Genomic DNA, 230686 nt, shown 5'->3' with positions numbered 1-230686 from the left:
AAATTGCGGGCGACTTCCTTGATGACCTTGTTACGCGGATCCGATACGGTGTAGACCGGATGACCGAAGCCGATCACGACTTCCTTGTTCTCTACGCGCTTACGGATGTCGGCTTCTGCTTCGTCCGGATTGTCATAACGCTTCTGGATTTCGAAAGCGGCTTCGTTCGCGCCACCGTGTTTAGGGCCGCGCAAGGCGCCGATGCCGCCGGTGATTGCTGAGTAGATATCCGAACCTGTGCCAGCGATCACGCGTGAGGTGAACGTCGAGGCATTGAATTCATGTTCTGCATAAAGATTAAGCGAAATGTGCATCGCTTTTTCCCATTCGGCAGATGGCTTCACGCCATGCAACAGGTGCAGGAAATGACCGCCGATAGATTCGTCATCGGTCTCAACTTCGATGCGCTTGCCGTTGGTGCTGAAGTGATACCAGTACAACAACATGGAGCCGAACGATGCCATCAGGCGATCAGCGATATCGCGTGCACCCGGTGCGTTGTGATCGTCTTTCTCAGGCAACGTGCAGCCAAGTACCGAAACGCCGGTACGCATCACGTCCATCGGGTGCGATGCGGCAGGCAACGCTTCAAGCGCGGCCTTGACGCTGGCTGGCAAGCCGCGCATGGATTTTAGTTTGGCTTTGTAACCCTTTAGTTCGGCCGCTGTTGGCAACTTGCCGTGGACGAGTAAATAGGCAATTTCTTCGAATTCGCAGGTTCCTGCGATATCCAGGATGTCGTAACCACGGTAATGCAAATCATTGCCAGTTTTGCCGACCGAACATAGCGCAGTATTACCAGCGGTCACGCCGGACAGCGCTACGGATTTTTTTGGCTTGAAAGGGGTTATTTGGGCTTCACTCATTTTTTGTATCCTGATAGAAAATATTGAAAGTGATCAGTCGTTCTTATTGTGCTGGATTATTTTTTCTGGGCCGCAAACAAGGCATCCAGATGCTGCTCAAAATCGTGGTAATTGATCCGGTCATACAATTCCATGCGCGTTTGCATGGTATCGACCACGTTCTTTTGCGTGCCGTCGCGGCGGATTGCGTTGTAGACGTTTTCAGCGGCCTTGTTCATTGCGCGGAAGGCAGACAATGGATACAGGACCAAGCCGACATCGGCTGACTTCAATTCTTCTAATGTAAACAAAGGTGTAGAGCCGAATTCGGTGATATTAGCTAATACCGGCACCTTGACTGCAGCAGCAAATTTTTGATACATCGACAACTCAGTAATCGCTTCCGGGAAGGTCATGTCGGCACCAGCTTCGACGCAAGCCATCGCACGGTCCAGTGCTGAATCAAACCCCTCGACTGCCAGCGCATCAGTACGCGCCATGATGACAAAATTATCGTCAGTACGGGCATCGACTGCTGCTTTGATACGGTCAACCATTTCCTGCTTGCTGACGATTTCTTTGTTAGGACGATGACCGCAGCGTTTGGCACCGACCTGATCTTCGATGTGGATCGCTGCCGCACCGAACTTGATCATTGATTTGACGGTACGTGCCACATTGAAGGCACTGGAACCGAAACCGGTATCCACATCCACTAAAAGCGGCAGGTCGCAGACATCGGTGATACGACGCACATCGGTCAGCACGTCGTCCAAATTGGAAATGCCCAGATCGGGCAAGCCCAATGAGCCGGCGGCGACACCGCCACCAGATAGGTAAATCGCTTTGAAACCAGCACGTTTAGCCAATAAAGCATGGTTGGCATTGATCGCGCCAACCACTTGCAAAGGGGATTCTTCGGACATCGCTTTGCGAAAGGCAGCACCTGCGGAATATTGACTCATGTCTTCTCCTGATGGATGGCAAATTTAGAATTTAAAATCATTGCGTGCAGAGATTTGCACCGGGGCTTTCCGGTTACAGAGCAATCAATGTGCCAAGCGAGATTACTTCAGCGCTGTAGTGTTTCGAGTCTAGAAAATAAATATCGAAATCAATGACTTAGGAAACGGATCGTATTGATGGAAATAATGAAAACCAAAAGGAATGATTAAATTGTTTCATTAAATGTTTCATTAAATGTTCCACTGACAAAAATTGAAACTTTTATATGCAACATTATGAAACAACCAAAATCCTCCCACGCAACGCCAGGGTTTACCAACGATAAGTTCCAATTGATACCTACGTGCATAAAAACGACAGCCATAGCGTCATCGTTTTATTCAGAAAATTACACTAATCGTAGCGCCACCGTGTTACTAAAGCCGTGGCTCATATCGATCATTATTTACTGCTCTTGAGAAGTAAAAGCCTTCAAGTCCTTAGTACGTTGCGCCGCATGGTCGGTCATACAGGTGAGGTAAATGACATTTCGCAGCGTACCTCCCTCGTTATAGGTATAAAGCCCTTTGCAGTCATTTTCCCGGAAAGTGATCCAGGCACGCTGCGCTGTAATAACGTACGGCCGAATGACCGAATTGCGGTAGTCGGGCGTGTCTTTTGTTGACAGTTTTTTTAGCAATGCCTGGTAAGCTTGATTCAGCGCTTTATCGCCTTGTTCGAACTGTTTCTGACCACACGCATTAATTTCCATAGTGTTGTTCTGCGTTTTACATGGATCAGCAGCCTCGGCAAAAGCCGTCAGTGGCAACACAAAAATTAAAGCCGTCAATAATCTACGCATACTATTCCTTAAGCCCCCACTCGTGAAGGATCAACCGGCGAAAAAAAAGCCAGCAATCGCTGGCTTCGACACTTAATTTAGCTCTTCAAGTCTTATCTTGGTCACTGCGCCAACCACCGTCGCCAATGCTTCGATTTTTGCTATCGCAGCTTCGACATTTTTTTCCTGCGTCTGATGTGTGAGCATGATGATATCGGTACGGGTTTCGCCCTCCGCCGGTTCTTTTTGCAGCATCGCGCTGATAGAAATCAACGAATCGGCAAGGATGCGGGTCACATCGGCCAGCACGCCAGTCTCGTCTGTGACGCGCATGCGCAAATAGTAACTGGTGGTGATTTCCGACATCGGCAAAATCTGTATGTCAGTCATGGCGTCCGGCTGAAACGCCAGATGCGGAACGCGATGTTCCGGGTCAGCGGTCGCCAATCGTGTGATGTCGACCAAATCTGCAATCACTGCTGAAGCAGTTGGCTCAGAACCTGCGCCTTTGCCGTAATATAGCGTTTCACCAACAGCGTCGCCGCGTACCAGCACCGCATTCATCGCGCCTTCCACGTTGGCAATCAATCGACTTGCAGGTACTAAAGTCGGATGCACGCGCAACTCAACCCCTGCTGCGGTACGTTTAGCAATACCCAAAAGCTTAATACGATAACCGAGTTGTTCCGCGTAGCGAATATCAGTGGCTTGTAAACTGGTGATGCCTTCCACATGCGCTTTTGCGAATTGTACGGGAATGCCAAAGGCGATGGCGGCCATGATGGTTAATTTGTGCGCAGCATCGACGCCTTCAATATCGAAAGTCGGATCCGCTTCCGCATAACCCAGTCGCTGCGCTTCTTTTAGCACCACGTCAAAATCCAGCCCTTTATCGCGCATTTCCGACAGGATAAAATTGGTAGTGCCGTTGATGATGCCTGCAATCCACTCAATGCGATTAGCGGTTAACCCTTCACGCAGCGCCTTGATGATCGGAATGCCGCCCGCGACCGCAGCTTCAAACGCTACAATCACGCCTTTCTCTTGCGCAGCCTTGAATATCTCGTTACCGTGCGTTGCGATCAGAGCTTTGTTAGCCGTAACGACATGCTTGCCGTTGGCGATTGCCTTTAGTACCAGATCCTTGGCAATACCGTAACCGCCAATCAATTCAATGACGATGTCGATATCAGGATTGTTGATCACCAGATTGGCGTCACTGACGACCTCAACTTCGCCGTTCGTCAGTTCTCTGGCGCGCTCGACGTTCAGGTCAGCCACCATCGTAATTTCAATGCCTCGCCCGGCGCGCGCTGCGATCTCTTGTTGATTACGTTTTAAAACATTGAACGTGCCCGAACCGACGGTGCCTATACCGAGCAAACCTACCTTGATGGATTTCATAATCTCAACTATCTGTAAAAAATTCTATTATCGAAACGGCACACGGTCCGTCTCAATGGGGTGAAAAATCGCGCAGCGTCATCCTGAATGATCTTGCGCGCTTAATTTGCCGCGCTTAATATATGCCATGTGATCTGATCGGCTACTGGATCGACCATCTATCTGATCGGATAGTAAATGTTTTCAGGCGCTGCCATGCAAGATCAACTTTTCAAGGATGACTTCGCAGCTAACTGTTTTTACATATTACCGTGCCGCTTGCGGTAGCCTTCCAGAAAATGCGCAATGCGCCCAACCGACACCTCTAAATCATCGATATTGGGCAAAAATACTACCCGAAAATGATCCTGCGTCGGGCAATTGAAGCCGGTTCCCTGCACCACCAGCACGCGCTCTTCTGCCAGCAACTGATAGGCAAAATCCTGATCATCGGCAATCGGGTACATTTGCGGATCAAGCCGGGGGAACATGTACAGCGCCGCCTTTGGCTTGACGCAGGTAACACCCGGAATATCGGTCAGTAATTTATGAGCCATGTCGCGCTGACGCGTCAAGCGCCCGCCCGGCCCCACCAAATCATTGATACTCTGATAGCCGCCCAGTGCCGTCTGAATCGCATATTGCCCGGGCGCGTTGGCACATAAACGCATCGAAGCCAGCATGTTCAGGCCTTCAATATAACTCTTTGCGTGGCGTTTTTCACCTGATACAACCATCCATCCGGCACGATAGCCACAGGACCGGTAGTTTTTGGATAAGCCGTTGAAGGTTATAAACAGCACATCGTCGGCCAGTGATGCCATCGACGTATGTGTGTGCCCGTCGTAAAGTACTTTGTCGTAAATTTCATCCGCGAAAATAATCAATTGATGCTCACGTGCCAAATCCACAATTTCTTGCAATAGCGCATCCGGATATAAAGCGCCGGTCGGATTATTGGGATTAATGACAACAATCGCGCGCGTGTTGGCGTTGATTTTATTTTTTATATCAGCGATATCAGGAAACCAATCGGCCTTCTCATCGCAGATATAGTGGCGCGGAATACCCCCCGAGAGGCTTACGGCAGCAGTCCATAGAGGATAGTCAGGCGAAGGCACCAGTACTTCGTCGCCGGTATTGAGTAGCGCGTTCATACTCATGACGATCAGTTCCGAAGCACCATTTCCAAGATAAATATCGTCTATGGTCACGCCCTGAATGTTCTTTTGCTGGGTGTAATGCATGACGGACTTGCGTGGGGCGAACATGCCTTTTGAATCCGTGTAACCCGCGGCGTTACCCATATTGCGGATCATATCCTGAACGATTTCGTCGGGCGGCTCAAAACCGAACACCGCGAGATTGCCGATGTTCAATTTGATAATTTTTTGACCTTCCTCTTCCATTTGCCGCGCTTTTTCCAGCACCGGTCCACGGATATCGTAGCAAACGTCATCCAACTTTTTTGATTTTTTAATCGTTCGCACAGCGCAATCCTTGTTATTTGATAGCAAATTTACATTTACTTACGGCTAGTCGTCTATGTCTCAGCGCGTGGCGGAAGTTGACAGCACTCCTGATCGTGCTGAATAATTTCGTACTGAATACGTTATTACCACGTTTATCCATGATGTCATACCCAAAATAACTGAGCTGAATGGCTTTGGCGCGACTATCACTCTATTAGTCTAACTTTTAAATAGCGGCAAACAAAAGGCTAAAGGTATAGCCTGACCAACGGTGCCTCAATCTCTTAAACTAATCACGACGCTCATCGCGGACCCAAGCGGCACGGAAAACCGACCAGAACTCCCCATTTTGCCGAAAGCGTGAAGCTTTATCAATCGAATTATCACGTAATAGCACGTTCTTGCTCACGGAAAACGCTACAATGCAGCACTTTATTTTCCTTTTTACGGAATTGGCGGACTGCCGACGGTCTAATTTCAGTCAATCACGCGGAGAATCAGACTATGAAGCTTCATCACACAGCCACGCAGCAATACCAGACAGTAACCGCTTATGACGACGACGGTGTCGACATCAATTTGGTGCGTTTTAATTACAGTCTTCTGGTCTTGCCCGAAATGCCGCCAGTAGCCTGGCCGGTTCGCAGCTTTGATCGACTTGATCCGGAGCATTTCGCGCATATCGGCAGCACTGATCCAGACGTCGTGATTTTAGGAACTGGCAAGCGCCAGCGCTTTGTCCATCCCAAATTGACAACGGCTCTGACCGCCAGACGCATCGGCGTCGAGTGCATGGATAATCAGGCAGCTTGCCGTACGTACAATATTTTAATGGCTGAAGGCCGCAAGGTCGCGCTCGCATTAATTTTCGACATAGTCGATCCAACCACAACCACCAAGGAACCCGCTCAAGATGCGTGAACTGCATAAATCCAAAACCTTTGTCTGGGGTCTGTTTTTCTTGTTTTGTATCATCTGGTGCTACATGTTGGGTGCACGGACGCTGGTGCCGACCGACGAAGGACGCTACGCCGAAATGGCGCGTGAAATGGTTGCCACCGGTGATTGGATTACATTGCGGTTAAATGGCATCAAATATTTTGAGAAACCGCCGCTACAAACCTGGATGAACGCGCTTACCTTTGAGATATTCGGTCTGGGCGAGTGGCAAGCACGGTTGTGGACCGGTTTATGCGGTTTGCTAGGCGTTGTGCTGGTCGCGTTCACTGGCCGAAAAGTCTTTTCAGAGCGTGTCGGCTTTTTTGCAGCACTGGTGCTGGGATCAAGCTTTCTTTGGGCGGGATTGGGTCATATCAACACGCTGGACATGGGTCTGGCTGGCATGATGACGCTATCGCTGTGCGGGTTACTATTGGCGCAGCGTAGCGAGACTACTACCTTGCAGCAACGTAACTGGATGCTGGTGTGCTGGGCCGGTATGGCACTAGCAGTATTGTCCAAAGGTCTGATAGGACTGCTGTTGCCGGGCGCAGTGCTGATCCTTTACACGCTGTTTTCACGCGACTGGTCAATCTGGAAACGTCTGCATCTGCTCAAAGGACTGGTGTTGTTCTTTGTTATTACTACGCCATGGTTCGTTCTGATCACGCTAAAAAATCCAGAGTTTCCTCAGTTCTTCTTTATTCATGAGCAGTTTCAGCGCTTCACCAGCAAGATTCACCACCGTTATGGTCCACCGTACTACTTCGTGCCAATTCTATTGCTGGGCATTATTCCTTGGCTAGGCGTGCTGTTTCAGAGCCTATGGAATGGCGCGCATGAGCGCAGCGCTTCGTCCGGCTTTCAGCCTAAAAAACTATTGCTGGTCTGGACGCTATTCATCTTTGTGTTCTTCAGCATTTCCGATTCAAAGTTGCCATCGTACATTCTGCCGATTTTCCCGTCGCTGGCGTTGCTGATTGCCTGTCATCTGGATAACGCCTCAAACAAGGCGATCAATGCCTCTGCGCTGCTATTGTTGATACCGGGCGCAATCGGCGTCGCGCTTGCTTGGAAGATTCCAGCGCTGGCAAAGGATGCGTTCTCGCAACCGTTAATGGCGGCGCATGTACCGTGGGTATTTGCAGCATCGGTCATTGCCTGTATCGGTGCAATCGCCGCGCTATTGCTCTCACGTCGCCAGAAAGAATGGGCGATTGTGGCGCTAGCTGCCAGTGGTTTTGTGGGCGGACAACTGCTGATGTACGGGCACGATCCGCAAGGTCGCTATTCGGCTGGAGTCAATCTGGTGCCAGCAATTCAAGCCGAATTAACCCCTGAAACGCCTCTTTACGTCGTCGGCAAGTATGAACAAGCGCTGCCGTTCTATCTACGCCGAACCATGATCATGGTCCAGCATATGGATGAGCTGGAGTTCGGCCTGACGCAGGAGCCGCAATTGTGGATTCCAACATTGAATGCCTTTGCGATCAAATGGACCGCAGACCACGCAGCAGGCAAAAAAGATGTTGCCATCATTCGGCCAGAAAATTACCTCGAATTGAAGGAACGCGGTTTACCTATGCGGGTGATTGCCCAAGATCCACGCCGTGTAGTCGTGACCAACGCGATGCTGAAGCCCGGCGAGAAGCCCGATCCATCCAGGACATCTGATGCAGAGATGAGCCAAAATACTTCGGCACCTGAGACGGCCAGGTCTGCGTTAGCACCAGCAGCGGCACCTGATGCGAGCGTTAATCCATCTGCTGCGGCCTCTGCACCAAAGGAATAAGCGATGACCATCACGACGTTCGGTTTTATTTTGACCGGTGTATTTCTCAATGCTTTGGCGCAGTTGCTACTGAAAGCCGGCACCAATGCCGTGGGCGCTATTCATTTGACGAGTGAGAACTGGTTCCCTACCGGCATCAAGTTAATCACGCAACTGCCGATACTCGGCGGCTTGACCTGCTATGTTATCTCGGTCGGAGTGTGGATCATCGGGCTGTCGCGGGTTGACGTAACTATTGCCTACCCGTTGCTTTCGCTAGGCTATATCGTCAGCGCGATTGGCGCATGGTATTTTTTGGGTGAAGCGATTTCTGCGCAGCGTATCATGGGAATTGGTGTGATCATTGTGGGCGTAGTGTTATTGACGCGTAGTTAATATACCGATAACTTGTTGCGCCAGAGTATAGGCGCGACTGAAATCAACTCCCTTGATCGTTGCATGCTTCGCCCGTCTTCAGTCCCTGGTGTTTAGGCGCCAGGCACCCGACCATTGGTTCGCTTTGCATTAGATATCGCTGACATTTGCATCGCTGACACTTGCATTTTTACCTTTAAATATTGTGGTCCACATCGCTATGAGCCAACAGCCTTTTCTCCCATTTTCCAAACCCACAATTGACGAGGACACTATCGCTGCCGTCGGTGAGGTCTTACGCTCCGGCTGGATTACCAGTGGCCCCAAAGTTCAGGCTTTTGAAAGCCAGTTATCAGCGTATTTCGGTGGTCGCCCGGTGTGCACGTTTAACTCCGGGACATGCACGATGGAAATTGCATTGCGCATTGCGGGTATCGGCGCTGGCGATGAAGTCATCACTACGCCAATCTCATGGGTTGCCACGGCCAATGTGATCATTGAAACCGGCGCAACACCTGTGTTCGCTGATATCGACCCGCTTACGCATAATATCGACCTTGATAAGCTGGAATCCGCCATTACACCGCGGACCAAAGCCATTATCCCGGTCTATCTGGCTGGCTTGCCAATAGATATGGATCGTTTGTACGCCATTGCTAACAAACACCAATTACGCGTCGTCGAAGATGCTGCCCAGGCACTTGGCTCCTCTTGGAATGGTAAGCGCATTGGTGCATTCGGTGACTTTGTATCCTTTAGCTTTCAGGCCAACAAAAATATTACGTCCTCCGAGGGCGGTTGCCTGGTATTAAATAACGCTGAAGAAGTACGCCTGGCCGAAAAATACCGTTTGCAAGGCGTTACCCGCAATGGCTTTGATGGGATTGATGTCGACGTTTTGGGCGGAAAATTCAATATGACCGATGTCGCCGCGGCGATTGGCCTGGGTCAATTCGCCCATATCGACGCGATCACAGCCCATAGGCGCCATTTGGCACAACATTATTTTGCCTGTTTTGGTAGTGATTTCACCGAAAAATATGGTGCCGAATTGCCGATCCCCGATTTCCAAAACAGTAATTGGCATCTCTTTCAGTTGATCTTGCCAGAACGCACCGACGGTAAGCCAGCCCGGGCGACTTTTATGGAGCAAATGCAGGCGATGGGGGTCGGTGTCGGCTATCACTATCCGCCAATCCACCTGTTCACAATGTATCGTGCGCTCGGCTTTAAAGAAGGCATGTTTCCGGTCGCAGAAAGAATCGGCCGTTTGATCGTGACCTTGCCGATGTTTAATGCAATGAAAATCAGTGATGTCGAACGCGCAGTGGACGCGGTAAAATGTGCGCTTAAATAAATTACAAAAGATTCATGAAACCTGAAATCAGCGTTGTCATCCCGGTTTATAACGAAGAATCCGGCCTTGCCCAGCTATTTGATCGCCTCTATCCGGCGCTTGATGCACTTGGTACATCTTATGAAATTGTTTTCGTCAATGATGGCAGTCGCGACAGCTCGGCGGCGGTATTAGCTGAGCAATTCCGTCTGCGTCCGGACGTGACGCGTGTCGTGCTGTTCAACGGTAATTTTGGTCAGCACATGGCAATTCTGGCCGGTTTTGAAAGTAGTCGCGGCGAAATCATCGTCACACTCGACGCAGATCTTCAAAACCCGCCGGAAGAAATTGGCAATCTGGTGGCTAAGATGCGTGAAGGTTACGATTACGTCGGGTCAATCCGACGCCAGCGCCAGGACTCTGTCTGGCGCACGGTTGCCTCTAAGGCGATGAATCAATTACGTGAAAAAATTACCCATATTAAAATGACGGATCAAGGCAATATGTTGCGCGCTTATGGCCGCAACGTGGTTGACTTGATAAATCAATGCAAAGAAGTTAATACCTTCGTACCGGCCTTGGCGTACACCTTTGCGCGCAAACAAACCGAAATCACTGTTGAGCATGAAGAACGCTCGGCCGGGGAATCAAAATACTCGCTGTACAGTCTGATCCGCCTGAATTTCGACCTGGTGACTGGCTTTTCATTGATACCGCTGCAATTATTTTCGCTCGTCGGCATCGTCCTGGCGTTTGGTTCTGCTGCGTTATTTATTTTGCTGCTCCTTCGACGCTTCTTGTTTGGCGCAGAGGTACAGGGAGTGTTTACACTGTTTGCGATCAACTTTTTTTTGATGGGCATGATTCTATTTGGGATTGGCCTGGTCGGTGAATATGTGGGTCGCATTTACCAGCAGGTACGCGCACGTCCGCGCTACGTCGTTCAGGCGGTGCTGGAACGTGATACCAACGCCAACAGGGATGCCGCATGAGAGCAGTGGTCTTCGCCTATCATAACGTTGGCGTTCGATGTTTGAAGGTCTTGATGGCCCGCGGAGTCGATATTGGGTTGGTGGTTAGTCACGAGGATAACCCGCAAGAGACTATCTGGTTTGAATCGGTCGCTGCATTATGTCGTGAGAACAATATACCAGTTGTCACTCCGGTAGATCCGACAAATCCAGAGTTGCTTGCTCACATTACGGCGTTACAGCCTGATTTTATTTTTAGCTTTTATTACCGTCACATGCTGCCGGTAGGCTTGTTGGCACTTGCAAAACATGGTGCATACAACATGCATGGTTCGTTGCTGCCAAAATATCGCGGTCGGGTGCCAATTAACTGGGCGGTCCTGCATGGCGAAACCGAAACAGGTGCCACCTTGCACGAAATGACGGTTAAACCGGACGCCGGTACTATCGTCGCCCAAACGTCCGTGCCGATTTTGCCGGACGATACTGCGCACGAGGTGTTTGGGAAAGTCGTGGTGGCGGCTGAGCAAACGTTATGGCAAGCATTGCCAGCGATGTTGGCCGGCGCCACGCCTGCGATACCGAATAACCTTGCCCAAGGTAGCTATTTCGGCGGGCGAAAGCCAGAAGACGGCCAGATAGACTGGCACCAACCGGCACAAATAGTGTACAACCTGTATCGTGCGGTAGCACCGCCCTACCCCGGTGCCTGGACGGTTATCGGAGGTGACACTTTCGTCATCGAAAGTGCCCGTTTATCCGCACTTCCCGCACCAAATTTGCCTATCGGGCTTGCAGTAGTGGATAATTGTATTTTTGGCATATGCGGCGACAATCGTGCGTTGCTTATTAAGCACTTGTCGTTGCATGGAGAACCTGTGACGCCGCAAGCCCTGCAAGCAATGCTATAAGTGAGTCGACCACCACCAAGTTGACGGTGTCGCCCCGCTCTTTGACAATTTGCCGCGAAACCATGTAAATGAAACAATAAGCGATTGGACTCACGAAAACCGTCTCAGCAACGCGTTTACCAACCTGCCGATGCAGGCAGTTTGTTAGATTTGAACTACGGCGGTCTGGCCACGCTGGCGCCAAAAAGCGCAACGTAGCTGCGGGCGATTTCCCTAAATCCTGATACGAACAAGAATGACAACCCATTACACGATACAACCATGAAAAAAGTTCTTATTCTCGGCGTTAACGGCTTCATAGGCCATCACCTTTCAAAACGCATTCTGGACACTACCGACTGGCACGTGTACGGTATGGACATGATGACAGACCGCATCCGCGATCTGCTGGACAATGAAGATTACAAATCGCGCATGCACTTCTTTGAAGGCGACATCACGATTAATAAAGAATGGGTCGAATACCACGTCAAAAAGTGCGACGTCATTTTGCCTCTGGTCGCCATTGCCACGCCGTCAACCTACGTCAAAAAGCCGCTAAGTGTCTTTGAACTGGATTTTGAGGCCAATTTACCGATCGTTCGCTCAGCGGCAAAATATGGCAAACATTTGGTTTTTCCATCGACTTCAGAAGTCTACGGCATGTGCCATGACGAAGAGTTTGATCCAGAAGAATCCGAGCTGGTTTGCGGTCCTATCAACAAGCCACGCTGGATTTATTCCTGCGCCAAGCAATTGATGGATCGGGTTATCTGGGGCTATGGCATGGAAGAAGGCCTGAATTTTACCTTGTTCCGTCCGTTCAACTGGATTGGTGCTGGACTCGATTCGATCCACACCCCAAAAGAAGGTAGCTCACGTGTGGTCACCCAGTTTTTCGGACATATCGTGCGTGGCGAAAACATTTCACTGGTCGATGGCGGTCATCAAAAACGTGCGTTCACGTATATCGATGACGGTATCGATGCTCTAATGAAAATTATCGACAACAAGGATGGCGTTGCCAGCGGCAAGATCTATAACATAGGCAATCCTGTCAATAATTTCTCAATCCGCGATCTGGCAGACATGATGCTAAAACTGGCTGCAGAATATCCAGAATATGCGGACTCGGCAAAGGACGTGCAGCTGATTGAAACGACTTCTGCTGCCTATTATGGCAAAGGATATCAAGACGTTCAAAATCGCGTACCGAAAATCACCAATACATGCGATGAGTTGCACTGGCAGCCGACGACCGATATGGCCGACACGCTGCGTAACATTTTTGATGCTTACCGCGGCCAAGTCGCAGAGGCCCGTGCCTTGATGGACTAATTGATGCATTAAAAAGACGGGCGTTCGGGGCGGTTGGGATGCTGGGGGCGCTTGTTTATGGGCGTCTTTCATTCTGCAGAAAGGTACTCTCTGATTTACTTGTAACGCCGCTTTGCAGCATCCGTTTGCATTGAGGGCATCGCCCGTTCCCGACCGCATGATGCGGACCATATTCACTCTCAGGTACCCCATCCACCGTGGCTTTTCTTACGCTTAAAATCGACGCTGACACCGATCGTGGCACCCGCGAGGGAGTGCCGAATCTGGTGCGCATGCTGACCAAATATCAGGCCCGGGCCACCTTCCTCTTTTCTCTTGGGCCGGACCATACGGGATGGGCACTGAAACAGGTATTCCGACCTGGCTTCTTTAAAAAAGTGTCGCGCACTTCCGTGGTTGAGCATTACGGACTCAAGACGTTAATGTACGGTGTCCTGCTTCCTGCACCGGATATCGGAAAAACTTGCGCCACGTACATGCAAGCGGTTCAGGCTGCCGGCTTTGAGTGCGGCATTCACACCTGGGACCATCGGGTATGGCAAGACCATGTCCGGCAAAAGGATAGTGCCTGGACCCAAGCCACCATGCAGCGGTCGTATGACCGCTTCAACAGTATTTTTGGCGTAGCGCCCAAAACACACGGAGCCGCGGGCTGGCAGATGAACCCCTACGCTTTCAAACAATTGGAAGCTTTTAATATTGCCTATTCCTCCGACGGACGCGCGATGTTGACGGAATCCGGGGCACTAGCTGACCCGTTAGCGGGCCCACATCGTTTGAGCGTGCAAGGCTCGACGCTGACATGCATCCAGTTGCCGACAACGCTGCCAACGCTGGACGAATTACTCGGTCGCACTATTGATGGTATCGAATTAAATCCCACTAATATCGCCGCGCACTTGTTAAAACTGACGGCGACACCTCGCGATCACGTATTTACCTTGCACGCAGAACTTGAAGGACAAAAACTCGCCCCAATATTCGAGCAGTTACTTCAGGGATGGCGCACACAGGGATACGATCTGGTAGCGATGGAAGATTATTACCAGTACGTTAAAAATCAGGTATTGCCAACCCTACCGCTTAGCTGGGCTGAACTGCCGGGTCGCTCGGGCGATATGATTATGCAGGGCGAGGTGTAATGCGCAACCAGGCACTGTCTTCTTTATTCGACCTATCTGCACTCTCTCTGCGCTAAGAATCATTTTAGAAATTTTATTCAGGGAAAAGGATTAAAAGTGGCAGACCACGCATCAATTACTAACATGACTGTGCCCGAATTTTCTGCCGCGATGACTGGCGAGCAGACTTTCAGGCTATCCGACTTTCGTGGTAAAAACCTGGTCATCTACTTTTATCCAAAAGACAACACGCCCGGCTGCACTACAGAAGGCATCCAATTCCGTGATCTTTATCCAGAGTTTCAACAAAACAACACGTTAATATTTGGCATCAGTCGTGATAGCCTACGGTCGCATGAGGGCTTTAAAGCGAAGCTCGCCATGCCCTTTGATTTAATTTCAGATCCGGACGAGACTTTATGCGCTATGTTTAACGTCATGAAAATCAAAAATATGTATGGCAAGCAAGTACGCGGGGTTGACCGCTGCACGTTTGTGATTGACGGCGCCGGTACATTGGTGAAAGAATGGCGTGGAGTGAAAGTACCTGGGCACGTCGCGGATATACTTGATTTTGTGAAAACTATAACCTGAGTTTCTAAATCATTGAAATCTAAAAAAACTAATTATTGGAAAGCCGTTTGAGAATAAGGTCTTTGGCCTTCTCAAACGGCTTTTTTACTTTGCAATTTGAGAAACGTTCTAAATGTGGTCGCACCATCCTTTTTCTACACTGTAATTTGTTGTTTTGAGGTTGTTTCATTGGTTGGTCCGGTACGTGTTTTAATCTAACGAACTATTTTTTCATCACTAAAGCGAGGTTTTTTATGCCCCTACCAAAATTACCGACCAAACCCGCTGCCCTCCTTTCGGTCCAGGATTATCCAAAAGCGGAAATTGGCAAGACCGTTAAGCCTCGCATTGCAATCGTGGAACCAGTCACCCGCCCGGTTCGCACTGCGCCAATAGCAAAGTTAACATCAGCCCCACAAGCGCGTAGCAAAACAATTGAGAAACCTGCGCAAAAGCCCGTAGAGAATCTTCCGGTTGAGAGCCGCAAAAACGACCAATCACCTGGCCATAATCCGCGCTCGGTCGTTGATAAAACCGTTAAGGTAGAAGGTCGTCCTAAATCCAATACCAGTCGCGCAGCCGATAAATCTGGCGTCACCAAATTATTTGTTCTCGACACTAACGTATTGATGCACGATCCAAGCTCGTTGTTCCGCTTTGAAGAGCACGATATTTACTTGCCGATGGTGACACTGGAAGAACTCGACAACCACAAAAAAGGCATGTCGGAAGTCGCGCGTAATGCGCGTCAGGTATCACGCTCGCTAGATGCACTGGTAGGTGACGTGGTCGACGACCAGATTGACCATGGCATCCCATTATCTAAACTTGGTAACAAGGATGCCAAAGGCCGCCTGTTTTTCCAGACCAAGCTCCAAAACGGCACGTTGCCAGAAGGCCTGCCGGTCGGCAAAGCAGACAACCAGATTTTAGGTGTAGTACGTGCACTGGAATCTGAAATCCCCGGTCGCCCTGTGGTATTGGTGTCAAAAGACATCAATATGCGTATCAAGGCGCGTGCTATGGGTCTGCCAGCCGAGGATTACTTCAATGATCATGTGCTGGAAGATACCGATTTGTTGTATTCGGGTATCCAGCAGCTTCCCGATGACTTTTGGATCAAGCACGGCAAAGGTATTGAGTCCTGGCAAGAAAACAAGCTTGGGACCGGCTACACTTTTTATCGTCTGACTGGTCCTCTGGTACCATCGCTGCTGGTAAATCAGTTTGTCTTCATTGAACCGAAGAACGGAGAAGCAGCCTTTTACGGACAAGTTCAGCAAATCAACGGCAAAACCGCTGTGTTGCAATCCCTACGCGATTATGCGCACGCAAAAAATAGCGTGTGGGGCGTCACCGCACGTAATCGGGAACAGAACTTTGCCTTGAATCTGTTAATGAATCCGGAATGTGATTTCGTTACATTGTTAGGCCAGGCCGGGACCGGTAAGACTTTGCTAGCATTAGCCGCTGGATTGGCGCAGGTGCTAGAAACCAAAACGTATAACGAGATCATCGTGACGCGGGTAACAGTGCCAGTCGGGGAAGACATCGGCTTTCTGCCGGGTACCGAAGAGGAGAAGATGGGCCCCTGGATGGGCGCGTTCGACGACAATCTTGAAGTACTTAACAAATCGGACTCTGATGCCGGTGAGTGGGGGCGTGCAGCAACGCAGGATCTGATTCGATCACGCATCAAGATCAAATCTCTCAATTTCATGCGTGGCCGTACTTTTGTGAACAAATTTTTGATCATTGACGAGGCGCAGAACTTGACGCCAAAGCAAATCAAAACCTTGGTTACCCGCGCCGGTCCAGGTACTAAAATCATCTGTCTTGGCAACATCGCACAGATCGATACGCCGTACCTGACCGAAGGATCGAGCGGGCTGACTTATGTCGTCGATCGTTTCAAGGGTTGGTCGCATAGCGGTCACGTGACGCTGGCACGCGGTGAAAGGTCCCGTTTGGCCGACCATGCAAGTGAAGTATTGTGATACCGCAGCAACGATAGCGCTCTGACTTAAGGGCAGCTGAATAAGGTTCCGGTGCGCTATGCTATTAGGGAGCAATTCTGTCGAATTGCTCCTTTTTTTATGCTTGGAAAAATGCTCTGCCTTCACATTTTTCAGCTGATCCAACGCCCTTTAAATAAACATTCTAAAAAACAACGCTTCAACGCTTAAACCATGCATTTTGAATATTTCTTCTATTTTTACTATTTCTACAGGATAACAGGACTGTTGCCCTTTATGTCGCGCCATCATCACTCTGAATAAATCTAAAATTCCATGGTTTTTGCCAAAAACGCGTATATAGCATTTCTTGCATTTACAACCTCGATGCGACAAGTTTAAAAATCCTGTATATTCTTGCCTAGGCAATGAATAATGAAGAAATAAATTGAACAATTCTGGCAGTAAGGTACATCCCCTCTTCAGCACGGATGACTATCAAATAGAAGATAGCATCGGCTATTTGCTGGCGCGTGCGCGTACAAGGTTAATGAAAAGTGCAGACGAACTGCTAAGCACGTTCGGGATAACGCACGCGCAAGGTGCCATATTACTGATGCTGTCAACCGGCAAGTATTCAACCGCCGCTGAATTGTCTCGAGAGACTTACACCGATGCAGCGTCAATGAAGCGCATGATAGATCGCCTTGGAGCGCGTGGTCTGATTGTCCGCACACCCTGCCCTCAGGACCGCCGGTTGGTAAAACTGGATCTCACCGACGACGGCGCAGAGCTTGCAAAAAAAATACCTCCTGCTTTCTGCGCAGTATTGAATAAACATTTCGTCGGTTTCACAGCAGAAGAAATTGGTTTTCTCAAGTCGTTGTTACGGCGGGTGCTTGCAAATCCGGTATAAAACAACTCATCCAAAACTCATTGCCCAGGCAAGATTTTTTACCCACAAAGTTGCCCACCATACAGTCCGATCCATCATCCGATCCCTTGTTGCTAACCATGACATTATCAAAAGCAGTTAAACCCATCTTCCCCATGAATACTCCTATCCAGACACCGCCGGCTTTGCATTTGAAAAGTATACGGCGTGTGGCGATTTGTGCAGCGGCCGCACTCTTGTCTGCATGTGCCAACATGAGCGGCATTCACACTACCGCACATACCAACGCGCCAGCAGATTACGCCGCCGCGGCCTCGCTACCGGACCAGGGAGGCCAATGGCCGGATGCTTCGTGGGTCACCGCTATCGGCGGCACAGCGCTCCAACAACTGACTGATGAAGCGCTGGCGGGTAATCCGGACCTGCAGGCAGCCGCCGCGCGGGTGGGTGCCGCCCGAGCAATGGTCGAGGCAGCGGGCGCTGCTTCAAAGCCGCAGGTTGGGGCGAGCTTTTCGACCACCCGTCAGCGCTTTACCGAAAACAGTATTTATCCGCCCCCTTTCGGTGGTTCATATGTGACCGATAATGAACTGGCCCTAAATTTCTCTTACGACCTCGACTTCTGGGATAAACACGGCGCAGAACTACGCTCTGCGCTATCTCAAAGCAAAGCAGCTGAGGCGGAGCATTCAGCTTCCCGACTTATGCTGACGACCGCCGTCGCTCGCGCATGGATCCAGCTAGCCAGACAACATGCGCAACTCGATCTAAGCGATCAGCAACTGGCATTGCGCGATCATTTGGATCAACTTACGCAACAACGCGTTGCTGCCGGGCTCGACACCCAGAGCGATAACCAGCAAAGTCGGGTTCAGGTCGCGAACCTGCGCAATGAACGTGCGCAGTGGAATGAAGCTATCGCGCTGACTCGCAATCAATTGGCAGCATTGCTGGGCCAAGGCCCGGATCGCGGTTTGCTTATTCCCAAGCCGATGCTGCCAGCAGAAGCAGTTATCGCCCTGCCCGACCAGTTGCCGATGGGTTTGCTTGGACGTCGCGCCGATATTGTGGCGGCACGCTGGCAAGTAGAAGCTGCGCAAAGCGATATCAAGGTCGCCAAAACCGAGTTTTATCCTAACGTCAATCTATCGGCAATGGTTGGCTTATCGAGTCTGGGCTGGACTAACTTCTTAAGCAAAGGCAGTTTAGTCAATGGTATTGGCCCTGCCATACATTTGCCGATATTTGAAGGCGGCGCATTGCGCGCACAATTAAAAGGTCGGGTTGCGCTCTACGATGGCGCCGTCGCGACCTACAACAAGGCACTGACGGATGCGTTACATGAAGTTGCGGATCAGGTGCAATCTTTACGCGCCGCTGAGATCGAAAAAAATAATCAAGAAGCAGCGACCCTTGCCGCTGAGCGCGGCATGAAGCTTGCACAGCAACGCCAGCAGGTCGGCACCGCTAACATGTTACAAGTCGTGGCGACCCAGATTGCCTATCTGTCGCAACGCAAATTAGAACTTGATACGCGTGCGCGCCGCGCTGATCTTCGGATCGGCCTGATCAAGTCATTGGGCGGCGGCTTTGATGCCGGCACCGAAGGACTGATACCGGCGGCAAACTACTCTCAGGATTCAACCAAAAGCAGTAGCATTAATACATTGTCAAACCGTCCAACTCTTGCGAATGCAGCGTCATGAATACACCTAATCAAACCCCACAAGACACTACCAATGCTGCAACGCCTTCCAGTGCAGCGGTACCCGATATTGCACAGCCAATTGAGACCAAAGGCAAACGCCGCGGTTTGCTGATCGCATTTACCACCCTACTGGTTATTGCGTTGATCGCGTACGGCATCTGGTGGGCGATATTTGCCCGCCATTTTGAAAGCACTGATGACGCCTACGTGTCTGGCAATGTAGTGCAAGTGACGCCTCAGGTGAGCGGCACGGTGATCGCTATCAATGCTGATGATACTGAGCTTGTCCATGCGGGCAATCCTCTCATTAAACTCGATCAGGCAGACGCGAAAGTTGCACTTGATCAGTCGGAAGCGCAACTTGCGCAAACTGTGCGCGAAGTGCGCACATTGTTTGTGAATAACAGTGCCTTGAACGCGAACGTCACTGCGCGTCGCGCTGAAGTAGAAAAAGCCCGCGCCGACCTGGGACGCCGCCAGCAATTAATTGCGACAGGCGCAGTCTCCAAAGAAGAACTGGAGCACGCAAAGGTAGCCTTGCAAGGCGCTGAAGCGGCGTTAGTTGCCACCAGCGAGCAACTCGCATCAAACCGGGTCTTAACGGATAAGACAACGGTCAGTGAGCATCCGAATGTATTGCGTGCCGCGGCACAAGTGCGCACTATGTACCTGAACTTTGCGCGCACCACATTACCTGCGCCTATTACTGGCTATATCGCGAAGCGCTCGGTGCAAGTTGGTCAACGCGTCGCCGCCGGTACAACTTTGTTGTCTATCGTGCCGCTCAATGCCTTATGGGTGGATGCCAATTTTAAGGAAGTTCAGATTTCCAATATGCGTATCGGTCAGCCGGTCACATTGGTATCCGATTTATATGGCTCAAAAATCGAGTATCACGGGACAGTTTTAGGATTGGCAGCAGGCACCGGTTCAGCATTTGCACTGCTTCCAGCGCAAAATGCCAGCGGCAACTGGATCAAGATCGTTCAGCGTATTCCTGTGCGTATCACCCTGGATCCTAAAGATCTTGAAACGCACCCGTTGCGCATAGGCGTGTCTATGGATGTCAAAGTCGATATCGCAAAAACCGAAGGCACGTCCCTGACATCGGGCGCGGAAACCAGAACGGCCCCCATGTACCAGACCGAAGTGTTTGATAAATCGGGCGAAGAAGCTGATGCGATTATTAGCCGCATCATCGCCACCAACAATAACAGTGCATCGGGTAATTCTGCTGCAGTTGTGGCACATTAAAATCTTTGGCATCTGGTCCCACGAAAATGTCTGCACGCGCGATGGTGCCGCACTTGAGAAACCTCAAAAGTTTCTAAAGCTTCAGCATTGTGATGTAGAACTTTTCATGGGGTTGTTGATCAATAACCGAACCGGAATGCATGCATGAGTTCCCCTAATACACCACACCCACCGTTACAACCGTTGACGGGTGGCAAACTGGTCCTTGGCACGATAGCCTTATCGCTAGCCGTGTTCATGAACGTACTCGACTCGTCAATTGCGAATGTTTCTATTCCCGCGATCTCTGGCGATCTGGGCGTATCACCGCAGCAAGGGACGTGGGTCATTACGTCCTTCGCCGTGGCGAATGCTATTTCCGTACCACTGACGGGTTGGCTAACCCAGCGCTTCGGTCAGGTCCGGCTATTCATTACGTCGATTATTCTTTTTATCCTGTCATCGACGCTGTGTGGACTTGCACCAAGCATGGAAGTCCTGATCGCAGCGCGGGTATTACAAGGGGCCGTTGCAGGGCCGATGATTCCCCTCTCGCAATCGTTGCTATTAGGAAGTTATAAGCCCTCAAAAAGTGGAATGGCCCTGGCATTCTGGGGCATGACTACGCTCGTGGCACCCATCATGGGGCCGTTGCTTGGAGGGTGGATATCCGACAACTACACCTGGCCGTGGATTTTTTATATCAATATTCCTATCGGTGTATTTGCAGCGTGGGCCACTTGGTCCATCTATAAAACGCGTGAAACGGCTACCCGTAAGTTGCCAATTGATTCGATTGGGCTTGGGCTCCTTGTAGTATGGGTCGGATCGTTGCAGATCATGCTGGATAAAGGTAAAGAGCTGGATTGGTTTAACTCAGGCCAAATCGTGATTTTGACGGCGGTTGCAGTCGTCGCCTTCATCTATTTTGTGATTTGGGAGCTGGGTAGCAAACATCCCGTTGTGGACTTATCGCTGTTCAAAAGTCGCAACTTTAGCGGTGGCGTCATTGCCATTTCGGTTGGTTACGGTTTGTTTTTTGGGAGCCTCGTGATCTTGCCACTATGGTTGCAAACGCAACTCGGTTATACGGCAACGTTAGCGGGCGAAGTCATGGCACCGGTCGGCATCTTTGCGATCATTATGTCGCCGCTTATCGGTAAATTATTACCGAAGGTGGATGCTCGCTGGGTCGCGTCCGCCGCGTTCCTGATCTTCGCGATAGTATTTTTCATGCGCTCGGCATTCACGCAGAACGTCGATACCATGCAGCTAATGATCCCCACCGTGATTCAGGGTGCGGCTATGGCAATGTTCTTCATACCCTTGACCTCCATCATTTTATCGGGCCAACCGCCCGATAAAATTCCGGCCGCAGCGGGTTTGTCTAACTTTGTCCGGATTATGTTTGGCGGGATCGGTACCTCAGTTACCAGCACGTTTTGGGATCGTCGGACGGCATTACATTACTCACAGCTATCCGAACATAGCGGGCCGACTAATCCCGCGTTCACCGATGCTGTGCATGGCCTGACGGCGCAAGGCATGTCACCCCAGGGTGCATACGCTGTCATTGATCGATTGATGACAGTAGAAGCCAGCACCAAGGGCGCTACGGATATTTTCTGGATATCGGCGGTGCTGTTCCTGTTCTTGATTGCACTGGTTTGGCTTACTAAGCCAATGAAATCAAGCGTTCCGATTGATGCAGGCGGGGCGCATTAAAGACGCAACATGGGAAACCTGTAGCAAGCTTTAATCAACGACTGCAGCGGATGATAGAAACGGAAGACAGGACGGAAGATTAAAATGGATGGTATGCAGCTTTGCATACCATCTATTTTTTTATTGCCTCACAGATGGTGGCTTGGTTAAGGCCGCTGCGGATTGAAAATGCGAGCATCCGGCACTGTCGGCACGCGACTGCTCAGGGCAACGAAGCGCTCCATTTAAGTAAGTTCTCATACCTTATGTTGCCAATTACCTGACAATTCAGCGGGAGGTTGCTTGCATGGAGCCTAATGAGCGAGCCTCCGCTGCGCGGCGACTGCGACGACGCTTGATTCGATCAGATCGTAATTTAAACAAAAGCCTTCGTTGAAATCATTGTGACAGTAGGCTGGCCCAAGGATGTTCACATAATAATAGCGTCAATATAAAAAAGCGGACCTCCAATTTCTTGGGGTCCGCTGTTAACATTTAGACTCGCTAACAATAGCGCATTACAGGAATAATTTTCCGACCCACCAAGCGATTGCTGCAATAAACGCCGATGCAGGAATCGTAAATATCCACGCCCATACGATGTTGCTTGCTACGCCCCAACGCACTGCAGACATCTTCCGTGACGCACCAACACCAACAATTGCGCCGGTGATAGTGTGGGTGGTAGACACTGGGACTCCCAAAATCGTCGCCATGAACAATGTGATAGCACCGCCAGTTTCGGCACAGAAACCGCCAACCGGCTTTAGCTTGGTAATCTTTTGTCCCATGGTTTTAACAATTCTCCAGCCACCGAAAAGCGTACCTAAGCTGATTGCACTATAGCAGGACAGGATCACCCACCACGGCGGTAAGGAGTCTGTGCCATTTGATACGCCAGCGGCAATTAACAGCATCCAGATAACACCGATGGTTTTTTGCGCATCGTTTCCACCATGGCCGAGACTGTACATTGAAGCCGATACCAATTGCAGTCGGCGGAACCATTTATCGACCTTGCGCGGCGTAGATCGCACAAAAATCCACGACACCAGCACCATCATGATGGATCCAAACACAAATCCAAGTAAAGGTGATAGCACGATGAATGCGATGGTTTTAATCAGGCCAGAAGAAATTAACGCGCCGGTACCGGCTTTGGCTACAGCGGCGCCCACCAGACCACCAATCAGCGCATGCGATGATGAGGACGGGATGCCGTAATACCAGGTAAGGATGTTCCAGCAGATTGCACCCACCAGAGCGCCGAAGACCACGTAATGATCAACCACCTCCGCATGAATGGTGCCCTTGCCTACCGTCGCAGCAACGTGCAGCTGAAAAACCGCTATCGCAATAAAATTGAACACTGCCGCCATAGCGACAGCTTGTTGTGGTTTCAGGACGCCGGTAGAGACAACTGTCGCGATGGCGTTGGCAGCGTCATGAAAACCGTTCATGAAGTCGAACACTAAAGCCAGTGCAACAAGAAAAGCAAGAACGTAAATACTGATATGAAGAGTTTGCATGGAAAGTTGAGTCGTTTAAATTACATCGAGGTGGCACGATAAGTATTCAAACTTATTACCGCAGATGGCAGCATGATCGGCTACCCCACCATGGCTCAGCACGTTATTTCAGGCGTGCTGTGGCGGATAACCTTAAGCGTTTTCTACGATGATGCCTTCGATGATATTTGCTACGTCTTCGCAGCGGTCCGTGACTGTTTCCAAAATTTCATAAATTGCTTTTAGCTTAATCAATGTGCGCACATCCGGCTCATCCCGGAACAGCTTCGACATCGCCGCACGCATGACATGATCGGCGTCCGATTCCAGTCGGTCAATTTCAGCGCAAATTTCCAGTATCTTGGTCGAATTATCCATGTTGTGCAACAGTGCGACCGCTGCCTTGACCTTTTCCGCACAAGCCAGACAGAGTTCTGCCAAACGTTTCGCTTCAGGCGTGATCGCCTTGATGTCATACAACGATATCGTTTGCGCAGCATCTTCCAGCAAATCAAGAATGTCGTCCATGCGCGTAATCAGCTTATGGATATCATCCCGATCGATCGGTGTAATAAACGTCTTGTGCAACATATCAATTGCCGCGTAGGTAATCTTGTCCGCTTGTTTTTCGATGCTTTCAATGGCGTGGACCCGAATTTCCAGATCGTCGAAATTGGTCATCAATGCCACCATTTCTTTTGCGCCCTTTACGCACAACTCGGCATGTTGATTAAAGAGTTCAAAGAATTTGCCCTCGGTGGGCATTAATCGTGCAAACATATTTTTTCTCTCTTCTTCATTAAAGCTGGATTAAATCTTTACTGTGATACCTGACGCATCGCTCAATTTGCTGCTTGTCAATCAGGTAGTAAAGCAAACAACGATTACACGTTCAAACGCATCGTTGCGCATACTAATGCTTTACCAGACGCTAGTCTCCGCCTTGCGGAGCACCGAGTCCACCGGTGTAATTCTCAAATTTAGTATATTGCCCAAGAAACGTCAGCCGTATGCTACCAATCGGGCCGTTACGCTGCTTACCGATAATGATCTCGGCGGTCCCTTTTTCCTGAGAGTCAGGGTTATAAACTTCATCACGATAAATGAATAAGATCACGTCAGCATCCTGCTCAATCGCACCTGATTCGCGCAGGTCAGACATGATCGGTCGTTTATTGGGGCGTTGCTCTAGTGAGCGATTCAACTGTGACAGCGCAATTACCGGACACTGCAACTCCTTGGCTAAACCTTTCAAATTTCGCGATATCTCAGAAATTTCAGTAGCGCGATTTTCTCCTGCGGTATTGCCCGACATCAGCTGTAAATAATCGATGATAATCAGTCCTAACTTGCCGCACTGGCGCGACAATCGACGCGCGCGCGCGCGCAATTCCATCGAGCTTAACGCTGGCGTTTCATCAATATACAACTGCGCATCGTTCATCTTCTGAATCGCATGCGTCAGGCGCGGCCAGTCCTCATCCACCAGACGCCCGGTACGCAAACGATGCTGGTCCAGTCGACCGACAGAGCCTAGCATACGCATTGCCAGTTGAGTACCGCCCATTTCCATGGAGAATACTGCAACAGGCAGACCGCTTTCGATAGCAACCGTCTCACCTATATTGATAGAAAACGCGGTTTTACCCATAGATGGTCGCCCAGCGACAATAATCAAATCTCCTGGCTGCAGTCCCGATGTCATCTTGTCAAGATCCGCAAAACCCGTTGGCACGCCAGTAATTTCGCTTTGATTATCGCGACTATAAAGTTCGTCAATCCGTTCAACAACTTGCGTGAGCAATGGCTGAATTTCTTGAAAACCTTGTGCGCCGCGCGATCCCTCTTCGGCAATCGCAAAAATCTTCGATTCCGCCTCGTCCAGCATCTGCTTGACTTCTTTACCCTGCGGACTGAAAGCCTGGCCGGATATCTCATCGGCTACCGTAATCAACTTACGCAAGATACCGCGGTCGCGCACGATCTCGGCATAGCGACGGATGTTTGCGGCGGATGGGGTGTTTTGGGCTAACGCATTGAGATAAGTCAGTCCACCGACCTCCTCTGCCTTGCCGGTACTGCCTAACGACTCAAATACGGTAATAACATCGGCCGGTCGCGAGTTATTAATCAGCTTAACAATATGCTGGAAAATAATGCGATGGTCGTAACGATAAAAATCGTCCGCACGGACAAAATCGGCGATTCTGTCCCATGCGGCATTATCGAGGAGCAACCCACCCAAAACGGATTGTTCCGCTTCGATCGAATGAGGTGGTACTCGGAGTGAATCTAACTGTGGATCTGAAGGTGCATGCATGGCGCGAATTATACCTGCTTACAAGTTTGACTCTGTTGCGGTATACAAAAAAAAGGGCAATAAAAAAGCCGGGAGAACCCGGCTTTTAGCATTACAACAAGTATTAAGTAGTCGCCAATAAATTTTCGGTCGCTACTTAAGCAAACACTTAATAAAATTAAGCGTGTTCGCCGATAACAGTAACAGTTACATCAACTAGGACGTCAGTGTGCAATGACACAGCAACGGCGTGATCGCCAACGATCTTCAAAGGACCGACCGGTAAACGTACTTGTGATTTTTCAACAGCAAAACCTTGTTTGGTCAACGCTTCAGCGATATCAGCATTGGTGACAGAACCGAACAAACGGCCATCCACACCTGATTTTTGCGAAATCTTGACGGTCAGACCGTTTAATTTTTCGCCTTGCGCTTGCGCAGCAACTAATTTTGCAGCAGCAGTTTTTTCTAGTTCTGCACGCTTGACTTCAAATTCAGCGATAGCTGAAGTTGTAGCCCGGCGAGCAAGACGTTGTGGGATCAAAAAGTTACGTGCATAACCATCTTTTACACGAACAACTTCACCCAGATTGCCGACATTAACGACTTTTTCTAACAGAATAATTTGCATGTTTCTCTCCTCAAGTCGTCAATTAAACGTTGTGCAGATCGGTGTAAGGCAGCAGAGCAAGGAAGCGCGCGCGTTTGATCGCGGTGTCAACTTGACGCTGATAAATTGCCTTAGTACCTGTCAGGCGTGCTGGCATGATCTTGCCATTTTCCTGAACGAAATCTTTCAATGTATCGACGTCTTTGTAATCAACGCTAGCAACGTGTGCTGCTGTGAAACGACAAAACTTTTTACGCTTGAACAGCGGGTTTTGTTGTTGACGCTTATTTTTCAGTTTGCTTTTATCGAACTTTTTACCGAATGCCATTTGAGGCTCCTGTATAAATAATTAGGCCGCAGTTTCAGCTGCAGCAAATTCAGTGATGTGAAATACCAGACTTCTACCGTTGCGACTCTTGCGGGCCAAAAATCCTGTAAACCAGTACTGACCACCCAACACCGTCTGATTGAATCGACCCGATATCTCGCCTATGGCAAGCGCGGCAATTTCAAATTCAACCTGACGCTGTATTCCCGCTTCATGTGGTGACGAACGACTCAGCAATATTGCTGAAACGATCGGAATACCAGCTGGCGTATAACGCAATACTTCACGTTCTGCGATTTCGGCAATCAGTTGAAGCGTGTTATTGAGTTGGCTCACGCCGGTCTATCGGAAAAAATGGTGACACAAAAAATGCAATTAATTGGCAAAATTAGGCGGCTGCAGGAGCTGATACTGGTGCGGCTGGTGCTTCAGTACGATGGCTTTTAGCAGCATCTTCTTTTTGCACAGCTTTCATCATTGGCGATGGACCAGTTTCAGCTTTTTTCAGCTTAACCGTCAGGTGACGCAAAACAGCATCATTGAACTTAAAGCCTGTTTCGATTTCTGTCAGTGTTTCGCTGTCACATTCGATGTTCAGGCAAACATAATGTGCTTTTGCAAGTTTCTGGATCAGGTATGCCAGTTGGCGGCGGCCCCAATCTTCAACGCGATGAACGATACCGCCACGTGTAGTGACAATACCTTTATAGCGTTCGATCATTGCAGGCACTTGCTCGCTTTGATCCGGATGGACGATAAATACGATTTCATAATGACGCATGTAAGCTCCTTTTTGGACTGTTGAAAATAGCCCACCCCGGCGTCAAGACGGGTGTGGGAAGAGGAAAGTCAGACACTATACAGTTAAACCGCTCAAACTTCAATGCTGACACCAAATCGTTTGATATTTCGGCAATGGATGTGCAAATTTACTTGCAATTGCACGAATACTGTACAAAAATACAGTCTGTTTATATACACAGTCCCATCATGCGCCGTCTGCGTGTAGGACGCGTCCCTCCCAATTTTTAGCTTTTGCGCTTTCCGAGAGTCGCCCAATCTATGATCAAATTGACCGCTCGCCAACAACAAATACTCGATCTCATCAAAAACGCGATCGAAAATACAGGCTTTCCCCCCACACGTGCCGAGATCGCGACAGAGCTAGGGTTTAGGTCCGCGAATGCCGCTGAGGAGCACTTGCAAGCGCTCGCCCGTAAAGGCGCGATTGAGATTTCGCCGGGCACCTCGCGTGGCATACGCCTGCTTAATAAGGGGCCCGCGGGCAGTGGTCGCGCCCCAAGCATTGGCGGGCAGCAATTTACGTTACCGCATCCCGCTATGATGCAGCTCAATTTACCGCTGGTAGGTCGCGTAGCTGCCGGTTCCCCGATTCTGGCGCAAGAGCACGTGCAGGCCAGGTATAACGTTGACCCTACATTTTTCAGCGATAAGCCGGATTATCTGTTGAAGGTACGCGGTATGTCGATGCGCGACGCTGGCATTCTGGATGGTGATCTGCTGGCGGTTAAAAAAAGCGAAACCGCCAGAAACGGGCAAATTGTGGTGGCGCGATTAGGTGATGATGTCACAGTAAAACGCTATCAAAAAATCGGCTCGGCAATAGAGCTACTGCCTGAAAATCCAGACTTTGAACCTATTGTCGTCAGTGAAGATCAGGATGATTTTGCGCTCGAAGGCCTCGTTGTAGGCTTGATGCGCAACTGGGGATAAGGGCGCACGTGCAGGATGCGTCCTGCACGTTTTACGCTGCCGCACGCGCTCGTATCCACGTGCGTGCGCATTCGCATTCGCTCTTATCTGCGCGCAGCTTTCCTGCCCGCCTTGGCATCTCGCCCCTACTTTCCGAGCCCATACTGCCTCTCACCATGCTTGCGCTTAGTCTTGGATGAACACAATGCTAATCTGTTAATGCTGAAGTGAAAGTCAATGCGGACCACCTCTGCTTGCCCATGCACGCTCGGTGGCTCCCGTTCGGGGGCGGAAGCCTTTCAAATACTGTGCAAGCGCTTCAAAGACTTTATTACCCCTCGCTCGCTCTAACGATCCAGGCGGCGCCGCTTGGTCAAAATTTGGCTAGCGATTCCGCGCAAAATATTCACCTCTTCTGTCTCTAACCGTGCCCGTGAGAACAAGCGCTTCAACCGAGGCATAAGTTTTTTTGGGTGGGCAGGATCAAGAAAATCAATTTCGATCAACGCCTTTTCCAGGTGAGCGAACATGCCCTCGATCTCTACCAGATTAGCGGTATCGCCATGAAACCCTATTTCGTTGTTAATTTCAGCGGACGCGTCCCCCGATTGTTCTAAGCTAGCAGCTACGCGGCACTCATAAGCTAGCACTTGAACGGCTTGCGATAAATTTAACGATGAATAATCGGGATTGGCTGGAATGTTAATTAATACATTACATTTTTCGACAATTTCGTTAGGTAGGCCGTACCGCTCACTGCCAAATAAAATTGCCCCCGTCAGACTAGCATCCTTCGCGAGCTGAATGGCGACCGCCCGCGGCGCGCTCACCGGCGGCGAAAATTCGCGTAAGCGTGCGCTCAGTGCGGCGGCAAAATTACAACCGTCCAAGGCTTGCTCTACCGTTTCAACTATCCTTGCGGATGCGAGAATATCCTGCGCCCCACTCGCTAATGCGATGGCTTCCTCACGCTGAAGCACGTCGGGATAACGTGGATTTACCAGTACCAGCTCGGAAAACCCCATCGTTTTAATGGCACGTGCGGCAGCGCCAACGTTGCCTGGACTACTAGTGTCTACTAGTACAAAGCGCAGGCGATTGAAAAGAGACGTGTTGATTTTAGTCAGGTTCATTTAAAATAGCGTTATTCGCAGGTTAATTTTCAGGAAACGCTGGTGTTCGGTGTTTTTAGATTCTTTCAGAACCATACTGGCGCCGCGAGAGCAACGCGCATCAGGTTCCAATACAGTCTATTGAGTATTAGCAAAAACCGTTAAGACAGCCTGCATCGCTCATTATTATCAATATAGGTGGTTCTGTTCCTTTTGGCACAGTGCCGCCATTTTAACGGAACCGAATCCAGTTATGCATCCAATGCTCAATACGGCCATCAAGGCCGCCCGTCGCGGTGCTGCAGTTATCACGCGCGCCTCGTTCGATCTCGACCTGCTCCAGGTAGAGAAAAAAGCCCATAACGATTTTGTGACTGAAGTTGATAAGAATGCCGAAATGGCAATTATCGATATCTTAAAGAACGCCTATCCCGACCACGCCATTCTGGCCGAGGAATCTGGCGCTTCTGAGAATCTTCATGACGAGAACGAAAACGTCTGGATCATTGATCCCATCGATGGCACCACCAACTTCATCCACGGGTTCCCCCAATATTGCATCTCCATCGCGCTACAACATCGCGGACAGATCACCCAGGCGGTGATTTACGACCCTACCCGGAATGATCTATTTACCGCCAGCAAAGGCGCGGGCGCCTACCTGAATGAAAAACGTATGCGTGTCAGCAAGCGTAACCGGATGGCCGACGGTCTGATCGGTACCGGGTTTAACTTCCGTGAAACCGAAGGGCCGGTCATGGACGACTACATGAAAATGTTCATCGTCATGTCACAAAACTGCGCCGGCCTGCGTCGCGTGGGTTCCGCTGCTCTCGACTTAGCCTACGTTGCTGCAGGTCGGTTGGACGGATTCTTCGAAAAAGGTCTGAAACCCTGGGATATCGCCGCCGGCACATTGCTGATTACAGAATCTGGCGGAATTGTAGGAAATTTTGTCGGCGACTCTGATTATCTGTACAAAGGCGACGTTTTGGCAGGCAACCCTAAAATGTTTGCCCAATTGGTGAGCTTGCTTTCGCCTTACGCAAAAAAATAAAAAATCAACATACTTTATTTTGAGAATGCCGCAATGATGCGGCATTTTTTATTAAGCTAAAATTTTCGCATCTGATTGACCGGCTAATTTGACGCCACGCCTAATTTAAAAAAATCCACATTAGCCGTTGGTTTAACGTTAATCCCGGTCCCGCTTTAATAGGCTCCTTCACATTCATTTATATGACAGGGTGATGACGATTTGCACATACCGTTCGGACCGCAAATTAACGGAAAGCAATAGATGACCCCTGCAAATACGCGTATTTATGTTTATCGCTGTTATACTCTGCCCGAGCGCGGCTATTCTCCAGTCAAATGCCGCCGCAAGAGAGTCAGCTGTAGGTAACTTGGGTAGCTTTTAGCTAACTTAATTATCCAGCCGGTTCCCTAATTCACTAATCCCGTTTGCCTGCGACTGGCGCCCTATGCGGCGACAGGCCGATATTCTTTTATTGAGCTTCCATGTTATTTTCTGAACTCGGCTTGTCCGATGCTATCGTTCGTGCCGTCACCGAGCACGGTTACACTACGCCAACCCCAATTCAAGCGCAGGCAATCCCAGCGGTTTTGGCGGGCGGCGACTTGTTAGCTGGCGCGCAAACTGGCACCGGAAAAACCGCTGGCTTTACTTTGCCAGTGCTGCACCGCCTAGCCACCTCACCTACCAATCCCACCGGTTCGCAGCGCCCGATACGCGCCTTGATTCTGACGCCAACCCGTGAGCTGGCAGCTCAGGTTGAAGAAAGCGTGCGGTTATATGGCAAATACCTGCCACTGACTTCCGCAGTTATTTTTGGTGGCGTTGGCATTAATCCCCAAATTAAAATCTTGAAGCATGGCGTTGATATTCTGGTGTGTACGCCCGGCCGTCTGCTTGATCACATGCAGCAAGGTACCGTCAATTTAACGCACGTCGAAATTTTGATTTTGGACGAAGCTGACCGCATGCTTGACATGGGCTTCATTCGCGACATTAAAAAGATCCTTGCAGTGTTGCCGAAGAAACGTCAGAACCTTTTGTTCTCTGCGACCTTTTCTGATGACATCAAAATCCTCGCCGATAGTCTGCTGAACTCGCCAGCGATGATTGAAGTCGCTCGTCGTAATTCGACCGTTGAAGTGATTCAGCAAAAAATCCATCCGGTTGATCGCGATCGCAAACATCCGCTGCTGGCGCATCTGATCAAGACGTATTCATGGCCGCAGGTATTGGTGTTTACGCGCACTAAACACGGCGCAAATAAACTGGTCGAGCAACTCGGCAAAGATGGTATCACCGGAATGGCGATTCACGGCAACAAGAGCCAGTCTGCACGTACCAAAGCATTGGCTGAATTTAAAGACGGTAGCTTGCAAGTGCTGGTCGCAACTGATATCGCTGCACGCGGTATCGACATCGATCAGTTGCCGCACGTCGTCAATTATGACCTGCCGAACGTGCCCGAAGATTATGTGCATCGTATCGGTCGTACCGGTCGCGCTGGTGCCACTGGTGAGGCAGTATCGCTGGTCTGCGTAGACGAGCATCAAATGTTGAAAGACATTGAAAAACTGATTAAACGCGAACTACCAAAAGAAATTATTGCTGGCTTTGAACCAGACCCAAATGCCCGCCCACAAGCGATTCAATTGCGCAGCGGTGGCGGCGGTGCGGGTGGCGGTAATCGTGGCGGTGGCGGACGCTCACAAGGTCAACGCACGGCTGGTAAAGCTCCTGCATCTGGTGCAAAGCCAAATACTGGCCCGGCAAGAAGTGGCAATGCCAGCTCGCCACCGCGCCCTGCTTCACCGCATCGCTCAGGTGGCCGTGGTCGATAATTAAGGTAAGCAGTAGCGCGCTAATATTAACTTTCACAGTTGGTAAGCAGTAGCGCGCTAATATTAACTTTCACAGTTGGTACGCAGTTGGTAGTTAGCGCGATTCAAAATCGAACCGAGAGATGTAAACGTAAAATAGCCGCAGCACTTTCTTGATGAAAATGTTGCGGCTATTTGCATTCTGGCAGTGCGTGCGGTGGGCTTTTCTTTGGTTTCTTCTTCAAAGTGCATAGCACATAACCACGCTGTTTAGCGGACTACAGGAATTCTTCGCTCGCGCTCTGCACGGGCGCCTCAGACCTTTTAAGGACTTGCCTGAGATGTGCGCGAGTATTTTAGCGACCTGCTCAGGGCGGGTGAAAACCGCCTGAAGTGTCTGGACCGAATGAACCCATTTACGATGAAGACCCAGTTTTATGAATTTGTTTTACATTGTCGAATGTGATGATGTATCCGCATGTGGGTGCGCATGTTCGTGCGCATATTCAGGCATTAGTTTGGGCGCTTATTTAAAGGTTGGATGGTGCTTTTTTTTGCAATTCAAAACCGCCACGAAAAATAAAAAAGGCCTGTCAAAGACAGGCCTTTTTTATTCAATATGGTCGGAGTACAAGGATTCGAACCTTGGACCCCCTGGTCCCAAACCAGGTGCGCTACCGGGCTGCGCTACACTCCGAAGACACGCATAGTACACCGAACTATGGTCCCGAGCAAAACAATTTTACGATTTATTAAATTTAATTTTAACAGCGCTGCCAAAGCTTAAAACTCTGATGCGCTCTCAGCAGAATCGACCAGATTGGAATACGTTTTTTTAACGAAATTAATCTTTCGTTCATAACTTAATATCGGCCACGGCAGCTTCCATTAAATAAAAGTTACCGCACCCCTCATGTCGTCTTACACCAATTAAGGCACTAAACAATGGCGATAGTATCGATGCGAGCGACGGGGCGAGCGACGGGGCAAGCGACGGCCGGCTGCAGCGTTTTAGCTTAACTTACTCAAGCGCTGGAAGCAGCTGGCGTGCTATATATTTTCACACGCAATCAAGCCTGTTCAAATAACCGCTGACCAATACACTCACCTTTTTTACCATCGGGTGAGCACGCAAATAACGCGCGCCCGACAGTCTTAGTGAATTGGTTCAACATATCAATTAACCCTTTTTTTTGAATATTTTCTTAAATCCGATGCCCGGATCGCGCTCATAACACTGAAATAATAAACTAGCAGGCGTCATAGCCTGACGCAACGGTGACCACCGCCCGCCACTACGTGCTACGCCCTCGTCCTGCGGATTTAAGTCCGGCGTAAGATTTGGACGCGATCATGGTTTCTGGCGCGGCCAGTAGCGCGTGAGATGTTTCGGCGATAAGCGGATTCCCATCTTTATCGTTTGCTTCAAGATCGCGCAGATCGAACTCGTGCTGCTTGCTTATTAGCGCGCCGGAATATTTATGGCACCCACCGGTTTTTTTCTGGAACACCAGCTTTGTCCTATCCCAGTGCTACAGCGCGATTCTAATCTTCCGAAGTGATCCGCGTCGGATGAGTGATTACTTAGTTACCATCACACATCCAGACGAGGCGAGGTTTTAATAGGTTGCTACAAATCATTATAGTTTTAATTAATAATATTAATTAATAATTACAAATATATAGTTTTTCTCTATGTTAATAGAATGGATGTGCGTATGTTTCCGCATGATCATAAAAGGATTACCGCCATGTATTTTAAAGCCACATCAGTACCGCGCTTTCGCGCACTTTGGATTTCCTCACTACTCCTCGCGTGCAACGTCAACGCCCAAACATTAACCCACGATAACGGATCGCCAGTTGGTGATAACCAGAACTCGCAAACCGCAGGAGAGCACGGCTCAACTCTTTTGCAAGATACGCAATTGATTGAGAAACTTCAACGCTTTGATCGCGAGCGCATTCCTGAGCGGGTGGTGCATGCGCGGGGTACTGGAGCAGCAGGTGAATTTGTGGCTGTAGATAATCTCTCAGCATTGACCTCCGCCAGTTTGTTTGCCACCGCCGGTAAAAAGACGCCCGTGTTTGTGCGCTTTTCAACCGTAATTCATCCTAAAGGCTCGCCAGAGACCTTGCGTGATCCTCGCGGCTTTGCCACCAAATTTTATACCGATCAAGGCAATTGGGATTTGGTTGGTAACAATTTGCCGGTCTTCTTTATCCGCGACGCTATCAAGTTTCCCGATATGGTGCACTCCCTAAAACCGTCGCCAGTAACTAACGTGCAGGACCCAAATCGATTTTTCGATTTCTTTAGTCATATTCCTGAAAGCACCAACTTACTAACGCGGGTTTATTCCGACCTCGGAATTCCAGCTTCGTATCGAACGATGGATGGGCACGGCGTGCATGCCTTCAAAATGGTGACTAGCCAAGGCGACGTTACGTATGTGAAATTTCATTGGAAAAGTCTTCAGGGTGTAAAAAGTTTGACACGTGCAGAAGCCGCAAAGGTTCAGGGCGAAGACTTCAACAATCTGACCGATGATTTGTATGCCGCGATCAAGCGCGGTGATTTTCCAAAGTGGGACTTATATGTGCAATTAATGAAGCCGAAGGACATGGATAAATTCCATTTTGATCCGCTCGATGCGACAAAAATATGGCCAGATATACCTGAGACAAAAATCGGCACCATGACACTGAACAAGGTGCCGGACAACTTTTTCGAATCTACCGAAATGGCTGCATTCGCACCATCCCGACTAGTTCCAGGCATTGAACCATCGGAAGACAAGATGCTACAAGGCCGTTTATTTGCCTATGCAGATACGCAATTACACCGCTTAGGCCCGAACAATCAGCGTTTGCCAATCAATCAGTCATTGGTGAAGATAGAAAATTACAATCAGGACGGTAGCGGCGATGCGGGCAAGCGCAGTGGTGATGTAAATTATCAGCCTTCACATCAGGCCGGAAGCCCAACTGATGATCCACGGTATAAGTCGGTGCGTACCCCTTTAACGGGTTCTACGCAGCAGACATCCATTACGAAAACTGATAACTTTAGCCAAGCTGGTAATTTTTATCGGGCGTTGCGCGAGCAGGACAAAACTAATCTCATCGGTAACCTTGCTTCAGACTTGGAGCAGGTTAAAAGTCCTCAAATTAAGCAAGCCATGCTTAGTTACTTCTACAAAGCCGATACCGATTATGGTACGCGTCTGACTGCTGCGGTTAAAGGCAATTTGCCAGATGTTCAGCAGCGTGCAATCAAGCTAATCGATTAGAGGAGTTTTGTCATAGTGCGTGCAAAATAGGGGAAACCTGATGATGCACGGACTCCTGAACTTTCTGCCTTTGCATAACTTTATCCTAAGTATCAGCAAATGTAATTTGGTACTTAGGACTCAATCGCGAGGTCGACGTGTGAGAGTTCAAAATTGAAAATAACAATATGTTTGTAATAGTTTAGACGACCTGACAGTTATACTGCGTAGTAACTGTCAGGCGATACTTATTGGCTTAGTTTAGCAAATTTATCGCGGCATCGCCCCTTCCACCAATTACAGTCTGCATCGCGCGTATTCCGATGAACGTGACCGTTGCCCATCGAATGGCATTACACGTTCAAATTGTATAAGACCGTTCACGATAGATCTGTTTTCCCCTTTTATAAGTTTCGGTTTGGCTGCACATTGACTTACTGGCCAAGGATTGTGTCAACAATCGCAGAGATAGTTTGTTTAGGCGTGGAAGTGATCAATGAGGAATTGGTTGGTAATAATTGTCGTTTTGCTGGCGCCACGGTCGTCAATAATCTTAAGCAAATCATTGAGTATCGAGACATCCGTCTTAGCAACTTGTAGCAGGTATTGGCTGAAGGCACCGATGGAACAGCGTATACCTCGTTCGTCCTGCAAACGGGATACCCATTGATATAGTGCCGAGTAGCCGCGTCGCCGGCGATACTGAGCCATTTACAACCCACTTAAGTTTGCCGGCATCGAGGGCCGGTAATCAGAACCCCAGCATTCACTTAGTACCGGGCTCATGACGGCCCTATTATTAATGCCACGAGCTGGACAAGTATAGATATCTTCGAAGCTGGCCTGAAGGTGCCAAGCCGCCAGTTAACTTTAACTGGCGGCTTGGCTGCTTTAGGAAGGACTTAAGATGTGATTGAGTCGAAACGATCGAGATTCATCACCTTTGTCCAAGTGGCCGCAAAATCATCGACAAACTTCCTTGAAGCGTTGGCACTCGCATAAACTTCGGCAACAGCGCGCAATTGAGCGTTCGAGCCGAACACCAAGTCAACACGTGAAGCGGTCCACTTGTGTTCGCCCGTCTTGCGGTCACGTCCTTCGAACCGATCTTTATCACCCGACACAGGGTTCCACTCCGTGCTCATATCAAGCAGGTTAAGGAAAAAGTCGTTGGTCAACGTGCCCGGATTTTTAGTGAACACCCCATCCTGCGTCTGACCGACATTGGTACCCAGCACGCGTAGTCCACCAATGAGTACGGTCATCTCTGGGCCGGTTAACGTCATTAGTTGCGCCCGGTCGATCAGCAATGCCTCTGCAGGTACGCTGTAGCGCGTCTTCTGATAACTCCGAAAGCCATCGGCGATCGGCTCCAGCGAAGCGAACGACTCCACGTCAGTCTGCGCTTGCGACGCATCCGTGCGGCCCGGTGTGAAGGCAACGCTGACCTCGTGACCGGCATTTTTGGCTGCTTGCTCCACGCCTGCGCTACCGGCAAGCACTATCAAATCGGCCAACGAGATCTTTTTACCGCCTGACTGTGTGGAATTGAAATCTTTGCAGATTCCCTCCAGCACCACAAGTACGGCAGAAAGTTGTTGTGGCTGGTTGACGGCCCAGTCCTTCTGCGGTGCCAGGCGAATGCGCGCACCATTGGCACCACCGCGCTTGTCGGAACCGCGGAATGAGGAGGCCGAGGCCCATGCCGTTGTAACGAGTTGAGAAACCGTCAAGCCGGATGCCAGCACTTGCTTCTTGAGCGAGGCGGCATCTTGCAAATCAACCAGCGCATGGTCGACTGCAGGAATCACGTCTTGCCAGATCAGCTCTTCAGCCGGTACCTCGGACCCGAGATAGCGAGCGCGGGGCCCTAGGTCGCGATGGGTGAGTTTGAACCAAGCCCGCGCAAAGGCATCGGCAAACTGATCGGGATTTTCCAGAAAGCGTCGAGAAATCTTTTCGTAGGCAGGGTCTATTCGCAACGACAGGTCAGTCGTCAGCATCGTTGGGCGGTGACGCTTGGAGGGGTCGTGAGCGTCCGGAATTAGTCCGTCGCCACCTTTTGCAACCCACTGATGCGCGCCAGCAGGGCTCTTCGTCAATTCCCACTCGAAGCCAAACAGGTTCTCGAAAAAGTTGTTGCTCCACTGCGTTGGCGTTGTTGTCCAGGTAACCTCCAGACCGCTCGTGATAGTGTCGCCGCCCTTACCTGTGCCGAAGCTGTTTTTCCAGCCGAAGCCCTGGGCTTCGATGCCAGCTGCCTCAGGCTCTTCGGCGACGTGCTCCGCCGACGCCGCGCCGTGGGTTTTTCCAAAACTATGCCCTCCAGCGATGAGTGCGACGGTCTCTTCGTCATTCATAGCCATGCGGCCAAACGTATCGCGAATGTCGATGGCTGCAGCAAGCGGGTCTGGATTGCCGTCCGGGCCTTCGGGATTGACGTAGATCAAGCCCATTTGGACTGCGGCCAGTGGGTTTTCAAGGTCGCGCGTGTGCTTCACTTCGCTATTGTCGTCTTTCACGAGCACGCCATGATTCTCTTCCACTCCCGGCGATCCCTTGGAATAACGGACATCGCCGCCGAGCCACTTCGTCTCGCGGCCCCAATACACATCATGGTCCGGCTCCCACACATCCTGGCGCCCGCCTGCGAAGCCAAAAGTCTTAAAGCCCATGCTTTCTAAAGCCACGTTCCCGGTGAGGACTATCAGGTCGGCCCATGAAATTTTCTCGCTGTATTTCTGCTTGATCGGCCACAGCAGACGGCGGGCCTTGTCCAAACTCACGTTGTCCGGCCAGCTGTTAAGTGGCGCGAAGCGCTGTTGCCCGCGGCCAGCACCCCCGCGGCCATCGCCAATGCGATAGGTGCCGGCGCTATGCCACGCCATACGCACAAATAACCCACCGTAGTGCCCGAAGTCTGCGGGCCACCAATCTTGAGAATCTGTCATCAACGCTGTCAGGTCTTTTTTTACCGCAGCCAGATCGAGGCTCTTGAACGCCTCGGCGTAATTAAAGTCCTGGCCCATGGGGTCGGACTTTGAGGAGTGCTGATGAAGCAAATCCAAGCGCAATTGCTGCGGCCACCAGTCATGGTTAGTAGTTCCAACGCCAGCGGCGGCACTAAACGGACACTTTGCTGCGGTATTTTCTGTAGTCATGTCAGATCCTGTTTTTCAATGAATCAATAAATGAAGAAAGCCAATTGATTATAGTGCTTCGCTTAGTGCTGTGGATTGGTAATCCTTATCGCCGCGATAGCGTAATCTGGAATTCCGTCTGGAGGGTGGTGGGCGGCAAGGTCGAAAGTTATTCTGTGCTATTTCATGCCGAAAAACAAGTATTTCCCGATAGATAGCAGTCGACACCGGAAGCTTAATCGCAAATACTTGTAAAACGTACAGAAAAAATATGTTGTCTTGGTGAAATATACGATAACCATTCTTTAGCGGTTTTCGGTATGTGTTTGTTGGAAGCATGCGAGTTTCGTCCGACGCGGACCAAACGTAAATCCGTACAGCTACTCAAAATCATCACGCTGATTTGAACGCTATTGGATAAAGGGGAAGAAAGAAACTGGTGCGTCGGGAGGGGCTCGAACCCCCGACCCATGCCTTAGAAGGGCATTGCTCTATCCAGCTGAGCTACCGACGCAGAGACAAAAATAACCGAACCAGCAAAACATAAAACGACGTTAAAAAAATAAACATCTTCAGAATTTAGCATTCCTTTACATAGCCACAAACGCGGGTAATGAACAGCGTCCTTTAAAGCAGCGATTGAAATGCAATTCAGAAAAAAGCTTAAGAATTTTAGTCCACGTTAGCATCAATACAAGGCAACAGTAAATTCTAAGTCTGATGAAGACCTATGCTGATAAAAATGTGGTGCATATTTTGGTCAGGCATTTTTATCGGTATGCAGCATTCTGAAAATGAAAAAGCGGACTGTCCTAAGACAGCCCGCTTTAATATTGGTCGGAGTACAAGGATTCGAACCTTGGACCCCCTGGTCCCAAACCAGGTGCGCTACCGGGCTGCGCTACACTCCGAAGAACAGAATCATACCCGCGAACATCATTTCGGTCAATATGTTTAACCAAACTTTCTTTAATAATTTACATTTTTACGTCGGATAAGATCAATTGGGGCCTGTCAAAAACTGCACTAAAACAACTGCCCTTTCCTGGCGCCGATTCAATTAACAAATGCCCACGGTGACGCAGCAAAACATGCTTCACGATTGCCAGTCCAAGACCAGTTCCTTGCGTAATGCGGGAGCGTGTTTTGTCCACCCGATAAAATCGCTCGGTCAATCGGCTCAAATGCTCTGCAGCAATTCCGATACCGTCATCGCACACTCCCAGCGCCGCGCCTTCGCCAACCATCTTCCAGCTGATCTGAATTGATCCGCCGTCTGGGGTATAGCGCACAGCGTTGGTCAATAAATTGGTGAATGCACTTTCCAGTTCATCGTGATTTCCCTTCAGGTCAATGGCCTGAGCGTCGAGGGTAATCAGATGTCTCCCTTCCGATAGCGCACGCGCCTGATCCACGATGCGATGGAGCATAGGCAGAATTCGCACGGTTTCTGCAGATGGTTGCTGAACCAAAGACTCAAGCCTGGTTAACGCCAGCATATCTGCCACCAGTCGCTGCATGCGCTGGCCTTGCTCGGCCATCAAATTGAGTTGACGCTGACGCGTTTTGTGATCCATTTCGGTCGATAAAGCATGCTCCAGAAAGCCGTTGATAACGGTTAATGGGGTACGCAATTCATGCGAAGCATTCGCTATAAAATCGCGCCGTAAAGTATCGTTTTTTTCGGCTTGCGTCAGGTCATGCGTCACTATAATTTGACGGCGATTATCGAAAGAGATTAACTGCAGCTGTATTTTTCGATGATGGTGGACAAACGCTAGCGGCTGTTCAAAACGACTTGATAACATGTAATCGACAAACTCCGGTGCGCGAATGAGATTGGTCAGCAAGCGCCCTTCATCGCGCAATTGATCAAGTCCCAAATGTTTTTCTGCGGTCGGATTACACCACTCCAAATGCATCACGCCATCGACTATTACCACGCCGTCTGGCAACAAACTCATCGCTTGCCGAAAACGCGCCAGCCACTCCGCCATATCGACCCTTGAGCGCTCATCTTCACGTCGGACATTTTCTAAGCGCTTTGCCGCATGCGCCCACAATCCCCAAGTCTTCGGCCGTGGGGTGCCATAAGGCAAATCAAGCCATTGCTCAATTCGATAGAGCGACCATATCTGCAAAAACAGGAGAGCAACCAGCGACAAGCCAAACCAGACTAACCCTGCGACCACGCCGAACGATGCAGCGACTGCCAAGATAATCAGGCATAGCAACGCGAATCTCAGTAACGTCGGCACCCAAAATGTTCTTGCTTTGCGACTCGCGCGCGCGTGGGTATTCATCAGCGTTTCATGAGGTTGAATGGGAGGTTATTTTATAACCGACGCCGCGGATCGTTTTAACATAGTCGGCTGCGAGCCCTAAAGACTTACGCAGTCGCATGATATGAACGTCGACAGTGCGCTCCTCAATAAAAGTATGATCACCCCACACTTTGTCGAGCAGCTGTGCGCGCGAAAATATGCGCTCGGGATGCGCTATAAGAAAGCGTAATAATTTAAACTCCGCCTGATCGAGTGCAATGGCCTGATTCTCAACAGAGACCTGATAGCGATCAGTGTCGATACTGATGGTTCCATACTTTAAAACGCTATGACCTAATTCAGGCACTTTTCGACGCAATAACGCCTGAATCCGCGCTACCAGCTCCATTGGAGAAAATGGCTTGGTAATATAATCATCGGCACCATCATTCAAACCGCGGACTTTATCCTCATCCATCCCCTTCGCCGTCAACATGATGACGGGCAAAGTGGCGGTCCGGCTATGAGCACGCCACTCTTGCAATAAAGCCAGGCCGGAAGTATCCGGCAACATCCAGTCAAGCAAAACCAACTGTGGCAATATCGCACCAATCGCCGCCCTCGCCTCGTTGGCATTTACCACGATATCACAGGAAAAACCTGCAGCGTCGAGCGTAAATCGCAATAGCTCGGCGATGCCAGGCTCGTCTTCCACAATCAGAATGTTTGTGTGATGTTTTGACATCTATGATCTGAATATTTAAAGTTAATGAATTTATACCAAGCTAAACACGGGATTTTATCCGATTTTCAAGGAAATTTTATCGGCAATCCTGCGTGCCATTGACTCAGCCAGTTCAGTAGTTTTGGCCTCTACCATTACCCGAATTAACGGTTCCGTGCCGGAAGCCCGAAGCAAGACGCGACCACTTTCACCAAGTTCCGCCTCGACAGCCCTTTTTTCGGCGACAACTTCCGCTTGTTCCTGCCAGTTAAAACCGGCAGCTACTTTCAAGTTGATCAAGGTTTGTGGATACAAGCTAATATCAGCCGTTATTTCGGACAGCGATTGGCCGCTACGGCTTAACGCGGACAATACTTGCAATGCCGACACTATGCCGTCGCCAGTCGTGTGCTTGTCCAGACACAACAAATGTCCCGAACCCTCGCCGCCTAAGTTCCAGCCGCGCTCTTTCAATAGTTCCAGCACGTACCGATCACCAACTTTGGCGCGGGCAAATTCAAGGCCCATTTGATGGAAGGCCACCTCTAGCGCCATGTTCGTCATCAACGTGCCCACGACGCCGTTGACGACCCCTGTTTTAAGTCTGTCTTTGACCATGATGTAAAGTAATTCGTCGCCGTTATATATACGACCGGCAGCGTCAACCATAATCAGACGATCCGCGTCGCCATCCAAAGCAACGCCCACATCCGCACCGTTTGACAGCACCGCTAACGCGAGCGCTTGCGGTGCGGTGGCGCCAAAGCCTGCATTGATATTGAAGCCATTCGGCTGGTTACCGATTGAGATAACCTCTGCGCCTAATTCATGAAAAACATGCGACGCAATATGATAGGCAGCACCATGCGCTGTATCGACCACGATCGTCATTCCGCGCAGATCAAGATCATTGGGGAACGTACTTTTACAAAACTCAATATAACGGCCCGGCGCATCGTCAAGCCGTTTGGCCTTGCCTAGCTTGTCCGATGTGACACAGAACATAGGCTGCTCTAGCGCCGCCTCAATTGCAGCTTCGACACGGTCATCCAACTTAGTGCCGTGCTCTGAAAAAAATTTAATCCCATTATCGTCGAATGGATTATGAGAGGCAGAAATCACCACTCCGCCGGACAACCGCAGCGCCCGCGTCAAATAAGCAATCGCCGGGGTTGGCATCGGTCCGGCAAGCATAACGTCCACACCAGCAGCAGCAAATCCTGCTTCCAGCGCTGCTTCGAGCATATAGCCGGATACGCGCGTATCTTTCCCAATCAGTACGGTTGGCTTTACCGTGGCGGATTCCGCCTGCGCAAGCACTTTACCTGCGGCGTAACCTAATCTCATCACAAAATCCGGCGTAATTGGCGCAATGCCCACACGCCCACGAATACCGTCAGTTCCGAAATATTTGCGAGTCATCTATTGCCTGTTTTTTTATGTTCTTATTTTTCTATATGTAGAACTGCTGATACTCAAGCCGTTCCGCCTCTCCGCCGATTGATCGGCGAGATCACGCTATCACGCTATCGCGCGCAATCTGCAAAAGCTCCCAACCTACATACGGTAGGCTTCTGTATTTTAAATTTTAACTTTTCCTGCGTGCCAGACCGCAAGTGCATCAACCGTTTCTGTCACGTCATGAACACGAATTATTTTCGCACCCTGTGCCGCTGCAACCAGCGCCGCAGCAAGACTTCCAGCCAGTCGTCGTTCAATCGGCTTGCCAGTCAAATCCCCCACCATAGTTTTACGAGAAATCCCCGCTAACAGTGGCAAATCCAATGAATTTTGCATTAACCCAATATTTTCAAAGAGAACAAGATTATGAGCAAGTGTTTTTCCGAAGCCAAAGCCAGGGTCAATACAAATACGGGAGCGATCTACCCCCGCCATCTCCATGATCTCTACCCGTCCCTGTAAAAAAGTGCTGACTTGTGCCAACACATCGTTGTACGCGGGACGATCCTGCATGGTTTGAGGCTGACCCTGCATGTGCATGACGCACAAACCACAATCACCATCCTTAACCGCGTCTAGCGCGCCGTCTGCCTGAAACGCATTAATGTCATTAATCAGATCAACCCCGGCAGCAAGCGCTTCACGCATTACCGCGGGTTTATAAGTATCGATTGACAATGGCTTCCCACAATCTCGCAACGCATAAATTACCGGCATCAGCCGATCTAATTCTTCAGATAAGGATAACGCCGGACTGCCCGGTCGACTGGACTCCGCACCAATATCGATAATATCTACCCCATCGGCAATCATCTGCTCGGCATGCGACAGGGCAAATTCCAGCGAAAAAAAACGGCCGCCATCAGAAAACGAATCCGGTGTGACGTTAAGTATTCCCATCACCAGTGGTCTTGCGTTCGGCGTGCCTAGCGGCAAACGGTAACGTCCACATTGAAAATATTGTTGCATCTTTTACTCAGGGAAAGAAAAAAGGGCGAGGATTGCTCCTCACCCTTTATTGTTAATATTGATTGCTCTTGAACTTGTCTGAACACACTTTTAGCTAACAGGTTGTAGCCTATTGCGTCGGGCGAGCGCTGCGAATTGATTTATGCAAGTTTCACAATCATCATGGATTTGAGGCCATGGAGTTTGCTTCAGTTTGTGCGCCTACGATGCCAGGCGCTCACAACGCTCGCTGCGGTGACAAAGAAGTCTAATCAATATCATGCTGGTGCAGTTGCGGTAGGAGAAACACCTCCAGAGGAGCTATCGGTTGGCGTCTTCTTGACCGGAATGCCGTATTTCGGCAAACGTGGTGAAAGGCCTTCCATAATATCGTTAATTTGATCGGCATCGATCGTTTCCCAATCCAGCAAAGCCTTGGTCATCGCCTCGACCTTATCGCGATTTTCTTCCAGCAAGCTACGTGATAATGCGTATTGTTGGTCCAAAATACTACGAATCTCTGCATCAACCTTTTGCTGGGTAGCTTCTGAAACCGTCTTCGCAGCCATCCGGCCAAAGTAAGCATCTTGTTCCGTGTCTTCGTACACCATCGTACCAAGGGTCTCTGACATACCGTAGCGCGTTACCATCGCACGGGCTAGTTTAGTTGCACGTTCAAAGTCATTAGAGGCACCAGTAGACATTTGATGCATGAAAATCTCTTCTGAAATGCGACCACCGAACAGAATCGCAATCTCTTCCAGCATCTTGTCTTTGTACATATTGACACGATCATGCTCTGGCAACTGCCAGGTCAGACCCAACGCAAATCCACGCGGCATAATCGTTACTTTGTGGACCGGATCAGCTTTTGGTAACAACTTTGCGACAACAGCATGGCCGGACTCGTGATAAGCAGTATTGCGACGTTCTTCTTCGCGCATAACAGCCGACTTGCGCTCGGGCCCCATTACAATCTTATCTTTAGCGTCTTCAAAATCTTGCATTTCTACCAGGCGCTTGGTGCGACGCGCAGCAAACAATGCAGCTTCGTTGACAAGGTTAGCCAGATCAGCACCTGAGAAACCAGGGGTACCACGCGCTAATATATCAGCCTTAACGTCGGTCGAAATAGGCACTTTACGCATGTGCACGTTAAGAATTTGTTCACGGCCACGGATGTCAGGCAACCCAACGACTACCTGACGATCAAAACGACCTGGGCGTAACAGTGCCTTATCGAGCACATCCGCACGGTTGGTCGCGGCAATAACGATTACACCGGAGTTGACCTCAAAGCCATCCATCTCAACCAGCATCTGGTTCAGCGTTTGCTCGCGTTCATCGTTACCGCCGCCCATGCCAGCACCGCGATGACGACCGACCGCGTCGATTTCATCGATAAAGATAATACATGGAGAATGCTTTTTAGCATTTTCGAACATATCGCGAACGCGTGAAGCACCAACACCAACAAACATCTCGACAAAATCAGATCCGGAGATCGTGAAGAAAGGTACTTTCGCTTCGCCAGCAATTGCACGTGCGAGCAAGGTTTTACCAGTACCTGGAGGCCCAACCATCAAAACACCGTGCGGAATACGTCCGCCCAATTTTTGAAACTTAGTCGGGTCACGCAAGAAATCGACTATTTCAGAGACTTCATCTTTAGCCTCATCGCAACCAGCGACGTCCGCAAAAGTAACTGTATTTGTGGTTTCATCCAGCATCCGCGCTTTTGACTTGCCGAAAGAGAAGGCCCCGCCTTTGCCACCGCCCTGCATCTGACGCATAAAGAAGATCCAGACCCCTAACAACAAAATCATCGGGAACCAGGAAATAAATATTTGCGACAAGAAAGATGGCTCTTCCGGCTGCTTAACATCGAACTTAACGTTGTTATTGAGCAAGTCGCCAACCAGACCACGATCCAGGAACGTCGTGCTGGTTTTGACCTTTTTGCCATCGGACGTGTTGGCAATGATGTTTCGGTCTTCAATCACCGCATCAGAGATATGCCCCGCCTTGACCTCATTTATGAACTCAGAATAGGCCATAGGCGCTGCACCGCTAGACAATCCCTTTGCATCGAATTGTTTAAATACGGTAAAAAGCACCAAGGCGATTACCACCCAGATGGCGGCTTTTGAAAACATATTATTCACTAGAACTCCTTGAGCGCGCGACGCGCCGATTTACGTATTAATTCGGGGTAGGCTCGCACTATATTTGTTGCTTTTAGTAGAAACCTGATTTTACTCGGAATCACCCGTCGATACTAGGTAGGATATGTGGACGTACCCGCCATAAAACAAGGATAAATCCTCAAATTAACTCGTTCCGATCGGATTTTATGCAAAATTCTTTAAACTTCGACCCAACAGAAATATTTCGGAGGACTTATCACGACTAGCTTTTGGCTTTCTGGAGCCAACGGTTTCGAACGTGGAGCGAAATTTGCCTAAAATCTCGTTGTATCCTCTTCCATTAAAACATTTAGCTAATAATACGCCAGATGGCTTCATGTGGTTTAGCGAGAACTCAATTGCCAAATCGATAATTTCCTCCATGCGGGCTGCATCGGCTATCGCAATCCCGGACAGATTGGGTGCCATGTCGGACAATACAAGATCCACTTTGCGCCCTGCCAAGAGGCGCTCAAGCTGCGTCAGGCTCTCTTGCTCCCGAAAGTCGCCCAAGATAAAATGCACGTCGGCAATGGGATCCATTGGTAATATATCCAATCCGATGATGGTGCCATGGATGCCCCCACCCTCCAGCCCCGCCAGTTTATTTCGGACGTACTGAGACCAACTGCCGGGAGTTGACCCAAGATCGACAATAATCTGCCCCGGCTTGATCAATTTATCAACTTCGTCGATTTCTTTAAGCTTATATGCTGCCCGGGCGCGATAGCCATCTTTCTGTGCCATCTTCACATATGGATCATTAATGTGATCGTGTAGCCAGTTTTTGTTTAATTTCTTCTTTGCCATTCGCGTAGAATACCGTTTTTAAGGAATTTTTTATTTATGTTGAAACTCACACCCGCTGAGCGCAGCGAACTCCGCGCCGAAGCCCACGCATTAAGTCCCGTAGTTTTGATCAGTGAAGAAGGCTTGAAGCCCTCACTGCTAAAGGAAATCGATAACAGCCTGAATTCTCACGGGCTGATTAAAGTGCGTGTGTTTGGCGACGATCGCGAAGCGCGGATTGCAATCTACGAAACTATTTGCGACAAACTCGGTGCCGCGCCGGTACAACACATCGGTAAACTCCTGATAATGTACCGCCCGCAAAAAGATGTGGTCAAGGCTCGTGCCGAAACACGGGGCAGAGGTATGCGGGAAGTGACTATTGTGAAACCAAGCCCAAGTGGTACTAAGCGACCTTCAGTTACCAAAGTTATGGTGAAAGGTAACGAACGCGTTACCGCTGGCGGCAATATCAAACGTACCAAACCACGTCAAAAGAGCCCTAAGAAATCTGCACTTGGTCAATAGACTATTTAAGCACCTACTGCACCTCACAAGTACTGCCGCGGACATAAAGTACGCGGCGCTTACGATCTTCAAGTCATAAATTAACTTACTTGGTCATTTCCAAGTCCATAACCATTGCACATTCATAAATGCACTCTTAACAAATCACTTTAACTAAATCACTTCAAGGTCTATAGTTAATCGGACCGCAATTTCGTTGGAAGGCGTCCGAAAGGCCGGTGTCCATGATGATCGCTACCGTTATGAAACAACGCTTTTAGGCCTTTTTTAACAGGTGCTATAACCCTAAGTAATTTCAATTATGGGAGCGCTTATATTAACCGAAGTTGCAGGGGTAAAAGATGTCACGAGCATCTCCCTACATTGATATTTCCGTAACGGGCGTCAACGCAATGTACGTAACCGTAAAATCAAGCCGATGCCTAGCAAGCTTTGGATTAAATAAATTCCACTTGCTACGCCATGCAATATACCAAACTGCGTTTTTGCAGTAGCGCTCATTACTCCGCCCGCGCCTGTGGCTTCCCGTATTGATGCCATAAAGGGCTGCAACCCAAAATAGCCAATCAGCGTGCATACCAGCAACGCCAATGTCAGGCGCAATAAAGTCTTCCGCAACGGCGCATTATCATCTGCCGTACGAAAACAAAATAATAACGTCAGCATCAAACCACACGCGACGCTTAACCATGCTTCCACCCTGAATAAGCTGCCGGCAATCGTACCAGCCAGCACACGATCCGCCAAGGTAGCAAATAAAGTCGGCGCCACGACATATCCGACGGTCCACAAGCTACCTACCCATAAAGTCGTTATCAATAATCTTGCCCGTACTACAATCATCGCGACTCCCAAAACGGTCTTTATCAATCTAATTTCGATGGGCAAATGTGCCCTGATGCCTTTGTGTCCTGCATAAAAGTCGCTCAGCCCGGCGCATAGGCTATTCGGGCAACTGGAATATTTATGGTCGCTGCACGCTTATCAGGCCCTGCAAAATATAATGCACACATGAAATGACACCCATATGTGCAGGCGTGAATAAGTCATGTATTTAACTCATGTCTTTCCGCATACATAGCAAAAAAGATCAAATATAACGCACTTCCAAAATCTCATATTCACGAATTCCCGATGGTGCTTGAACACCGACGACATCGCCAGCACTTTTACCAATCAATGCACGCGCAATCGGAGACGTGACCGAAACTTTTGAAACCTTGATATCGGCTTCGTCCAAACCGACGATCTGATAGGTGACTTTTTCACCTGTTTCGAGATCTTCAAGATCTACAGTGGCGGCGAACACTACACGACCGTCGGCATCAAGCGTTGTAGGATCGATAATTTGGGCAGCGCCCAGCTTACCTTCCAAATCAGCGATACGACCTTCGATAAAGCCCTGACGCTCTTTAGCTGCGTCGTAGTCAGCGTTTTCCGACAGGTCGCCATGCGCGCGCGCCTCGGCAATCGCATTGATGACGGATGGGCGTTCTTTTGTTTTCAGGCGAACTAGTTCAGCTTTCAATGATTCGGCGCCAAACTTGGTTAAAGGTACTGAGCTCATAGGAGTCTTATTAAAAATCTACTTAAAGTTTGTCAATTGGGGGAATTACGAGACGGCACGCTGGTTGCTATGCCGCCCCTTATAATCCACCAGCATTATGTTCAAGTCTGACGTTACACTCGCCCCTTTACGGTGCTTTGCATGAAAACCCCGTCGACTAAAAATCTAAATAATAATTTCTTGTCCATGCCCCACATCAATGACTAAAATTGATCCACTATCGCTTTGGGATACTAATCAGCTTTTACTCACCACGAGTATTACCCTCGTAGCGTTCACCAGCCCACAAGCACTATTTCAAGATAATGTGAATTATCAGGTCACTAAAATACGGCGGAGGTCGCTGACTGTGCCAGTTACGGCACTGTCGGCGACCTCCGCCAGGGACGTCTAAAGAAGACTATTTGTACGTATCTACTTAGTGTAAGGTTTTATGCAAACCTTGTAAATCATAGACATTCAACTCGTCCAGATGACGCATACCTTGCACCGCGGCTTCCGCCCCGGCAATCGTCGTGTACGTTACCGCACGTGCTTGCAAAGCCGAAGTACGGATTGCTCGTGAATCAACAATCGCGCTACGTTTTTCTTCTACAGTATTAATGACCAATGTGATTTCATTGTTTTTAATCATATCGACGACGTGCGGACGTCCCTCAACGACTTTATTAACCGTTTTTACGGGAATTCCAGCAGCCTGAATTGCCGCAGCGGTGCCTTTAGTTGCGACCACCGAAAAGCCCATGGCTACTAAATCTTTGGCAACTTTTACCGCACGTGGCTTATCGCCAGCTTTGACGCTGAGAAATACCTGACCCGAAGTTGGCAGCTTGATGCCTGCGCCAAGTTGGGATTTAACGAATGCTTCACCAAAGGTTTTGCCGACACCCATCACTTCACCGGTTGATTTCATTTCCGGTCCGAGAATAGTGTCAACGCCTGGAAATTTAACGAACGGGAACACTGCTTCCTTGACGCTAAAGTACTTCGGCACGACTTCGTCTTTAATTCCCTGACTATCCAAAGATTGACCAACCATGCAGCGCGCCGCAATTTTAGCCAATTGCAAACCAGTAGCCTTTGAAACGAATGGTACTGTACGCGATGCGCGTGGGTTCACTTCAAGCACGAACACGACATCTTTGCCATCAATCTGCTGAATCGCAAATTGCACGTTCATCAACCCAACTACGTTCAGACCTTTAGCCATTAATGCTGTCTGACGCTTCAACTCCTCAATAGTTTCCGGCGCCAGCGAATAAGGCGGCAACGAACATGCCGAGTCACCCGAGTGAACGCCTGCTTGTTCAATATGTTCCATAACGCCACCGATGAAGGTACGCTCGCCATCTGACAAGCAGTCCACATCTACTTCAATCGCATCGTTGAGGAAGCGATCCAGCAATACCGGCGAATCGTGCGAGACCTTGACCGCCTCGCGCATGTAGCGTTCCAGATCGCGTTGCTCATGAACGATTTCCATCGCACGACCACCCAGCACATAGGACGGACGCACAACTAACGGATAACCGATCTCTTGCGCCAGACGGAGCGCATCTTCTTCGGTACGCGCAGTGCGATTTGGCGGTTGACGAAGATTGAGGTCATGTAACAGCTTCTGGAAGCGCTCGCGATCTTCTGCCGCATCAATCATATCCGGCGAGGTACCTACAATCGGCACGCCATTCGCCTCAAGATCCAGCGCCAATTTTAAGGGCGTCTGACCACCGTACTGTACGATGACGCCATATGGCTTTTCTTTATCGACGATCTCAAGCACGTCTTCTAGCGTCAATGACTCAAAGTACAGGCGGTCGGAAGTATCGTAATCAGTCGAGACAGTTTCTGGATTACAGTTGACCATAATGGTCTCGTAACCGTCTGCCCGTAAAGCCAGGGCCGCGTGAACGCAACAATAGTCGAACTCAATCCCTTGGCCGATACGGTTAGGACCGCCGCCGAGTACCATAATTTTCTTTTTGTCGGTTGGATTCGACTCGCACTCTTCCTCGTAGGTCGAGTACATGTAGGCTGTATTGGTTGAGAATTCGCCGCCGCAGGTATCCACCCGCTTGTACACCGGACGCAGGTTGAGTGCGTGACGTTTAGCGCGAACTTCAGTGTCGGTAACCTTCAGCAACTTAGCCAGACGACGATCGGCAAAACCTTGTTGTTTTAATTTATACAAGGTGTCGCGATCCAGACCTTCCAGCGTTTGCGTGCTTTCTAGCCATAACTCTGTATCGACGATTTCTTTGATCTGGGACAGAAACCACGGGTCGATATGCGTCAGCTGATGCACTTCTTCCAAGCTAAAACCTTGGGCAAAAGCGTCTCCAACATACCAGATGCGGTCCGGGCCGGGTTCGCCGAGTTCTTCTTCGATGACTTCACGGTCCTGGGTTTTTTCGTTCATGCCATCTACGCCGACTTCAAGTCCGCGCAATGCTTTCTGGAATGACTCCTGGAACGTGCGGCCAATCGCCATCACTTCACCAACTGACTTCATTTGTGTAGTCAGATGGTCATCCGCGGTAGGAAATTTTTCAAACGCGAAACGCGGAATTTTGGTGACTACATAATCAATTGAAGGCTCAAATGATGCAGGTGTTGCGCCGCCAGTGATTTCATTACGCAATTCATCCAGCGTAAAGCCGACCGCCAGCTTTGCAGCAATTTTAGCGATCGGGAAACCAGTCGCCTTTGAGGCCAATGCTGATGAGCGTGATACACGCGGGTTCATCTCAATCACAATCATCCGGCCATCCGCAGGATTGATTGAAAACTGCACGTTGGAACCACCCGTATCAACGCCGATCTCTCGCAACACTGCGAGAGAAGCGTTACGCATGATCTGATACTCTTTGTCCGTCAATGTCTGCGCTGGCGCAACCGTGATTGAATCACCGGTATGCACACCCATCGGATCAAGATTTTCGATAGAGCAGACGATGATGCAGTTGTCCGCCTTATCGCGTACAACTTCCATCTCGAATTCTTTCCAACCGATCAAAGACTCTTCAATCAACAACTCTTTAGTGGGCGAAGCTTCCAGACCGCGCTTGCAAATCGTTTCGAATTCTTCGGCATTGTAAGCGATACCGCCACCCGTTCCACCCATCGTGAACGACGGGCGAATGATGGTTGGGAAGCCGAGTTCTTTTTGTACAACCCAGGCTTCATCCATGGTGTGCGCAACACCCGACCGGGCCGAACCCAAGCCAATTTTGGTCATCGCGGCTTTGAATTTGGAGCGATCTTCTGCCTTGTCGATTGCCTCTGGCGAAGCACCGATCAATTCAACGTTGTACTTGGTAAGGATGCCCTGATGATGCAAATCCAATGCGCAATTCAGTGCGGTCTGGCCGCCCATCGTGGGCAAAATGGCATCTGGCTTTTCTTTAGCAATAATGCGCTCAACGACTTGCCATGTAATTGGTTCGATGTAAGTGACATCGGCCATTTCGGGATCGGTCATGATGGTTGCAGGGTTACTGTTGACCAGAATGACTTTATAACCTTCTTCGCGCAGTGCTTTACAGGCTTGTGCGCCAGAGTAATCGAACTCGCAGGCCTGGCCGATAATGATCGGCCCAGCACCTATAATCAGGATGCTTTTTATATCGGTACGCTTAGGCATTTTTATTTTTCTCCATCATCGCCACAAAGCGATCAAACAAAGGGGCGACGTCATTCGGCCCGGGTGATGCTTCCGGGTGACCCTGAAAACAAAAAGCTGGCTTGTCAGTGCGGGCAAAACCTTGCAGTGAACCGTCGAACAATGAAACGTGAGTTACGCGGCAATTCGCTGGCAAGGTGGTAGCATCAACAGCAAAACCGTGATTCTGCGAAGTGATCATTACCTGCTTGGTATCAAGGTCCTGGACCGGATGATTGGCACCGTGATGGCCGAATTTCATCTTCATGGTCTTGGCACCAGAGGCCAACGCCATGATCTGGTGCCCGAGACAGATACCAAAAGTAGGAATACCACGTTCGATCAATTCTTTGGCCGCAGCAATCGCGTAGTCGCAAGGCTCTGGATCGCCAGGACCGTTGGAAAGGAATATGCCGTCAGGATTGAGCGCCAGTGCTTCAGCCGCCGTTGCCTGCGCGGGCAATACGGTCACTTTGCAACCACGTGCGGCGAGCATGCGCAGAATATTGAATTTGACGCCATAGTCAAACGCTACGACATGATATTTAGGGGTGATTTGTTGGTCGTAACCGCGACCGAGACGCCATTCAGTCTCGCTCCAGCTATACGATTTGGTGGCAGAAACCACTTTAGCCAAATCCATGCCGGACAAACCGGGGAAGCTTCGGGCCAACTCGAGCGCCTTCGCCGTAGCAGACGCAATATCTGCATCAACCGTTACAATAGCACCGCTTTGGGCACCTTTTTCACGCAAAATGCGCGTCAATTTACGCGTGTCGATTCCTGCAATGGCGACTATATTTGCTTCTTGCAAATAAGACTCAAGCGTTTGCGTAGAGCGAAAATTGGAAATTAATCGCGGCAAATCACGAATGATCAAGCCGGCTGCGTGTACGCGTGAGGACTCGATATCCTCAGGGTTGACGCCGGTATTGCCGATATGAGGGTAAGTCAATGTGACGATTTGTTGACTATAGCTTGGATCGGTAAGAATTTCCTGGTAACCGGTCATTGCGGTATTAAATACCACTTCGCCGGTCGTTTGGCCGACAGCGCCAATTGAAAAACCTTGAAAAATCGATCCATCAGCTAGCGCTAGGACGGCCGGAACAGCATGGCCAGTAAAAAATGGCGGCAAAGGTAACTCCTGATGTTGTTACCGCCGCTGCGCTGTTCCAAACGACCGCTAATGAACCTCCAAGGAACCTGGAGAATTAAATAGTCTTTTTGAGACGAATTGAGAATGTATGCGCTACGGCGGAGTAAATTGGGCTTAACCCTGCGATTATAGAGTAAAACCGCCCTTCCGACAATCCAGACAGCCTGGCGTCATGTACAAAATGACCTGGATTATTGCAACGTTGGCAGCGCCGCGCTGAACCAGTGGAGTAATGCTGCGTCCGCGCCCGCAATAATCCGTTTAATTCACGCTTACAACTCTGGCGTCGATGAACATGCTACAAAATAAATTTGTCAAATGATTATCACAATAAAAACAAAATTATTTTTGAATGAAGAGTCATTGATTACTACTAATTGATTACCGGAGTAGCCCCCAAAAATTCTTGTAATATCTGACGGCCCTGTCCGGCGCGCGGCGGCGTTGGCCGCTGCTCACGCTGTGCCGCAACGAGTGCCTTGCAGTGCATCCCGCTAGGTTCGCCATCTATTTACAATAAATTCTTGCGGACTAAATGGTGAAGTAAAAGCGATACACGCACAGAAATGTGCGTCCCCCTTCTCTCCACACTTGATACTTATTTATCCAGACCTTATCAGGCAGTCAGAGCAGCGATACCGGCCTTGGCAATTTGAACATCTTCCGTTGACTTGACGCCAGACACGCCCACTGCGCCAAGATATTGACCGTCTATAACGATAGGCACACCGCCCTCAAGCAGACCTTCCAGATTAGGTGCCGTGATGAATGAAAAACGACCATTGTTAATCATGTCTTCGTATACTTTTGATTCGCGCTGGCCCAAGGCAGCAGTTTTGGCTTTGGCAGGTGCGATATGCGCAGAAATCGGCGCCGCGCCATCCAGACGCTGCAACCACAATAAATGACCACCATCATCAACAATAGAAATTGTTACCGCCCAATTGTTTGCTTTGGCTTCGGCTTCTGCGGCGCCAGCAATTTTCTTTAGATCATCTAGTGTTAATACTTGTTTCGATTTCATTATTTCTCCTTAGGTAATAGGAAATATTGTACTTGAGTGAGGCGTGATGGTGGTAGCCCAATAGAAATTCGGCAAAATAATTTATACGAAAATTGAATTTATCGATTAAAATCAGCGATTAAGCACTTGATTGGGGAACTTGCAACCGAATTTGCCGTGTCGTTATGCATCTTGAGTTAAGCCCTTTGAAACTAAACTTCCGTTGTAACCTTGGCTGACGTCTTAAGGCGCCCTATAGGTTATGAAATTAGTCGACTGGACTTTTATTCACTTACATTCACGTGGTCACTTGACCAGAGCCTCAATTACGATGACGATCAAAATAGCGTTCCCCTTATTTCGTGTTTTAGCAATGACGGGGATTCTACTCGCCAGTTGCTCGATAGCCAGCCCGGCATGGTCAAGTGACATCACAGATCTCGACAACCATCCTTCTTCACAGCCGCTCCGCAGTAAGTTCCAAATATTCACCGAGCAACTCACAGAGCGCGCCTCCGATCTGGCGCAAAGCGCGATCGGTTTGATCGGAATCAATTACAAATACGGTGGCAACACCCCACAAACCGGTCTCGATTGCAGCGGCTTGGTACGCTATGTTTTCAAGCAAGCGCTCGGCATTGAGCTTCCGCGTACCTCCGCCGAACTCAGTCATGAAGGCGAAAAAATCGACAGAGATGATTTGAAACCCGGCGATCTGGTATTTTATAACACGCTAAAGCGAAGTTTTTCTCACGTTGGCATTTACCTTGGTGACAATAAATTCATCCATGCGCCGCGCACCGGATCGTCGGTTCGAGTCGAAAGTATGGACCTGGCGTATTGGAAAAACCGTTTTAATGGCGCAAGACGCATCAGCGACCTTGACCCTGCCACGGTAGCCAACATCAGTGCTAGCCAAAAATAATAATACTCGCTGCATTGCTCCAATAAATACGGCGGCGATGGCAAAGATTTCGGTAACAAAAAGCCACGTCCTTGGACGTGGCTTTTTGTTATTTGAACGACTTGCGGCATGGTAGTATTTTTTTAGCCTTGCAGTTAACCGGTTCCCATCGGCGCTACCGCGCCGAACTCACACGGCAGGATTAGCCACCACGTTTTTCAAGCAACTTCTTTTTAATCTCGGGCATGAGCGTCATCGTAGCCTGCTCGCCCGCAAGGATCGCCATGTTGCGGGAATTAAAATCATTGGCTTTCATGGCATGTAGACTCGGACGAATCACGATGTCCGCCTCCTTCAGGTCCACACTATTTATCGTCTGGCCCATAATCGCAAAGGTTTGAAGTAACACATCGACTGAACTAGATGCCGCCTGCGCCTCCGGCACCGCCGATAGATTGACCGCAATCACAAAGTCGGCACCCATTTCCTTTGCAAAACGTACCGGCACGGGTGCCACCAATCCGCCGTCTACGTATTGATGCGAGCCGATTTTAACCGACTGAAATACACCGGGCACCGCAGAAGATGCGCGTACCGCCAATCCCGTATTACCGCGTCGAAAGAGGATCGGCTGTCCCGAATTCAAGTCCGTAGCGACTGCACCAAAGGGGATTTTCAATTTTTCAATGGGTACATTGCCGATAGTATTATTTACATAATTTTCTATGCCTATTCCTTTGAGTACGCCACTTACTTTTGCAAAAAGCGGTATGGACCAGTCAGAGAAGGCAGCTTCGTCCATCTTTAATGCAAGTTTTTGTAATGCGAAACCGTTATTGCCCGCTGCATACAGGGCACCGACAACGCTGCCTGCGCTGGTGCCCACTATAATGTCTGGGACGATGCCTTGGGCTTCCAATGCTTTAATGACCCCGATGTGGGCGAATCCGCGCGCCGCTCCGCCGCCAAGGGCCAATCCTATCTTGACGTGACGTGGAGCCTCTTTCTGTACAACTGGCACCGACTCAGCCGGCATAATTGGCGCACGGGGGGCTATCGTCGTGCAAGCAGCGACCAGAAACAGCCCAGCCAAAATAGCAAGGCGCGAACGATGGGCGTGGGGGTGATGGCTAATTAAGCAAGATTTCATGAGGTAACGATTCGTAAAGGCGACTGTCAGAGCCACGAATTTTAACCTACACGCATCGTCCCCGCGTGAACGACTAAAAATTGACGTGCGCCCTAATAACGATATCGTCCCACGCCGCGGGAAAGTATTTCCCTGCACGGTTCTTGATGCCCATCATACCGCTTGGTATCACGGGCATCACAATCGGCGATGTGCGTTTTTTGCCCAACGAGGACTACCGTCAATCCAACGTGACTTTGTTCGCACGTACCGAGGATGCGGGCAAACGGGCGGTAAAGACGCTTCCTTTTTCAGGACTGGATTCTACCCCCAGCACACCACCATGTCGCAGCAGAACATGCTTGACAATCGCAAGGCCAAGGCCGGTGCCGCGGGTTTCACGGGAACCGCTTTTATCGACCCGATAGAAGCGTTCAGTCAGACGTGAAATATGCTCGCGGCTAAAGCCGATACCCGTGTCGCGTACGACAAATTGCGGACCAATCTGCGTATTTTGCCAAAGTAAATCAATTTTTCCGCCAGCAGGCGTATACCGCACCGCGTTAGATACCAGATTATTAAAAGCACTGCGGAGTTCTTCGGTATTGCCATTAATATCCGGGCCTTCAATGCGCAAAGAAAAAACGTGTTGCCCAGCCGATAATATTTCGACTTCTTGCAAAATATTTTTCAGCATGGCTTCAATGAATACCGGCTCCGGGCGCATCGGATAGTCAATCGATTCAAGCCGTGTCAGGGTCAGCATGTCGCCTATCAAGTTCTGCATGCGTTGCCCTTGCTCGGACATCATCTTCAAATGTCCGGCCCGCACCTGTGGATCAAGGTTCGGATGCGCCTGTGCGATCTCCAGAAAGCCGTTGATCACGGTGAGCGGCGTTCGCAATTCATGTGACGCATTGGCAATAAAATCGCGTCGCATCATGTCAATGCGTTCTGATTCGGTGGCGTCATGCGTGACCAGAATCTGACGGCGATTCTCAAATGGGATAATTTGCACCACTAGCTTGCGCTCTCGCAAATTCAGCAGCAAAGGCTGATCGTAGCGCCCCAGAATGATGTAATCGATAAAATCCGGATTGCGGATTAAATTGGTGACGCGCATCCCCTTATCGCGGCCGTGTCGAAGCCCTAGATGGCGCTCGGCGGCAGGATTGCACCACTCCAGAAATAAAACATCGTCCATGATGACGACGCCATCCGGCAACAAATGCATGGCTTGACGAAAGCGGGCCAGCCATTCGGACAGTTCGGCCTGATTTTTTTCGTCATCACGTCGCAGTCGATACAAACGCGAAAAAATGTCAGTCCAGGCACCCCAACCATCAGGCAATTTCTGGCCTTGAGGATTATCAAGCCAACCGCCCAAACGATATAAATAATGGAGCTGCAACACCACCATGACGAACATTGTGAACAGGCAGAACAGCAGCCCGGCGGTCAGGCCAAAACAAAAACATACAATGGCCGAAGCGCCAAAAATCATCAGCAGTCGAAGAGCTGCCGGTATCCAGAACAACATCTTTGGATTCATAGGGTCAAATAAGATGAAGCAAATAAGTAAAGAGAATAGACGTGAGGCGCAACGACGCAGAATCGTAAATCTCCGCAGGTATATTAAGACATACGCAACCTTATCTTAATATTGGGCTACAAGTCCTGGCGATGCAAATTGCAAGTTGCGGCAAGTAGCCTTTGTGGGCGGTTTTGCAAGCATCCTGTTACTTTGTCGACAGCATATAGCCGACGCTGCGCACGGTACGGATCAGGTTATCGACCTCGTGCAAAGCCTTCCGCAGACGCAGGATATGTACATCAACTGTGCGCTCTTCAATCACCACGTGATCGCCCCACACTTTATCCAGTAGCTGGCTGCGCGAAAAAACCCGATCGGGATTCGCCATAAAAAACTTTAGCAAGCGATATTCCGCATGTCCGATATCGATTTTCTGCTCGTTCATCAAAACCGAGCAACTCGCTGGATCGAGCGTCACAACGCCAGCCGACATGACACCCGTCATCTGATCGGGATTTTTGCGTCGCAGCAGTGCCTTTACGCGGGACGTAAGTTCGCGCGGAGAAAACGGCTTGGTCATATAATCGTCAGCGCCATTATCCAGTCCGGATATCTTATCCTCCTCCATGCTCTTGGCCGTCAGCATCATCACCAGCGTTGACTGGAACTGTCGCTCAGCGCGCAACCGCGATAAGAATCGGAGTCCGCTTTGGTCCGGCAGCATCCAGTCCAATAAGATTAGTTGCGGCGTCCGACGCTGAATTGCAGACCAGCCCTCGGCTGCTGTGAAGGCTACGACGGAGCTCAAACCGGCCTCGGTCATGGTGTACTCGATTAATTCGGCAATCGATGGTTCGTCCTCAATAATGAGGATAGATGCTTGGTCAGCAATCATCGGTATAGGTTCATATTGAGGTGTGCAAGCCGTAAAATGAAAACATACATGTTATCCCCTGTCTTTTTGACGCTCCAACCTGCCACTGACGTTTTTTGTAAAACGCCCGCACAGATCAGGTGCCCGCATCAAGGTGAGTCGCCGCATAATCGGTATGCCGAATGTCTTTGCCTTCGACAATGTAAATGACAAATTCGGCAATGTTTTTGGCGTGATCCCCGATACGCTCAATGGCCTTGGCGACCCACAGAGTATCCATCGATGCAGAAATCGTGCGCGGGTCTTCCATCATATAGGTGATGACATTGCGCATGATTGACCGAAAATCTCGATCAATAATGGCGTCATCTGAAATCAGTTTGATGGCCTGCTTTTCATCCAGTCGTGCCAGTGCATCTAGCGCGTCATGCAATAAATCCGCCGCCGCCGTGGCAATTACCCGCACCGTTTCGCTATGATCGATGCTACCGATGCCACGTTTATGCAAATGAATAGCTGTACGAGCGATTTTAGCGGCCTCGTCACCGACGCGCTCCAAATCGGTAATCACTTTAACTGTCGCCATCACTACGCGCAAATCGTTTGCGGTCGGCTGACGTCGTACGATAAGGTGACTACAGGCATTATCGAGCTCTACTTCGAGTAAATTGACCTGGTCGTCATCTTTGATGACACGTTCGCCAGCGGCAATATTGCCATTGTGAAAGACGTTCATCGCCTCCTGAAATTGCCGCTCGACCAAGCCGCCCATGAGCAAAACTTTAGAGCGGATCGTTTCCAGGTCGGAATCATATTGCTTTGAAGAGTGTTCGCCTATCATCTGGGGTTTCCTTACAGTTCTATACGGATTGAATAAGATTCAAAAAAAGAATTGGCATTTTTTTGCATGCCGAATTAATCAATACGGTTATCCAAAGCGACCGGTAATATAATCCTGCGTTTCTTTCCGCGCCGGATTCATGAATATCTGATCGGTCTGACCAAACTCCACCAACTCGCCCAGATACATATATGCCGTAAAATCCGAGCAACGTGCGGCCTGTTGCATATTGTGCGTGACGATGGCAATGGTGTAATCCTGCTTCAGTTCGGTAATCAGCTCTTCTACCTTGGCAGTGGAGATCGGATCGAGTGCCGAGGTCGGCTCGTCCAACAAAAGGACTTCTGGGCGGACCGCAACGCTGCGCGCAATACATAGACGTTGTTGCTGACCGCCAGAAAGGCTCAGGCCGCTTTTGTTCAATTTATCTTTGGCCTCGCCCCACAGCGCCGCCTTGGTCAGTGCCCATTCCACGCGCTCATCCATTTCACCCTTTGGCAGTTTTTCGTACAAACGAATGCCAAAAGCGATATTGTCGTAAATCGACATAGGAAAAGGTGTCGGCTTCTGAAATACCATCCCGACCTTGGCCCGCAACATATTCAGATCCTGACCGGCATCCAGAATATTTTTACCTCCGTACATAATCTGTCCTTCAGCACGCTGACCGGGATAAAGATCGTACATTCGGTTAAGCGTACGCAACAATGTGGACTTGCCGCAGCCGGAAGGTCCGATAAAGGCTGTCACCTTTTTCTCGTTGATATGCAGATTAATATCTTTCAATCCCTGAAAATTGCCATAGAAAAAATTCAGCTTTGAAATTTCTATCGTCGGCTTTTTAGACCCGTCGTGGCTTTGAAGTGTTTGGTTAGTCATGGCAATCGCAGTCATTAGGAGCAATGTTAAATAGACTTCTCCGGGAACCTACCGCGTGTCGCCGATGTTCTTCGCGAACATCAAATAGGCGGTGTGCGCTAAGGATCCCAAAAAAGTGTAGTGCGGTTTTCAATATCTGGTTCAAGTGTATGCTGACGCTACGCGATGAAAGTAATTCCCGCGCCTTCTGCAAGCAGATTCTCAACCCGGAATTTTTTGGCTGAATAAGGTCCGTGCGATGATGTTCAGAATTAATACACCAAGGGTAATCAGCAACGCACCTGCCCACGCCAGCGCCACCCAATTATCGTAGGGACTATTAGCAAACTGGTTAATTACGCCGGGCAAATTAGCAATCGGCTTATTCATGTTGGTGCTATAAAACTGATTGTTTAATGCGGTAAACAGCAATGGTGCAGTTTCACCTGCGATCCGCGCCACGGCCAGCAACACGCCGGTCACTACGCCCGCCTTAACCGCACGCAAACGCACCGTCAAAGCAACTTTCCAGCGGGGCGCACCAAGTGCAAAGGCCGCTTCGCGCAAATTTCCGGGCACCAGCTTAAGCATATTGTCAGTGGTGCGCACCACAACCGGTACCGCAATCAGCGATAGTGCGAAGGTTCCGGCCCACCCCGAAAAATGGCCAATTTTGGCGACATAGATCGCATACACAAACAGACCAATCACAATCGAAGGGGCCGACAACATAATGTCAGTGACAAAACGTGTCACTTGGGCAAGTTTGCTTTGTTCTCCATATTCAGCCAGATAAATCCCGGCAAGTATGCCGATAGGCGTACTGATCAGCGTTGCTAAACCCACCAGCATCAGGCTGCCAACAATGGGATTCATCAACCCGCCACCCTCGCCACCGGGCGAAGGCGTATTTTGCGTCAGCAACCCAAGGTTCATGGCTCCCAAACCTTTGTAGACAAGGGTCGCCAAAATCCAGGTCAACACTATCAGTCCGAACGCCATCGCCAGAAACGACATCACCATGCCAATTTTATGGACCAATATACGCTTGCGGTAGACCTTGTCAGCAGATGGATTGACCGGAAAAGTCTGTGAAACCAAGTCTGAATTCTGCGCGCTCATTTGGCACCTTCTTTACGGGACATTCCCATCAACATCAACTTAGCTGCCGAAAGCACCAAAAATGTAATAACGAATAAGATAAGACCCAACGCAAACAGCGCGGAAACGTGCAATGTTGAAGACGCTTCAGCAATCTCGTTTGCGAGGGTCGATGCAATACTGTTACCAGCACCAAATAACGACCACGATAAACGGTGCGAATTGCCGATCACGAAGGTCACCGCCATGGTCTCACCCAGAGCGCGACCTAGTCCCAGCATGACGCCGCCTACTACGCCAGTTTTAGCATATGGCAATACAACCTTCCGAACAACTTCCCAACGTGTACAGCCGAGACCGTATGCGGATTCTTTTAATACCGCGGGGACCACTTCAAAAACATCGCGCATCACGGAAGCTATAAAAGGAATTATCATAACCGCCAGAATCAATCCGGCAGTGAGGATCCCGATGCCCATTTGCGGTCCAGAGAATAAAATGCCGATACCGGGGATATGGCCCAAAGTATTAGCCAGCAATGGTTGCACATATTCGGCAAAAAGCGGGGCAAAAACGAACAAGCCCCAAATGCCATAAATGATACTTGGGACGCCGGCCAAAAGTTCAACCGCCGTACCCAGAGGCTGACGTAATCTGGAAGGACATATTTCGGTTAAAAATAAAGCGATGCCAAAGCTGATAGGGAACGCAATCACCAGCGCGATAAACGATGTCACCAGCGTGCCGCCAATGGCCGTCAGCGCACCGTACTGGTCGTTCACCGGATCCCACTCAAGACTGGTGATAAAGGATGGTCCGAAAGCGTGAAAAACCGGCCATGCGCCGATAGCTAACGAGACGATAATGCCCATTAGGACAAATAATACGATGAGCGAGAATCCCATCGTAATTTTATGAAAAAAGAAATCCTGAATGCGTTGTTTGCGCATCGTGACAAGCAGTGCTTGTTGCGACAAACCCGCTTGGTCAACGCTCTTAGGCTGAAGGGAGACTGGCTGTGCCATAACAGGAATATTTGCGCTCATGCGTAGCGAAATCCGATGAAGTGTGTGTCATGTCCGTCTATAAATCCGGGACTTATAAAAAATCTTGTACCCATCCGGTCACGCTATAAGTGGTATGCAGTGCGTGAAATGAACGACTAAGTTGACAACGTAAGGGGCTTTTAAAGGTAAATTGCGGTAAAGCCGTGTTACAGACGGGCGGTCTGTTAAAACCGCCCGTTGCTGCATTTTAAACGACACCGCCTTGATGAGACCAATAACGAGCGATGCCTTTTACTGCTAGCTTATATTGACAATTTATTTATTGCTGCAGCAACCGGGATTTGCTCAATGAGCAAAGCCAGTTACCAGATTGCCTTACCTGCGCTGTCTTTAATGTCGTTTTTCCACGCTTCAGTCACTAACTTAACAACCGATGCCGGGATCGCTACATAATCCAGCTCAGTGGCTGATGCGCCACCATTTTTGTAGGCCCAATCAAAAAACTTCAACACTTCCTTGCCTTTTACGCCGTCTGCTTGCGATTTATGCAGCAAGATGAAAGAAGCGCTAGTGATAGGCCAGCTGTTTTTTCCTGCGGCATCTGTAAAATCCAGTGCAAAACCAGGGGTCTTGGCCCAGTCCGCACCCGCAGCAGCAGCTTTGAAAGTCTCATCGTCAGGTTGTACAAATGTGCCGTCATGATTTTTCAGTTGCGTATGCTGAAGCTTGTTCTTTTTTGCGTAGGCGTATTCAACATAGCCAATTGAACCTTTGATCTTCTGGACATTTGCAGCAACACCTTCATTACCTTTACCGCCCACGCCGACCGGCCATTTCACTGCAGTACCAGCGCCTACGCCAGTTTTAAATCCTGGGTTGGCCTTCGACAGGTAACTCGTGAATACGAACGACGTACCTGATCCATCAGCACGATAGACGACAGTAATATCGCTGGCTGGTAGTTTGACGCCCGGATTGAGTGCAGCGATTTCTGGCGCGTTCCATTTGGTAACCTTGCCCAGATAGATATCGCCCAATACAGCACCCGTCAGTTTGAGCTGACCCGGTGTGACGCCCTCAAGATTAACGACCGGCACTACGCCACCCATGATCGCTGGAAATTGCATCAAACCGTCAGCGGCTAACTCTTCTGCCTTCAATGGCATATCCGAGGCACCAAAGTCAACGGTTTTGGCTTTGATCTGCTTGATACCACCGCCCGAACCGATTGATTGATAGTTCAGGCTGTTCCCAGTTGCTGCCTTGTATGATTCGGCCCACTTTGCATATATCGGGTAAGGAAATGACGCGCCTGCGCCGGTGATTTCCGCAGCCATTACGGATGAAACCGCGAACGATGCACCCAGCGCCAGGACGATAGATGAAATGAGTTTATTAAGTCGCATTCGGTGCTCCCTTATTTACAAAATTAAACACTATTCGTGAAATGAAATTTGAAGCCTGCAAACAAAGTCATGTAAAACTAAGCCAATAGCCCATATTAATACTCACTAAATACTCACTATCTAGTGATCAAGCGCTTTTTAATTGCTTAATAAGTATCTATTAAGCTCTTATTTTCACAACCTTCATTGGCAGCCGGAACTTTAACCAAGTTTTATGACATTTTTGTGACACTATCTTCCGACCAAAAAAACCATGAAAATTTGTCACACAGGAATAATAAAAGGATCAAAACGCTTTCATAATTGTCATCAAGATGTCATATTGTCTGCATAAACTCCGCCGAAACTCTTCTGGCACGTCCTTGATAAAATGAAAAAATCACCAGGTACAGACGAAGGCAACGAAAAAAACAAAGCAAATATTGGCCATAATCCCTTCTATCTGAATCGCGAACTATCATTGCTCGCCTTCAATCGCCGCGTATTGGCGCAGGCCGAACACCACCACATTCCGCTGCTCGAGCGATTACGCTTTTTATGTATCGTCAGTAACAATCTTGATGAGTTTTTTGAGGTGCGCATCGCCAGTCTGCTGGCCACCAGCCGGTCCGAAGGTGGTAGCGATGCGATCGACTCCCCTGCCCTTACCGAGGCATTTAGACTTACCAGCATAGAATGTCATGACATCGTTGCACAGCAATATGCCATTCTGAATAAAGAGATATTGCCGCAGCTGTCTGCGAAGGGCGTTCACCTGCTGCGCCATAAGGACCGTACTGAAGCCCAGCGCGCCTGGGTAAAATTCTATTTTGAAAATGAGATTCGGCCATTACTGACACCCATCGGCCTCGATCCCGCCCATCCTTTTCCTCAAGTACTAAACAAAAGCTTGAACTTCATCGTTGAAATGACCGGTAAAGATGCTTTTGGACGCGCGGCAACGATCGCCATTATCAAAGCGCCACGCGTGCTGCCGCGCGTCATCCGGCTACCAGATGCTCTGTCCCCTAACGGGATATCCTTCTGCTTGTTGTCGTCGATTATTCATGCGCATATTAAAGATCTTTTTAGTGGGCGTCAGATACTGTCTTATTACCAGTTTCGCGTTACCCGAAACAGTGAGTTGTGGGTGGATGAAGAGGAAGTCAAAAACCTGCGTCAGGCGTTGCAAAGCGAGTTGCAAAGTCGCCAGTTTGGCGTCGCGGTCCGTCTGGAGATAGCGCAAGATTGTCCCGCCCATCTCTCTAATTTTTTGTTAAATCAGTTTTCAATCGATTCAAACCGAATGTACGCGGTGGACGGACCGGTTAATTTGGTGCGTCTGTCCGAAATGATTGATCAAACCGCCCTGCCTAAACTGCGATTTCCTCCATTTACGCCCGGCCTGCCGGCGCTATTGCTCACCGACGATATTTTTACGCTATTAAAGAAAAAGGATGTCCTGCTCCATCATCCTTTTCAATCATTCCAGCCGGTTATTGATTTCATCCGCACCGCCGCCTACGATCCGTTAGTCGTCGCCATCAGGCAGACAATCTATCGCGCCGGGATGAACTCAGATTTGATCGAATCCTTGATTACCGCGGCGCAATCGGGTAAAGAGGTAACCGTCGTCGTCGAGTTGATGGCACGCTTTGATGAAGAGGCCAATATCAACTGGGCTGACCGACTGGAACGTGCCGGGGCCCATGTCGTGTATGGGGTAGTCGGACTTAAAACGCACGCCAAACTTGCGCTTGTGGTACGACGCGAATCAGCTGCTTCTTCGTCAGCCAATAATGGCGGGGCCAGCGGATTGCACTTTTATGCGCATTTAGGTACTGGTAACTACCACCCGAACACGACCAAACTCTATACCGACTTTGGTTTACTGACCGCCAATCAAAAGCTGGCGATGGAAGTCAACGAAGTATTCATTCATCTCACCAGCCTGACCAAGCCTAAAAAGCTGGATTACCTTTGGCTGGCGCCATTTGCCCTGCAAAAAGAAATAATCCGCGCCATTCGCAACGAGGCAGAAATTGCGCGCCAGGGTCGTCCTGCCCGTATCGTCGCCAAAATGAATGCATTATTGGACGATTCGGTCATTAAAGCCCTGTATGCCGCGTCTGCGGATGGTGTAAAAATTCAGCTGATTATTCGGGGCGCATGTGCGCTTCGCCCTGGCGTGCCGGGCTTATCCGAAAACATCACCGTGCGGTCGATCATTGGCCAATTTCTCGAACACACCCGGATTTATTACTTCCGAAATAACCTGCTGCATGATGTCTATCTCGCCAGCGCCGACTGGATGAACCGAAATCTGTTCAGACGTGTTGAAGTAGCGTTTCCTGTATTAGATAAGTCGTTGAAACGACGCGTCATTAGCGAGGGATTAACGCCTTACCTTAAAGATAATGTTGACGCTTGGGAATTATCCTCTGCTGGAAACTGGAGCAAGCCAAAGCGCAGGCCACGTCGGGTGGCATTTAGTGCGCAGCAACACCTGATGGCGTTATTAGGCGGTTCATCAGAATCTAACGGAGGCTGATTTTGGACAGTTTTAACGATTTATTGCCACTTACAGCGACCTGCAGACGGACAAAATTTGTACGCTCATCGCCATCCAGCAAATCACGATAAGATTGGTTATCTGATTAAGGCTCCACCGGTGATCTGGGCTTTTATCGGGACCGCGACGCGACCGGTTACAAGACATTAATTTTGGCAAGGAACTTAATATGGAACTGATCTTATGGCGTCACGCAGAGGCAGAAGTGGGGGAACCAGACGAAGGCCGCGCGCTTACCAGTAAAGGCCACAAACAAGCCTGGAAAATGGCCGATTGGCTGGACCGTAACTTACCCAATACCTGCAAGATACTCTGCAGCCCTTCGACCCGTACGATTCAGACTGCCGAGGCGCTCGGCCGCAAATTTAAAATTCATCCCGATTTAGCTCCCAATTGCACGCCGACGCAATTGTTGGCGGCGGCGCATTGGCCTGACTCCCGCGAAGCGGTGTTGATTATCGGACACCAACCAACCTTAGGTCAGGTTGCCGCCCTGCTGATTGGCGAGGAGCGTAAAGATTGGGCGATTCGTAAGGGCAGCGCCTGGTGGATCGCGCAACGGGAACGCGGCGACATTACAACGACTTATTTAAAGGCAGTGATGGCGGCTGATCTGATTGGAAAGTAGCTAAGGAAACTCGCCCATCGTTGTCGAACGGTCGCACGTCTCCATCTTATTGCTTTCCAGCGCCCTTGCCTCACCGCGTGGCAATTTGTATCGATGCAGCCCCATCACCGGGCGGCCCGACATGGCGGCCTGCGTTGCCATGAACTTGGCGTAAATCCTCAATAGCTTTCTGTCACGATGCTCGGATGCGCGCTTTTTGAAAGCGGATCACGGCGCGTCTATATACACTTGCAATGAGCGAGCATTGACGTTTTAGAAGCGTAGCGCCGACTACCGTTGGACACAGCAAGACATTTTTTCTCTAAATGAGGAAATTTTATTCAGGCAATATCACTAACAAGCTCATTGCCACTCACTTTACCCGATCAGGAAAGTCCAGTGTCAAAAAAACCGTTATGAGCAAACCTCCGGCAACGTGCGCCAGCGCCTTGCCTTCAGTAGAAGCATCGCAGAAGTCCACCAAAGAATAACACTGACCACCCTGAACGTTTCTTCAAAAGATTACAAGTGTCGCAAATCATTCACCGCGCAAGACTTTAAAAGTGCAAGGGGAATACGGCCAACGAAGTATGCGCAAAACCCTCCTTCGCTTCGACATGTAGAAAATATAAAATCAACGCATGCAAAGTCACTCGAAAAATGCGCGGGGTGGAACAATCTCCCTACAATATCCGTAAAGGTGGTTCTTTTCTTGATTTACACATTTCACTTAAAAGTAATCAAGAGCTCCGCGAGCCGAGCCGGACATAATCGTTCAGTCAGGCACTACGTCAGTATAAGCTCCATGCCTCACAAGCAGGTAGCCAACCGCAGCTTTCGATACCGAAGGATAGCGGGGGAGCCGCACAGACGACCAGAAAGGTAATAAATACACCCGGCTATACACCCGGCTTTTTGCCCGCCGCCCTGAGTCACAATCATGACGATCCCGCTATTATTTCAGACAGTGCCGAAGATCCGCTAAGCCAATATGATAACGTTTCTGAAAAATCGCCCCTTTCGGCTTCATCAGCCGATCAAGAAAAGATAGCGCATCATCCATAATTTACGTGGAGATCAACCATCCTTTTACCCTGGCATTAAAAGAAACCTCGGCAGAGAGGAGTGGGCGCGTATCCGATGAAGCGATTAAGCCAAAAGTAACAACGGTGAGAGCAAGTCGCTCTACAAACTCCTTCAGAGACCCGCTGCGGCACTTCCGCCGACTCATCACATCACCGTTCTGCTCCTCAAATCGGGATTAATTCCTAAAGTGGGTTCGCGCGGTAAACAGGCGCTGGTTTACCGCAAAGCCTCATTCTCCGGACTCGAAACTCGGCTAGGAAAAAGCAGACGTTGGGGCTTTACTATTCTAAAGTTCCATAAAGACATGCGTTATAAATGCTGCCCTAAACATTTCCACTAATAATAATATTGATACCGATGCGCGCTTTTTAAAAGCCAACTAAGCAAAGGCGGCATACACTCGCAAGAATCAGGCTGAACAGACTCAGCAAGCCTGGCCCCCGTATTCGGCACCAGCCCATTGCCAAACGCAACTATCCATTACGTTAACAATTTTTGGCTAAATACTATGAAAATCATACTAGGAATTTTCGCATGTTGTCGGACTTCACAAGCGCAGAATACGGCGTCAAATCAGGAATCAAATCTCGGTGGTGGAAACCCTTCACGATCTCTGCTAAGTGCTCACGTCTCGGGTGCCAGACAAGCGCCGAGCAGCACTTTTTATTTTCCTTCCGCTAATGGTGCAAAGCCGAACAGCGCAGCTACTACAAGTCCTATGCCAGTGAAGGAGGTCCGACACCCCGTAAATAGTAGCAACACAGCATTCACGTCAGGTACCTTGATTCATAGGAGTGGTCCAATCGCACCATCGTCTTTCGAAGCAGAGGCGACAACAACAAATCGAGTGAACCCGTCACGACCAAAGTTAGAACATACAAGAACTAACGCCAAAATAGGCCTGAGATGCGCCGCGGCGGATAGGAAATTCCAGATACTTTTGAAGGAAACAGCGGGGCATGAAGCATACTATTCAAGACCAGAAACCACGCAAGGTCCCGAGTATCGGAACACGGCGTCGCCCGCGCAAGAAGCACGAGATCAGCGCACTTTGAATCCGCAGACTGATTATCACCCCGAAGTATTATCAAGCCGGAAGGTCGGTGCTATCACCAAAACCGACCTCCCGCATCAAGAAAGAGCTAACCGCATAACCGCTTGCGCTGAAATTCGGCTTACAGCAGTATCTGTCAAAAAACCATCAGAAATCGGTAGCAAGCAAACCGATAAGCTAAACAATAAGCTAAGTAATATGCGCATTGATGCATGCACGGATAACCCGCTTGATGGAAATGCAGCCTCTGGATCCCGCAACGCAATAGAAGGGACCATCACGCACATAGCTTGACGGCTTTTCGCCTATTTACCCCGACGCAAGACGTAAGCGGTTCGGCCTTTTTTGACGATTTGCCCACCTTCCAAACAACCCGCAAGGACTTTTCAGGTTAAGTGCAAACCGGATAAAGATTAAACAACATAATTGAAGTTATATGGAGAAATTGTATGACGGTCACATCAGCAAGCCCTAGGTTGAAGGTTACTCCAGGTAATTTTCTGCAGTTTAACAAATGCCAAAATTATAATAATAATGCGAAGGTAGCGCCAGCAACAATAGCATTAAGCACAGCACTTACACGAGCCGGACCGGTAGTGTATTCAATTATAAAAAATTTCGAAAATCAGCAAACGAATAATGCGTCGACGCTAGGTAAAAACGTTCGAGTGGCGAGAGGTCTCACCAGAGAAAATATGGAATATGTCGGTGGCGGGTCATTAGGCAAAAATGGTAGCCGACATGTCCAAACAATACTCCCTATCCTGGAAAATCCATTTCGGAAGGCGGTATTCCTAACAGGTCCCCCCGTGCCAATAAAACTAGGAAATTTATGTCGCTTATTTTTAACTGAAAATGATGCACTAAATACCAAACCTCTTATTGCGGTGACGCCCAACAACAGAGGTACGATTCGAACCATTGAAAATAATGCACGAAATAATAAGTCGAATCTACCACCGACACAAGACCGGATTGATCTCATTCAAACTAGTTATCCGCCATCGCCGTCATCCATGGTGGCCACCTCGCGCGGAATGGCTGGCAATCCAATGCAGGATAGAAGCATTCCACCTGAGTCTTTATGGTTAGGTCCGAAACCTTCGCCGACTACATCGCGAGTAAAACAATTTATTCCACTCTTCACACAATCGGACTCTGCAATTAAACGATCGGAAGGGGAAGCTAATAAACCAGCGTTACCATCAAATAAACTGATATGTAAAGTCGCGCCTCGCCTCGACATGTTTATATCATACGCAAACCGAGGACTTGATTATCCAGAAACGGTGCAGGCCCTATATGACACAATCCCACCTCCGCGTCATTTGCCCGCAGCCCCTGTTTATGCCACTGTACTCCGGGGTCGGCGTAATCGGTCGCCCGATAAAGTGACGCAAGCCCCACTTGCCCCTGCTTCGACTCTGGACGACAGGCAGCGTCCACACATAGATAAGTATAATTACGACCCAAGTTGGGAGCGCTATCCACCCAGCAATTTATCTACATTTGGCAATCATCAAGAACAACCAAATATGGCCGAAATGTCTGCAGAGCCGAAACCAGTCGCTGGCCTTAACGGCTCTATCGAAAGAAATAGTACATATTCACATCAACAGCTTTTTGATGAAAATCCGTACGACGAATTCAGCGATTTTATTTCTGATGTTTCCGATAATAATAAAACCTGGCTTGCCCAAATGTCTGAGCACGCAAGCAAGCTGAGCAGTGTGACTGCGGTAAAGCAAAATACGCGCCTCAACGATACAGGATTGCGACCAAAGAAGGCTTCCGATGCAAGGGAGAATACACGCAGGTGGTGGGCAATTGGCACTACGCCGCTACACTTTATTTCGACGCAAATGGGCAGAGTTTGGGAGGGAATAAAATCGCTTTTTCGGTCACCGGCTTAATGCAAATTCATCACCACCCAGAAGCCGCAGCATTATTAGCATAATGAATAATGCGGCCCAATCATCATCAGAAAACGGTGACCGTCTCACTATAATCACTCATAAGCGAATCACATAAGCGCAGTGATCAAATTCGGCTTCTCAAGCTCGCAATGTATAAGAAAGGACATCAAAAAATACTATCACCACAAGTTCACAATTACTAAACGTGATCGGCACAGCCGTTCCTGGCTGTTTTCGTATTTCACACCCAACCCGCGAGGACTTTGCACTACCTGTGCGAGGCAATCTGAGGTTGAGCATCATAGTTGAAATTTTACGGAGAAAATTTTATGACGAGCTTCACATTAAGTTTCGGACCCAGTGCTACCCAAAATTCGTGTCGTCAGTCGGTTAGCGCGCCTCAAAATACCGACATGTATAAAAACCCAGTAAGACCGTCGAAATTCAAATCAACGGTTACCAGCGTCGAAGCGGGGATGACCGTGTTTATGGACAGTCTCTTGAATGAGGGAAGAAATAACACATCGACGGTAGGTCAACGTATTCGGAGCGTGACGGGAGAGGACGGTACAAGAATAGGAACTTCTTGCCGAATGATGTCAGAGGAACACCATATAAAAAAGAGTAAACCACCAATTAAGCCGAAACCAAGCGTGAAAAATCGACTCCAAAAAAGTCGCGCGCCATCGCCGCCAACCGGGGGAATCGGCAGACCTGCAATCAATAGCAAGCCAATAGAAAAAAAAGCCCACCACCGCCAATCCGCTCCAGAAGACCAACTTTCCCAGTCATATCATCGCTAGAAGAGTTTCGAGCGATGAAGTCAAAATTGATGGCTGAAATTAAGCGCCCAGCGCTGGGAAATAACCTAACGGTGTTATCGAAAAACTTACCGACCGGCACGGTACCATCCTGTAGCGAGCCGATGGTCTCAAATGTGCTCTTCGCCCCTTATTCTGCACCAGCAGTCGAGTCACCTTATGACACACTCCCTGCTACGCGCTATTCGGCTCCAAAAGAGGAGTCGCCATATGACACTCTGAGTCAGTACAATCGCACCTTGACCGACGGACCTGATGTCACCCGGCGTGCGTCACATTTAGATCCAATCAATAGGCCTAGGCCGCGTATACCAGATGATGTTTCCAGAGATAAATTTGAAATTTATAAGGAAGAAGAAGTATCTTCACGAGGGAAAAGTTACGAACCGTTGCATACAAACCAAATGTCTCCTCAGGCAAAAAACTCGTACTCCCTAGAGGACTATTTCGAAAAAAATAGAGTATATTCAGATGAGCCATACTGCACCGAGTCGTTATATACAGAGCCTCGTTCCGGTACTTTTAATTCTAGGGCATTCGATCGCGGCAGCGACAGTTTTAGCGAAATGGCCTGCCATAGAGACGCCCCAAATAGCATATCTGCGACAACGGAAAATTCACACCAGACGGGTACCGCATCAAAGCTAAAATCCGTTGCCATTGATAACGACAAACCGTCCAAGGGCTCGGCGGTGAGCTCTATAGGACACTTTTTTTCGAGGCAAATACGGGGTATATGGGACGTAATGACATCCTTTCGTCGATACCTTCCATTTATAAGCTAAGGGCCGGTAGGATGACATAGAGAGATACCGCAATCTTATTTGCTGAATGCTTGCCTTAAGATTGCCATCATTTCGTATAAGTTTGTGAAAGAAAGCAGAGCCAGCACCCTCTTAAAAGGTAGGGATGTTCGAGCGTGACATTCGCGCTCAAATGCGTCATTTCCGACATCTACGCTTCAAGCTTTTAATCAAGCATCAAGATTACGAACCAATGCGATAGAATAACTTTACACTGTATCCTTACCGCTTCGAATGTTTGCGGATAGGGATTAAAAAAATCCAGCAACGGTTCTTGTGAACGGCAGTTTTAGCGCGGACCGAACACAAGCGCGCCAGCGCTCTCAAATCGGCAAGCTAAGATGATAACGACGGTTGTCAGCCTATTCACTTTAAAGAAGTTAGTCTTACTGGGCGCGCCCGTGAACGCTATCTGCCAATAATTTTGAAGGCGGCCCCAAACATTTTAGCCATACAACGGTCGTGACCATATGAGGCGATATCGTACGGCTTTTCAGCTATTTTTGGCTACGACTCTGCTTGATGGAACCAGCCCGACCTCAACTGCGTACTGGAACAAGTCAATATCGCGATCAACGCCAATCTTTCGCATGGCGCTGTTTTTCTGAGAGCTGACGGTCTGTTTACTGCGATGTAACTTGCCTGCGATTTCACTGATCCCCATACCAGACACATACAATCGCAACACCTCGGACTCCCGCTGCGACAGAGTCCGACGGTTTGTGGTGCCACTACACTCATGCAGAATAGCTTTAATTGTGGGAGAAAAAAATTCACCTTTGTCGCTGCAATAAGCGATATGCACAGCAGAGATGAGATAACTAACATCGTCCGTTTTACTAAGAATGCAACGCACCCCCAAAGATCGCAACTGCCCTAAAATTGCAGGATTATCTATCATTGTCATCGCCACAATTCGCACTTCAGGATAACGACGAAGTACAAATTCAAACATCGGAATGCCATCGCCAAATTCGCCGCCCGGCATCGCGTAGTCCGCGACCAGAACATCGCACGCTCCTTTATCCAAAAGATGAATTATTTCTGTCGAATTGCATGCCGTAGCCACGACTTTTAAGTTACTTGCAGAAATAACTGATTTGATTCCCGCGAGCACTGATGGATGATCATCAGCTAGAATAACTTTGATATTTTTTACGTCCACTGATTGCCTTAAAAATTTCGTTATTAAATAAGCGCTGAACGCACGTAAAGCGTCGCAAGCGAAAGGTGGGAAGAGAATCCAATACGAAAACCCTCCGCGGGATTGTGCGCTAGCCAAAAATATTGATTCGAATGTTTTCGAAAATAATCATTTCCGAAAATATATCTCTCCGGTAGGTGTGCGGTAAAGAAGCCTCAAACTAAAGGCTTCAAACGTGTCCCCGCGCAACGCCATACCACGCGAACAGGTTAACTTTCTGAGCGACGCCCCCGGCAATCCATGAGCGCGGGGAGCAGGTGTTAGGGGCTACATTTTTTGTGTTAGCGCGGATTAATTCGTTAAGGGAAGGCCGGAAAATTGACGGCAGGTATTTTCCGTTTTTGCCGTCAATGCACCATTTGACAAAATATGGCTTAGCGTGAACATGGCATATCCGTAACCCATGCGGGCTACCTAACTACCAGGATTACTTACGTCATATTTTGATTCAACCGCTTAGCGTCAAAAGATGATTTCCAGTTCATCTGAAGGTTACCGATCAAAAAGAAAACTACACGTAGTCGCACCAAACAGCGTTCACAATCTCGCTTTATGTAACAAACCTCTTGATTTCAACAATTACGAAAAAGATTTATACAGACCGAACAATAAATTTAAAATAGTCGCATATAGTACACATTTGAAATGACTTAAACGACTAAGAACATTCTGATGTTGTCGGTCAATGATCTTTCGAGCAGACGATATTTTTTAAAAAATGTGACCTTGAATATCGTTCCGTGCTAAATTCTGGCTCACGGTCGTCACTGAATTAAAGAATCGCGGCGTGCAAGACATTTTTATTGCGTGCGTCGATGGACTAAAGGGTTTCCCTGAGGCCATCGAAATGGTGTATCCGAGGGCCACCATTCAATTGTGCATCGTCCACATGGTGCGCAACAGCCTGAACTTTGTCGGGGGGAAAATGCGCAAGGAAGTCGCCGCCGATCTCAATCGTATCTACACGGCAACAACCGTCGATGAGGCCGACATCATGCGCACCGAATTGGAATCAAAGTGAGACAAGGACTACCAGGCCATCAGTCTGTCCTGGCGGCGGAACTGGGCGCGCATCACGCCGTTCTTCGGTTATCCACCAAAAATCCGCAAGGTCATTTACACCACCAACGCCATCGAATCGTTTAATATGAGTCTGTGCAAAGTCATCAAACACGCCGTTCATTTCCCACGGATGAGGCCGTCAGCAAACTTTTTATCGCCCTCAACAACATCAGCAAGAAATGGACAATGCCGCTGCGGGACTGGAAAGGCGCACTTAATCGCTTCACAATTCAGTTTGAAGAACGGATGACGCCGATTTAAACGACATTCCGTTTACACAAAATCCGGTACATCCTCGGTACCGAGCAATCTCCCAATCTGATATCGTTCACTAACACGGCGAATGAAAAGGCAAGATATCGCAAGTCAGGCCGCTCGAGACAATGTAAAGACGCGACCGCCGCGCTGGCAGATTCCAACTTTGACTTTACGATCATCTGGTTGATATCGGATGATCGCAAATAGTCGCTACAAGTTACATAAACGCCTTCAGGATCGGTTGCAAACACGCTGCGCCGAGTCGGGCACTACGCGCACCGTCCCAGCCATTTATCGCATCCGGTAAATTAGCGTTATCCTTAAACGGCAACTCCAGTGTCAAGGACAAACATTTGAAAGTATAGCCAACATATTTTGACGCAAGCGCCAACATTTCGGCGTTGTACTTACCCGCCCCGTACCCGTACCGGCTCTGAAAATCCGGGCTGGCAGCTTCAAAATCGGCAATAAATTTACCTTGTTCTATCATTTGTTCTGCTGTAAATCCTTCGAGCATCTCGGACCCTGCAACGAAAATATACGGCAAAGCTTCGTCGCCATGAACATCAAGAAAAATGTCGCAACCTATCTCGTGCATTTTGTTTTTTACAAGAAATACTTCTGGACTTTTTTCCACCGACGGTGTTATCCACTCCCGATTCAAATTAGCGCCCGCGGCGTTAGTGCGCAAATTACCGCGCACGGAGCCATCTGGATTCATATTGGGCACCAGGTAAAACACGGCCCCCTGCAAGACACGCCGTGCAATTGGATTAGCACCATCCAGCAACGCATCGACCATACCTTCAACAAACCATTCAGCCATAGTCTCGCCGGGATGCTGGCGCGCAATAACCCACACTTTTTTGGTCGCTGACGGATTGCCAATCACTAACATATTAAGATCGCGTCCTTCTACGGTAGAACCTAAGTCTTCCACACGGACCAGCGGCGATTGCCCCGCCCTGCCCAGCAAAGACAAATGCCGTTCCCAAGTATAGGGTTCAAAATAGGCGTAAAACACGCTATCGCGTTCGGGCGTATGCACTATGCTCAGAACTTGACCATCAAACGTTGTAGGCACCCTGAACCAAGTCGCGCGATCATAACTTGCAATCGCCTGATAGTCTTTCCAGCCATTGGGGTAAGTAGTTTGTCCTGCATTCATTAACTTGATATTGCAAGCCTCACCGCGCGCGCCCTGTAACCGAAAGTAAAACCACTGCGTAAATTCAGCGTGTGAATCGCTACGGATATTTAATTCGATATGCTGCGGTTGGTCCGCACGCAAAACAACGATGGCACCACCATCAAAATGCTGGCTAATTTTTATCGGCATAAGTTGGTCAGATTAGGTAGCGGCAGCGACTTTACTGAAAGATCAAAGAAGTCTCGACGCGTAACTTTGTTGAATTTTTTTGCAACCCAAGTGGATTGAAAGCACTTTTACCCTGATATAATAGCAGGCTTGTCGGGGCGTAGCGCAGCCTGGTAGCGTACTTGGATGGGGTCCAAGGGGTCGTAAGTTCGAATCTTACCGTCCCGACCAATATAATCAAAGGGTTAGCGAAAACCCTGTATGGAAACGCAGCACTATATATTATAGGGTCCTATAATATATAGTGCTGTTTTTTTATAGCCCCATCCCATTCGTCCGGAGGAATTCTTATGCTTCCCTCACATCTCTTTGTCGTGTGTCATGGTCTAATAAAAACATACAGCTCAATAGGTGATAATTCAATTATTGAGAGGTATTTGAAATATGACTAGGAAACGCAGAACGTTTGACGCTGGCTTTAAGGTTGAAGTAGTAAAGATGGTGCAAGAGCAAGGATGAGCGTAGCCCATATAAATTACAGCACCCGGGTGGGCCCGACGGCTATTCGGCACTGATTAGAGCAAGTCACTGCTGAGCAAAAGGGTCAGTCTGGCATTGGCAAACCATTGACGGCTGATCAGCAATGAATATGCAAATTGGAACAAGAGAACAAGCAGCTGAAATCAGACAACGATTTATTAAAAAATCGCCCCATGGCCGGCCGAGTACCTTATGGATAGAAACACCAAAGGCGTATGCGTGATGCCGGCTTAAAAGAGTAAATTCTCACCATGGTTCAGGTTCTTCCCGAGGTGTCCACATTTTTGCCATAAAGCTGTTAAGCAAGCCATTGGACACTACGGCATACCTGAGGCTTTCGTAAAATCTCGCGTAAGTCGGCCCATCCTTACCAATCTCGCCCTCTAATTTTTCCATTACTGCGGCGATTGCACCAGTATGTGTTGGGATCGCTGCATATGGCGTTTTTCCCTTTTCGTTAGTATAGCCTTGCAAGCAGTTAATAATATCGTTGGTGCTGGGGTAAGGGTTAACTTCCAATAGATCTTTAAATGTTTGATACAATTTTTCCAGCTCCTCCCCTTCTGGCGCACTGCGCTGTACGCGCTCATCCATTTTAATAACCCCGTCCCCGTTTGAAGCGGCTGTTTTTTGACTCTGTGATATCGCACTATTAATTTGTTGGATCATGATTTTCTATACCTTCACGCGTTGAATAGGGGGTTAATGAACCGGACTCGAAAATCTGTGCCAGACGTAATCTACACTCCTCTTTAATGGCGTGGCTCTGCATGTATGCAGCAGGCAATTCACTCATCAAACGGCTGGAGGCCAAACTGACGAAATCGTCAGGCGAAAATTCTGACACGTGCTCGCCTAAGCGGAGTACGAAACGTATTTCCTGATGGTATTCGATATGGATATCCCCATCGAAATATGGACGCAATCGCGCTACTAAAGAGCGATGACTCGACCGAAATGATTCGGGAAGAACGAAATTTACATCCAGCTTATTTTTTAAATTTTCCTGAAGAATTGACTCCTCAAAAAGGCCTATCACAACTTCTGGATTGTTTACGCAGCCAAGCAAGAGAGTCCGCATTTTCTCCTCCAGACAAGCCTGCATACTGGCCGCTAGCGCAGTGTGACGAGATAGGTATGCAATTAATTCGCCTGCTACCTGAATAATTCCTTCTGCATAGCCTTCGGACTGCGCCTGTTGACGTAGTTGCTGCGCCTCTATTTGCGCAGCCGCCACCAAAATTTTAGCGCGGCGGCGCGCCTCGGCCAAGAGGTTAGATGATTTACTATTATTTTGTAAATAACTACCGCGAACAAGCACGCCTTCTTCCGGCGAAAAATCACAAATTGTCTGGATTATTTTTGGCATATTGTATTGCCTGAGAAATGAGAAACAGGTCCGTTGGCGATGTGGGATTTGGTTTTAAGGAAAGCGAGGGCAATTGCACTTTCGCAGTGTTGAAATCGGGTTCGCAATAGGTCGAAAATAGTTCGTCGAAAATAGGTGGAAAAAGGAGGGCAAGTCGTATTTTCAGGCCATTGGAAGCATGGCGTTGCCATTCAAGAACGTGCATTAATCCGACCCACTGAACGTCGCTGGACAATTTTTTTTCGTCGTTTTTCCGAGAGGCACAGTCCCTAAGCGAAAGCATCATAAAAAATCTCACAGGGGCGGATAACCGCAATAACTCTCCTCTCCATCCCAAATCCCGCTTCAGCAATTGCGCCCCAATCAACGTACAAATGTAAGGAAGAAGTCGCCAGTTCAATATTAATTGCCGCTCCACCGCAGAGATAGTAACGACCGAGGAGCCTCCGGAAGCGCCACCGCCAGTGCAGACGGCAGACTTTGATTCTGTTAATCCGTATTGGTGAATTAACATTTGGTTGATCACCCCCCGCTGATAGGGTGTATCCAACAAGCGTGGCAGTTTCATTCGTTGAGAGTGAATGTAACTAAGGGGATCAAACATAATCTGCGTCAGACGAGCATGAAAATCAGCCATGATAAACTTTCGTCGTGGGCGGAGAATCACCTTCCTGCGCTATCTGCACAGAGGGCGCTCGAACTGGCGCCATCGCGTCCAACGCAGCTTTAGGGGGTGGCAAACCGTACCAGCCGTTCCGCGGGATTGATCCGCCCGTGGATCCAAGCTGGCCCTGCCGTCGCCAATACCAAAATGCGCCACCTAGCGCTGCCAGTAACAACGCGGTTATAGCTCCTAGCCAGCCAGCAGATGGTAGCGCTGCCTGTTTTTTCACAATTTGTGTGGGCGCATTCTGCAGAATATCGCGCTTTGAGAGAACAACCGAAATGTTGTCATAATCGACCTCATCAAAACTGTTCTTCAGAAAGCGCTTGACACTATTAACCAGCGCCTGAGAATCTACCGCCTCTTCATAAGTAATTAAACTTGATAGATGTATAGGACGATTTTTTTTCCCCCGCTCCGCACCATCCAGATCATAACTTACATGCACTCTTGCGGTCACTACACCCGAAATCGTATTAAGGGATTGCTCCAACCGTTGTTCAATCGCTGAATATAATCGCGCCTTTTCGGCACGTGGGGATGCCACCAATGAATCGATCGGAAACATATCCGCAACTTCAATGACATTGCGGGAGGGAAGATCGTAAGCCTTGAGAATATCCACAGCAGCTGCAAAATCAGCCTTTTGAACATCAACGCTAAACCCACTTTTACCGTTATTTTGTTTTTGCCCGTCAATATTATTTCGATGCAAGATCGCCACTACTTCATTAGCCTGTTTTTGTTCCAGGCTTTGTAAAAGATTTTCTTGTTTGCATCCGGCCAGAACAATGCAGATCAAAATCCAGACACAAGTTTTCATCATCACGCGCGTAAAAGTGTCTCTACTGTTGACACAGCCTTACGTGTCAAGGCGCTGATAACTTCTACTTCTTGCTTATAATCACCAAGACGCACCTGCAACTCAAACAGCGCACCGGGCGATGTTATATTTTTTGCGTTAGTCACTGCGCTCATAAAGTATTGGTACTCATTCTGCGTAGCGACCGAACTCGATGCAAACGCGTCGCGCAGACGATCATCCAGCGATATCGAACTCATTTCATTAGGAGAGATATCAGAAAATTTTGCGCTCGACGCGCGCTCTATATTTGCGATTGCATTAATAGTCACAACAAATAACTCCATCCAAAATATTTAAAAAAGAAGCGCAAGCACTTCACTCAACCAACCTTAGGCTGTTTTCGAAGCCTCCTGCGAGCGCAGATACTCGCGCGAACACCCCATTGCGCGGCACTCACTATCCTTATAGCCTACAGGCCATTTCGGTTGATGCGGCTCGTACATCTTGGCATCACAGCGCTCAGTTCGGTTCCAAAAAAGCCTAGTTATTCATAACAGCGACGCAATGACTAATTTTTCGATTACCGAAAGTTCGCAACGATGGTCGCATCTATATCTTTCAACGTCTTAACAGTCGATGATTGCGCATTACGCAAGATACTTATTTCAGAAATAACCGCCTGGTATTCTGCAAGGGTAGTAGGATTAGTACTTTCACCTCCAGTTGATAGCAAATCGCGTAATCTAATTTCATTCGCGAAGAGTGTTGCGCCAGCTGCTTCAAACGCCCCTGCGGTTCTTACTAAAAGACCAGCGTACGCGCCTGTAAATGACATATTTTTTTCCGTTTCTATAAATCGAGAGGTTAAATAATCAGTCACAAAAAATATCACCATCCAAAATATTTATAACAAAGAAGCGCAAGCACTTCCCTCAACTCACCTTAGGCTGCTTTCGCATTCTTCGGCGTCCATATAACTGGCGCGAACACCGCTTCAAGCCACGCTCACTATCCTTGTTACCTACAGACCATTCCAATTGATGCAGTTTGTACAGCTTGCCATCACAACGCTCGTTACGTTTCAAAGGAGTCTCTTTAGTCGTAACAACGACGCAATAAATATTTTTCAATTACCGGAAGTTCGCGACGATCGTCGCATCTATGTCCTTCAATGTCTTAACGGTGGATGATTGCGCATTACGCAGGATGCTTATTTCGGAAATAACCGCCTGGTATTCTGCCAGAGTAGTGGGATTAGTACTTTCACCTCCAGTTGATAGCAAATCGCGTAATCTAATTTCATTCGCGAAGAGTGTTTCGCCAGCTTTTTCAAACGCTGCAGCGGTTTTTACAAAGAGGCCTTCGTATGCCATATTTTTTTCCGTTTCTATTAATTACAGAGGTTAATAAATTACAAGGATTGGGGGAAGAGCCAATGCCGGGGAGTCATCTTGATGTAACCATGACTTCCGTATTTAAATGACTTATCTTTCAATAAGTCATCCTTCAGTTCGACGGAAAAATGTACGTACCTCGAACCAAATTTTTCATAATAGTTTCGCGTAAATTTTTGAAGGTTGAGGAGGTCTACATCGGTCAGTCCGCCCTGCGTGACTAACGTAAGACGTCCATGATCACGTGCACTGGAATAGGTAATTCCTAATCTATCCAGACCTGCCCTGGCTTTTTGCTCTAACATGGCATCCTGCCATTGATCAATGATCACCGTCTCGACGTAGGGCATCCAACGCATCATTTGGCCTATCAGCATTCTGCGAGACTCACCCGCGAGCATTGCACGCTCATCACTCAATATCAGAACTGGCCGAGTGGCCACGTCCAGTTTTAAACGATGAAAAGCAAGCGTCGGATAGGTTGCCTGCAAGAGTTGATTTATCCGCGCTTCTTCCGATTTTACCGAGGCGATTTTCACCGTGTTGCTCATCCCTTCACGGAGCAACGCCTGCCTGCCCCACGCCATGTCTCTTTCGTTCTCAGCAAAGACATACATGTTGCCGTCGCTTCCCTTCGCTAACTGGTAATCGTCGAGCGATCCACTAATAACCGAGGCGACGTCAGCAGTACGCTTATCATTATTATTTTGACTCCAAATAAAAATGGCAATTGATATTGTTATCAATAAAGCGACAGCACCGCCGACTCCCCATCGGGTTGCAGGAATCGATAGGCTATTTTTCTTGGCTATCAATGCAGGTGACAAAGCATCAAAGATGCTTCGGTTCCAATCGTCAGCAGGCTGCTTGACTGAAAATTGCACGTTGCCTGCAATGCAAATTTCTTGGTAGTTCCGGCACTGTACTTCAACAGTGTCACCTAAAAGGCGCAGTACAAAACCATCACCCACACTGCCGTCGTGGATAATCTCAAAATTAATGCCGCCCTTAGGCATTGGCACTACTACCGTATTATGTGGTAACTCAGGTACCACTTCGCTAGCCACCAAATCCTCTACGAATCCGACGACGAACAATGTGCTACCTTCTTCAAGGCTATACTCGCATCCACGTAGGGGTCCGCTTAGCAGGCGCAATACTGCGATTACGTTAACGGCTACGTTATCGGGGCCTTTCTTTACATTCAAAGTCATATCAAATTATTTTCGCTATTATCGGAAAGGTGTCCTAACAATCATCGCAACACCAAGGTAATTTGCGCTTGCAGCCTAATCGTTAAAGCGCTCACCCCCGCTCAGGTTCGCTGACCTTTTAAACCAAACACAGTCTATCTAATTTTGTAGGCTTTCGATATCAGACCAAAACGAAACACCCTCCGAATTGAATAGGATTGGTAAGAAGGGCTACGGGAGAAAGGCGATTTAAATGGAAACAGGCGAGTTCGGGCACGCTTAATCGCTCCGAAAAGTAAGCTGTCGCATTAAGTATCTAGGCCGACATCGTGGGCGTGGCTGCATGCCATTTAAACGCGCCACTGAGCAATAGACTGGCGGCACCAGATCAAATGCTAACGCTTAAGTAGCATGAAGAAGTACTCATCCGTACTCGCGCATTGAAGACGGGATGGCGTGGCCTACGTGCAGGAGGGAGGCTAATTTTAGTGTGAAAATATTTTCACACTTTACAATTCGGAAGAACGTGTTGCGCTAAGATATCGCTACTTTTTGTCACAGTAATGATCTCAATTTTCCGATTATTGATTTTGGTGAATCAGGTGCACTACATGGTCGCAAGCGCTTCCCACGGATAAAAAATGTGGCAAATCGTTGACTTGAATATCAATGTCAAACATATCGTTCAGGTCGTGAGCGACCTGTAACAGATCAAGGGAATCGGCACCAAGGTCATCAATCAACAATGCGTCATGCTCAAGTTCTTCATAAGGCATAAAATATTCAATAAAATATGTCTTGACCTGATTATGAACATCAGACGAACTGGTCGCTAAACACACGTCCGTCGGCTCCATCATGTAATTCATAGATAATGTTCCTTCATTAGTTTTCATCGTTTCTCATTCATTAATTGCATGGTTACCTCATCGAACAATATAAATAAGGCAACGACTTAGCATGTTGAGTTCTCTACCATGGGTATTTTTTTAGCTGGTCATAGAAGAAATATTAAATGACCAGCTACTTCTGTCTGTCAGCATCCCATGCGCGACCGACTACAGGTGACGACCGCGTCAGGTGGTCCTTGCCGCGGTAGAACGGACGTTGACTTCCACTTGTACTTTCTACCGGCGGTCTTAAGCCGTCCTAATTTGCTCTCCTTCGTTGGCTTGGTTGGCAGGATTAACAATCCGGGTTTTGGGATACGTAGTATTCAGCGAAAGAGCGTCCGAGCTTACCTTGAGCGTGGGAACGAGTCCATAATGGGGAGGACGAGGAGGCACAAATGGCACCTGTATGCCATTTTCGACCTTTGAGAACCCAGGGCCGGCCAAAATCTTTGGCCCGGTCGCTAAAGAAACGCGAGGGGGATTCTGATACGTTGAAAATGCCTCGATAGGTGCGCTTTGGGTTCCGGTTGAAATAGCAGAACCGGTAGGCGAGGCAAGCTGTGATGCATCAGTATTTGTGCTCGATGTGGCACTGGACATGAACTGCATTTGAGCCTTTAGGACAGCTGTTGCAGCAATCTGATCCTCTTCAAGCTTTTTCCAAGTCTCCGTCCAACGATTTAGTTCAAGACCTAGATCGCGTTTGCGGGAATCATTTAGCTTCGTTTGGGCCTGAGCGATTCTCCGGGCTTGTTGCTGAGCCATAACCGTGGCTTCAGTGTTTCGATGCTGAGCTGTTAGCAGTGCATGTACTTGAGCTTGTAGTGAACCGGGGGGAGTGATTTTTTTGCGCATCAATGAGGTACTGGTGTCCAGGGATGGGTGGCTTCCGGTGGCGTACTGCGACCCTAAGGATGCTATGCGTTGCCCGTCGTTAGAGTCCGTGACTTGCACTGACGCTGAAGTTCGCGTGCCGATTCCAGAGGTATTGGTCTGCATCGCATTTGTTAGAGCGCCAGCTGGAGAGGTACCGCTCACCCCTACTACGACAGGGCGAGCGCCAACTTGGGAGCCGCCGTTTGCTCTATTGCTTTGGCGGGAATCATTTAATTTCGTTTGGGCCTGAGCGAGTCTCCGGAGTTCTTGAAAACCCATAACCGCGGCTACAGTGTTTCGATGCGGATCTTTTACCATTGCATTTAGGTCGGATAGTAGGTCGGCTGGCAGCTTGGCTTGCGTACCTCCATTGCGTATCAGTCCGGTACTAAAGCCCACGGATTGGCTGCTTCCAGCGTGAGAATCCGCGCTTTGCATGGATGCATCAGTTTGATCGCCTATTCCAGAGGTATTGCTCTGCACCACACCAGTTTGATCGTCAGTTTCAGACGTACCGCTCATACCTCCTACGACAGGATGAGCGCCAACTTGAGAGTCGTTTTTTACTCTGTTACCTTGGCGGGAACCATTTAATTCCGTTTGAGCCCGAGCGAGTCTCAGGAGTTCTTGAAGACCCATAACCGTGGCTACAGTGTTCCGATATGGATCTTTTACCAGTCCATTTAGGTCGGATGGTAGGTCGGCTGGTTGCTTGGGTTGAGTACCTCTATTGCGCATCAGTCCGGTACTAATGCCCACGGATTGGCTGCTTCCGGCGTGAGAGTCCGTGCCTTGTACGGACTCACCAGTTTGATCGCCTATTCCAGAGGTATTGCTCTGCACCGGACCAGTTTGATCGCCAGTTTCAGACGTACCGCTCATAACTCCTACGACAGGGCGAGCGTCGACTTGAGAGTCGTCGTTTGGTCTATTGCCTTGGCGGGAAACATTTAATTCCTCTTGGACCCGAGCGAGTCTCCGGAGTTCTTGATAACCCATAACCGCGGCTACAGTGTTTCGATGCGGATCTTTTACCAGTCCATTTAGGTCGGATAGTAGGTTGCCTGGTAGCTTGGGTTGAGGACCTCTATTGCGTAGTCCGGTACTAATGCCCCCGGGTAGGTTACTTTCAGCGTCATACTGCGTCCCTACGGACGTCATCATGAGTTGCACGGTTTGAGATCCCGCGCGTTGCCCGACCCCTGAAGTTTGCACGCCGATTAGAGAGGTACCGTTCTGGGTCGCGCCAGTTTGATCGCCACGTTCAGACGTACCGCTCATACCTCCTACGACAGGGCGAGTGTTGACTGAAGGATTGTCATTCACTATCAATTTGTAGGGGGATTCCAGTGGGGTGGGTTGGGGTGTAGCAGGCGACGAGTCATCTTTACCGTTGTTATTCGTGTTGACAATCTTGATATTAATTGGTTGCAACGGAAAATTAGCAGGTAACACCGGTACAGTCTCGTCGGAATATTTCCGTAATGGAATATTTGAAAATTCCGGTAATGGGCTACTGGAAGACCGCTGTAATGGGCTGTTCTCCTTTGGCGTTCCGTCCGCGACAGGTGCGGGATCCTCTGCATTTGCTTCCGCGGAACGCATCAGTTCAATCCAATGATGAGCAACTCTGACTTCATCCATCCTACCATGTAAATTACCTGCACTAGTGCCTCCTGTTGGAATCGCCTTTAACATCCGGCTAGCCGCTTCCGCGGCGGCTGTAGAAATAGTGCCCTTCGCTGCTTTAACGCGATTCCAGTTATCTGGCTTTAGTTCACCATGTGTATTTTTTATACAATTTACGATCTCTGGCCACACCTTCTCATCAAATATGGCTTTAAATAAATCCGGTTTCCCTTCACCCCCTAACGCATCTAATTTAGCCAAAATTTTGCCGCTAAATTTTTGTACGTCGCCTTGGTTGTTAGCATTACTCCATGCCGAAAATCCTGAGTTCACACCCAGCTTGTCGCTCATTACTAGCTCGCCAAGCTTTCTTGATAATTTGTCGTGATCAAGCGCTACGGCTGAGCCACCGATTTGCTTGTACGTCGCTAGTGCCAGCGCCATGTCTGCAAAAACCATTTTGGGTACATATTCGGCACCATTAACGTGTGCCATAAATAATGCTGGATTGTGAGTGGATTTTGATATCGCCGTGAACGCCTCATTCTCCGCTTTGTCGATAAGCCGAAGATTATTAGGCGATTGATTAACCTCAATCTCTTCGTCGACGACTAACTCATTAATATTTGAAAAAGTTTCAAGGTGCACTCTTTCTGCCACCGCGTGAATACGATCCTCGGCAGTTGCCTGAGGGTCGCTGTCGAGAATAAATGCGGATGACTCCGGCGACGCGAGGCCCACAGAAGATGCGCCCGCGCTTTTTACAAGCGTTGAAAATGGCATTTGGCGAGACGAACCCTGGTATGCCGTCGGGATTAATGGCAGGGATGCACAGCGGCTAAGTGGTTCAGGCATTGACAACTCCTTTATGTGCTGTCGCACAAATTAATAATCTATTTTTTTAAAAATTGAAACACAGCGAAAGACTTCTTTTAGAACGTGCTACGACTTACGCGCACTCATGTAGACATTGCGTGTTCGCAATGCTCCTAATCCTCGTGACATAGAGACCAATCCGATTGGGCCATTCCGTGCGCTTTTTTCTTTACGGCAGTCACTACGGTTGCGAAAAAAAGTAAAATCTACTTATGCGAACCGTTTAATCATCTCCATCATCATCGCGGTCATCATGTCAATGATTGCGGTACAACGATTGACGAAGGCTAAAAAACTGGTATTGGCTTGACTATATTTTTGGTTGCGCTTTTGCAGGGAATCTTCAATCCTGTTGACTTGCGCATCAAAGCCACTTTTCCAAACGTTATATTCGGCGATAGTAAGTACCATTTCATTTCCGTTAGTGGGCCACCGGCCGTCTGGAAAATCGGTGATTAGCTTTTCCACTTCCGAAATGTCTGGAATAACGCAATATGTCCCATCGTCATTTTTAACTACAGAACTAGCGGGTAGCCCTAACTTTTTAGCGATAGCGTTTGCCTCACCCTCGGTAATACCACTAGCTGGCGCTTTGCCGGCAATCACTACCTCACTTGACGGGATGGGTTTATATTTATCTACAATAGCCTGCATAGCATCTTTTAAATCCTTGCCCTTAATCGCCATGTACTTATCGTCTTTAGTACTGATGTGATCGCTGAGCGATGAAATGAGGTCTGTGATGTCTTTATAAAGCGCCATATATTTCGCCATTGCCGCGGCGTTCTGGGCCAGCTCACCCTTGTCATAGTTCTTAATATTTTCTGCTAATTGGTCCCATATAGTTGAGGAATTAAAGCCGCCATCTGGGTAACCAGATGACACCACTTTTTTTGCGGCAGCAAGCTGGTCCGTAAACTGGTCACCCATGGGACCCATTTTGGTATCGAACAAGTGATCGGTTAGCACCGCTTTATCCAACGCCTCGATTAACTGCGACAACTGGTCTCGACTGAACAGAGAAGGGGTGAGGATGTCACCAGCACGCGCCTCTACTGGCGGGAATACCGCAGGACGTAAAAAACGTTCCTGCGCTTTTTTTACATCCTCGTGCGCTATACGGCGCATCTCGAGCCCGTTAAAAAGCGTCCTTAAATTAGAATTACAATTATCTAGAATGCTTAGCTCAGCCTCCGTCAATTGTCCCTCCAAGTTTGCTGGGACTACAAAGCCAAGAGATGTCAGGGCTGGCACTTCTGCAGCTCTGCGCGCTAGCGGTGGCGATGATGGCGGTGCGTTGCCGTGGACAACCATGATTTATCTCCTGTCGGCACTTGCCGATATAAACTATTAAAAAAAACTAAAAAAAGAAAAAGTAATAAAGCAAAAAAAGCATCCAACGCACGACCAAACTTATACCAACTTAGGTTCGTTTCAGTAATGCTGTCTAAGTAACCCCCAATAATTTTTTGTGATATCTGGCTGCTCTGAAAGTTGCTCTGCGGCGTTGCTCGCTGCTGCGTTGCCCAGAGCTCGCACCGTGTCGCATCGGGCACCTTGCAGCGCATCCGGCCATGTTCGCCATCTATTCACAATAAATTCTTGAGTGCTACTTAAGCCCTAAGATTTCGAGATATGGTATTAAGCGTTTCTAAGTTTTGATTAGTCGTCGTCGCAATCAGTGTAATTATTTTCATGAGAAACTCCGCCGCGCGCTGTGCCGCCTGGTGCTCACTCTGCTGCACGGATGACGCAACCGTTCCATCGGCCTCATCCAATTTAGCTGCTGCTGCTTGCTGTGACGCGGCAACCCCTGCTGAGTTTGAGGCGATCAGGGAAATAGGCTGTGCAAACCCCATGACTGCATGTGCCCCCGCTTGTTCAAGCTGGAATTGCTGTTGGTTCATTTTAGACGCGAGATCTTTATTCGCGATCATCGCCTCGGTACGCAGCCTCGTTTGACTAAGTACTGTGTGCTCCTCCTTGTTTAATGCGGGCTGATTAGGTTGCAACGTCAGGCTTTTTCCATTTGCATCTAGCTTTTTTAAGCCTTCCTGTGGGCTGTTGCCGGTCAATGGCGCCATCGGACGATTCAAGGCACTATCGGCAGTAGCAGCCTGGTGGCGGAGCTTGGCCGCCTCGCGCCCATTAGTGGAGATATCTTTAACCTGTTTTGACGTTGCCTTCGCGTGTGCTTTATATCCCCCCGCTGCTACAACCGTTCCCAACGCCGCTCCGGCCACCGCCCCACTCAGATTCATCACTGAAGCATTCACCAATTTGACGCCAGCAGCTTCAATCAGCTTTACTGAGAGTGAGGACATTGCTGCAGCTGCGACATTGCGTTTGGTATTATTCAGTCCTAGCAACATAAACAAACTGAATAAAAGCTCCGCAAAACGGTCCACGCCTCTGCTTTCCTTTGCTTCTTTTTCAACTGCCCCTATTTTGCTATCGATTAATTTAACAACATTGTCTTCTTTACTAACAATTGCCATTTCACGCGCACAAGCAATAATTTCTTTGCGGGTCTCTGGCGTAAGGAGACTGCTGGCATTTTTAAGATTGGTCCGCATATCCATCACTGCAGATGTTTCTAATTGTAAGGCTGCTGAAAAAGCGGACATTGAGGTCATGTCAACATCGGATTTTTTGACTTCTTTACTGCTTTGTACGCTGGCCTTGTTCGTCGGGACAAACACTGGCATGAAGCTTTGATTGATAGTATTCATTTTTTCCTTGTTATGCTTTTTGATTAAACGACACTTGCGCTACTCATTGCACGGGTGACTACTAAACTGGTGCGGGTATGCTGATTGATCGCGTCACTGGCCTTATTAAAAAATTCCTGCGAAACATTGAAAGTATTTTGGAATACACCTATGAGCGCGAACAACATGTCGCGTATTACATCCATTTCTTTGCCGGCAAACTTGATTTTCGCCAATGCCTTTGCGGCATTAAGATTAGCGACCTCAGTCGCCACATCCAAACCACCTGTAACAACCGTTTTGGTCAGATTGACGCCCGTGCTGACCTGCACCATCCGACTTGCATATATTTGTTTGCTTGCCGCGTCAGTTGACAGCCCCAAACGCTCAGTCACTGCATTAAACCCACGCGTTGTTGCAGCAGATAGTTGTTTGGATGCTTGCGCCATCGCTTTTTTAAGAATTGCCGGAATGAGCTTGGCAATCGTTTTTTCCATGACACGGGACATTACGGAACCGATTTTGCTCACTACGCTAGAAACCCCACTCGCAATTGCACCGCCTGCGCCCGTTACCGCAAGGGCGACTACGGCGACCGCAATGGCGACCGACACCACGATCATGCTGGCCATTTTGGCTGTCTGTTGATCGACGCCTAAACCTTCAAGTATGCTGGATACCTTATCCATCAGAAATTGTAAAACCGGTTGCAATACTTTCATCAGCGGCTTCATTGCCTCGTCCATAAAAGATGTGCCAGTTGCAGCAGCATAGACTTTGTCAGCGACCATTAAGGCGATACCGATACCCGCCAAAGCAAGACTTGCACCGCCAGTAAACACAGCGCCAATCACTGCGACCGCAGTAACGACGGCACCTAAAATTTTACCTACACAACCCATGGTTTTATTCAGGGCCTCCGCCTTGGCGATATCTTTCGCCATTTTTTCAGCTTCTGAAGCAATTTTTTGTAGGCGTATGTCCTCCTGAATCTTTAACAGCGCTCGATCCGATTCAGTACGGACTTCGCCGCTTTCCATCATCATCTCCGCTACAGCTGTCATCAACATCAACATTCGCGTTATGTTGCTTACCTCCTTTTTGACGAGAGATATTGGAAGCCCTACACCATCTTTTTCAGCTTGGGTGAACAGACTATCGACCTTCTCTTGCAGACCCATGATGGAGGTCTTCAAAGAAGTGATTGCGCCCTTTTTTTCTGTCAATTGCGCATGTTTAGTCGCAAGCGTAACCTGAAGTGTGTCACGGGATTGCAGCGCTGCATCGTACTCTGGGGTTCCCTCTGCTGCTGCCGCAAGAACGCGCTCAGCTTCGGCTAATTGATTCTTTATCGCTTGGATATCGCTGAGCAACCCGCCTAACTGTCCGTTCAAATTGGCTAAATCAATGTTGGCCTTTTCAACCGCTAATAGCGCGACCTCATATTTGGCTGCGAGGTCAATGGATGCACTATGACGAGAATCGTTTTGCCCGGCCTGGACATGCGAATTTATAGCGAGTTTGCTAAGATCAGCTGACGCGAACCCGGCCATCATTTCAGCCAGCGCCATGACAAATCTGGAGCCACTACTTATAGTACCGATTGTCTCATCATGCTCCCTCCCCTTCGGCGCGGTCAATTGAGGGCGACTGATATCTGTACGGTACTCCTTGCCAGAATTCATCTCGCCATCAAGTGCGAGCGTCGCCAATTCACTGGCCACCTTTTGCGCCTCTTTTACAAAGAGCGGAGGTAGTTTAGTAAGTTGTGTGGCTTTTTTGGATAACTGCGCATCGGATAAGAAATCAGCACGCCCAGAGGCTTGCTTCATCACGACATCCATTGCCGCTCCTGCTATTCTCACGCTCATCTGCTACCCTTTACTGTTATTTAGACGACTTACTTCGCCCCTCTTGTAAAGCCATTAAGTATGCATTCGCAATTTTCTTAATTGACTCATCGCTTGCATTTGCAACGACTGCCTTAAAACACTGTTTCGCTTTACCGGACTTCCCCATTGCCAATTGACATTGTCCTGAATACAGCATTGGTCGGTAATCATCCTTCCCTTGGGCAAAAGCAACCGCATATAAATCAGCAGCCTTCTGGTGTGCCCCTTTCAGTTGGTATACGGCAGCCAGCCCCATCAAAAAATCCGGACTATAAAAATCATAGATACAAAGGAATCGAAAAAACTTTTCTGCTTCATCCAATCGTCCCTGATGATAAAAATCGTAGGCGACCCCATATAACTCATCCATCTGCTCGTCGGAAATCCCATGCATTTGTTTGAGCGTTACACCTTGGCTGACGGCATCTAATATGGTCTCAAGGTTTTCTTCATCAAAATCTTTAGATTGATGACTCATTATTTATCCTTATGCGTCATCAAACGATGGCGCTAGTATTGAATATTTCACTTCTTTCGGCATTAAAAAAACGCGCATAAAAAAACGCTTAATTTAAAAATAACGCTTAACGTGGGTTGTACGCAAAAAAACTTAAAGCCGGTATCATTTTCGGGCCGCTTGATTATCACTTTTTGTATCTTCCATGCTATCGGTTGTGCCGGTATTTGCTGTTCCTTCAACAGCGTCCTCGTGGCTTGGCGCTGGTGTGCTCATGCCCGCCAACTCAACCTCTTGAAGCCATATAAGCAAATGAACAACGGGATAAATGACATCCATCTCAACCATCGAATAAATTTTATGCGTGTGATATATACGCCGTGCAAGAGCCACGTCTACGATCACTGGCACGCCAATTTTCTCTGCGTACCGTCGCACCGCCAGGGCGCGCTGGTTACTTTGGCGTACAGAGACATACGGAATCGGAGACACCTCTGGCTTGTAGTAAATACCGATGGCGATATGGGTCGGATTGGCTATAATCATTTTAGAGTCTTTGATGTCGTCCATCTCTTGCGGACTCAACATTTCCTGGTACTCCTGCCGGCGTAAGGTTTTGATCATCGGATCACCCTCCTGATCCTTGTTTTCACGCCTCACTTCCTGTTTATCCATGCGTAAATCTTTTAGATGAAGAAAGAACTCCGCCAATGCATCAAAGATCAAAATAATCATGACGCAGGCAAGACTAATAAGGACCAGACTGATAATCAATTGCCCCCAGATATCAACAATCGCGAATACAGAAGCGTGAATCTGAGAAAATAGCAGGCCTTGATGCCACCACCAGGCAAGGACAGCGGCGGCGCCAAAACTGATCAGATAGAGTAGCGTCTTGATGAAATCCTTCACCGTCCGCAAGCTGAATATTTTCTTAAATCCCTTCATGGGATTAATCGCACCGAAGTTCACTTTAAGTGCTTCACCGGCCAATGAGAATCCACTCTGAATGAGTGAGGGAACAGCGGTGGCGAGAATACTGAGCAATATAATCGGTGCAATAACCTTTAGCCCGGCTAGCATCACGCCAGCGACGTAGTGGTGGAGGTTCACATTGAACCCACTGCGAATCACTATGATAAGGGCGGCACCGATTTCTGCAAGTGAGCCCAGCCATATAACAAAAAATACACCGCAGAAAGTGAGGCAGGCGACCACTAGATCACGTGCCTTAAACGACTGTCCCCGTTTGGCCGCGTCTTTCTTTTTCTTAATTGAGGGTTTCTCAGTTTTGCTGGCAGCGGACACCGGTTACTGTCCTTTAAACCAAGATGACAATTGACTGGATCGCAACGTTAATTGCATAATCTCTACTGGGAAAACGGGACCGAAGTAGATCAATAGTGTCAGCATGGCTAGCAAACTTTTTATAGTGAGCGACACTGAGAACGCGTTAAGCTGCGGCGCAAAGCGCGACAATAGCCCTAACGTAAATTCAGATAAAAGCATCACTGCGATGACCGGACTGGCGACTACTATTGCCTTGGTCATCAGCTCAATTAGGATAAGTAAAACAGGCGAAGACGAAAAATCGCATCCCTGTAGTGGGTCACATAACGCATAACTGTTGTTGACAGCTTGCGCAAACAGCAGCATACCGCCACCCTGTAGATAAATCGCGGCTGAAAATATATTAAAAAAATTGGCAAGCTCAGAGGTGTCAACCCCATTTGATGGATCGATCGTACTGCTAAGCGTGGCGCCACGTTGATTATCAATAAAATTGCCAACCGCATGGAACACCCAAAATGGCCATGCGAGAAGTGTCGCAAGAATCAGGCCGATGAATAGTTCCTGCGCGATTGCTGCGATGTAAGCGGTGGTTTCGACCTTTGCCATTGCATCTAGTGGCATCGGCCAAAATCCCATCGCGATGACCATGATCACCGCGTTGCGGGTTGCTCCGGTCAACACAGTTGTGTTAAAAAATGGAAGCATAAAAAATATCGGTGCTAGCCGGACGTACCCCAGCACTGCCCCCAGCAGCCAGGTATGCAGATCAAAGAAGAGTGTCGCGTTCATTGGCGATGATTAGCCGATTGCCATACGCATCATTTCTTGACCGAAGTTAAGCAGGACTTCACCATACCAACCCGACAACAAAAAGAGGCATAGACTTACTGCTAATAATTTGATTCCGAACGGCAGCGTCTGCTCTTGCAGTTGGGTGACGGTCTGGAACAGTCCCACCAACAGGCCGACGATGGTCGCCACGGCCACCGGCCACAAGACTAATATAAGAACCAAATACAAGCTCTTGTTACCGGCATAGGCAATATCGTTCATGGGACTGTTCCCAGATCAATGTATTGCATAATTAATCCTTGACTTAAAATCGACCAGCCATCTAGCGCGACGAAAAGAATGAGCTTAATTGGTACCGAAATCACAACAGGACTCATCATCATCATCCCCAACGCCAGTAAGATGCTGGAGATCACCAGATCAATCACCACGAACGGGAGGTACAAATAAAACGCGATTTTAAACGCGGCTTTTATTTCACTCAAAGCATATGCGGGTAGCAGAGAAAAAATGGACGGTTTGTCCTCACCCTGAATATAGAGGAGCCCTTTTTCTGTCAGTCGCGCAACGTGAATCTTTTCAAAAAAGGAAGTGAGTTCCGGATCACTGTATTTTTCCAGATATCCGCGATAGCTATCCAAACCGTTGTCTACAAATTCGGTCACCGACGCCACATTGGAGAAATTGACAGGATTGGCGCGCTGATAGTCCATTATGGATTCGGCCACGGGCATCATTACAAAGACCGACATCATCAACGCCACGGCATTGAGAACCAGATTTGAGGGGACTTGTTGCAGTCCCATCGAATTACGCACCATGATGAATACGATGGAAAACTTCAGGTAACACGTTCCGCCTGCAACCAAAAATGGCAGGAGCGTGGCAAACGCCAGCATCCCAATGAGTGAAATGTCATTAGACATTTTTTGTTCTGGAAGAAATCTGTGTCACTTCTACGCCCAGTTGTCCATTTAATTCAACTAGCTCACCCTTACCAACAACCATGCCGTTTACGCTAATCTCGATTTGCTTTTCGCTGCCTGGATCAAGCGCCAAAAACTGCCCCCGATATAACGCAGCCAGTTGCGCCACAGTCAAGAGATTACGTTGTAGGACAAAATCAATCCGTAGCGGAATATCATCCAACGCTTCCTGTGGTATAAAGGTCTCTGATTTTTCCTGATAGTCTAGAACTTCCACTGCAATTTCTCCTGTTTCATTGATTGAAAAGTGTGCCAATATCTGCGCCCCGCTTTGTAGTTCAAATTGGATATTTCCGATAAGCAAGACGTCGCCCTTGCGCGTGCGGCATAGAAGGCGTCGGGTGACGTGGCTGCTCCCCAAAAGGAAAGCCAACTTGACCGGAAAATCCAGCGCCTCAGCCGGTAATGAACGATCGCCCGGATACGAATAAGTGGGAAAGTTATCTAGCCAGATTCTTCCCTGTAAAGTGTTCACCGACACATAACAGCGCTTATCGTTAACTGGCGGCACCAAACGTGCGTGGATGCGCGAGTAGTCGAGTTCTGGCTGTTTTAAACACAACGGACGTTCGCATGCGTTAAACAGGCTTAGCACCTGTTGCGGCCCATTGCGCTCGTGCCGTGCGGCGGCCGCCAAAGCCGGGGCGGTATGGCTAAGCCACGCCGATAAATCCAAAAAGCCGCTCCAGTTAGCATCGTTAGCATCCTTGCCGTAGGCTGTAAAAGCGATCAGCATATCGGTAGTCACTATCGGCGAAAAATCCGATTGGTTATCGTACCCACACCAATGAGCGAGCATCCTGTTTGCATCCACGCTGGCCTGACTAATACGTCGGAGAGAAGAAAAACTCATTGCTCCTCCTCATCCGGGACGGTCCAGTACTGCTTGGAACCTTCGCGTTGCTCGTCCTGCGTAGACTGCACCACCCAATTAGGCCCTTTGTTGGTGACCTGCTCGTTCAGCCGCTGTTCAACCAGACTACTAGTCGGATGAAATAATACTGCCGATTTCTGTTGTTCTGCCAAGCCGGATTGATGAGAAATTCGGACTGCGTGCTCTTGTCCCCAGGACTTAAAGTTATAGATCAGTTCACCAGATGCCGCTTTATCTCCCTTTATTTTGATTGTTTTTGCGTCTGCTTCAACTTGCATCGGCTGCTGCAGGGACCGTCTCAGGCTTGTTTTGCCAGAGCTATCGTGATGCAAGCGCTCAGGCACAAATTGGCTTACCAATTTTCCTTCTCCAATTAAGGTACGCGGATGCAATTCATCAATATCCGTCAAATCCAATCCAGCAAGTTCGGCCGGTGCGCTGCCGGTCTGGTCCGGATCCGGAGTTTGGCTAGCGACCGCCTGGAATGGAAATGACCCTTTTTCCGCTTTCAGCAGAAATGAATTTACAGCATTGGCCACCACGGACTCATGGCCTGGGGAATTAACATCAACGGTTTGATTGTCTATCCCGTTGTAGACCTGCGCGATTGTCCGCGTACTTCTCCCTGTCTGCAATAGTGCTAGGGACAAGTGTGGCGCGGCTAGTGCGGCGTTCGCGGTTTGCGGTCGTTGCGTCCGCTCTGTCCCACCTGCAACGGTCATCTGCAATCGCAGAGGGTGTTTGTCAGGTAGTTGTTCAGATGAATTTTTACTTTTTAACTGCAATATCGGACGGCCACGTTGCGTACCGAGAATACTTCTGTCACTTGCACTAGCCGTACGACTTTCGATAAATTTGAAACTTTCGATTGCCCCTCTTGTACCCAAAAATTTTTTACTAACCGAAATTTGTACTAACGGTGCGCGTTGCGTCAGATTTAAAGGTGCGCTTTGTGTCATATTTAATGGGGTCCCTGACGTAAGGTGTAACGGTAGCGGGACCGGCGTTAATTGCTGTAACGAGCACATTAGCTGCTGAACGTCCGCACCCATATCCTGCTTTTTGGGGGCGGCTTTTTCAGCATTTAAAATTAGGCTCTCAACAGCAGGGTCAGCAGTTTTCCGGGCTGTTGCGACGGATATAGCGTTACTTATTTTTTCCATGATAAACGGCCCTCTATTTCTGACTCTTCAAAATTTAAATTTTTAATCACTTGGTTTTTAATCTCCCCTGAAATTAATAGTGCATATTTTTCATGCTTGGACCGAAGCTGCTTACATAATGAATGTTGCGCGGCAATCTCCTTTTCACAATCCACTGCTCGCACCTCGCATAAATGCATTTCCAGACGCAAGTCCTGCGTTTTGCGCTGAACGGCAGCGGTTTTCCGTAGCCATGAAAAAATGCCTATGCGATCGGTCGTTAAGCCCGCCAGCCCACCGCCTTGTAATAGCTGATGCTGCAATGAAATTGTGCGATTTAATTTGCTGCACTCGTTTTGGATTTGCGAATATTGACGTTGCAATTTTTCGAGATGGCGCATATGAGACCGTTCACGAACCACGTTAGCCCGCTGGAAGGTCTTATATTTATTCAGCAAGTGCATGCATGGCCTCAACGGTCGCTTTGATGTCGCTAGGCTCGTCGCGATTCTGCCGCAGCCAATCGAAAAGCCGATCCTTTTGCGCCAGAAGTCGGTCGTTATCGGCGTTTTCTCCTGAGCGATATTCCCCCATGTCGAGCATCAATTGCATCTCTTCAATCCGACTCAATTTTTCACGTATCAGTGCCGCGTTGTTTAACTGGGCGGGATCGCATACCTGTGAAGCCACACGACTCAAACTTCGTAATACGTCGACGGCGGGGTAATGATTTTTAGCGGCGAGCTTTCGGCTCAAATAGATATGACCATCTAAAATAGAGCGAATTTCTTCGGCTATCGGATCGGCCTCGTCTTCGCTTTCGAGGAGGATCGTATAAAATGCAGTAATGCTACCGTTGGTTGTGACACCCGGCCTTTCCAGCAATCTCGGTAACGACTCAAATACGGAGGCGGGATATCCGCGACGTGCCGGTGGCTCGCCGGCGGCTAATGCCACATCGCGCAAGGCACGCGCATAACGCGTCAATGAATCTTGCACCAATACCACCTGCGATCCGTGGTCACGGTAATACTCGGCCACCGTGGTCGCTAGCAATGCTGCGTTGCGACGATCGATGGAAGATGCATCGGAGGTTGCGTAGACGACAACACATCGGTTCAAATGTGGCGAGTGCTTTAGCGACTCAACAAATTCAGTTACCTCTCGTCCGCGCTCACCTATAAGGCCTATTACAAACACGTCGGCTGACGCTTGCTCTATCAGCATATGCACCAGGCTAGTCTTACCGGCCCCGGCCGGAGCAAAAATTCCCAACCGCTGACCAATCCCGCAGGTGGTTAGTGCATCGATTACTTTAATCCCGCTTTGAAATTTTTCCTGAATCGATGTACGTTGCCCGAATGAAGGCGGCGGCGCGTCCAAAGGGCGCCATTGATCAGGCCGTATCGACGGCATTTGTTCTACCAGACGGGCGACACACACACCATTAGAATTCAATACCGTACCCAATACGCCGTCATTGAGACGTACTGTCAAAGCCCCGCCTGTCGGCACCAGTACCGATTCACGCGAAAGGCCTTCGGCATTCCCCATCAGACTGAGAATCGCCATGTCGCCCCGAAAACCAATCACTTGTGCCCGCGCTGATACCTTTACCTCCCGCCAGTGCCTGCGAACTTCGCAGACTTCACCAACCGATACGGCGCGCAATCGTGCCTCGATGATCGTGCCCGACAGGTGATGCGGGTGAACGTACTGATTTAGGAGGCGTAACGGCGTCATTGTCTTATAATCTCCATCACGCGAGATTGGCTTTCAAAGAACGCATTGATGGCTTCAGCCATCAATTCTGCACTACCCAGATAGGTATCTGATATATAGGCGCAGAGCTGTAAACGGTCATTACTCTCGCGAATAACCAGCTGTTTATTCTCACTATAAATAAATCCACACATGATTTCTCGCAGCAGATTTTCGGAATGATAGCTAACAATACTTTCGTTAAAATCGCATAGGTCGCACCAGAGCACAGTACTCTCATCGATCTTCCCAACATACATGGAAGGCATATTTTCTAATTCAATCTGGACTGTCGCGTGATTATCCAGATCCTTAATCAAGCCGGCCTCACAACCACTATGCAACAGGGCGCTTCGTACCAACTCACCGAGATTATGCTGACTCATTTTTTTCCTTAAAAAATTCTCATTTCAATGCCTGCGGGTATGGCGCTGGGCATTTCCGTTAAACACTCCGGCACACCATTAACGTACCCAGCCCTTTTCATAGCGCCCATTGCCTTCGATAAAAGGGCGTACCTCTGGTTATTTTGCTAGGCAAGATTGCCTTACTGCTTTAAATTACCTTGACGACATTGACGTTAACATTACTGCTGACTTCCCCAAAAGAAATCACATCTAGATCCCGGAAGCGTACCTCTAATAATTTTTTAACAAAACGGCGAACGTCAACACTGGTGAGCACAATCAGATCTTTTTGTGATATTGGAAAGGCTTGAAACAGCAAGGTAAATTTATCGATAATTTCTTCGGAAACAGATGGTTCAACATTCAAAAATGCGCCGCTCGAATTTTGGCGTATTCCTTTGCGTACCTGTTCTTCGACTTCCGGTGAAAGCATTACAACGCGTAATTGGTTAGCTATAGCAAATTTATGCGATATGTAACGTGCCATAGAACCACGGACATGCTCAACCAAAGCGATCACGTCTTTTTCTCGTCCGCCCCACTGTGCGAGCGCCTCCAAAATCAGCTTAAAGTTACGAATCGAAATTCTTTCTGAAAGCAACCGCTGCAAGACCTCCGCTATTTTTTGTACGGTGACGTTCCGTAATACCTCCTTAAGCAGGTCCGGCATGTCCTTCTCCATCTTGTCGAGCATCGATTTGGTTTCCTGAATACCAAAAAACTCTGAAACGTGCTTCACTAAAATCGACGCCAGACATTGGTATAACTCATCCTGCGCACTGCGGACCTGAAAACCCAATGCGACTAATTCCGCTTTGCAATGAGGCTGCACCCAATGACAGTCCTGACCCGCCGCGTCCTGATCGGTGTTGACCGTAATTCCCAGTTGTAAAATTTCTTCTGACATTTGAACGAGGCACATTTTTCCAAAACGAATGCAAAGTTGATCGGTCCTGATTTCATTGATCAGTAACACCAGATGATCAGGTTTCATCTGGTCAGAACCGCGAATTACAAAATCGGGCAAACGTACGCCATAGTCGACAAAGAACTGGCTACGCAGCCTCTGCCCAAGCTGCCTGTCAACACATTCCTTTTTTTGTTCCTCGGACACGAGCAGAATAAATGTGACCGTTTCGGTGATAACGTTATCGAGATCGGTAATTAATCCTAGCTGATGGTCATTACCCTGATCGGTGTCCTGGACGAGCAACGTAGGATCGGCTAATTGTTGGGCTTCTTCCTTCTTTTTCTTAAGGACGCCAATGTACAGATAGCCACCCAATAACAGCGCAAGTCCAAGAAAAACCATCATTGGAAAGCCGGGCAAGAAAGCTACCGCGATAGCAAGAACGGCAGTGATTCCAACAGCGAAAGGCTTACCTAATAATTGACCCATGATGTTGCGACCGAGATTGGAATCGTCGCCATTAATACGTGTAACAATTAATCCGGCGCTAATTGAAATTAGTAACGCGGGAATTTGTGCTACCAGGCCATCGCCAATTGTTAACATGGTGTAGGTCTGCAGTGCTAGCGACATGTCCATGTTGTGCTGGGTTACGCCGACTGCGATCCCGCCGATGAAATTGACGAACACGATAATGATGCCGGCGATTGCGTCGCCTTTGATGAATTTCATTGCACCATCAAAAGATCCGTATAACTGACTTTCGCGCTCCAAGACATTGCGTCGCTCTTTGGCTGCATCGCCGTCAATCACGCCAGCCTTCAGGTCCCCATCAATACTCATTTGTTTGCCGGGCATTCCGTCCAGCGAAAAACGTGCGGCTACTTCGGCGACGCGCTCAGATCCTTTGGTGATAACGATGAATTGAACGATGGTAATGATGGAAAAAATGACGAATCCTACAATCAGACTGTCGCCGATAACATACTCGCCGAAGGTACGAATAATTTCCCCGGCGTCGGCTTCGGTAAGAATCAGCCGACTGGTGCTAATAGAAAGCGATAGCCGAAATAACGTTGTGATCAGCAAGATGGTCGGAAAGGTCGAAAAATTCAGAATTTTATCGACATAGAAGGATCCCATGAACAACAAAATGGCAATGACAATATTGAGCCCGATCAAAAAATCGACCAGGAACATTGGTAACGGCACGATCAACATGGCGATAATCATCACCATTAACATGACGATGATTAATTCCGGATGTGCTCTGGCATTGGTAAGTAATTTAATGATCATCTATAAGGTGCTCTCGCTAGCCTGCGATTCGCCGTTGCTCCAGCAATTCTGCGGTGTAGGTTATATCGCTCATGCGATCAAATGCGGCAATAGCATCGGAAGACACGCGAGCATTCTGAAACAATTTATCCGGCAACTGCTTGTAAGCATTCCGCACAGACTGGATCAAAACTGAACGTTCACGACTGGTTTGCAAGATACAGCCGGGGCTAAGTGCCTGATCCAAAAGAGCAGACATCGGTTTTTCATTTTTTGCCATACCGCATAACAAAAATAGCCACTCGGCTTCCTCATCCGGGTGGGCGAGTACTATTTTTTTTTCGAGTAGTCCGATCACAAAATCTCTGTCGGCGGTGCGAATTATCCGCAGCGTCTGCATGCGCGCGCAGAGGTCGCTAAATTCCATCGTGTCGCAACTGGGATCTTCGGACCTGACATCAATCAATAAAGACTCTTCTACAAAGTTAAGCACCGTCTGGCGCTTTTTGTGACCGTAGGTAGCAATCCACTCTTCGTAATCGCCGATGGGTGCATGGTCGCTCTCCAAAAATCGGCGATAGGTTTGCCTTAGATACGAGGCTTTCAAAACGAGTGAGGCACCGAATAGCCGCGCTTTTAATGCGCAATTAATACCCGCCTTAAGCATTTTTGAATTGGATGTCTGCTCGACGAGCGCGAGAAGACTTTCGAGCCGCGCACGTCTAATCTGAGATAATTCCCTACCTTTTAATAGCTCTTTAAGTACTAGGTAGAGATCGCTTTCGTCGGGAAACAGGGCGCGTGCCTGGGCTAGCAATGTATCCATGTTACTTGATAGTACAGCAAGAATTTCGACGAGCTTTTTTGCTTTCGGTATGGCGTCTTCTTCAAGAACACGCTCGAAATTTTCGCCCGCTGCGCCGCCTTTTTGCTCCAGATCTTTACGATTACGAAATTGTGTCGCCACGCTAGCCATATCATCTGCCATGTCGGCGAGTTTTTGCTGCAGTCCTGCTGGTGTCTGGTCATCTGCATAATCAAAATCTGCTTGTTGGGCCCCGCCATCGGTTCCCGTCTTTACAGATTCTTGCTGTCGCGTCTGGGCCTGAAATGCCGTCGCTATTGGAGGTCTGGAGATCGCATTAATGGCCATTGAAATGTTGCTCCTGATCGACCCCGCCTACCTCGGACGTTTTATCGAGACTGTTAATGAGTGCATCGAGCGAAATTTCCTCTTCCAGATTTTTTCCACTCAGAACGATACCGTCATCAATCTCGCGCGGTCTTATTAAAAAAACGCGTACAGTATTCTTGTTATGCGATTGTTTATAACGAAAGGCGCTACCAATGAACGGCAGGTCTCCCAAAAAAGGAATTTTTTCGATCTGATCGCCGCTTTCGCCGCGGGTATAGCCGCCGATTAGCAAACTTTTTCCCTTCGGAACTCGCGCTACAGTACTAATTTTTGTACGCCCAACCGTAGGCAACGCGTCGTTAGACTCCTGCTCGCTCCGAGCCACTTCGTTGCCGTCCTCAATGTTAAGCGATAGTTCCACCTCATCAGAGGTAGTAAATCGCGGGAGGACATGGATGAGCGTACCGTAGGTTACATGCTGCAGTTCCACCGCACGTTCGGCGACTAACGGTGTATAAAAAGTGCGGCTATTATCGAACATTGCCGGTGTATTCTCTTGTGTGAGCAATACCGGACGCGAAACGATTTGCGCTTTGTTATCGCGCGCCAATGCCATAATCGAGGCCATAAACTGCACCCCTTCTAAACTCGCTATCGACGGATCGGATGCGCCTTGGTTAAATTGGGCGCCAAATTGCCTGCCTATTGATAATGCGCCGCGCCAGTTGACGCCAAGTTGATCCAGATCATCCTTTTGCAAATCGATGATCCATAGCGCAAGTTCAACCTGTCTTTTTTTCTCGTCCAATGCGACGACCAGATTGCGTATAAAGCGAATTTGCTCACTAGTCCCCTTTACCAGCAAGCTATTAGTTTGGGGGTAAGCGATGATCCGGACATTTTCGGACAATTTCGCAGGTAGAACGTTGGCCGCTCTGCTCACGCTGGAAGGTGGCACGGCATCCTCGAACGTAGGGTCCGGTAACGACAAACCATTAGTGGATTTCTGTACTTCCGGTGCTGCATCTTTCAGTTGACCACTGAGCAAATCGTTGACGACTGTAGCGATGCCCGGAATAACAATGGTGTCATCGCGACGCGTGTAGGATCGGTCGGATACGAACGTATTATCAAGTTTGATTACTTCAATACGTTGCTGTTCCTGATTGACGACCAGACTATCCATAAACTCGGCGGCCTGCGTTACTAAATCGACATAGATAGGAGGACCGGAGACGTAAAATATACCGACACCATCGCTACGTAACGGATAACGCGGATCACCCAAGCCGGATTTTTTCAGAAAATGCAAAACTTCTTTAATACCGATATTTTTTAAAGTGATTATTCGGTTTTTGGTTTCCGACGCATCGTAAACATAGATCGCATGCCCATCGTAATAATTAATAAGACCCATTTGTTTGCTGACGGCACCTACAATATCTTTATCTACGAGGTTAAATTCTCCAGAGATTTGTTTACCAGCAGCCAGTTTGCTTACGATAATTGGCTTGCCGCCATGCGAAGAAACGCCGCCCAGAAAAGATCGGAGGTTCTCCTGACGTGCAACGTATTTCGGCGCGTCGCTTAACGTGCCGACGTCGAGTGCAAATACCGAGGCATGGAGCGTCATGCTGACGGCGACAAGCAGCCAATTCAGCTTGCGGCGCAATTCCTGCTCTTTCACATCAAATCCTTTTTGTCCGTACTGTTATCAAATAAATGCGTCAGGCTGAGGCCTAGCGATTGCCTTACCGCATTAGAAAAATGTGAGGACGATGCATAACCATGCAACATCGCCGCCTCTGTGATTGTTTGTCTATCTTCAATCACCGCCAACACCGCTTTAGCAAGCTGCCAGTCTTTAAGCGAGGACTTTGGACTGCTGCCAAGCCCTGAACGAAACAATCTACGGAAATGACAGGTCGAGACACCGTAACGTGCGCTTAGCGACTGCAGCTTTTCGCCACTGCCGCCTTCTTGCAGTAAAAAAGAAACCATCGAATATGCTTCCATGCGACGTAAAGCCTCGGATATGCGTATGTATTCCGGGGTTTTATCGATTGCCATGCGTAAAAACCACGATTTTAGGCAACGACCTTTAACCGGTAGTCCTTTGAGAAATTCAACGCTATTGTCTATCTCTGGACTGATTGGCTCGTTGCGCTTGCCTAATCCACTATCAATAAACACTTGAAGCATAACGAGCATTTTTATGGATTCCAGATTCATGACTTGCGCCTCTTTATTGCCTTTTTGTGATCGATACAACGCGCGAAAGATGGATTGCTCTGCATGCTCTAAGAAACAATAAAACGCGCCTTTACTCCCCTGATTTAGAGCGTGTATTCAGCACTTTTTGATCTCTAATTCAGTACGTCAGAACGCCTTACTTATCAAGAGAAATTATATGTATCTCAACCCAAAAGAAAAATGGGACGAGACTTAAAAAGTGCCACTCGAGATTAGGACAAAGATGAAAAATACGCGCGAACGGATCAGAGTCAAAAAAATTTACAGTTGCGACACCGCCATACGATGACAGGACTTACGCAAGACCGCCCGAGCAAGGCGTGCCAACGAAGATGGCGCACCCCACCCTCCGGTCACGGTAGTCGGGTCAAGGTGGCCTGAGCGCCATGCTCTGCCCACGTAGATGGTCAGGAAAGCCAATGCCGCTGGGGCGATATTGCTTATAAGCCCTAAATTCAGGCATTCGTTTGGTGGCGGAGGAGCTGGTGAAATTCGAGGTAACGCGCGGATCTGCATCACAGGAGGGGCATCAAGACTGCTTGTCATGGCCGGCAATAACGGACGGATAGTTAAATGGCCCGGCTAGAAATTTAGCAAGTGAGCGAAATTTGAAAGCGCCTCACTAAGCCAAAAGATAATATTAATTAGGTAAAAGCCCGATTATACCGTTCACAATTTAGCCAAAGGAAGGTACCGCAACAAAGCAACGCTATCACCACTATCAACTCTGAAATTATCACCTTCCTTCATGAACTTTTTCCACGGTCTCTTTTACTGACTATTTTTACTGTTGAGCGCACGTTATCAGACCTTGCGATTTGATTAACAACATTTGAAAAAATGACACCACGCGCTTAATCGATGTATAGCCGCATGCAATAAAAGTGGCTTACGATTAGTTGAAATAGGTTGCCTGTCAAGAGCAAAAGGCGCATTCGCCACGCACACGTATAGCCAAAATGAAAGAAACGTAAAATGAAAAGTATTACGCCAGTCAGCATATCTCAGCCCACCTCCTCCGTTTACGCCATCCCAGACAATATCACCGCCACCGCCCCTGTCAACGACACGCCGGATTCACCAATTATTACTCTGTCAGGTGACATACGAGAGTTTCAGGCTCCCCGCGATGACATCGAATCCTTGAGTCTTCCAAAACAGGCGTTGTTGTGGATACTTCACGCACCTGAGCCATTTTTTAATGCATTCCAAGACATAGCAGTTCAGCAAATCAATAACAACATGAAAGAAATGCGTGGGAAAGTGCAAGATATCAAGCTCGAGTTGATAAAGCATAATGATGCAGATCAAGTTGGCGATCTTATCGACACTATTCTTGATTATCATGCCGCGCAGGATGAGGGCACCGACTCTGAATTGATTCAGCTGCTAAGCGACAAGTGCGACACCCTCATGCTAAGCATGAAGATGAGCACAGGCACTATGCGCTTTCTTCAGCTAGTTAAAGGAGCGACAGGAATACGCACACCGCTGTTAATCCAGCAATTTGCACTTGGCGCTGTGCTACCAGAGATCCCCGGCGTATCGTCAAAAGTGGGACTACAATTCCATACTCTGTTCCCCTCGCGAACGCTATGCAAATGTCTGACCGATGTGCAGATGAACCTTGAGACCCATATTCAGGCATTTGCTCATCTTGAAACTGGCTGGGCGCCAGGTATTGGGGAAGCGATTAAGGGCGGCGCCTATGTGGGGAACATAGAACATGTGGGTTTTGACTACAAAGTATACGAAGGTGGGGTGGGAATGCTGCCATTTTCGCTGGACAATTTATGTATCGCTTTTGAATCCGTCCAGCGCGCTGAAGTTTTTCTGTCGGCGAATCAATCCTTAGGTAACTTCCAGGTGAATGAACAATTCACTTTAGGCGGCGACTACGTAGAGCAAGAGCTTTATAAATGCAGTCCCAGCGGTCTATTTGCTGCCGGAGGGCGTGTTACCATTCAAGGCGTAGCCGCTGCGGCTACAGCGGGTACGGTGGCCGGCGGCATGACTCAATCCGTGGTGGGTGCCGCAAGCATACCCCTAGCGCTGGCGTCGGCCGTATTTGGATGCTGTTTTGGCGGCAAAGTAGCCTCTAAATTGAAGCTTTTTCCGCCGACCAAATCGGTAACTATTGTTGAATTATGCACGGTTGGATTCGACGGAGGGCTCACTACTAGCATGCCAGTCGCGGGGGGGCTAAATCTAGGCGTTAGAGGATTACATAGATTGAACGCCTCTGACGTGATTGTTGAAGACAATACCCTCCTCCTAACTAAAGATGAACATGGGGAATCCGCCGCTAATGGGGCAGTAGCGATAGAAGACGGACTCGATACCAATCGTAATGCCATTCCGGTACTACCCTCCTCACCGCAACCCACCGAAAAAACACCGGAGACATTAGTGAGGCACAGGAACCGGAGTAACACCGCCAGCAGCATTAATGCCAATAGCATCAATAGTGCCTATTCATCAATGCGTTCGAAAAAGAACAATAACACGCGTTCCGAAATCCCTAATTTCGAGATCGTAAATAATTCTAAATAAGTCAACTAACGGGTATTGCCCGGGGCTGAGGATTACTGGTTATTGCCTCTAAAATACCAGACTTCTTTTGAAACGTGCTAACCCTCGCGAATACTGCCGCAAACGTTATGGGCCGGTGCGGAAAACTTTCATGGCCCTAATACCATTCCGGTTGCGCTCCGCGTGCCTTATCTTTTCTCCGTTCACTAAGGCACCAAAGGAAGGCTTTCAAAAGGTGGCGTCAGGTTTGTTACTTTTTTGTCGATACAAATCCCTATATTATCGCCCGCAATGAGCGAAGCGATAATGGAACAGGATAAAATTAAACGATCGTCATTTTTTTTCATAACTACTTTCTGCAAAGGTGTCCCGGATCAAAAGTGTTTGAAGAGCCTCTGCGAAGGAACTGGTATCGGGCGCCTTGCGTTTCGATTTTCCTGATGCATCGTTTAACTTCAACCGGGCTGCCAACAACGTACGAAAGCTGTAGCCAAACATATCTGGTGACATGAATGCCCTCACCTTATCATCCGCAGGTCCGTTATAGACTGAATTAACAAAGACTTTAAAACGCGCTTGACTGAATAGTTTGCCTTGCAATACCTCAGGAAAAATGGTTGCCAAACGATTGGGCAAGACTCTATAGAAGTGCTGGAGAAATCCTTCCATCGCAGCTTTATTAGTGTAGGCGAACTCTGTAAATGCCGAAGGCGAATGAAGTAAGGCCTCTGCCTCCCTCCGTAAGGACCCTTTGAGGCAATGACCGAACGGGGATCTGGCACCATTAAAATAAATCTCGTCCTTACTTTTCTTAATAGCAAAATGTGACAGCTCGTGCTGCAATACCTGTGAAAACTCATCTTCGGCAGCTGTCGGTGACAAGAACGTTGCAGTCGATAAGAAAACATGATCCCCTGCTTCAGAGTAAGAGTATCCGATAATCACCTTGCCGAAAGTGTTCGCCTCTTGGGGTATTTGTTGTCGGTGTTCATCCACGTTATACCGATACCGACTGCCATCGGGCGCGGTGACAGGTGATATGATCCGAAGTTTGTCGGTACTCCCGGCACCCGAGTGGTCCCGAAAGTCCTTGAATATCCCCAAGACTTCAAGTTTGTAACCGTCAGATAGTTGTGCAGCATCGACATGAAAATTTTTAGCGAATTCAGTCCAAAATTGTGTCGCATCACTCTGCGCCCAATTTAATAATTCCTGCGCGCCCAAATGGCTGCTGGAGTAGACCTCACTAATCTTCGTAGCAAAATTCGCTCCGTAAGCCGTCCTGATTTCATCTAATCCACTGGCTTGAATCTCGAATTTCCAGTCGAATGCCTCAGTAACTTTGGGTTTAATCTTGGTAGAAAATATTCGCCGCCAAAGCTTGACGGCTAATCTCTCCCTTGGTTTAGCATACTTACGTTGGTAAGTGGTAATTAGTTCCTCAAGTTTCTGTGCCTTAGCTGTGTAATATGCCAATAAAACATCATTTGTGTGCAATCGTTCGGAAAGCTTATCAGCCAAATCACAGACCTTGTATAGCTCCACTTCATGCCCTTCAAAATCGTGGCCTTGCTTGATCATGAACTGAAGGCGCGTTCTCATTTCTTTCCAAAATATTCTCATTTTTGGTAATAGCTGAATACTAGGCGCAATGGGGTCACCGACCGCACGTATTAATTTCATGGCACTGGGCAGCGACATCATCAGCTGGCTATGCTTGCTATCAATTATTTCTTCTAGACCCCATCTAAGTTTAGGATTATTTGACATCATGCTTAAGATTTCATCAGACTTGTCTAAGGCTTCCAATTTAATCACCCTCTGCTCATGAAATGGACGCGTTTCAATTTCTAGTTTGACGAGCGTCGCCATAGCCTCTGATCGTCCCCCTCCTGTAATCGGCGTGATAGTAGGGCCGAGTGTGGTACTGCAACCCGCCACTGGCGTGTCGGACCGCCGCACTCTACATATTTCACTTTCACGTTCGGAGGCGGCTTCAAATTCATTTTGGTGATTAGGTCCTGCACGGAAAAATTTATTGCCTTTTTGATCGGTGATCTCAAGGATGAAGCGCTCGCCGTTAGTGTCGTCCGAATACAGTTTTTCTACTCGCCATCCTTCAGGTAAATTCAAACCGTATTTCACAGCCTCCTCTAAAGAAACAATGCTATCGGGCAGATGCTTTACCGGGGTGATCAAATGCGTTTTGATTATCTTGCTGGTAAAACCATCAAAAAGCACATCAAGGCGCAAATCTTCTGGCAAACTCTCACCAACAATGCGCCATTCCGAGGACTTCTCAGAAGGATGAGATAACTTTTCAAGCAAAAAATCTTTTCCGTGCAACTTTATGTAATGACGATCGCCGATGGGGTAAATACTACGATCTGCTGCGTCTGACACCGTGGCGAAGTGACTTTCAAATCCTTTCAGTCCACCAAAATATCTGTTTTCCTTCAACTTATGCGAGATGGATCCGGAGTCGATCCCAAGTGGTAAATTTTCCTTAAAACGTTCCCATAATAGGGGGTCCTGATCCATCAAATGCGCATATCCATCCAACCACGCGGGTGTCTGCCGCTCCAGCGTTCGCGCCGCCTCGTTCCATAAGTAAGCGATGTCTTGTTCGGATTCTTCGGATCTCATGATGAGATACATCGCGCCGCTTTCGGGCTTTTGTATAAAGGCTTTGTGTACAAAATGACTGGGGACATTTAAGGTATTCCCATCAATTGAAATCAGGTCTGGCAAGCCCAAGTCATCTGTCGATGCGGCACCCATCATGTCCGAAAAGCTGGTCCTTAAATGCAGATCTTCTCGCGGAGTCGCGAGGAATTCATTTACAAGCGGTTTAAAGTCCACCGGATCCAGAACTTTGGAATCTTCACTATGTTTTTGCCCGGAGGTACGCGATGCAACTTTATCCGTCGCAAATTCTTTTTCGGAGGAATACTTAAAGGGTGATCGTACAGCCTGTCTGGCCCCGCCCCCAAACGCATTCAACTTGACAATATCGCTAAAACAAAATAATGAATCCAATACAAAAGCGTCAAGCTGATCCTTGTGACCTTCATCCGTTTCTTCCGGGGTGAACGTCATTTCACCGGCATCAAGGACAGTAAGCACACAACTTCCTTTAGGAATTATCCCGATAATGAATTTGCCGATGATGTAGACCTTTGAATGAACGAAGTGTCGTAGCCACGTCTCGTGTGGTATGTCCGCTGGCCTGGGCGGAATTAACTTATGTATCTCAGGGGGTAAAGTTTGCAGATTAACAACTTTTTTGGCAAGATCATCCAAGCAATGTTGTGTGCCGCCATCACACTTGAATATTTCACGGCGAAGGTCGTAGACGTTTCCGCCTGGAACATTGGTACGTAAGCCACTCGTAAAGCTACGATGAAATTTGGTCACATAGGCATCAATCCCGCCGACCGCATTTATTTTTGCTGTAATATTGGAAGCGACCGATGAAGCCCAGCCACTTTCTTCGGATAATAAGTAAAACTCGACTGTGGGATCATTAAATCCTCCCTTTCCCACCTGCACGATCAGGCCAGAACTTGGATGAAAGACAGAGGTGTAAAGGGTCCCGCCGCTTATTTTTTTATGCAAAGTTAATTTTGGGGTGAGTAATACCAGGTCGCCGGATCGGGCTGCACTCTCTATTTTTTCGCGATCGACTTCGGGTAGGTGAGCAAGACCGTAGTGGTATAAGTTTTGTCTGTCTGTTTCTAGTTGGCTCAGCATCTGTTTCGATAACTGCTGATCAGAACCTTGTGCGCCGGTGACGCCACGAATGCTTTGCAAAAATTTTTCTTCGCTATCTTTGACTTTTTTTTGCAGCGCTATTTTTTCCATTTGAGGCCCAATCAAGTGAGCAAGCCCGGCTCGCATTTGATCATCCTCACTCATGGCTGCACTCTCCTCCATGGCATTTTTGGAAATTAGTTTGCCCAAACTCTTGAGGGTAGTCACCACGCTGCGCGGCCACGCCTCGGAAGCTAAATCGATCAGGCAATGCAGACCTGCTTCATGCAATGAGGTCGCCGTGAAGACCGCCCCAGGTTTGGGTGGGAAAAAATTAAAAAAAGCCGCGCCGATGCGGATTAATGCACCCTCATGGCTGAGGTAACGCGTTTCACGAAAAACCGGATCCTTAAGATTAAACCGTGCCTGAAACAAAGGCTCAATATCTTTGAAGATCGCATCGATATGCCAGCGGCAGAGCGCGGTCAATCTGCTGCGCTCAACGGCATCAAGGGAAGGAAAAGACATCTGCAGCATGCCAACAAGCGTCGTCTTGGTCCTTTCAGCGTAGCCTGTCAGAGCGCCCAAAGGAAGTCTGTCGGTAAGTGTTGCCCTCACATCTTCCTGTATGGTTTCGAGCAGTGTTAATAGATTGGGCGCGCCGTCGACGTGTGCGAGCGCACGGAAAAAAAGACGCGCAACGTCGGCCTGAAGGTCCGCTTGCGGCATCGCACGTTGCGGACGTGCCGGACTATCGATACCCCGCCCCCGACTCCCTACCGGCTGCTGAAGACTAATTGCGTAATTGGCGACTGAATACTCGTATTGATTGACCGAATATTGTCCTGTGGCGGTTGGGGAAGCGGGTATTATCGGGGCAAAGCTATCCAATAATTTATTCGCGGTCAATTCGACCTTGCTCTGGGCTTCGACTTCGGCTTCGGCTTCGATTCCTTTAAGGCGTTCATCCTGGAGAAGATCGGCTGACCATTGGTGGTAAATATTCACGCCAGCGAGAATTACTGCGGCATCACTCACCACTTCGATGGGTAGCGGATTAATCATCAGCGGGGATGTCGTGGAAGGGGCTGTGCCCGCCGCAACCGGGGCCGCGATGGCACCAGTGGTCGTCGATGTCGGGTTAACGACGTTGGGCACCAGCACCTCCATTGTCATTTTTTTCCGATGTTTTTGTTCTGGTGGCCACCATTCTGGCCCCATTACGAGGTCGGGAATGGCTGCATCGGCTGCAACGCCAGGAAATAACGCGGGCAGACTTTGATAAATATTATCTCCGTATCCCATGAGCTTGTTCGCGAAATTTTTTATTGGGGTTGAAATCCAAGAAGAGCCTCCGATGAACGCGGGACCTGCATCGTTAGCCGTTTCAGTTATGGTTCTCCCCTCATGGGGATGGCTAATATACGGTCGTTCAGTGGCCTTATTTATTTCAGGAAAACGTTCATTGTTGTGTTCGCGCCAAGCCGTCAAAAAAGCCATTGGTTGCACAGATTGCAGTAAACCGATACCAAAGCCCGATAGCGATTCCCGACCAGGTCGCGGCGGCCTGCGTAAATCCTCATCCCCACCCGACAGGTGGGTGCTGATCTCTTGCCACTCGTGTGTCCATTCTTTGTTCTCCATCTCCTTACGATCATCTCTTTTTTTGATTTGCTCCTTGCGTGACACCCGCCGGGCCTTGTTAGACGACGACTTAATGTTAGTTGATGGGGTGTGCGTTTTGCTACAACCTATTACCTCTGTCGCATTGCTACAACTTTTGAAGCGCTCACACAATCCAAAGCTGGGCACTGATGGGATGTCAGCGCCGGCCGGAGAACGAACTCTTGTAGAGGGTAATCCCGAAGTCGGCGGGGCGCTGAAGGTTGAAGCGGAAGTCATAACCATAGGAATCCAATATTAATTAACCTACCAATCGCAAAGATGACGTCTAAACAAGTCACCACCATGGCGCATCCCGCTTTTTTTCGTGAAATCGCGATGCTTTTGCATCGCCGAAAACATGTAAATAATTAACGAAATAAACAGTACATCACTTGAATACACGTATCACTTCCAGCACAAATACCTATTATTTTTCGGCCCATCCGTTGAAGGCAAAGTGTTGCCATAGTCATGGCTAACGTTGTTCTCAAGTCGACAGGCCGCACATCAGTGCAGATAACCATTATCGATAATAAGTCGAACAAGTCCCATAAATATCACTCCGCTTTGCTCTTGTCGTTAGGACCACAACGAAAAATGCCCATTAACTCTAGTACTTTGGATCGCTAGATGTTTATATGTAAATCGCCTGACGTTTCTCATAAGAAATTTTTTGTGTTGTGCGTGCGTTGTGTCTAATAAAAACATACGCAAAAAAAACCAAAAACAGAAATTGAGAAGAACAGACAGAAAAGAGAGACTCAGAAAACAACATATATAAATATGTCGCGCCTATGGCGCTTCTACGAGTGAAAGCCATTCGGATGGGCGATTGCCATGATGTACTCTGGCATGGATAATAGGTCCATGAAGTATGTACAGACCTCAAAGGCTGATCCAATAAATGGAGGGATACGCTATATAATACTAATCGGGGCAAAATACGTTGCCATTACCTTCTTTTTTAATAATTGATTACAGCAGCATATAAAAAGAAATATTCGCTTTGCACTGTTGCGGCGAAGTAGTCGTCGTCCCGCCTAATTATTACCTAAGAGGTTTGTATGCTCTACCATATGCATGAATTTAGCCGTTCCTTACTCACTCCTCTGGTGCAATTTGCAGAAACGAGCGCTAAGCTTTTTACTAACCCGGTGTCGCCGTTCGCCCATGCGCCTTTCGCGCAGCGTATCGCTGCGGGTTACGAGCTTATGTACCGCCTTGGCAAAGATTACGAGAAGCCGAACTTTGACGTCGGCACCGTTTTAGTAAATGAAAAAGAAGTCGCCATTGTGGAAGAAGTCGCGATCACCAAGCCATTCTGCCGCTTATTACATTTCAAGAAGGACTTAAGCGATAAAGAAATCGCCGCTTTAAAGCAACCTACGGTGTTACTGGTCGCACCACTTTCAGGACATCACTCTACCCTGCTGCGCGACACGGTAACGGTCTTGCTCGCTGACCATGACGTATATATTACCGATTGGACCGATGCACGCATGGTGCCGGGGTCCGAAGGTGCTTTCCATTTGCATGATTATATTTTTTATGTGCAGGATTTTATTCGCTCGCTCGGACCGAATCTGCACGTGATTTCGGTATGTCAACCGACGGTCCCGGTCCTTGCCGCGATCTCATTGATGGCGAGTGCTAAAGATCCAAAACTACCGAAAAGTATGACCATGATGGGCGGTCCCATTGATGCGCGCATTTCACCGACGGAAGTCAATAATCTGGCAACCGAAAAGCCGTTTAGCTGGTTTGAAAATACGGTTATTTATACGGTTCCGTCGAACTATCCTGGTGCCGGTCGTAAGGTATATCCAGGGTTTCTGCAACATGCCGGATTTGTTGCAATGAATCCCAATCGCCATGCGCAAAGCCACTGGGATTTCTATATGCATCTGCGTAAGGGCGATAACGAGTCCGCAGAAAATCATCGTAAGTTTTACGATGAATATAACGCGGTGCTTGATATGCCGGTCGATTATTATCTTGAAACCATCAAAACCGTGTTTCAGAATTTTAGTTTACCCCTCGGCACTTGGGAAATTGACGGCAAGCTTGTCAAACCAAAGGACATCGAGACCGTTGCACTGTTTACAATCGAGGGTGAATTGGACGATATTTCCGGACCCGGCCAAACCAAAGTTGCGCACGACTTATGCTCAAGTATTCCCGCCGATAAGAAACGCCACTTTACAGCCGAGAAGTGCGGTCATTACGGTATATTCTCGGGACGTCGCTGGCGTGAAATGATTGCACCGAAAATCACGGAGTTCATTAAGGCCAACGCGTAAAACGTAATGAGATTGATTTACACATAATAATCAAAGATGTTCGGATCGCAAAAGCCACTCATTTAAACCGGGTGGCTTTTTTCAATTGGCGCATCAATGATTTACACGGATAATAGGCGTTTAAGTCGTTATCATTTCCCGTGTCCCACCATAATATTCCATTCTCCGTCGACCTTGCCGACCAAATTGAAGCGTTATTGCCCCAAACGCAATGCACTAAATGTGGATTTTCGGGCTGCCGCCCCTATGCTGAAGCGATTGCCAGCGGGAGTGCCGACTATAATCAATGCCCGCCGGGAGGACAACAAGGCGTGCAACGGTTGGCGCGGCTGCTAGATGCGCCAATCATTGCGCTTAATCCATTAAACGGCATTGAACGTCCGCGTCCACGCGCGGTCATTGACGAGGCTGCGTGCATCGGATGCACCTTGTGTATCCAGGCCTGTCCGGTGGACGCCATCATCGGCGCGGCCAAGCAAATGCACATAGTGATCGCGGATTTGTGCACCGGTTGCGATCTCTGCTTGGCGCCTTGCCCGGTGGACTGCATTACAATGGTCGATGTCACTCACGGGAAGACCGGTTGGGACGCATGGACCCAGCAACAAGCGGACGATGCGCGCCAGCGTCATGATTTTAGGACGGCGCGTTTGCAACGTGAAAAACGAGAGAACGATGACCGCCTTGCAGCTAAAGCTGCGGAAAAGCTGAAAGTTATTGCAGCGGAAGTCGCCATAAATCCTGCGCAAAAAATCGAACAGGACCGCAAAAAAGCGATCATTCATGCTGCAATTGAGCGCGCTCGACTAAAAAAAGAACAGCAGGCTGCAGAGCAATCACAGCTATCAGGAAAGGACGTTTTATGAATACAGAAAAACGTCGTGAAATATTTAATCGGCTTCGCGCTGTCATGCCGCACCCTACCACCGAACTGGCCTATACAACGCCGTTTGAATTGTTGATCGCTGTGCTCCTGTCAGCGCAGGCGACGGATGTTAGTGTGAACAAGGCCACGCGCAAGTTATATCCAGTAGCGAACACCCCAGAAAAAATCTTCGCACTAGGTGTTGATGGATTGATACCTTATATACAGACCATAGGCTTGTTCCGAACCAAGGCGAAAAATACTATCGAGACCTGTCGGATGCTAATTGCTCTTCACGGTGGGCAAGTCCCGCACACGCGTGAAGAGCTGGAAGCGCTACCCGGTGTAGGACGAAAGACCGCCAATGTAGTCCTGAATACGGCCTTCGGACATTCCACCATCGCCGTGGATACGCATATTTTCAGGGTCTCGAACCGCACTGGTCTAGCGCCCGGCAAAGATGTGAATGTTGTAGAACAAAAATTGATGAAAGTAGTACCGACAGAATTTCAGCTGGACGCACATCACTGGCTCATACTGCTCGGACGTTATACTTGTCTCGCACGCAAACCGCTATGTTGGAACTGCACGATCGCGGATTTGTGCGACTACAAGGCCAAAACACCACTTCCAGAAAAAGGTATTTAGCACGCTATGCCAACCCCACACACAGAACATCACTTTGAGGCCAGCGATACCGTCCGCGACGTAGTCATCGGCATGGCTGACGGGCTAACGGTTCCCTTTGCGCTGGCCGCAGGAATTAGTGGTGCGGCGGTCGCGATCAACATTATCGTCACCGCGGGGGTTGCCGAAATCGCCGCGGGTTCGATCGCGATGGGATTGGGCGGGTATCTTGCCGCGCGTACCGAGCGTCAACACTATTACGCCGAACGGCACAGGGAAGAACAGGAAATCCTGACGGTACCGGACCGCGAGCGCAAGGAAGTAATCGATATCATGGCCCAATACGGCGTCACTAAACAAGAGTGTGAACCCATGCTGGCGGGCCTGGAACGTTCACCTCTGGCCTGGCGGGATTTTATGATGCGCTTTGAACTGGGTCTGGAAGAACCACATCCCGCCGCAGCAAGAAAAAGTGCAGTAACGATCGCGCTGTCTTATCTGGTAGGAGGCATGATTCCGTTATCGCCTTATATATTTTTAAAAACTACTGAAAGCGCACTGACGTTATCGACCATCGTGACCCTTTTGGCATTGTATATATTCGGCTATTTGAAGGGCAGCATTACCGGCACGGGCGCGCTTAAATCCGCGTTACAAACATTGCTAGTCGGTGGCCTGGCTGCTGCTGCCGCATTCAGTATCGCCAAACTTATTAGTTAAAGTAATATTATGTTCAATCCTTCCCAACAAGACGTTCGTCGTTTTTTTTGCGAAACCTACCGCAAGTATCGGGCGAACGAAATTTTATCCCCGATTGAAGCTATAGCCCGCGATTGGGTCATCCAGCACCCTGAATATGCTAACGATCTAGACGATGTAGACGCCGCCCTTGCTGCGGACTATTCGGTGGAAAATGGCCAAACCAACCCATTCCTCCATCTGGCGATGCACCTGTCGATTGCCGAGCAAATTTCGATTGACCAACCGCCCGGAATCCGCGCCGCTGCCACAGCGTTGGTGCAACGACTGCAATCCGAGCATGACGCGTATCATCACATCATGGAGTGTTTGGGCCAGATGATCTGGAATGCGCAACGCAACGGTCTGCAACCGGACGGGGCTCAATACATTGAATGCGTGAAGAAGAAAATTTAACGCCAGATAAAATCGCTGCCATATGGCTCATTAAGCATTAATGGCTTCTATCGCGAGATCGATATTAATCCTGATCTTGCTGATGATGCTAGCGATCTGGACAATCCGAACGATCCGGGTGCTGGCTGCGGCAAGCATTTTAGTTTATCGATGTAATAATTACCTCGCACCCCTGATCAATTGGTACGCAATATACAGGGTAGCGCACACGAAAAAGCCACCAACAATCATAACAATTGATGGTGGCTTTTTATCGTTACAGGTTGCACGCAACCCATAAACATCTACCTAAATTATTTTTCTAAGACCAATGATGTTGGTAAGCTGTGCACATAAGCGGCGATATCTTGCACATCCTGATGCGTCAACGCCTTGGCAATCCCACCCATAATCGGATTGGTACGACCGTTAGGTCCCGCTGCACCGCGCTGGTAAGCTATCAGAGCGTGCGCAACATAGTCCTGATGCTGGCCAGCTATCTTTGGATAGGTTGGTTGAATCGGCGATTGTAAATTCGCGCCGTGGCATGAAGCACAGGCATATTTCTTCACTGCGGCCTCACCGGCGGCGATATTTCCGCTGGCCAAAGCACTGACAGATGCCGTCGCGGAAAGAAGAAATAGCACGCTAGTAACGAATTTTTTCATAGTGTGTGTTCCTTATTTCTGCTGAGAGTAGTAAGCCGCGAGGTCGGCCATATCCTGATCCGACAACGTAGTAGCAATCCCTCGCATCGTCGGATGCTGGCGTTCACCTTTTTTATAGGCGACCAAAGCACTTACAATGTACTGGGCAGACTGACCGCCAAGCATAGGCACCTGATATACCTCCGGAAAGCTAGCCTTGTAGCCGGGAATACCGTGGCATCCGATACACATGGACACCTTGTTTTCCGCTGCCTTAGCGTTACCAACGATGTCCGCAGCTGCGGCTATGTTGGCAATACCCGCGAGCGCGAGAAGTGCAATTAATTTTTTCATAATAGCGTGGGTAAATAGCCGAGTAGTTGTAGCGAAACCGGTTCGGTTTTCGGTGCGCCTGCCGCCTATAATTGTTAAGGCGACCACTCATGCCATCACCTCTTAACTAACAGGCGAGACAGAATAGGTCGCTATCCGAAACCAAAAGCGGTTAATTTTAACTCAAGATTAACCGCTAGTCCACGCCCGGCGACGTTGCCTATAATTCAAGTCATTCGCTTTTAACTAATGGCACAACATTTTCCACATGGGCCTCGGTCAGTTCTTCGTTGATATTCTGTGCATCCTGCGATGTATTTAGCACAGAAGAATCCACGGTACTATCTTGTGATGCCTGTACTGCGTCGCCATCACCGGGTACCGACGTCAAGACCACTACAGTTTCGGGAAAAAGAAATGAGCGTGGTGAAGCACTGAAGCGCCGTAATACGGCCCGAAATACCAAGCGTCGGATCCGTACCGGAACCTCACGTGCGCGCAAAGCGAGCACCATTGCGCAGCCAAACGACACACCGACGTTTAACAAACCGATACTGGCAATACCCGCCACCGCAAGCCAAAAATGCGGCATCATCAGCACCGACCACCCAAGACTGCTGGCCGCCGCCGTCAGGCCACCGGTTGAAAGAGTGACATGGCGGACGTCCAGCGGCAGGCCGAAAAACTGCGCGATCACCGGTGACATCCCAAGCAGAACACCTAGCGTTATATTGCCTACAATTTGCGCAATGTGACGCTCCAGCCACGCCGCCCAGCGCTTTGCGCGCAACGCGCCCAGTATATGCACCAGGCGGCGTTGGTGGGTCAATGCATCACGCAACCGCCTTAACGCAAACCAGTTGTCAGAAAATCCCGCCGCCAGGCTCGATAACCATAATAAAATACCAGTTAGTGCAGCGAACAAAGGCGTTGGCCCAATGATCGACAGACCGTCGATGGTCGCCTGCGCATGCCCGGCATCCAGCATCGGCTTATGACTGGTAAATAGTATCGCGAGCGAAATAAGCAACATCGTCGGTACCACTGCGATCAAATTGCCAAAAACGGCGGCAGCTTGCGAGCGCAGTAACAAGGCAACTTCGGCAATTAAAGTACGCAGGCCTTCCACCGTATCAAGTTGACTCATTTTAGCCGCCAGCGCAGGTGCCGTGACCGCGGGCTGTTTGGTAGCCAATACCCCACCGATGGCAGAAATCGCCAGAAAGCTCACGGCGTAATTCAGCGATGCAAACAAGCCCTCAAAAAATCGTGCGAGACCGGCAGAGGACAATACCGCTTTACCCAAGACGGTGAACGCTGTGAGAACGCCGCCACGACAAGCAGCCATTAGCATGGCGCGGTATTCCCGTTGGTCACGCGCAATATATTGTTCGCCATGGTCGGCGTTGCGTTCCACCATTTTGCGGGCAAGCAGAGAAAAACTCCTGCGCACCAGGCCACGTATCGATGACCGATGATGGTGGGCCAAAATGAAATCTACCAGCAGTGCCTGGATCTGCCCCGTGCCTGAAGTGGTTTCAACGGTGGCTTTAATGTTAGTCGTATTGGTAGACTTACCCACCAATCTTACGGACGCTCGATGGTTTAGCTGTCCAGTGGATTGATCGCCTGGTTGCCCGGCTAACTTTCCGGATTTTTTACTCGGTGTCTGACCACCGGCAATCGACACGCGATTCATATCGCTAGTGCGAACGGCTTTCATCGTAGGGGGACGGCTTTGTTCGCTCCAGTTTCCTGCCGCCTCCTCCAAAGGTTCGGCATCTCTCGTGAGCGCATCGCCGCGTTCATCAGTTAGTTCATCTTGCAGCTCGTCCTTGAGCGCCCGTGCGACCTCCAGCAACTGTTGGGATGCGACAGCCGCACGCAGGTCGATCAGACGCGTCATGCGGCTCAAATGTGCACGCATCCTCTCAACCCGATATACCAGACTCACAGAAACACCATGCTCGTCCAGATGACCGTAAATTCGGTCGGTCTGCGCCTGACAAACCGCAATCAGCATCCGAACGCTGCGCAACGCGGCCTCGTCGGTGGGACTGAGGTACAAATATCTCTCCAGCTCCCGCCGAAGAACCATAAACGGCGTCGCCTGTAACGGCATCTTTGGATCAAGACGATACCGGAACGCCTTGCTGACGCCATCTGCCAATACCGCGGTCACCAGATAAATCAACGCTTCATCAATTTGTTGATGATAGGAATGCGAAATACCGTCGTCGGCGGTCAGCTTCCAGATTCTCTGGACCGTCTCGGCATCTAACTCAAGCAACCACTCGGCATCTGCCGGATGCGGAAACATCGCGGTAAATAGTACCGACAGATCTGCCTCCGAAGGCGGTTTCGGCAGCAAATACTTAATGATATGTTCGGAAAGCTCATTGAAGAACGCAGGTTCATGTGGGAGACCAGTCGCGCAAAAAAGCTCTGGGCCAGCGGCTTCGCGCAAAGTTTTTTGTAGCGTCGTCTGCACTACCCTGCGCACATCGCGATGTGCGTCTAACCAGTCCAGCATAAAAACAACGCGTTGCTGCTTCACGCGGCGCCAGGCACCCTCCTCCCTTAACGAAACAACAGGCTCATGGCGAATCCACTCAGCGATATCGATTACCCAGTTCGCGCGCTCTTGCCACGAAGAAAAAGGATTGGCGCGTCGCATTAATGCTTCCAACTCGACCAAGTACTGCCCTAAGTTATTACTTTGATATTTATCGCCACTGCGAAATCGGCGCCACATGACACGTATGCGAAGGAAAAATATTTTCATTTAATGATTTTTAACAAGTGTCGGATAGGTAATGCCATATCTTTAACATGATGGCCAATAAAGGATTAATTGTACATTTTTGACAATAATAATTCCTTTAATTTATTTTGCGGCTTGCGTTACTTTTTCAATGTAACCGCCCTCGCTATGTCTTTTGTCGTTGTACCTTATACTAGATTTTATTTTCCTCCAGATGACAACACCATGCGTCCACAAACCCGTTTTGAAGGCTCCGAAAAGTATGTCGCGACAGACGACCTCAAGTTGGCCGTTAATGCCGCCTTGGTACTGCAGCGTCCCTTGCTGATTAAGGGAGAACCCGGCACAGGAAAGACCATGCTGGCAGAGGAAGTCGCCGTTGCGCTTGATATGCCGCTGCTTCAATGGCATATCAAATCAACAACGAAAGCGCAGCAAGGATTATATGAGTATGATGCCGTGTCACGTTTGCGTGATTCCCAACTTGGCGACGAGCGCGTAAAAGATATTCATAATTACATCATTCAAGGTGTGTTGTGGCAGGCTTTTAATGCAGACCGGCAAGTGGTCTTGCTGATCGATGAGATAGACAAAGCGGATATTGAGTTCCCCAATGATTTGTTGCGAGAGCTCGACCGGATGGAATTTTATGTGTATGAAACGCGGGAAATGGTCAAAGCGAAATTTCGTCCGCTGGTCATCATTACGTCGAATAATGAAAAAGAATTGCCCGATGCATTTTTGCGTCGTTGCTTCTTCCATTACATTAAGTTTCCCGACAAAGAAACCATGCGCGACATCGTCGATGTGCATTATCCACAATTAAAAAAGGATTTGCTAGCGCAGGCTTTAGAAACGTTCTATCAGGTACGCGAAGTTGCCGGACTAAAAAAGAAACCGTCAACCTCCGAGTTACTAGACTGGTTAAAATTACTGCTGGCGGAAGACATTCCGGCATCCGCCTTGCAAAGTAGCGATATTAAAACCATTGTGCCGCCACTGCATGGTGCATTACTAAAGAACGAACAGGATGTGCATCTGTTCGAACGTCTGGTCTACATGGCGCGCAAAAACCGATAACTGCAATAGTCTGTGGATCTGAGAACCCTCAATGCTGATCGATTTTTTTTATACACTTAAAAGCGCCAAAATTCCCGTTTCTATCAATGAGTTTCTGCTTCTCCTAGAGGCGTTGCAGAAGCAGGTCATCACGCCCTCACTCGATAATTTTTACTATCTGGCGCGGACAACATTGGTGAAGGATGAGGCCCACTACGACAAGTTCGATAAGGCGTTTGGTTTGTACTTCAAAGGCATCCAGACAATCTTTGAGAAAAATCCCGAAATTCCTCTCGACTGGTTAATGCAGCGCATGAAGCGTGACCTGACACCCGAACAGATGGCGCAACTGGAAAAGTTCGGCTACGACAAGCTCATGGACCGGATTAAAGAGCTGCTGGAAGAGCAAAAAGGCCGCCACGAAGGCGGCAATAAATGGATCGGCACTGGCGGCACGTCGCCTTTCGGTCATGGCGGCACCAATCCCGAAGGCATACGAATGGGCGGCAACGGTGGCAATCGCACTGCGGTCAAAGTGTGGGAGGCACGCGCCTATAAGGACTATGACGACGAGCGTGAACTCAATACCCGCAACATTAAGGTAGCACTGCGTCGACTGCGTAAATTTGCCCGTGAAGGCGCAGCTGAAGAATTAGCGCTGGACGACACCATCCGTGCCACCGCCAACAATGCTGGCTATCTTGATATCAGAATGCAGGCGGAGCGCAAGAATAATATCAAGGTGCTCATGCTGCTCGACGTTGGCGGCAGTATGGACGACCATATCGCCCGCACCGAAGAGTTGTTTTCTGCTGCGAAAACCGAATTTAAAAATATGGATTTCTTTTATTTCCATAATTGCGTCTACGATTATGTCTGGAAAAATAACCATCGCCGCCATGCGGAGCGGTTTCCTACGTGGGATATTTTGCGTAAATATAAGCCTGACACCAAGCTGATCTTTGTAGGCGACGCCACCATGAGTCCCTATGAGATTTTGCAACCGGGTGGTTCTGTCGAATATAACAATGAGGAAGCCGGTGCCGATTGGCTGCAGCGCTTTACCAGCGCGTTTCCCAAATTTATATGGCTCAATCCTGAACCTGAAGGTCTGTGGCAATACCGGCAATCGGTTGATATTGTCCGGCAGCTTATGAGTAATCGGATGTTTGGACTGACTATTGATGGGTTGGAACGGGGAATGCGGTTGCTGAGTAAGTAATGCACTACCGTTTAGACAATGATTGGTTGCTGAGACGGTTAGTGCTTCGTGGGTGCTGGACTGGAGTGGCACGGCTCGCTTTATATATCAATGCGCCGGTGACCGATGCATAGGGTTGAACACATTACGCCGGTGATAACAAGAACTTGCTCAATGCAGTGAAAATTTGCGGTTGACCTAAGTCGCGCATCAAAAATCCATCGCAGCCGCTTTGTTGCGCCAGTGCTGGATCATAGGCAAATCCACGGTCTGCTAAAAAAATCACCGTAATCCGGGTCTTATTGTGCCATTGCTTGATTTTGCGGCAGAAAAAATACGGATCCAATCCGCTTAACTGCGGATTGATCAGTATGATCGAAATAGGTAATTTGGTATAAACCTCGTTGGCCGCAGCTGAGTCCCCCACCCATTCCACCGGTACCAGCCGCTTTAACATGGTTAATGCCAGATCGTCGCGGAATAACGCGTCCCGGTCGACCACCAGAATACGATCCGTTTGTGGCGGTCGAGACCGCATTTTTTCATAATCGCGGGGGTCGGTTAAATCCAGATCAAGTCGTTCGCGCCGGCGTCTCTCAGGAAGGCCAACAGCTAAAAGGGGTGTTTCTGCATTTTGTTGCGACAAAATGTGACGATGCTGCGAAATCAGTTGATCAAGTGCATCGAACAACCTTAGCCACCTGATCGGCCTGGCAATAGCTAAAAATGGCATCTCCACCAACGCTGTGCCGATCAGCAAAATGGGACAGGCGTTTTCAGCTTGTGTTTGTGTCAATGTTGCAAGCGCCTGCAAATTATCGGCATTGACCAGACTAATATCCGCCCGCTGCAGACTATCGGCAGGTAATCGAAAATACCGATAAGACCGATGCGACTCCACGGCAAAGGTCGCATCGAATATGTTAATCTCTCGCGGCGAGAAACCAGAAAGCTGAACCGCGACAGATTGTATTTTTTCTTTCATGCTGTAATCTCCAAAGCTTGATGCCAGCAAGCTATTTGTATAAGTATTGGGTCTGATCAGTCGGGTGGCTCCCAGGCGCCTACTCTTTCAATTTTTGCCCGTCCTCATATATTATGAGAAGTGTCTTAATATAATGGCTTACGAAAATCAGTATGTTGTAATGACTTAAATGACAATAACTAGGCATTTACAGAAAAGAAAGATCGGAATCCGAATCTATTGACTTAGTATCAGCTCAGGTCTGCGCAGTAAGATCGTAAATAAGTACTTATAAGTAGAAGCTGTCTCTTTCGCAATTTTTCCGAAAACTTCATTAGAATGCGCACAGGACACTAATTCCGCCTTTAGATAATACTTGTTTTTTTGTATTTATTTATCGAAAACAAACATTTTCATCGCTCCCCAAACAGAATTGCATGGCAACTAAAAAAATTCCGCTTTCAGACTATAGTGAATCATCCATCCGCGTCCTCAAGGGACTGGAGCCGGTCAAACAACGTCCCGGCATGTACACGCGCACCGAAAATCCGCTGCATATTATTCAAGAGGTGATTGATAACGCCTCCGATGAGGCGCTTGGCGGTTATTGCAAAAATATACTCGTTACTATTAATACGGATGGTAGCGTCAGCGTGGAAGACGACGGCCGCGGTATCCCGGTCGGCATGCACCCGGAAGAAAAAGTCCCGACCGTCGAAATCGTTTTTACGCGCCTGCATGCTGGCGGCAAGTTTGATAAAGGTAGCGGCGGCGCGTATGCGTTCTCAGGCGGCCTCCATGGCGTGGGCGTATCGGTCACGAACGCGCTCTCTACCCGGCTAGAAATCACGGTATGGCGCGAAGGCGGCGTCCATCAACTGGCATTCTCCGGCGGTGACCTGATTGAAAAGTTAACCACCCGCCCACAGAATCGCGACGATAAAAAGTCCGGCACCCGGGTGACTGCATGGCCGGATCCGAAGTATTTTGACTCCCCTGCCATTTCCCAACCGGAATTGCAGCGCTTGCTGCGCTCCAAAGCGGTATTGCTGCCGGGTGTCAAAGTCACGTTGCTGAACGCCAAAACCAACGATAGCCAAACCTGGCAATACGATCAAGGCCTGCGCGGCTATCTGATGGAATCGCTAGCGCAATCGTCTAGTTCTGAGCCATTGATCCCGTTATTTGAAGGTGAGCAATACGCTACCGCCGAGACCGAAGGATTTGCCGAGGGCGAAGGTGCAGCCTGGGTCGTCGCCTGGACCGAAGACGGCGGCATCGTACGCGAATCGTACGTCAATCTCATACCAACGTCGGCAGGCGGCACCCACGAATCCGGTTTGCGCGAAGGCTTGTTCGGCGCGGTCAAAAATTTCGTCGATATGCATTCTCTGTTGCCTAAAGGGGTCAAGCTATTGCCTGAGGATGTGTTCGCCCGCGTCTCGTTTGTACTGTCGGCAAAGGTATTAGACCCTCAGTTTCAGGGTCAAATCAAAGAGCGGCTGAACTCGCGCGATGCGGTCCGACTGATATCAACCTATACCAAGCCAGCGCTTGAGTTATGGCTGAACCATCACGTCGAATATGGCAAAAAACTGGCCGAACTGGTCATCAAGCAAGCGCAAAATCGTTTGCGCTCGACCCAGAAGGTTGAAAAGAAGAAAACTTCCGGCATCGCCGTTTTGCCCGGCAAACTCACCGACTGCGAATCCAGCGATATTAAACGCAACGAGCTATTTCTGGTCGAGGGTGACTCTGCGGGCGGTTCTGCCAAAATGGGCCGCGACAAAGAATTTCAGGCAATTTTGCCGTTGCGCGGCAAAGTGCTCAACTCTTGGGAGACCGAGCGCGACCGTTTGTTCGCTAATAACGAAATTCACGATATGGCGGTCGCTATCGGGATTGATCCCCATAGCAAAAACGACATTGTGGATTTCACGACACTGCGTTATGGCAAAATCTGTATCCTGTCAGATGCTGATGTTGATGGGTCCCATATTCAGGTGCTACTGTTGACGCTATTTTTCCGTCACTTCCCACAACTAATCGATCGAGGCCATATTTGTGTCGCTCGACCGCCACTGTTCCGGGTTGATGCGCCAGCGCGAGGCAAAAAACCGGCCCAAAAAATTTACGCTTTAGATAACGGTGAACTCACCGCGATCGAAGATAAGTTGCGCAAAGATGGCGTCAAAGATGGCTCATGGACCATTTCACGCTTTAAAGGTTTAGGTGAAATGAACGCCGGACAATTATGGGAAACCACGATGAATCCGGATACCCGTCGCTTGCTGCCGATATCGTTAGGCGCGTTCAATCTGGAAGCGTCGGAAAATCGCTTCAACATGCTCATGGGTAAAGGCGAAGCTTCAGCACGCCGGGCCTGGATCGAAGAGCATGGAAATGAGACCGAGGCCGATATCTAATGAATTTATTGGCACCCATACGTCGACTTTTACTATCGCTGGCAATCATGTCAGCACTGGTAAGTGTCGACGCGCGTGCCGATATCTATGGTTTTGTCGACGAGCAAGGCACCGGTCATTTTGCTACTGAAAAGCTTGATCCGCGCTATAAACTCTATGTACGCGGGAATGCAACATTTGACTCGTCGAAATTTTCTCCGCACCCTGGTGACCGATCGGCGGCGTCTGATTTAAATGTTACCCGCACGCCGCTCTATCGTAATTTGTCGCAGCATCCTGGACTGAAAAAATTTGAAACCTTTGTGAATCAGGCCGCCAAAGAGTTTGCTTTGGAACCCGCACTGTTAAAAGCGGTGATGGCGGCAGAATCCGGTTTTAACCCCACCGCTGTTTCGCCCAAAGGCGCTGTCGGCCTCATGCAAATTATGCCTGATACGGCCGAACGCTACGGCGTCACCGGTGACCAGAAAAAATCAATTCAGCAAAAACTGACCGACCCACGTACTAACATACGACTAGGCGCACGCTATTTGCGCGATTTGTTATTGATGTTTCCGTTCAAGCAGGACCTGGTGATCGCCTCTTACAATGCGGGAGAAGGCGCAGTCAGAAAATATAAAAATCAGATTCCGCCCTTCCCGGAAACGCGCAATTATGTACAGGTTGTTGCGCAGTTTTACCAACTATACAGACCGGCGCAACAGCGTGAAATAAAACGCGAAGCAACCCTTGAAGCTAGTCCTGAAGCACAATTTGACACCACGAGCAGAGTGGCAAATGCCAGTCAGGGCGGCGCAAGAAGCGCCAGGCGACCACGCATTCATTTAGTCATTCCAGGGCGTCGAGCATTGCCTGACGCCGTGCAATCGATCATCGAATAAACCAAACGAATAATCCTCTGAAACTTCATGACTGAACAAAACGATCTGTTTGACCTGCCGCCACCTGACGGCGAATCTAGTGAATCACTAACTCTCGCAACCTTCGCAGAACGCGCCTATCTGGACTACGCTATTTCGGTAGTCAAGGGGCGCGCTTTGCCCGATGTCTCTGACGGCCAGAAGCCGGTTCAGCGCCGCATTTTGTATGCGATGAACGAGCTCGGGCTGAACGCAAATGCCAAACCACGCAAATCGGCTGCTGTGGTGGGTGATGTATTGGGTAAGCTGCATCCGCATGGTGACCAGTCGGTCTATGATGCGCTGGTGCGCATGGCGCAGGACTTCTCGCTGCGTTATCCGTTGATTGACGGTCAGGGCAACTTTGGCTCACGCGATGGCGATGGCGCGGCAGCGATGCGATATACCGAGGCGCGGCTTACGCCAATTGCCCGGTTGTTGCTTGAAGAAATCGACATGGGAACGGTTGATTTTCAGCCGAACTACGACGGCTCCACCGTAGAACCTAAACTGCTGCCTGGACGTTTACCGTTTGTGTTGCTAAACGGCGCGTCCGGGATTGCGGTCGGTCTGGCAACAGAAATCCCTTCGCATAACCTTACCGAAGTCGCGAAGGCGGCGGTTGCGTTGATACGTAATCCTGATTTAACGCATGCCGAATTGATGGCCTTGATTCCCGGGCCAGACTTTCCCGGTGGCGGCCAGATTATCAGCAGTGCCGCGGCAATTGCTGACATGTATGAGGTGGGTCGCGGCAGTCTTAAAGTACGCGCCTGCTGGAAAATTGAAGAGTTGGCGCGCGGTCAATGGCAGGTTGTCGTTACCGAGTTGCCGCCCAATACTTCGTCGCAAAAGGTGCTGGAAGAAATTGAAGAGATTACCAATCCCAAGATCAAGCTCGGCAAAAAATCGCTGAGTCCGGACCAAATGGCGCTCAAACAAACCATTTTGTCGGTATTGGATGCGGTCCGTGACGAATCTGGACGTGATGCGCCGGTGCGACTGGTGTTCGAGCCAAAGTCTAAAAATATCGACCAGACCGAATTCACCAACATGCTGTTGGCGCATACCTCATTAGAGAGCAGCGCTTCGATCAATCTGGTGATGATCGGTGGCGATGGCCGGCCGCGCCAAAAAGGGTTGGGCATGATTTTGCGCGAATGGATTCAGTTCCGGTTCGCAACGATTACCCGCCGCTCGCGATTTAAGCTACAAAAAGTAGAAGACCGGATTCATATTTTGGAAGGTCGCGAAGCGATTCTGCTCAATATCGATAAGGTCATCAAAATTATTCGTGGGTCGGACGAGCCGAAACCTGCATTGATGGAGGCATTCAAGCTATCCGATCGTCAGGCCGAAGATATTCTGGAAATCCGTCTGCGCCAGTTAGCCAGACTCGAAACGATCAAGATCCAGCAAGAGCTGGCGACCTTGCGTGACGAGAAGAAAGGCCTTCAGGATTTGCTGGAAAACCCCTCCTCGCTAAAACGCCTGGTCATCAAAGAAATCGAAGCAGATCAAAAGCAGTTTGGCGATGCCCGACGCACATTGATCGAGGCTGCAGAAAAAGCGGTAGTAGAAACCAAAGTCATCGATGAGCCGGTCACCGTCATCGTGTCGCAAAAAGGATGGATACGCGCACGGAACGGCCACACCCAGGATGCGGCGCAGTTCACCTTTAAGGCAGGAGATGCAATGTACGGCGCGTTCGAATGCCGCACGGTCGATAACCTGCTGGTGTTCGGCTCGAATGGCCGGGTTTACTCAGTGCCGGTCGCCTCTCTGCCCAATGCGCGCGGCGATGGCATACCTATCACTACGCTCATCGACCTGGCTAATGGTAGTAGCATCTTGCATTACTTTGCAGCTTCGGCAGACGTGACGCTATTGCTTGCTTCTTCCGGTGGTTACGGATTTACTGCCAAAGTTGGCGATATGCTGAGCCGCGTTAAAGCCGGCAAAGCCTATATCACGCTGGAAGATGGCGATATATCGCTGCCACCGCGCCCTATCGGTGCTAACGCCAGCGCCGTTGCGTGCTTGTCTGAAAAAGGACGGCTGCTGGTGTTTGGCCTCGACGAATGCAAAACCCTCACTAATGGCGGTCGAGGTGTCATTTTGATGGAGTTGGAAGGCGCAGAAAAACTACTCGCCGCGCAGCCTGTCAGTCAACGCGGGGTGATGGTCTCCGGCATTGGACGCGGTGGCAAAGCGCAAGATATCTCACTATCGGCAAATGGACTGATACCGCATATTGGCAAACGGGCGCGCAAAGGAAAACTGCTAGAATCAAGACTTAAGCCGTTGACATTAACGCCGTTGGTATAATGCGCGCAATAAGCGGTTCTCAACGGCAACTCCACTCTTAAGGAAAACGGTTGTGCTGCATAAAGTCTATTTAGGCGTGATCGCCTTACTAGTATTGACGACGCTTTCAGGTTGTGCAACCTGGAAGCATCCCTATAAAGGTGAGAGCGATTTTTATCGCGATAAGCTGTCGTGCGAAAAGCAGGCAGCTCAAATTTATCCGACGATAATCGTTAACCAGCTTAATCCAGGCTATCAAAGTCCCTCCACTACTAACTGCCGTAGATTAAATGACGACAGAAATAGTCCCGTAGTTTGCAATACGACGCCGGGCATGTATTTGCCGCCATCGTATTCGCAAAGCGATGTAAATGGTGCACGAAGGGAAGATGCAGTTAATTCCTGCCTGAAGGCTGGCGGGTGGCGCTTAGAGTACTGAAGTTAAATCGAGATTTTATGCGTGGCCGAAGCTACGGTTTGCAACTTTCCCTAAAGCATAACTGATCCACCGACCAGCGCCCCAATCGAGGCTGGTCAGTGGGCTTCCAGCGCTAATTTAAATGTTGTGCCATTACAATTTGGCAGCGATCAACTTGCCTAAAATTTCAATGCCTTCACGAATCTTTGCTGGAGGTACTGTCACAAAGCTTAAGCGCAAGGTATTCGATTGCGGCGTGTTCGCAAAAAACGGCGCACCCGGCACAAACGCTACGTGCTGTTTGATCGCTTCATCCAGCAACTTCATGGTGTCGATATGCTTAGGCAACGTGACCCAAATGAACATCCCGCCTTCAGGCCGAGTCCAGGTGGCACTGCTTGGAAAATACGTGGTCAGCGCTGCCAGCATGGCATCGCATTGATCGGAATATAGCTGCCGAATAGTCGGAATATGCGTATCAAGAAAACCGTCCTTAACAACTTCATGCACCACCATTTGCGTCAGTTGCGCGGTATGCAAATCGGTCGCTTGTTTGGCTTGTTCCATCTTGTCGACTAACGCACGCGGTGCGACAACATACCCGAGACGGATACCCGGGGTTAATACTTTAGAGAACGAACCCATGTAAATCACGCCGTCTGGGTTCATGTTCAGCATCTTTGGCAGCGGCTCACTACGATAGCTAAGCGCGCCATAAGGATCGTCTTCAATCAGCGGCAGGTTTAATCGTGCACAGATGTCGACCAATGTCTGGCGGCGTTCTACCGACATGGTACGGCCGGTCGGATTTTGAAAATTAGGCAGCGAATATAACAGGCGTGCGCCTTTGCCGAGGGTAGCGACCTCGTCAGGTATCAAACCGCCATCGTCAGTCGGCACTGAAACAAAATCAGGGCCGTATAACGAAAACGCCTGCAACGCTCCGAGATAACTTGGTGTCTCGACCAATATTTTACTGCCTTCGTCGATCAGGACTTTACCCAGCAAATCCAATCCTTGCTGCGAACCCGAAACCATTAACACCTGGTCCATCGAAATCTTCGAACCGTTAATCGACAATGAATTGGCGACCCACTCGCGCAATGGCGCATAGCCGTCGGTGGGGCCGTATTGCAACGCAACTTTGCCCTGTTGCGTGAGGACCTTATCGAACGCAACTTTCATTTCCTCGATAGGAAAAGTGGCTGGAGACGGCAGTCCGCCCGCGAAAGAGATCACTTCCGGCCGCATGGTTATTTTTAGAATTTCGCGAATAGCGGAACCTTGCAGTTTTTGTGCGCGTTCCGAAAAATGCCATGTCAACGCGTTTGGATTCTCAATTTTCATTACTGCTCTCTTTTATCGGTATTAACGATTGCAACATCGATCACGGAGTGATGACTGTCCAATCATAAAACGTACAAAATCTAGTTAATTTCCGCGATCAATTCAATTTCAACACAAGCGCCAAGAGGGATTTGCGCCACACCAAATGCGGAGCGTGCATGTTTACCCGCATCGCCAAATACTTCCGCGAGTAATTCTGAGGCACCGTTCGTGACCAGATGCTGTTCGGTAAAATCGCCAGTTGAATTAACCAGACTCATCAATTTGACGATACGTTTTACGCGGCCCAGATCGCCATCGCATGCCGCTTGCAGCGTAGCCATTAATTCAATGGCGATACCGCGGGCAGCTTCTTTACCTTCTTCGGTAGTCGTATTCTTGCCCAACTGACCAACCCACACTTTCCCATCTTTTTTGGCCAAATGGCCTGAAAGGAAAACAGTATTGCCAGTTTGGGCATACATTACGTACGCCGCAGCCGGTGCCGCGACCGCAGGCAATGTGATATTCAGGGCTTTCAGTTTTTCGTAAACGGACATCTTTCACTCCAATATAGACAAATAAAAAATACGGCTATGCCGATGTACCGGCAGCAAGGCGGTGATTATCTCAAAAGTATCTTCGTTTTGCGCAAAAAGTACATGATTAGCATCAATAATAACCAGGCCGAGCTTAACCTAATACACATTATGCATGTAAACCGGTGGCAATTTTGCGCGGTATCGGCTTTGACATCGGATGGTGCCATTCTCACCGGACATAAAGTCAGCACAGAATTTGCCGCACTAACGGTACTAAAAAATGTTCAATTATGCGGCAATTTCAGGCCGTCACCATCGCGGGCAATTAGATCCTACAACCAGATTGAAATAGCAGAATAGATGGTTAATAAGACCATCACAGTACAAAACACGCGCTGCCAGACTGTTTGTGCGAGATACCGCCGCAATACCGAACCCGCTCCCGCCCATACGCTAACACACGGTAAGTTGATCGCGCTAAATATGGCGCAATACAGGGTCAGCGCCAACCAGAAAGGCTCTACCAAAGGCAAGAAAGCTGACGCACTAGTGATGGCCATTATCCAAGCTTTAGGATTGGCAAACTGAAACAACGCGGCGCTATAAAAAGACATCGGCTTGGCGTTGCGGTCAACGTCTGCCTGAAATGACATATTGCGCAGTTTCCAGGCCAAATATAGTAAATATCCAGAACCAAGCGTCTTCAAAATTACCTGGATCGAAGGCAGCGCTATCAGCAGACTACCAATCCCGAGAGCACATATCAGTAGCAACACGCAGAAACCGGCCGTAATTCCTAGCATGTGCGGGATCGAGCGCGTAAAGCCAAACATAATTCCCGACGATGTCAGCATGATATTATTCGGCCCCGGCGTGATGGACGACACAAATGCAAATACCGCCAGCGGCAACAAAGATTCCATAATCATGCTGCACCGCCCGTCACCGGATGAAAGGGCTGGCGCAATGCGCCGCCAAATCGCCGCATGATGGCAGTAAGCGCCCCGCGGTTATTGACACACGCGATGTCGACCTGGCTCGTCGCTCCATCAGCCTCGACCACAATCAGTTGATCGGGCCGAATAGACAGGCGCTCCCCGGCACTCAGCCAATGATCGTGGATGTCGCCCTCGCGTGTAATCCAGACCCGTCCCGCCAGCACGCGCAGAGTACAAGGGCGCAACGCAACGCCAGAGAGTACTTCGCCGACGTTCATGGTATGGGATTCCTTCATGAATAATTTTGTCATTGTATTTTTCATCGCATGCCACCTGAAATTTCACCTGAAAACTTTGCATAGTCGGTTGCTATTAGCACTTGCGCATTTGCGTATTCACGATTGTCAAAGCCAATCGGATAGGTGTATCCTAACTGACATCAGCAATACAGTACCATTACACTTCGCAAAGTAATTCCTTATATTGCACCGGTAATATGACCAATACACTTAAATCTCGCCAATTTGCTGCACCGCGATTAGTCGGTACGCCGCAATTATTATCACGCGACGCAGACACCTCGCTGGTAGAGCAAATCGTGCGCTCCATCGAAACGCGCATCGATGACAAGCTGCTACGTACAGGCTCGCGCATGCCCTCTATCCGGCAATATGCGGAGTTCAACGGCGTGTCGCGATTTACGGTGGTCGAGGCCTATGATCGCCTGGTGGCAAAAGGCTTTCTGGAGTCGCGGCGCGGTTCCGGCTTCTATGTGCGGGAACGCTCACCGTTAATTACGACACATCAGGCGCCCCAAGCGCATCAATGGCAGCCGCCGTTGATCGACGTCGTATGGCTGGTGCGTAATATGTTCAGGCAAATGCCAAACCAGAAAAAGCCCGGAACCGGGATGCTACCGACTGAATGGCTAGACGGGGACTTGATTGCAAATGCGTTGCGCGCCATCAGTCGTCAGAACGCCAGCCAGTTGTTGGGGTACGGCGATCCGCAGGGCTTTTTGCCTTTACGGCAGCAGTTGCAGCTAAAGCTGGCTGAGCTTGAAATCGCGGTAACGCCCGAGCAGATTGTGACGACGACCGGTGTCACCCAAGCGCTGGATATCGTAGCGCGTCACTTTACGCAGCCCGGGGATGTTATTTTCGTTGACGATCCGACGTGGTTTTTGATGTTTGGTTCGTTTGCTGCTCTGGGTGCCAAAGTAATTGGCATTCCGCGTCTGGCAGACGGGCCGGACATCGTCAAATTGGCTGAGCTGGCGGCAATCCATAAGCCAAAACTGTACGTGCTGGTGTCGGTATTACACAACCCGACTTCCACATCGATGTCTGCAGCGAAAGCGTTCCAGACCCTGAAAATTGCGGAAGAGCATGATTTCATCATTGTTGAAGACGACATTTATTGCGATATGCACCCTGGTTCGGCTGTACAGCCGGCCACCCGTCTGGCGACGCTGGATCAGCTAAATCGCGTTATCTATCTGGGCGGATTTGCAAAAACGTTATCGGCCAACCTGCGCGTGGGATTTATCGCTACGTCGCATGAAACGGCGCAACATCTGGCGGATCGCAAAATGCTGACGACGCTAACCACCTCAGAAATTGGCGAGCGCGTGGTCTACAAAATACTCTCTGAAGGACACTATCGCAAGCACGCCGATCGCCTGCGAACCAAGATGGATATAGCGCGCGAGAAAACCGTGCGGCATCTGGTACGCATTGGCATGAACGTTGATATCGCGCCGCCCGCCGGAATGTTCATTTGGGTCGATACGGGCTACGATACCAATATCCTGGCAGAAAAAGCGGCGGCGCGAGGCTTTATGCTGGCACCGGGCGCGTTATTTTCACCAAACCAGTTACCATCTACCCGCATGCGGATTAACGTCGCGGCCATGTCGGACCCCGAAATGTGGCGATTTCTTGAGGAAGAATGCCAGCGCTAAAGACGGTGGCGACGACGGTAGCTGCAACAAACCCACGAAAACCCCTTGAAATAGTCAAAGTGCACCCCATTTTTGAGAAAATTCGTTTTTGTGCGGGTGGTTGATACCGTCCAGTAATAGCGTCGATTTTTTCCATTTATTTTCATTTTTAGAGGTAAAAACAATGGCCGTATCCGAAAAGCAAACCCTGGGGTTTCAGGCAGAAGTCAAACAATTGCTGCAAATGATGATTCACTCGATGTACTCTAACAAGGAAATTTTCTTGCGCGAGTTGGTATCGAATGCTTCTGATGCTGCCGACAAGTTGCGCTTCGAAGCGATTAACAACGGTGCATTGTTCGAGACTGATCCAGAGCTAAAAATCAAGGTTACTTTTGATAAGGCCGCTCGCACCATTACCGTATCCGACAACGGTATCGGTATGACGCGAGACGACGCGATATCGCACCTTGGCACCATCGCCAAATCAGGTACCAAGGAATTTTTCTCCAAACTGTCTGGCGATCAACAAAAAGACGCTGCATTAATCGGTCAATTCGGTGTGGGCTTTTATTCCGCCTTTATTATTGCCGACAAAATCACTGTTGAAACCCGTCGCGCTGGCACCAACCCGACCGAAGGTGTGCGCTGGGAATCCGAAGGCGCTGGCGAATTCAGCATCGAAGCGATGGACAAGGTCAGCCGTGGCACCGACATCGTTTTGCACCTGCGTCCCGAGGAAGATGAATTTCTGTCAGCCTGGAAACTCAAATCGATCATTCAGAAATATTCCGACCATATCTCACTGCCGATCCTGATGCAGAAAGAAGAATGGGACGAAGAAAAGAAAGAAACACTTGTTACCGAACATTTCGAGACCGTCAATCAAGCCAGCGCATTGTGGGCGCGCAGCAAGTCGGACATCACTGAAGAGCAATACGTCGAGTTCTACAAACACGTCTCGCACGACTTCGAAGCGCCGCTGATTTATACCCATAATCGCGTAGAAGGCCGCAGCGAATACACGCAATTACTGTACATCCCTGCACGTGCGCCATTTGATCTATGGGATCGCAACAAGCGGGGCGGGATTAAGCTATACGTCAAGCGCGTTTTTATCATGGACGACGCCGAACAATTAATGCCGGTCTATCTGCGCTTTGTTAAAGGCGTCATTGACTCAGCAGACTTGCCATTGAACGTCTCACGTGAAATCCTGCAAGAATCGCGTGATGTACGCGTTATCCGCGAAGGCTCGACCAAGCGTGTATTAAGCATGCTGGAAGAACTGGCAAATAACGATGACCAGGCACAAAAAGACAAATACGCAACGTTCTGGACCCAGTTCGGCCAAGTACTGAAAGAAGGCCTGGGAGAAGATGCGACCAATAAGGATCGTATCGCCAAACTACTTCGCTTTGCTTCTACCAATAATGATGGCGACGCCCAAACAGTCTCATTCGCCGATTATATCGGTCGCATGAAAGAAGGTCAGGACAAGATCTATTACGCCACTGGCGAAACTTTTACTGCGGCCAGGAACAGTCCGCATCTGGAAATTTTCCGCAAAAAAGGTGTCGAAGTATTGCTGCTAACTGACCGTGTTGACGAGTGGATGCTATCGTTCTTGCAAGACTTTGAAGGTAAAGAGTTGGCATCAGTCGCCAAGGGCGGACTGGATCTCGGCACGTTGGAAGACGAAGCTGAGAAGAAACAGCACGAAGAAACTGAAACCCAGTTCAAGGATCTGGCTGAAAAGATGAAGCTTTCGCTCGCTGCCAAAGCTAAAGATGTTCGCGTTACTTTCCGCCTTACTGATTCGCCTGCCTGTCTGGTCGCCGATACTAACGAATTATCCGGCAACTTGATGCGGATGTTGAAGGCCGCTGGTCAGGACGCTCCAGACTCCAAGCCAATTTTAGAGATCAATCCAGACCATCCGTTAGTACAGCGTCTGAAATACGAAGAATCGAAATTCGACGACTGGGCGAATATTCTCTTCGATCAGGCAATGTTAGCCGAAGGCGGCGCACTGGCTGATCCGGCCTCCTTTGTGAAACGCCTCAATGAGATGTTGCTAGGTCTGTCTGCGAAGTAAGTATCACTAAAGTTTAAAAGAAATACCAAAAACAGGGAGCCAGATGCTCCCTATTTTTATAAACAATAAATACACCCTGAGTCTTCAGTCGTCAAATTTTTCAAACAAATATTGCATCTGATTGACCATCTGCGGAACCGTTCACCTACGCATATACAACGTGCCGTTATGCCGATTTATTTATTATATTTGGCCCTGGTTGTTGCGACGCAGCTGTCCTTAGCAGACCCGGCCAGAGAATCGCACTTGGTGATTGCCACGTCATAGTCGGCGTCGCGCTTGTCCATCGTCGCTTTCGTTTGCACCTCATTCATTTCTTTGTTGGACTTTGCATCAACTACTGCCTTGGTATGTGCTGCTTTTGCTTCCTTGGCACAAGTGTCTTTTGCATTTCCGTTGAACGCATTGCATTTCTCTTTGGCAACTGCATAGTCGCCGTCTGCTGCTTCGATGCGCGCTCCCATGTATGCTTTCGGGGTATTTTTGTAATGCGCTTCGGCTTCGGCTTTACTACGTTTTTCGGTTGCTTTGGCCTCTTCGATACATACATTCTTAGGATTGCCGCTCAAAGCATCGCATTTGGCGCGTGAGGCTTTATAGGTCGCGGTAGCGCTGTCTTCAGCCGCCTTGTAGGTTGTTTTTGCAGTATCAGTCGCCGCGGGCGCACCAGTAGTAAACCCAAAGGTTGCAACACTGAAAAAAAGAGTTTTGAGCAATCTTTTCATTTTTTTTCCTTTGACGGTGAACAAATGAAAGCCCACCTGGTTTCGCTTGTGACTGATTGGCGTGGTGGGTAATAACGCATTCCAAGTGAATGATAATTTTTAATATAGTAAATAATCTAACATTTGGCAATTTCGATCTTTCGAAGAATTGCCAGCACTAACGCGGCTGCCTTCCTTGCATTTGTAAACTGCAAAGTTAACTCCAAGATAAGTGCGGAAAGTAAATCGGTAATGCGGTAATTCAGACACAGTCCTACAAACAGTTAAGGTAAACGACACCCAAAAATGTTGGTAGAATAAGCATTTTCATCGTTGCGGCGAGATGTCATGACGTTAAAAAATATCTGGATTCTGATTAAAGCCGCAACCTCATCCTGGGTCGATGACTATGCGCAAAGCATGGGTGCGGCGCTGGCTTACTACACCATGTTCTCAATCGCCCCGTTACTCTTGATTGTGATTTCAATTGCCGGACTAATCTTTGGCGTAGACGCCGCACGCGGCGAAATTGTCGCGCAACTGCAAGAATTGATGGGCCCGCAAGGTGCCCAAGCCGTGCAAGGACTGCTTGAAAGTGCCAGTAAGCCGAGCCAAAGCATTGCCGCCACGGTGGTAGGGGGAGTCTTGTTGCTGGTTGGTGCGACCACGGTTTTTGGAGAACTGCAGACTGCGCTAGATCGCATATGGCGTGCTCCCAAAAGAGACAAGGGAGGAATCTGGAGCTTACTGCGCGCACGCCTATTGTCTTTCGGTATGATAATGGGTATCGGATTTTTGTTGATTGTATCGCTGGTAATCAGTGCAGCGCTCGCTGCATTAGGGACAGTTTGGGGTTCTCTGTTCGAAGGATGGGAAATTCTCGGTCATTTAATAAATTTTATTATCAGCTTTGCATTCATCACGGTCTTGTTTGCAATGATTTACAAATTTATGCCGCGGGTAAAGGTTGATTGGGCCGACGTGTGGATCGGTTCCGCCGTTACCGCCCTACTCTTTACAATCGGAAAATTTTTGATCGGTCTGTATATCGGTAAAAGCGGTATGACTTCAGGATTTGGCGCTGCCGGTTCGTTGGTCGCCGTACTGGTGTGGGTGTACTACTCCGCTCAGATATTTCTGATGGGCGCTGAGTTTACCTGGGCTTACGCACTGACTTTCGGATCAAGAAAGGAGCAACCGATGCCTTCGGCGGCGCCCGCCGTTCCTAGTCAGGCGACAAAAAAAAAGCCCAATAACACCTTAATTGAGGCGAAGAACGCAGCGATAGCGGAAGACCTTAGCAAAAAAAGGGAAAGTGGAACATCGTAATTGCTGAGTTCCGCCAACGAAATGCATCCATCCGAGACCATCTTTTTAAACCGACTCTTCATGCATCCGTCTCAAACAAGAAGGGCTGAGGCCGGATTCCCAGATACCCAGATAGGACTTTAATCCGGTCATTAAGTCGCCTTGCCGTCACTTTGAGATAAACGGCGATAAATTGTTGATGAGTATCGGTATTAGCCATGGTGCAAGAAATGCCGTCAGCACGCCGTTCATTCCCATTCCCAAACCAGCGAAAGCCCCCATCTCGGCACTGACCTGAAACGCGCGCGCAGTGCCGATCCCGTGCGAGGTCACACCTAATGCAAACCCACGTACTTCGTGAGAATCGATGCGCATCCAGTTGAACAGAAATCGCCCAATAACCGCACCGAAAATACCCGTGCCAATAACCAGCACCGCTGTCAATGCCGGAAGGCCACCTAATTTTTCGGCAACGCCCATGGCTATAGGCGTGGTCGCCGATTTCGGTCCGATAGAGATCGCTAACTGATAAGATCCGCCCATCAGCACAATGATGGCTACTGCTGAAATGATTGCCGTCACGGAACCGGTAAACAATCCGCAGACCAGCGGCACAAATGAACGGCGCAAGCGTGGCAACTGACGCGCCAGAGGAATCGCCAACGCCACCGTGGCGGGACCAAGTAAAAAATGCACGAATTGCGCGCCGGAGAAATAATCCTGATATGACATTCCGGTACTTTTCAGTATCACTACGATTAACGCAATGGCGATAGCGACAGGATTAGCGAGCGGAGAAAACTTACAACGGCTATATACCCAGAACGCACTTGTATAGGCGCACAAAGTCAGCGTCAAGCCGAGTAATGGTGAGCCGGCAAGGTACACCCAGATGGTCCCCAACTGCGCAATGTTATGCATGCTCATTCCCTTTGGGTGGAATGCTGCTTAAGTCAGGGGCAGCAGGATCGTCCTGCAGCACCTCGGGTATTGCATCGTCCTTCTGGTGTCGCCGCGGCATAGTCAAGCGCATTACCGTTGCCGTCACCGCCAGCGTAAGAATGGTGCTGGCCACAACCGATACAATCACTGCCAGCCAATGCCCGCGGACCGTGGCGGCAGATACAACAATACCGACGCCTGCGGGTACAAATAGAAGCGATAAATGACGTAATAATTCGCTACCGGTTTCTTCAATGCGCTCCAGCAGTCCGGGAACAAGTAGCAATGCCACAAACAACAGCAGCATACCGACGACAGGTCCGGGTATGGGTAGATTGAGGGCAAAGGTGATGCCCTCGCCCAGACACTGAAAAACAAGTAAGGTGGCAAATGTCACAAGCATTGGTTAAACCCTTTATTTCCCTAAAAAATACTCAAGACTTGTTCACCCTCATCCGCGACAACAGATAAGATAATCGATAGCGGCAATACGGCGGCAACGGGTAGCACCTGCAGAGTCAATAGCATTACTGCGACTAGCAGTAACATTCCGGCGGCAAATCCGAGCAATGGCGAACAATAGTAAATTAAAGCCACGACTGGCTACCAAAACATTGTGCAGCGTTTAACGGCCGCCAGAAACGTCTATAAACGCGCCCGTCGAGTAGGATGCCTGATCCGACAGCAGCCACATTATTGCTTGCGCGACTTCATCCGAACCACCACCACGCTGCATTGGAATCGCGTCTTTTACTCTGTCCACCCGCCCGGCTTCACCGCCACTGGCATGGATGTCGGTGTAGATAACCCCAGGCCGGACAGCATTTACCCGAATACCTTGTTGGGCGACCTCCTTGGCTAATCCTGTTGTCATGGTATCAATCGCCCCCTTAGATGAAGCGTAATCAATGTATTCTCCGGGGCCACCTATGCGGGATGCCACCGAGGATACATTGACAATCGCGCCGCCCTTGCCGCCCATCGCCGTAGACATGCGCCTGACCGCTTCGCGGGCACAAATAAAGCTACCGATGACATTGGTTGCAAAGATTCGCTGCAAACGCGCGGCATCCATTTGCTCAAGACGCATCTGCGTTTCGAGAATGCCAGCGTTGTTGACCAATGCCGTCAGCACCCCTAGCTTTGCATCGACCATCGCAAAAAGTCTTACTACGTCTGCCTCTATGGCGACGTCAGCCGCAACTGCAATCGCAGTCCCACCTCTCGCTACGATAGCGCTGACCACTACTTCAGCGGCATCGCGGTTGCGGACATAATTGACGCACACTGCGTAGCCTTGCTCACCTGCCAAAATTGCCGTTGCAGCGCCAATGCCGCGACTGCCACCGGTAATCAGAATCACGGGTTGATGCATGCGGATACTCCTGAATAAAATAGTAAACTGAGAACCTAATATAAGCAGAATAACTCGCTTAGGTGGGCAAGACACTTTCGTGCATAGTAGTTATTATCAGTTCAAACCAATTACGATTTGAAAAAGGCGAGATAACATATAAACTTTACATTTACAGGGCCGCAAGTACGATTCGCGCATACCCTTTGTTCGCTTGAGGATGCACGCATGTTACATCACGCTAAAAGGCGCATAAAGTCGATAATATACCGATCCCTGAGATGTTAACGTCCAAACACCGTATGCTAACAGCGTCACCCTCTTCTATCCTTAAGCCTGAAAATACCAGCCTCACAGGTTTCGCCCCGGTCATCGATGAAAATACGCGCATCGTGATTTTGGGGAGCTTCCCAGGAGTCGCGTCGTTAGCCGCGCAACAATATTACGGTCACCCACGCAATCAATTCTGGTCCTTATTATCGGCGGTACTCGCTGATGATCTTGTCACTTTGGCTTATGCGGACCGCCTGACGCGGTTACTTTCGCGTGGGGTAGGTTTATGGGACGTTCTTGCGGGATGTGAGCGTAGTGGTAGTCTCGACAGCGCAATTCGCCATCCTCTCGCTAACCAGTTTGATTTGCTACAGCAACGCTGTCCGCAATTAGTTCGGATTTGCTTTAATGGAAAGACTTCTGGCAAGTTTGCCGGTCAGTTTGAGGCGGCTGGTTTTGAGACCCTGATCTTGCCGTCATCCTCGCCAGCCAACGCGCAATCTACATTTGTGCAGAAGCTAGCCCTCTGGCGCGGTATCATGCGGTAAAGATACTATTTTTATCGGATGTCACCCCAATTTCACCTTTCAATGCAACAATTTACGTCTTACCAATACTCAGACAATGCTGATCAAACGCAAATCCATCGAAGCCGAAGCTAATCTTAAAGCAGGTCCCAGCAAGCGCCTGAAAAAAATCGATACTAAAGAACCTAAAGCCGAACCAAAACCTCCGCGCAAGCCCAAGTTCGCTCCCGTTACTTTGTCCGAGCAAGACGGCGTCCGTTTTCTTCATTTTGGTACCGAGTGGGTCCAGGGCGCGATGCGTTTACGCAAGCCAGACTGGCTGGAACTTGAATACGCCCAGCAAATGATGGCGTGGATGTTATTCAATGACCAACCAAAACATATCGTTCAGCTAGGCTTGGGTACCGCTGCGTTGACCAAGTTCAGCTATCGTCAATTTCCCGCTGCGCGCGTCACTGCGGTCGAGCTCAATCCATCCGTACTGACGATATGCACGACCATGTTTAAGCTTCCACCAGACGACGACCGTTTGTCGGTTCTGGAAATGGACGCAATGGACTTTGTTATGAATCCGGCTAATCGCACTACGATTGACGCGCTGCAAGTCGATTTGTACGATGCGACCGCAAAAGGTCCGGTTCTCGATACACCAGAGTTTTATAGTGCTTGCGCCGCGTGCCTGACCGATGATGGCATCATGACTGTGAACTTATTTGGCGATCATCCAAGCTTTGCCAAAAACCTGAAAGCCATGCTGTTCGCATTTGACGATGTGTGGTGTTTGCCTGAGGTACACGATGGTAACGTCATCGCCATTGCTTTTAAAACTGCATGGAAGCCGGATTTTACGACGCTTTATGAACGTGCGACCGAAATTACCTTAGAAACAAAGTTGCCCGCAAAAACCTGGGTCAACGGGATTAAGGTCTGGCACACCGAGAATTAAAAGTTGGCGAACTAAATATGCGTGAACATGAAGGCGGACTAAAATAGCTTTGCCGACAGACGGGACTTAAACCGACCAGCCAATGAAACGCGATGAACGAAACGATGAATAACGGTTTAAACAAGATTGCGCCGAAAACACTTGACTTGCAGCAAATCTTTACCTGGCTGGTGGCAGATGGCACGGTCCTTAGAGACGATGCCAAAGATTTTTATGCGCAGGCGCAAAGCATTTTCCGCAACGCTACTATCGCTATTCATCCGTTAAGCGCCGTGGCGCAATGCAAACGTCTTACCGCCCAGACGCCGCCCCGGGCCCTCACGCTGGAGTGGCTGACCGAATGGATGGCGCGCAAGGTCGGCTTGTCTTTTTATCGCATTGATCCGCTTAAGATCGACTTCGCCAAAGTGGCAGACGTTATGTCTGCGACGTATGCCGCACGGTTTAATATATTGCCAGTTGCGCTAACTGCGACCGAACTTGTTATCGCAACCGCAGAGCCGTTCCGCACTGAATGGGAACCGGAAATTGCTAAGATAACGCGGCGTTCCATCAAGCTGGTGATTGCAAATCCGGTTGATATCAGCCAGTACATCACGCAATTTTTTACGTTGGCAAGGTCGATCAAGAGCGCGCATAAATCTGGCGGCCAGGAATTATCATTACGCAATAACTTCGAACAATTAGTCGAACTGGGCAAAGCCAATAAACATGTAGACGCCAATGACAGGCATATCGTCAATATCGTCGATTGGTTATGGCAATATGCATTTGAGCAACGGGCGTCCGATATCCACATGGAGCCTAAACGAGATTTTAGCGCTATCCGGTTCCGCATTGATGGCGTGCTCCATCAGGTGTATCAGGTTCCCGCGATTGTGATGATCGCCATGACGGCGCGCATCAAATTGCTGGGCCGCATGGACGTTATTGAAAAACGCCGCCCGCAAGATGGGCGCATAAAAACGCTGACCGCTGACGGACAAGAGGTAGAGTTACGTTTATCCACTTTGCCTACCGCCTTCGGTGAAAAATTGGTGATGCGGATTTTCGATCCAGAAGTAGTTGTTAAGACATTGCCCGAGTTAGGGTTTCCCGCCGAGGATGCAATGCGTTGGGATGCCCTCACCAAAAGGCCACACGGTATCATTCTAGTCACTGGCCCGACAGGATCAGGTAAAACAACCACACTTTATACCACGCTAAAAGCGCTGGCGACCTCGGAGGTCAACGTCTGCACGGTTGAAGACCCGATTGAAATGGTCGAACCCGCCTTCAACCAGATGCAAATAAATCAGAGCATCGATTTGACTTTTTCAGATGGCGTACGCGCCTTGATGCGCCAGGATCCAGACATTATTATGGTCGGCGAGATCCGCGATCTTGCCACCGCAGAAATGGCCATTCAGGCCGCGCTGACCGGGCATCTAGTGTTATCCACTTTGCATACTAACGATGCTCCGTCGGCAATCATGCGACTACTGGAACTCGGCGTGCCTTACTATTTGCTGGAAAGCACCATGATCGGCATAATGGCCCAACGACTTGTGCGCACTTTATGTCTCCATTGCAAAAGTGCTGACGGGACGATCACCGACGAAGTATGGCAAAATCTTGTGAAAAATTTGCCCATTCCCAAGCCCCAATTTGTCTATCAACCGGTTGGCTGTCCCGAGTGCCGCCAAACCGGCTATCGCGGGCGTACCGGGCTGTATGAACTGCTGACAATCACGGCCTCATTCTCTAAAATGATTCAGGCGGAGACCAATATTCAGGCGTTAAGACAGCAGAGTATTGCTGACGGCATGAAACCATTGCGCGTTGCTGGCGCATTTAAAATTATCGAAGGCGTTACTACCGCGGAAGAAGTATTTAAAGTGACTTCGGCACTAACGTAACTTCCTTCAATATCTTATCGAATAAACTTATGATGAAAATTCTCATGACTTTCTGTTTGGCACTCGGCCTGTCGGTTTTGGCATCTGTTGCGCAGGCGCAAACTAATGCCACTCGCGCGACAATTGAAGCGCCAGGAAATGCGACCGCGGTTGATTGCCAACATTTAAGGGATCGTATCAACGAACTGGATAAATTAGAACAACAGCGTTTACTGGATCGTGGAACACCATTTGAAAACAAGCGCCCTGCAGAATCGCAGGACTGGATTAATCAGCAGCGCAAAGAAACACAGACGAAAATGTTTTTCGGTAAATGTTAATTTTCGTCTGATAAAGGCCCAAAAATGTTAGAAATATTTGCCAAAGAAACATCCCCACAACAGGACAGTCGGCAATTAATACAAATGTGCCCCGCCAAGGCTGCTGTGAAGGTAAAATTGTGCGTTATTGCGGCTGAGGGCATATAAGCGTTTTACGTGGGAGGTTGCGCATACGAGGCTTTAGAATGTGCTCGGTATTGCGCAAATGGGCCAGCATCGATGTGCCACCACTAACTCAGCAATAATAATTAATTAAAGTTGGCAAAAAACAAGCGTTAACAACGCCAAGTACACGCAGGCAAACACCGGCAATATCAATACACAAGAGGATTAGATTGAAAACAGCACTAGTCGGCGACTACAGCATCCCTGAATTCGACAAAATCATCATGACTAATTTGTTGGTGTCCGTGGTGGACCTCAACATCGTCAGACAAGAATACAAACTAATCGGCATCCTTAACGCCGACCAGGAAATATACAGAGTGATCGGTGCAACCACTGACAATCAATACCTTAATGCATGCGAAGAACTGGACGACATCGGGTTAGTCGACGATCTACAAGAAAGTGATCGTGAAAAAAATGGTTACGACGCTATTTATAGCTTGGATCAGAGTGCGGAGCTTTAACACGCGTTAGGGTGTAAGCCCTCAATGATCGATAGTTTTCGGTCAGAAAAAATAAAAAAGCGCTATCCATTGATAGCGCTTTTTTTATCGACTTCCATGTCGTTAAGAGCATATTCAAATGCGTACCGGTGGTTGGCAGTTACCGTTTGCGATCACCTACACACTTCCCAACGATAATCTTCTTTATGCTGCGTCGAGAGACCATGAGAGAGAAGATTGGTCGCGGACCAATTCCGTTCACTAACCAGCAACCGGTCTTGATTAAACTACAGGGCGTTATTAGCGGGGCGAGCCGTTAATTGCTCAGGCCCGACTCCGCATGTATTTCCGTAAGAAAGCCTGACAGTTTTATGGTTAAACCGATTCCATATTAAAACCGATGACGCAACCCTACGCGCACAACCCCTTGTTGGTTAGAAGAGGATATATTGGCGGTGCCGGCAATATGCGCGCTATCGAGATCTGTGCCTGTGCGCTGTCCTGCCCGGCGTTGATACGCAACCTGCGTGTAAATATCGGTGCGTTTAGATAAATTATAATCAAGCATCGCGCCCAACATATGCCAGACGGGTTTGACGCGCCTACCACCTTCCGCCATCTGCGCACTTCCCTGAGTGTAGGTGTACATTGTCCCCAACGAAAATGAGGGGCTTAATTTGTACATACTATTGATTTCGAAATTATTAAATTCTATTCCGGATAATCGCTGCAAATAAGGGTCAACGTTTTCAGATTGCCCGGGAAAACTTTGCAACCCGACCGGATTCTTAATTTTGGTATGGAAGTAGATCATATTAATCGCGGCCGCGCCCACTACATAACCAGCGCCAAGCCCTATTGTCTGCTGGTGATCAGAAACAAAGTTAACATCTGCGTTGGAAATAGAGCCCGTATCGATTTGCGATGGAACTCCACCTTTCATGCCCGGATGGTTCAGGTTAATAAACCCGGCGGCCAGCGTCAGCGGGCCATTGTTGTAACGCATACCAAAGCTGTAGGTACTGTTTTGCGAAAAAGATCCTGCTTGTTCACCCAATCCGATAGCGCTACTAAATGTGAGACCATTCATCGTCGGACTGGTGTAGTTAAGAGAATTTTCAAGCGTGAAAGAGCCGCTGGTATCGTTATCGAACGGGTGGGTAAAAAGGGTACCTCCCCAACTGTTGTTGGCTGTCAGCCCTCCAGGATAGTCGCCCAGCGCATCGGCTTGGCGCCCAAGCGTCAACCTCCCCGCACTGGCGCTACTGAGACCAACAAACGCCATACGGCCAAACAAGCGACCACCTTGCCCCATGCGTCCGTTGTCGGCGTTAAAACCATTTTCCAGTTGGAACACTGCGCTTAATCCGCTACCGAGGTTCTCGCTACCCTTAAAGCCTATACGACTACCGCTGGCGTTACCACTTTGTAGCTGCGTTAGTGTATTTCCGCGAACGTTATCGGTGTAGTTGATACCCAGATCCACAATGCCATAAATTGTAACGTTGCTTTGCGCCAGTGCCAGGTTGGTCATCGCCCCCAACAACCCTGCTGCTAACATGATTCTTTTCATCTGTTCCCCCAAATTTTAATTGAATTTATAAATAGATCTCTTCCAGTTGTAGTGCCCGGCGCATTACTCACAATCGCGGTCATAATTCGAACTCGGCTATGCCGTTGGCTCCTTTCACTTGTTTATAAAATTAAGCTTTCCAAAAAAGTTTTTACGAATTGAAAACTGGTAAGCGGCATCGCATACGGTCAAAACCGGATGCGTGGACGGTGGCAAAAAATCTATTCCGACGGCATCTCTGCCCGACTAAGCATGGGTGTCTTTGTGGCGAAGAAATTCAGCCAACTAAAGTCGACAACAAATTTAAATAGGGGCGAAAAATCCTATTTTTCAGCACGCAAATGGCAATTGGTGTTAATAATCCTACGGAAATATTTACGGAAAGTATCTAAGACTTATCTGAAAATGGACCGAGAATTATCTGAAAATGAGGAAAAATTGGAGACCTACGCGGAAATTACACATTCTGAAAAAATTAATTTAACGATGTTTGCATTTTGCCTTGAGCGAAATGTCCACCTAAGCGTGACGGCTACAAGTAAAATTTAAGGATTTTTTCGTTCGCCATTGATGGGAGAATTGGTACGCACCAAGGCCTGGAAGTTGTCTAGTTCACTTTGTAACGGGTTGTAAATATTATCAACCTGCATGGATAATGATCGTTTATTACAGTTGACCCCGCCCGCTGAGCTAAATTAACAACCAACTATGTGAATATTATTTTAGTCAGAGTGCGAGTTGTTCGCGGCACCAGCATCACAAAACGTATTTTTGAATAACGAATAAATAGCAAACATTAGGGATTAACGTCAAATGAAAAAATCAACTTCTGTAGTATGTCTTTTATCTGCAATACTGTTCGGGAGCGCAAGCGCCGCTGCGTCCGCGCAAGAGGCGTCAGCTGTGACAAATAAGAGCAACAGTGCGAGCGTCCCCACCATAGGCTCGCCTAAAGAGGCTACGCCTGCAACACTGACGCGTTTGGCCACCCAGAAACGTTTAGCCGATTTGAAGCGTTTAGCCGATCTGAAGCAGAAGTTAAATCTTAAGCCATCGCAGGAAGCGGCATGGGAGTCGTTCTCGCGTGATCTGAATGCGCAGGCAGCATTGCGGGCCCAGTCAAAAGAAAAAACAAAGAACGCGCTCGGAACGGATTATGAGAACTTGCCAACGCCGGATAAGATGGAAAAGATCGCCACGATAATCCGTTTAAATGCGGACTCCATGAGTCAGATCGCATTGATTACAAAAACGTTTTATACCGGGTTGAGTACCGAACAGAAAACCATATTCGATCTTTTTGCAAAAAGCAACTGGAACAATCGAATAAGGGAGCAACTGCGTTAATGCCTTTAACCTCGGTATTCAATGGCGGTTTCTGGTATCGAACGCCCCGTTTGGTAACCGGGGTATTTAGAGCTTATGTCTGCGCGCTTTAAAGTTTAGAGCAACTTTTAAAGCCACATCATGACGCAAAGTATGATGTAGATTTAATCTTAAGTTGAGCGATCCTGGATCACAGTCTCGCACAAAACTAATTTAATGGACGCGACTATTTCACCAGATTATGGTTGCTTGATAGTTAAGGAGGAACGCTGCAGCAAACGCGATTCCGTCCACCGGTCTTTGCAGCATATAGGGCCTTATCGGCAGCCTGTAACAGTTGCAGGGCATTATTCTTATGACGGACGGGTATCAAAACATCAATACCAGCACTAATCGTCACAATACCCAAGGGGGACCCTGCGTGCGCAATGGCAAGGCTGGCAATCGACAGACGGATATTTTCAGCAATTAATAGTGCGCCATCCATGTCGGTTCCGGGCAATAAAACGCTCAACTCCTCGCCGCCATATCTGGCCGCCACGTCGCCGGGCCTGCGTTGCCCTGACCTAATGATGGCGCTAATGCGCCGCAAACATTCATCGCCGGCGACATGCCCGTACAGATCGTTATATTGCTTGAAGCAATCTACATCTATCATGATCAGCGCGAGTGAACTGACATTACGCGTTGCACGACTAAACTCCTTTTCAAGCGCAATATCAAAATGGCGCCGATTGGACAGCCCTGTCAGCTCATCTTGCAACGTTTGCCGTTGCAGCGCATGATTCAGTAACTCTAAAGCGTCCCTTGCGCGAACGATTTCTGCCTCTGCTTCTTCACGCACCTTGATTTGACGGATTAAATAAAATCCCAATAGCACCAGCACGATCAGCAAGATAAGTACGCCTGCTGAATGCAAGTAAGTGTCTGCACGCCAGTCTGCGAGAATCTCATCCTGAGACAAAGCAACTGAAACAAAAAGAGGATAGCGGTCAAGACGTCGAAAACTATACAACCTTTTTACGCCATCCAGTGCCGATTTTAAAATTACCGTTCCGGCACCTCCTTGCGCATCAACTACATATCTCCACAGAGGATAATTTGAAATATTTTTACCGATGGAGTCTTTCAAAAGAGGGCGCCGGGTCAACATGACAGCCCCATCCAAGGCCAGGGTTATCGCGCCATGTCGACCAATGTCGAAGCTCTCGTAAAACTTATTGAAGTAACTGATATTGATTGTTGCCAGCGCCACTCCCGCAAAACTGCCGTCGGCATGGTTTATCCTGCGCGACAAGGTTATGATCCATTCGCCCGTGGAGCGACTACGAATAGGCAGTCCAATGTATGGCCGCGGTTCCCCATGTGTGCGGTGGTAAATGAAATAGTCCCTATCGGAATTATTCAAATCCGATACGGGCGAAGCTCGGGAGTTGGTTAGCCAACGACCATTTTCATCGTATAAAAAAATGCCATTTAACTGCGGTAACGCAGCAACCCGAACCGCCAGCAAAGCGTGCAGCCGCCCGAGTGCGGCTGGATTTACTCCATCGGTCTGGATTCGCTCAACCAGTCCCACCAACACCGTATCTGCTTCTTTTATGGTGTCGTCGGCTTGCTGGGCTATTGCGCGCGCCATATTGGAAGTGGCAATGTCCATTTCGTGCAACTGTGTTGTACGCGCCGTCCAGCTACGCAAACCGTCTACAAAAACCAGCGAAACACATACCAGAACCACAAAGAATCCTGCTAACCAGGTAATGGACATTCTTTTTGCAGCTGACGCGGTGTAAGGCAGTCGTTCGTCTTTCCAACCCATTATATTTTGTGCAATCGCTGTAAATGCAATAAGTAATCAAAGCGACCTCATTAGATAGAAGTCACGCGTTATCATACTTGTTTAGAATTTTTATTATTTTACAGAAACAATCGCCATTTACAGAAATAAGAAAGCCGTTAAGCGCTGGTTAACTGCATTGCATTAGATCGGTCACATAAATTTTAATATTTAATTAACTATTATAATTATGATTAAAATGTAAATATTTCAAATGAATACCGTCGAGAACGCCATCCATTTCAACGTTATCCGTCAGCTCCCCCGCTGACTATCGTTCGTTTACAATCATCTGCCGATCTTCGCTAAGCAAATGTAAACATCGGCGGCGTTCTGATTACTCCTATCAGACAAATGAATAAACAAACCCTGCCGCCGGTGTCATCAGCCAGGCTGCAAACTCACGCGTTTTTTTACTGAGATCCTTCGCGTGCCGCCAATGCCTTGACAAAGTGGGGGTTAGGCGAAATCGGCCGTCATTGAACAACTCCCCTCTCTTTTAATCTTTGTATATCAATCTCCGCAAATCCTAGATCAGTCAATACCTCTGTTGTATGTGCACCGAGCGCAGGACCTTGCCAATTAACCTGACCCGGAGTTTCCGACAATTTAGGGACGATGCCGGGCATTTTTATCTTCACGCCGCCTGGCAATTCTGCCGAAAGTATCATGTCGCGCGCCTGATAATGCGGATCGGCAATAATATCAGCGACTGAGTAAATACGACCGGCCGGGACATTCGCGCGTTCCAGCGTCGCCAATACGGTCTCGATTGAATTGGCAGAAGTCCACCCCGCAATCGCAGCATCCAGCAATCCTACTTGAGTTACGCGACCATCGTTATGTTCAAAATGCGGATCGTCGGCCAGATCGTCGCGACCAATCGCGCGCATCAGGCGCTTGAAAATCGGATCGCTATTGCCAGCAACAACTACGTAAGCACCGTCGCGCGTCGGATAAGTATTAGACGGTGCAATACCGGGCAATGCACCACCACTACGCTCACGCACATGCCCTAGCAGATCGTATTCTGGAACCAGACTCTCCATCAAATTAAAGACACTTTCGACCAGCGACACGTCGACAACCTGACCATCACCCTGACCGGTCTTCACACGCAGTATCGACATCAACGCGCCCATTACCGCATGCAGCGACGCCAGAGAGTCGCCGAGGCTAATGCCGACGCGCGCGGGAGCGCCGTCTGGCTCTCCTGTGGTGTAACGGATGCCGCCCATGGCCTCGCCGATAGCGCCGAATCCGGGACGATCCTTATACGGTCCAGTTTGCCCGTAACCAGAAATCCGCACCATGGTTAGTTTTGGATTCAGGGCATGTAGCACGTCCCAACCCAATCCTAACTTCTCCATTGCACCGGGTTTTAGATTTTCGATCAGGACGTCAGCGTTGCTGGCAAGGCGCTTGATGATCTCAATGCCTTCTGGCGATTTCAAATTAATCGAGATCGATTTCTTGTTGCGTGACTGCAGATACCACCAAAGCGAGGTGCCCTCGTACAGTTTGCGCCACTTTCGAATGGGATCACCAGTGACCGGCGCTTCGATTTTAATCACTTCAGCCCCGAATTCACCCATCATGCGGGCAGCGAACGGTGCTGCGATCAAGGTACCGATTTCTATGACACGAATACCTTTAAGTGGTCCACTCATTACCGTCTCCTTCTATGTTTTTATTAGCAAAATATTTAGTGCCATGCGCAATCGAACACGCGGCTACTGGCTCATCTATAACAATGTTTCTACCATTGGCAAAGTATTCATCGTTTTACATGGTGCCACATATTGAGCAAATATTGAGGGCAAGTCCGAAGGTACGCCATACAAACGCATGAAGAAACCGGACAAGCCGAGCCGTCTTCATGCCGGATACAAGTAAGGCGAACCCGATTAGGCCGTTCAAGGCTGCCCCTTTAGCACCGGAGAGGGCTAAAATAGCGCATCAAAGAAGGTTTGTGTTTGTTGACCCAAGGACGACTAGAATCCTAGAAATATTTATTTAGGAGAAATTGACTGCTTTCTAGATTAACTTTCTAGATTAATTTAGTTTCCGTCATCCGTTTGCACAATACTTAAGGGGCATCCCAATGCATAGTATTAGCCATATCATTCGCGCGCAGGTTCGTGATATTGGTTTTCCGGTCAGGCGCTTGCTTCCGAATGAGGAAGTGCGCACTGTTGGCCCGTTTGTATTTTTTGATCATATGGGACCGTTCACATTTCCTGCAGACAGCACTTCCGGTGACGTCCGGGCGCATCCGCATATAGGGCTGGCGACGGTAACTTATCTTTTCTCGGGTGCAATGATGCATAGAGATAGCCTGGGCAGCGTGCAGCGCATCACTCCCGGCGATATCAACTGGATGACATCGGGGCGAGGCATCACCCATTCAGAACGTGTGCCGGAAGATATTCGGCAACAGGGGATAGCGGTACAGGGTTTGCAAATGTGGGTCGCCCTGCCGCAAAAAGATGAAGAAACAGAACCGGGATTTTGGCACACACCTGCAGTAAATCTTCCACGCGTGAAGTTGGAAGGCGCAGACTTGCATGTTCTTGCAGGCCAGGCATTTGGCCAGTTATCACCGGTCAAAACATACAGTGAAACACTGTATGTTTCGGCCAAATTGAGCGCTGGCGCGCAACTCCATGTAGCCCCGGATTATGCCGAACGCGCTATTTATATTCTCAGCGGCACACTGTCGATTGATGGCCAGACCGTGCTACAAGGAGCGTTAGTTTTGCTGGTGACCGGCGCTGATGTCTTGGTAGAAGCACAAAGCGATGCTTCGTTCATGCTCTTAGGTGGTGAACCACTCGATGGCCCACGATTTCTGTGGTGGAACTTCGTCGCCACCACCACGGATCGCATCGAAGTCGCAAAAGCCGCATGGGCAAATCAACAGAAGGACTTTTTCCCACCAGTACCGGGAGAAACAGAGTTTATTCCGCTACCAGAGCACTGAATGAGGGCGCGGCCGTGCGGGGATACGAGTGGCACTTACAATCCTGATGTGTGCAAGACCAATTCTGCCGGCATTAATCCCGTAATAATAATTCCTACGTAAAAAAGAAAAGGTGGCCATTCTTGTTAAGAAATGGCCACCTTTGATACCGTATATAGCTATTTCAGTCACACTCAGGCAGTACTTTTTTCCTTAGCCAACGATGCCATATCGATCACAAATCGGTATTTAACGTCGCTTTTCAGCATTCTTTCGTAGGCTAGATTTATATCCTGAATAGGTATAAGTTCTATATCGGAAGTAATCCCATGTTCAGCACAAAAATCTAACATTTCCTGCGTTTCTTTGATGCCACCGATCAATGACCCGGCCAAACTGCGCCTTTTCATGATCAGACTGAAAACGTTTGGCGACGGGTGTGGCTCGGCTGGCGCGCCTACCAGAGTCATGGATCCGTCCAGCTTTAACAAACCCAGAAAATTATCCAGATTATGCGGAGCGGCTACAGTGTTGAGTATGAAGTCGAAAGAATTCACGTGTTGTGCCATCTGCTCGGGGTCTTTTGACACGACCACCTCATCAGCACCCAAACGTAAAGCGTCCTCGGTCTTGCCTGGCGAGGTCGTAAACAACACAACGTGCGCACCCATTGCATGCGCAATTTTCACGCCCATATGTCCAAGTCCTCCTAGGCCGACTATACCAACTTTGTGTCCTTTGCTGACCTTCCAGTGACGTAAGGGGGAGTAGGTCGTGATGCCCGCGCACAATAGCGGGGCTGCCGAAGCGGGGTCAAGTTTGTCCGAGATATGTAAAACGAACTTCTCGCTAACCACGATATTATTGGAATACCCACCGAGCGTCACGCCACCGCTATGTTTGTCTTCGCCATTATAGGTGCCGACAAAACCAGTTTCGCAATATTGCTCCAGATCCTGAGCGCAACTTGGACAGCTTTGACAAGAATCGACCATACAACCAACGCCGGCCATTTCGCCAACTTTGAAGTTTTTTACATGCGTGCCGACCTTGGTCACGCGTCCGACAATTTCGTGGCCCGGTACGCTGGGGTAGATAGTGTTATGCCACTCGTTGCGAGCAGTGTGTAAATCAGAATGACAGACGCCGCAATACAAAATCTCGATCTGAACATCATGCGGACCGGGTTCACGGCGTTCAAATGTAAAGGGGGCTAAAGGCGTCTCCGCAGTGTGAGCGGCATATCCAATGGATGTAAGCATTTTCAATTTCCTTTATGTTTGGTTAAACAGTTAATCGCACTGCCTAAGCCGACAATGGTAACGCCATCAGGAAAAAATTTCTTGAAAGCGTCTGTTTTGTGCAATTCAACAAGAATAACCAACGCTAAAAAATGCCGATAAAGCAGTTGATCCTATCTCTCAAGAGAATTACCTGACGGCAATAAATACCCAAATCGAGCGTCAGCGAACGATATTTTTCCCCATAAAGCGACACGTAATTTCAGTATAAAGAATCATACAGCCCAATTTTTAGGGGATAATGCGCCCCCAGCCAATGACAACTACTTGGCTCACCCCTCATGTTGGAGAATATTTTGATCATCGAAGCCCTTTTACCTACCATCACAGCACTTGTCCAAAAAGCAGCGCGCGATCGCGACAGCGTTACCTTTAATGCGTTGTACGCGCTGTTTCCAAAAAAGACACCTGCACAACAAGTGCATGCAACCCTGGATGCTGCTTGCGCCAGTATCGCAGATGCGTCTAGCGCGATTTACTCGGTCGTGATGGTTAAGAAGGACACTGGCTTACCCGGCGATGCGTTCTTTGTGACGTTTAAAGCTATTCATGATGCAGAATACATAAGCATCGCGGGCGACATTGCACCTCTTAATTTGACCTTGCCGCAAAAGCAACTTCTTGTGAATGCCGAAAAAGCCAGGGTCTATGTGCACGCACAAGTGTGATCAGACGATGTTAAGGGCGGCTCCCCTGGTGACTGAATAAACCCCATTGCCCAAACCGATAAAGGATGATCATTGCCAAAGGCGTGCCGCTATGTTGCTAGCGGCACTGACGGCGTGGGTGCAGAATCCGCTTAACGAAGGTGATTAAGCATGTGATTGCCAACACGTGCCTTGCGTGGATGCTGATACCGCCAAAGCAGCCACCCACTCGCTATCAGGGTCAACAGTTCAGTAATCAATAATGCGTACCAGATCGCGTGGCCACCGAAGTATGCATTCAATAGCCACAGAGCGCCTAATAACAATACCCAGCTTCGCAAAATAGCAATAATCGCTGAGGCACCTGGACGCTCGACCGCAGTCAGATAACCAGCTGCGATCAAATTACAACCTGCGGGCAAAAAGGCCAACGCGTACCAGATAACTACTGGCGCTAATATTTCCCATGCCGCCCCGCCATCAGGCAGGAACAGAAAAGTAAGCTGCCGCGAAAACATGACCATCACAGCCGCTACCACGACGGCGACGCCCATTACCGCCAGCGTCCCACAATAGAAGACAACCCGCATCGCTTGCGGCTGGTTTGCTCCTCTATAAAAACTCACCATAGGTTGCATACTCTGAACAAAGCCAACCATTGTTACGGTGGCGGCAAGCGTCATGTACTCGAGAATAGCGTAGGCAGCGAGGCCGCTTTCGCCATAGGCATTAAGCACCAGCCGATTGAAAGTGAACACGGTGACGACCGCCGCAATGGCCCCCAAAAATTCAGAGGAGCCGTTGTACAGTATCTTGCCAATGTAACTTCCCTGCTTAAACGCACTCCTGCACGGTCTGATATTCACCGCTTTGAACACGTGATATCCGAACATCGTGACACTGGAGACCAGCATGCTTATACCTGTAGCCAGTCCCGCACCCTTCATATCCCACGTCAATGAGACGATCAAATAATAATCCAGAAAGACATTCACTAAGGCACCCAAAAACATTGCATACAGGCCGAACGTAGCGGCTTTTGTCCCCTCGGTTCGTAAAAAAAACTCCAACGCGTACAAGGTCTGCGCAAACAAAATAAACCACGCATAGCCACGCATATAGTCTTCTACTATTGCCGCCAGCTCACCGCTTGCGCCCATCCATCCGGCTATTCTGGATGTATTAGTCAAGACCACCACGCTCAATCCAATGCCAATAACGAGCATGCTCCATAGCGCTTGAGTGAACACTTGCCGTGCCTCGTCAAACCGCTGTTGACCGGAGAGGCGTGCAATTAATGTGGCACCTCCGACACCGATCATCAGGCTGACAGCGTATGGCACATATAGGAGTGGAACGAGTAAATTGAGCGCCGCAAGTGATTGCGTGCCCAGGTAGCGTCCGATAAAGATGCCATCCACGAACGTATAAAGTGTGTAGACCCAACCAGATAATAGTGTCGGAATCGCCAAAGCGATGAACTGTTTACGTAGTGATTTTATGGAGGTGTTTTGCATAAACGTGATTTTCTAATATATAAAAAAATGCACGATTCGAGCGTGTTGTGTCTGCTGCGTTGGGGCCGCGATTGATGGAATCACGCGAAAATCATAGAATGAAATAACAATGAAGTCACTGTCAGGTTTTACCGGTAACTGACGTTAGTAGCCCGGTAAACTGCCGACCTTTACCTTTAGGAGGACTACGTCCGCGCCTCCTCTGAGCGGTAGGGCCCGGGCAATAAAGGATGGGTCAGATGTATAAATTAAATACGTAGATCTGACCGGGAAAGTTCTGTGGGTTCGAATCATAAAGACAACGTATCGATAACGTGCAACGTCCAGCCTCTACATTAGAGGTTTGATGCAATCAAGATGTCGCTTGTCGTCTTTTAAGCACTAAAGCACGTGCCTTGTCATAACCCATGTTGTAAAGCAATGTATAAGGCAAGAAAAATAACAGAAGACCGATGTCAAGGACGAAAGCGTCCAGCAGAGTCATGTTCAACCACCAAGCGGCTAAGGGCACCACGGTCACTATCAGGCCCAGTTCAAAAAACACGGCATGCACTACCCGCACCTTGAACGTACGCACCAAATTCAGGCGACGTTCCACGCTGTCAAACAAAGCATTGAATGCGACGTTCCAGACCATAGCGATCAATGAAATCATCAATGTGAGCAGGCCAGCATGCGCCATTGAAACGCCCATTAACCAGGACAATACCGGTGCGCTGATAGCAATGGCCAATAGTTCGAAAATTAGCGCATGAAGGCCGCGTTCGGCGAATGATTTTCGGTTACTGCTGCCATGCGAAGATTTGCCGGTTTTGGCCGCATTGAACGCGCTGTTTAAATTGGGGGTTTCACCGGTGCTGGTTTTGGTGATTTTGCCACTCATTGTGCTGATATCTATGCTGCTATTATTTGTGCTACCCATACAAGCTCCTAAGCTCTATTTATTTCTTCATTTAATTCAATTTACTGCGCTTACTTCGTGCTCTTATTTACTTTGTAAGTGAACTTCACTTCCGTACTTCGTTACCGCTAATGTTCGCTATTATCGTCGCCACATCTGATACTATAAAATCAGTAACCATCGTTTTTTCCGATATATTGATCTTTTATCCATAAGGTTAGCGAGAGCCATGGCACATTCTCTTGAAGCGTTGTTTATGTTTGTAGAGGCAGCGACGCTGGGATCTTTTTCCGCAGCCGCTCGGAAATTACATAAACAGCAATCAACGGTCAGCGAAGCTATCGCTAATTTAGAAATTGATTTCGGCCTATTATTATTTGATCGCTCTACCCGGCGCCCGACGCTAACTGAGCAAGGCAAAGCGATGCTAATCCACGCGCAGCAAGTGCTGGACGCTCACGATCGATTATCTCGCTCCGCGCATCGGTTGGCGGGTGGTTTGGAACCGACGCTGACGCTGGTCCTGTCGGATATGTACCAATCAATGCGATTCGACTCCATCCTGATCGAATTCGAGCGTCGTTATCCTGAACTCGAACTGGAATGCATGATCGCCGAGCATACCGATGTCGTGGCACTGGTGCAAGAAGGTCGGGCGCAACTTGGCCTGGTTGGCGCGCAGCAGGACTATCCGCCAGATGTGGGATTCGAATCGATGTCGGAGCGCTCAGAGATCGGGCTCTATGTTGGCAACCAGCACCCACTTGCAGCGGTCCCGCATGTCACGACAGAAATGCTGCACGACGCCCGAGAACTCCGACTTAATACTTATCTCAACGATATTGTGGAGCGCCGCCGCGGGCTATGCTGGTCCTCATCCAGTTACCTCTTACTACTCGAAATGACGGAGCTTGGATTCGGTTGGGCTGAACTTCCGCGCTGGCTGGCTAAGCGATTTGCTGCCGATGGACTGTTAGAGTTGCAGGTTCGCGGATGGCCGAAAACGGTGCAGGTTGATGCCGTCTGGTCGCGGCGTCACGGACTGGGACAGGCGGGCGGATGGCTATTGGATACTTTGTTGGCACCTTAAAAAAATCGCCCGGCAAAAACCAGTGCGAACGTCCACCATCAAAGCTGTAATACAAACCATATCACCAAATGAAAGCTATCTTAAGTTAACGTGAAGATGGAGGAATAGACTTATAATGCAACAGTGTTGCACACAAATTACGCCCGGCCCATTAGCTGTGGCATCCAAACTCCAAAAACCTATGAAAGGCAACATGAAGCGCGCAATATTTAGCGTGGCCATTAGCGCCCTGCTCTCTACCGTATTTTCTTCAGCGATTGCCCACGAGGCCCACGTGCATGGTGTAGGTAAATTGGACGTGGCAATCGATGGCGCAGAAGTTACTTTGCATTTAAACACGCCGTTGATGAACCTGTTGGGTTTTGAACATGCCGCTAAAAATTCTAAAGACCGTGCCGCCGCCCAGAAGATGGCATTTCGGCTGCGGGACGCGGGAAGAATATTTGTGACCACGCCTGCTGCGGGCTGCCGCGCTATATCGGTCAAGCTGGCATCCAATGCGATCAATCCAATATTGCTCGGCGAGCCTACCACGCCACCCGCGGCACCAGAAGCCTCGGCACACGGCCATGCGGATCTGGACGCCGATTTCATCTTGCAATGCAGCCATCCCGATCTTCTCGAAAGTATTGACGTTTCGCTCTTCGAAAAGTTTAAAGGCTTTCAGAAAATCGATGTCCAAATGGTGACGCAAAAAAAACAGTTGGCAGTAACGTTACGGCCTTCTGCTACCCGTATTTCATGGGAATAAGATGCGGTTATTAGTATGAGCGAAAACTTTGGCAGCCTTGGCAACCTCGATAATCTCACCGACAGGGATAACCCCAGAGACCTGAGCAGCCCGCGAGAAGTTGTCATCGCTGTCGAGAACGTATCCTTCAGTTGGCCCGGTCAGTCGACACCCACGCTGCAACTTGATGCGCTGAACGTTGAACGTCAGGACCAAATTTTCATTGCGGGTCCTAGCGGCAGTGGCAAGAGCACATTGCTAGCCTTGATCGGTGGCATCGTAGTGCCGCAAACCGGCACGATTACAATCCTCGGAAGTGAACTCCATAGCCTCTCGGCCTCGTCCAGAGACCAGTTTCGCGTTGATCATATTGGGTTTATCTTTCAACAATTCAATTTGATTCCCTATTTATCGATTCTGGATAACGTATTGCTACCTTGTCACTTTTCTCGCTATCGCCGTCAACGTGCGTTAGCGCAAGGTGCTACTTTACGACTTGCCGCTGAATCTTTATTGGTTAGCCTCGATTTAGCGCCGTTATTGTGGCCTAAACCAGTGACGCAGCTTTCTATCGGTCAGCAACAACGTGTCGCTGCCGCACGTGCGCTGATCGGACAGCCAGAGATTATCGTAGCAGATGAGCCAACTTCGGCACTGGACGCAGATCGCCAGCAGCGTTTTCTCGACCTGATCCAGCGCGAGTGCGAACAAGCGCATTCAACCCTATTGTTCGTCAGCCATGATGAACGATTGGCTGCGCGCTTCAGTCATCGTCTGGCACTCAATGAACTTAATCATGCCGCGCAACTGGAGGATCAATGATGCGCATGTTGATCCGACTAGCCGCCCGCAGCGCCTGGAATCGTCGGTTTACGCTAGGTCTTATCTTGCTCGCGATTGCTTTATCGAGCACCTTACTGCTCGGCATTGAACGGATTCGGCATGATGTGCGCGAGAGTTTCTCGCAATCCGTCTCCGGTACCGACCTGGTGGTTGGCGCCAGAACCAGCTCGGTACAGTTGATGCTGTATGCGATCTTTCATATCGGTGGTGCCACCAATAACATCGGCTGGGATAGCGCGCTAAAACTGGCACGCAATCCTGCCGTGGCGTGGACTATTCCGCTTTCGCTCGGCGACTCGCATCGTGGCTTCCCGGTACTGGCCACTAACGGCGACTACTTCACGCATTTTCACTACGGTGATAAGCAAGCGCTGCGCTTCGCTGAGGGACATCCGTTTCAGGAAGTATTTCAAACCGTATTGGGCGCAGACGTCGCGCAACAATTGCATTACAAAATGGGTGACAAAATTACCCTCAGTCATGGCAGCGGCAATGCCCATCTGACCGAACATGCTGATAAACCATTCATCGTTAGCGGTATTTTAGCCAGCACCGGTACGCCAGTTGATCGTACGGTCCACATCGGGCTAGATGCGATGGAGGCGATTCACCTTGACTGGGAGGCGGGCGCGCCGATCAAAGGCCTGGTTATTCCATCAGAAATGGTCAAAAAGTTTAACCTGACGCCTAAGACGGTCACCGCCGTGCTGGTGGGACTAAAGAATCGCGCCAGCGTTTTTGCAGTGCAACGTGACATTGCCAGCGATAAGGACGATCCTCAAATGGCGGTCTTGCCCGGCGTCGCGCTTGATGAACTATGGCAGGTCGTTGGCATCGGTGAAAAAGCCTTGCTGGCAGTGTCCGCCATGGTCGTTGTAGTGGGATTGGCTGGGCTGGTCTCTTCCATTCTTGCCAGCCTCGGTGAAAGGCGGCGAGAGTTAGCGATCCTGCGGTCGGTTGGTGCGCATCCGATTGACATTTTTTTTCTGTTGGCGCTGGAAGGTTTTGTCGTGATGCTGGCAGGCGTGTTATTTGGGATCGTTTTGCTGAACCTTGCGATCCTGTTGTCAGGGCCAATATTAGCCTCTGAGTTTGGGATTGCGTTGCATCCCGCTTTGCCCACGACGGGCGAATGGTTTTTGCTGCTCTGGACAATACTCGGTGGTTTGATCGCCAGTCTATTACCGGGATTGCGCGCTTATCGACTGAGTCTCGCCGATGGCCTGACGCCAAAGTCCTGAATGTAAGAGAAGGTGTTTGATGAAAATTTTTTTATGGATCGTGGCTATCGTGATTGCGGGTTTAACTACCGGCACGGTGGGACGCTATATCGTGGCCGATCGCAATGCTACAGCGGCGTTGAAGGCATCGATTGAGACCGGGCAAGCAAGGCAGGATGGGGGCTATAAGATTGGGGACCGCTTGCAGCAAGCGCCTCTGGTAGCATCGGCTCCAGACAAATCGACAGTCATGACCAGATCACCCTTTCAAGAAATAAAATGGGAAGAACTTGCCCCGGCGAGTTGGGACCCAATGAAACCGTTCAAGGGTATCGATCTGAACAAGATGGAGGATGGTGATCCGCGTGCGGACGCAGCGCTGCAAAAAGCCAGGGAATATTGGAAGAACGCCCCGATTAATCCCGCAATGAACGGCAAGCTGATCAAAATTCCCGGATTCGTCGTATCGCTGGATCGTGAAGGCGAAGCGCTAAAAGAATTTTTGCTGGTGCCTTATTTTGGCGGCTGCATCCACGTACCACCACCACCGGCCAATCAGATCATTCACGTCAATAGCACCAAATCGATCAAAGGTATTCGCACGATGGATGCGGTGTGGATCAGCGGCACGTTGATTGTTAAGCCCTCCTCCACCGAAATGGGTGATGCCGGATATTCAATGGTGGCACAGAACGTCGAGATATACAAAGATTCGGACCTTAAGTAATCAAAGGACAGGGGAATTTACCTATGCGCTGTATCCCTTATTTCATCAACGATGAGGCAATACAATCGTTGCTACAAGTCCACCTTCAGCGTGGTTAGCCAGTAACAATTCGCCGCCATGCGCCTGTATGATATTGCGCGCAATGCCGAGGCCCAATCCCATACCACCAACATTTTGCTCGCGTCCGTGAGCAAGTCGCAGATAGGGTTGAAACAGACTGGAAAACGCATCCTCAGGGACGCCAGGACCGTGGTCGCGAATTTCAATCTTTATATCGTCAAGCTCTCTGTTGTCGATCCCTTGTTCGCTTGAATTAATAGCATGCCGTCTAACCGAGATAGTGACTCTTTCGCCATAAAACAGCGCGTTATCGAACAAATTGCCAATCGCACGTTTAAGCGCCAGCGGTTTTGCCATGACGGTCAGTCCAGACTCAGTGAATGCCACCGCATGACCTGCCATCTGCGCATCACGAATCATGCGCTGGATCAGGGGATCAAGCCGAACCTCTGTACGGTTTTCATGGATATCGCTATCTTTTACCGACTGCAAAGCACCCTTAACCATCATATCGAGCTCATCCAGATCCTCATGAAAATCGGCACGCATGGCGTCGTCATCCAACAGTTCGGTGCGCAGTTTTAAGCGGGTAATCGGCGTGCGCAGGTCATGTGAAATAGAGGCAAATAGTTTCTCCCGATCCTCAAGATAACGCTTAATCCGATCACGCATAGCTCTAAAAGCGCGCGCCGTTTTAACAAACTCCCGACTTCCTGTTTCTGGCAGATCAGGGACGGTGTCGCCTTTCCCAAAAGCTTCAGCTGCATCCGACAATGCCGCCAACGGCCGCGTGGTCCAGCGCACGACTAATATCGATAGCAGAAGCACGGCAGCTAACGACAATGCCTGTAGCATAAGACGATCCGGCGATAACGGACCGTTGCTTTCCAAAAAGTAGGGGTTTGGCATAAGCGCTGCAAGATATAACCATTGGCCCGGCTCCAGCTGAATCTGGATCACCAGAATCGGCGCGGGATTCGGTTTGATTAACAGGATATGTTGTACCCAATTATCGGGTAAATCGGCAATTTTAAGACCGTCATCCGATACGTTCAGATCATCCGGCCAGGCAAACGCCAATTTGAATCCGGATAAAAATGGTAGTTCCTCCCGCAGCGTTTTTAAAACGGTCTGGCTTGCCATATCTGCTAATGCATTCTTCCCTATCGGGGTCAACAGGATCGGGGTGGCGTTAGCATTTACAAAAAAACGGGTACCGCCCATTTCACGCAACTGCTGAATCATCAGCGGTCGATAATTTGCCGGCAGGCTTTTAAAATAACGAATAGCGCTCACCGCGCTGTGTGCAAGATGTTGCGCTGCGATACGGGTTTCTATCTCCGATTTATTCCGCAGTTGCGCTGACCAGATGACCCCGCCGACCAATTGCGTGACCAGCACGCCCAGCACCATTACCAGGGATAATTGTCCTAGCAAAGAATGCGGCAGCACCCGTGCCAGCACGCGAGCAAAAAACCGTTGATAAGTATCAGGTATCAATTCGAGGTCTATGTCGTTGTCGTTGTCTATGTTGCAGAAGACACGACGTCGGCAGCAAATACGTACCCTGCGCCGCGCACTGTTTTAATTAATTGCGGCGCTTTTCCGTCGTCATTAAGACGATCCCGCAACTTGCTGATTTGAACATCGAGCGAACGATCCGTCGGACCTGAGTCACGACCGCGGGTCTCCTCGCACAACACGGCGCGGTCAAGGATATCGCCCGGATGTGCAACAAAATACTTCAGCAACTGGTAATCCAGTCCGGTCAGTGCAACCATCTTTTGCTCTGCGTCCACGACTGTTCGCTCTATTGTGTCAAGTGTAAAACCCAAAAATCGATAATAACGCGGCGCACTGGCGTTATCAAATCCCATACGGCGGTGGATGGCTTTGATCCGCGCCAGTAGCTCACGCGGGCTATAGGGTTTGCCAATATAGTCATCCGCACCCAGTTCCAGCCCAACCACACGATCGGTTTCATCTGAGCTGGCGGTCAGCATGATAATGGGTACGTTGGAGCGGCGCCGGACAATTTTGCATAACGCAAAACCGTCCGTATCGGGCAACATCACGTCCAGAATCACCAGCGATAGCGCGTCGGCCTGACGCTGAAACTCCGCTAGAAAAGTCTCGCCGTTATGGGCCAATATGACTTCATATTGGTTTTTTTCCAGATAAGCCTTCAACAGGATCCGGGTCTTTTGGTCATCGTCGACAATTAATATCTTACGCATGGTCTGTATGAGAATGCTGTTATGAACAACGTAAAAGGGAGATGCTGATTATTCCCGCTGTTCTGGTTTAGGTGCCGTGCGTGCAATCGCAGCCAGACGTCGCTGCGTGTCGTCTTCCGTTATTGCATTATCCATAAAATAGCGTCGTACTTCCGCCACGATGGCATCTTTGGTGGTCTCATCGGTTGCCATCCTATGCACCAGACTTGGCGCCTGAAATGCGACTCCCTGACCGAAGCTCCGCCACGAAGCCAGGGCGCAACTATCCATCTTTGCCATATTGGGAACCTGCCAGACCGAAATAGAGCCCTTATGCTGATTGTAATCAGTCTGGACCGGCGCTGACATCACAATCTGCGCAAGTTTTTCCTGTGCTTTTTGATGGGCGTAATTGCCAGCAAACATCGCCAATGTATCCACGCTATAAAGATGATAGTCGGCAGTGCCAGGAACCGTGCTGCAACCAAAATCAACATCGACCTGCAGACCCCATGCCTGTAACTCGCCTTTCACCCAGTCGCCCATGACAAACATACCAGCCTGACCATCCGCAAGCTGTCGTGTGACGGCATTCCAGGGTCGCTCCCTGATGGGATCGGGCATCCATTCTTTGAGTCCGCGTAGTCTTTTCAGGGCATGCCTCAAGCGACTGTCCGCGTAAGCTTCGGGGCGCAGTTTAACAAATAACTGGCGATAAAATGCGGGGCCGCTCTCTGCCAATACCAGCGTTTCAAATAGCGTTGCCACCTGCCACGCCTCGCTACTTTGCGCTAGCGGCGTAACACCTGCCCGCTTTAAGGTTGATGCAACCCGCTCAAAATCCATCCATGTTTGGGGCGCGGATAACCCCAGGCGATCAAATATTTTCTTGTTATAAAATAGCCCATTGATACGCTGTATGCCGAGCGGTGCGGCGACCACATGGCCGCGATTCTGGAGGAGTTGCCAGACCGTGGGGAATAACAGTTTTTCCCAATTAGCGGGCCGCGCCACGCCGTCAAGCTCCAATAGCAATCCCAGATTAGCCCACTCACCGAAAACAACGCCGTTCAATTGCGTGGCCTCGGGGGCATGCCCCGCGAGCACTCTACTCTTCAGGACCTTGCTGGCACCCAATCCGGCGCCACCGGGGATCGCCGCGTCACGCCAGAAAATATTTTCTTGTGCCAATTTATCGACGATCACCTTGGCGGCTTGACGTTCGCTATCCGAAGTCCACCAATGTAACACCTGCAGCGAAGTTGGTGACGACCTGGCGTCGATGCTGTTATCACTATTAGCTACAGCGCCGAAAGACAGCGTGGGCGACATGCTCGCCACCATTATCAACGCTATGACCGGAAGCCATCTTTGTCTCCTCGCCTGGTAAGTGAGGTGTCTCTTCTTTGATTGTTCAATCATCTATTTTTATCAATTCACGGCGACTTATCCCTGCGATGCTACGCTTATTTTGCTCGTCTGCTTTGCTCGCCTAATTTGCATCGACATCGCCAGACTATAACGCAGGTGAGCGGTGTACCCCGCTTTTGTTCAATGCTGCGACCTACATCCGCCATAGTTTTGTAAAGTTTTGTAAAGAAAATTTAACTTTGCTATTTGCGTTATGACGGACTTATTTGGTGTTCCTTGCTTGCGCCCGTATGTGAGCGCACTTCCGATCCTATGCGATGTAAAAATATGTAAAGGCTCACTCTCGTAATTAAATAATAAATTCATATAAATCAATTACTTAGTATGTCCTGGTATTTCACGGTGGGCCGATTGGCTTCACAAACCGTATGGTGCTACTGTGATTCTGCTGCGCCAGTCTACCGTCATACAAAGACTGCGGCAATAACCTCGCACAGCATAAAACCCGGTGATTGCAAGCCACTCACGATAGATGCGCCATACCTTCACCATATAATAAAGAGGAGACAATCAATGCAACACGCTTACAAAACGCAGACGCTATGCAATGCGGTATTGACCGCCGTGGCTGTACTGGCGACCTGCGCCGCGCTCACCCCCGCTCAGGCGGGTACGCTAACCATAGAAAGCTGGCGCGTGGATGACAAAGCGTTGTGGGAAAGCGTCCTGATTCCTGCGTTTCAAAAAAAGAATCCCGGGATTCAAGTCAAATTTTCTCCTACCGCACCGACCGAATACGACTCCACGGTCAACGCGCGCCTGACCGGCGGGACGGCCGGCGATTTGATCGCCTGCCGTCCTTTTGATGTATCGCTTTCGCTATATAACAAAGGCAAACTAGAAAAACTAGACGGTAAGCCCGGCATGGAAAACTTCCCTGCATCGGCCAAGGTTGCGTGGCAGACCGATGATGGTAAAGATACTTTTTGCATGCCTATCGCATCCGTGATCCACGGATTTTTATATAACCAGAAAATCTTCAAGGAACTGAATATTCAGCCACCTAAGACCGAGACAGAGTTTTTCAAAATACTCGACACTATCAAGACCAACGGAAAATATGTCCCGCTCGCACTCGGCACTGCCGATCAGTGGGAGTCAAGCCAGATAATGTTCACAGGTCTTGGTCCCAACTACTGGAAAGGTGAAGAAGGTCGTAAAGCGCTGATTTCAGGCAAGGCAAAATTCACTGACCCGCAATTTGTCTCGGTCTTTGAGTACGAAGCAAAACTCGGCAAATATTTATCCAAAGGCGCGAGCGCACAAACCTACGGCGATAGCCAGAATCTGTTTGGCTTGGGCAAGGCCGCTATCTATCCCGCCGGATCGTGGGATATCGCCTTTTTTAATGGCAATTCCAAAGTAGAAATGGGGGCCTTTCCTCCGCCGGTCCCTAAAGCGGGCGACAAATGTTATATCTCCGATCATAACGACATCGGTATGGGCGTGAACAAAAAGTCCAGCAATAAAGAAGACGCCTACAAATTTCTGGCGTGGCTGGGCTCACAAGAATTTGCAGACATTTATACCAATAAAGTCACGGGTTTTTTCTCGCTATCCAACCATCTGATCTCGGTTAAAGATCCAGTCGCCAGACAAATGATCGACTGGCGCAAAACCTGCTCGTCGACTATTCGCCTGAATTCGCAGATTCTGAATCGTGGCACGCCCAGCATGGAAAACGAACTCTGGAACGTCAATGGACAAGTTATCAACGGCAAGTTAACACCTAAGGATGCTGCGGCACAAATCCAGACCGGCTTTGCCAAATGGTACAAGCCTCAGCAAAAGTAATAGAAATAGAAATAGAAATAGTTAGTGCAAGGCAGACGGCAATTGATTGAAAAAATTTTGACGATCAATTGTCTGCCCTAAACAGAGGACGACCGGTTAAAGACTAAGCAATGAAAAAAACATTTCCCTGGCATATCGTCATTTTTCTGACGCCAGCGCTGATCATCTATTCGATGTTCAGCGCGCTGCCATTGCTGGACACGCTCCGGCTTGGCTTCTATACCACTAATGATGCTGGCGCTCACACCTTCGCCGGATTATCCAACTATTACACCATCCTGTTCGATTCCGACTGGTCGGCGGCATTTTGGAATGCGATGTTAAATAACGTGAAGTTTTTTGCGATTCACATGTTGCTGCAAAATCCCATCGGCCTATTGCTCGCTACACTATTTAGTCTAAAAGGTCTGCGCTGGGCGCGTACTTATCGCACGCTGATATTTTTGCCAACGCTGCTATCGGTCGTGATTATCGGTTTTATCTGGCAATTGATTTTGTCACCACTATGGGGTGTCGGCGAAAAGCTGATGGAATTCGTGGGCATGGCTGATTTCTTTGCGCCATGGCTGGGTCAGCAATCAACGGCGCTCATCACCCTGGCACTGATCTCGGTCTGGCAATATATCGGCATTCCGATGATGTTGATTTATGCTGCGTTGTTGGCGGTGCCAGAAGAGGTGCTGGAGGCGGCTTATGTTGAAGGTGCCAGCGCATGGCGTATTTTTTGGCAGATCAAATTACCCTTGATTTTGCCAACGCTGGGATTAGTCACTATTTTGACCTTCGTCGCTAATTTCAACGCCTTTGATTTGATCTATTCAGTCAAAGGTGCGCTCGCCGGCCCAAACTATTCAACCGATCTGCTCGGCACATTTTTCTATCGCACGTTCTTCGGTTATCAAGCCCAGGTCGGTAGTCCTACCATGGGCGCGGCGGTGGCAACACTGATGTTTTTGGTCATCCTGTTGGGCGTGGGGGTGTACTTTTATGCCATCCAGCGCAAATTGACACGGTATGCACTTTAAGCTATGCAGCAACAATACGGACCAATAAGGGCCATCCATGACATCTTCCACCGCGCGCTCCTGGCGACCATTGCCGAATATCGGTCGAATCTGGGTCCATACCGTATTGTGCGGTTATGCGATCGTGGCACTTTTTCCTATCGCGCTAATCCTGATCAATTCAGTCAAATCACGTGAAGCCATTTTCGACAATCCACTGGCCTTTCCCACCGTTGCGTCGTTCTCGCTGACTGGCTTTGAGAAGGTGCTGACCAATACCAACTTCATGCTGTATTTTGGCAATAGTCTGGTTGTGACGCTCGGCGCTCTGGTGCTCATTGTCCTGTTCGGTGCAATGGCGGGTTGGGCGCTATCGGAATATACCTTTCGGGGCAATCGCGTGCTGACGTTATTTCTGGCGATCGGGATTATGATCCCTATCCGTCTGGGCACGGTATCGATCCTGCAGTTGATTGTGACGCTCAATCTGATCAACACGCGTACCGCATTGATCCTGGTTTACACCGCGCAAGGCTTACCGCTCGCTGTAATGATTTTGTCGGAATTTATCCGGCAAATACCGAAAGAATTAAAGGAAGCCGCACGCTGCGATGGGGTCGGCGAGCTTAAGATATTTTTCCAGATCATTCTGCCGCTAATTCGTCCGGCGATTGCCACGGTCGCCGTGTTTACGATGATTCCGGCATGGAACGATCTTTGGTTTCCGCTGATTCTGGCACCGGGTGATGACACCAAAACCGTGACCCTCGGCGTTCAGCAGTTTATCGGCCAATACGCTACCGACTGGAATTCGGTATTGGCCGCTTTATCGATGGCGGTGATTCCGATTCTCATTTTATACATGCTGTTTTCGCGCCAACTTATACGCGGTTTGACTTCCGGTGCGGTGAAGTAATTCGTAATTATTCGACTTATTTATTCGACTTATTTATTCTACTTATTAGTTCGACTTATTCCAGCTTCGAAAGCGCCACTCAAATCAGTCAAAAGCGTTATCGGATTACATTACAGGTAAAACTATGGCCAGTGTCAGTATCAAGCAACTTAAGAAATCATACGATGGTAAGCAGGATGTACTGGCCGGGATTAATCTTGAGGTCAAAGATGGCGAGTTTTGCGTGCTGGTCGGTCCGTCCGGGTGCGGCAAATCAACCCTGTTGCGCACGCTATGCGGTCTGGAAGAAATTAGCGAAGGAGAAATCGCCATAGGCGATCGAATAGTTAATCATCTTCCGCCAGCCGAACGCGGTATCGCCATGGTGTTTCAAAGTTATGCGTTGTACCCGCACATGTCCGTGTACAAAAACATGGCATTCGGACTTAAAGTCGGGGGCGCGGATAAAACCGCCATTGACCAGCAGATTCGCCATACCGCAGAAATCCTGAAGATAGATCATCTGCTGGACCGACTGCCACGCGAGCTCTCGGGCGGTCAGCGCCAACGGGTCGCAATTGGCCGTGCAATCGTCCGCAAACCTAAGTTGTTCCTATTTGATGAACCGCTCTCCAATCTGGACGCGGCGTTACGCGTACAAACCCGCCTTGAGATCGCAAAACTGCACCGCCAGCTGGGCGCTACCATTGTCTACGTCACCCATGATCAAGTAGAGGCGATGACGTTAGGCGATAAGATCGTGGTCATGAACGATGGTCGTATTCAGCAATGCGGGACGCCGTTAGCGTTATATCAGCAACCAAAAAATTTATTTGTGGCAATGTTTATCGGCTCGCCTAAGATGAATGTGTTGCCTGGATTGGTAATGGCAATCGAGGAAAATTCTCTACAAGTACAATTAGATGGTGGGCAGCAGGTGCTGACGCAGGTTAGCGTGGAGGAGATTAACGGCACAATTCGTATCGGCGATCCGGTTACAGTAGGGATACGGGCAGAACACATTGTCGAGAATAACGCTGCCAGTGAAAAGTTTAGCGCTAAGGTGAATATCGTAGAGCATCTGGGCGAAGCAAATTTTATCTACGCAACGCTTCAAAACGGTCAGGATATCGTGGTGCGCGGTGACGGTAATAATACGGTCCGCATCGGTGAGACTATGACTTTATCGGCGGCCAGTAGCGCGTTTCACGTGTTTGACGTCAATGGCAACGCATTGCGGCGCGTTAAACCGGGCAACTTGATTTCATCAAAACAATAAGCGCATCAACACAATAAGTGCGAGGAAGATGGCAAGATCGCTATTGATTTTTTGATATCAACACCCGTTATTGCTGGCAAAGACAGTAAAGAAAGTAAGAGCGGCAAGCAGACACAATGATTCTTTTTTTATTGCTGGTATGTCATTTGGCGGCGAAAATAGATAAACATTTCCCCTTAAGCCAAAACACACAGGATCTGAAGTGAATACAGCGTACGATTATTTGGTCGGGATTGACGGCGGCGGCACGAAAACGCACATCCGTATTGAGCATCCGGACGGCACGATTATCTCCGAAGCCTTTGCCGGACCGTCTGCCCTCATGCATGGCAGAAGGGCAGCGTGGGAGGCTATTGCGTCAGCGGTCGATGCAGGCTTTCACAACGCGGGACTGCAAGCGCCGTCTTATGACAGAATCGCTGCGGGTTGCGGTTTGTCGGGCGTTAACGTGCCTGCCTGGGCGGCAGAATTTACAGCACTTAATCCGGGATTAGGTAGTATCGTCGTGGCTTCAGATGCCATTACAACGCTTTTCGGTGCACACCGGGGCCGCCCCGGCGCAGTTATCGCGATAGGTACGGGCAGTATCGGCGCGGTGCTGCGCGCTGACGGGACACAACACATTATCGGCGGCTGGGGCTTTCCGTCAGGAGATGAAGCAAGCGGTGCGTGGCTCGGCATTCTAGCCATCAATTACGTCCAGCAAGTGTTAGACGGGCGCGCACCCGATTGCCCTTTAGTGGCAGACGTCATCGCGCATTGCAGCAGCGGCGAGACCGACAAAGGGAGTCATGATAGCGTTCTGGGATGGCTGGCACGGGCGAACCAGAGTATGTACGCGCAATTGGCACCGTTGATCATCGAACACGCGGCAACAGATGCCGTCGCAAAGAATATGCTTAAAAAAGCCGGTATAGAGACGGCAAAAATGGCGCTGGCACTGGACCCCTCCGAACAATTGCCGCTCGCTTTATGCGGCGGTCTGGCAAATGCGATGAGCGGCTATCTGCCAAAGATCTTACGACAGCGTGTCGTGCCACCGCACGCGGATTCGGCCGCCGGAGGATTACTGATGCTTCGTCAGCATTTGCAGCCATGAATTTATAAAGAATATGCTGTTGATCACGTTAATTAACGTTAATTAACGTTAAGCTCGAAGAAAATCTGATAGATGCAAAGAAAAGAAAAACGTTTTTGCGATGTACTGTCCGCCATCGCTCCTCGTTACTTTGACAGATTAATTTGGCAGCACATTTCATCTTGGACTGGCCCGAACATACAACAACGGATTTAACCTATTTGTGGAGCAGATTTGATGCACTTGAACAAGCCCCTGCGCGGCAACATACTCACTGAACATGGATGGGTTGCCGGTGCAATCAGTTTCACCGATCTGATCACTGATATCAGCGGCGAACAGCTGGATTTTGATCCTTTTCAAAACCTGACCGGCACCGCGCCCTCTGCCGACTTTTCAACTGTCCATTTGCCTGTGCATTCAACGGCTCATTCAACGGCTCAGTCCGCTGGCCATTCAGCTGGCCATTCAGCTGATCAGGCTGCTAACCATACACGATACGATCAATTTATTCTGCCGGGATTTATTGATTTACATGTTCATGGCGGCGGCGGCAAGGATGTAATGGATGCCGGAGAAGCGATACATCTCATCGCCAAAATGCACGCCCAGCACGGCACTACCAGCATGCTGGCAACGACAATGACCGCACCCGTGGCTGATCTCGAAGCGGCCTTAAGTGCTATCGGGCGGGCCTGTCTGATGCGTTGCGAAGGCAGCGCCCGCGTACTGGGCGCGCATCTGGAGGGTCCCTACATCAATCCCGGAAAGTTAGGCGCTCAACCAGACTTCGCCGTCGCCGCAACGCTAGAGCAGGTTGACTGGTTTCGTAGCTTTGCACCTCTTAAACTCATTACGATAGCGCCGGAAGTTGACGACCATCTGGCACTGATCAAAACGCTAAGCGCAAGCGGCATGCGAGTGCAAATCGGTCACACCCTGGGCACCTATGAAGATGGCGTCGCGGCGCTGAATAATGGCGCGACCGGTTTTACGCATCTGTTCAATGCCATGAGTCCTTTTCATCACCGCGCGCCGGGTATGGCGGGTGCGGCGCTGGCGCATGCCGAGTACGCAGAACTAATCCCGGATTTGCTGCATGTCCACCCGGGCGCAATCAAGGCTGCATTGCGCGCCATTCCACGCTTATATTGCGTCACAGACTCCACCGCCGCATCCGGCATGCCCGATGGTGAATATATGCTGGGACGCCAGGTGGTGCATAAATGCATGGGCGGCGTACGACTTGCCGATGGCACATTGGCTGGCAGTACACTGACCATGGATCAGGCGTTACGTAATCTGGTAGCGCTAGGGATTAATTTGGCTGAAGCATCACTGCGCACCGCTACTTATCCGGCGGATTACCTTGGTCTGAGCGAGCGCGGTCGGCTGGCACCCGGTTGCTACGCTGACATTCTGGTGTTTGACCGTCAGCTTAATCTCACAGCTGTGTACGTAGAAGGAGAACAGATTGACCTTACCATCACTAATGCTTAAAGAGGCATATTCCGCCGGGGCGCACGTAGCAAGCCAACTGGGACAAGATCGTGATCGCTACGCAGAACTGGGTCGCCAGTTGCGGGGGGCACCACCGGCCAGCGTTGTGACAGTGGCGCGGGGCAGTTCCGACCATGCCGCCGGTTATTGCGCGTATCTGATCATGGCCCGCTTGGGACATATCGTCGCGTCTCTTCCGATGTCGCTGATCACCTTAAATGATGCGCCGTTGATGGTACGGAATGCACTCGCTATTGCGATTTCTCAATCGGGACAAAGTCCCGACGTTGTCGCCCCGATCCGTTACTTCCGTGAGGGTGGCGCCACCACCGTGGCGCTGGTTAACGATGCTAGCTCGCCGCTGGCGACCAGTGCGGAATGGTCTATGCCGCTGCATGCAGGTCCTGAACTGAGCGTCGCTGCCACCAAAAGTTTTATCGCGAGTATGGTTGCCGGGGCACTACTGACGGGGCATTGGCAAAATGAGCCTGGCTTTCTGGCTGCACTGGACACGCTGCCAGAAGCGTTAGCAATGGCAAGTCAATGTGACTGGTCGGCTGCGTTGGAAGTCTTGACGCCAGCGACCAATATCATGGTGGTCGGACGCGGCATCAGCTTTCCAATGGCCCTGGAAGCAGCCCTCAAGCTTAAAGAAACCTCGGCGATTCAGGCCGAGGCATTTAGCGGGGCCGAAATCAAACATGGTCCAATGGCGCTGATCAATGATGGCTATCCACTGCTGATATTTGCCACCCGCGGACCGACACAGGCCGGATTGCTAAAACTTGCGGAAGAAATGCGTGGGCGCGGCGCCAAGGTATTATTGGCCGCACCAGATAATGTCGCCGAACGCAACCTGACACTACCGATAGCCGCGATGCCTGATCTTGACCCTATCGTCGCTATTCAGGCATTTTATGTGATGGCGGCGCAGCTATCGTTAGCCCGCGGTATGGACCCTGATCGCCCGCGCCATCTAAATAAAGTTACGATCACCAGCTAAGGTCACGATCACAAGCTGATGCCATTGAAAGCGGCGCAGGTTGACGCCGCTTTTGATGCGGCGACTAGCGCGTCCTGGAAGCGTCACAAGATCCACCGTCAAAAATCCCGCAACCGGTAGCGCCCGCCATCGATATCGCGATGAACGCCAATACGACGCAACCATGGCGGGATGTACTGCGCGTTTATGACGGCTTAACCGCGACCAACAAAAGGCATATTAGTCGCCATCACCGTCATGAACTGCACATTCGCTTCCAGCGGCAATCCCGCCATGTAAAGCACCGCCTGCGCTACATGCTCGACCGACATTCTTGGTTCCATCGCGATCGCGCCGCTCGCCTGCAAAATACCTTTTCCCATGCGTTCTGTCATGTCCGTGGCAGCGTTGCCAATATCAATCTGTCCACAAGCAATATTATATTTTCGGCCATCAAGCGAGGTGGCCTTGGTAAGTCCGGTTATCGCATGTTTGGTCGCGCTATAGGCCACCGAGTTTGGGCGCGGTGCATGGGCGGAAATGGAACCGTTATTAATAATCCGACCGCCACCCGGCTGCTGAACCTTCATAATGCGAAAAGCTTCCTGGGTGCACAAAAATGCACCGGTAAGATTAACGTCTACCGATGCTTTCCAATTGGCATACTCCACCTCTTCCAGCGACACCGAAGGCGTAAATATACCGGCGTTATTGAATAACAGGTCCAGTCGTCCAAAGTGGGCTTGCACGTGTGAAAATAAGGCTTTGACCGAGGCCGGATCACTCACATCAGCAGAAACAGCCAATGCATTAACGCCATTTTGGCCAGCCGCCGCAACTGTCTCGTTAAGCGCATCCAGTCGGCGCCCTGCCAATACGACAGAATAGCCATTGTTAAGTAAAGCGATAGCAATGGTCTTTCCTATACCAGACCCAGCCCCGGTGACGAGGGCTACTTTCAGTTCAGATCCAAGGTCAGTTGAAGATTGAATGAGCGCCATTTCGATAATCCTTGATCGTTTAAATACCCGATATTATGCACACAATCCAGTGTAGGTTTTACCTTCGTTGATAAATCAATGTATTGCCTGGTTGCTGCAATGGGGCTAGGGGCTAGGTCTATCCTTAACGCGCCATCCGAAAATTATTATTAACCAGCGACAGACACCGACCAACCCTGTCACTGAAAAGACCACTTAAATCAAAGTTGAATACCAAGCAGCATGTGGCATCGAAGTCGAACGGCAAAAAACACAGCCAATAATAAGTATTTACCGCGACTTTGCGTGATGTAGTAGACGCCCGTTTTATTTTATTTTACATTTAATCCGCAATAGTCATCTCATTGCGAAAACCATCCGGGCCAGCGGTATCGGGTTTCGCTCGGCCAAATTATCTGTAGCGATTTTGTGGTCACACTCATTGATGGTTAGCCATTTGCAAATGAGGAACCGGCACAGCGCTCCGGTTAATTTGAGATCGGAAGCGCTGTTTGCTGCGCTCTTCCGTTGACGTCTGATGCTGTTTTTTTGTATTGAAACCGCATCCTCTCTGTCGCAATATGTAGTTGGCCCGACGACACTGTCAGGCCGTATCACCGTGTAATTCCGTTACCCCAGCACCATGCCCGATCTCGTACGCCGCGTCGGCCCAACCTTATGTGGCACCTAAATCAAAAGAAGGAATTAAAGCATCTAAAACGAGGAAACCAATATGAAGAAAATTCTAGTGCTCTGCGCTTTGTGTTCGAATATGGCGTTAGCAGAAGGCTCCGCAATAGACAAACCCGACCCGAATTTTACGCATTACTTATCACCGTCGGGACCCTTGGCTAAAATACCCCAACGACATCCCAATAAGCGCCGAGGCCATTTCGCATCACAAACCCACGCGGCGGCCAATGGCGCCGATACTTACACTTATCTGCGTTGCTTTTATCGTACCAACAATAATCCAACAACACCCTCGACAAAATACGTGTGGGGGCGAGACCAGTCGGATGGCGATTATTACCGTATCCATGGCTATTGGTGGGGAGCCGGCGCACTCATATGGAAGAATATGTTTTATAGCGATGTTACTCAGGATATATTGCAGACAGTCTGTCGCGATACCCTCGCCGCGAGGGAAATTGCGCAACCTGTGGCAATGGTAGCCGCTGCGGACAATGTGTTCTCGTTCAATTACAGCGTATGGACTACCGATAGCGCGGTACAAACCGGGATCAACAAAATCATAGCATTTGGCGATAGTTTGTCAGATACCCAGAACATTTATAACGCAACCGAATGGCGCTTCCCGCAACCAGATAGTTGGTTTCTTGGGCGTTTTAGCGATGGCAAAACGTGGGTCGAATATTTGGCAGACAACTTACGTCTGCCACTTTATAACTGGGCCATTGGTGGCGCAGGCGTGAAGACTAAGGTTGTCATTCCGGGAGCGATCCAGCAAGTACAGTCCTTTGCGGAATACATGCAAGTCGCACACAATTATCAGCCTCAACACACATTGTTTACCTTATTGATAGGGGCAAATGATCTGATCTTTTACAAGCGAAGCGTTGACGAAGTAATTGATGGCACAAGCAAGGCATTACAAAATCTGATTTATTTCGGTGCTCGCAACATCCTGCTTCTAAACTTGCCAAATGTTGCCCGGACACCCATCTTTAAATACAAAACTAAGGGACCGAAGGTTGCCGCTCAGGTAATTGACCTAAATACCCGATTAACTGCACTTGTAGCATCCTTACGTGAGCAGTACGGCGACAGTCTGCATATTCAATTATTTGATACTTACGCACTTTTTAATGCACTATTAGAAAATCCTGAAAAATATAAAATAGACAATATCACCCAGTCTTGCCTAGATATCAACAGCGCTTCTAATACCATTTTTCTGGAGAAACATCGCGCGCGGTCAGAATGCACTCACCCGGACCGGTTTATATTTTGGGATGCCCTCCACCCGACTTCGCATACCCATAAAGTGCTGGCAGATGCGATAACGCAATTTTTGAATCTGGCCCGATAACGGACGTATGTTGCGCATCTAAACGATAGCGCTTAAGGGGTTTTGCGCACCAATGTTGCTGGATATCGCCGCATCGCGGGAGTGCCGTTACTATAAAAATAAAAACGGACTACGGCATGCGCGTACTCCTCCGACCCATCAAATACGTCCGATCACATCAACTTGAGGATTTAAGGTGATAATTCATTTTTATAGCGTTAAAAATGGCGTTGGCCAGCGAGGCACCTCCACATGCTCCCAGTTTCAAATACGAATATAAATTTAGCTTACAACCCGATTACCCTGCGTTTACGTAAAAATATCACGTGGCATATCAGCGCAACATCAATCAACAAATAACAAAGTCGTCGCATCGGAGTTTACATGTCTTACCTGCTTCAATTGATCGAACAATACGGTTTGATCATTGTCTTTTTAAACGTCTTACTATCCCAGTTAGGCGTGCCGGTACCAGCATACCCCACCTTGATTATTACCGGTGCGCTTGCCAGCGGTAGCCAGCAGTCGGCAGCGGTCCTACTCCTTACTGCAGTAGTTGCGGCCTTAATTGCTGACTACGGTTGGTATCTGGCAGGTAAGCGCTACGGTCGAAAAGTAATGGGCATGCTATGCCGTGTTTCTCTCTCGCCCGACTCTTGCGTGCGTCAGACCGAAGCGATCTACGGCAAATGGGGCGCGCCTTCATTATTGATTGCAAAGTTCATTCCCGGCTTTGCGTCAATTGCCAGTGCTTTGGCAGGCACCATTGGAACGCGCCGCACCACCTTCGTATTATTTGATGGTTTGGGCGCAACCTTGTGGGCCGGGCTGGCGATTTTTCTGGGCTCGCGCTTTAGCACGGCAATCGACCAATTATTGCTGATTTTGGAAGAACTTGGAGAATCCGGGCTAATCGTGATTGTGGCCGCGATAGGTATCTTTGTTATTGGCAAATGGTGGCAACGCAAACGCTTTATGCGATCATTATCCATGGCACGTATTTCGGTGGCTGAACTGGATCAGTTACTGCAACAGGGTATAAAGCCAGCGATTGTCGATGTGCGTTCTCCCGTAGCCCAAAAGAACGGCTGGATTCCCGGAGCGGTCGTCACCACCATGCAGCAAATCAATACTTTCACGCTTGATGCGCCCACCGATCAGGAAGTCATCGTCTATTGCGCCTGCCCCAATGAGGCCTCGGCAGCCATCGTCGCTAAATTATTAATGCAGCGCGGCTACAAAAAAGTACGCCCATTAACCGGCGGCATCGATGCATGGGTGGCCGCTGGCTACAATGTAGAAACCTGAGACCTGCTAAGGGCTAGCAGAATGTCGGTTAAATGCTTTAAGGCATCCAGCTACTCATTCAGCTACTTAATAGACGAAGGATAAACGAAGGTTGGCATGCTTAGATTAAGTCTTGATGCGCTACAAATTTTGGATGCCATTGACAGACGTGGGTCGTTTTCCGCAGCGGGGCTTGCGTTACATCGGGTTCCCTCCACCATCTCTTATACGGTGGCCAAACTAGAACAGGATTTAGGTATTCAGGTATTTGAGCGGCGCGGGCCTAAGGTCACCTTGACACTGGCTGGCGCAGAACTTTTGAAAGAAGGTCGCTATATTTTGAAAGCTGCGGAAGATCTTCAGCACCGGGTCCGTCGGGTCGCATCCGGCTGGGAAACCGAACTGACCGTTGGCCTGGATTCGCTATTTTCGGGTGCCGTGCTGGCAAGCGATATCGCCGCCTTCTATGCGGTTGCCGACCATACCCGATTGCGTATTGCGAGAGAATCGCTGGATGGCACCTGGGAGGCATTACTTGAGCGTCGCGTCGATTTGCTTATCGCCGCACCTGGCACCGGGCCTGCTGGCGGCGGCTATATTGCTGAGCCATTAGGTAGCCTGTCATTTGTGTTTGCGGTAGCACCCACGCATCCTTTGGCGCAAATTTCCCATCCGATAGGCAAAGCGGATATGCATCCCTACCGCGCCATCACAGTAGCGGATTCGGCCAGAACAATGCCTGCGCGCACGGTCGGACTTTTGTTGGGACAAGATACGTTAAGCGTACCCGACATGCAAAGCAAATTCGCCTTGCAGGTTGCTGGCATAGGCTTTGGCTTTCTGCCAGAACCTTGCGCGCGGGTGGCGCTCGCTGCCGGGTTACTGGTTGCGAAAGCAGTCGAAGAACCCCGACAGGATGAGATATTTTATCTGGCGTGGCGAACCGGTGAAAATGGCGCTGCGCTGGCGTGGTGGATAGAGCAAATGAGGGATTCGGATGTGATGCACCGGCTGACTAACCGTCTTGCCCAGTCGATTGATTGAGCGGGCATTTTCATCCTTATTTTAATCACTTTTTCACCTTTACATGACTCTTCACGACGGAGCCTGGATGGGTGCCTTTTGCTGCCGAAGATATTCGCTATGCTTCATCTCAAGGTAGGCAGCGCGATCCATTTCGTGTAACTGTCTGGAATATTGCTCGGTAGACGAAAACCAATGTTCGAGGCGCATTTCGCGCTGAGCCGTTGACGGCGCAGCAAGATAAGAATCAATGGCCAGGTAATAACGCATGGTATTACGCTCCACCAAGCCACGCACGCCGCCAATATAATCTGGACGTTTTTGGGACGGAGTATTTGTCGCGTCCTGTAACGTAAAGCCTACTTTGTCCCGACCGATTGTCGCAAGATAACTTTTCATCGCCATACGCCCGGTAAAGCTATACGCGTAAGAATAGGTCATATGCAAAAAAGTTTTACCGTTTTCAATCGACACAGCCTCAAGTTCAATATGATAGTCGCTCGTACCGAGTGGACCGGTTTTTGCGTTCAGGCGCACCGCAAAATAATCAGGCGTAGTCGCTACGACACCATAAGAAAACTTTACCTGAAATGCTTCGTATAGCGGCTTATCGTACTTGGTGCCAATGCTCACCAAAAGGTTACTACCGCCCTTCTCTGCTGATGCATGGCAATATTTAATATTTATGTGCAGGTTTAGCACATCACACCAATGCGCTGGATCGTTGAGTGCCGCGTTTAAGGTAGCAAAAGAATTCCGGCTCAGTCCATTCCAGATAGGAAGATTGGGACCGCTATTGGGGTTGTCAAGAACATCAGCGTGTGTGCGTCCTTCACGCTGGACCACTGGGCGCCTTCCTTGGCGCATTCTTAGCGTACTTTGTATTCCTATTTAGCAGGCACGCCCAATAATCAATTGTCATTTAATGGCGTTAATTCACCATCAAAAATTACAAAATTTCCTAGTAGAAATATGATTGTAAAGATATATTTAAAGAAATTTTACAGTTACAGGGCATCTATGAATATCCCTTATCGGTCGAGTTTTTCCAATGATATTGATCGAAATACACAATTTTTTGCTTATAAGCTGCGTGAGCATGAGCGATTTGAATATTGGGCAGACGTAATTAATAAGCTAAGAAATCCAGCCGAGATTGATAGTTCCGAGCGCAAAAAATTTCATGCGCAAATCAACTTTTTCGATATGGGTGATGTGCTTTACACACATTCTCAAGGCACGAGCCCATTTACTGCACGCCGATCAAGTCACCACATTGCGCAAGCAACTAAATATCCATTCCACTTAATTATAAAACAGGCAGGTGGGGGGCAAGTAAGGCAAGGAAGATTTAACGCGAATTTGAGTGCGGGGGACATCGTTTTGATTGATACCAAACAAGACTTGGTCAGCGAAATGATTGATTCTAAGGCAATAGTTTTGGAGATCCCCGAGATTCTTATGAAAGCTTGGATACCGCACCCGGAAGATTATGTAGCACAAGTGATGCCAAGCGAAAAAGGGTGGGCAGCGGTATTAGTCACATATTTAAATAATTTGAATTTAAATGCAATTAAACACACCCGACCGCATCACCATATATTGATAGTGGAACATATACTTTCAATTTATTTATTGGCCCTTGAAGAGACAAATTTTATACATACTCGTCAAGAAATATCTTCTTTCCATAAAAAAGATGATTTGTATATGAGCATGCAAGCGTGGTTACGCAAAAATTATATGGACGCAGAGATTTCCGTAACGAAAGTTTCCGAGAAATTTGGAGTTTCTGTGCGTGAAGTTCGTCGCCAATTTAATCTTGCACCTAATAATTACACTTTTTTTGAAACTTTGCGCTCGATGCGATTGGATGCGGCGCAGATTATGTTAAAAGATCAAGAATTTTCTCACTTAAGCATATCTGAAATTGGATATAGATGTGGTTTTTTGGATTCTGCTTATTTTGGACGAGTATTTAAAAAAAACATTAACTGCTCCCCTGGTTCTTTTGCAAGATATCATAAGAAATCAGTAAAGCTAGAGGAAAATAATAGTTAGTATGCTAGCCTAAAGTTGCGAAGGGATAAAATGAGTAATATAGTAACAAGTTGTTCTTCGAATGTTCGAGTTAATAATAATATAATGGCAACTTATGATCCGGCCCAGTTATTAGATGCCGTGATTCAAAAGCTGCATCTTAAAAATGACGCTGCGCTAAGTCGGTCGTTGGAAATATCTCCTCCTATTATTAGCAAAATACGTCATAGACGCTTCGGTTCTAATCCGAGAGGTGACAGGCTTATCTATATACCAGTTGCGAGTACTCTTAGGTGATCGTCGCAAAATTCTTCGTGGTAATACCAAAATTTCTTAAAATATTAATTGACGATATAATAAAATTTATCGATATCCAGTAAGGGGATCATCGATCACTGCGAAAAGTATTCAGCAAATCAAGGCAAGGAATTCAACACGAGTCAGAAGCTAAAGGTAGTGCAGATAATCAAAAACAATCCTGACTACGCAGCATAGCAGTGACAAGGTATAGGTGCGACGCGATTCATCGTTGGCTGACACAATACAGCAACGAGTAGAAAGGCCAAGCCTGAAAACGCGCACCTACTGGAAGGCGGTATAACCGAATAGCTATCAAAAGTTATCAAAATTACCGTTTAGTCACAGGAATGATTAACCAAACCGGACCATTTTTTTGGCAGATGCGCGCATCCCCAATAATGCTACTCAAGTTTCCTTGCCGTTTAACAGATGTAGCGAAGATTTTTTGACATAGGAAACTCAATTCGGTGATGGAGAGGTTCTTTTGAATCTTAAATAGGGCTCCCAAGCCACGCAGAAGGCGATTTTGACAATACTTCGTCGAATTTTATAAATAATCCAGATTGCATTTAACTTTTGGTTATTTGTCACCGGAAGTATTTGGGCGGTAATTAATAAATAATTCTTATACAAAATTTTTTTAAATGGGTCCAACGCTAAATATTTTATTTATTAATTAGGTATAGCATTCGGACATGTTGAGATCAACTTTCTTGTAATTAAAGTTAATTATGAAGTACTTTTATTTATATAGAAAGATAGTCGCCAAATGAAAAATCCTGATGGGCCACTAATAAATTTGAGAGAAAATCGGAACAAATTTAAGGGGGAATACGAAGATATCAAATCACCGAAGATTTTTAATGCTGCGGCAGATTGTGGCAGTGGAATTTCGATTGTACCCGTGCCTTTTAATAAATTTCCTTTAGATGTAGGTACGGCCGTTCTTAAAATTTTAGAAACCGTAACTCATAATGAAAATAAAAATACTTTTCGGTACGCACTGCAACTTACGGAAGAGCAGGAATCTATTGATGAATCGAGCCCACCTGAAGGTGTAGTGAGTAAAATTGTTTTAACCTTTTCGAAGCAAAATTTACTATGTGATTCAAATAAAAATAACTTATTAATTCTAACTATTCCCGATTCCTGTGTTAATAAATGGTTAAATCCATCCCAGAAATATATTGGTATAGAATTATCGGCAACTAAAGGTTGGGGTGCGGTTCTTTCTTGTTATATTCGAAACGTGCCACAAAAAACATTAAAATGCGGAAATCGTCTCGAATTAATATTAAACCATATAATGTCTCTTTATATTTTTGCGTTCGAAGAGGCCTATCCTTCTCCTACGCAAGAGCATAGTTTTCGGCGTCCTAAAGATCTTTTCGGACGTATGTATGACTGGATGGAACAGCATTACATGGTCCCCGATATGTGTGTCATGCGGCTTGCACAAAATTTTAATATTTCTTTGCGTGAAGTACATCGACAATTTGCTTCTAATTTAGAGGAAAAAACTTTTTTAGAAAGTCTGCGAACAATGAGAATGACAGCAGCCATACGTATGCTAAAAGACGATCATTTCTCAACGCTTACGATCGCAGAAATTGGCAGGCGCTCTGGATTCGATGATCCCATTTATTTTTGTAAAGTATTTAAAAAAATAACTGGCTGTGCCCCAGGCTCATTTTCGAAAGCTCATAAAAAAATTGTATCAATTTATGATAAGCAATGTGTGCTGGCCAAGTCAAAATAAAACTTCTGGCGTAGGTTTAATGCCCACCCGATTACCCTAATGCCACGCACCTAAGGCAGCCTCGATGACAACGTTTTCCACATTTGGAATACTGCGACAGCAAATGGGCCGGATCAAAAAAGTAATCGTGAGCTTTAAAAAAGTTTAATATCGTCCAAAATTCAGCAGACCAAGGGGATTTTATGGGTTGGATCGCTTGAATTTCGACCCTTGTTTACGATTGCAGCCTCTTTTCAGTCGACTTTTCTTCGCTCTGATCGCTACGGGGCGGCATTCTTTTAAAAATACTGTACGCTTCAGCGTTATAACTTCCCGCTTTCAGATTAGTGCAAATCGGGTTGCATATCCCGCCGATGCAGCACATTAGTTTTCCTCCCATCTGTGACAGCCCACGGAAGACATTTTTGATTCTGGCACGCAGGGTAGCGATGCCGCAATTACGCCTTTTGCGCTGCGTAAATGGCCTTACTGGAAAATCCTCTGCATGAATCTGCACTTGCCAACTGGCACGCATCAAGCTGGTTTCTCTCTGCACGCCAGGTAACCGTGGTCGGCATAAACGCCCCTGATGGTGTTATTAAGATCGACATCTTTCTGGGCACGCCTGTTCTTTTTCCATTCGATGGACATGATACTTTGCCTGGCGATGTCGGCCTCTTCGCGTTTATTGGATTGTATCGACGCCTGCACTAACAAGGCATCAATGGTCTGGCCCCAACGCGCCATATACCCATGTGCGAGCAGTCGTTGCTGTATCTGGTCGAACAATTGCGCTCCCAATCCGGCTTGCGCCTGATGGTCGCGAAACAGCCGAATGTTTTTGCATCAGGAGTTGGGCTGCTGCCCGTCAGGTCTAAAAAGTCAGAGAACTGCGACGGTTGGTGTTCATCAAGCAACTGGTATTCACGCGCGTCATCAACGTCTTCCAATACCGGCCGCCCACCTTTGGCAGGCGAGGGACAAGGCGGCACACATAAGTAACAGCGGATTGCGCCACAAAATCGACATGTTTGCGCAACTCGATCAACGGATGACTTAATCTCTCTCGACGATTCCCAAGCTCTTCCTCAGCAAACAAACTCAGTTTCAGGACGATCATCAGGCAGACTCACGACGTAAAGTGGCTATATAGAATTTTACGTAATCGCTCAAAGTAAGGGGAAGTTTTAGAGGTCAGCTTAAAGGAAGATGAGGGATTCTTAACAAATTCCGCCCCGCCGTTGCTAACGCAACAAAATCGAACGCGGCACGAATGAACAGTCATAAAGTGCTTTATTCATATAAAAAATATAAACTTCACCATATAATTCGCAGCTTAAGAGTCATTGTGATAACTTTTAAGAACGTGAGAGTTATGACCTGACGCAAGTGCATACCTGTTGCACAGCGATGAGATTGTAGTGTTAAGTAACGCAGGATGTCAGAAGGTAGAAAAACGCGAAGAATAAACTTCCTCCGTTACCTGACACTTCCGATGCGCCGCTCCAAACGCAAGGCCCGGCCGAAAGTTAAACTCGGACGCAAACGCGACAAGCGATCGGCCTGATCACTCGCCCCTAAGACAAAGCCGCTTTTTGCGTTGCTTCGTTCGTGGGCTCACAGCTTCGGTATTTTGGCTCAACTAATATCAACACATTCTGGTGGCCCAACTCGGGGGCACGCTTTTGTTGTGAGTAAAGGTTTTATGGCAGCGCTTTGAAGCGACAGGAGCTAAGAGTTATAAACAAAGATTTAAATGATGTTAACGTGCAATAGAACGATTTTCCCAACGACCATACCAAGTACTGCAAGAAGGCAGCCTGATTAATGGTCACACGACATTCCAATAGCTATTCACGTGGACGGCGTCAGATGGCATGACATCAAGCTGCTGCAGCCGACATGGAAGCCTTTGAGCTTGATCATCCATGCCATTAATAAAAGGCACGAAGGTTTGCACCTTGATAAAAGGTATGACTTTATCAAAGTAGGTCAAATGGTTTAGCAATTTTATTTTGCAAAGTAAAACAGAGCAAGTGTAAAGAAAGCAAATTAATTAACAGCTAGGCAAGGTTTAGCTCCCACTTGTGGGTAGTAAAAAGCATGCACAGCTTGATAAACATGTTCCGAAGTTTCATCTACTTTGACTAAAGAAGATAAAAATTATCTTGTTTTTTATCTTATTTTGGACGTCATAAGTTAGTGCTACAGATAGCTATTAATACAGATCCACATTGATACAGTTGTAATTTTAATCGTTCTTTAATTTCTTAACTTTTATTATTTTAAGCTCGACGGATTGAAGGCTGCAGCCACCAAAGATGTCGTGTGGCAATTATATAGCTCCTTGCGAATTTGGTAAAGACATTTGAAAGGTCACTTTACTTATATCGGTGAACGATCCGGGCGTATGAATGTAACAGTGTGCCCTGGAATCTGGTAGGTCTGCCCAGTCCGCTGGACCGCAAGCATGGTGGCGACTTGGGGAGACGGCGCAGCAACGACGCCTTGTAGCTTGCAGTACTTGCTGCATCGTGCCCGATAGGATGTCGCTGCGGCGCAGGAGTAATTGCTCGATTAGGTGATTGAGTAGCTGGGTGAGTTAAAAGCTCACTGGAACGCGATGAGGGAAAAGTTCACAAGCAGTTAGCAGACGATAAGACGACGCATTGCGGCAAAGGTGCCCGAGCACGTCACGTTTCCGTTTTTTCTACAAGGTGTATGCCCACTTTTGAAGGAGGCAACACGAGATTACCAATTATCCATGATGGAGTTATAAATTTTCGTATGATTAATCAAAAATACTGCAAAAAATACTACCTTAAACAGCTTGTCGCTGTTTCTCTTTTGGGACTGCACATACTGGCTGGCGCCACCGGCATCTTGCCCGATACAACTTTATTGTTAATTACAGAAAAAAGTAATAACGCTCAAATGGGCGTACTAAACACGGACGATGAACCGCTGCTGTTACTTACGACCATCGTCGATATCCCTGATGACAAGGGCACTACTGTCTATCCGCTTCCGGCCGTCATGCGTGTTGAAGCGCACGGACGTCAAATCGTCAGGTTCGTCCTCGATGAAACGGCAACGCCCCTCAAGGTACAACACTTGAAACGAGTCCTCTTCGAGGGTATCCCTGCGGTCAAGGTCGATGGCAAGGGCAAGATCAGTACCACTGTCCGGCAAGATATGCCCGTCATTATTTCCCCGGCCGGCCTAGAACAAGACCCGATGCCCTGGAAAAAACTGCACTTCCACCTGGCTGGCGACCAGCTTACGCTCAGCAACCCCAGCCCATATGTGGTGCGCTTGTCGCAAACCATTTCGCTGTTGATGACAAATACCAGCTTGAAGATTTTGCCGCGTACATACGTGTTGCCAGGTGAATCGTTTTCCGTAACCGTGCCTGGCGGCATAACGGACACGACGACATCGCTGCGCATTTTCCCAGCATCACCTTACGGTTTTGACGTCGACCCTTTCGATGCTGCCATAGAACGTTAAAGCCTCGCCGCGACATGATTTTTGTATCTCACTCACCCTTGAAGCCTCGCTTACCCATTTATGTTGTATTTTCAAACTCATTCGGTGCTCGTTTCGCTTTTGCCATCTTGCTGGCCAGCTTGGGCATGCACCAGCTGCATGCCAGCGAAACCATGCAGGCGACGGGTGAGTCGGCCCCTATTCTGCTTGCCGCAACCGCGGTCATTAATGGCAAGGACAATGCCCTCCCCCGCGATGGTGCGGATATGCAAGAATTTGATAGCGACATCATGAAGGCACGCGGACTGCAACCTGAAATCAGCGATTATTTCCGCAAGGCTGCGCGCTTTCCGCCCGGAAAGAGCATCGTCGACGTCATTATTAATGGTGCCCCGATCGGGCGCAAAAATGCAGTTTTTGACGAGACGGGCAAGCTGTGCTTTTCGCCATCATTCTTACGCTCAGTCGGCCTGATTGGTGCCGCCAACGTGGCCTCAAAAAAAGTTCAAATACCACCTTCGGCAAACATAGCGACAACGCCACTAGCAACGCCAGCGCTCCAGCCATCGGTGCAGTTAGCCTTGACGCCCAATCCAGCAGAGACCTCCCTTTGCCCTGGCCCTGGCGGGGTATCTGCGCAAACCGTTGTCGTGCTGGACGCCTCCAAGGTCACGGTCGACATCACGACACCCGTGCAAACAATCGTCGCGCTGGCAGCTGCGCAGATTGAACAAGGCGGCACTGCGGCCATGTTTAATTACCGCACGTCGACGTTTTCCAACATTCTGGCGGGACACGCAAAAAGCTACTTCACGCAAGTCGATACGCAGGCTGGCTTTAACTGGAACGACTGGATAGTACGTTCAAACCAGTCGTATTCGAACCAGAACGGCCAAGCGCAATGGCGCTTCGCTAACGCTTATGCGCAAACCACCTTTGTCGATGAAAAACAGATTTTGCAAGGCGGTTTCACGTTTACGCAAGGCCCGATGTTTAGCGGTATTCCGTTCATCGGCGCCCAATGGTTTCCAGAAACAGCGTTGCGCTCTCAAAACAAATACCCCGTCACAGGCATCGCCGCAACGCGGGCGCGCGTCGTCATCTCGCAAAACGGCGTCATCTTGCTCTCCACCGTGGTGCCACCCGGCCCGTTCAAGCTCACTGACTATCAGCGGGGCAACCGTACCGATGATTTGCAAGTAAAAGTAACAGAAGAAAATGGTGCCGAACAGCGTTTCACTGTCGCTGCTAGCGACACCTTGCTTGCCGACGCCAATGCCGCGACTGGCGGGATTTACGCTTCGGCAGGCATGTTGTCGGACGTTGGCTCCAACAGTGGCGTGCGTTCGGTGCCGCTGTTAACGTTTGAAAAGGGCTGGCAATACAACTCGATAATTAGTTTTTCTACAGGTGCCCTGGCGGCTGGGAAATATGCTTCCGTCGGTGCTGCAATGGGCGCCCAATCGAACCCGTTGGATCGGACGGGCTTATATGGCCGCGCTTCCGCCTATGTGCAAGCGCTGGCCGCGCGCGACATGAATAGCGGTACGAGCGGCATGCTGGGCAGCACCTCGCTGGCCTGGGCCAATGCCACTAATGTGCAACTGGGGTTGTCCGCCAATCTGCGTACGGCCCGTTACCGTTCCGCACAAGAAACCCAGAGCAAGGTTACCTCTCTCAATGGCCGACAAGACGACCCGCAAGCGGCATCCGTGCATGCGCAAATGGGCGCGAGCGTCCAATGGAACAGCAAATGGCTGGGCACCCTCAATGTCAGCGTCACACACCAGACCATGTTCGCGGCACCAGCGACGAACACTTACGCGGCTGGATGGAGTTCGACCTTGGGGCCGGGGCAATTGGGCGTGTACCTGGCGCGCACCATGCAAACCTATGCAGCCAGTCAAGGGACAGCTCAGGCGTCTAATCAGCGTGCAGGACAGTCTAACAATAGCCTGTTCATCAATTTTTCGGTTCCATTAGGGCATGACGCCACGTTCACCAGCAATGCGCACCGTTCCAATAACACGGGCCAGCAAAACACCGTCATCGACACCAGCATTGAGCAGCGCCTGAGCGATACGTTCAGCTACAGGGGCACGTTTGAAAAGACGGTTTCTGCACCGGACTCGGGGGCAAAAAACATATCGTTCAATGCCGTACCTAGGTATACGTCGATTTCGTTTGGCGCTGGCAGCGCGCCCGGCATGAGCAATTACTTTGTCCAAGCCAGCGGTGGCGTCGTGATTAGCGGGCAAGGGGCGGCGTTCGCAGCCAATCCGATCCAGGATACCTTTGCCGTGGTCAAGCTCGGCGACATCGCTGGCGTAGAGTTGAATACGCCGCAAGGCAGCGTCTGGTCTGGCTACAACGGTTTGGCTGCCATTCCTGGGCTCATTCCATTTTCCAATTCGAACGTGGAAATTGTCACCCCTTCACTGACATCCGATATTGATGTCGAGCAGACGGTGCAAGTGGTGCGGGCCGGGCGTGGTGCCTTTGTCCAGCTCGACATGAAGGCAAGCAAGGTGCAGCGCGTGTTATTGGCGATCACCCGCAACGGTGAAGAATTGCCCGAAGGCTTGCCTGTATTCGGCAAGGAGGGCGAATTTTCTGCGATTTCGCTCAAGGGTGGGCGCGTGATGATCAGTGATCTAAAAAATGATCGGTTGTACTCGGTGCGCATGCTTGATGGTGCCACTTGCACCTTGCAGCGAATTGCATTAACCGAGATAACCGCAGGCGGCAGCTTTCAGCGTGGCACTGCCACCTGCCAATAAAGGAGAAATTATGGTCATCCGCCACATTACCGATACAAGCGCTCGCATACTATGCGCCGGGCGTCGCGTTGCTCTGATTGCGACGCTGCTGCTAGCAGCTGGTGCCGCGGACGCTACTTGCCACGTGGTGGTGTCGATGCAGAGCGTGCAGCTCGGGCACTTGTCAGTGGCATCGCTGCGGCCCGCCAGCGTGGCGGGCTACCGCTCGATGGGAACAAAAAACCAGGTAATCAACGGCAGTTGCGACGCCACCCAAGCCACCTTCCGGCTCCAGTTTGGCAACCTGACCGCCATCATAGGTAAACCACTGGTGCGCTGGGGCGAGGTGGGAGCGATGCAATTGCGGATCCAAGGTGCCAGCGTCGGTGGCACTCCCGTCCAGATGAAGGTTGAAGGAGTAGCGGCAAGCGCCTATGCGGAAGGGGTCGATATAACGCAAAACGGCGTCATCGCGCTGGACTTGTCACGCGTGCCCGAGAAGTCCAGGAAATCATTTTCCCTTCAACTGCAGTTGACCGGATTATTACCTGACAATTATTCGCTACGTTCTAAAGTGTTGTTCGAAAGTAGCATTTCTGTCCAATTGGTGGGAGAGCAATGACCAAAAGTGGCGTGCTGTTAAGTCTGATATTAGTCACGATGTTTGATCCCGACATCCCAATTTTTTAGGCAAATTTTATCGAGCGGATGGTCTGATGAATGGTACTAACAATATGCCATAAAAGAGTATTCCCCGAGGCACAAAGTCCGTCGATTCGATGGTGAATTTTACCTTTCCGGTAAATATCCGCTTTTAATTATTGGGGTTAAAAGAGGTGCATCCCATTTCCCACATTATTATTTATGGAATTAAAATCATGTTCAAAAAAATATTGGTAGCAGGCGCACTGTTGGCAAGTGGCGTGCTGTTAAGTCTGATACTAGTCACGATGTTTGATCCCGACATCACAATTTTTTAGGCAATTAGTGGATGTTCTGTTGATATTAACAATATTCCATGAAAGAGTATTCTCCGAGGCACAAGGTCCGTCGATTCGGTGGTAAATTATTTTTAAACATATATTCACTGGAAATAATTTGAATGCATGGATCTACATAACTTGTTCCTGAATAAATAGCGCTCGACAATGACGCGTCAATTTTAAATTATTAATTTACCTTACCGGTAAATATCCGCTTTTAATTGTTGGGGTTAAAAGCGGTGGATTACGTTCCCAATTTATTATTTATGGAATTGAAAATCATGTTCAAAAAAGTACTGGTAGCAAGCGCACTGTTGGCAACAATCATTAATGCCAACGCAAGCAGTTCAGCTTTCGGATTGACCGGAACGATTACGCCCGAAGCGTGCAATGTGACATTGACGGGGGGAACAGTCAACCTCGGTTCGATTTCAACATCGGTTGTAAAAGGTTATGGGACGCTCGGAACCTCTTATTCAATGCCAAATGTGTTAGTACCCATTAGCATCATCTGCTCGGCACCCACCAAAGTGGAAGTTTCTTTTGTGGACAACAAGGTAGGGAAAGTATTTGCTCTGGATGCGCATGATGCCATTCGGTATGGCATTGTGGATGGTGCAGGCACGACAGCTATTGGTACGTATCAAACGAGTTTTACCAGTACGGTTATCGATAACGTCGCAGTGGGTCAATTTTTAAACGCTCCCAACAACACCACGACCTGGACTGCAACCGGCCCCACCGGTCTTCCTGCGTCTTTTGGCGCGCAAGGATACACAATTGGCTTTGCCAAGCTGGCCGGCGCCACGACACCAGATTCTTTTACAACACTTGCCGGAAACCTAACGTTTTCCACTTTCATTAGCGGTGTTTATGTGAAGTCTGCAACTGCGGCTATCACGCCAACCGGTTCCGGTACCCTGACGCTGGTTTACCTTTAATTCGATACAAGGCGCTTTCAATGCGCCCGTTTTTTGACGTACACAATCATCAAAGTTTAGTTTAGGAAAAAAAGTTGTATCGCAATTATGTTCGTCTGAAAATTTATTTCTAAAACATCTATTTAATGGAGATAGTCTGAATCCGTGTATCTACGTAACTTGTTCCTGAATAAGTAGCGATCGACAATGACGCGTCAATTTTAAATTATTAACTTTACCCTATGGGTAAAAATATCCGCTTTTAATTGTTGGGGTTAAAAGAGGTGCATCACGTTTCCCACATTATTATTTATGGAATTGAAATCATGTTAAAAAAAGTACTAGTAGCAAGCGCACTGTTGGCAACAATCATTAATGCCAATGCAAGCAGTTCAGCTTTCGGAGTGACCGGAACGATTACGCCCGAAGCGTGTAATGTGACGTTGACGGGGGGAACAGTCAACCTCGGTTCGATTAACGCATCGGTTGTAAAAGGTTATGGCCTAGCGCAAACCTCCTATGCAATGCCATCTGTGGCGGTACCCATCAGCATCGTCTGTTCGGCACCCACGAAAGTGGAAGTTTCTTTTGTGGACAACAAGGTAGGGAAAGTATTTGCTATAGATACAAATGATCCTATTCGGTATGGCATGGTTGATGGTGCAGGAACGGCAGCTATTGGTTCGATTGCAATAAATTTTAACAATACTGTTATCGACACCGTCGCAGTGGGTCAATTTTTAAACGCCCCCAACAACACCACGACCTGGACGGCGACCGGCCCCAGCAATCTGTCTGCCATTTTTGCTTCGCCCGGCTACACAATTGGCTTTGCCAAGCTGGCCAGCGCCACGACACCGGATTCTTTTACAACGCTTGCCGGAAACCTGATAATGAGCCCTTACATTAGCGCTGCCTATGTAAAGGGTGCAACCGCTGCCATCACGCCAACCAGTTCCGGTACCCTGACGCTGGTTTACCTTTAATTCAATACAGGGCGCTTTCAATGCGCCCGCTCTTTGACGTACACAATTAGCAAAATTTATTAGGAAAACGATAGTTGTCAACAAAGTTGACGGGTCAAGTTAGGGTGCTTGCTTTAGTGTTTCTGGCTGATTTCGTTCCAGATTGAGCCGAACCTCGTTCTTTAATACCCAGTGTCGGGTTCACTTGATCTCCCAGATAGCCCGGCTTTTTTTCGCAAAATGATCAGCTCTGCTGCCTAGGCCGGTGCTTTTCCCTTGCGCTGCAATTCCTTCTTCAGCTGCTTGATTTCATTGCGGTGATTTTTACCCTCCTCACGCTTGGTCTGCTGACACTCTGCAGAGTGTGCGTCGGCGTCCTGACAGGCTTCACGCCGCATAGCAATTTGCTGGACGAACAAAGCTTTGATTCGGCAATATTCGGCCATCTCGGCTTCATTGATATGCACCGTCTACAGCACCACCTCAAATTACCATTCTTCAGCATTCCTCCGTTACCCCGCATCGGCACTCCCTCTGTTTTTAACTGGCGTCGCCAATTATAGAAGGGCTGTTTCTGAGGTGCCGTTCTCACGGGCCAGCTCTGAGAGCATTCTGAGGCCATCATTCGCCTCAAAAAGGCTTCCTTCGTTCTGCGGAATAACGTTTCACTTCACGACTTTGCTCCACCCCTAATACATTTATAAAAATCAAATGACGCGACATCTATGCTGACATAGGGAGTTTGTGCGTTGGCCAACCATCAGCACAAGCACAGTGGACTGAAATTCGTCACACCACGCAACGGCATGATAAAAAGTACAAACGAGATTCAAGCAACGTAAAGACGCCTATGGGGTAGCGAGAAAATGCACACCGCAACGATGGTCAGGTGCTACCATAAACTGAATATTGTAATATCAGGTGTGCTCAATCCCGAACGAAGTGAACCGGAATTAGTAAAGATTGCTGCTTGAAATAGGCGACAGGTCGCTTGACGGTGACCGTTCTTGAATAAATAGCGATCGACAATTACGCGTCTAATTTTAAATTATTTTAGTTTTACCCTTCCGGTAAATACCCGCTTTTAATTGTTGGGGTTAAAAGAGGTACATCACGTTTCCCAAATTATTATTTTTGGAATTGAAAATCATGTTCAAAAAAATACTTATAGCTAGCACTCTGTTGGCAACGGTCATTAACGCCAATGCGAGTAGTTCAGCTTTTGGAGTGACCGGAACGATTGCACCCGATGCGTGCAATGTGGCCTTGACGGGAGGAGCAGTCAACCTTGGTTCGATTTCAACATCGCTTATCAAAACTTATGCCGTAGTTGGCACCTCCTATGCCATGCCAAATGTGTTGGTACCCATTAGCATTATCTGCTCTGCACCCACCAAAGTGGAAGTATCTTTTGTGGATAACAAGCCAGGGAAAACATTTGCCCTGGATGCGAATGATGCTATTCGGTATGGCATGGTGGATGGTGCAGGAACGGCAGCTATTGGTTCGTTTCAGATAAGTTTTGTCAATACTGTTATCGACACTGTCGCAGTGGGTCAATTCTTAAATGCTCCCAACAACACCACGAGCTGGACGGGGACCGGCCCCAACAATCTTCCTGCCTATTATGCTGCGCCGGGATACACCATTGGCTTTGCCAAGCTGGCTGGTGCCACGACACCGGACTCTTTTACAACGCTTGCGGGAAGCCTGATAATGACATCTTATATTAGCACTGCTTATGTAAAGGGCGCGACCTCTGCGATCACGCCAAGTGGTTCCGGTACCCTTACGTTAGTTTACATTTAACTGAATACAAGGGCGAATACAAAGGCGAATACAGGGCGCTAGTGAATAAATAAATAATAAAAGGCACTTCTAGCTTGGGCATGGCAGGTAAAAGTAGTGGATGGATTTGCTGGAACAGGGAATATTCATATTCACTTTCTTGCAAATTCTATTGCGTTATTTGTAAGTTAATCAAACGAAGTAAATTTAATCGGCGCCCTCCCCATCAGCCTCCGTCAAGCCACCTGTCGCGTCATTTCATGCAACCATCTTTACTAAATCCGACGCACTTCGTTTCAGATTGGGCCACGCCCGGTATTGCGATAACTCGTTTATGCCAGCACTGACTAGCGTTACCGGTGTGGTGCCGTGAGCAAGCCGTTGTATTTGGCGCTCCTTAACATTATCAAAAAGAAGGCAATGCCCCTGCGGGAAATTACGCTGAAAAATTGATACGATTTCACACGATTTTCTACACCCCGTATTTCATACGTTAAAAAAATATCACAACACTCCTATAATACATTTTAAAAAATCATAAAAAGTGGCGCCTATATTTATGAAAAAATGGCATGAATTTACTATTGTTTTTGCTTATTTTTCATAGTTTTAATGTCTATTTACCCGTAACATCATGAGGGGTTAAAAGATATTAGTCCACAGTACTTGATATATTTATTTGCATTTTGTAATGCTGCTGACTGAATTATGAGCTTCTATATGAAACTCTTCCATTAGCACATCATGAGGGAAGCGTTCATTTCCTTGGGTGGATATTTCTTCTTTTGTAGCGCGAATTTTATCCCGCTAATTTTGCTTCTCCTTTTCAGTTTGCCAGCATTATAAACGCCGGATTGGTGATCGATAGTCGAGTGTCGAATGTAGCCGCTTATGATTATAAAAAACTTCCACATACTTAAAGCTAACTGACTTCATCTCGGCGTGAGTGGAGTAGCACAGTCCATGATGCCGTTGGTTCTTGAAGAGGTTGGACCAGTTGTCGGTCAGAGCATTACTTTGGCATTTTCTTTTGCGACTCATGGAGCAGGTCCTACCAAATCCCTTGAGGTGTGCTTGAAACGCATAGCTGACGTACTAATGCCACGACCAGAATGATGCATAACGCTTGGTGCCGGTCACATGCGAAACCATGCCATATTCAATCCGTCGATCACGATATCGTTCGTCATATCGTTCGTCACACGGAGCATGAGCGACCGGCCAATCACTCCCCTATTGAGCAGGTCCACAACAACTGCCAGACACAACTAACCTTTGTCACTTAACAGATAAGTAATTAATGTCGAGCAAGCACGGGACCGGACATTGAAATTTGTGTAGTGGCACAAGCATCAGCGCAAGCACGGTGGCCTGAAATTCGTCACACCCACGGTAGTCCCATGATGACCGGAATACAGCGATTCTAAGATACCGCGAGCAAGTCAATGAAGCTGCAAAACAGCGGCACCTGGAGCGCTGGTCAGCGCACTCGGATTAAGCACTGAAAAAGGAGTTTGGCTCAATTCAGAACGAAGTCATCCAGAAGCATTAAAGAAAGCAGCATAGCTCGAGGCGATATTTTTTGACAACTACCATGGATAAGGCGACATATCACCGTACTTAAATATGCATTTTTTAGGATTGAAATGAAAGGGATTATTTTTCAAGATTTCGTAACTATGATGGAGACGTTATTTTCGGTCGAAGTGGCGGACGAAGTAATGTCGATCGCGACGCTGGAAACGGCTGGAGCTTACACTTCCGTTGGCTCATACGATCATATTGAAATAGTCGAATTAGTAGGCCATTTAAGTGCCAAAACAGGTATTTCCAAACGCTTATTGCTCTGTGCTTTTGGCAAATTTTTATTCGCGAGTTTCATGCGAAGAAATCGCGTAAATCTTTTTGACCTCTATTCGACCTTTAGTTTTTTATCCTTTTTAGATAAAAAGATGCCTTTAGAGGTTAAAGAATTGTACCTAGACCAGCTACCAAGTTTTGATTGTCTCCTTCGAAAACCGTCGGAATTGATCTTAATATATTGCTCAAAATTTCCTTTTTCGGATATTGCAGAAGGTGTGATTCGCGGTGCTATCAGCCATTTTAATGAAGTGATATCTATAAGCCGGCTAGATTTATCTGGCGAACAAAGCACCCATACTCAATTCACACTCAAAATTTTAAATGAAACTAAACTACGATAAGGAATTGTACGAACGTCGGTTGACCAGAGCTAATAATGCGCGTCAACAAGCAGAAATATTGTTGGACGAAAAAAGACTGGAACTTTACTTTGAAGTAAAAGAGCGCGAAACCGCAGTCGTCGCCCTGCTTGAGAGTGAGGAGCGTTACAGGTTATTGGTTGAGTTATCACCGTTTTCAATTTTAATTGAAGTCGATGGACGTATTGTCTTCGCTAATGCCGTAGCACAACGGCTTTTCTGCACGTCACATTTGGACGATCTTTTAGGCTGGTCTTTCGATTCGCTGATGGTTTATGTGCCAAATAAGTATCTTCAAAATGAATCGGTTGTTAGTTGGGAAGGCCAGGCTTACCTTGGCGATGGTCGCTTGCTTGACGTGAATGTCAGCCGCGTTTTATTTAGCTATTTCGGTAAGCCGGGAGTACAAATAATCGTACAAGATATTTCGGAGTTCTGTCGCATTAACAAAGAAAAATCAGATTGATAGCAGACTTTTTATCCAGCTGTAAATTGCACGGATTTGTCTTGCCAAAACATAAAACTTATCGTATACGCCATCATATTGCTGTGACTAGTATCTATCCTTCACGAATCATGTGCATGAGTTCGATGTCGGCCAATACGTTTTTGACGGACCGAAAGAATTAAGTTGAGCATCTGATTGGTTAGACGCTTGATGGGCAATGGTCTCATCTATCCCCAGCCTAAAGCAACCTGACGCTTGTATGTACGGAATGAGCTTCCCAGTAACGGAAAAAAATCTGAGCACCCAGCTATTGATCGATAAGTAGTCGACTGCCACACTACATTCTTCCATCATTTCTTCAAAATGGCGGTAACTCACGGGCAGCCCTAAATACCAGCGGATGCACACCGACTAACATCGATCGAAAATCGCAGCATCTCGGTTCGCTATTATCTTCAAGGTCAGTAATCTCCTTGCGCGTATCGATGACTTTGGTGACGCGATAGAACCAAAAGGCTAATCTATCCGTCCAAATACAACAAAACTTTGCAAATGGGAGGTGTTGATAAACTTCAATGTCACAAATTACCTATTAGGAAATAAATAGTCATATCGAGAAAAAAATTTGTGAATCAGAATCAAACGCACGTTTATTTAAATATTTCAACGTAGGAGTTTTATGTAAATAGACTTGTTTCAGCCTATATCACTTATGGCAAAGGCTAAGTTGTGCTCCTTACAAAAAAATCAAATGAATTCATTTAAAAAAGAACGTATAGTTAGAAAGTCATTTTTTTAGCATTCGTTTTGATTAGTTGTGCCTGCGGTATAGTATTCGCTGCAACCTGTTCGGACTCTTCCCATTATAATGTGATCATCGGATTAAACGCAGGATCTACGGCTAAGAGGGTCTATATCAGCGAGTCCTGTTATCGGGGTAACTGATACAGTTAATAGTGGCGCTATCGAAACAGACAACGCATCAAATTCTAAAGTCAGTATTATTAACACCGGACCGCCACTGCCCGCTACTACTGTAGGCGAGCTGCAAAACGTTATTAATAAAACAATTCCTGCGTCACCCATCACGTCTATTTTAGGTACCCTACCTAGTGTTCTAAACTATGTTACTGAGGGAGTTGGAGCCACCTCGGGAACAGCTTTTATTAGTAGTATGAGTAGCAGTACAAACGCACCCACTAATAATATAATTCCTTTTTCCCAGATAACAACACTGCTAAGTAAGGTTAAAACAAAATAAGCTCCGACGATTCCGGCAATACGGGGTCAAACGCAGCCTGTTGACGGGGTCATAGGGCGTTCTGATAGTGTTCGGCGTAGAGGGCACCAACAAGCATAACATTGGTGGATTTAAAGCCGGATCGTTCGATGCCCACGCGGCATAGGCCTCCAGGATAGTTTCATAATAAGTGGTATGTATATGTCGATGTACGTCAACTGGTAGAGCAATTACTTATAATCACCCGTTAGTTGCATGACGAAACTTGTTTTCCAATCGAGCGGTTTCAAGTAGCAGGCGCAACACTGAGTTAAAAACTAGTATTTTTAGGATGTTGCAATAACACGATGTGCTGAATATAAACGATGAGCGGTATTTCATAATGGAGGTATGTTCGTGGTCGGTGTTGCACGCAATTTGTTGTGGTTACCAAAGAAGATTCAGTGGTGTCGAATGACCGGGAACAAAGCCCCGTAAACATGTAACTTGGGAGTCGCCGCAGCAATAGGCGACGCGCATGATATTTATGTATTAAGCTTTTTACCTTTGACGCCATCGCTTTATCGCTCAATACTTGACCAAGAACTCGGCTCAATTATAAAACACCGCTCGTCTTTTAGACTCAGCACATCGCGTTATTGCAACATCCCAAAGATACTTCTCATTGACTCGTTGTTGCGCTTGCTACTTGAAACCGCAATTATTTCAACATTACAATACTCTTCACGACGGAGCCTGGATGGGTGCCTTTTGCTGCCGCAGATATTCGCTATGCTTCATCTTAAGGTAGGCAGCGCGATCCATTTCGTGTAACTGTCTGGAATACTGCTCGGTAGACGAAAACCAATGTTCGAGGCGCATTTCGCGCTGAGCCGTTGACGGTGCGGACAATGTAGCAAGATAAGAATCAATGGCCAGGTAATAACGCATGGTATTACGCTCTATTAAGCCACGCACGCCGCCAATATAATCTGGATGTTTTAGAGACTGATTATTTGTCGCGTCCTGTAACGTAAAGCCCACTTTATCCCGACCGATTGTCGCAAGATAACTTTTCATCGCCATACGCCCGGTAAAGCTGTACGCGTAAGAATAGGTCATATGTAAAAAAGTCTTACCGTTTTCAAGCGACACAGCCTCAAGTTCAATATGATAGTCGCTCGTGCCGAGTGGACCGGTTTTTGCGTTCAGGCGCACCGCAAAATAGTCGGGCGTGATCGCTACGACGCCATAAGAAAATTTTACCTGAAATGCTTCGTATAGGGGCTTATCGTATTTGGTGCCAATGCTCACCAGAAGGTTACTACCGCCCTTCTCTGCTGACGCTTGGCAATATTTAATATTTATGTGCAGGTTTAGCACATCACACCAATGTGCGGGATCGTTAAGTGCCGTGTTAACGGTCGCAAAAGGATAATCTACCACGGCATATATATCGCCCTTTAAATGACTAGGGGATTCAACGGAGTTTAAAAATAAGGGCCGATTAAATTGATTATGCGTAAGCTGCGCGCCCAACGCCGTATATTTTGTCTTTAGGCTGGTAGCTGAATAATTTTCTGCTGCAGTCGAATTATCGGGTGTCTCGGCAATGACTATCCCAGCGCCTGTCCATAAGATGCAGACTGCTAGCAAACGTGTAACCCAACGAACCGTATAGATTAGAAATATTTTGTTCATTTAGTCTATTTACCGCTAGCAGAATATGCTCTCTGTGAAATGTCAAATGCTATAGGACCGTGTACCCGCTATCATTAGCGCATGTTTAATCAAAAACTCCCAAAACGTTATACTCATATAGAGTGACCCATTGAAACGAGTAGAAGTTCACTGATTGAAATTTGACGCTGTCAGCACTGCATCACGGTATAAAACATACTACAGCTTCTTCCCAAAGTTATGCTGCTAACTTTGCCAACTATCGATTGCGTTAGGCTTCCAAAAACCGGCTGTCATCCGCCATGATCGGTCACCTTGTGTTATTCAACACCTTCAAGTTATAGTAAGCCATGCGCTATAAACTATATTACTGGCCAACAATACAGGGACGCGGAGAGTTTGTACGCCTGGCTTTGGAGCAGGCAGGCGCAACCTACACAGATGTGGCCCGCCGTTCAGAACGTAGCGGAATGGGCGTTGCGGCCATGATGCGGTTGATTGAGGATCAACGCAATCCCTCGCCCTCTTTTGCGCCGCCATTTTTGCAGGCTGGCGATATGGTCATTGGACAGACTGCAAATATTCTCCTTTTTTTGGGACCACGATTGAATTTGGTGCCAGAAGACGAAGCAAGTCGTTTGTGGGCGCATCAATTGCAACTAACGATTGCCGACCTTGTCACTGAGGTGCACGACACGCATCATCCCGTGTCAAGTGAACTTTATTACAAAGATCAAAAACCCGAAGCACGCCGTCGTGCCAACGATTTTACAGCTGTCAGAATACCCAAATTTTTTGATTATTTTGAGTCGGTACTGGCGCGTAATCCGCATAATGAGCCCTACTTGTTAGGCGACAAATTATCTTATGTTGATCTCTCAATGTTTCAGATCATCGCCGGCTTACGTTTTGCATTTCCAAAAACGATGAAGCGATTGGCGTCCGGCTACCCTCACCTGATGGCGCTCCATCAATTAGTGGCTTCTCAACCGCGTATAGCACGTTATTTGGCATCCACCCGGCGGGTACCCTTTAATCAGCAAGGGATTTTTCGCCATTACCCAGAGTTGGACAAATAATCTGTCCGAATAAAACGCTGATTGCATCCTTCATTAATCTGCAAAAATGATCAATGTAAGTGCTTCCCAAGCACGGACCGCATCCATTAAACATTCCAATCAAAAAATTTACTTATAAATTAAGTGATACCTGTTGTCGCTTAAAAGTAAGAAAAATCGGGTTCGTGTCGCTTTAAAACAAAATTACTAATAGAATTTTAGGAAAATACTGTATATTTATACAGTGTATTGAGATTTTTATTTTTCTCATTTCATCAACTTTGTTAATTGCGTCAGCGGCTAAAGCTGCTAGCGCTTACTGCTGCTAATGATTATGTCCGCTATTTCACATCGTGTTTTACCGCCTCGCGTGTCCAGCATATCGGCTGCGGCACAGTCTCTGGTTGCCACATTGCCGCATGCACTGTGGCGCGGCAATCAAATGGCATCTTACCGTGGTGCTGTGATGGCCTCAGGTCATGCGGCGCTGGATCGGGAATTACCCAACGGCGGCTGGCCGCATTCTGCGTTGATAGAATTATTAGTACAACAAGCCGGCAGTGGCGAAATCCAATTATTACAACCGGTCCTAACAGCCCTGACACAACAGAATCGCCGGGTGATTCTGCTACAACCTCCGCATATACCGCAGATCGCGGCGTGCCGTGGGTGGGGACTCGCGACGCAACGCATGCTCTGGGTCAAGACTACGGGTAGCGCCGATGCGCTGTGGGCGGCTGAGCAAATTTTACGCAATGGAAGTTGCGGCGCGCTGTTGTTCTGGCAGCCACATATCAGGACCGATGCACTGCGCCGCCTTCATCTGGCCGCACAAGCCAGCGATACCATGCTGTGGATGATACGCCCTTTAAGTGCAGCGCATGAATCCTCCCCTGCGCCTTTACGGCTATTGCTGCGTCCGGCTAATAACGGCATTGAAGTGCAACTCCTCAAAAGACGGGGACCGCAACATGACCAATCGCTTTATCTGGCGTGGGGCGATAATGATATTGATAATGATGAGGATGGTGCATCCTATAAAGTCGCAGCACGATCGTCAAACACAACGCTTTCTGAACCGACAACCGGTCAGGGAAGCACTCCGACTATTAGTTCCGATACCGCAAGAAATCACCGCCCGAAACGGATGGTAGAGCAAAACAAAGAGTCAACAAAAACTCCCTCGGAGGTACTAATCCCGGCTGCTGAACCGGCACAGTGGGCACAACGAGAATTGACGCGGGTGGATCCTGATTGATGTGGGTCGATAATTTCGATCCCTTCTTAAACGTGATCACTTAGGAGGTTAATGTCATGCCTTTATGGATCGGTGTACACCTTTCATTATTGCCGCTGGAATCCTTGCGCCCGCGCTGGTCTGCGCCTGGTTTGTTGGCTGTAATGGATCACGAACAAGTATTGACGATGACAGCAGAGGCTGCCGCTAGCGGCATACGCCACGGGATGCGACGCGGCGGCGTAATGGCAATCGCACCCCTCACCGCGCTTTGTGAGCGCTCCCTCTTAAAGGAGCAAAGTGCGCTGGATGCAATCGCACTCACCTTATTGCAATACACACCAGAGGTCACGCATGCAGAAGAAGCCAGCCTGCTAATTAACATCAGCGCCAGCCTGAGTGCTTTTGGTGGCCGGTTAATGCTATGTCACCGGGTGCGTGCAAGTATTGATGCGCTTGGTTTCACAGCGCACATCAGCATGGGACCAACAGCTCAGGGGGCGTGGTTTTTAGCGCGCTATCTGGCGCACTCCCCTTTGCGCAAACAACGTCGCTGTGTCCGTATTGAAACGCAGATTCGTTACATTGAAGCATTGCCATTTTCTATACTGCCCGCCGCCCGACCTTATCAGGAGTGGCTCGAAGGAATCGGTTGCCGTACGCTGGGAGACTTGCGTAAATTACCCCGCGCCGGATTACAACGTCGCAGCGACAAACGCATACTGGAAGCGCTCGATTGTGCCGCTGGCATTGCACCGGAAATGTTTGAATGGGTGCAAGCGCCGAAAGAATTCTCGGCATATCTGGAATTGCCGGATAGGATTGAACACGCAGAAGCGGTCTTGTACGGTACGCGCCGTTTAATCCAGCAACTGATCGGGTGGCTGGCTGCGCAGCAACTGGCGATCTCCGGTTTTGTGCTGTCAATGGTGCATGAACGCGGACGGCAGGCGATTGATCCCAGTACTCTGGAAATAACATTGGCCGAACCTGCGTGGCATGAAGAACATTTGTTACGGCTGTTAAAAGAACGCCTCAACCGCTTTCAGCTGAGCGCACCTATCATTGCGCTGCGTTTGAATGTCACCCACGTCACGGCGATGTTGCCGCCTACCGCATCATTATTTCCTGAACCCGGTGGCACCACAGCGGACTATCATCGCTTGTTAGAACTATTAAACGCCCGCCTCGGCGCAGAAAATGTATTAATGCCAGCCGCATTCGCCGACCATCGGCCAGAAATAGCCAATAGCTGGCAAGCTGCCAGTAACCAGATGACGAATAAGCCTGCGCAGAGCACCCAGGAACGACTCAGCCCACGGCCATTCTGGCTATTACAACAACCGTTAGCGCTTCTGGTGCGCGACCATCGACCATTTTATGGATCACCCTTGAGGCTGCTATCAGGGCCGGAAAGAATAGAAGCCGGATGGTGGGACGAAGGTCTGGCCGTGCGCGATTACTTTATTGCAGAAGGCAGTGAAGCGGCGCGTTATTGGGTGTATCGAGAACGTGCAGGAGAAGAAATCAGCTGGTTTTTACATGGATTATTTGCCTGAATATTTATCGCTAATTGCACGAATTTTTGCGGTAAATAATTGCACGATTTTTTAAGCTTATTTCACCCTATTACAAATAGATTTCTTTTTTCTTCATACAAACAAATTAAGACTGCAGCACTCTTCTGCACCAAAAAATGTACAACACCTCCCCAAAATCGATACTTCCTGACTACGCCGAGCTTCATTGCGCCAGCAATTTCAGCTTTCTGCGCGGTGCGTCCCATCCAGAGGAACTGGTTGCTCGAGCGGCAAAATGCGGTTACCGCGCACTCGCCATCACTGATGAGTGTTCGCTGGCAGGTGTCGTCCGGGCCCATACCGAAGCCAGGGAACAACAGCTTCATCTCATCATCGGCAGTCAATTTCAGTTAATGGATCATGAGAGCAATCCGACTTTTTCGATCATCGTTTTGGCACAAAATCGCGAGGGCTATGGCAATCTGTCAGAGTTGATAACGTTGGCCCGCACCCGCGCCATCAAAGGTACTTACCGCCTTAGTGCCGATGATCTGAGCAGTCCCGACTCTACCAAAAAGCCACTAGAAGACGAGCACGCCTACGCCCATCTGCGCAATCTGCCGGATTGCCTGGTCATACTATTGGCAACTCACGGCATCGACGCCGACACACTCGCTACTCAGGCAGAATGGCTACGTAACACTTTTCCGCAACGGGGATGGATGGGCCTGACATTACTTCATCGGGCCGATGATGATCAGCATCGTGCTACCGTTGAAATGGTCGCAAATAAGCTGATGATCCCCATCGTCGCAACCGGTGATGTCTGCATGCATGTACGGTCCCGCAAACCATTACAGGACACCTTGACCGCTATCCGTCTGGGGCGGCCAGTCTCGGCTTGCGGCTACGCGTTGGCACCTAACGCAGAGCAACACCTGCGCACCCGATTGCGTCTGGCAAATCTTTACTCCCCGGCAGCTCTGGCAGCAACAATGGAGATAGCCCGCCTGTGTACTTTTTCATTGAATGAATTACGTTACGAATATCCTGACGAACTGGTCCCGGCAGGACAGACGCCCACCACTTATCTACGGCAAGAAACCTATATCGGGGCGCATCATTTATTTCCAGAAGGGATCCCGCTCAAGGTCCAAAAACAAGTGGAACAAGAACTCGACCTGATTAACGATCTCGGCTATGCGTCTTATTTTTTAACGGTATATGACATCGTTCAATTTGCCCGCAGTCAGGATATTCTTTGTCAGGGTCGCGGTTCTGCCGCCAATTCGGCCGTGTGTTATTGCCTTGGCATTACCGCGGTTGACCCGGACCGCAGCACGCTATTATTTGAACGTTTTATAAGCAAAGAACGCAATGAACCGCCCGACATTGATGTAGATTTTGAACATCAGCGACGTGAAGAAGTCATCCAGTATATCTATAATAAATACGGAAGATTACGCGCCGCGCTCACCGCTGTCGTGATCAGCTATCGTCCGCGCAGTGTTCTCCGCGATGTCGGCAAGGCACTTGGCGTTGATCTTGGTATCGTTGATCAGGTCGCCAAATCACATCGCTGGTGGGACGACAAACACAATCTGGATCAACGTTTTATCGAATGCGGGATTGATCCGCAATCAGCCGTGGCACAACAATGGGCCGCGTTGTCGCAGTCGTTATTGGGTTTTCCGCGCCATCTGTCTCAGCATCCTGGCGGATTTGTGATTTCACGCGGCAAATTATCGCGCATGGTGCCCATCGAAAACGCGACGATGAAAGATCGCAGCGTAGTGCAATGGGACAAAGACGATCTGGATGCGCTGGGCTTACTCAAAGTCGACATACTTGCCCTTGGCATGCTCACCATGCTGCGACGTGCGCTGGCTATGGTGGCACAACAACGCGGCGAACCTTTTGAACTGCGCGACATTCCTCCTGAAGATACGCCTACTTACGACATGATCTGCAAGGCCGACACGGTCGGCGTGTTCCAGATTGAAAGCCGCGCTCAAATGAGCATGCTGCCGCGCTTGCAGCCGAGAACATTTTACGATCTGGTGATTGAGGTCGCTATCGTGCGGCCCGGCCCTATTCAGGGCGGGATGGTCCATCCGTATCTGCGACGAAAGCAAAATCAAGAGAAAGACACACTTCCTAATGATGAATTAAAGGTGGCTTTAGGGCGGACTTTAGGCATCCCGATTTTTCAGGAACAAGTCATGCAAATTGCCATCATTGCAGCTGGATTCACGCCCGGTGAGGCGGACGGTCTGCGCCGTGCAATGGCGGCGTGGAAGCGCAAAGGCGGACTTGAAAAATATCGAGAAAAATTAATTAACGGCATGACCGCCAATAATAAATACGATAAGTCCTATGCTGAAGCGATCTATAGCCAGATTCAAGGTTTTGGTGAATATGGCTTTCCTGAAAGTCATGCCGCCAGCTTTGCTTTACTGGCCTATGCCAGTGCGTGGTTAAAGTGCCATGAGCCTGAAGCTTTTCTTTGCGCTCTGCTGAATAGTCAGCCGATGGGATTTTATTCGCCATCGCAACTGACCCAAGATGCGCGACGTCATGACGTTGAAGTGCTGCCGGTTGATGTCACTATCAGTAATTGGGAGGCAACGCTCGAAATTTCATCCCAACCCGGTGCAACGCGCCGCGCGGTTCGACTGGGACTCAATCTGGTGCGCGGTCTGAGCGCCGATAGCGTCGCAGCCATTGAAGCTGCCCGTGCTATCCGGCCATTTAACGACATTCACGACATGGCAGTACGCGCCAACCTAAAGCGTGATCAGTTACAGGCGCTGGCAGCCTCCAACGCATTGATCGCCATGTCCGGCAATCGTCGTCAGGCATTATGGCAATCATTGGTGAGTGCACCGGATAAGGATTTACTTAAAACGGCAAAAGTAGCAGAGCCACCGCTATTGCTTACTACCCCAAGCGAGGCCGAAAGTCTGGTTAACGATTACCGCACCTTGGGACTGACACTTGGTCGTCATCCACTATCTTTTTTGCGCAAACAACTGAGCGCCAAACGATTTGTTCCTGCCGATGTTCTGAACACATTTGCCAACGATCAACTGGCACGCGGTTGCGGGATTGTCACGGTACGCCAACGCCCCGGGACCGCCAATGGAACGATGTTTGTCACTATCGAAGATGAGACGGGCTCGATCAATGTCATCGTCTGGCCGTCCTTAGTAGACAAGCAACGTAAAGAATTGCTTAGCGCTTCACTTCTCGGTGTGTATGGGGTGTGGCAAACCAAAGACAAGGTTAGTCATTTGGTCGCTAAACGACTGGTGGATTTATCTGCATTACTTGGTCAACTACAGACTAACAGTCGCGATTTTTGTTAGCGCCGTGATCTGAAACACCATTAATCTGTTACTTACCCGGAGTGGCCGAGGCTTTTGACGATACCGGCACGATGGGCAAAATCGCTTCCGGCTTATCAGCAGTCGTGGTCGTGTTAGAAGTTGGTTGCAAACTACTCCCACTTTCTGCCTGGGACTCCACCATGTACTCAATACACGCGCCAGGATCTTCAGAACCATCCGCCTCTATTGCGACTTGATGCAACACATGTTGCGGATGCGCGGCGGGTGGCGCGGCGTCTTTAAGTTCGGCAGGAGTACAGTCCTGTCGCGATGATAAATTTGAATCTTCTTGATCGGGATTTTGTTGGTTTATCGCCACTTTGTCCTCCAGCCGTCTCAACATCATTTTCGTGCTTAACTTTTACGCTCAGGCTTCAATAGACCATCCAGCATAAACGTCGCGTCTATCATCCTCGTACTGCCATTTTATACCGCAATCTTCACAAACATAATGCGTCATGATTACAGCGGGTTGCCCCATATTGCGCACTTTGACCGGCTCGCCGACAGGCATCAGCCTGGCGTGACCCAAGCCCTTGCGCTTTCTTAATTCTATTGCATTGCATGCATCACAGGACATACGTATTCCTTATTATGGTCCAACGCCAGGCGTCGCACAATTGCTTCACTATTGCTTATCAAACTAACCAGCGTTAGAGTCAATGTCAGCCAGACTTTCACGGCCACGCACAGTGATTTCAAATCCAGCGCCAGCGGTTGCCAGCACAATGTGTCCTTTTCTGCCTAGGAAAGCTTCAACATCTGCCTCAAGCGGTGCCAGGGGATCAGTGGAAATAGCGCGCAAGCCTTCGATGCAACTCTTCACAAACAACGTTTGCTCACCTTTTTCAGTCAGGGCCAGTTGTCCATTTTTTCCATAAGCTACGTATTTCAGCCCGGAAAGGCGCTTAGCGTTGCGCGCTACACAAGCAGTCTCTTGACCACGGCGGGGGCGGGCGATTTGCGCCAGCGCGTCGTACTCATCTTTTGATAAAACGGTTAAGCCATTACTCATTGCGATTCCTGTTAAACATCTATCTATTATCGGCGTCCTAAAGCAAGCATCATTTTAACGCACGGCTATAAAAAGTTTGCTTCTATCGCATGGAATGGTTTATAAAATGAGTCTGCATGACGTTGGAACAGCGTGAATTTTGGCCTATGGCGCGGCGGATAACTAAGGATCGGCTTCAGCAAGAAACGGGAGCCCCGGCAACCTCTCCACCGTTCAATACCACAGTTTGCTCCGAACGATTAAGCAACGCCTGCTCGCGCCACTGACAGCGCCACTCACAGCGGCACCAGCGGCACAATAGGTGATTGACTTCGCGCCGCAGTCCCAAGCCAGCGCTCTGCCCGTTGGTAACCATCGCTCAGGCCGCAGAATTTCTGGTCTGCTCAACCCTACGGGCTTGATCTGATTCGATCAACAACTGATAGCGGGTTTCTGACACCCGCTGCAATAGAACTGCTGCATAGCGCTCTCGCTGAAGCCACTCTATGATCCAAGATGCCAATAAAATTATTGTTGCATATATGATAATTATATAAATATCCTTCACCACGAGCATCTCGAAGGAAGAGTACGGCTTTCTAAAAAAATAGAAAGCTGTGGGAAGACTAATCGCCAGTAATCCCGTCGAATGCCAGAATCCGAAAAAGCACGCCATCACGATACAATTGATCGCAAAAAACAGCATGGACATCGATTCATCCAATATATCGTTCAATACGAATCGTAAGCAGAACGTTAAAGCAAAGCCCAGTAAACAGATCCCGATCGAATTAAGCCCACTCTGTTTCCAGGTCCTACTATTTTTTAATTTCATTACAATCTTTAAATAATTAACTGCATGGTAGTAATAACGAAAATCGGCCAACGATTCCCGGTTTTTATCCGCGACGATCTTTCAGAGGCGAGTGATTATTTAATTCCCTGTAAGAAATATCCTTTAAATGCATCTCAATATTTTTCATCAGGAACTGTACCGTTTCATTTGTGACGATTTCACGTTCGTTATCCACGGTAATAATATGATAACAATCACCAAGCCAGATCACCTTCCGCATCTCCGAACTCACCTTCTCAAGAATCAACTCGGGATTTTTAGGTGACGCAGTTTCATCATCAATAGCGTGAATCACTAATATATTGGTTTTTACTTTTTTAAGCGATTTGCGCACATAAGCCATCATAAGATGCGCACCGCGGAGTTGTCGCGCGGGGATCGCTGCCGCGCCTACCGCTGCCACGCCATCTTTTTTCAGCGCGTTGGCAACGCGTCGTCGCATATCAAAGTTTTTGATGCCATAGGGCTCACCTTCTTTATGGGACCAGTTTTTATATCCCAGGAAAAAGGGGATTTGCATTAAATGCTGATACCAGGGTATCGACCATCCGTCATAACGAAGTACCGGTGACAGCGCAACGATGGCAATTGCCTCGGTACTGCGCGATGCGACCGCCAATGCGAGCGTTGCCCCCATGCTCAGGCCACATATAGAAACAGTTTTAAAGTTTGCTTTAAGCCGCGTGATCTCGCTATCAACCACTGCACACCAATCCTCCCAATGCGGTGTGACATCGGGATCCACGTGTCCTGCAGAGTAATTCGGTATCAGTAACTCTATGACGGCACAGCCATTTTTTCGTAGCGCCTTGGGTATTGAGCCCATTTCCAACCCCGAACCGCATAAACCGTGCAATAAAATGACTGCATGTTGAATGGGTTGGTCGCTGTGCATTTTTGATTCCATAGGCATAGTTTTAATTTTAATTCACACTATATTAATACAACTATTTACTGATCCAACAACGAAGCGCAGTGGGATCGTTAGCGATAGAGTCCGGTAAGCGACAAGTCAAGAAGTCTCCCTAACATCGCGTTAAGCAGGATTGTAGTCTATACCGATCTTTACCAAATAGATGGCGCCGCATATCCAATGTGATGCAATCAACCGTCTTTTAATTCGTCTTCTACTCTACGCTTGGCGACGAAAAATCCTCTGAGTGCCGTTTATATAACAGTAATTCCAAACTGATAACCATCTATTATCCCCTAATGGCTCAAAAAGTTTTGGCTACCTCCAAAAACCCATGCGCTACCCTCGAATATTTCACTATTCGCCTTACTACGGTTTTATCCCATCAAATATTTCTCGAATCACCGTAGGGCGGACACCTCATCCCAGCAAATGTCATCAAATCTTCATAAATTTTCATACGAGAACTGTCAAAATCCGCCTGAATCAGTTATTCGAAGCACAATCGGAATCTAAAAGGGCATGGCATGATAGTCGCAAAACGAAATACGTTTAATTTATCTTTGACTATAATTGCCGCAGCCGCCGTGCTGGTAGGTTGTAGTAATGGTAACCCGGGACCGGGCAGCGTACAGATGACAGGCGTAGTGACCTCCAGTGCTTTCAAATCAGGCAGCGCTACTGACCCGACATTTTTGGTCGGTTACTATCAAGGTGCGATGGTTTGCGTTGATGCTAATAATAACGGCAAGTGCGATGCCAGCGAAAACCCGGTCGTTACCGACGCCAAAGGCAATTTCAGTATCACCAGCGCTTTCCCCCAATCGCTTCTGGTCGATACTGGCACTACCGCTATCAATACAGCAACTGGCGTGAAAGTCAGTAAGCGCACCGTTTTTCGGGCCTCACTAGATCAAGTGACTGAGCAAGGCAAAGCCATTGTCGTCAGCCCACTCTCTTCAGAAGTAGCCCGTCTGATTGAAGCTAACAACAGCACCTACGCCATAGAAAAACAAAATCTGGCGACCCGTCTTGGCGTGCCGTTGACTAGCCTTCTGAGTGATATCAATGGCGTTAACGGCACCGCGCAAACAGCGATGATGAACGAGTCCAATGCGTTGACTAACCGGTTTGCGTTCGCCATCACCAAGCTGGATCGCGGAGATTTGTTTCCGGACGCGCTAGCAGTCTCCGGCGGCGATCCACGCTTAAAGGGTCAAGCCAACGTCACGGCAGCCACTGCGATGACAACCGATACGCGTGCGCCAATCACCTTTCTGCAATCCCAGCAGGCTGCTTTTAATGTGGAAGGCATTCCGCGCTATGACCATATCTTTATCGTCATGCTAGAAAACAAGGCGACATCGTCGATCCTTAACTCCGCCTATGCACCTAAAATTAACGGCTATCTAAAAGCCGGTAACCAGTTGAGTAGCTACTACGCAACCGGCAATCCGAGCGAGCCGAACTACACCGCACTTGGCGGCGCCGACGATTTCGGCATTGTCGATGACAATCAGTGGAACTGTGGCTCCACCGGTGCCAATGCACCACAGGACTTACCGCTACCGGACAATACGCAGCCTGGTCTTGCAAAATCGCCCTTTGTCGCGAATCCTGTCGCACCGACTAACTGCTTAACAGGCGGGGCAGCGCACAATATTGTCGATAAGCCCAATTTGTTTAACGCGCTGACTTCCGCTGGCCTGACATGGCGTACTTATAGCGAATCGCTAAATCCCGGCCAAGACTTCCGCACTGACAGCGTAGCCGATGCTGCGGTGATCGCGCAGGACAACGTCTATCCACCCGGCACGCTAGGCGGCAATACCGCAACCGTCGGCACCCCGAGCTTAAACCTCCCGCTACCGGCGAATTTGTATCGGACCAAGCATCACCCCGGCATGGCGTATCAAAACGTCCGCAGCGCACCAGAGTTTAATTACAGCAATCGTACGTTGGGTGGGGGTCAGTGGGACGCCAACCTTAAAAATAGTCTGGACTACAAAATTCCGGCTGGCTATGATTTTGACCAGTTGTCAACCGATCTGGCCAGCGGCAACGTCGGTAGCATCAATTTCCTGATGCCCGATCAGTGTGACGACATGCACGGTATTACCGTCAAAGGCACCGTCGGCAATAATCCCAATCAGGTCACCGCCTCCGATTGCAGCAGCGTCGCCAATAACGTCGCGGTCGCTACCGGCGGCGCGATCATTACGCGTGGTGATAACTACGTAGATGCCGTGGTCAAAAAAATCCAGGCATCGGCGATGTGGAAAAACCCGCAAGCGCGCATCGCCATCGTCTTGATGTTTGATGAAGGTAACGCCACCGCAGGGTTCAACTCGTGCTGCGGCTGGAATCCGGGCAATAGTACCGTCGCCAATCCATTAACACAAAACCCGGATGGCACATGGTCCGTTGACAACTCCGTCACCGCTTATACACGTGGCAATCGCGGCCATGGCGAAAGTATTTTTGGCATCCTAACCAATCAGACTGGCGCACCTACCGGCATCGTGGATAGCGACGCTTATAGCCACTTTTCATTTGTACGTACTTTGCAGGACATGTTCCAGCTGGCCGATCCGGCTGTCGACGCGTCGTACATGAATCGTTCAAAGTATTCAGAGAAATTTGTCTCAGCCAATATTCTTAATTTGCCAGAATATGCCGGTAGCGCTGATACCCACTTTGACTCTGTACGTCCGATCAATCACGCCTTTATAGCACCAGCCAGCTACACCGGCAAGCAATCGGCAGACGTGAGCGTGGCAGCACAACTCGGTCCGGATGCAACCCAGGCCAACGTCTGGGCATTGAAGAAATAGCAGGACCAGCCCCGGAGTGGATAGCGTTCCGGGGCATTATATTTTGTCTCTATAAAGTGAAACATTTTCTTGTTTCACTTTTGTTTATTTTAGCTGGGAGCGTTCTTTTAATGCAGCGTAGCAACGTTATGCGACAAAATCTTTTTATATTGATTAGCGCGATAGTAATAGTCCTCGTCGCTTGCAGCGGCAGTAATAATGGCGTTAAGAATGTAATGCCCGCAGCCGCGCCCGCCAAATCGGCTAAATCGGCTAAATCGGCTAAATCGCTCAGTTTGGCGGCCCAGGTAGGGCAACAGATGTTTTTTGACCGCACCTTATCCGGTTCGGGAAAAATGGCCTGCGCGACTTGCCACGATCCAAAATTTGCCTACGGCCCGCCAAACGATCTGGCCGTGCAACTCGGCGGACCGACTCTCACCGATGGCGGTGCCAGAGCAGTTCCGTCATTGCGCTATAAAGAGAACACACCCGCTTATGCGGATTTGCTGGACAACCCGGACGGCATCAGCGTGCCCGGTCCAGGCGGCGGCTTCAATTGGGATGGCCGCGCCAATAGCCTGGTAGAACAAGCAAAAATTCCGCTGATGGATCCGCACGAAATGGCCAACACGCGTCCCGCTGATGTCGTCGCTAAAATCCGCACCTCTACTTACGCGCCGCTGTTCTTGCAAGCCTTCGGTAGCACTGCGTTTGCCAACACCGACGCCGCATTCACTAACGCAACCGCCGCGCTACAAGCCTTTCAACTAGAAGATGTTAGCTTTCACCCTTACAACAGCAAGTTTGACCTGTATGCCGGCAATAAAATTGGCGGCACGTTAACCGTTGCCGAAAGCCGCGGCTTAAATGTATTTTCCGATCCCAAGACAGGAAATTGCGCATCTTGCCATTATCAAGGTGCCGGTCTTAATGGCAGCTCGGCTTTGTTCACCGATTTTTCTTACGAGGCGATCAGTGTGCCACGCAACCCTGCCATCCCTGCAAACAGTGATCCAGCGTATTTTGATATGGGCGTGTGCGGCACCATCAGAACCGATCACCTACCGATCAGCACAGACGCACCTAACCCATTCTGCGGCATGTTTAAAGCACCAAGCATGCGCAATGTCGCTACACGCACGACATTTTTTCATAACGGGGTGATGCATTCGTTGCAGCAGGTAATCCAGTTCTATAACACCCGCGACACGATCCCGCAAATTTGGTATCCAACCGTCGGCGGCGTTGCCAAACGCGTTAACGATAAAAACTTCCCAACTTATGGCTTGATCAAGACCCAATATGTAGGCGGTAAGGTGCAAAAGTACAACGATCTAAAGGCAGCCTACCGGACCAATATAGACACCCAGCTACCACTCGACGGGCGGGCAGCGGGCAGCGCACCGCCGATGTCGGATCAAAACGTCGCTGACCTGATCTGCTTTCTTGGCACGTTAAGCGATGATTACGATCCAGCAAAAACACCAACGTCCGCGACCTGCGCGAACTAAACAAAATCAACTTTAATCGTTATCATTAAAATGAATAAAACACTTATCGGTACCGTCTGCATTCTTGCAGTCACTGGCTGCAGCACCAAATCGGATGCGAATCTGCAAAATATGACCGTCGGCATGAACACCTATCTGGAAAAAAAAGGTGATCTTTGCCTCGCCAAATACACGTGGCCTATTGACGTCTCCCAGCATGACATAGATACCAAAGGCAGAAACGCGCTGCAAATGCCGGTACTGGAAAAAGTTGGTCTGGTCCGGTTATCGATAGCATCAGTCGACCTAAAAGAGTCGGAAACCGATACGCTTCATAAGGTCGACGTCAAACGCTACGACCTGACGGACGCCGGTAAAAAATATTATTTGACCAAAGAAATGCGCAGTCAGATTGCGGACGGCAGCGTACAGGTACATCAAGGAGATTTTTGTGCAGCCAAACTTAGTCTGGACAAAGTCGTCGGATGGAAAATGCTAAAAACCGCAAATGATCAGCAAGAAGCCGTGGTCACCTACACCTATAAGATAGAAGCAGCACCCTGGACCGAAGACGCCGCAGTGCGGCAGGTTTTTCCGATGGTTGCCCGCATCGTTGGCGGCGCGGGTGTCATGGAACTGCAGGAAAGCTTTCATAAAACCGATGAAGGATGGATTGCGGTCAATTTATAATTTGTTTAGCCACGCTATTGTAAAGAACTGCTAACCCATCCATAACCTGAAACACGATGAGCACTGTTATTCACTTTTCTCCCGATTTAAGCGTCTGGATCCTGCACAACCTCAATCAAGGCTGCGCGCCGACTGCATTGATCCAGGAGATGCAGGCGCAGCAAATGACAGCACAAGCAGCGCACGCGATTGTGGCTGCATTTGTCACGGCACGGCAATCGGGTCAACCGCCACCGGTCGATTCGGTCGTCATTGAAGACGCACAGCAGGCACCTCAGCCAGGCAGACAATCAGCTCAAGCATCTGAGCCGGATTATGTGTACGAGGCGCCTATTTTTCACTCAGGCTCCACGCTTCATACCACCGACCGCTCGGTACGTATCGCGGCAAGAGCTGCGCGTCCGATGCTTGCGGTACTGGAAGGATTACTCAGTGCGGATGAGTGTGAAGAACTCATTACTTTGGCGCGACCGCGCCTGACCCGCTCCACCGTCGTCGATCCCCCAACGGGACTGAACGTGGTGACCGGGCAACGCAGCAGTCTCGGCATGTTTTTTCGACTTCAGGAAAACGGCTTGATCGCCCGTCTGGACAAACGTATTTCGGAAGCCATGAACCTTCCTATTGAAAATGGCGAAGGCCTGCAAATTCTGCACTATCCGACCGGTGCCGGGAGCGCGCCGCATTTTGATTTTTTGATCCCATCCAACGCCGCCAATCAAAACTCGATAGCCCGCAGCGGACAGCGCGTCAGCACCATGGTGACGTATCTGAACGACGTGGCATCCGGCGGCGAGACAATTTTCCCGCAAGCGGGCTGGAGCGTCTCGCCCCAACGCGGCAACGCGGTTTATTTCGAGTATTGCAACAGCCGCAATCAGGTCGATCACGGCTCGCTACATGCAAGCAATCCGGTTGAACGCGGCGAAAAGTGGGTGGCGACTAAATGGATGCGGCAGCGCCGGTTTGTTTCTGCGGATGGTGTGTGAAGGTGGCTGAATTACGAACTGCTAAACGCGGCGTAACTTGGCCAAATAGATGCAACTTGCGCCCTACTCACGCTGCTATCCGAGATCGACTTCAATTGCGTCAATGTTTTCTACGGTCAACGCACGAATAAGTACTTCGATAAAAATCTTCTTTGCGGCGTTTTATTTTTTGCTTCAATTTCCGTTTCTGGAATGGGGTTACGGAGAGAGCAATCAAACGTTTTCCTTAAATGCGGATGCTGATGGGCGGGCTCAAATCATGCGCATCGCTAGAAATGTCGCAAAACATACCGCTGGTAAAACCGTTCACATTGGCAGGATTTCTCAGAAAAAAAACACCAGTGCGTGAAGCCACATCGCCATTCCGAAAATCATCTCATCGCATAAGTTACAATTCGGCTTAACTATAACGTACAGAGTATAGATATCACTGACGTTTTAGCGTATCCGACCTCTGGCACTTTTAAAGGAAACACTAGTGCTAGCTGTAAAAAATACTATTAATTCAATTCAGGCTCTGCGTGGCATAGCAGCGCTTCTAGTCGTCGGCTTCCATTACAGAGAAGCACTCAATCTGACCTTCCCCACCCTTGGCGACACGCTGTTTATAAATGGTGCGATAGGCGTCGATTTATTCTTTTTGATTAGCGGCTTCATTACTTTTTACGTTGCTAACAATCTCAACGATGGCCCCTCGTCCAGCCTCGAATTTATTGTCAAGCGCATTTGTCGTGTCATTCCCCTGTATTACATCATCCTGTTGCTTAGCCCGGGCAACACATTAAAGTCCCTATACGAGGTAGGCCGTTCACTGTTATTCATCCCTCTGGACGGCAGTCAGACCGGACCAATGTACGGCTACGCCAGCATTTTAGTAGGCTGGACGCTTAACTACGAGATGCTGTTTTATGCGCTGGCCGCAATCGCCATTGCGTGTGGCCGATGGAAATGGGCCGCGTTGATAACGATAATCGCAGGGCTAACCTTCATCCCCGCGCTCCTATTTGGCTGGCATGGACTGAATACTTACATAGGTTACCCATTTGAGAATACCTATCTGAAGCTCGCGACCAATCCGATGTTATTGGAATTCTTGTTCGGTGTGTTTATTGGCTACGTGTATACGTTTAAGTCGACAGCCAAACACCGGTTGGTGTGGTCCTGCCTTCTAGCCAGCGGTGCCGGATTTTTCATTTACTGTTATGCCACCGGATTTATGTGGGGGAACAAACCCTTGGGATGGATGATACCGAGCTTTTTCTTGTTATTGTCGCTGGTCGAGTACGAAAAGCGCTTTCCCGTCGTATGGCCGAAATGCATTCTGTTTGCGGGGGAAATTTCATTTTCGGTCTATTTGTTACACACCAAACTTTACAATATCGTAGAGAAAATATTGAAACGAACACCAATATTTGATTGGGATTACTACGGCTTGATATTGGTCGCTGTAGCTTTTGTGTTGTCCATTTTGGTGTCGGCGTTAACGTACAAGTATATTGAGATTGCTCTATCAAATAAATTGAAAACATTTCTCCTGAAAGGCTTTAACACTACCACAAGGAAAGTACAGACCGTGTGATCGAGCTGCGAATCAAGGCCAATTGATAGCTGCACCGCCAGATGTCCTGCGCTGTTGTTCAAAGGCGGAAGGTGGTGTGAGATCAAGAAAGATAGTAAGGCACGTTGATTTCATTGCTTATTTAGGTCGGGGGCGCCGCAAATCGGCATCTGGAGGGGAGAATTCTCCTGCTCGTATTTTAGCCACGGCATTCGCAACGGCGCTGGCAACATTCCGCACCTCCTGCTGCACCGCCACATCTCGATCTAAAACCTCATGGCTTTCCGCATAGGACTCGTAATAACCGATAAATCGATCTAATCGCGAGGATGTACCAGCATCAAGCAAGCCCATCCAATCCAGCCAATCCGACAGTCCCCGACGCACACCTTCTATACCCGCCACATCGCCATGAACTACCAGGCCATAAGCGCGACCAGCTAAATGCTTGGGGTATGACCACCCTTTCAGCTCCAGTTCCTTAGCTTTCTTCGCGTTTTTTCCTAACGTCGTCGTCGGATCGGGATTGCCGCCGTCCGCGCAAACGAGCCTGTCTATCATCAACTTCAGGACCGCAGGTGCTTGGTACCAGTATACCGGGGTCATGATAATAACAGCATGTGCAGCTACCCATTTTTCATAAATCTCGGCCATCCAGTCATTGGTCTGACGCTGACCATGATTGGGATAACAACTACAAGGCCAGTGACATAAAGGCATGGCAGTAGAAGCACAGCCCTTGCACGGATAAATATGTTTGTCATAAGCCGAAATAAGTAGACTGAGATCCAGAAAATCGACTTCTATACCGTCAGCTTCCAATGTTTCGGTTGCGAGTTTTATTAAACGAAAGGTCTTGGATATTTCGCCAGGACAACTGCCATCATTACGTGCCGAGCCGCAAATCAGTAACACCCTCGATTTAGTGGCGGAATTTTTTTGCGTTGCCTCGGCCACAATTAATTTATCCCGTATTTCTCTCCATTCCAGCGATAAATCATAATCAGGCACATCAAAATCCGGGCCAGCTTTGGTTGTAATTGGCGACTTATTGCCGTTGATATAGTTTTCCCACGCCACCTCCTCTAATTTAGTAATTTCTGCTTTCACCGCATCAAACGTAGGGTCCATATAAGAGCGTCGAAATTCAAGATGAAACTCATCTCTTTTAAGCACTGGAGGGGCCTGACCTTTGCGCGGTTCCGTCACGTTAATCTCCTGATGCGAGTTGGTAAGAGGGTTATGCCACACCTTATTTACCAAAACAATTTGTCCGATGCTGTATAGAGAAGCACCGGGCTAATAATGGATTAATCAATGCGCCCGCCCGTCGGCTAGTGACGACCACATTTCATCACCATACATCACGTTAGTCAGCCCGTGTAAGCCACTTCCGGCAATGATGTTTTTTAGCACTGAGTGCCTGTTAGTTTAATACACCGTACGGCAGATTCAAGGTGAGAAACTTGGCCTCCTTCTTTTTATAACGTACCAAGATGTGGTCACTGTCTGGCGTGACGTGCAAAACTGAGCTCGATCAGAGTACACAAAGTATCGGCATATGAAATGGGAATATAAACGAATGATATTGAACCGTAGGTGACAAAAAAACCCGTGATTTCTCTATGAAATCACGGGTTTTTGGTCTGCCTGAAACACCGGCGGATTTATTCTCGGAAGGTGGGAATCTAATAATCTCGTCTTCGCCTTATAAACAAATACTCTCTACTTTTAAATATCTAAACGTACTGTTACTGGTACTGTCAAAAATAATTCCTTAAGGCTTTTTCGTTACATTGGGGCGATTCGTTGATCACAATGATAAGACTAGCAAAAACCGCTGGCCTGCCTTTTCCGCTTTCGTCAATTTACTCCGTCAACGAATCGCCAAGCGTGAAAAAGCCCCTTGCGGGGCTGTGCTTGCAACAGAAAATTAATTATTATGAAGACTTGCGACGACTGACCATGCAGCCAATCAACGCCAGGCCACCCATTAGCATGGCGTAGGTTTCTGGTTCAGGTACTGGACTAACAGTCGAAGAAACTTCTTGATACACGATAGGGCCGATATAAATGCTATTTCTAGCCATGGTTGTACTAAATACGGCATGATCAATTTTTTTACTTGTTTCAGCCAATCCTAAAAAACCGGTCGGAAAACCGTTTATGGTTTTAAGTCCAGTAGGTCCCAACGTAATTGAGTCAATCAATATATTGGATGCTGAATAAACCGACAAAGTTGCAGGTACATGGTTAGCGACAAATTCGGCACCAAACATTCCTACGGGAGATGAAAACTTAACTAGAAGACCCCCAGTATTTGTATCTAGGTAACTCAGTTGTGTGCCAGTCCAACGACCTAAATAGTTCGTTCCATTTGAAATAGTAACCTCTGGTGAAACTAGCGTTGTAGCTCCAGCAGCAAAGCTGCTGGTTTGAATAGTTGTGGCACTAGTATCGAAATCACTAAGTGATACAGATTTAGCCATGGCGGTAGAGCCAGCGCATAAGATAAGGACCGCAGCAAGCGACTTATTGAAAGTTTTCATATTATTCCCTCAAGTGAATTTATAAATATTTATTGTATGAATAACTGGTCTCTCTTTAACTATTCTCTATTCTCGGTAAATAACAGTTTTTTTATTTCCTGTGAGTTACCTTCATAGCAAGAGATTGCCCTTTCAATTGTGCCAAAGAAAATTACTATAAAACCTACTAATATTTATTTTTCCTGATATTGCCTGTAGGCATAATATTTTCATTGATATAACGCTGTTCAAAACGACAGTATATGAACAGTCAAAAACCACACGATTTACGCGTTCAAAATATAGCCTTTTATATTTTGAACGTGTTCATATGTATTTGACCCGTTAGTGAACATATTTGGACGACACCGGACAAGCATGGATTACTACGGACAATCAAATTTAAGGATTAATCATGTCGACCTTCGCTTATAGCCGTGTCAGCACCAAAGACCAGACGACCGCCAATCAGACCTTCGATATTGAGAAGGCCGGTTACAAGATGGATTACTGGTTTGCGGATGAAGGTGTCAGCCAGCCAGCGGCCCCCGTTCAAAGCGTTGCTCGCCCAGATACGCGATGGGGAAACGCTGGTGGTCTCGAAGCTGGATCGCTCATCGGCACGACACTTCTGGGCACCAACCAGGAGACGATAATTTCGGGCGTTATGTCAGCGAAGAGCGGCAATAACTATTTCACGGTCATTCATCTCGATCCCGCAAGATTGATCATGTCATTGCTGGCGGTGGGAACAATGTACAAGCGCGGTGGCAAGCGTTTCATCGTGCGGTAATCCCCCCACCAAAAGATAGCGTTTAAAAGTAGAATTTCCTCAAATGCAATTTAAGGATTTTTTACATGAAGACATCACGCTTTACCGATAGCCAGATCCTGCAGATTTTGAAACAGGCCGAAGCTGGCAGTCCTGCACCGGACCTGTGCCGCGAACATGGCATCAGCACTGCCACCTTCTATAAGTGGCGCTCCAAATTTGGCGGCATGGATGCCTCTCTGATGACGCGGATGAAGGAACTGGAAGATGAGAACCGGCGACTAAAAAAGATGTACGCAGAGGAACGCCTGAAGGCAGATATCGTTACTGAGGCGCTAATAAAAAAGTGGTAGCGCCCTCCAAACGAAGAGAGATGGCGCAGTGGTCGGTTACAAACAGATTGGTCACGATTCGCGTGGCATGTCAGGCCTTTGGCATCAGCGAGACCTGTTACCGTTATTGCGCCAAACTATCCTCTGAGAACACCGTCATTGCCGACTGGCTGGTATGTTTGACGAGTAATCAGCGTAATTGGGGGTTCGGTTTGTGCTTTCTGTATCTACGCAACGTCAAAGGCTTCAAATGGAACCATAAGCGCGTCTACCGGATTTACCGGGCTCTGGAGCTGAATCTGCGCATCAAGCCGTGCCAGCGGATCGTGCGCGACGTGCCGCTGGCATTGGCAGTGCCCACCAAGATCAATGACATGTGGTCAATGGACTTCATGCATGACCAGCTCGCTGATGGACGCAGTATTCGGTTGTTTAACGTCATTGATGACTTCAACCGTGAAGGGTTATGTATTGAAGTCGATTTCTCGTTGCCTTCGAAACGGGTGATCCGGGCACTTAATCAAGTCATCGAGTGGCGCGGCAAGCCCAGGGCCATCCGCTGTGATAACGGGCCGGAATATATCAGTGCCGTCACATCGGCGTGGGCCACCAAGCGGGGCATCAGCATCGAGTTCATCCAGCCTGGCAATCTGCAGCAAAACGCGTATGTCGAACGTTATAACAGGACCGTACGCTATGATTGGCTGGCCCATCATCTGTTTGATTCGATTGATGAGGTACAAAATTTTGCTACCAGCTGGCTATGGACTTACAATCATGATCGGCCTCATATGGGCCTGGGCGGCATCACACCAAAACAAAAAACTGGTACTGGCCGCTTAACCTCTACTTTTAGCGCATCTTAAAAATGGGGGGATTACCCACCCATAAACAATCCGCCAGATTACCTTACTAACGAAGAGATAATCTTTAACAGTATTGTGATCATGTTCATGCAAGAAGAAAGTGCCATTTTCTATGGGGTTGGCGGTGCGCTAATTAATTGCGTTTGCTCAGAATATGGCCACTGTTATCAGAATCGCGCGGGAGCCTCAGCTTGGGGTAACATTGTCGTGGCCGATGCCGCTTCTCTAACAAGCGAACAACTGAAAAAGACTGGAATGTACAATTTTAGCTATAACGTGTGTACCCCTATCGAACGAGGAATAGCAATGGTAGGGTTATTTTTCGATCAATCGAATATTGGCTTTATATACGATCCACTACATTATGATGAACCGATAAAAATCAAAAATACTAATGTCATCGACTTTTCAGCTTTAGTGATCAATGCGGCGACGGTTCTCTCTCGAATTAATGACCCGACAAAATAATTTAAAAGTGAGCCAATGTAGCAAATTTTCCTTTTTTTCAAGCGCAGGATTTGCCCACTGTAAAAATATTTTGGCTAAAGGCGCCACGACACATCTACCCAATCGCCTCAACCATAAACGGCTTACTCTTCCCCTGCGCGATTAACCTCAGTCGACACCTTAAACCACTCAAAGCAATCCGCCCCCCCGCACCATCTGCCCCGGAGTCTGTTCAGCCTGCTCAGGCGACAAACTGTTATCCAATTTGTGTAATGCGTCCGCACATAGGTATAAAAAAAGAAAATTACTAACAGCAATCAAGACTATCGATGCGCCGCTAACCATTCGCGCAATGCGCCATTCATTCTGGTTTGCCAGCCGTCACCTTCACGCTTAAACGCGTCAACAATATCAGTATCTAAGCGCATAGTTATTTGCTCTTTCGTACCACTCCCTAAAGGTCTACCACGTCCTCGCACCGGCTTAAGTTGTGCCAATTGCGCATCAGTCCAAGGTAGATTATCGGGATCTGATAACGCGGCTGCGGTAGTTGCGACATCCTCTTCCGCTGTCGGATAAATAATTTTATGTTTGTTCGTCATGGTATCCGCCCACTTGCTTCCATCTAATTATTGTAGATACAAATATTACCCTAATCCAACAATATTTGTAGCTACATTTAACCAATGACTCGAGGTGTGACGGGAAACGACTCTACTGATAGTTTATTAATCCCTCCAGCTGCATCATTTTGCGTCACGCCTTCCAAGCCGGTCTAACCGAGCGCCCCGGGCTAACGGCCTTTTCTGCATCACCCAAAGTGCATTAAAAGCAGTCCCATTTAAAGACACCGCAGGTGGCGTGTGGAGGTGAGCGCTGGCGGGTCTAAAAGGCTATGTATTACCCCTTGTGGGGGCGTCAGGGGCTTCCTTGGGGTAAACCTAGGGGTAAATAGCGATTAATATCCGGCTCGCCTCCGCCCTGCCTGATGCTTCTGGTAGTCATCCCTGCAATCGGCATTACAGAACACGCGGGCATCGGGTACCGCCTCCTCACAAAAATGGCAATGTCCGTCGCCGCATAATGATGGCGTGTCGCGCACCTTGTTCAGGGCGGACTGGACGGCGGCGGCAATGCGCGCATCGGCGCGGTCGGCGTTGTCGCTCATTTGGTGCCTTTCTTTTGGACTGACAGATCGTAGCTGTTGAACTTCAGCACCTCTTCACCGAGCCAGTCATTGATCCCCATAAACTGCGACTGCAGCGGGACCAGTTCATTGCGGGCAAACACTCGCGCCGCTGGTTCGACCGCACCGAAGCCGCCAGTATTGTTCGGCATGATGCCCAGTAGCTGAGGCGGCACCCGGTGCGCGGCCAGCACGTCATCACGGGTCACGCCTTTGATATTGAAGAATTCATCCTTGGCCGCCACATCCGACACCGGCAGTATCTGAATCCCATCCTTGGAACCGTTCGGTGCATACATGAACAGGTTGCGGAAATTACCCGGCCCCTTGCTATCGCGCATCGCCTGCCGCAGGTTGTCCACGTCGGCATTATTCGCCGCTGCGTCGGTCATGTAAAAAATGAATCCGGCATGCGACCCATTTTTATAATACTTACGCCGAAACAGGGTTGCCGCCTCATTCAGCCAAGCCGACTGCAGCGCGCTCAGATATTGCGGCACCCCGTACACCTCCTGGTTCACATCCGGATCCATCAGATGACACACTGCGCCATGCCTAGAAGCGTATTCTTCCTGCCAGCCACGCACAAAATAATATTGATCCAGATCCCTCCCCCGGCGCACATACTTCGCCAGCGCATGTGCCAGCGACAGCAGTTTGCCGCTACGGCTGGTCCGCTTCTCCAGGTACGCGTTACCAAACGTTAAAAAGTCCAGCGTAAATCGCTTAAACGCATCGCGCGTCAGCAACGGCGTCGGCACGAAAGTTGAAGTAAGAATATTCGCCTTAAAATAGATCGCGCTGCTATGGTGCACGCTGGCATTAAACGACTTCGACAGCCCCGCATAACTGACCGGCGGTTCATACCAGCGCCCATTAGACCAGCACTCAAGACTGTCCAGAATCTCCCCGTGGTCCAGCACCGGGGCCGGATCGCCAAACGTAAACGCTTCAAATCCGGCGGCGGCGACCGGCGCCTCTGTCATTACTTCAGGGGCCAATACGGCGGTTCCATAGGCGGCCCTGCCCCGCTGTTTTCTACTCATGTATAAATCTCCATAAAAGATTGATTGTTGTGATTGCCACCCTCCAGTGGCTCGTGATCCAGCGCATGCATACAGGCCCACGCCAGATCCGCATGCCCTGTTTCATCGGTACGGCCAGCGTCGTAGGTGACCTGTCGGCCGCTGGCGGTGAGTGTTTTGCGGATTGCCATAAAGGCCTGCGCGAGATCGGTCCATCCGGCATCAAATTCCAACCGTCCTTTGCTAATCACATTTTTGGCTTTGAGCACCATCCGTGTCTTCACCTCGGGCGAATACAGGATGGCGGTGGCGGCAGGAAAAAATTGACGCACCAGCGGAAACACGCCGATGCCCATGCCGGTGGTGTCGATGCCGATAAACTCCACGTTGTAGCGCAGTGTCATGTGCCGGATCGCTTCTGCCTGCGCCTCGAAATCCATGCCGCGCCATTGGAAGCGTTCCAGCAACCGGAACTTGCCGCCGGGGACTAAAGGGGGTGCCAGCACCACGCACCCTGCACTGTCGCCAGTCAACGAAGGATCGTAGCCAATCCACACGGCACGATGTCCAAAAGGACGACTCGCATAAATCTTATAATCCGTCCAGTCCACCCAAGAATCGACCATGCACCGCTGCAACTCAGCCAGTGGAAACACCGACTGCGTATCATCGATAAAATTGCACATCAGCAGGTTTTCAAACTGATCCGGGCTGTATTCAAAATTGCGCAACTCATCGATATCGAACAGATCGCAGCCGCCGCGTTCCGCATCCATGATCGTCACGATATGGCGCCAGATTTTGTCCTCGCACGTCAGGCCCGCCGCCAAGCGCCCATGCGTGATATCGATATCGTATTGTTCAGCCTTCGCCCTGCGTTTATTAAATGCAGCCCCGGTCCAGAACGAATAGGCCTGATGCGTGATCGATGACGGTGTGGAGAAGTAGGTTTTACGCCAATGCTTATGGATCGCCATCCCCGACGCCACCTTGTTCAGCTCGGTAAAGTTATGCGTCCAGAAAAACTCATCGAAGTAAAAATTGCCGTGATAACTTTGCGCGGTGCGGGCGTTGATCCCCAAAAAATACAAGTGCGCGCCATTGGCCAGAATGATCGGGTCGCCCGTCAACTCCAGGTTTGCCGCCTCGCGTGCGAACTGGATGATGTACTGCTTAAACACATGCGCCTGCGCCTTCGACGCCGACAAAAAAATCTGATTGCGGCCGGTCGTAATCGCATCCGCCAGCGCCTCCCGCGCAAAGTACCAGGTCGCCCCAATCTGGCGCGACTTCAGGATCGCCCGGGTGCGCTGATGCCCATTGCGAAACCACACCTTCTGATAATCAAACAATGAATCGTGAAACGCCTCCAGCAACAACTTCTTTTGCGCCGCATCGATATCATTACGCACCGGCTTCTTGCGCGGTGCAGAATACCGATTCGCCAACTTAGGATTCAGATCGACCGCATTCCCGCCCGGCGCTTCATAACGTCGTACCCGCGCTGTCTGCACAATCTGCCGCATCAGCAGATCGATCTCTTTAAAATCCCCGCCAGACTTCTGGTCCTTCGCAATCAATTGCACCAGCCGCGTATCCAGCGCCGCCTCCACCTTTTCTAACACCGGCGCACTCTCCCAACCGTCGCGCTGCTTCCAACTCTCCACGGTCGAGCGATTCAATTTAAGGTGACTGGCGATCGATGAAATACGCCAACCCTGCCAATACAAAAACTTAGCGACGCGGCGTGGGTCCGTGTGTTGATCCGTTGCAAGCGCAACGTTTAAATCGACTTCTGACACCGGTATGAGGGGAGATTTTTGCATGCCGCAAGCGTAGGGGTCACGCGCGCGTAATGCTCGTACCAGCAAGCCAGTAAGCCCCATAGCAACCCGCTGCGCGTTGAAACCCCACGCGCTAACGGTGACTATGGCGCTATTCCCTCACTTCCCGATAGCAGAGCGCATCCATGACCACCAAATCCAAGTTCTTCCGCGTCGCCACCGAAGGCGCGACCACCGACGGTCGTAAGATCGACCGCAAAGCTATCGAGCAAATTGCCAGGAATTTCAACCGCACAACGTATGGCGCACGGATCTGGCTGGAGCATAAACGCAGCCTGTTACCGGACAGCCCGTTCCGCGCTTATGGCGATGTGCTCGCCGTCAAAGCCGAAGAAGTCGATACCGACAGCGGCAAAAAGTTAGCCCTGTTTGCCCAGGTTTCCCCGACGCCCTCGCTAATTGCCATGAACAAAGAGCGCCAAAAGATTTACACCAGCATTGAACTCAATCCTGATTTCGCCGATACCAGTCAAGCCTATATGGTGGGCCTGGGCGTCACCGACAGCCCAGCCAGTCTTGGCACCGACATCCTCACCTTTGCCGCCACCAGCGGCGTCAATTTATTTAGCGCCCGCAAGCAACATGTGAACAATCTGTTTTCTGAAGCGATTGAAGCCACGCTCGAATTTGAAGAAGACGACCAGCCGGAAGTCACAGAAAACAAATTTTCCACCACCGTTAAAAACATCCTCAAACGCTTCTCACATAAAGAGACCAGCGATGATGCGCGATTCAATGACGTCAAAGAAGCGCTGGAAGCCGTCGCCCATCATGCCAGCGAAACCGCCGCATCCTTTGCCACCCAAAGCGCTGCCGCAGATAAAAAGATTAGCGAACTCGAAGCGGCACTGGCCGCATCAACCAGCGCCTTTACTGCCTTCAAAGGCCAGATGGACACGCAAGACGGCAACCCGTCGCACCGGCCACCGGCAACCGGCGGCAGCGGCACGGAACAGACCGACTTCTGAACGCGCGATCAGCGATATCTCTTAAAACCCCTATTGGAGCACCCATGAAAAAAATCACCCGCGTCGCCTTCGACCACTACACCACGCGCCTGCAAGAACTGAACGACACGGCCAGCGCCGCAGCCACCTTTGCCGTCGCCCCCACCATCCAGCAAAAGCTGGAAACCAAGATGCAGGAGTCGAGCGAATTTTTAGGTAAGATCAACATCCTCGGCGTCACCGAACAAGAAGGCGAAAAGCTCGGCCTCGGCATCTCGGGACCAGTGGCCAGCCGCACCAACACCGCCAAAAGCGACCGCAAGACGCGCGACCTCGGCACCCTCGACAGCCATAAATACCGCTGCGAAAAGACCAATTTCGACACTCACATCAATTACCAGACACTGGATGCTTGGGCCAAATTTCCTGACTTTCAAAGCCGCGTCGCCAACGTCATTCTCAAACGGCAAGCGCTCGACCGCATGGTCATCGGCTTCAACGGCACCAGCATCGCCGCCGATACCGATCCTGCGGCGCATCCGCTGTTAGAAGATGTCAACAAAGGCTGGCTGCAGCACTTCCGTGAACAGGCCGCGGAGCGCGTCATGCAGGAAGGCAACACGCCCGGCCAGATGCTGATCGGCCCCGATGGCGACTACATCAATCTGGACGCCGCCGTCTATGACGCCATCAACCTGCTCGATCCGTGGTACCAGCAAGATACCGGTCTGGTCGCCATCGTCGGGCGCACGTTATTGCACGACAAATATTTTCCACTGATCAACATTAATCAGGCCCCCAGCGAAACGCTCGCCGCCGACATCATCATCAGCCAGAAGCGCCTCGGCGGCTTGCAAGCGGTCAGCGTGCCGTACTTCCCACCCAACGCGATTCTGATCACCCGCTTTGACAACCTGTCAATCTACTGGCAAGAGT

Annotated in this window: 191 protein-coding genes, 4 tRNA genes and 2 pseudogenes (2 of these 197 cut by a window edge); 88 read left to right on the top strand and 109 right to left on the bottom strand. The window is 49.0% G+C overall.

The genetic code is table 11. The annotated features are described in order from the left end of the window. From prpC to HAV38_RS05630, 5 genes are all read right to left on the bottom strand, one after another. On the bottom strand, positions 1-866 hold the 5' portion of the coding sequence (gene prpC / locus HAV38_RS05650) for a bifunctional 2-methylcitrate synthase/citrate synthase (protein WP_168053178.1). The gene continues 286 nt to the left of window position 1, outside the view; the window shows 866 of its 1152 coding nt (coding positions 1-866); it begins with the start codon at positions 864-866; its stop codon lies beyond the left edge, outside the window. A gap of 56 nt (positions 867-922) precedes the next feature. After that, on the bottom strand, positions 923-1810 hold the full coding sequence (gene prpB, locus HAV38_RS05645) for a methylisocitrate lyase (RefSeq protein WP_168053176.1): 888 nt from the start codon (positions 1808-1810) through the stop codon (positions 923-925). 446 nt (positions 1811-2256) lie between these two features. Further along, positions 2257-2640: a lysozyme inhibitor LprI family protein gene (locus HAV38_RS05640; protein WP_168053175.1), complete on the bottom strand. Its 384-nt coding sequence runs from the start codon at positions 2638-2640 to the stop codon at positions 2257-2259. Positions 2641-2724: 84 nt separating this feature from the next. Continuing rightward, complete coding sequence (locus HAV38_RS05635) at positions 2725-4035, bottom strand: homoserine dehydrogenase (protein ID WP_168053173.1); 1311 nt, start codon at positions 4033-4035, stop codon at positions 2725-2727. A 239-nt stretch (positions 4036-4274) separates the two neighbouring features. Continuing rightward, the gene (locus tag HAV38_RS05630) at positions 4275-5504 is read right to left on the bottom strand and encodes a pyridoxal phosphate-dependent aminotransferase (protein WP_168053171.1); all 1230 of its coding nucleotides are present in this window, start codon (positions 5502-5504) and stop codon (positions 4275-4277) included. Positions 5505-5990: 486 nt separating this feature from the next. On the opposite strand from HAV38_RS05630, the gene HAV38_RS05625 reads away from it, so the two are divergent. From HAV38_RS05625 to HAV38_RS05560, 14 genes are all read left to right on the top strand, one after another. Continuing rightward, on the top strand, positions 5991-6407 hold the full coding sequence (locus HAV38_RS05625) for an Mth938-like domain-containing protein (protein WP_168053169.1): 417 nt from the start codon (positions 5991-5993) through the stop codon (positions 6405-6407). Continuing rightward, on the top strand, positions 6400-8217 hold the full coding sequence (locus HAV38_RS05620; RefSeq protein ID WP_168053167.1) for a glycosyltransferase family 39 protein: 1818 nt from the start codon (positions 6400-6402) through the stop codon (positions 8215-8217). The genes HAV38_RS05625 and HAV38_RS05620 overlap by 8 nt, the downstream gene beginning before the upstream one ends. Before the next feature lie 3 nt (positions 8218-8220). After that, positions 8221-8592: an EamA family transporter gene (locus HAV38_RS05615; RefSeq protein ID WP_168053165.1), complete on the top strand. Its 372-nt coding sequence runs from the start codon at positions 8221-8223 to the stop codon at positions 8590-8592. A gap of 199 nt (positions 8593-8791) precedes the next feature. Next, complete coding sequence (locus tag HAV38_RS05610) at positions 8792-9928, top strand: DegT/DnrJ/EryC1/StrS family aminotransferase (RefSeq protein ID WP_168053163.1); 1137 nt, start codon at positions 8792-8794, stop codon at positions 9926-9928. Between the two features lie 14 nt (positions 9929-9942). After that, on the top strand, positions 9943-10899 hold the full coding sequence (locus HAV38_RS05605; protein ID WP_168053161.1) for a glycosyltransferase: 957 nt from the start codon (positions 9943-9945) through the stop codon (positions 10897-10899). Beyond that, complete coding sequence (locus tag HAV38_RS05600; protein ID WP_168053159.1) at positions 10896-11789, top strand: formyltransferase; 894 nt, start codon at positions 10896-10898, stop codon at positions 11787-11789. The genes HAV38_RS05605 and HAV38_RS05600 overlap by 4 nt, the downstream gene beginning before the upstream one ends. A 261-nt stretch (positions 11790-12050) precedes the next feature. Continuing rightward, on the top strand, positions 12051-13106 hold the full coding sequence (locus HAV38_RS05595) for a bifunctional UDP-4-keto-pentose/UDP-xylose synthase (protein ID WP_168053157.1): 1056 nt from the start codon (positions 12051-12053) through the stop codon (positions 13104-13106). A 197-nt stretch (positions 13107-13303) separates the two neighbouring features. Continuing rightward, complete coding sequence (locus HAV38_RS05590) at positions 13304-14248, top strand: polysaccharide deacetylase family protein (RefSeq protein WP_168053155.1); 945 nt, start codon at positions 13304-13306, stop codon at positions 14246-14248. 123 nt (positions 14249-14371) lie between these two features. Further along, positions 14372-14821, top strand: a complete 450-nt coding sequence (locus tag HAV38_RS05585) for a peroxiredoxin (protein WP_168053603.1) — start codon at positions 14372-14374, stop codon at positions 14819-14821. Positions 14822-15054: 233 nt separating this feature from the next. Further along, positions 15055-16797 (top strand): PhoH family protein, encoded by a 1743-nt coding sequence (locus HAV38_RS05580; protein WP_168053153.1) that lies wholly within the window; start codon positions 15055-15057, stop codon positions 16795-16797. 406 nt (positions 16798-17203) lie between these two features. Continuing rightward, entirely contained in the window at positions 17204-17671 is a 468-nt protein-coding gene (locus tag HAV38_RS05575; protein WP_245182205.1) for a MarR family winged helix-turn-helix transcriptional regulator, read from the top strand. Between the two features lie 98 nt (positions 17672-17769). Next, entirely contained in the window at positions 17770-19356 is a 1587-nt protein-coding gene (locus HAV38_RS05570) for an efflux transporter outer membrane subunit (protein ID WP_168053151.1), read from the top strand. Further along, the gene (locus HAV38_RS05565) at positions 19353-20612 is read left to right on the top strand and encodes an HlyD/EmrA/EmrK family protein (RefSeq protein WP_168053149.1); all 1260 of its coding nucleotides are present in this window, start codon (positions 19353-19355) and stop codon (positions 20610-20612) included. Before HAV38_RS05570 ends, HAV38_RS05565 begins: the two co-directional genes overlap by 4 nt. Positions 20613-20756: 144 nt before the next feature. Further along, a complete protein-coding gene (locus HAV38_RS05560; RefSeq protein WP_168053147.1) occupies positions 20757-22316 on the top strand; it encodes a DHA2 family efflux MFS transporter permease subunit in 1560 nt (519 codons plus the stop codon). Positions 22317-22813: 497 nt separating this feature from the next. On the opposite strand, the gene HAV38_RS05555 is transcribed toward HAV38_RS05560, so the two are convergent. The 7 genes from HAV38_RS05555 to rpsF all read right to left on the bottom strand — a co-directional run bounded on the left by HAV38_RS05555 (position 22814) and on the right by rpsF (position 27821). Continuing rightward, a complete protein-coding gene (locus HAV38_RS05555) occupies positions 22814-23824 on the bottom strand; it encodes an inorganic phosphate transporter (protein ID WP_168053145.1) in 1011 nt (336 codons plus the stop codon). Between the two features lie 132 nt (positions 23825-23956). Then, positions 23957-24583, bottom strand: a complete 627-nt coding sequence (locus HAV38_RS05550) for a DUF47 domain-containing protein (RefSeq protein WP_168053143.1) — start codon at positions 24581-24583, stop codon at positions 23957-23959. Between the two features lie 151 nt (positions 24584-24734). Further along, complete coding sequence (locus tag HAV38_RS05545) at positions 24735-26123, bottom strand: replicative DNA helicase (RefSeq protein WP_168053141.1); 1389 nt, start codon at positions 26121-26123, stop codon at positions 24735-24737. A gap of 157 nt (positions 26124-26280) precedes the next feature. Beyond that, positions 26281-26733 carry a 50S ribosomal protein L9 gene (rplI, locus tag HAV38_RS05540; protein ID WP_168053139.1) on the bottom strand — a complete coding sequence of 151 codons (453 nt, stop codon included), beginning with the start codon at positions 26731-26733 and terminating at the stop codon, positions 26281-26283. Between the two features lie 22 nt (positions 26734-26755). Beyond that, positions 26756-27040, bottom strand: a complete 285-nt coding sequence (gene rpsR / locus HAV38_RS05535) for a 30S ribosomal protein S18 (protein WP_108439014.1) — start codon at positions 27038-27040, stop codon at positions 26756-26758. Positions 27041-27061: 21 nt separating this feature from the next. Further along, positions 27062-27376: a primosomal replication protein N gene (gene priB, locus HAV38_RS05530; RefSeq protein ID WP_168053137.1), complete on the bottom strand. Its 315-nt coding sequence runs from the start codon at positions 27374-27376 to the stop codon at positions 27062-27064. A 52-nt stretch (positions 27377-27428) separates the two neighbouring features. Next, positions 27429-27821, bottom strand: coding sequence for a 30S ribosomal protein S6 (gene rpsF, locus HAV38_RS05525; protein ID WP_168053135.1), 393 nt, complete (start codon positions 27819-27821; stop codon positions 27429-27431). Positions 27822-28102: 281 nt separating this feature from the next. On the opposite strand from rpsF, the gene lexA reads away from it, so the two are divergent. After that, positions 28103-28774 carry a transcriptional repressor LexA gene (gene lexA, locus HAV38_RS05520; RefSeq protein ID WP_168053133.1) on the top strand — a complete coding sequence of 224 codons (672 nt, stop codon included), beginning with the start codon at positions 28103-28105 and terminating at the stop codon, positions 28772-28774. A 326-nt stretch (positions 28775-29100) separates the two neighbouring features. On the opposite strand, the gene HAV38_RS05515 is transcribed toward lexA, so the two are convergent. Beyond that, a complete protein-coding gene (locus tag HAV38_RS05515) occupies positions 29101-29886 on the bottom strand; it encodes an RNA methyltransferase (protein WP_168053131.1) in 786 nt (261 codons plus the stop codon). 232 nt (positions 29887-30118) lie between these two features. Between HAV38_RS05515 and HAV38_RS05510 the strand changes: the two genes are divergently transcribed. Next, complete coding sequence (locus tag HAV38_RS05510) at positions 30119-30922, top strand: inositol monophosphatase family protein (RefSeq protein ID WP_168053129.1); 804 nt, start codon at positions 30119-30121, stop codon at positions 30920-30922. Positions 30923-31386: 464 nt separating this feature from the next. After that, a complete protein-coding gene (locus HAV38_RS05505) occupies positions 31387-32742 on the top strand; it encodes a DEAD/DEAH box helicase (protein WP_168053127.1) in 1356 nt (451 codons plus the stop codon). A gap of 599 nt (positions 32743-33341) precedes the next feature. On the opposite strand, the gene HAV38_RS05500 is transcribed toward HAV38_RS05505, so the two are convergent. Then, positions 33342-33418 (bottom strand) — tRNA-Pro (locus HAV38_RS05500). A 598-nt stretch (positions 33419-34016) separates the two neighbouring features. Further along, positions 34017-34232: a hypothetical protein gene (locus HAV38_RS05495; RefSeq protein WP_168053125.1), complete on the bottom strand. Its 216-nt coding sequence runs from the start codon at positions 34230-34232 to the stop codon at positions 34017-34019. Between the two features lie 240 nt (positions 34233-34472). Here HAV38_RS05495 and HAV38_RS05490 point away from each other — a divergent pair, with 240 nt between their 5' ends. Continuing rightward, positions 34473-36014: a catalase gene (locus tag HAV38_RS05490; protein ID WP_168053123.1), complete on the top strand. Its 1542-nt coding sequence runs from the start codon at positions 34473-34475 to the stop codon at positions 36012-36014. Positions 36015-36470: 456 nt separating this feature from the next. Here HAV38_RS05490 and HAV38_RS05485 read toward each other — a convergent pair whose 3' ends face one another. The 10 genes from HAV38_RS05485 to HAV38_RS05440 form a co-directional block, all read right to left on the bottom strand. After that, entirely contained in the window at positions 36471-36704 is a 234-nt protein-coding gene (locus tag HAV38_RS05485) for an ATP-binding protein (protein WP_168053121.1), read from the bottom strand. A 191-nt stretch (positions 36705-36895) separates the two neighbouring features. Then, positions 36896-39154: a catalase/peroxidase HPI gene (gene katG / locus HAV38_RS05480; protein WP_168053119.1), complete on the bottom strand. Its 2259-nt coding sequence runs from the start codon at positions 39152-39154 to the stop codon at positions 36896-36898. 416 nt (positions 39155-39570) lie between these two features. Beyond that, positions 39571-39647, bottom strand: a tRNA-Arg gene (locus HAV38_RS05475). 320 nt (positions 39648-39967) lie between these two features. Next, a tRNA-Pro gene (locus HAV38_RS05470) sits at positions 39968-40044 on the bottom strand. A 66-nt stretch (positions 40045-40110) separates the two neighbouring features. Further along, positions 40111-41436, bottom strand: coding sequence for a phosphate regulon sensor histidine kinase PhoR (gene phoR, locus HAV38_RS05465; protein ID WP_168053117.1), 1326 nt, complete (start codon positions 41434-41436; stop codon positions 40111-40113). A 7-nt stretch (positions 41437-41443) separates the two neighbouring features. Continuing rightward, positions 41444-42142 carry a winged helix-turn-helix domain-containing protein gene (locus HAV38_RS05460; RefSeq protein ID WP_168053115.1) on the bottom strand — a complete coding sequence of 233 codons (699 nt, stop codon included), beginning with the start codon at positions 42140-42142 and terminating at the stop codon, positions 41444-41446. A gap of 54 nt (positions 42143-42196) precedes the next feature. After that, a complete protein-coding gene (gene glmM, locus HAV38_RS05455; RefSeq protein WP_168053113.1) occupies positions 42197-43543 on the bottom strand; it encodes a phosphoglucosamine mutase in 1347 nt (448 codons plus the stop codon). Between the two features lie 159 nt (positions 43544-43702). Then, positions 43703-44551, bottom strand: coding sequence for a dihydropteroate synthase (folP, locus tag HAV38_RS05450; RefSeq protein WP_168053111.1), 849 nt, complete (start codon positions 44549-44551; stop codon positions 43703-43705). Positions 44552-44808: 257 nt separating this feature from the next. Further along, entirely contained in the window at positions 44809-46695 is a 1887-nt protein-coding gene (gene ftsH, locus HAV38_RS05445) for an ATP-dependent zinc metalloprotease FtsH (RefSeq protein ID WP_168053109.1), read from the bottom strand. 186 nt (positions 46696-46881) lie between these two features. Beyond that, positions 46882-47526, bottom strand: a complete 645-nt coding sequence (locus HAV38_RS05440) for an RlmE family RNA methyltransferase (RefSeq protein WP_168053107.1) — start codon at positions 47524-47526, stop codon at positions 46882-46884. Between the two features lie 36 nt (positions 47527-47562). On the opposite strand from HAV38_RS05440, the gene HAV38_RS05435 reads away from it, so the two are divergent. Beyond that, on the top strand, positions 47563-48033 hold the full coding sequence (locus HAV38_RS05435; RefSeq protein ID WP_168053105.1) for a YhbY family RNA-binding protein: 471 nt from the start codon (positions 47563-47565) through the stop codon (positions 48031-48033). Between the two features lie 384 nt (positions 48034-48417). On the opposite strand, the gene HAV38_RS05430 is transcribed toward HAV38_RS05435, so the two are convergent. The 5 genes from HAV38_RS05430 to HAV38_RS05410 form a co-directional block, all read right to left on the bottom strand. Further along, complete coding sequence (locus HAV38_RS05430; protein ID WP_168053103.1) at positions 48418-48876, bottom strand: DUF4149 domain-containing protein; 459 nt, start codon at positions 48874-48876, stop codon at positions 48418-48420. Positions 48877-49123: 247 nt separating this feature from the next. After that, a complete protein-coding gene (gene greA, locus HAV38_RS05425) occupies positions 49124-49600 on the bottom strand; it encodes a transcription elongation factor GreA (protein ID WP_168053101.1) in 477 nt (158 codons plus the stop codon). Positions 49601-50018: 418 nt separating this feature from the next. Beyond that, positions 50019-53240, bottom strand: coding sequence for a carbamoyl-phosphate synthase large subunit (gene carB, locus HAV38_RS05420; protein ID WP_168053099.1), 3222 nt, complete (start codon positions 53238-53240; stop codon positions 50019-50021). Further along, positions 53233-54396, bottom strand: a complete 1164-nt coding sequence (carA, locus tag HAV38_RS05415; protein WP_168053097.1) for a glutamine-hydrolyzing carbamoyl-phosphate synthase small subunit — start codon at positions 54394-54396, stop codon at positions 53233-53235. The genes carB and carA overlap by 8 nt, the downstream gene beginning before the upstream one ends. A gap of 637 nt (positions 54397-55033) precedes the next feature. Then, positions 55034-55441, bottom strand: a complete 408-nt coding sequence (locus HAV38_RS05410; protein ID WP_168053095.1) for a GlcG/HbpS family heme-binding protein — start codon at positions 55439-55441, stop codon at positions 55034-55036. 310 nt (positions 55442-55751) lie between these two features. Between HAV38_RS05410 and HAV38_RS05405 the strand changes: the two genes are divergently transcribed. Beyond that, the gene (locus HAV38_RS05405) at positions 55752-56345 is read left to right on the top strand and encodes a C40 family peptidase (protein WP_168053599.1); all 594 of its coding nucleotides are present in this window, start codon (positions 55752-55754) and stop codon (positions 56343-56345) included. 181 nt (positions 56346-56526) lie between these two features. Here the strand turns inward: HAV38_RS05405 and HAV38_RS05400 are convergent, their stop codons facing one another. From HAV38_RS05400 to pstS, 8 genes are all read right to left on the bottom strand, one after another. Continuing rightward, positions 56527-57360, bottom strand: coding sequence for a patatin-like phospholipase family protein (locus tag HAV38_RS05400; RefSeq protein WP_245182233.1), 834 nt, complete (start codon positions 57358-57360; stop codon positions 56527-56529). Between the two features lie 334 nt (positions 57361-57694). After that, a complete protein-coding gene (gene phoR / locus HAV38_RS05395) occupies positions 57695-59005 on the bottom strand; it encodes a phosphate regulon sensor histidine kinase PhoR (protein ID WP_168053091.1) in 1311 nt (436 codons plus the stop codon). Between the two features lie 187 nt (positions 59006-59192). Further along, a complete protein-coding gene (locus HAV38_RS05390) occupies positions 59193-59882 on the bottom strand; it encodes a response regulator (protein ID WP_168053089.1) in 690 nt (229 codons plus the stop codon). A 115-nt stretch (positions 59883-59997) separates the two neighbouring features. Continuing rightward, a complete protein-coding gene (gene phoU / locus HAV38_RS05385; RefSeq protein ID WP_168053087.1) occupies positions 59998-60702 on the bottom strand; it encodes a phosphate signaling complex protein PhoU in 705 nt (234 codons plus the stop codon). Positions 60703-60789: 87 nt separating this feature from the next. Continuing rightward, the gene (gene pstB / locus HAV38_RS05380; RefSeq protein WP_168053085.1) at positions 60790-61581 is read right to left on the bottom strand and encodes a phosphate ABC transporter ATP-binding protein PstB; all 792 of its coding nucleotides are present in this window, start codon (positions 61579-61581) and stop codon (positions 60790-60792) included. Between the two features lie 201 nt (positions 61582-61782). Continuing rightward, a complete protein-coding gene (gene pstA / locus HAV38_RS05375) occupies positions 61783-62682 on the bottom strand; it encodes a phosphate ABC transporter permease PstA (RefSeq protein WP_168053083.1) in 900 nt (299 codons plus the stop codon). After that, entirely contained in the window at positions 62679-63707 is a 1029-nt protein-coding gene (pstC, locus tag HAV38_RS05370) for a phosphate ABC transporter permease subunit PstC (RefSeq protein ID WP_168053081.1), read from the bottom strand. Before pstC ends, pstA begins: the two co-directional genes overlap by 4 nt. A 323-nt stretch (positions 63708-64030) precedes the next feature. Next, a complete protein-coding gene (gene pstS, locus HAV38_RS05365; protein WP_168053079.1) occupies positions 64031-65074 on the bottom strand; it encodes a phosphate ABC transporter substrate-binding protein PstS in 1044 nt (347 codons plus the stop codon). A 370-nt stretch (positions 65075-65444) separates the two neighbouring features. Here pstS and ppk1 point away from each other — a divergent pair, with 370 nt between their 5' ends. After that, complete coding sequence (ppk1, locus tag HAV38_RS05360; protein ID WP_168053077.1) at positions 65445-67604, top strand: polyphosphate kinase 1; 2160 nt, start codon at positions 65445-65447, stop codon at positions 67602-67604. Positions 67605-67794: 190 nt separating this feature from the next. Beyond that, complete coding sequence (locus HAV38_RS05355; RefSeq protein ID WP_168053075.1) at positions 67795-68253, top strand: SixA phosphatase family protein; 459 nt, start codon at positions 67795-67797, stop codon at positions 68251-68253. Here HAV38_RS05355 and HAV38_RS05350 read toward each other — a convergent pair whose 3' ends face one another. Continuing rightward, positions 68254-68394 carry a hypothetical protein gene (locus HAV38_RS05350; protein ID WP_168053073.1) on the bottom strand — a complete coding sequence of 47 codons (141 nt, stop codon included), beginning with the start codon at positions 68392-68394 and terminating at the stop codon, positions 68254-68256. A gap of 2427 nt (positions 68395-70821) precedes the next feature. On the opposite strand from HAV38_RS05350, the gene HAV38_RS05345 reads away from it, so the two are divergent. Then, positions 70822-72285, top strand: coding sequence for a hypothetical protein (locus HAV38_RS05345; RefSeq protein ID WP_168053071.1), 1464 nt, complete (start codon positions 70822-70824; stop codon positions 72283-72285). A 2120-nt stretch (positions 72286-74405) separates the two neighbouring features. Here the strand turns inward: HAV38_RS05345 and HAV38_RS05340 are convergent. Continuing rightward, a complete protein-coding gene (locus tag HAV38_RS05340) occupies positions 74406-75077 on the bottom strand; it encodes a response regulator (protein ID WP_168053069.1) in 672 nt (223 codons plus the stop codon). A gap of 781 nt (positions 75078-75858) precedes the next feature. Here HAV38_RS05340 and HAV38_RS05335 point away from each other — a divergent pair. Then, positions 75859-76439, top strand: a pseudogene (locus HAV38_RS05335) (IS256 family transposase); the annotation flags it as partial. 214 nt (positions 76440-76653) lie between these two features. Here HAV38_RS05335 and HAV38_RS05330 read toward each other — a convergent pair. Next, entirely contained in the window at positions 76654-77775 is a 1122-nt protein-coding gene (locus HAV38_RS05330) for a M14 family metallopeptidase (RefSeq protein WP_168053067.1), read from the bottom strand. Positions 77776-77908: 133 nt separating this feature from the next. Here HAV38_RS05330 and HAV38_RS05325 point away from each other — a divergent pair. Further along, a tRNA-Pro gene (locus HAV38_RS05325) sits at positions 77909-77985 on the top strand. 555 nt (positions 77986-78540) lie between these two features. On the opposite strand, the gene HAV38_RS05320 is transcribed toward HAV38_RS05325, so the two are convergent. The 28 genes from HAV38_RS05320 to HAV38_RS05185 form a co-directional block, all read right to left on the bottom strand. Beyond that, positions 78541-78963, bottom strand: coding sequence for a hypothetical protein (locus HAV38_RS05320; protein WP_168053065.1), 423 nt, complete (start codon positions 78961-78963; stop codon positions 78541-78543). After that, entirely contained in the window at positions 78947-79663 is a 717-nt protein-coding gene (locus HAV38_RS05315; RefSeq protein ID WP_168053063.1) for a hypothetical protein, read from the bottom strand. The genes HAV38_RS05320 and HAV38_RS05315 overlap by 17 nt, the downstream gene beginning before the upstream one ends. Beyond that, on the bottom strand, positions 79635-80300 hold the full coding sequence (locus HAV38_RS05310; protein WP_168053061.1) for a hypothetical protein: 666 nt from the start codon (positions 80298-80300) through the stop codon (positions 79635-79637). Before HAV38_RS05310 ends, HAV38_RS05315 begins: the two co-directional genes overlap by 29 nt. Beyond that, positions 80293-81153: an EscJ/YscJ/HrcJ family type III secretion inner membrane ring protein gene (locus HAV38_RS05305; protein WP_209216615.1), complete on the bottom strand. Its 861-nt coding sequence runs from the start codon at positions 81151-81153 to the stop codon at positions 80293-80295. Before HAV38_RS05305 ends, HAV38_RS05310 begins: the two co-directional genes overlap by 8 nt. Further along, complete coding sequence (sctI, locus tag HAV38_RS05300; protein WP_168053059.1) at positions 81153-81461, bottom strand: type III secretion system inner rod subunit SctI; 309 nt, start codon at positions 81459-81461, stop codon at positions 81153-81155. Before sctI ends, HAV38_RS05305 begins: the two co-directional genes overlap by 1 nt. A 251-nt stretch (positions 81462-81712) precedes the next feature. Beyond that, positions 81713-81967 (bottom strand): EscF/YscF/HrpA family type III secretion system needle major subunit, encoded by a 255-nt coding sequence (locus tag HAV38_RS05295; protein WP_168053595.1) that lies wholly within the window; start codon positions 81965-81967, stop codon positions 81713-81715. Between the two features lie 295 nt (positions 81968-82262). After that, positions 82263-82505: an EscF/YscF/HrpA family type III secretion system needle major subunit gene (locus HAV38_RS05290; protein ID WP_168053057.1), complete on the bottom strand. Its 243-nt coding sequence runs from the start codon at positions 82503-82505 to the stop codon at positions 82263-82265. 38 nt (positions 82506-82543) lie between these two features. Next, on the bottom strand, positions 82544-83740 hold the full coding sequence (locus tag HAV38_RS05285; RefSeq protein ID WP_245182199.1) for a PrgH/EprH family type III secretion apparatus protein: 1197 nt from the start codon (positions 83738-83740) through the stop codon (positions 82544-82546). 560 nt (positions 83741-84300) lie between these two features. Next, positions 84301-84615, bottom strand: a complete 315-nt coding sequence (locus tag HAV38_RS05280; RefSeq protein WP_168053053.1) for an acyl carrier protein — start codon at positions 84613-84615, stop codon at positions 84301-84303. A gap of 243 nt (positions 84616-84858) precedes the next feature. After that, complete coding sequence (locus tag HAV38_RS05275) at positions 84859-87900, bottom strand: hypothetical protein (RefSeq protein ID WP_168053051.1); 3042 nt, start codon at positions 87898-87900, stop codon at positions 84859-84861. 303 nt (positions 87901-88203) lie between these two features. After that, positions 88204-89307 (bottom strand): IpaD/SipD/SspD family type III secretion system needle tip protein, encoded by a 1104-nt coding sequence (locus HAV38_RS05270; protein ID WP_168053049.1) that lies wholly within the window; start codon positions 89305-89307, stop codon positions 88204-88206. A gap of 299 nt (positions 89308-89606) precedes the next feature. Next, the gene (locus HAV38_RS05265) at positions 89607-90725 is read right to left on the bottom strand and encodes a hypothetical protein (protein ID WP_168053047.1); all 1119 of its coding nucleotides are present in this window, start codon (positions 90723-90725) and stop codon (positions 89607-89609) included. A gap of 23 nt (positions 90726-90748) precedes the next feature. Continuing rightward, positions 90749-92575, bottom strand: coding sequence for a type III secretion system translocon subunit SseC family protein (gene sctE / locus HAV38_RS05260; protein WP_168053045.1), 1827 nt, complete (start codon positions 92573-92575; stop codon positions 90749-90751). A gap of 16 nt (positions 92576-92591) precedes the next feature. Then, positions 92592-93074 carry a type III secretion system translocator chaperone SicA gene (gene sicA / locus HAV38_RS05255; RefSeq protein WP_168053043.1) on the bottom strand — a complete coding sequence of 161 codons (483 nt, stop codon included), beginning with the start codon at positions 93072-93074 and terminating at the stop codon, positions 92592-92594. Positions 93075-93218: 144 nt separating this feature from the next. After that, positions 93219-94361 (bottom strand): EscU/YscU/HrcU family type III secretion system export apparatus switch protein, encoded by a 1143-nt coding sequence (locus HAV38_RS05250; protein WP_168053041.1) that lies wholly within the window; start codon positions 94359-94361, stop codon positions 93219-93221. 3 nt (positions 94362-94364) lie between these two features. After that, positions 94365-95135 (bottom strand): type III secretion system export apparatus subunit SctT, encoded by a 771-nt coding sequence (sctT, locus tag HAV38_RS05245; protein ID WP_168053039.1) that lies wholly within the window; start codon positions 95133-95135, stop codon positions 94365-94367. A 9-nt stretch (positions 95136-95144) separates the two neighbouring features. Continuing rightward, positions 95145-95399, bottom strand: a complete 255-nt coding sequence (locus HAV38_RS05240; RefSeq protein ID WP_168053037.1) for an EscS/YscS/HrcS family type III secretion system export apparatus protein — start codon at positions 95397-95399, stop codon at positions 95145-95147. Then, the gene (locus HAV38_RS05235) at positions 95396-96064 is read right to left on the bottom strand and encodes an EscR/YscR/HrcR family type III secretion system export apparatus protein (protein WP_168053035.1); all 669 of its coding nucleotides are present in this window, start codon (positions 96062-96064) and stop codon (positions 95396-95398) included. Before HAV38_RS05235 ends, HAV38_RS05240 begins: the two co-directional genes overlap by 4 nt. Next, positions 96057-96977, bottom strand: coding sequence for a FliM/FliN family flagellar motor switch protein (locus HAV38_RS05230; protein ID WP_168053033.1), 921 nt, complete (start codon positions 96975-96977; stop codon positions 96057-96059). The genes HAV38_RS05235 and HAV38_RS05230 overlap by 8 nt, the downstream gene beginning before the upstream one ends. Then, the gene (locus HAV38_RS05225; protein WP_209216613.1) at positions 96974-97957 is read right to left on the bottom strand and encodes a SpaN/EivJ family type III secretion system needle length determinant; all 984 of its coding nucleotides are present in this window, start codon (positions 97955-97957) and stop codon (positions 96974-96976) included. The genes HAV38_RS05230 and HAV38_RS05225 overlap by 4 nt, the downstream gene beginning before the upstream one ends. Before the next feature lie 191 nt (positions 97958-98148). Beyond that, positions 98149-98541 carry a hypothetical protein gene (locus HAV38_RS05220; protein WP_184013372.1) on the bottom strand — a complete coding sequence of 131 codons (393 nt, stop codon included), beginning with the start codon at positions 98539-98541 and terminating at the stop codon, positions 98149-98151. A gap of 46 nt (positions 98542-98587) precedes the next feature. Then, positions 98588-99883 (bottom strand): type III secretion system ATPase SctN, encoded by a 1296-nt coding sequence (sctN, locus tag HAV38_RS05215; protein ID WP_168053027.1) that lies wholly within the window; start codon positions 99881-99883, stop codon positions 98588-98590. Continuing rightward, positions 99880-100287 carry an InvB/SpaK family type III secretion system chaperone gene (locus HAV38_RS05210; protein WP_168053025.1) on the bottom strand — a complete coding sequence of 136 codons (408 nt, stop codon included), beginning with the start codon at positions 100285-100287 and terminating at the stop codon, positions 99880-99882. Before HAV38_RS05210 ends, sctN begins: the two co-directional genes overlap by 4 nt. A 169-nt stretch (positions 100288-100456) precedes the next feature. Next, the gene (locus tag HAV38_RS05205) at positions 100457-102517 is read right to left on the bottom strand and encodes an EscV/YscV/HrcV family type III secretion system export apparatus protein (RefSeq protein WP_168053023.1); all 2061 of its coding nucleotides are present in this window, start codon (positions 102515-102517) and stop codon (positions 100457-100459) included. A gap of 16 nt (positions 102518-102533) precedes the next feature. Further along, positions 102534-103649, bottom strand: a complete 1116-nt coding sequence (sctW, locus tag HAV38_RS05200) for a type III secretion system gatekeeper subunit SctW (RefSeq protein ID WP_168053021.1) — start codon at positions 103647-103649, stop codon at positions 102534-102536. Then, positions 103639-105318, bottom strand: a complete 1680-nt coding sequence (gene sctC / locus HAV38_RS05195) for a type III secretion system outer membrane ring subunit SctC (protein ID WP_168053019.1) — start codon at positions 105316-105318, stop codon at positions 103639-103641. Before sctC ends, sctW begins: the two co-directional genes overlap by 11 nt. Beyond that, positions 105315-105863: a helix-turn-helix domain-containing protein gene (locus HAV38_RS05190; protein ID WP_168053017.1), complete on the bottom strand. Its 549-nt coding sequence runs from the start codon at positions 105861-105863 to the stop codon at positions 105315-105317. Before HAV38_RS05190 ends, sctC begins: the two co-directional genes overlap by 4 nt. Before the next feature lie 282 nt (positions 105864-106145). Next, complete coding sequence (locus HAV38_RS05185) at positions 106146-106430, bottom strand: hypothetical protein (RefSeq protein ID WP_168053015.1); 285 nt, start codon at positions 106428-106430, stop codon at positions 106146-106148. 429 nt (positions 106431-106859) lie between these two features. Between HAV38_RS05185 and HAV38_RS05180 the strand changes: the two genes are divergently transcribed. After that, complete coding sequence (locus tag HAV38_RS05180) at positions 106860-108437, top strand: hypothetical protein (protein ID WP_168053013.1); 1578 nt, start codon at positions 106860-106862, stop codon at positions 108435-108437. A gap of 185 nt (positions 108438-108622) precedes the next feature. On the opposite strand, the gene HAV38_RS05175 is transcribed toward HAV38_RS05180, so the two are convergent. Beyond that, positions 108623-108763: a hypothetical protein gene (locus HAV38_RS05175; RefSeq protein WP_168053011.1), complete on the bottom strand. Its 141-nt coding sequence runs from the start codon at positions 108761-108763 to the stop codon at positions 108623-108625. Further along, a complete protein-coding gene (locus HAV38_RS05170) occupies positions 108750-113858 on the bottom strand; it encodes a hypothetical protein (protein ID WP_168053009.1) in 5109 nt (1702 codons plus the stop codon). The genes HAV38_RS05175 and HAV38_RS05170 overlap by 14 nt, the downstream gene beginning before the upstream one ends. Before the next feature lie 1040 nt (positions 113859-114898). Here HAV38_RS05170 and HAV38_RS05165 point away from each other — a divergent pair. The 5 genes from HAV38_RS05165 to HAV38_RS05145 all read left to right on the top strand — a co-directional run bounded on the left by HAV38_RS05165 (position 114899) and on the right by HAV38_RS05145 (position 118781). Then, the gene (locus HAV38_RS05165) at positions 114899-116134 is read left to right on the top strand and encodes a polyhydroxyalkanoate depolymerase (RefSeq protein WP_168053007.1); all 1236 of its coding nucleotides are present in this window, start codon (positions 114899-114901) and stop codon (positions 116132-116134) included. Between the two features lie 140 nt (positions 116135-116274). Continuing rightward, positions 116275-117000 carry an electron transport complex subunit RsxB gene (gene rsxB / locus HAV38_RS05160; RefSeq protein WP_168053005.1) on the top strand — a complete coding sequence of 242 codons (726 nt, stop codon included), beginning with the start codon at positions 116275-116277 and terminating at the stop codon, positions 116998-117000. Further along, positions 116997-117647: an endonuclease III gene (gene nth / locus HAV38_RS05155; protein WP_168053003.1), complete on the top strand. Its 651-nt coding sequence runs from the start codon at positions 116997-116999 to the stop codon at positions 117645-117647. The genes rsxB and nth overlap by 4 nt, the downstream gene beginning before the upstream one ends. Before the next feature lie 6 nt (positions 117648-117653). Continuing rightward, positions 117654-118346 carry a VIT1/CCC1 transporter family protein gene (locus tag HAV38_RS05150; RefSeq protein WP_168053001.1) on the top strand — a complete coding sequence of 231 codons (693 nt, stop codon included), beginning with the start codon at positions 117654-117656 and terminating at the stop codon, positions 118344-118346. A gap of 9 nt (positions 118347-118355) precedes the next feature. Beyond that, complete coding sequence (locus HAV38_RS05145) at positions 118356-118781, top strand: DUF1841 family protein (protein ID WP_168052999.1); 426 nt, start codon at positions 118356-118358, stop codon at positions 118779-118781. A 293-nt stretch (positions 118782-119074) separates the two neighbouring features. Here HAV38_RS05145 and HAV38_RS05140 read toward each other — a convergent pair whose 3' ends face one another. The 3 genes from HAV38_RS05140 to HAV38_RS05130 all read right to left on the bottom strand — a co-directional run bounded on the left by HAV38_RS05140 (position 119075) and on the right by HAV38_RS05130 (position 122525). Continuing rightward, positions 119075-119428: a c-type cytochrome gene (locus HAV38_RS05140; RefSeq protein ID WP_168052997.1), complete on the bottom strand. Its 354-nt coding sequence runs from the start codon at positions 119426-119428 to the stop codon at positions 119075-119077. Positions 119429-119440: 12 nt separating this feature from the next. Continuing rightward, the gene (locus tag HAV38_RS05135; protein ID WP_168052995.1) at positions 119441-119761 is read right to left on the bottom strand and encodes a c-type cytochrome; all 321 of its coding nucleotides are present in this window, start codon (positions 119759-119761) and stop codon (positions 119441-119443) included. Between the two features lie 211 nt (positions 119762-119972). Then, positions 119973-122525 (bottom strand): site-specific recombinase, encoded by a 2553-nt coding sequence (locus HAV38_RS05130; protein ID WP_245182197.1) that lies wholly within the window; start codon positions 122523-122525, stop codon positions 119973-119975. Positions 122526-122729: 204 nt separating this feature from the next. Between HAV38_RS05130 and HAV38_RS05125 the strand changes: the two genes are divergently transcribed. Together HAV38_RS05125 and HAV38_RS05120 are read left to right on the top strand one after the other, a co-directional pair. Further along, positions 122730-123584, top strand: a complete 855-nt coding sequence (locus HAV38_RS05125; protein ID WP_168052993.1) for an AAA family ATPase — start codon at positions 122730-122732, stop codon at positions 123582-123584. Between the two features lie 31 nt (positions 123585-123615). Continuing rightward, entirely contained in the window at positions 123616-124785 is a 1170-nt protein-coding gene (locus HAV38_RS05120) for a vWA domain-containing protein (protein ID WP_168052991.1), read from the top strand. Positions 124786-124909: 124 nt separating this feature from the next. Here the strand turns inward: HAV38_RS05120 and HAV38_RS05115 are convergent, their stop codons facing one another. Further along, positions 124910-125749 carry a response regulator transcription factor gene (locus HAV38_RS05115; protein ID WP_168052989.1) on the bottom strand — a complete coding sequence of 280 codons (840 nt, stop codon included), beginning with the start codon at positions 125747-125749 and terminating at the stop codon, positions 124910-124912. A gap of 416 nt (positions 125750-126165) precedes the next feature. Between HAV38_RS05115 and HAV38_RS05110 the strand changes: the two genes are divergently transcribed. Genes HAV38_RS05110 through HAV38_RS05095 form a run of 4 tightly spaced genes read left to right on the top strand, consistent with a single transcriptional unit; the run spans position 126166 to position 131799 of the window. Beyond that, positions 126166-128154, top strand: a complete 1989-nt coding sequence (locus HAV38_RS05110) for a DNA topoisomerase IV subunit B (protein WP_168052987.1) — start codon at positions 126166-126168, stop codon at positions 128152-128154. Then, positions 128154-129035 (top strand): lytic transglycosylase domain-containing protein, encoded by an 882-nt coding sequence (locus HAV38_RS05105; protein WP_168052985.1) that lies wholly within the window; start codon positions 128154-128156, stop codon positions 129033-129035. Before HAV38_RS05110 ends, HAV38_RS05105 begins: the two co-directional genes overlap by 1 nt. Positions 129036-129062: 27 nt before the next feature. Then, the gene (parC, locus tag HAV38_RS05100) at positions 129063-131381 is read left to right on the top strand and encodes a DNA topoisomerase IV subunit A (protein WP_168052983.1); all 2319 of its coding nucleotides are present in this window, start codon (positions 129063-129065) and stop codon (positions 131379-131381) included. A 52-nt stretch (positions 131382-131433) separates the two neighbouring features. Beyond that, positions 131434-131799: a hypothetical protein gene (locus HAV38_RS05095; protein WP_168052981.1), complete on the top strand. Its 366-nt coding sequence runs from the start codon at positions 131434-131436 to the stop codon at positions 131797-131799. 132 nt (positions 131800-131931) lie between these two features. Here the strand turns inward: HAV38_RS05095 and HAV38_RS05090 are convergent, their stop codons facing one another. From HAV38_RS05090 to HAV38_RS05075, 4 genes are all read right to left on the bottom strand, one after another. Further along, positions 131932-133125, bottom strand: coding sequence for an aminotransferase-like domain-containing protein (locus HAV38_RS05090; RefSeq protein ID WP_168052979.1), 1194 nt, complete (start codon positions 133123-133125; stop codon positions 131932-131934). An 80-nt stretch (positions 133126-133205) separates the two neighbouring features. Beyond that, positions 133206-133664: a RidA family protein gene (locus HAV38_RS05085; protein ID WP_168052977.1), complete on the bottom strand. Its 459-nt coding sequence runs from the start codon at positions 133662-133664 to the stop codon at positions 133206-133208. A 314-nt stretch (positions 133665-133978) separates the two neighbouring features. Then, entirely contained in the window at positions 133979-134569 is a 591-nt protein-coding gene (locus HAV38_RS05080; protein ID WP_184013383.1) for a LysE family translocator, read from the bottom strand. A 2-nt stretch (positions 134570-134571) separates the two neighbouring features. After that, complete coding sequence (locus tag HAV38_RS05075; protein WP_168052975.1) at positions 134572-134895, bottom strand: DUF2917 domain-containing protein; 324 nt, start codon at positions 134893-134895, stop codon at positions 134572-134574. A 185-nt stretch (positions 134896-135080) separates the two neighbouring features. Here HAV38_RS05075 and HAV38_RS05070 point away from each other — a divergent pair, with 185 nt between their 5' ends. Continuing rightward, positions 135081-136547 carry an aminotransferase-like domain-containing protein gene (locus HAV38_RS05070; protein ID WP_168052973.1) on the top strand — a complete coding sequence of 489 codons (1467 nt, stop codon included), beginning with the start codon at positions 135081-135083 and terminating at the stop codon, positions 136545-136547. 163 nt (positions 136548-136710) lie between these two features. Continuing rightward, positions 136711-138624: a molecular chaperone HtpG gene (gene htpG, locus HAV38_RS05065; RefSeq protein ID WP_168052971.1), complete on the top strand. Its 1914-nt coding sequence runs from the start codon at positions 136711-136713 to the stop codon at positions 138622-138624. 176 nt (positions 138625-138800) lie between these two features. Here htpG and HAV38_RS05060 read toward each other — a convergent pair whose 3' ends face one another. Next, positions 138801-139373: a hypothetical protein gene (locus tag HAV38_RS05060; protein WP_245182196.1), complete on the bottom strand. Its 573-nt coding sequence runs from the start codon at positions 139371-139373 to the stop codon at positions 138801-138803. Positions 139374-139676: 303 nt separating this feature from the next. On the opposite strand from HAV38_RS05060, the gene HAV38_RS05055 reads away from it, so the two are divergent. Continuing rightward, a complete protein-coding gene (locus HAV38_RS05055; protein ID WP_168052969.1) occupies positions 139677-140657 on the top strand; it encodes a YihY/virulence factor BrkB family protein in 981 nt (326 codons plus the stop codon). 147 nt (positions 140658-140804) lie between these two features. On the opposite strand, the gene HAV38_RS05050 is transcribed toward HAV38_RS05055, so the two are convergent. The 3 genes from HAV38_RS05050 to HAV38_RS05040 all read right to left on the bottom strand — a co-directional run bounded on the left by HAV38_RS05050 (position 140805) and on the right by HAV38_RS05040 (position 142953). After that, positions 140805-141557, bottom strand: coding sequence for an LrgB family protein (locus HAV38_RS05050; RefSeq protein ID WP_168052966.1), 753 nt, complete (start codon positions 141555-141557; stop codon positions 140805-140807). Further along, entirely contained in the window at positions 141550-141981 is a 432-nt protein-coding gene (locus HAV38_RS05045; protein ID WP_168052964.1) for a CidA/LrgA family protein, read from the bottom strand. The genes HAV38_RS05050 and HAV38_RS05045 overlap by 8 nt, the downstream gene beginning before the upstream one ends. A gap of 222 nt (positions 141982-142203) precedes the next feature. Further along, entirely contained in the window at positions 142204-142953 is a 750-nt protein-coding gene (locus HAV38_RS05040) for an SDR family oxidoreductase (RefSeq protein WP_168052962.1), read from the bottom strand. A 260-nt stretch (positions 142954-143213) separates the two neighbouring features. On the opposite strand from HAV38_RS05040, the gene HAV38_RS05035 reads away from it, so the two are divergent. From HAV38_RS05035 to HAV38_RS05015, 5 genes are all read left to right on the top strand, one after another. Continuing rightward, positions 143214-143753: a DNA-deoxyinosine glycosylase gene (locus tag HAV38_RS05035; RefSeq protein WP_375791649.1), complete on the top strand. Its 540-nt coding sequence runs from the start codon at positions 143214-143216 to the stop codon at positions 143751-143753. Between the two features lie 76 nt (positions 143754-143829). Continuing rightward, positions 143830-144678 (top strand): spermine/spermidine synthase domain-containing protein, encoded by an 849-nt coding sequence (locus tag HAV38_RS05030; protein WP_168052960.1) that lies wholly within the window; start codon positions 143830-143832, stop codon positions 144676-144678. A 104-nt stretch (positions 144679-144782) separates the two neighbouring features. After that, entirely contained in the window at positions 144783-146576 is a 1794-nt protein-coding gene (gene tfpB / locus HAV38_RS05025; protein WP_168052958.1) for a type IV pilus assembly ATPase TfpB, read from the top strand. A 29-nt stretch (positions 146577-146605) separates the two neighbouring features. Next, complete coding sequence (locus HAV38_RS05020) at positions 146606-146896, top strand: hypothetical protein (RefSeq protein ID WP_168052956.1); 291 nt, start codon at positions 146606-146608, stop codon at positions 146894-146896. 335 nt (positions 146897-147231) lie between these two features. Next, positions 147232-147528, top strand: coding sequence for a hypothetical protein (locus HAV38_RS05015; RefSeq protein ID WP_245182195.1), 297 nt, complete (start codon positions 147232-147234; stop codon positions 147526-147528). Positions 147529-147898: 370 nt separating this feature from the next. On the opposite strand, the gene HAV38_RS05010 is transcribed toward HAV38_RS05015, so the two are convergent. Continuing rightward, positions 147899-149080, bottom strand: coding sequence for a porin (locus tag HAV38_RS05010; RefSeq protein WP_209216610.1), 1182 nt, complete (start codon positions 149078-149080; stop codon positions 147899-147901). Between the two features lie 903 nt (positions 149081-149983). Here HAV38_RS05010 and HAV38_RS05005 point away from each other — a divergent pair. Continuing rightward, positions 149984-150427, top strand: coding sequence for a Spy/CpxP family protein refolding chaperone (locus HAV38_RS05005; protein ID WP_168052952.1), 444 nt, complete (start codon positions 149984-149986; stop codon positions 150425-150427). A gap of 235 nt (positions 150428-150662) precedes the next feature. On the opposite strand, the gene HAV38_RS05000 is transcribed toward HAV38_RS05005, so the two are convergent. Together HAV38_RS05000 and HAV38_RS04995 are read right to left on the bottom strand one after the other, a co-directional pair. Further along, complete coding sequence (locus HAV38_RS05000) at positions 150663-152174, bottom strand: sensor domain-containing diguanylate cyclase (protein ID WP_168052950.1); 1512 nt, start codon at positions 152172-152174, stop codon at positions 150663-150665. Positions 152175-152719: 545 nt separating this feature from the next. After that, entirely contained in the window at positions 152720-153913 is a 1194-nt protein-coding gene (locus HAV38_RS04995; protein WP_168052948.1) for a CaiB/BaiF CoA transferase family protein, read from the bottom strand. Between the two features lie 434 nt (positions 153914-154347). Between HAV38_RS04995 and HAV38_RS04990 the strand changes: the two genes are divergently transcribed. Further along, entirely contained in the window at positions 154348-155226 is an 879-nt protein-coding gene (locus tag HAV38_RS04990; RefSeq protein ID WP_168052946.1) for a pirin family protein, read from the top strand. A 173-nt stretch (positions 155227-155399) separates the two neighbouring features. Here the strand turns inward: HAV38_RS04990 and HAV38_RS04985 are convergent, their stop codons facing one another. After that, positions 155400-156467, bottom strand: a complete 1068-nt coding sequence (locus HAV38_RS04985) for an NAD(P)-dependent alcohol dehydrogenase (RefSeq protein WP_168052944.1) — start codon at positions 156465-156467, stop codon at positions 155400-155402. Between the two features lie 320 nt (positions 156468-156787). Here HAV38_RS04985 and HAV38_RS04980 point away from each other — a divergent pair, with 320 nt between their 5' ends. Next, entirely contained in the window at positions 156788-157174 is a 387-nt protein-coding gene (locus HAV38_RS04980; RefSeq protein ID WP_168052942.1) for a hypothetical protein, read from the top strand. Positions 157175-157305: 131 nt separating this feature from the next. Here the strand turns inward: HAV38_RS04980 and HAV38_RS04975 are convergent, their stop codons facing one another. Together HAV38_RS04975 and HAV38_RS04970 are read right to left on the bottom strand one after the other, a co-directional pair. Beyond that, entirely contained in the window at positions 157306-158670 is a 1365-nt protein-coding gene (locus HAV38_RS04975; RefSeq protein ID WP_168052940.1) for an MATE family efflux transporter, read from the bottom strand. Between the two features lie 352 nt (positions 158671-159022). Then, positions 159023-159592 (bottom strand): multidrug/biocide efflux PACE transporter, encoded by a 570-nt coding sequence (locus HAV38_RS04970; protein WP_260326315.1) that lies wholly within the window; start codon positions 159590-159592, stop codon positions 159023-159025. Positions 159593-159800: 208 nt separating this feature from the next. On the opposite strand from HAV38_RS04970, the gene HAV38_RS04965 reads away from it, so the two are divergent. The 5 genes from HAV38_RS04965 to HAV38_RS04945 all read left to right on the top strand — a co-directional run bounded on the left by HAV38_RS04965 (position 159801) and on the right by HAV38_RS04945 (position 164181). Further along, entirely contained in the window at positions 159801-160661 is an 861-nt protein-coding gene (locus HAV38_RS04965; protein WP_168052938.1) for a LysR family transcriptional regulator, read from the top strand. Between the two features lie 193 nt (positions 160662-160854). Further along, the gene (locus HAV38_RS04960) at positions 160855-161412 is read left to right on the top strand and encodes a DUF2796 domain-containing protein (RefSeq protein WP_168052936.1); all 558 of its coding nucleotides are present in this window, start codon (positions 160855-160857) and stop codon (positions 161410-161412) included. 15 nt (positions 161413-161427) lie between these two features. Beyond that, on the top strand, positions 161428-162213 hold the full coding sequence (locus HAV38_RS04955) for an ABC transporter ATP-binding protein (RefSeq protein ID WP_168052934.1): 786 nt from the start codon (positions 161428-161430) through the stop codon (positions 162211-162213). Then, positions 162213-163475: an ABC transporter permease gene (locus HAV38_RS04950; RefSeq protein ID WP_168053581.1), complete on the top strand. Its 1263-nt coding sequence runs from the start codon at positions 162213-162215 to the stop codon at positions 163473-163475. The genes HAV38_RS04955 and HAV38_RS04950 overlap by 1 nt, the downstream gene beginning before the upstream one ends. A 19-nt stretch (positions 163476-163494) precedes the next feature. Continuing rightward, positions 163495-164181: a DUF3299 domain-containing protein gene (locus tag HAV38_RS04945; protein WP_168052932.1), complete on the top strand. Its 687-nt coding sequence runs from the start codon at positions 163495-163497 to the stop codon at positions 164179-164181. Between the two features lie 45 nt (positions 164182-164226). Here HAV38_RS04945 and HAV38_RS04940 read toward each other — a convergent pair whose 3' ends face one another. The 3 genes from HAV38_RS04940 to HAV38_RS04930 all read right to left on the bottom strand — a co-directional run bounded on the left by HAV38_RS04940 (position 164227) and on the right by HAV38_RS04930 (position 167789). Continuing rightward, positions 164227-165654, bottom strand: coding sequence for an ATP-binding protein (locus tag HAV38_RS04940; RefSeq protein ID WP_168053579.1), 1428 nt, complete (start codon positions 165652-165654; stop codon positions 164227-164229). Positions 165655-165767: 113 nt separating this feature from the next. Further along, positions 165768-166478, bottom strand: a complete 711-nt coding sequence (locus HAV38_RS04935; protein WP_168052930.1) for a response regulator — start codon at positions 166476-166478, stop codon at positions 165768-165770. A 48-nt stretch (positions 166479-166526) separates the two neighbouring features. Continuing rightward, positions 166527-167789 carry an ABC transporter substrate-binding protein gene (locus tag HAV38_RS04930; protein WP_245182194.1) on the bottom strand — a complete coding sequence of 421 codons (1263 nt, stop codon included), beginning with the start codon at positions 167787-167789 and terminating at the stop codon, positions 166527-166529. Between the two features lie 612 nt (positions 167790-168401). Between HAV38_RS04930 and HAV38_RS04925 the strand changes: the two genes are divergently transcribed. From HAV38_RS04925 to HAV38_RS04895, 7 genes are all read left to right on the top strand, one after another. Then, the gene (locus HAV38_RS04925) at positions 168402-169682 is read left to right on the top strand and encodes an ABC transporter substrate-binding protein (protein WP_168052926.1); all 1281 of its coding nucleotides are present in this window, start codon (positions 168402-168404) and stop codon (positions 169680-169682) included. Positions 169683-169792: 110 nt separating this feature from the next. Further along, positions 169793-170707, top strand: coding sequence for a carbohydrate ABC transporter permease (locus HAV38_RS04920; RefSeq protein ID WP_168052924.1), 915 nt, complete (start codon positions 169793-169795; stop codon positions 170705-170707). A 37-nt stretch (positions 170708-170744) separates the two neighbouring features. Next, the gene (locus HAV38_RS04915) at positions 170745-171602 is read left to right on the top strand and encodes a carbohydrate ABC transporter permease (protein WP_168052922.1); all 858 of its coding nucleotides are present in this window, start codon (positions 170745-170747) and stop codon (positions 171600-171602) included. A gap of 124 nt (positions 171603-171726) precedes the next feature. Next, a complete protein-coding gene (locus tag HAV38_RS04910) occupies positions 171727-172860 on the top strand; it encodes an ABC transporter ATP-binding protein (RefSeq protein WP_168052920.1) in 1134 nt (377 codons plus the stop codon). Positions 172861-173062: 202 nt separating this feature from the next. After that, positions 173063-173959 carry a glucosamine kinase nucleotide-binding domain-containing protein gene (locus HAV38_RS04905; RefSeq protein ID WP_168052918.1) on the top strand — a complete coding sequence of 299 codons (897 nt, stop codon included), beginning with the start codon at positions 173063-173065 and terminating at the stop codon, positions 173957-173959. Positions 173960-174175: 216 nt separating this feature from the next. After that, positions 174176-175438, top strand: coding sequence for an N-acetylglucosamine-6-phosphate deacetylase (gene nagA / locus HAV38_RS04900; RefSeq protein WP_245182193.1), 1263 nt, complete (start codon positions 174176-174178; stop codon positions 175436-175438). Beyond that, positions 175431-176441: an SIS domain-containing protein gene (locus HAV38_RS04895; RefSeq protein ID WP_168053575.1), complete on the top strand. Its 1011-nt coding sequence runs from the start codon at positions 175431-175433 to the stop codon at positions 176439-176441. Before nagA ends, HAV38_RS04895 begins: the two co-directional genes overlap by 8 nt. A 194-nt stretch (positions 176442-176635) precedes the next feature. Here the strand turns inward: HAV38_RS04895 and HAV38_RS04890 are convergent, their stop codons facing one another. Then, complete coding sequence (locus HAV38_RS04890) at positions 176636-177421, bottom strand: SDR family oxidoreductase (RefSeq protein ID WP_168052916.1); 786 nt, start codon at positions 177419-177421, stop codon at positions 176636-176638. A gap of 712 nt (positions 177422-178133) precedes the next feature. Here HAV38_RS04890 and HAV38_RS04885 point away from each other — a divergent pair. The 3 genes from HAV38_RS04885 (at position 178134) to HAV38_RS04875 (ending at position 181763) form a co-directional block, all read left to right on the top strand. Continuing rightward, a complete protein-coding gene (locus HAV38_RS04885; protein WP_168052914.1) occupies positions 178134-179453 on the top strand; it encodes an SGNH/GDSL hydrolase family protein in 1320 nt (439 codons plus the stop codon). A gap of 363 nt (positions 179454-179816) precedes the next feature. Then, on the top strand, positions 179817-180740 hold the full coding sequence (locus tag HAV38_RS04880; protein ID WP_168052912.1) for a DedA family protein/thiosulfate sulfurtransferase GlpE: 924 nt from the start codon (positions 179817-179819) through the stop codon (positions 180738-180740). Between the two features lie 96 nt (positions 180741-180836). Continuing rightward, positions 180837-181763, top strand: coding sequence for a LysR substrate-binding domain-containing protein (locus HAV38_RS04875; RefSeq protein WP_168052910.1), 927 nt, complete (start codon positions 180837-180839; stop codon positions 181761-181763). Between the two features lie 51 nt (positions 181764-181814). Here the strand turns inward: HAV38_RS04875 and HAV38_RS04870 are convergent, their stop codons facing one another. Next, entirely contained in the window at positions 181815-182588 is a 774-nt protein-coding gene (locus HAV38_RS04870; protein WP_168052908.1) for a hypothetical protein, read from the bottom strand. A gap of 174 nt (positions 182589-182762) precedes the next feature. Here HAV38_RS04870 and HAV38_RS04865 point away from each other — a divergent pair, with 174 nt between their 5' ends. The 3 genes and pseudogenes from HAV38_RS04865 to HAV38_RS04860 all read left to right on the top strand — a co-directional run bounded on the left by HAV38_RS04865 (position 182763) and on the right by HAV38_RS04860 (position 185841). Beyond that, a complete protein-coding gene (locus HAV38_RS04865; RefSeq protein ID WP_168052906.1) occupies positions 182763-183803 on the top strand; it encodes an AraC family transcriptional regulator in 1041 nt (346 codons plus the stop codon). A gap of 84 nt (positions 183804-183887) precedes the next feature. Beyond that, positions 183888-184119: pseudogene (locus tag HAV38_RS21825) on the top strand (hypothetical protein). 732 nt (positions 184120-184851) lie between these two features. Then, on the top strand, positions 184852-185841 hold the full coding sequence (locus tag HAV38_RS04860) for a helix-turn-helix transcriptional regulator (RefSeq protein WP_168052904.1): 990 nt from the start codon (positions 184852-184854) through the stop codon (positions 185839-185841). Between the two features lie 513 nt (positions 185842-186354). On the opposite strand, the gene HAV38_RS04855 is transcribed toward HAV38_RS04860, so the two are convergent. Further along, positions 186355-186609, bottom strand: coding sequence for a hypothetical protein (locus HAV38_RS04855; protein ID WP_168052902.1), 255 nt, complete (start codon positions 186607-186609; stop codon positions 186355-186357). Between the two features lie 85 nt (positions 186610-186694). Beyond that, positions 186695-186940: a hypothetical protein gene (locus HAV38_RS04850; RefSeq protein ID WP_168052900.1), complete on the bottom strand. Its 246-nt coding sequence runs from the start codon at positions 186938-186940 to the stop codon at positions 186695-186697. A gap of 1667 nt (positions 186941-188607) precedes the next feature. On the opposite strand from HAV38_RS04850, the gene HAV38_RS04845 reads away from it, so the two are divergent. The 5 genes from HAV38_RS04845 (at position 188608) to HAV38_RS04825 (ending at position 194957) form a co-directional block, all read left to right on the top strand. After that, the gene (locus HAV38_RS04845; protein ID WP_168052898.1) at positions 188608-189330 is read left to right on the top strand and encodes a fimbria/pilus chaperone family protein; all 723 of its coding nucleotides are present in this window, start codon (positions 188608-188610) and stop codon (positions 189328-189330) included. A gap of 125 nt (positions 189331-189455) precedes the next feature. Further along, the gene (locus HAV38_RS04840; protein ID WP_168052896.1) at positions 189456-192089 is read left to right on the top strand and encodes a fimbria/pilus outer membrane usher protein; all 2634 of its coding nucleotides are present in this window, start codon (positions 189456-189458) and stop codon (positions 192087-192089) included. Between the two features lie 10 nt (positions 192090-192099). Beyond that, positions 192100-192690, top strand: a complete 591-nt coding sequence (locus HAV38_RS04835) for a hypothetical protein (RefSeq protein ID WP_168052894.1) — start codon at positions 192100-192102, stop codon at positions 192688-192690. 642 nt (positions 192691-193332) lie between these two features. After that, positions 193333-193992 (top strand): DUF1120 domain-containing protein, encoded by a 660-nt coding sequence (locus HAV38_RS04830; protein WP_168052892.1) that lies wholly within the window; start codon positions 193333-193335, stop codon positions 193990-193992. A 305-nt stretch (positions 193993-194297) separates the two neighbouring features. Beyond that, positions 194298-194957, top strand: a complete 660-nt coding sequence (locus HAV38_RS04825) for a DUF1120 domain-containing protein (RefSeq protein ID WP_168052890.1) — start codon at positions 194298-194300, stop codon at positions 194955-194957. A 236-nt stretch (positions 194958-195193) separates the two neighbouring features. Here HAV38_RS04825 and HAV38_RS04820 read toward each other — a convergent pair whose 3' ends face one another. Beyond that, positions 195194-195403 (bottom strand): transposase, encoded by a 210-nt coding sequence (locus HAV38_RS04820; RefSeq protein WP_168052888.1) that lies wholly within the window; start codon positions 195401-195403, stop codon positions 195194-195196. Positions 195404-196085: 682 nt separating this feature from the next. Here HAV38_RS04820 and HAV38_RS04815 point away from each other — a divergent pair. Continuing rightward, on the top strand, positions 196086-196745 hold the full coding sequence (locus tag HAV38_RS04815) for a DUF1120 domain-containing protein (protein ID WP_168052886.1): 660 nt from the start codon (positions 196086-196088) through the stop codon (positions 196743-196745). A gap of 819 nt (positions 196746-197564) precedes the next feature. Here HAV38_RS04815 and HAV38_RS22245 read toward each other — a convergent pair. Beyond that, positions 197565-197765, bottom strand: coding sequence for an IS3 family transposase (locus tag HAV38_RS22245; protein WP_168052884.1), 201 nt, complete (start codon positions 197763-197765; stop codon positions 197565-197567). A 605-nt stretch (positions 197766-198370) separates the two neighbouring features. Between HAV38_RS22245 and HAV38_RS04805 the strand changes: the two genes are divergently transcribed. Both HAV38_RS04805 and HAV38_RS04800 read left to right on the top strand, forming a co-directional pair. Then, the gene (locus tag HAV38_RS04805) at positions 198371-198928 is read left to right on the top strand and encodes a heme NO-binding domain-containing protein (RefSeq protein WP_168052882.1); all 558 of its coding nucleotides are present in this window, start codon (positions 198371-198373) and stop codon (positions 198926-198928) included. After that, entirely contained in the window at positions 198909-199412 is a 504-nt protein-coding gene (locus tag HAV38_RS04800) for a PAS domain S-box protein (protein WP_168052880.1), read from the top strand. Before HAV38_RS04805 ends, HAV38_RS04800 begins: the two co-directional genes overlap by 20 nt. Positions 199413-201357: 1945 nt before the next feature. On the opposite strand, the gene HAV38_RS04795 is transcribed toward HAV38_RS04800, so the two are convergent. Then, positions 201358-202314 (bottom strand): hypothetical protein, encoded by a 957-nt coding sequence (locus HAV38_RS04795; protein ID WP_245182192.1) that lies wholly within the window; start codon positions 202312-202314, stop codon positions 201358-201360. Between the two features lie 329 nt (positions 202315-202643). On the opposite strand from HAV38_RS04795, the gene HAV38_RS04790 reads away from it, so the two are divergent. The 4 genes from HAV38_RS04790 (at position 202644) to HAV38_RS04775 (ending at position 209476) form a co-directional block, all read left to right on the top strand. Beyond that, on the top strand, positions 202644-203372 hold the full coding sequence (locus HAV38_RS04790) for a glutathione S-transferase (RefSeq protein WP_168052878.1): 729 nt from the start codon (positions 202644-202646) through the stop codon (positions 203370-203372). Between the two features lie 313 nt (positions 203373-203685). Further along, positions 203686-204609, top strand: coding sequence for a translesion DNA synthesis-associated protein ImuA (imuA, locus tag HAV38_RS04785; protein WP_168052876.1), 924 nt, complete (start codon positions 203686-203688; stop codon positions 204607-204609). A 56-nt stretch (positions 204610-204665) separates the two neighbouring features. Next, complete coding sequence (locus tag HAV38_RS04780; RefSeq protein ID WP_168052874.1) at positions 204666-206147, top strand: Y-family DNA polymerase; 1482 nt, start codon at positions 204666-204668, stop codon at positions 206145-206147. A gap of 137 nt (positions 206148-206284) precedes the next feature. Further along, positions 206285-209476, top strand: a complete 3192-nt coding sequence (locus HAV38_RS04775; protein WP_168052872.1) for an error-prone DNA polymerase — start codon at positions 206285-206287, stop codon at positions 209474-209476. Between the two features lie 28 nt (positions 209477-209504). Here HAV38_RS04775 and HAV38_RS04770 read toward each other — a convergent pair whose 3' ends face one another. From HAV38_RS04770 to HAV38_RS04755, 4 genes are all read right to left on the bottom strand, one after another. After that, positions 209505-209816, bottom strand: coding sequence for a hypothetical protein (locus tag HAV38_RS04770; protein ID WP_168052870.1), 312 nt, complete (start codon positions 209814-209816; stop codon positions 209505-209507). A gap of 324 nt (positions 209817-210140) precedes the next feature. Continuing rightward, positions 210141-210512 (bottom strand): hypothetical protein, encoded by a 372-nt coding sequence (locus HAV38_RS04765; protein ID WP_168052868.1) that lies wholly within the window; start codon positions 210510-210512, stop codon positions 210141-210143. A gap of 358 nt (positions 210513-210870) precedes the next feature. Continuing rightward, positions 210871-211326 carry a DUF4118 domain-containing protein gene (locus HAV38_RS04760; protein ID WP_168052866.1) on the bottom strand — a complete coding sequence of 152 codons (456 nt, stop codon included), beginning with the start codon at positions 211324-211326 and terminating at the stop codon, positions 210871-210873. Between the two features lie 64 nt (positions 211327-211390). Further along, positions 211391-212242 carry an alpha/beta hydrolase gene (locus HAV38_RS04755; RefSeq protein ID WP_245182191.1) on the bottom strand — a complete coding sequence of 284 codons (852 nt, stop codon included), beginning with the start codon at positions 212240-212242 and terminating at the stop codon, positions 211391-211393. 545 nt (positions 212243-212787) lie between these two features. Between HAV38_RS04755 and HAV38_RS04750 the strand changes: the two genes are divergently transcribed. The 5 genes from HAV38_RS04750 to HAV38_RS04725 all read left to right on the top strand — a co-directional run bounded on the left by HAV38_RS04750 (position 212788) and on the right by HAV38_RS04725 (position 219824). Then, positions 212788-215094, top strand: a complete 2307-nt coding sequence (locus HAV38_RS04750) for a phosphoesterase (RefSeq protein WP_168052862.1) — start codon at positions 212788-212790, stop codon at positions 215092-215094. Positions 215095-215222: 128 nt separating this feature from the next. After that, positions 215223-216587: a cytochrome-c peroxidase gene (locus HAV38_RS04745; RefSeq protein ID WP_168052860.1), complete on the top strand. Its 1365-nt coding sequence runs from the start codon at positions 215223-215225 to the stop codon at positions 216585-216587. 30 nt (positions 216588-216617) lie between these two features. Beyond that, positions 216618-217256: a hypothetical protein gene (locus tag HAV38_RS04740; RefSeq protein ID WP_168052858.1), complete on the top strand. Its 639-nt coding sequence runs from the start codon at positions 216618-216620 to the stop codon at positions 217254-217256. Positions 217257-217312: 56 nt separating this feature from the next. Further along, positions 217313-218245, top strand: coding sequence for a 2OG-Fe(II) oxygenase (locus HAV38_RS04735; protein WP_168052856.1), 933 nt, complete (start codon positions 217313-217315; stop codon positions 218243-218245). A 478-nt stretch (positions 218246-218723) separates the two neighbouring features. Next, positions 218724-219824, top strand: coding sequence for an acyltransferase family protein (locus HAV38_RS04725; RefSeq protein WP_168052852.1), 1101 nt, complete (start codon positions 218724-218726; stop codon positions 219822-219824). Between the two features lie 117 nt (positions 219825-219941). Here the strand turns inward: HAV38_RS04725 and HAV38_RS04720 are convergent, their stop codons facing one another. Together HAV38_RS04720 and HAV38_RS04715 are read right to left on the bottom strand one after the other, a co-directional pair. Then, entirely contained in the window at positions 219942-221012 is a 1071-nt protein-coding gene (locus HAV38_RS04720) for a flavodoxin family protein (RefSeq protein ID WP_168052850.1), read from the bottom strand. A gap of 731 nt (positions 221013-221743) precedes the next feature. Then, positions 221744-222352: a PEP-CTERM sorting domain-containing protein gene (locus HAV38_RS04715; RefSeq protein WP_209216608.1), complete on the bottom strand. Its 609-nt coding sequence runs from the start codon at positions 222350-222352 to the stop codon at positions 221744-221746. A gap of 394 nt (positions 222353-222746) precedes the next feature. Between HAV38_RS04715 and HAV38_RS21595 the strand changes: the two genes are divergently transcribed. From HAV38_RS21595 to HAV38_RS04700, 3 genes are all read left to right on the top strand, one after another. Next, positions 222747-223124 carry a recombinase family protein gene (locus tag HAV38_RS21595; RefSeq protein WP_184013370.1) on the top strand — a complete coding sequence of 126 codons (378 nt, stop codon included), beginning with the start codon at positions 222747-222749 and terminating at the stop codon, positions 223122-223124. A gap of 65 nt (positions 223125-223189) precedes the next feature. Then, positions 223190-224301 (top strand): IS3 family transposase gene (locus HAV38_RS04705; protein ID WP_168052848.1). Its coding sequence is split into 2 segments (ribosomal slippage): positions 223190-223442 and positions 223442-224301, totalling 1113 coding nucleotides; the frame shifts between segments, so codons are not numbered across the junction. An 81-nt stretch (positions 224302-224382) separates the two neighbouring features. Then, the gene (locus HAV38_RS04700) at positions 224383-224769 is read left to right on the top strand and encodes a hypothetical protein (protein WP_168052846.1); all 387 of its coding nucleotides are present in this window, start codon (positions 224383-224385) and stop codon (positions 224767-224769) included. 302 nt (positions 224770-225071) lie between these two features. Here HAV38_RS04700 and HAV38_RS04695 read toward each other — a convergent pair whose 3' ends face one another. The 4 genes from HAV38_RS04695 to HAV38_RS04680 form a co-directional block, all read right to left on the bottom strand. Beyond that, positions 225072-225350, bottom strand: coding sequence for a BrnA antitoxin family protein (locus HAV38_RS04695; RefSeq protein ID WP_168052844.1), 279 nt, complete (start codon positions 225348-225350; stop codon positions 225072-225074). 356 nt (positions 225351-225706) lie between these two features. Beyond that, positions 225707-225916, bottom strand: coding sequence for a DUF2116 family Zn-ribbon domain-containing protein (locus HAV38_RS04690; RefSeq protein ID WP_168052842.1), 210 nt, complete (start codon positions 225914-225916; stop codon positions 225707-225709). Beyond that, the gene (locus tag HAV38_RS04685) at positions 225913-226980 is read right to left on the bottom strand and encodes a phage portal protein (protein ID WP_168052840.1); all 1068 of its coding nucleotides are present in this window, start codon (positions 226978-226980) and stop codon (positions 225913-225915) included. The genes HAV38_RS04690 and HAV38_RS04685 overlap by 4 nt, the downstream gene beginning before the upstream one ends. Next, positions 226977-228785 (bottom strand): terminase ATPase subunit family protein, encoded by a 1809-nt coding sequence (locus tag HAV38_RS04680; protein WP_168052838.1) that lies wholly within the window; start codon positions 228783-228785, stop codon positions 226977-226979. Before HAV38_RS04680 ends, HAV38_RS04685 begins: the two co-directional genes overlap by 4 nt. Before the next feature lie 143 nt (positions 228786-228928). On the opposite strand from HAV38_RS04680, the gene HAV38_RS04675 reads away from it, so the two are divergent. After that, entirely contained in the window at positions 228929-229771 is an 843-nt protein-coding gene (locus tag HAV38_RS04675; RefSeq protein ID WP_168052836.1) for a GPO family capsid scaffolding protein, read from the top strand. 44 nt (positions 229772-229815) lie between these two features. After that, positions 229816-230686, top strand: partial view of a phage major capsid protein, P2 family gene (locus HAV38_RS04670; RefSeq protein WP_168052834.1) — the 5' portion only. The gene runs 149 nt beyond the window's last position; the window shows 871 of its 1020 coding nt (coding positions 1-871); its start codon is at positions 229816-229818; its stop codon lies off the right edge, out of view.

Origin of the sequence: Glaciimonas immobilis, from assembly GCF_011947285.1 — a bacterium.
Taxonomy (GTDB): domain Bacteria; phylum Pseudomonadota; class Gammaproteobacteria; order Burkholderiales; family Burkholderiaceae_D; genus Glaciimonas; species Glaciimonas immobilis.
This window is presented reverse-complemented; position numbering and strand designations above follow the sequence as displayed.

What these genes read in the sequence shown, in the direction of transcription:
- prpB (WP_168053176.1), bottom strand. Translation starts at nt 1,810, where the DNA reads ATGAGTCAATATTCCGCAGGTGCTGCCTTTCGCAAAGCGATGTCCGAA.
- HAV38_RS05635 (WP_168053173.1), bottom strand. Translation starts at nt 4,035, where the DNA reads ATGAAATCCATCAAGGTAGGTTTGCTCGGTATAGGCACCGTCGGTTCG.
- HAV38_RS05625 (WP_168053169.1), top strand. Translation starts at nt 5,991, where the DNA reads ATGAAGCTTCATCACACAGCCACGCAGCAATACCAGACAGTAACCGCT.
- HAV38_RS05620 (WP_168053167.1), top strand. Translation starts at nt 6,400, where the DNA reads ATGCGTGAACTGCATAAATCCAAAACCTTTGTCTGGGGTCTGTTTTTC.
- HAV38_RS05615 (WP_168053165.1), top strand. Translation starts at nt 8,221, where the DNA reads ATGACCATCACGACGTTCGGTTTTATTTTGACCGGTGTATTTCTCAAT.
- HAV38_RS05610 (WP_168053163.1), top strand. Translation starts at nt 8,792, where the DNA reads ATGAGCCAACAGCCTTTTCTCCCATTTTCCAAACCCACAATTGACGAG.
- HAV38_RS05605 (WP_168053161.1), top strand. Translation starts at nt 9,943, where the DNA reads ATGAAACCTGAAATCAGCGTTGTCATCCCGGTTTATAACGAAGAATCC.
- HAV38_RS05600 (WP_168053159.1), top strand. Translation starts at nt 10,896, where the DNA reads ATGAGAGCAGTGGTCTTCGCCTATCATAACGTTGGCGTTCGATGTTTG.
- HAV38_RS05595 (WP_168053157.1), top strand. Translation starts at nt 12,051, where the DNA reads ATGAAAAAAGTTCTTATTCTCGGCGTTAACGGCTTCATAGGCCATCAC.
- HAV38_RS05585 (WP_168053603.1), top strand. Translation starts at nt 14,372, where the DNA reads ATGACTGTGCCCGAATTTTCTGCCGCGATGACTGGCGAGCAGACTTTC.
- HAV38_RS05580 (WP_168053153.1), top strand. Translation starts at nt 15,055, where the DNA reads ATGCCCCTACCAAAATTACCGACCAAACCCGCTGCCCTCCTTTCGGTC.
- HAV38_RS05570 (WP_168053151.1), top strand. Translation starts at nt 17,770, where the DNA reads ATGACATTATCAAAAGCAGTTAAACCCATCTTCCCCATGAATACTCCT.
- HAV38_RS05565 (WP_168053149.1), top strand. Translation starts at nt 19,353, where the DNA reads ATGAATACACCTAATCAAACCCCACAAGACACTACCAATGCTGCAACG.
- HAV38_RS05560 (WP_168053147.1), top strand. Translation starts at nt 20,757, where the DNA reads ATGAGTTCCCCTAATACACCACACCCACCGTTACAACCGTTGACGGGT.
- HAV38_RS05555 (WP_168053145.1), bottom strand. Translation starts at nt 23,824, where the DNA reads ATGCAAACTCTTCATATCAGTATTTACGTTCTTGCTTTTCTTGTTGCA.
- HAV38_RS05550 (WP_168053143.1), bottom strand. Translation starts at nt 24,583, where the DNA reads ATGTTTGCACGATTAATGCCCACCGAGGGCAAATTCTTTGAACTCTTT.
- HAV38_RS05545 (WP_168053141.1), bottom strand. Translation starts at nt 26,123, where the DNA reads ATGCATGCACCTTCAGATCCACAGTTAGATTCACTCCGAGTACCACCT.
- rplI (WP_168053139.1), bottom strand. Translation starts at nt 26,733, where the DNA reads ATGCAAATTATTCTGTTAGAAAAAGTCGTTAATGTCGGCAATCTGGGT.
- rpsR (WP_108439014.1), bottom strand. Translation starts at nt 27,040, where the DNA reads ATGGCATTCGGTAAAAAGTTCGATAAAAGCAAACTGAAAAATAAGCGT.
- rpsF (WP_168053135.1), bottom strand. Translation starts at nt 27,821, where the DNA reads ATGCGTCATTATGAAATCGTATTTATCGTCCATCCGGATCAAAGCGAG.
- lexA (WP_168053133.1), top strand. Translation starts at nt 28,103, where the DNA reads ATGATCAAATTGACCGCTCGCCAACAACAAATACTCGATCTCATCAAA.
- HAV38_RS05515 (WP_168053131.1), bottom strand. Translation starts at nt 29,886, where the DNA reads ATGAACCTGACTAAAATCAACACGTCTCTTTTCAATCGCCTGCGCTTT.
- HAV38_RS05510 (WP_168053129.1), top strand. Translation starts at nt 30,119, where the DNA reads ATGCATCCAATGCTCAATACGGCCATCAAGGCCGCCCGTCGCGGTGCT.
- HAV38_RS05505 (WP_168053127.1), top strand. Translation starts at nt 31,387, where the DNA reads ATGTTATTTTCTGAACTCGGCTTGTCCGATGCTATCGTTCGTGCCGTC.
- HAV38_RS05490 (WP_168053123.1), top strand. Translation starts at nt 34,473, where the DNA reads ATGTATTTTAAAGCCACATCAGTACCGCGCTTTCGCGCACTTTGGATT.
- HAV38_RS05485 (WP_168053121.1), bottom strand. Translation starts at nt 36,704, where the DNA reads ATGGCTCAGTATCGCCGGCGACGCGGCTACTCGGCACTATATCAATGG.
- katG (WP_168053119.1), bottom strand. Translation starts at nt 39,154, where the DNA reads ATGACTACAGAAAATACCGCAGCAAAGTGTCCGTTTAGTGCCGCCGCT.
- phoR (WP_168053117.1), bottom strand. Translation starts at nt 41,436, where the DNA reads ATGAATACCCACGCGCGCGCGAGTCGCAAAGCAAGAACATTTTGGGTG.
- HAV38_RS05460 (WP_168053115.1), bottom strand. Translation starts at nt 42,142, where the DNA reads ATGTCAAAACATCACACAAACATTCTGATTGTGGAAGACGAGCCTGGC.
- glmM (WP_168053113.1), bottom strand. Translation starts at nt 43,543, where the DNA reads ATGACTCGCAAATATTTCGGAACTGACGGTATTCGTGGGCGTGTGGGC.
- folP (WP_168053111.1), bottom strand. Translation starts at nt 44,551, where the DNA reads ATGCAACAATATTTTCAATGTGGACGTTACCGTTTGCCGCTAGGCACG.
- HAV38_RS05440 (WP_168053107.1), bottom strand. Translation starts at nt 47,526, where the DNA reads ATGGCAAAGAAGAAATTAAACAAAAACTGGCTACACGATCACATTAAT.
- HAV38_RS05435 (WP_168053105.1), top strand. Translation starts at nt 47,563, where the DNA reads ATGTTGAAACTCACACCCGCTGAGCGCAGCGAACTCCGCGCCGAAGCC.
- HAV38_RS05430 (WP_168053103.1), bottom strand. Translation starts at nt 48,876, where the DNA reads ATGATTGTAGTACGGGCAAGATTATTGATAACGACTTTATGGGTAGGT.
- greA (WP_168053101.1), bottom strand. Translation starts at nt 49,600, where the DNA reads ATGAGCTCAGTACCTTTAACCAAGTTTGGCGCCGAATCATTGAAAGCT.
- carB (WP_168053099.1), bottom strand. Translation starts at nt 53,240, where the DNA reads ATGCCTAAGCGTACCGATATAAAAAGCATCCTGATTATAGGTGCTGGG.
- HAV38_RS05410 (WP_168053095.1), bottom strand. Translation starts at nt 55,441, where the DNA reads ATGAAATCGAAACAAGTATTAACACTAGATGATCTAAAGAAAATTGCT.
- HAV38_RS05405 (WP_168053599.1), top strand. Translation starts at nt 55,752, where the DNA reads ATGACGATCAAAATAGCGTTCCCCTTATTTCGTGTTTTAGCAATGACG.
- HAV38_RS05400 (WP_245182233.1), bottom strand. Translation starts at nt 57,360, where the DNA reads ATGCCGGCTGAGTCGGTGCCAGTTGTACAGAAAGAGGCTCCACGTCAC.
- phoR (WP_168053091.1), bottom strand. Translation starts at nt 59,005, where the DNA reads ATGAATCCAAAGATGTTGTTCTGGATACCGGCAGCTCTTCGACTGCTG.
- HAV38_RS05390 (WP_168053089.1), bottom strand. Translation starts at nt 59,882, where the DNA reads ATGATTGCTGACCAAGCATCTATCCTCATTATTGAGGACGAACCATCG.
- phoU (WP_168053087.1), bottom strand. Translation starts at nt 60,702, where the DNA reads ATGATAGGCGAACACTCTTCAAAGCAATATGATTCCGACCTGGAAACG.
- pstB (WP_168053085.1), bottom strand. Translation starts at nt 61,581, where the DNA reads ATGACTAACCAAACACTTCAAAGCCACGACGGGTCTAAAAAGCCGACG.
- pstA (WP_168053083.1), bottom strand. Translation starts at nt 62,682, where the DNA reads ATGAGCGCGCAGAATTCAGACTTGGTTTCACAGACTTTTCCGGTCAAT.
- pstC (WP_168053081.1), bottom strand. Translation starts at nt 63,707, where the DNA reads ATGAGCGCAAATATTCCTGTTATGGCACAGCCAGTCTCCCTTCAGCCT.
- pstS (WP_168053079.1), bottom strand. Translation starts at nt 65,074, where the DNA reads ATGCGACTTAATAAACTCATTTCATCTATCGTCCTGGCGCTGGGTGCA.
- ppk1 (WP_168053077.1), top strand. Translation starts at nt 65,445, where the DNA reads ATGAAAAAATCACCAGGTACAGACGAAGGCAACGAAAAAAACAAAGCA.
- HAV38_RS05355 (WP_168053075.1), top strand. Translation starts at nt 67,795, where the DNA reads ATGGAACTGATCTTATGGCGTCACGCAGAGGCAGAAGTGGGGGAACCA.
- HAV38_RS05350 (WP_168053073.1), bottom strand. Translation starts at nt 68,394, where the DNA reads ATGGCAACGCAGGCCGCCATGTCGGGCCGCCCGGTGATGGGGCTGCAT.
- HAV38_RS05345 (WP_168053071.1), top strand. Translation starts at nt 70,822, where the DNA reads ATGACGGTCACATCAGCAAGCCCTAGGTTGAAGGTTACTCCAGGTAAT.
- HAV38_RS05330 (WP_168053067.1), bottom strand. Translation starts at nt 77,775, where the DNA reads ATGCCGATAAAAATTAGCCAGCATTTTGATGGTGGTGCCATCGTTGTT.
- HAV38_RS05320 (WP_168053065.1), bottom strand. Translation starts at nt 78,963, where the DNA reads ATGATCCAACAAATTAATAGTGCGATATCACAGAGTCAAAAAACAGCC.
- HAV38_RS05315 (WP_168053063.1), bottom strand. Translation starts at nt 79,663, where the DNA reads ATGCCAAAAATAATCCAGACAATTTGTGATTTTTCGCCGGAAGAAGGC.
- HAV38_RS05310 (WP_168053061.1), bottom strand. Translation starts at nt 80,300, where the DNA reads ATGGCTGATTTTCATGCTCGTCTGACGCAGATTATGTTTGATCCCCTT.
- HAV38_RS05305 (WP_209216615.1), bottom strand. Translation starts at nt 81,153, where the DNA reads ATGATGAAAACTTGTGTCTGGATTTTGATCTGCATTGTTCTGGCCGGA.
- HAV38_RS05295 (WP_168053595.1), bottom strand. Translation starts at nt 81,967, where the DNA reads ATGTCATTTACAGGCGCGTACGCTGGTCTTTTAGTAAGAACCGCAGGG.
- HAV38_RS05290 (WP_168053057.1), bottom strand. Translation starts at nt 82,505, where the DNA reads ATGGCATACGAAGGCCTCTTTGTAAAAACCGCTGCAGCGTTTGAAAAA.
- HAV38_RS05285 (WP_245182199.1), bottom strand. Translation starts at nt 83,740, where the DNA reads ATGACTTTGAATGTAAAGAAAGGCCCCGATAACGTAGCCGTTAACGTA.
- HAV38_RS05280 (WP_168053053.1), bottom strand. Translation starts at nt 84,615, where the DNA reads ATGAAAACTAATGAAGGAACATTATCTATGAATTACATGATGGAGCCG.
- HAV38_RS05275 (WP_168053051.1), bottom strand. Translation starts at nt 87,900, where the DNA reads ATGCCATTTTCAACGCTTGTAAAAAGCGCGGGCGCATCTTCTGTGGGC.
- HAV38_RS05270 (WP_168053049.1), bottom strand. Translation starts at nt 89,307, where the DNA reads ATGGTTGTCCACGGCAACGCACCGCCATCATCGCCACCGCTAGCGCGC.
- HAV38_RS05265 (WP_168053047.1), bottom strand. Translation starts at nt 90,725, where the DNA reads ATGAATACTATCAATCAAAGCTTCATGCCAGTGTTTGTCCCGACGAAC.
- sctE (WP_168053045.1), bottom strand. Translation starts at nt 92,575, where the DNA reads ATGAGCGTGAGAATAGCAGGAGCGGCAATGGATGTCGTGATGAAGCAA.
- sicA (WP_168053043.1), bottom strand. Translation starts at nt 93,074, where the DNA reads ATGAGTCATCAATCTAAAGATTTTGATGAAGAAAACCTTGAGACCATA.
- sctT (WP_168053039.1), bottom strand. Translation starts at nt 95,135, where the DNA reads ATGAACGCGACACTCTTCTTTGATCTGCATACCTGGCTGCTGGGGGCA.
- HAV38_RS05240 (WP_168053037.1), bottom strand. Translation starts at nt 95,399, where the DNA reads ATGAACGATATTGCCTATGCCGGTAACAAGAGCTTGTATTTGGTTCTT.
- HAV38_RS05235 (WP_168053035.1), bottom strand. Translation starts at nt 96,064, where the DNA reads ATGTCTAATGACATTTCACTCATTGGGATGCTGGCGTTTGCCACGCTC.
- HAV38_RS05230 (WP_168053033.1), bottom strand. Translation starts at nt 96,977, where the DNA reads ATGAGTTTTTCTTCTCTCCGACGTATTAGTCAGGCCAGCGTGGATGCA.
- HAV38_RS05225 (WP_209216613.1), bottom strand. Translation starts at nt 97,957, where the DNA reads ATGACACAAAGCGCACCTTTAAATCTGACGCAACGCGCACCGTTAGTA.
- HAV38_RS05220 (WP_184013372.1), bottom strand. Translation starts at nt 98,541, where the DNA reads ATGCGCCATCTCGAAAAATTGCAACGTCAATATTCGCAAATCCAAAAC.
- sctN (WP_168053027.1), bottom strand. Translation starts at nt 99,883, where the DNA reads ATGACGCCGTTACGCCTCCTAAATCAGTACGTTCACCCGCATCACCTG.
- HAV38_RS05210 (WP_168053025.1), bottom strand. Translation starts at nt 100,287, where the DNA reads ATGAGTCAGCATAATCTCGGTGAGTTGGTACGAAGCGCCCTGTTGCAT.
- HAV38_RS05205 (WP_168053023.1), bottom strand. Translation starts at nt 102,517, where the DNA reads ATGATCATTAAATTACTTACCAATGCCAGAGCACATCCGGAATTAATC.
- sctW (WP_168053021.1), bottom strand. Translation starts at nt 103,649, where the DNA reads ATGGCCATTAATGCGATCTCCAGACCTCCAATAGCGACGGCATTTCAG.
- HAV38_RS05190 (WP_168053017.1), bottom strand. Translation starts at nt 105,863, where the DNA reads ATGAATCTGGAATCCATAAAAATGCTCGTTATGCTTCAAGTGTTTATT.
- HAV38_RS05185 (WP_168053015.1), bottom strand. Translation starts at nt 106,430, where the DNA reads ATGACAAGCAGTCTTGATGCCCCTCCTGTGATGCAGATCCGCGCGTTA.
- HAV38_RS05180 (WP_168053013.1), top strand. Translation starts at nt 106,860, where the DNA reads ATGAAAAGTATTACGCCAGTCAGCATATCTCAGCCCACCTCCTCCGTT.
- HAV38_RS05175 (WP_168053011.1), bottom strand. Translation starts at nt 108,763, where the DNA reads ATGAAAAAAAATGACGATCGTTTAATTTTATCCTGTTCCATTATCGCT.
- HAV38_RS05165 (WP_168053007.1), top strand. Translation starts at nt 114,899, where the DNA reads ATGCTCTACCATATGCATGAATTTAGCCGTTCCTTACTCACTCCTCTG.
- nth (WP_168053003.1), top strand. Translation starts at nt 116,997, where the DNA reads ATGAATACAGAAAAACGTCGTGAAATATTTAATCGGCTTCGCGCTGTC.
- HAV38_RS05150 (WP_168053001.1), top strand. Translation starts at nt 117,654, where the DNA reads ATGCCAACCCCACACACAGAACATCACTTTGAGGCCAGCGATACCGTC.
- HAV38_RS05145 (WP_168052999.1), top strand. Translation starts at nt 118,356, where the DNA reads ATGTTCAATCCTTCCCAACAAGACGTTCGTCGTTTTTTTTGCGAAACC.
- HAV38_RS05140 (WP_168052997.1), bottom strand. Translation starts at nt 119,428, where the DNA reads ATGAAAAAATTCGTTACTAGCGTGCTATTTCTTCTTTCCGCGACGGCA.
- HAV38_RS05135 (WP_168052995.1), bottom strand. Translation starts at nt 119,761, where the DNA reads ATGAAAAAATTAATTGCACTTCTCGCGCTCGCGGGTATTGCCAACATA.
- HAV38_RS05130 (WP_245182197.1), bottom strand. Translation starts at nt 122,525, where the DNA reads ATGAAAATATTTTTCCTTCGCATACGTGTCATGTGGCGCCGATTTCGC.
- HAV38_RS05125 (WP_168052993.1), top strand. Translation starts at nt 122,730, where the DNA reads ATGCGTCCACAAACCCGTTTTGAAGGCTCCGAAAAGTATGTCGCGACA.
- HAV38_RS05120 (WP_168052991.1), top strand. Translation starts at nt 123,616, where the DNA reads ATGCTGATCGATTTTTTTTATACACTTAAAAGCGCCAAAATTCCCGTT.
- HAV38_RS05115 (WP_168052989.1), bottom strand. Translation starts at nt 125,749, where the DNA reads ATGAAAGAAAAAATACAATCTGTCGCGGTTCAGCTTTCTGGTTTCTCG.
- HAV38_RS05110 (WP_168052987.1), top strand. Translation starts at nt 126,166, where the DNA reads ATGGCAACTAAAAAAATTCCGCTTTCAGACTATAGTGAATCATCCATC.
- HAV38_RS05105 (WP_168052985.1), top strand. Translation starts at nt 128,154, where the DNA reads ATGAATTTATTGGCACCCATACGTCGACTTTTACTATCGCTGGCAATC.
- parC (WP_168052983.1), top strand. Translation starts at nt 129,063, where the DNA reads ATGACTGAACAAAACGATCTGTTTGACCTGCCGCCACCTGACGGCGAA.
- HAV38_RS05090 (WP_168052979.1), bottom strand. Translation starts at nt 133,125, where the DNA reads ATGAAAATTGAGAATCCAAACGCGTTGACATGGCATTTTTCGGAACGC.
- HAV38_RS05085 (WP_168052977.1), bottom strand. Translation starts at nt 133,664, where the DNA reads ATGTCCGTTTACGAAAAACTGAAAGCCCTGAATATCACATTGCCTGCG.
- HAV38_RS05080 (WP_184013383.1), bottom strand. Translation starts at nt 134,569, where the DNA reads ATGGAATCTTTGTTGCCGCTGGCGGTATTTGCATTTGTGTCGTCCATC.
- HAV38_RS05075 (WP_168052975.1), bottom strand. Translation starts at nt 134,895, where the DNA reads ATGACAAAATTATTCATGAAGGAATCCCATACCATGAACGTCGGCGAA.
- HAV38_RS05070 (WP_168052973.1), top strand. Translation starts at nt 135,081, where the DNA reads ATGACCAATACACTTAAATCTCGCCAATTTGCTGCACCGCGATTAGTC.
- htpG (WP_168052971.1), top strand. Translation starts at nt 136,711, where the DNA reads ATGGCCGTATCCGAAAAGCAAACCCTGGGGTTTCAGGCAGAAGTCAAA.
- HAV38_RS05055 (WP_168052969.1), top strand. Translation starts at nt 139,677, where the DNA reads ATGACGTTAAAAAATATCTGGATTCTGATTAAAGCCGCAACCTCATCC.
- HAV38_RS05050 (WP_168052966.1), bottom strand. Translation starts at nt 141,557, where the DNA reads ATGCATAACATTGCGCAGTTGGGGACCATCTGGGTGTACCTTGCCGGC.
- HAV38_RS05045 (WP_168052964.1), bottom strand. Translation starts at nt 141,981, where the DNA reads ATGCTTGTGACATTTGCCACCTTACTTGTTTTTCAGTGTCTGGGCGAG.
- HAV38_RS05040 (WP_168052962.1), bottom strand. Translation starts at nt 142,953, where the DNA reads ATGCATCAACCCGTGATTCTGATTACCGGTGGCAGTCGCGGCATTGGC.
- HAV38_RS05035 (WP_375791649.1), top strand. Translation starts at nt 143,214, where the DNA reads ATGTTAACGTCCAAACACCGTATGCTAACAGCGTCACCCTCTTCTATC.
- HAV38_RS05030 (WP_168052960.1), top strand. Translation starts at nt 143,830, where the DNA reads ATGCTGATCAAACGCAAATCCATCGAAGCCGAAGCTAATCTTAAAGCA.
- tfpB (WP_168052958.1), top strand. Translation starts at nt 144,783, where the DNA reads ATGAATAACGGTTTAAACAAGATTGCGCCGAAAACACTTGACTTGCAG.
- HAV38_RS05020 (WP_168052956.1), top strand. Translation starts at nt 146,606, where the DNA reads ATGATGAAAATTCTCATGACTTTCTGTTTGGCACTCGGCCTGTCGGTT.
- HAV38_RS05010 (WP_209216610.1), bottom strand. Translation starts at nt 149,080, where the DNA reads ATGAAAAGAATCATGTTAGCAGCAGGGTTGTTGGGGGCGATGACCAAC.
- HAV38_RS05000 (WP_168052950.1), bottom strand. Translation starts at nt 152,174, where the DNA reads ATGTCCATTACCTGGTTAGCAGGATTCTTTGTGGTTCTGGTATGTGTT.
- HAV38_RS04995 (WP_168052948.1), bottom strand. Translation starts at nt 153,913, where the DNA reads ATGAGTGGACCACTTAAAGGTATTCGTGTCATAGAAATCGGTACCTTG.
- HAV38_RS04990 (WP_168052946.1), top strand. Translation starts at nt 154,348, where the DNA reads ATGCATAGTATTAGCCATATCATTCGCGCGCAGGTTCGTGATATTGGT.
- HAV38_RS04985 (WP_168052944.1), bottom strand. Translation starts at nt 156,467, where the DNA reads ATGCTTACATCCATTGGATATGCCGCTCACACTGCGGAGACGCCTTTA.
- HAV38_RS04980 (WP_168052942.1), top strand. Translation starts at nt 156,788, where the DNA reads ATGTTGGAGAATATTTTGATCATCGAAGCCCTTTTACCTACCATCACA.
- HAV38_RS04975 (WP_168052940.1), bottom strand. Translation starts at nt 158,670, where the DNA reads ATGCAAAACACCTCCATAAAATCACTACGTAAACAGTTCATCGCTTTG.
- HAV38_RS04970 (WP_260326315.1), bottom strand. Translation starts at nt 159,592, where the DNA reads ATGGGTAGCACAAATAATAGCAGCATAGATATCAGCACAATGAGTGGC.
- HAV38_RS04965 (WP_168052938.1), top strand. Translation starts at nt 159,801, where the DNA reads ATGGCACATTCTCTTGAAGCGTTGTTTATGTTTGTAGAGGCAGCGACG.
- HAV38_RS04960 (WP_168052936.1), top strand. Translation starts at nt 160,855, where the DNA reads ATGAAGCGCGCAATATTTAGCGTGGCCATTAGCGCCCTGCTCTCTACC.
- HAV38_RS04955 (WP_168052934.1), top strand. Translation starts at nt 161,428, where the DNA reads ATGAGCGAAAACTTTGGCAGCCTTGGCAACCTCGATAATCTCACCGAC.
- HAV38_RS04950 (WP_168053581.1), top strand. Translation starts at nt 162,213, where the DNA reads ATGCGCATGTTGATCCGACTAGCCGCCCGCAGCGCCTGGAATCGTCGG.
- HAV38_RS04945 (WP_168052932.1), top strand. Translation starts at nt 163,495, where the DNA reads ATGAAAATTTTTTTATGGATCGTGGCTATCGTGATTGCGGGTTTAACT.
- HAV38_RS04940 (WP_168053579.1), bottom strand. Translation starts at nt 165,654, where the DNA reads ATGGTGCTGGGCGTGCTGGTCACGCAATTGGTCGGCGGGGTCATCTGG.
- HAV38_RS04935 (WP_168052930.1), bottom strand. Translation starts at nt 166,478, where the DNA reads ATGCGTAAGATATTAATTGTCGACGATGACCAAAAGACCCGGATCCTG.
- HAV38_RS04930 (WP_245182194.1), bottom strand. Translation starts at nt 167,789, where the DNA reads ATGTCGCCCACGCTGTCTTTCGGCGCTGTAGCTAATAGTGATAACAGC.
- HAV38_RS04925 (WP_168052926.1), top strand. Translation starts at nt 168,402, where the DNA reads ATGCAACACGCTTACAAAACGCAGACGCTATGCAATGCGGTATTGACC.
- HAV38_RS04920 (WP_168052924.1), top strand. Translation starts at nt 169,793, where the DNA reads ATGAAAAAAACATTTCCCTGGCATATCGTCATTTTTCTGACGCCAGCG.
- HAV38_RS04915 (WP_168052922.1), top strand. Translation starts at nt 170,745, where the DNA reads ATGACATCTTCCACCGCGCGCTCCTGGCGACCATTGCCGAATATCGGT.
- HAV38_RS04910 (WP_168052920.1), top strand. Translation starts at nt 171,727, where the DNA reads ATGGCCAGTGTCAGTATCAAGCAACTTAAGAAATCATACGATGGTAAG.
- nagA (WP_245182193.1), top strand. Translation starts at nt 174,176, where the DNA reads ATGCACTTGAACAAGCCCCTGCGCGGCAACATACTCACTGAACATGGA.
- HAV38_RS04895 (WP_168053575.1), top strand. Translation starts at nt 175,431, where the DNA reads ATGCTTAAAGAGGCATATTCCGCCGGGGCGCACGTAGCAAGCCAACTG.
- HAV38_RS04890 (WP_168052916.1), bottom strand. Translation starts at nt 177,421, where the DNA reads ATGGCGCTCATTCAATCTTCAACTGACCTTGGATCTGAACTGAAAGTA.
- HAV38_RS04885 (WP_168052914.1), top strand. Translation starts at nt 178,134, where the DNA reads ATGAAGAAAATTCTAGTGCTCTGCGCTTTGTGTTCGAATATGGCGTTA.
- HAV38_RS04880 (WP_168052912.1), top strand. Translation starts at nt 179,817, where the DNA reads ATGTCTTACCTGCTTCAATTGATCGAACAATACGGTTTGATCATTGTC.
- HAV38_RS04875 (WP_168052910.1), top strand. Translation starts at nt 180,837, where the DNA reads ATGCTTAGATTAAGTCTTGATGCGCTACAAATTTTGGATGCCATTGAC.
- HAV38_RS04865 (WP_168052906.1), top strand. Translation starts at nt 182,763, where the DNA reads ATGAATATCCCTTATCGGTCGAGTTTTTCCAATGATATTGATCGAAAT.
- HAV38_RS04860 (WP_168052904.1), top strand. Translation starts at nt 184,852, where the DNA reads ATGAAAAATCCTGATGGGCCACTAATAAATTTGAGAGAAAATCGGAAC.
- HAV38_RS04850 (WP_168052900.1), bottom strand. Translation starts at nt 186,940, where the DNA reads ATGATCGTCCTGAAACTGAGTTTGTTTGCTGAGGAAGAGCTTGGGAAT.
- HAV38_RS04845 (WP_168052898.1), top strand. Translation starts at nt 188,608, where the DNA reads ATGATTAATCAAAAATACTGCAAAAAATACTACCTTAAACAGCTTGTC.
- HAV38_RS04840 (WP_168052896.1), top strand. Translation starts at nt 189,456, where the DNA reads ATGCACCAGCTGCATGCCAGCGAAACCATGCAGGCGACGGGTGAGTCG.
- HAV38_RS04835 (WP_168052894.1), top strand. Translation starts at nt 192,100, where the DNA reads ATGGTCATCCGCCACATTACCGATACAAGCGCTCGCATACTATGCGCC.
- HAV38_RS04830 (WP_168052892.1), top strand. Translation starts at nt 193,333, where the DNA reads ATGTTCAAAAAAGTACTGGTAGCAAGCGCACTGTTGGCAACAATCATT.
- HAV38_RS04825 (WP_168052890.1), top strand. Translation starts at nt 194,298, where the DNA reads ATGTTAAAAAAAGTACTAGTAGCAAGCGCACTGTTGGCAACAATCATT.
- HAV38_RS04815 (WP_168052886.1), top strand. Translation starts at nt 196,086, where the DNA reads ATGTTCAAAAAAATACTTATAGCTAGCACTCTGTTGGCAACGGTCATT.
- HAV38_RS22245 (WP_168052884.1), bottom strand. Translation starts at nt 197,765, where the DNA reads ATGAGTCGCAAAAGAAAATGCCAAAGTAATGCTCTGACCGACAACTGG.
- HAV38_RS04805 (WP_168052882.1), top strand. Translation starts at nt 198,371, where the DNA reads ATGAAAGGGATTATTTTTCAAGATTTCGTAACTATGATGGAGACGTTA.
- HAV38_RS04800 (WP_168052880.1), top strand. Translation starts at nt 198,909, where the DNA reads ATGAAACTAAACTACGATAAGGAATTGTACGAACGTCGGTTGACCAGA.
- HAV38_RS04795 (WP_245182192.1), bottom strand. Translation starts at nt 202,314, where the DNA reads ATGAACAAAATATTTCTAATCTATACGGTTCGTTGGGTTACACGTTTG.
- HAV38_RS04790 (WP_168052878.1), top strand. Translation starts at nt 202,644, where the DNA reads ATGCGCTATAAACTATATTACTGGCCAACAATACAGGGACGCGGAGAG.
- imuA (WP_168052876.1), top strand. Translation starts at nt 203,686, where the DNA reads ATGTCCGCTATTTCACATCGTGTTTTACCGCCTCGCGTGTCCAGCATA.
- HAV38_RS04780 (WP_168052874.1), top strand. Translation starts at nt 204,666, where the DNA reads ATGCCTTTATGGATCGGTGTACACCTTTCATTATTGCCGCTGGAATCC.
- HAV38_RS04775 (WP_168052872.1), top strand. Translation starts at nt 206,285, where the DNA reads ATGTACAACACCTCCCCAAAATCGATACTTCCTGACTACGCCGAGCTT.
- HAV38_RS04765 (WP_168052868.1), bottom strand. Translation starts at nt 210,512, where the DNA reads ATGAGTAATGGCTTAACCGTTTTATCAAAAGATGAGTACGACGCGCTG.
- HAV38_RS04760 (WP_168052866.1), bottom strand. Translation starts at nt 211,326, where the DNA reads ATGAAATTAAAAAATAGTAGGACCTGGAAACAGAGTGGGCTTAATTCG.
- HAV38_RS04755 (WP_245182191.1), bottom strand. Translation starts at nt 212,242, where the DNA reads ATGCACAGCGACCAACCCATTCAACATGCAGTCATTTTATTGCACGGT.
- HAV38_RS04750 (WP_168052862.1), top strand. Translation starts at nt 212,788, where the DNA reads ATGATAGTCGCAAAACGAAATACGTTTAATTTATCTTTGACTATAATT.
- HAV38_RS04745 (WP_168052860.1), top strand. Translation starts at nt 215,223, where the DNA reads ATGCGACAAAATCTTTTTATATTGATTAGCGCGATAGTAATAGTCCTC.
- HAV38_RS04740 (WP_168052858.1), top strand. Translation starts at nt 216,618, where the DNA reads ATGAATAAAACACTTATCGGTACCGTCTGCATTCTTGCAGTCACTGGC.
- HAV38_RS04735 (WP_168052856.1), top strand. Translation starts at nt 217,313, where the DNA reads ATGAGCACTGTTATTCACTTTTCTCCCGATTTAAGCGTCTGGATCCTG.
- HAV38_RS04715 (WP_209216608.1), bottom strand. Translation starts at nt 222,352, where the DNA reads ATGAAAACTTTCAATAAGTCGCTTGCTGCGGTCCTTATCTTATGCGCT.
- HAV38_RS21595 (WP_184013370.1), top strand. Translation starts at nt 222,747, where the DNA reads ATGTCGACCTTCGCTTATAGCCGTGTCAGCACCAAAGACCAGACGACC.
- HAV38_RS04700 (WP_168052846.1), top strand. Translation starts at nt 224,383, where the DNA reads ATGTTCATGCAAGAAGAAAGTGCCATTTTCTATGGGGTTGGCGGTGCG.
- HAV38_RS04695 (WP_168052844.1), bottom strand. Translation starts at nt 225,350, where the DNA reads ATGACGAACAAACATAAAATTATTTATCCGACAGCGGAAGAGGATGTC.
- HAV38_RS04690 (WP_168052842.1), bottom strand. Translation starts at nt 225,916, where the DNA reads ATGAGCGACAACGCCGACCGCGCCGATGCGCGCATTGCCGCCGCCGTC.
- HAV38_RS04685 (WP_168052840.1), bottom strand. Translation starts at nt 226,980, where the DNA reads ATGAGTAGAAAACAGCGGGGCAGGGCCGCCTATGGAACCGCCGTATTG.
- HAV38_RS04680 (WP_168052838.1), bottom strand. Translation starts at nt 228,785, where the DNA reads ATGCAAAAATCTCCCCTCATACCGGTGTCAGAAGTCGATTTAAACGTT.
- HAV38_RS04675 (WP_168052836.1), top strand. Translation starts at nt 228,929, where the DNA reads ATGACCACCAAATCCAAGTTCTTCCGCGTCGCCACCGAAGGCGCGACC.